The organism is Endozoicomonas sp. GU-1, from assembly GCF_027366395.1.
GTDB lineage: Bacteria > Pseudomonadota > Gammaproteobacteria > Pseudomonadales > Endozoicomonadaceae > Endozoicomonas.
Genome location: NZ_CP114771.1, coordinates 1,903,155 through 2,133,840, shown reverse-complemented (window position 1 = coordinate 2,133,840; position 230,686 = coordinate 1,903,155). Strand labels below are relative to the sequence as shown.

The 230,686-nt window shown below is 49.4% G+C and carries 188 protein-coding genes, 6 pseudogenes and 1 riboswitch (2 of these 195 only partly in view); of the genes and pseudogenes, 112 read left to right on the top strand and 82 right to left on the bottom strand.

Annotated elements, in window-relative coordinates; genetic code table 11:
- The 4 genes from O3276_RS08615 to O3276_RS08600 all read left to right on the top strand — a co-directional run.
- Positions 1–921, top strand: partial view of a hypothetical protein gene (locus tag O3276_RS08615; protein WP_269675269.1) — the end only. 2,592 nt of this gene lie to the left of the window's left edge; 921 of the gene's 3,513 nt are visible here — the last part of the coding sequence; the start codon falls outside the window, past its left edge; the stop codon is at positions 919–921.
- A 148-nt stretch (positions 922–1,069) separates the two neighbouring features.
- Complete coding sequence (locus tag O3276_RS08610) at positions 1,070–1,354, top strand: DUF4212 domain-containing protein (protein WP_269675268.1); 285 nt, start codon at positions 1,070–1,072, stop codon at positions 1,352–1,354.
- Position 1,355: 1 nt separating this feature from the next.
- On the top strand, positions 1,356–3,143 hold the full coding sequence (locus O3276_RS08605) for a sodium:solute symporter family protein (RefSeq protein ID WP_269675267.1): 1,788 nt from the start codon (positions 1,356–1,358) through the stop codon (positions 3,141–3,143).
- A 169-nt stretch (positions 3,144–3,312) separates the two neighbouring features.
- Positions 3,313–3,846: a hypothetical protein gene (locus O3276_RS08600; protein WP_269675266.1), complete on the top strand. Its 534-nt coding sequence runs from the start codon at positions 3,313–3,315 to the stop codon at positions 3,844–3,846.
- Between the two features lie 58 nt (positions 3,847–3,904).
- Here the strand turns inward: O3276_RS08600 and O3276_RS08595 are convergent, their stop codons facing one another.
- On the bottom strand, positions 3,905–4,744 hold the full coding sequence (locus O3276_RS08595) for a class I SAM-dependent methyltransferase (protein WP_269675265.1): 840 nt from the start codon (positions 4,742–4,744) through the stop codon (positions 3,905–3,907).
- Positions 4,745–4,980: 236 nt separating this feature from the next.
- Between O3276_RS08595 and O3276_RS08590 the strand changes: the two genes are divergently transcribed.
- Positions 4,981–6,276 carry an ankyrin repeat domain-containing protein gene (locus O3276_RS08590; RefSeq protein WP_269675264.1) on the top strand — a complete coding sequence of 432 codons (1,296 nt, stop codon included), beginning with the start codon at positions 4,981–4,983 and terminating at the stop codon, positions 6,274–6,276.
- Between the two features lie 330 nt (positions 6,277–6,606).
- Here the strand turns inward: O3276_RS08590 and O3276_RS08585 are convergent, their stop codons facing one another.
- From O3276_RS08585 to O3276_RS08565, 5 genes are all read right to left on the bottom strand, one after another.
- On the bottom strand, positions 6,607–7,185 hold the full coding sequence (locus tag O3276_RS08585; protein ID WP_269675263.1) for a disulfide bond formation protein B: 579 nt from the start codon (positions 7,183–7,185) through the stop codon (positions 6,607–6,609).
- Positions 7,186–7,251: 66 nt separating this feature from the next.
- Positions 7,252–7,896 (bottom strand): thioredoxin domain-containing protein, encoded by a 645-nt coding sequence (locus O3276_RS08580; RefSeq protein ID WP_269675262.1) that lies wholly within the window; start codon positions 7,894–7,896, stop codon positions 7,252–7,254.
- 88 nt (positions 7,897–7,984) lie between these two features.
- Entirely contained in the window at positions 7,985–8,881 is an 897-nt protein-coding gene (ylqF, locus tag O3276_RS08575) for a ribosome biogenesis GTPase YlqF (RefSeq protein WP_269675261.1), read from the bottom strand.
- Positions 8,882–9,154: 273 nt separating this feature from the next.
- Complete coding sequence (locus O3276_RS08570) at positions 9,155–9,865, bottom strand: protein-tyrosine phosphatase family protein (protein ID WP_269675260.1); 711 nt, start codon at positions 9,863–9,865, stop codon at positions 9,155–9,157.
- Positions 9,866–10,304: 439 nt separating this feature from the next.
- Complete coding sequence (locus tag O3276_RS08565; RefSeq protein ID WP_269675259.1) at positions 10,305–11,294, bottom strand: GNAT family acetyltransferase; 990 nt, start codon at positions 11,292–11,294, stop codon at positions 10,305–10,307.
- A 276-nt stretch (positions 11,295–11,570) separates the two neighbouring features.
- Between O3276_RS08565 and O3276_RS08560 the strand changes: the two genes are divergently transcribed.
- The 3 genes from O3276_RS08560 (at position 11,571) to O3276_RS08550 (ending at position 14,568) form a co-directional block, all read left to right on the top strand.
- Positions 11,571–12,410, top strand: a complete 840-nt coding sequence (locus O3276_RS08560) for a hypothetical protein (protein WP_269675258.1) — start codon at positions 11,571–11,573, stop codon at positions 12,408–12,410.
- Between the two features lie 53 nt (positions 12,411–12,463).
- Entirely contained in the window at positions 12,464–13,330 is an 867-nt protein-coding gene (locus O3276_RS08555; RefSeq protein ID WP_269675257.1) for a hypothetical protein, read from the top strand.
- 401 nt (positions 13,331–13,731) lie between these two features.
- A complete protein-coding gene (locus tag O3276_RS08550; protein WP_269675256.1) occupies positions 13,732–14,568 on the top strand; it encodes a hypothetical protein in 837 nt (278 codons plus the stop codon).
- An 80-nt stretch (positions 14,569–14,648) separates the two neighbouring features.
- Here the strand turns inward: O3276_RS08550 and O3276_RS08545 are convergent, their stop codons facing one another.
- Positions 14,649–15,290: a CDP-alcohol phosphatidyltransferase family protein gene (locus O3276_RS08545; protein WP_269675255.1), complete on the bottom strand. Its 642-nt coding sequence runs from the start codon at positions 15,288–15,290 to the stop codon at positions 14,649–14,651.
- A gap of 288 nt (positions 15,291–15,578) precedes the next feature.
- Between O3276_RS08545 and O3276_RS08540 the strand changes: the two genes are divergently transcribed.
- The 3 genes from O3276_RS08540 to erpA all read left to right on the top strand — a co-directional run bounded on the left by O3276_RS08540 (position 15,579) and on the right by erpA (position 17,236).
- Positions 15,579–16,349, top strand: a complete 771-nt coding sequence (locus O3276_RS08540; protein ID WP_269675254.1) for a DUF6776 family protein — start codon at positions 15,579–15,581, stop codon at positions 16,347–16,349.
- Positions 16,321–16,767: a bactofilin family protein gene (locus O3276_RS08535; RefSeq protein WP_269675253.1), complete on the top strand. Its 447-nt coding sequence runs from the start codon at positions 16,321–16,323 to the stop codon at positions 16,765–16,767. Before O3276_RS08540 ends, O3276_RS08535 begins: the two co-directional genes overlap by 29 nt.
- Before the next feature lie 115 nt (positions 16,768–16,882).
- On the top strand, positions 16,883–17,236 hold the full coding sequence (gene erpA, locus O3276_RS08530; RefSeq protein WP_101747158.1) for an iron-sulfur cluster insertion protein ErpA: 354 nt from the start codon (positions 16,883–16,885) through the stop codon (positions 17,234–17,236).
- A gap of 111 nt (positions 17,237–17,347) precedes the next feature.
- Here erpA and O3276_RS08525 read toward each other — a convergent pair whose 3' ends face one another.
- Positions 17,348–18,286 carry an L-lactate dehydrogenase gene (locus O3276_RS08525; RefSeq protein ID WP_269675252.1) on the bottom strand — a complete coding sequence of 313 codons (939 nt, stop codon included), beginning with the start codon at positions 18,284–18,286 and terminating at the stop codon, positions 17,348–17,350.
- A gap of 387 nt (positions 18,287–18,673) precedes the next feature.
- Here O3276_RS08525 and radA point away from each other — a divergent pair, with 387 nt between their 5' ends.
- From radA to glgB, 10 genes are all read left to right on the top strand, one after another.
- Positions 18,674–20,047, top strand: a complete 1,374-nt coding sequence (radA, locus tag O3276_RS08520; RefSeq protein WP_269675251.1) for a DNA repair protein RadA — start codon at positions 18,674–18,676, stop codon at positions 20,045–20,047.
- Between the two features lie 224 nt (positions 20,048–20,271).
- Complete coding sequence (locus O3276_RS08515; RefSeq protein ID WP_269675250.1) at positions 20,272–20,907, top strand: hypothetical protein; 636 nt, start codon at positions 20,272–20,274, stop codon at positions 20,905–20,907.
- Positions 20,877–21,851 carry an alpha-amylase family glycosyl hydrolase gene (locus tag O3276_RS08510; RefSeq protein WP_269675249.1) on the top strand — a complete coding sequence of 325 codons (975 nt, stop codon included), beginning with the start codon at positions 20,877–20,879 and terminating at the stop codon, positions 21,849–21,851. Before O3276_RS08515 ends, O3276_RS08510 begins: the two co-directional genes overlap by 31 nt.
- Positions 21,851–22,417, top strand: coding sequence for a GlgX family protein (locus O3276_RS08505; protein WP_269675248.1), 567 nt, complete (start codon positions 21,851–21,853; stop codon positions 22,415–22,417). The genes O3276_RS08510 and O3276_RS08505 overlap by 1 nt, the downstream gene beginning before the upstream one ends.
- 448 nt (positions 22,418–22,865) lie before the next feature.
- Positions 22,866–24,509 (top strand): phosphoglucomutase (alpha-D-glucose-1,6-bisphosphate-dependent), encoded by a 1,644-nt coding sequence (pgm, locus tag O3276_RS08500; RefSeq protein ID WP_269675247.1) that lies wholly within the window; start codon positions 22,866–22,868, stop codon positions 24,507–24,509.
- Positions 24,510–24,696: 187 nt separating this feature from the next.
- Positions 24,697–25,128, top strand: coding sequence for a sugar phosphate nucleotidyltransferase (locus O3276_RS08495; RefSeq protein WP_269675246.1), 432 nt, complete (start codon positions 24,697–24,699; stop codon positions 25,126–25,128).
- Positions 25,097–25,606, top strand: coding sequence for a sugar phosphate nucleotidyltransferase (locus O3276_RS08490; RefSeq protein WP_269675245.1), 510 nt, complete (start codon positions 25,097–25,099; stop codon positions 25,604–25,606). The genes O3276_RS08495 and O3276_RS08490 overlap by 32 nt, the downstream gene beginning before the upstream one ends.
- 34 nt (positions 25,607–25,640) lie before the next feature.
- Complete coding sequence (locus tag O3276_RS08485) at positions 25,641–25,922, top strand: GlgC family sugar phosphate nucleotidyltransferase (protein WP_442876575.1); 282 nt, start codon at positions 25,641–25,643, stop codon at positions 25,920–25,922.
- Complete coding sequence (locus O3276_RS08480; RefSeq protein WP_269675243.1) at positions 25,912–27,390, top strand: glycogen synthase; 1,479 nt, start codon at positions 25,912–25,914, stop codon at positions 27,388–27,390. Before O3276_RS08485 ends, O3276_RS08480 begins: the two co-directional genes overlap by 11 nt.
- A gap of 115 nt (positions 27,391–27,505) precedes the next feature.
- The gene (glgB, locus tag O3276_RS08475; RefSeq protein WP_269675242.1) at positions 27,506–29,734 is read left to right on the top strand and encodes a 1,4-alpha-glucan branching protein GlgB; all 2,229 of its coding nucleotides are present in this window, start codon (positions 27,506–27,508) and stop codon (positions 29,732–29,734) included.
- 223 nt (positions 29,735–29,957) lie between these two features.
- On the opposite strand, the gene O3276_RS08470 is transcribed toward glgB, so the two are convergent.
- Both O3276_RS08470 and O3276_RS08465 read right to left on the bottom strand, forming a co-directional pair.
- Positions 29,958–30,641 (bottom strand): DUF2726 domain-containing protein, encoded by a 684-nt coding sequence (locus O3276_RS08470; RefSeq protein WP_269675241.1) that lies wholly within the window; start codon positions 30,639–30,641, stop codon positions 29,958–29,960.
- 342 nt (positions 30,642–30,983) lie between these two features.
- The gene (locus O3276_RS08465; RefSeq protein ID WP_269675240.1) at positions 30,984–31,280 is read right to left on the bottom strand and encodes a cold shock domain-containing protein; all 297 of its coding nucleotides are present in this window, start codon (positions 31,278–31,280) and stop codon (positions 30,984–30,986) included.
- Positions 31,281–31,711: 431 nt separating this feature from the next.
- Between O3276_RS08465 and O3276_RS08460 the strand changes: the two genes are divergently transcribed.
- On the top strand, positions 31,712–32,470 hold the full coding sequence (locus tag O3276_RS08460; protein ID WP_269675239.1) for a cation diffusion facilitator family transporter: 759 nt from the start codon (positions 31,712–31,714) through the stop codon (positions 32,468–32,470).
- A gap of 238 nt (positions 32,471–32,708) precedes the next feature.
- Positions 32,709–32,990 (top strand): hypothetical protein, encoded by a 282-nt coding sequence (locus O3276_RS08455; protein WP_269675238.1) that lies wholly within the window; start codon positions 32,709–32,711, stop codon positions 32,988–32,990.
- A 237-nt stretch (positions 32,991–33,227) separates the two neighbouring features.
- Here the strand turns inward: O3276_RS08455 and O3276_RS08450 are convergent, their stop codons facing one another.
- The 5 genes and pseudogenes from O3276_RS08450 to O3276_RS08430 form a co-directional block, all read right to left on the bottom strand.
- Positions 33,228–33,671 (bottom strand): IS1595 family transposase, encoded by a 444-nt coding sequence (locus O3276_RS08450; RefSeq protein WP_442876574.1) that lies wholly within the window; start codon positions 33,669–33,671, stop codon positions 33,228–33,230.
- Between the two features lie 167 nt (positions 33,672–33,838).
- Positions 33,839–35,280, bottom strand: a protein-coding gene (locus O3276_RS08445; protein WP_442876562.1) for an ISNCY family transposase whose coding sequence is annotated in 2 segments (ribosomal slippage) — positions 33,839–34,845 and positions 34,845–35,280 — 1,443 coding nt in all. Because the reading frame shifts where the segments join, the coding sequence is not laid out codon by codon here.
- Between the two features lie 104 nt (positions 35,281–35,384).
- Positions 35,385–35,645 (bottom strand): annotated as a pseudogene (locus O3276_RS08440) (transposase); the annotation flags it as partial.
- A 5-nt stretch (positions 35,646–35,650) separates the two neighbouring features.
- On the bottom strand, positions 35,651–35,980 hold the full coding sequence (locus O3276_RS08435) for a hypothetical protein (protein ID WP_269675237.1): 330 nt from the start codon (positions 35,978–35,980) through the stop codon (positions 35,651–35,653).
- Entirely contained in the window at positions 35,961–36,311 is a 351-nt protein-coding gene (locus tag O3276_RS08430) for a hypothetical protein (protein WP_269675236.1), read from the bottom strand. Before O3276_RS08430 ends, O3276_RS08435 begins: the two co-directional genes overlap by 20 nt.
- Positions 36,312–36,463: 152 nt before the next feature.
- Between O3276_RS08430 and O3276_RS08425 the strand changes: the two genes are divergently transcribed.
- The 3 genes from O3276_RS08425 to O3276_RS08415 all read left to right on the top strand — a co-directional run bounded on the left by O3276_RS08425 (position 36,464) and on the right by O3276_RS08415 (position 40,131).
- Positions 36,464–37,297: a hypothetical protein gene (locus O3276_RS08425; protein WP_269675235.1), complete on the top strand. Its 834-nt coding sequence runs from the start codon at positions 36,464–36,466 to the stop codon at positions 37,295–37,297.
- 138 nt (positions 37,298–37,435) lie between these two features.
- A complete protein-coding gene (locus tag O3276_RS08420) occupies positions 37,436–38,377 on the top strand; it encodes a KTSC domain-containing protein (protein WP_269675234.1) in 942 nt (313 codons plus the stop codon).
- Positions 38,378–38,541: 164 nt separating this feature from the next.
- Complete coding sequence (locus O3276_RS08415; protein ID WP_269675233.1) at positions 38,542–40,131, top strand: ankyrin repeat domain-containing protein; 1,590 nt, start codon at positions 38,542–38,544, stop codon at positions 40,129–40,131.
- Here the strand turns inward: O3276_RS08415 and O3276_RS08410 are convergent.
- Positions 40,030–41,664: an IS1634 family transposase gene (locus O3276_RS08410; protein ID WP_269675232.1), complete on the bottom strand. Its 1,635-nt coding sequence runs from the start codon at positions 41,662–41,664 to the stop codon at positions 40,030–40,032. The two genes, O3276_RS08415 and O3276_RS08410, sit on opposite strands and share 102 nt — an antisense overlap.
- An 81-nt stretch (positions 41,665–41,745) precedes the next feature.
- On the opposite strand from O3276_RS08410, the gene O3276_RS08405 reads away from it, so the two are divergent.
- The 7 genes from O3276_RS08405 to O3276_RS08375 all read left to right on the top strand — a co-directional run bounded on the left by O3276_RS08405 (position 41,746) and on the right by O3276_RS08375 (position 46,634).
- A complete protein-coding gene (locus O3276_RS08405; protein ID WP_269675231.1) occupies positions 41,746–42,093 on the top strand; it encodes a hypothetical protein in 348 nt (115 codons plus the stop codon).
- Positions 42,094–42,218: 125 nt separating this feature from the next.
- Positions 42,219–42,584, top strand: a complete 366-nt coding sequence (locus tag O3276_RS08400) for a hypothetical protein (RefSeq protein ID WP_269675230.1) — start codon at positions 42,219–42,221, stop codon at positions 42,582–42,584.
- On the top strand, positions 42,581–42,865 hold the full coding sequence (locus O3276_RS08395) for an ankyrin repeat domain-containing protein (protein WP_332328250.1): 285 nt from the start codon (positions 42,581–42,583) through the stop codon (positions 42,863–42,865). Before O3276_RS08400 ends, O3276_RS08395 begins: the two co-directional genes overlap by 4 nt.
- Positions 42,866–43,000: 135 nt before the next feature.
- Positions 43,001–44,425 carry a transposase gene (locus tag O3276_RS08390; protein ID WP_269672517.1) on the top strand — a complete coding sequence of 475 codons (1,425 nt, stop codon included), beginning with the start codon at positions 43,001–43,003 and terminating at the stop codon, positions 44,423–44,425.
- A gap of 36 nt (positions 44,426–44,461) precedes the next feature.
- Entirely contained in the window at positions 44,462–45,088 is a 627-nt protein-coding gene (locus tag O3276_RS08385) for an ankyrin repeat domain-containing protein (protein WP_269675229.1), read from the top strand.
- A gap of 134 nt (positions 45,089–45,222) precedes the next feature.
- Positions 45,223–45,552 (top strand): hypothetical protein, encoded by a 330-nt coding sequence (locus O3276_RS08380; protein ID WP_269675228.1) that lies wholly within the window; start codon positions 45,223–45,225, stop codon positions 45,550–45,552.
- 29 nt (positions 45,553–45,581) lie between these two features.
- Positions 45,582–46,634, top strand: a complete 1,053-nt coding sequence (locus tag O3276_RS08375; protein ID WP_269675227.1) for a coiled-coil domain-containing protein — start codon at positions 45,582–45,584, stop codon at positions 46,632–46,634.
- A gap of 192 nt (positions 46,635–46,826) precedes the next feature.
- Here the strand turns inward: O3276_RS08375 and O3276_RS08370 are convergent, their stop codons facing one another.
- From O3276_RS08370 to O3276_RS08360, 3 genes are all read right to left on the bottom strand, one after another.
- Positions 46,827–47,351, bottom strand: a complete 525-nt coding sequence (locus O3276_RS08370) for a hypothetical protein (RefSeq protein ID WP_269675226.1) — start codon at positions 47,349–47,351, stop codon at positions 46,827–46,829.
- A 155-nt stretch (positions 47,352–47,506) separates the two neighbouring features.
- Positions 47,507–48,226: a hypothetical protein gene (locus O3276_RS08365; protein WP_269675225.1), complete on the bottom strand. Its 720-nt coding sequence runs from the start codon at positions 48,224–48,226 to the stop codon at positions 47,507–47,509.
- Positions 48,227–48,551: 325 nt separating this feature from the next.
- Entirely contained in the window at positions 48,552–49,490 is a 939-nt protein-coding gene (locus O3276_RS08360) for a hypothetical protein (protein ID WP_269675224.1), read from the bottom strand.
- Between O3276_RS08360 and O3276_RS08355 the strand changes: the two genes are divergently transcribed.
- On the top strand, positions 49,489–49,857 hold the full coding sequence (locus O3276_RS08355) for a hypothetical protein (protein ID WP_269675223.1): 369 nt from the start codon (positions 49,489–49,491) through the stop codon (positions 49,855–49,857). The two genes, O3276_RS08360 and O3276_RS08355, sit on opposite strands and share 2 nt — an antisense overlap.
- 158 nt (positions 49,858–50,015) lie before the next feature.
- On the opposite strand, the gene O3276_RS08350 is transcribed toward O3276_RS08355, so the two are convergent.
- The 3 genes from O3276_RS08350 to O3276_RS08340 all read right to left on the bottom strand — a co-directional run bounded on the left by O3276_RS08350 (position 50,016) and on the right by O3276_RS08340 (position 55,088).
- Positions 50,016–51,569, bottom strand: coding sequence for a SpoVR family protein (locus tag O3276_RS08350; protein ID WP_269675222.1), 1,554 nt, complete (start codon positions 51,567–51,569; stop codon positions 50,016–50,018).
- Positions 51,556–52,845 (bottom strand): YeaH/YhbH family protein, encoded by a 1,290-nt coding sequence (locus O3276_RS08345; RefSeq protein ID WP_269675221.1) that lies wholly within the window; start codon positions 52,843–52,845, stop codon positions 51,556–51,558. Before O3276_RS08345 ends, O3276_RS08350 begins: the two co-directional genes overlap by 14 nt.
- 320 nt (positions 52,846–53,165) lie before the next feature.
- Entirely contained in the window at positions 53,166–55,088 is a 1,923-nt protein-coding gene (locus O3276_RS08340) for a PrkA family serine protein kinase (RefSeq protein WP_269675220.1), read from the bottom strand.
- Between the two features lie 467 nt (positions 55,089–55,555).
- Here O3276_RS08340 and O3276_RS08335 point away from each other — a divergent pair, with 467 nt between their 5' ends.
- Positions 55,556–56,338: a sulfite exporter TauE/SafE family protein gene (locus O3276_RS08335; protein WP_269675219.1), complete on the top strand. Its 783-nt coding sequence runs from the start codon at positions 55,556–55,558 to the stop codon at positions 56,336–56,338.
- A 59-nt stretch (positions 56,339–56,397) separates the two neighbouring features.
- Here the strand turns inward: O3276_RS08335 and O3276_RS08330 are convergent, their stop codons facing one another.
- Positions 56,398–56,973, bottom strand: a complete 576-nt coding sequence (locus tag O3276_RS08330; protein WP_269675218.1) for a DUF84 family protein — start codon at positions 56,971–56,973, stop codon at positions 56,398–56,400.
- Between the two features lie 182 nt (positions 56,974–57,155).
- Positions 57,156–57,482: a hypothetical protein gene (locus O3276_RS08325; RefSeq protein WP_269675217.1), complete on the bottom strand. Its 327-nt coding sequence runs from the start codon at positions 57,480–57,482 to the stop codon at positions 57,156–57,158.
- Between O3276_RS08325 and O3276_RS08320 the strand changes: the two genes are divergently transcribed.
- The 3 genes from O3276_RS08320 (at position 57,471) to O3276_RS08310 (ending at position 61,652) form a co-directional block, all read left to right on the top strand.
- The gene (locus O3276_RS08320) at positions 57,471–59,792 is read left to right on the top strand and encodes an inositol phosphate phosphatase SopB (protein ID WP_269675216.1); all 2,322 of its coding nucleotides are present in this window, start codon (positions 57,471–57,473) and stop codon (positions 59,790–59,792) included. The genes O3276_RS08325 and O3276_RS08320 overlap by 12 nt on opposite strands.
- A gap of 118 nt (positions 59,793–59,910) precedes the next feature.
- Complete coding sequence (gene lgt, locus O3276_RS08315; protein WP_442876573.1) at positions 59,911–60,822, top strand: prolipoprotein diacylglyceryl transferase; 912 nt, start codon at positions 59,911–59,913, stop codon at positions 60,820–60,822.
- Positions 60,819–61,652 (top strand): thymidylate synthase, encoded by an 834-nt coding sequence (locus O3276_RS08310; protein WP_269675215.1) that lies wholly within the window; start codon positions 60,819–60,821, stop codon positions 61,650–61,652. The genes lgt and O3276_RS08310 overlap by 4 nt, the downstream gene beginning before the upstream one ends.
- Before the next feature lie 61 nt (positions 61,653–61,713).
- On the opposite strand, the gene O3276_RS08305 is transcribed toward O3276_RS08310, so the two are convergent.
- Entirely contained in the window at positions 61,714–62,832 is a 1,119-nt protein-coding gene (locus tag O3276_RS08305) for a protein-tyrosine phosphatase family protein (RefSeq protein ID WP_269675214.1), read from the bottom strand.
- Between the two features lie 405 nt (positions 62,833–63,237).
- Between O3276_RS08305 and O3276_RS08300 the strand changes: the two genes are divergently transcribed.
- On the top strand, positions 63,238–64,332 hold the full coding sequence (locus O3276_RS08300; RefSeq protein WP_269675213.1) for a hypothetical protein: 1,095 nt from the start codon (positions 63,238–63,240) through the stop codon (positions 64,330–64,332).
- 8 nt (positions 64,333–64,340) lie between these two features.
- Here the strand turns inward: O3276_RS08300 and O3276_RS08295 are convergent, their stop codons facing one another.
- The 4 genes from O3276_RS08295 to O3276_RS08280 all read right to left on the bottom strand — a co-directional run bounded on the left by O3276_RS08295 (position 64,341) and on the right by O3276_RS08280 (position 67,295).
- The gene (locus tag O3276_RS08295) at positions 64,341–65,396 is read right to left on the bottom strand and encodes a succinylglutamate desuccinylase/aspartoacylase family protein (protein WP_269675212.1); all 1,056 of its coding nucleotides are present in this window, start codon (positions 65,394–65,396) and stop codon (positions 64,341–64,343) included.
- A gap of 107 nt (positions 65,397–65,503) precedes the next feature.
- Complete coding sequence (gene rimK / locus O3276_RS08290) at positions 65,504–66,406, bottom strand: 30S ribosomal protein S6--L-glutamate ligase (RefSeq protein ID WP_101747669.1); 903 nt, start codon at positions 66,404–66,406, stop codon at positions 65,504–65,506.
- Positions 66,407–66,731: 325 nt separating this feature from the next.
- Positions 66,732–66,908, bottom strand: coding sequence for a hypothetical protein (locus tag O3276_RS08285; RefSeq protein WP_269675211.1), 177 nt, complete (start codon positions 66,906–66,908; stop codon positions 66,732–66,734).
- A gap of 138 nt (positions 66,909–67,046) precedes the next feature.
- Complete coding sequence (locus O3276_RS08280; protein ID WP_269675210.1) at positions 67,047–67,295, bottom strand: hypothetical protein; 249 nt, start codon at positions 67,293–67,295, stop codon at positions 67,047–67,049.
- Positions 67,296–67,365: 70 nt separating this feature from the next.
- On the opposite strand from O3276_RS08280, the gene yccS reads away from it, so the two are divergent.
- A complete protein-coding gene (gene yccS / locus O3276_RS08275; protein WP_269675209.1) occupies positions 67,366–69,516 on the top strand; it encodes a YccS family putative transporter in 2,151 nt (716 codons plus the stop codon).
- Positions 69,517–69,578: 62 nt separating this feature from the next.
- On the opposite strand, the gene O3276_RS08270 is transcribed toward yccS, so the two are convergent.
- The 3 genes from O3276_RS08270 to O3276_RS08260 form a co-directional block, all read right to left on the bottom strand.
- Positions 69,579–70,925, bottom strand: a complete 1,347-nt coding sequence (locus O3276_RS08270; RefSeq protein WP_269675208.1) for a hypothetical protein — start codon at positions 70,923–70,925, stop codon at positions 69,579–69,581.
- A gap of 642 nt (positions 70,926–71,567) precedes the next feature.
- Positions 71,568–72,230, bottom strand: a complete 663-nt coding sequence (locus O3276_RS08265; RefSeq protein ID WP_269675207.1) for a M20/M25/M40 family metallo-hydrolase — start codon at positions 72,228–72,230, stop codon at positions 71,568–71,570.
- Complete coding sequence (locus O3276_RS08260; RefSeq protein ID WP_269675206.1) at positions 72,184–72,714, bottom strand: M20/M25/M40 family metallo-hydrolase; 531 nt, start codon at positions 72,712–72,714, stop codon at positions 72,184–72,186. The genes O3276_RS08265 and O3276_RS08260 overlap by 47 nt, the downstream gene beginning before the upstream one ends.
- 204 nt (positions 72,715–72,918) lie before the next feature.
- Here O3276_RS08260 and O3276_RS08255 point away from each other — a divergent pair, with 204 nt between their 5' ends.
- The gene (locus O3276_RS08255; protein WP_269675205.1) at positions 72,919–73,683 is read left to right on the top strand and encodes an alpha/beta fold hydrolase; all 765 of its coding nucleotides are present in this window, start codon (positions 72,919–72,921) and stop codon (positions 73,681–73,683) included.
- Positions 73,684–73,771: 88 nt separating this feature from the next.
- Here the strand turns inward: O3276_RS08255 and maiA are convergent, their stop codons facing one another.
- The 6 genes from maiA to O3276_RS08225 form a co-directional block, all read right to left on the bottom strand.
- A complete protein-coding gene (maiA, locus tag O3276_RS08250) occupies positions 73,772–74,398 on the bottom strand; it encodes a maleylacetoacetate isomerase (RefSeq protein WP_269675204.1) in 627 nt (208 codons plus the stop codon).
- Positions 74,399–74,403: 5 nt separating this feature from the next.
- Complete coding sequence (gene fahA, locus O3276_RS08245) at positions 74,404–75,765, bottom strand: fumarylacetoacetase (protein ID WP_269675203.1); 1,362 nt, start codon at positions 75,763–75,765, stop codon at positions 74,404–74,406.
- A 52-nt stretch (positions 75,766–75,817) separates the two neighbouring features.
- The gene (gene hmgA / locus O3276_RS08240; protein WP_269675202.1) at positions 75,818–77,116 is read right to left on the bottom strand and encodes a homogentisate 1,2-dioxygenase; all 1,299 of its coding nucleotides are present in this window, start codon (positions 77,114–77,116) and stop codon (positions 75,818–75,820) included.
- Between the two features lie 155 nt (positions 77,117–77,271).
- Positions 77,272–77,496, bottom strand: a complete 225-nt coding sequence (locus O3276_RS08235; protein WP_269675201.1) for a hypothetical protein — start codon at positions 77,494–77,496, stop codon at positions 77,272–77,274.
- Positions 77,497–77,826: 330 nt separating this feature from the next.
- Positions 77,827–78,486: a metallophosphoesterase gene (locus tag O3276_RS08230; RefSeq protein WP_269675200.1), complete on the bottom strand. Its 660-nt coding sequence runs from the start codon at positions 78,484–78,486 to the stop codon at positions 77,827–77,829.
- Between the two features lie 24 nt (positions 78,487–78,510).
- Positions 78,511–78,975, bottom strand: coding sequence for a DUF1249 domain-containing protein (locus tag O3276_RS08225; RefSeq protein WP_269675199.1), 465 nt, complete (start codon positions 78,973–78,975; stop codon positions 78,511–78,513).
- A 207-nt stretch (positions 78,976–79,182) separates the two neighbouring features.
- Here O3276_RS08225 and O3276_RS08220 point away from each other — a divergent pair, with 207 nt between their 5' ends.
- Both O3276_RS08220 and O3276_RS08215 read left to right on the top strand, forming a co-directional pair.
- Complete coding sequence (locus O3276_RS08220; RefSeq protein ID WP_269675198.1) at positions 79,183–80,571, top strand: TolC family outer membrane protein; 1,389 nt, start codon at positions 79,183–79,185, stop codon at positions 80,569–80,571.
- Between the two features lie 115 nt (positions 80,572–80,686).
- On the top strand, positions 80,687–80,977 hold the full coding sequence (locus O3276_RS08215) for a hypothetical protein (RefSeq protein WP_269675197.1): 291 nt from the start codon (positions 80,687–80,689) through the stop codon (positions 80,975–80,977).
- Between the two features lie 6 nt (positions 80,978–80,983).
- Here the strand turns inward: O3276_RS08215 and waaA are convergent, their stop codons facing one another.
- Positions 80,984–82,273, bottom strand: a complete 1,290-nt coding sequence (gene waaA, locus O3276_RS08210; RefSeq protein WP_269675196.1) for a lipid IV(A) 3-deoxy-D-manno-octulosonic acid transferase — start codon at positions 82,271–82,273, stop codon at positions 80,984–80,986.
- Positions 82,274–82,386: 113 nt separating this feature from the next.
- Positions 82,387–82,635 (bottom strand): hypothetical protein, encoded by a 249-nt coding sequence (locus O3276_RS08205; protein WP_269675195.1) that lies wholly within the window; start codon positions 82,633–82,635, stop codon positions 82,387–82,389.
- A gap of 563 nt (positions 82,636–83,198) precedes the next feature.
- On the opposite strand from O3276_RS08205, the gene O3276_RS08200 reads away from it, so the two are divergent.
- The 5 genes from O3276_RS08200 to O3276_RS08180 all read left to right on the top strand — a co-directional run bounded on the left by O3276_RS08200 (position 83,199) and on the right by O3276_RS08180 (position 89,388).
- Positions 83,199–84,689: a cobyric acid synthase gene (locus O3276_RS08200; protein ID WP_269675194.1), complete on the top strand. Its 1,491-nt coding sequence runs from the start codon at positions 83,199–83,201 to the stop codon at positions 84,687–84,689.
- Between the two features lie 59 nt (positions 84,690–84,748).
- Entirely contained in the window at positions 84,749–85,351 is a 603-nt protein-coding gene (locus tag O3276_RS08195; protein WP_269675193.1) for a cob(I)yrinic acid a,c-diamide adenosyltransferase, read from the top strand.
- 109 nt (positions 85,352–85,460) lie between these two features.
- Positions 85,461–85,648, top strand: a riboswitch (cobalamin riboswitch).
- Positions 85,649–85,781: 133 nt separating this feature from the next.
- Positions 85,782–86,792: a cobalamin-binding protein gene (locus O3276_RS08190; RefSeq protein WP_269675192.1), complete on the top strand. Its 1,011-nt coding sequence runs from the start codon at positions 85,782–85,784 to the stop codon at positions 86,790–86,792.
- A gap of 57 nt (positions 86,793–86,849) precedes the next feature.
- A complete protein-coding gene (locus O3276_RS08185) occupies positions 86,850–88,709 on the top strand; it encodes a TonB-dependent receptor domain-containing protein (RefSeq protein WP_269675191.1) in 1,860 nt (619 codons plus the stop codon).
- Between the two features lie 91 nt (positions 88,710–88,800).
- Complete coding sequence (locus tag O3276_RS08180) at positions 88,801–89,388, top strand: cobalamin adenosyltransferase family protein (protein WP_269675190.1); 588 nt, start codon at positions 88,801–88,803, stop codon at positions 89,386–89,388.
- A 46-nt stretch (positions 89,389–89,434) separates the two neighbouring features.
- Here O3276_RS08180 and O3276_RS25480 read toward each other — a convergent pair whose 3' ends face one another.
- The 4 genes from O3276_RS25480 to O3276_RS08165 form a co-directional block, all read right to left on the bottom strand.
- Entirely contained in the window at positions 89,435–90,727 is a 1,293-nt protein-coding gene (locus tag O3276_RS25480) for an efflux RND transporter permease subunit (RefSeq protein ID WP_332328201.1), read from the bottom strand.
- Positions 90,724–92,523: an efflux RND transporter permease subunit gene (locus tag O3276_RS25475; RefSeq protein ID WP_332328200.1), complete on the bottom strand. Its 1,800-nt coding sequence runs from the start codon at positions 92,521–92,523 to the stop codon at positions 90,724–90,726. The genes O3276_RS25480 and O3276_RS25475 overlap by 4 nt, the downstream gene beginning before the upstream one ends.
- Before the next feature lie 3 nt (positions 92,524–92,526).
- Positions 92,527–93,630, bottom strand: a complete 1,104-nt coding sequence (locus tag O3276_RS08170; RefSeq protein WP_269675189.1) for an efflux RND transporter periplasmic adaptor subunit — start codon at positions 93,628–93,630, stop codon at positions 92,527–92,529.
- A 90-nt stretch (positions 93,631–93,720) separates the two neighbouring features.
- A complete protein-coding gene (locus tag O3276_RS08165; protein ID WP_269675188.1) occupies positions 93,721–94,437 on the bottom strand; it encodes a TetR/AcrR family transcriptional regulator in 717 nt (238 codons plus the stop codon).
- Positions 94,438–94,739: 302 nt separating this feature from the next.
- Between O3276_RS08165 and O3276_RS08160 the strand changes: the two genes are divergently transcribed.
- Positions 94,740–95,678 (top strand): CNNM domain-containing protein, encoded by a 939-nt coding sequence (locus O3276_RS08160; protein WP_269675187.1) that lies wholly within the window; start codon positions 94,740–94,742, stop codon positions 95,676–95,678.
- Between the two features lie 24 nt (positions 95,679–95,702).
- Here the strand turns inward: O3276_RS08160 and O3276_RS08155 are convergent, their stop codons facing one another.
- The 4 genes from O3276_RS08155 to O3276_RS08140 all read right to left on the bottom strand — a co-directional run bounded on the left by O3276_RS08155 (position 95,703) and on the right by O3276_RS08140 (position 100,778).
- Entirely contained in the window at positions 95,703–95,849 is a 147-nt protein-coding gene (locus O3276_RS08155) for a hypothetical protein (protein WP_269675186.1), read from the bottom strand.
- Between the two features lie 15 nt (positions 95,850–95,864).
- On the bottom strand, positions 95,865–97,391 hold the full coding sequence (locus tag O3276_RS08150; RefSeq protein ID WP_269675185.1) for an IucA/IucC family protein: 1,527 nt from the start codon (positions 97,389–97,391) through the stop codon (positions 95,865–95,867).
- A gap of 165 nt (positions 97,392–97,556) precedes the next feature.
- Positions 97,557–100,142: a hypothetical protein gene (locus O3276_RS08145; RefSeq protein ID WP_269675184.1), complete on the bottom strand. Its 2,586-nt coding sequence runs from the start codon at positions 100,140–100,142 to the stop codon at positions 97,557–97,559.
- A gap of 423 nt (positions 100,143–100,565) precedes the next feature.
- The gene (locus O3276_RS08140; RefSeq protein ID WP_269675183.1) at positions 100,566–100,778 is read right to left on the bottom strand and encodes a hypothetical protein; all 213 of its coding nucleotides are present in this window, start codon (positions 100,776–100,778) and stop codon (positions 100,566–100,568) included.
- Between the two features lies 1 nt (position 100,779).
- On the opposite strand from O3276_RS08140, the gene O3276_RS08135 reads away from it, so the two are divergent.
- The 23 genes from O3276_RS08135 to O3276_RS08035 all read left to right on the top strand — a co-directional run bounded on the left by O3276_RS08135 (position 100,780) and on the right by O3276_RS08035 (position 126,311).
- Positions 100,780–102,717, top strand: coding sequence for a GMC family oxidoreductase (locus O3276_RS08135; protein WP_269675182.1), 1,938 nt, complete (start codon positions 100,780–100,782; stop codon positions 102,715–102,717).
- A gap of 166 nt (positions 102,718–102,883) precedes the next feature.
- Complete coding sequence (locus O3276_RS08130; protein ID WP_269675181.1) at positions 102,884–104,122, top strand: NAD(P)/FAD-dependent oxidoreductase; 1,239 nt, start codon at positions 102,884–102,886, stop codon at positions 104,120–104,122.
- Entirely contained in the window at positions 104,119–104,940 is an 822-nt protein-coding gene (locus O3276_RS08125) for an aldo/keto reductase (RefSeq protein ID WP_269675180.1), read from the top strand. The genes O3276_RS08130 and O3276_RS08125 overlap by 4 nt, the downstream gene beginning before the upstream one ends.
- Positions 104,941–105,170: 230 nt before the next feature.
- A complete protein-coding gene (locus O3276_RS08120; protein ID WP_269675179.1) occupies positions 105,171–106,634 on the top strand; it encodes a sigma-54 dependent transcriptional regulator in 1,464 nt (487 codons plus the stop codon).
- Positions 106,635–107,223: 589 nt separating this feature from the next.
- Entirely contained in the window at positions 107,224–108,081 is an 858-nt protein-coding gene (locus O3276_RS08115) for a MinD/ParA family ATP-binding protein (protein WP_269675178.1), read from the top strand.
- Positions 108,082–108,083: 2 nt separating this feature from the next.
- On the top strand, positions 108,084–108,821 hold the full coding sequence (locus O3276_RS08110; RefSeq protein ID WP_269675177.1) for an RNA polymerase sigma factor FliA: 738 nt from the start codon (positions 108,084–108,086) through the stop codon (positions 108,819–108,821).
- Positions 108,822–109,063: 242 nt separating this feature from the next.
- Positions 109,064–109,525 (top strand): rhodanese-like domain-containing protein, encoded by a 462-nt coding sequence (locus O3276_RS08105; protein ID WP_269675176.1) that lies wholly within the window; start codon positions 109,064–109,066, stop codon positions 109,523–109,525.
- Between the two features lie 299 nt (positions 109,526–109,824).
- Positions 109,825–110,484: a cytochrome c biogenesis heme-transporting ATPase CcmA gene (gene ccmA, locus O3276_RS08100; RefSeq protein ID WP_269675951.1), complete on the top strand. Its 660-nt coding sequence runs from the start codon at positions 109,825–109,827 to the stop codon at positions 110,482–110,484.
- Positions 110,453–111,169, top strand: coding sequence for a heme exporter protein CcmB (ccmB, locus tag O3276_RS08095; protein ID WP_442876572.1), 717 nt, complete (start codon positions 110,453–110,455; stop codon positions 111,167–111,169). Before ccmA ends, ccmB begins: the two co-directional genes overlap by 32 nt.
- Positions 111,170–111,313: 144 nt before the next feature.
- A complete protein-coding gene (locus O3276_RS08090; RefSeq protein ID WP_269675175.1) occupies positions 111,314–112,048 on the top strand; it encodes a heme ABC transporter permease in 735 nt (244 codons plus the stop codon).
- The gene (gene ccmD, locus O3276_RS08085; RefSeq protein ID WP_269675174.1) at positions 112,048–112,377 is read left to right on the top strand and encodes a heme exporter protein CcmD; all 330 of its coding nucleotides are present in this window, start codon (positions 112,048–112,050) and stop codon (positions 112,375–112,377) included. Before O3276_RS08090 ends, ccmD begins: the two co-directional genes overlap by 1 nt.
- Positions 112,374–112,868 (top strand): cytochrome c maturation protein CcmE, encoded by a 495-nt coding sequence (gene ccmE / locus O3276_RS08080; protein WP_269675173.1) that lies wholly within the window; start codon positions 112,374–112,376, stop codon positions 112,866–112,868. Before ccmD ends, ccmE begins: the two co-directional genes overlap by 4 nt.
- Positions 112,858–114,870 carry a heme lyase CcmF/NrfE family subunit gene (locus tag O3276_RS08075; protein ID WP_269675172.1) on the top strand — a complete coding sequence of 671 codons (2,013 nt, stop codon included), beginning with the start codon at positions 112,858–112,860 and terminating at the stop codon, positions 114,868–114,870. The genes ccmE and O3276_RS08075 overlap by 11 nt, the downstream gene beginning before the upstream one ends.
- On the top strand, positions 114,867–115,445 hold the full coding sequence (locus tag O3276_RS08070; protein WP_269675171.1) for a DsbE family thiol:disulfide interchange protein: 579 nt from the start codon (positions 114,867–114,869) through the stop codon (positions 115,443–115,445). The genes O3276_RS08075 and O3276_RS08070 overlap by 4 nt, the downstream gene beginning before the upstream one ends.
- Entirely contained in the window at positions 115,442–115,984 is a 543-nt protein-coding gene (locus tag O3276_RS08065) for a cytochrome c-type biogenesis protein (protein WP_269675170.1), read from the top strand. Before O3276_RS08070 ends, O3276_RS08065 begins: the two co-directional genes overlap by 4 nt.
- On the top strand, positions 115,984–117,159 hold the full coding sequence (gene ccmI, locus O3276_RS08060; RefSeq protein ID WP_269675169.1) for a c-type cytochrome biogenesis protein CcmI: 1,176 nt from the start codon (positions 115,984–115,986) through the stop codon (positions 117,157–117,159). Before O3276_RS08065 ends, ccmI begins: the two co-directional genes overlap by 1 nt.
- Positions 117,160–117,460: 301 nt before the next feature.
- Complete coding sequence (locus O3276_RS25470) at positions 117,461–118,165, top strand: chromosome segregation SMC family protein (protein WP_332328198.1); 705 nt, start codon at positions 117,461–117,463, stop codon at positions 118,163–118,165.
- A complete protein-coding gene (locus tag O3276_RS25465; protein WP_332328197.1) occupies positions 118,162–118,371 on the top strand; it encodes a hypothetical protein in 210 nt (69 codons plus the stop codon). The genes O3276_RS25470 and O3276_RS25465 overlap by 4 nt, the downstream gene beginning before the upstream one ends.
- The gene (gene smc, locus O3276_RS08055; protein ID WP_332328196.1) at positions 118,352–120,970 is read left to right on the top strand and encodes a chromosome segregation protein SMC; all 2,619 of its coding nucleotides are present in this window, start codon (positions 118,352–118,354) and stop codon (positions 120,968–120,970) included. The genes O3276_RS25465 and smc overlap by 20 nt, the downstream gene beginning before the upstream one ends.
- A 249-nt stretch (positions 120,971–121,219) precedes the next feature.
- Positions 121,220–122,416, top strand: a complete 1,197-nt coding sequence (gene zipA / locus O3276_RS08050) for a cell division protein ZipA (protein WP_269675168.1) — start codon at positions 121,220–121,222, stop codon at positions 122,414–122,416.
- Positions 122,417–122,500: 84 nt separating this feature from the next.
- The gene (gene ligA, locus O3276_RS08045) at positions 122,501–124,555 is read left to right on the top strand and encodes an NAD-dependent DNA ligase LigA (RefSeq protein ID WP_269675167.1); all 2,055 of its coding nucleotides are present in this window, start codon (positions 122,501–122,503) and stop codon (positions 124,553–124,555) included.
- 142 nt (positions 124,556–124,697) lie between these two features.
- Entirely contained in the window at positions 124,698–125,279 is a 582-nt protein-coding gene (locus tag O3276_RS08040; protein ID WP_269675166.1) for a transglycosylase SLT domain-containing protein, read from the top strand.
- 420 nt (positions 125,280–125,699) lie between these two features.
- On the top strand, positions 125,700–126,311 hold the full coding sequence (locus tag O3276_RS08035; protein WP_269675165.1) for a hypothetical protein: 612 nt from the start codon (positions 125,700–125,702) through the stop codon (positions 126,309–126,311).
- 187 nt (positions 126,312–126,498) lie between these two features.
- On the opposite strand, the pseudogene O3276_RS08030 reads toward O3276_RS08035, so the two are convergent.
- Positions 126,499–126,699 (bottom strand): annotated as a pseudogene (locus O3276_RS08030) (YheU family protein); the annotation flags it as partial.
- Between the two features lie 89 nt (positions 126,700–126,788).
- On the opposite strand from O3276_RS08030, the gene O3276_RS25705 reads away from it, so the two are divergent.
- Together O3276_RS25705 and O3276_RS08025 are read left to right on the top strand one after the other, a co-directional pair.
- The gene (locus O3276_RS25705) at positions 126,789–127,013 is read left to right on the top strand and encodes a hypothetical protein (protein ID WP_442876594.1); all 225 of its coding nucleotides are present in this window, start codon (positions 126,789–126,791) and stop codon (positions 127,011–127,013) included.
- Positions 127,014–127,082: 69 nt separating this feature from the next.
- A complete protein-coding gene (locus O3276_RS08025; protein WP_269675164.1) occupies positions 127,083–127,715 on the top strand; it encodes a hypothetical protein in 633 nt (210 codons plus the stop codon).
- Positions 127,716–128,053: 338 nt separating this feature from the next.
- Here O3276_RS08025 and O3276_RS08020 read toward each other — a convergent pair whose 3' ends face one another.
- The 3 genes from O3276_RS08020 to O3276_RS08010 form a co-directional block, all read right to left on the bottom strand.
- Entirely contained in the window at positions 128,054–128,290 is a 237-nt protein-coding gene (locus tag O3276_RS08020) for a YheU family protein (RefSeq protein WP_269675163.1), read from the bottom strand.
- Positions 128,290–129,042: a tRNA (N6-threonylcarbamoyladenosine(37)-N6)-methyltransferase TrmO gene (tsaA, locus tag O3276_RS08015; RefSeq protein ID WP_269675162.1), complete on the bottom strand. Its 753-nt coding sequence runs from the start codon at positions 129,040–129,042 to the stop codon at positions 128,290–128,292. The genes O3276_RS08020 and tsaA overlap by 1 nt, the downstream gene beginning before the upstream one ends.
- Before the next feature lie 138 nt (positions 129,043–129,180).
- A complete protein-coding gene (locus O3276_RS08010; RefSeq protein ID WP_269675161.1) occupies positions 129,181–130,338 on the bottom strand; it encodes a MalY/PatB family protein in 1,158 nt (385 codons plus the stop codon).
- A gap of 334 nt (positions 130,339–130,672) precedes the next feature.
- Here O3276_RS08010 and O3276_RS08005 point away from each other — a divergent pair, with 334 nt between their 5' ends.
- Positions 130,673–132,073 carry a hypothetical protein gene (locus O3276_RS08005; RefSeq protein WP_269675160.1) on the top strand — a complete coding sequence of 467 codons (1,401 nt, stop codon included), beginning with the start codon at positions 130,673–130,675 and terminating at the stop codon, positions 132,071–132,073.
- Positions 132,074–132,142: 69 nt separating this feature from the next.
- Here O3276_RS08005 and mnmH read toward each other — a convergent pair whose 3' ends face one another.
- The 6 genes from mnmH to O3276_RS07975 all read right to left on the bottom strand — a co-directional run bounded on the left by mnmH (position 132,143) and on the right by O3276_RS07975 (position 145,434).
- Positions 132,143–133,264: a tRNA 2-selenouridine(34) synthase MnmH gene (gene mnmH, locus O3276_RS08000; RefSeq protein ID WP_269675159.1), complete on the bottom strand. Its 1,122-nt coding sequence runs from the start codon at positions 133,262–133,264 to the stop codon at positions 132,143–132,145.
- Positions 133,265–133,393: 129 nt separating this feature from the next.
- Entirely contained in the window at positions 133,394–134,275 is an 882-nt protein-coding gene (locus O3276_RS07995; RefSeq protein ID WP_269675158.1) for a type I secretion C-terminal target domain-containing protein, read from the bottom strand.
- Entirely contained in the window at positions 134,193–136,064 is a 1,872-nt protein-coding gene (locus tag O3276_RS07990) for a calcium-binding protein (RefSeq protein ID WP_269675157.1), read from the bottom strand. The genes O3276_RS07995 and O3276_RS07990 overlap by 83 nt, the downstream gene beginning before the upstream one ends.
- Complete coding sequence (locus tag O3276_RS07985; protein ID WP_269675156.1) at positions 135,973–140,847, bottom strand: hypothetical protein; 4,875 nt, start codon at positions 140,845–140,847, stop codon at positions 135,973–135,975. The genes O3276_RS07990 and O3276_RS07985 overlap by 92 nt, the downstream gene beginning before the upstream one ends.
- Positions 140,813–144,088, bottom strand: a complete 3,276-nt coding sequence (locus O3276_RS07980) for an Ig-like domain-containing protein (protein WP_269675155.1) — start codon at positions 144,086–144,088, stop codon at positions 140,813–140,815. Before O3276_RS07980 ends, O3276_RS07985 begins: the two co-directional genes overlap by 35 nt.
- A complete protein-coding gene (locus tag O3276_RS07975) occupies positions 144,085–145,434 on the bottom strand; it encodes a TolC family outer membrane protein (protein WP_269675154.1) in 1,350 nt (449 codons plus the stop codon). Before O3276_RS07975 ends, O3276_RS07980 begins: the two co-directional genes overlap by 4 nt.
- 234 nt (positions 145,435–145,668) lie before the next feature.
- Here O3276_RS07975 and O3276_RS07970 point away from each other — a divergent pair, with 234 nt between their 5' ends.
- From O3276_RS07970 to O3276_RS07905, 14 genes and pseudogenes are all read left to right on the top strand, one after another.
- Positions 145,669–147,765 carry a type I secretion system permease/ATPase gene (locus O3276_RS07970; protein ID WP_269675153.1) on the top strand — a complete coding sequence of 699 codons (2,097 nt, stop codon included), beginning with the start codon at positions 145,669–145,671 and terminating at the stop codon, positions 147,763–147,765.
- On the top strand, positions 147,762–149,099 hold the full coding sequence (locus O3276_RS07965) for an HlyD family type I secretion periplasmic adaptor subunit (protein ID WP_269675152.1): 1,338 nt from the start codon (positions 147,762–147,764) through the stop codon (positions 149,097–149,099). The genes O3276_RS07970 and O3276_RS07965 overlap by 4 nt, the downstream gene beginning before the upstream one ends.
- A gap of 133 nt (positions 149,100–149,232) precedes the next feature.
- Complete coding sequence (locus O3276_RS07960) at positions 149,233–150,108, top strand: hypothetical protein (protein WP_269675151.1); 876 nt, start codon at positions 149,233–149,235, stop codon at positions 150,106–150,108.
- A gap of 83 nt (positions 150,109–150,191) precedes the next feature.
- Complete coding sequence (locus O3276_RS07955; RefSeq protein WP_269675150.1) at positions 150,192–152,633, top strand: hypothetical protein; 2,442 nt, start codon at positions 150,192–150,194, stop codon at positions 152,631–152,633.
- A gap of 419 nt (positions 152,634–153,052) precedes the next feature.
- Positions 153,053–154,975 (top strand): threonine--tRNA ligase, encoded by a 1,923-nt coding sequence (gene thrS / locus O3276_RS07950; RefSeq protein WP_269675149.1) that lies wholly within the window; start codon positions 153,053–153,055, stop codon positions 154,973–154,975.
- 104 nt (positions 154,976–155,079) lie between these two features.
- A pseudogene (gene infC, locus O3276_RS07945) lies at positions 155,080–155,621 on the top strand (translation initiation factor IF-3).
- Between the two features lie 164 nt (positions 155,622–155,785).
- Entirely contained in the window at positions 155,786–155,977 is a 192-nt protein-coding gene (rpmI, locus tag O3276_RS07940) for a 50S ribosomal protein L35 (protein WP_066018013.1), read from the top strand.
- Between the two features lie 35 nt (positions 155,978–156,012).
- On the top strand, positions 156,013–156,369 hold the full coding sequence (gene rplT / locus O3276_RS07935) for a 50S ribosomal protein L20 (RefSeq protein ID WP_269675148.1): 357 nt from the start codon (positions 156,013–156,015) through the stop codon (positions 156,367–156,369).
- 237 nt (positions 156,370–156,606) lie between these two features.
- Positions 156,607–157,383, top strand: coding sequence for a ferredoxin--NADP reductase (locus O3276_RS07930; protein WP_269675147.1), 777 nt, complete (start codon positions 156,607–156,609; stop codon positions 157,381–157,383).
- A gap of 251 nt (positions 157,384–157,634) precedes the next feature.
- Entirely contained in the window at positions 157,635–160,106 is a 2,472-nt protein-coding gene (locus tag O3276_RS07925; protein WP_269675146.1) for a hypothetical protein, read from the top strand.
- 1,019 nt (positions 160,107–161,125) lie between these two features.
- Positions 161,126–162,421 (top strand): hypothetical protein, encoded by a 1,296-nt coding sequence (locus O3276_RS07920; protein WP_269675145.1) that lies wholly within the window; start codon positions 161,126–161,128, stop codon positions 162,419–162,421.
- A 536-nt stretch (positions 162,422–162,957) separates the two neighbouring features.
- The gene (locus O3276_RS07915; protein WP_269675144.1) at positions 162,958–164,313 is read left to right on the top strand and encodes a hypothetical protein; all 1,356 of its coding nucleotides are present in this window, start codon (positions 162,958–162,960) and stop codon (positions 164,311–164,313) included.
- Positions 164,314–164,441: 128 nt separating this feature from the next.
- Positions 164,442–164,612, top strand: a pseudogene (locus O3276_RS07910) (aldehyde dehydrogenase family protein); the annotation flags it as partial.
- 79 nt (positions 164,613–164,691) lie between these two features.
- Positions 164,692–168,027, top strand: coding sequence for a hypothetical protein (locus O3276_RS07905; RefSeq protein WP_269675143.1), 3,336 nt, complete (start codon positions 164,692–164,694; stop codon positions 168,025–168,027).
- A gap of 181 nt (positions 168,028–168,208) precedes the next feature.
- Here O3276_RS07905 and O3276_RS07900 read toward each other — a convergent pair whose 3' ends face one another.
- The 6 genes from O3276_RS07900 to sodB all read right to left on the bottom strand — a co-directional run bounded on the left by O3276_RS07900 (position 168,209) and on the right by sodB (position 175,651).
- Entirely contained in the window at positions 168,209–169,501 is a 1,293-nt protein-coding gene (locus O3276_RS07900; protein WP_269675142.1) for an ankyrin repeat domain-containing protein, read from the bottom strand.
- Positions 169,502–169,578: 77 nt separating this feature from the next.
- The gene (locus tag O3276_RS07895; RefSeq protein WP_269675141.1) at positions 169,579–170,763 is read right to left on the bottom strand and encodes an ankyrin repeat domain-containing protein; all 1,185 of its coding nucleotides are present in this window, start codon (positions 170,761–170,763) and stop codon (positions 169,579–169,581) included.
- A complete protein-coding gene (locus tag O3276_RS07890; protein WP_269675140.1) occupies positions 170,760–171,791 on the bottom strand; it encodes an ankyrin repeat domain-containing protein in 1,032 nt (343 codons plus the stop codon). Before O3276_RS07890 ends, O3276_RS07895 begins: the two co-directional genes overlap by 4 nt.
- Before the next feature lie 138 nt (positions 171,792–171,929).
- Positions 171,930–173,726, bottom strand: a complete 1,797-nt coding sequence (locus O3276_RS07885; protein ID WP_269675139.1) for an ankyrin repeat domain-containing protein — start codon at positions 173,724–173,726, stop codon at positions 171,930–171,932.
- A 289-nt stretch (positions 173,727–174,015) separates the two neighbouring features.
- Complete coding sequence (locus O3276_RS07880) at positions 174,016–174,390, bottom strand: hypothetical protein (protein WP_269675138.1); 375 nt, start codon at positions 174,388–174,390, stop codon at positions 174,016–174,018.
- A 679-nt stretch (positions 174,391–175,069) separates the two neighbouring features.
- Positions 175,070–175,651: a superoxide dismutase [Fe] gene (gene sodB / locus O3276_RS07875; protein ID WP_269675137.1), complete on the bottom strand. Its 582-nt coding sequence runs from the start codon at positions 175,649–175,651 to the stop codon at positions 175,070–175,072.
- A gap of 298 nt (positions 175,652–175,949) precedes the next feature.
- On the opposite strand from sodB, the gene O3276_RS07870 reads away from it, so the two are divergent.
- The 7 genes from O3276_RS07870 (at position 175,950) to sbcB (ending at position 191,256) form a co-directional block, all read left to right on the top strand.
- The gene (locus tag O3276_RS07870; protein ID WP_269675136.1) at positions 175,950–176,756 is read left to right on the top strand and encodes a hypothetical protein; all 807 of its coding nucleotides are present in this window, start codon (positions 175,950–175,952) and stop codon (positions 176,754–176,756) included.
- Positions 176,757–177,142: 386 nt separating this feature from the next.
- The gene (locus O3276_RS07865) at positions 177,143–184,378 is read left to right on the top strand and encodes a hypothetical protein (RefSeq protein ID WP_269675135.1); all 7,236 of its coding nucleotides are present in this window, start codon (positions 177,143–177,145) and stop codon (positions 184,376–184,378) included.
- An 8-nt stretch (positions 184,379–184,386) separates the two neighbouring features.
- Positions 184,387–186,756: a hypothetical protein gene (locus tag O3276_RS07860; RefSeq protein ID WP_269675134.1), complete on the top strand. Its 2,370-nt coding sequence runs from the start codon at positions 184,387–184,389 to the stop codon at positions 186,754–186,756.
- Between the two features lie 36 nt (positions 186,757–186,792).
- Positions 186,793–187,164 carry a PilZ domain-containing protein gene (locus tag O3276_RS07855; RefSeq protein WP_101747812.1) on the top strand — a complete coding sequence of 124 codons (372 nt, stop codon included), beginning with the start codon at positions 186,793–186,795 and terminating at the stop codon, positions 187,162–187,164.
- 51 nt (positions 187,165–187,215) lie between these two features.
- On the top strand, positions 187,216–187,836 hold the full coding sequence (locus O3276_RS07850; RefSeq protein WP_269675133.1) for a YigZ family protein: 621 nt from the start codon (positions 187,216–187,218) through the stop codon (positions 187,834–187,836).
- Between the two features lie 189 nt (positions 187,837–188,025).
- Positions 188,026–189,768, top strand: coding sequence for a hypothetical protein (locus O3276_RS07845; protein WP_269675132.1), 1,743 nt, complete (start codon positions 188,026–188,028; stop codon positions 189,766–189,768).
- 24 nt (positions 189,769–189,792) lie between these two features.
- A complete protein-coding gene (gene sbcB / locus O3276_RS07840; protein WP_269675131.1) occupies positions 189,793–191,256 on the top strand; it encodes an exodeoxyribonuclease I in 1,464 nt (487 codons plus the stop codon).
- A gap of 99 nt (positions 191,257–191,355) precedes the next feature.
- Here sbcB and O3276_RS07835 read toward each other — a convergent pair whose 3' ends face one another.
- The 8 genes from O3276_RS07835 to thiS form a co-directional block, all read right to left on the bottom strand.
- On the bottom strand, positions 191,356–191,739 hold the full coding sequence (locus O3276_RS07835; protein ID WP_269675130.1) for a response regulator: 384 nt from the start codon (positions 191,737–191,739) through the stop codon (positions 191,356–191,358).
- Positions 191,740–192,342: 603 nt separating this feature from the next.
- Positions 192,343–192,996: a response regulator transcription factor gene (locus O3276_RS07830; protein ID WP_269675129.1), complete on the bottom strand. Its 654-nt coding sequence runs from the start codon at positions 192,994–192,996 to the stop codon at positions 192,343–192,345.
- Positions 192,997–193,569: 573 nt separating this feature from the next.
- The gene (gene aspA / locus O3276_RS07825; RefSeq protein WP_269675128.1) at positions 193,570–194,994 is read right to left on the bottom strand and encodes an aspartate ammonia-lyase; all 1,425 of its coding nucleotides are present in this window, start codon (positions 194,992–194,994) and stop codon (positions 193,570–193,572) included.
- Positions 194,995–195,286: 292 nt separating this feature from the next.
- Entirely contained in the window at positions 195,287–197,647 is a 2,361-nt protein-coding gene (locus O3276_RS07820) for a hypothetical protein (RefSeq protein ID WP_269675127.1), read from the bottom strand.
- Between the two features lie 85 nt (positions 197,648–197,732).
- A complete protein-coding gene (gene smrA, locus O3276_RS07815; RefSeq protein ID WP_269675126.1) occupies positions 197,733–198,347 on the bottom strand; it encodes a DNA endonuclease SmrA in 615 nt (204 codons plus the stop codon).
- Positions 198,348–198,374: 27 nt separating this feature from the next.
- Positions 198,375–199,499 (bottom strand): 2-iminoacetate synthase ThiH, encoded by a 1,125-nt coding sequence (thiH, locus tag O3276_RS07810; protein ID WP_269675125.1) that lies wholly within the window; start codon positions 199,497–199,499, stop codon positions 198,375–198,377.
- 11 nt (positions 199,500–199,510) lie between these two features.
- Positions 199,511–200,290 carry a thiazole synthase gene (locus O3276_RS07805; RefSeq protein WP_269675124.1) on the bottom strand — a complete coding sequence of 260 codons (780 nt, stop codon included), beginning with the start codon at positions 200,288–200,290 and terminating at the stop codon, positions 199,511–199,513.
- A gap of 37 nt (positions 200,291–200,327) precedes the next feature.
- The gene (gene thiS / locus O3276_RS07800; RefSeq protein WP_101747801.1) at positions 200,328–200,528 is read right to left on the bottom strand and encodes a sulfur carrier protein ThiS; all 201 of its coding nucleotides are present in this window, start codon (positions 200,526–200,528) and stop codon (positions 200,328–200,330) included.
- Between the two features lie 199 nt (positions 200,529–200,727).
- Here thiS and pheS point away from each other — a divergent pair, with 199 nt between their 5' ends.
- From pheS to O3276_RS07780, 4 genes and pseudogenes are all read left to right on the top strand, one after another.
- On the top strand, positions 200,728–201,756 hold the full coding sequence (gene pheS / locus O3276_RS07795; RefSeq protein WP_269675123.1) for a phenylalanine--tRNA ligase subunit alpha: 1,029 nt from the start codon (positions 200,728–200,730) through the stop codon (positions 201,754–201,756).
- Between the two features lie 69 nt (positions 201,757–201,825).
- Positions 201,826–204,227 (top strand): annotated as a pseudogene (gene pheT, locus O3276_RS07790) (phenylalanine--tRNA ligase subunit beta).
- 116 nt (positions 204,228–204,343) lie between these two features.
- Positions 204,344–204,655 carry an integration host factor subunit alpha gene (ihfA, locus tag O3276_RS07785; protein ID WP_066017088.1) on the top strand — a complete coding sequence of 104 codons (312 nt, stop codon included), beginning with the start codon at positions 204,344–204,346 and terminating at the stop codon, positions 204,653–204,655.
- Positions 204,636–204,980: a MerR family transcriptional regulator gene (locus O3276_RS07780; protein WP_269675122.1), complete on the top strand. Its 345-nt coding sequence runs from the start codon at positions 204,636–204,638 to the stop codon at positions 204,978–204,980. The genes ihfA and O3276_RS07780 overlap by 20 nt, the downstream gene beginning before the upstream one ends.
- 28 nt (positions 204,981–205,008) lie before the next feature.
- Here the strand turns inward: O3276_RS07780 and O3276_RS07775 are convergent, their stop codons facing one another.
- From O3276_RS07775 to O3276_RS07765, 3 genes are all read right to left on the bottom strand, one after another.
- Positions 205,009–206,118 (bottom strand): ankyrin repeat domain-containing protein, encoded by a 1,110-nt coding sequence (locus O3276_RS07775; RefSeq protein ID WP_269675121.1) that lies wholly within the window; start codon positions 206,116–206,118, stop codon positions 205,009–205,011.
- 172 nt (positions 206,119–206,290) lie between these two features.
- Entirely contained in the window at positions 206,291–207,079 is a 789-nt protein-coding gene (locus O3276_RS07770) for a hypothetical protein (RefSeq protein ID WP_269675120.1), read from the bottom strand.
- Positions 207,080–207,465: 386 nt separating this feature from the next.
- The gene (locus tag O3276_RS07765; RefSeq protein WP_269675119.1) at positions 207,466–211,560 is read right to left on the bottom strand and encodes a hypothetical protein; all 4,095 of its coding nucleotides are present in this window, start codon (positions 211,558–211,560) and stop codon (positions 207,466–207,468) included.
- A gap of 43 nt (positions 211,561–211,603) precedes the next feature.
- Here O3276_RS07765 and O3276_RS07760 point away from each other — a divergent pair.
- Positions 211,604–211,717 (top strand): annotated as a pseudogene (locus tag O3276_RS07760) (IS1595-like element ISEnu2 family transposase); the annotation flags it as partial.
- On the opposite strand, the gene O3276_RS07755 reads toward O3276_RS07760, so the two are convergent.
- Entirely contained in the window at positions 211,714–211,995 is a 282-nt protein-coding gene (locus tag O3276_RS07755) for a hypothetical protein (protein WP_269676067.1), read from the bottom strand. The pseudogene O3276_RS07760 and the gene O3276_RS07755 overlap by 4 nt on opposite strands.
- A gap of 7 nt (positions 211,996–212,002) precedes the next feature.
- The gene (locus O3276_RS07750) at positions 212,003–214,927 is read right to left on the bottom strand and encodes a hypothetical protein (RefSeq protein WP_269675118.1); all 2,925 of its coding nucleotides are present in this window, start codon (positions 214,925–214,927) and stop codon (positions 212,003–212,005) included.
- A gap of 406 nt (positions 214,928–215,333) precedes the next feature.
- Between O3276_RS07750 and O3276_RS07745 the strand changes: the two genes are divergently transcribed.
- Positions 215,334–216,407 carry an alpha/beta hydrolase gene (locus O3276_RS07745; protein ID WP_269675117.1) on the top strand — a complete coding sequence of 358 codons (1,074 nt, stop codon included), beginning with the start codon at positions 215,334–215,336 and terminating at the stop codon, positions 216,405–216,407.
- A gap of 48 nt (positions 216,408–216,455) precedes the next feature.
- Here O3276_RS07745 and O3276_RS07740 read toward each other — a convergent pair whose 3' ends face one another.
- Entirely contained in the window at positions 216,456–217,043 is a 588-nt protein-coding gene (locus O3276_RS07740; protein ID WP_269675116.1) for a YecA/YgfB family protein, read from the bottom strand.
- Between the two features lie 199 nt (positions 217,044–217,242).
- Between O3276_RS07740 and O3276_RS25460 the strand changes: the two genes are divergently transcribed.
- Both O3276_RS25460 and O3276_RS07735 read left to right on the top strand, forming a co-directional pair.
- Entirely contained in the window at positions 217,243–217,800 is a 558-nt protein-coding gene (locus O3276_RS25460; RefSeq protein WP_332328195.1) for a DEAD/DEAH box helicase, read from the top strand.
- Positions 217,721–219,070 (top strand): RecQ family ATP-dependent DNA helicase, encoded by a 1,350-nt coding sequence (locus O3276_RS07735; protein ID WP_332328249.1) that lies wholly within the window; start codon positions 217,721–217,723, stop codon positions 219,068–219,070. The genes O3276_RS25460 and O3276_RS07735 overlap by 80 nt, the downstream gene beginning before the upstream one ends.
- On the opposite strand, the gene O3276_RS07730 is transcribed toward O3276_RS07735, so the two are convergent.
- Together O3276_RS07730 and O3276_RS07725 are read right to left on the bottom strand one after the other, a co-directional pair.
- Positions 219,026–219,541: a SprT family zinc-dependent metalloprotease gene (locus O3276_RS07730; protein WP_269675115.1), complete on the bottom strand. Its 516-nt coding sequence runs from the start codon at positions 219,539–219,541 to the stop codon at positions 219,026–219,028. The genes O3276_RS07735 and O3276_RS07730 overlap by 45 nt on opposite strands.
- A gap of 114 nt (positions 219,542–219,655) precedes the next feature.
- Positions 219,656–220,267 carry a Yip1 family protein gene (locus O3276_RS07725; protein WP_269675114.1) on the bottom strand — a complete coding sequence of 204 codons (612 nt, stop codon included), beginning with the start codon at positions 220,265–220,267 and terminating at the stop codon, positions 219,656–219,658.
- Between the two features lie 268 nt (positions 220,268–220,535).
- Here O3276_RS07725 and O3276_RS07720 point away from each other — a divergent pair, with 268 nt between their 5' ends.
- The 8 genes from O3276_RS07720 to O3276_RS07685 all read left to right on the top strand — a co-directional run bounded on the left by O3276_RS07720 (position 220,536) and on the right by O3276_RS07685 (position 229,273).
- Positions 220,536–221,348: a glucosaminidase domain-containing protein gene (locus tag O3276_RS07720; protein WP_269675113.1), complete on the top strand. Its 813-nt coding sequence runs from the start codon at positions 220,536–220,538 to the stop codon at positions 221,346–221,348.
- A 22-nt stretch (positions 221,349–221,370) separates the two neighbouring features.
- Positions 221,371–222,234: a DUF547 domain-containing protein gene (locus tag O3276_RS07715; protein WP_269675112.1), complete on the top strand. Its 864-nt coding sequence runs from the start codon at positions 221,371–221,373 to the stop codon at positions 222,232–222,234.
- Between the two features lie 239 nt (positions 222,235–222,473).
- Positions 222,474–223,286 carry a DUF547 domain-containing protein gene (locus tag O3276_RS07710; RefSeq protein WP_269675111.1) on the top strand — a complete coding sequence of 271 codons (813 nt, stop codon included), beginning with the start codon at positions 222,474–222,476 and terminating at the stop codon, positions 223,284–223,286.
- Positions 223,287–223,458: 172 nt separating this feature from the next.
- Positions 223,459–224,499 carry a Gfo/Idh/MocA family protein gene (locus O3276_RS07705; RefSeq protein WP_269675110.1) on the top strand — a complete coding sequence of 347 codons (1,041 nt, stop codon included), beginning with the start codon at positions 223,459–223,461 and terminating at the stop codon, positions 224,497–224,499.
- Between the two features lie 288 nt (positions 224,500–224,787).
- Complete coding sequence (locus O3276_RS07700; protein ID WP_269675109.1) at positions 224,788–225,939, top strand: acyl-CoA dehydrogenase family protein; 1,152 nt, start codon at positions 224,788–224,790, stop codon at positions 225,937–225,939.
- A 43-nt stretch (positions 225,940–225,982) separates the two neighbouring features.
- Complete coding sequence (locus tag O3276_RS07695; protein WP_269675108.1) at positions 225,983–227,197, top strand: acyl-CoA dehydrogenase family protein; 1,215 nt, start codon at positions 225,983–225,985, stop codon at positions 227,195–227,197.
- A gap of 27 nt (positions 227,198–227,224) precedes the next feature.
- A complete protein-coding gene (locus tag O3276_RS07690; protein WP_269675107.1) occupies positions 227,225–228,355 on the top strand; it encodes an acyl-CoA dehydrogenase family protein in 1,131 nt (376 codons plus the stop codon).
- A gap of 129 nt (positions 228,356–228,484) precedes the next feature.
- Complete coding sequence (locus O3276_RS07685; RefSeq protein WP_269675106.1) at positions 228,485–229,273, top strand: thioesterase family protein; 789 nt, start codon at positions 228,485–228,487, stop codon at positions 229,271–229,273.
- 52 nt (positions 229,274–229,325) lie between these two features.
- Here O3276_RS07685 and O3276_RS07680 read toward each other — a convergent pair whose 3' ends face one another.
- Both O3276_RS07680 and O3276_RS07675 read right to left on the bottom strand, forming a co-directional pair.
- Positions 229,326–230,333 (bottom strand): NAD(P)H-dependent flavin oxidoreductase, encoded by a 1,008-nt coding sequence (locus tag O3276_RS07680; RefSeq protein ID WP_269675105.1) that lies wholly within the window; start codon positions 230,331–230,333, stop codon positions 229,326–229,328.
- Positions 230,334–230,463: 130 nt separating this feature from the next.
- Positions 230,464–230,686: the 3' portion of an AMP-binding protein gene (locus O3276_RS07675; RefSeq protein WP_269675104.1), read on the bottom strand. It continues 1,490 nt past the right edge of the window; the window shows 223 of its 1,713 coding nt (coding positions 1,491–1,713); its start codon lies off the right edge, out of view; the stop codon is at positions 230,464–230,466.

Here is a 230,686-nt window from a genome sequence, read left to right as displayed (position 1 = left end):
GTTTCCATGCCTGTTTTGGATACTGCTGCAACGGGTTTGGCAGAGCAGGCTAACGTAATCAGAAATGAAATTGACAAGGATAAATTCAAGGTTGCAATCGAGATGCTTTCTATGGTGCTGCAGGGTATATGGACAATGGATGTATCAAGCAAAACGAAAGCCAGCAACAGGTTAAAGGTTCTCAAAGAGGCCATAGAAAATATCTGTTGGATTTCCAACCGTCCAAATGAGCTTGATAGCTACCTGCAGCGCAATACTATTTTTGGTATCCCCAGCTTGCATGATACTCATAAAAGAGTCCTGGTTATCGCTTTTGCACTTGATTATCTTTTGCAAATATTATCCGCAGCTGGCGAGGAAGTTGTTAATGAACCGGTGTCTATTGTTACCAGGGCAAGGTTTTTTATTGCAAGGAATACCGGTAAAAACGGTGGTGGCGTTGTGGGAGAAAATAGATACGATGTATTAGCAGGTGAGTTTCCTGCCTTGTTTGCAACAGCAAGTGTTTCTGAACCCTCTGAAAATGAAAGTGTCATGGAAAAGGTGCTTAGAATCAGAAAGGAGCTTCAAACAATTGGATATTTAATGATTAGTGAAAGAATAAATACTGCTCTTTTCAAAGGGGAAGCACGTGGGAGAGTAAACTTGCTTGAGTTGTTGATTGAAAAAGTCTGCTCTTTTTTGGGTAGAGCAGTTGGGAGCTATGATTTTCAGTACCAACTGAGTTTAGAGAAAAGTATAGGCCCGGCTCAAAGGAAGTGGCTTAATCTTGCGGCACTCCATGAATATTTATCATCTATATTGCCGGGACACAGCCCTGATAAATCCTATGCTTCTGTTCTGCTAACGGCTGAGAGCTATCTTAAGGAGCAGGCTAAAAATAGTACTTTCAATAACCTGTCTCAATTTAAGAGACTGTAAGCCTAACAGGGTTGAGACAAAGTGTTAAACCGGTATTAGCCTAAAGTCTAAGATGCTCATCTCCCCACATTTGTTACTGTCAGAGACTCAGGCAGTCCTCAGTGACTGAAGAAAAGAAAAACAATAATACTTTCAGGAGCGTTTTTTCATGTCTGCTGATCCTTCCCGTGGTAATCATCAAAGTGCAGCTGCCGCCTATTGGCGGGAGAACATACGCATACTACTTTCCTTACTGGTGATCTGGTTCGCCGTTTCATTTGGTTGCGGCATACTGTTTGTGGACCAGCTGGATCAATTCAGCTTTTTCGGCTTTCCATTGGGCTTCTGGTTTGCCCAGCAGGGTTCCATCTATACCTTTCTGGTTCTGATTTTTGTCTATATCGGGTTGATGAACCGTCTGGACCGGAAATACAACGTTCAGGAGGAAGAGTGAGATGACGACTCAAACACTGATCTTCCTTTTTGTCGGGTTATCGTTTGCGCTCTATATCGGTATTGCTATCTGGTCCAGGGCTGGCTCAACCAAAGACTATTATGTGGCCGGTGGCGGCGTTCATCCCGTCGCCAACGGCATGGCAACCGCAGCGGACTGGATGTCGGCGGCCTCTTTTATTTCCATGGCCGGTATTATCTCCTTTATGGGGCGTGACGGGGCCATGTATCTGATGGGCTGGACCGGGGGCTATGTATTGCTGGCCATGTGCCTTGCGCCTTATCTGCGCAAATTTGGCCAGTTCACTGTGCCGGACTTTGTCGCTGAACGTTATTACAGCCAGACCGCCCGGGTGGTTGCTGTTATATGCGTTATCTTTATTTCCTTTACCTATGTTGCCGGACAGATGCGCGGCGTCGGTATTGTCTTCTCCCGTTACCTGGAGGTGGATATCAATATCGGGGTCATGATCGGGATGGGTATCGTCTTTGTCTACGCTGTGCTGGGGGGCATGAAAGGCATTACCTACACTCAGGTAGCGCAATACTGTGTGATGATTTTCGCCTATCTGGTGCCCGCGATCTTTATTTCCATGATGATTACCGGCAACCCGATTCCCCAGTTGGGCTTTGGCAGTGACGTTGCAGGCACCGGGCTCTCGGTGCTGGAGAAACTGAACGGCCTGTCTCAGGAACTAGGCTTTGCCCAGTATACCGATGGCTCCAAGTCCACCATTGACGTGTTCTTTATCACCATGGCGCTGATGGTCGGTACTGCCGGTTTGCCCCACGTTATCGTGCGTTTCTTCACCACCCCAACGGTGCGTGACGCCCGTAAATCGGCCGGTTATGCGCTGCTGTTTATTGCTGTGCTCTATACCACAGCGCCAGCGGTGGCCAGCTTTGCCCGTATCAATCTGCTGCAAACGGTTTCTGAAGCTGAATATGAGCAGCTGCCTGAGTGGTTTGCCAACTGGGAAAACTCTGGTTTGATGGCCTGGGTCGACAAAAACGACGATGGCAAAATTCAGTATCACCCGGGTGCTCCGATCGAAGGTAAGCCGTCGTTTATTGACGCACGGGGTGACAGTGGTGAGCGACTGGTCAGCAATAACCAGACTGGCAACGCCAATGAACTGTATGTTGATCGCGACATTATGGTGCTGGCCAACCCTGAAATCGCCAACCTCCCCGGTTGGGTCATTGCACTGGTAGCGGCCGGAGGTCTGGCGGCGGCCCTTTCTACCGCAGCTGGCTTGCTGCTGGTTATTTCCACCTCCATTTCCCATGACCTGCTGAAGCGGAATCTGATGCCCGGCATTACCGATAAGCAAGAATTGCTGGCGGCCCGTATTGCTGCCGCTGCCGCTATTGGTGTGGCCGGTCTGGCAGGCATCTACCCGCCAGGATTTGTGGCCTCGGTGGTGGCTTTTGCCTTTGGCCTGGCGGCGTCTTCATTCTTCCCCGCGATTCTTCTGGGTATTTTCTACAAGCGGATGAACCGTGAAGGGGCGATTGCCGGTATGGTCACAGGCCTGCTGTTTACGGCTTCTTATATTATCTACTTCAAATTTCTGGGGGGCACTGCGGAACAGTGGTGGTTCGGCGTGTCACCAGAAGGCATTGGTACCCTGGGTATGTTGATCAACTTTGCGGTCTCCCTGGTGGTTTGCCATGCTACGGAGGCACCACCCAAAGCGGTGCAGGATATGGTGGATGATATTCGTATTCCCCGCCGTGGCGGGAAAGCATCAGAGCCCGTAGAGGAGGGTGAGACCGTTCGGGTATGAAGCCACTGAACCGATAAACAATCCAGAGCCGCTTTCCGTTGGAACGCGGCTTTTTTTCGATTCTTTGATCCTGGTCGCACCTGATATTCATTTTCCCAAATACAGAACTTAAGTGCTTTACAGGTGTCTAAACTGCCAGTCGTTATATTCTGCCTAAGGAGTAACCAGCGTGGTTTCAAGAACTATTTGTCTATCTCTGCTTTTGCTGTCGGCACTGGCCAATGCCGTGGATGATCACCATAAGTTGTTGTTAAGTATGAAGCACTATCTTGACGATGAGGTGGTTACAGAGGTTAATTTCTACGGCACCGGGATTGATCCTAATGTGATGTCGAATGAGGAAGGCCAGTTCAAACTGACGGTTGACGGGGTTGAAATAGATGCCGTGAATGACTCGACTTACTGGCGCTTGAATAAACTGAGGCGTTCATTCAGCTATGATACCTTTTCCCAGGGTATTCAGCAGCTTGAGCCAGGCTGGGCGATGTGCAAACTGGGTGGTCCTGCCAGTGGCATCATTTTGGAAACCCGTTATCTGACCTATCAGGACCATAACATTATTCATGATGAGATGAGGCCGGTTTATGACCGGCCATTAAATTGCCTCTATCAGCCCAGGTATCAGCCGGTAAATGACCATGCCCGGGAGGCTGCCCGAGGCGTACTGGAAACCTTGAGAACCATTGCTGAATTTAGCAATTAACCCATCAATGGAACTTTTAACAGAGGCGATGTCATCGCCCCTGTTACATACACGGTGGTTATTTAAGACCAATGATTACCGCCATTTCATCACCATCAGCCCAGGGTCTGCCGCGCAAATCACTGTAAGGGGCCTGAATTTCCAAGCCGTGTTGTTCAAGCTCCCTGCGCAGCATGTCAAGGGTAAAGTGCTGCAGCCAGTTATAGACCGTCCACTCCCGTTCTGCTTCACAGATAACATACTTGTCCAGGGTGACCAGTTCAGGTCTGTACAAGAAGGAAGACTGGATACACCAGTAGTCCTGTGCACTCCAGAAACCGTTCATGGCGTTTCTGGCAAGTACCACGTCCTCGGTTTGTTTCTCAAACCGTGTAGAGGTATAGACATCCAGGGCAATCACCCCATTTGGCTTAAGCATTGACTTAAACTTATCCAGCAACCCGGAACGTTGCGACGGGTTCAGGGCACAGAAGTCACACATCACTAATGTGATCAAATCAAACTGTCGTGAATCGTGGTAGTCCAGGTAATTGCCCAGGTGGTATTCGATGTCCAGGTTCGACCGGTCTGCCTGCTGGCTTGCGTACTCAAGAGAGTTTTGAGAGAAATCAAGACCCACCACAGTGCCTGTTCCCTGTTTTTTCAGGCGCTGGGTATACAGCCCCGGGCCGCAGCCAAAGTCTATGACCGTTGAAGATTGATTAAGGCCAAAGCTTGAAATAAGCCAGCTGACCGATTCATCAATAAAATCAAGCGATCTGGAGGCAGCGTTGATATCCGGGTTTAGATGGTAGGCCATCATTTGTCTGGCAATATGAGGATCTGCCCACAACACTTCTGCTGTGTAAGATGACCACACAACAGGCTGAGCTGTTGCGTTATTGAGTTGTTTGAACATGTTGCTAATCCCGACACTAATGAATCCATTACTTTGAATTTGTCATATTTTATCTATTTGCCTTTGTCGTTAAAGATTTAAATTGGGTGAATAAAGTGGTGAGGTATGCAGATACTGGTCAGATGGGCTATTACTGAATTAAGTTTTTTTTCGCTACTGTAAAAACTATCAAACGACCTCCGATTTACAGCTGCCATAGTTTACTGAATCTTGTCTAACTCAGGAGTGTGTTGTTTATGATGAATGGTGTTGCTACATCTGAAACCACCTGTTTACTCTGTGCCAAACAAACCGACTCTGCCAGCAGTAATGACACAGTTGGCACATCTGCCCGACGCTCAATAGTCAAAACAGCTTGCCACCATACTTTCCATCTGGAATGTATACGTCGGCACCTGGACGGGCAGTCGGGATTTCCTGAATTTCGAACCTGTGCTGTCTGTCCACAGGGTGCTTTACCGCTGGTGCAGGTGGCCTGGGACAGGTTAGCGCCAACCACCCGTTATTGTGAGTCACCGGCACTGGTTGCCTGTTGCAACGGAGATTGGCAGGCCATACAGGCCATAGTGGAGCAAGAACCGGACATGGCCCGGCAACACTATTATTCTGCTCACACGTGCTGCAACATCGGGCTATTGCACATCGCCGCCGGGCAAGGTGATGACCGTATACTCAATCTGCTGATCCGTAACCGGGCCGATATCAATGGAGTTGAGGGGTATCATGGTGCCACGCCTCTGCATTTGGCTGCCGACGGTGGCCACACCAGGTGTATGGATCTTCTGCTGGCAGCAGGGGCAAATCCAACGGTAACCGACCAGCACGGCGATACTCCCCTGCATAAAGGGGTCGATGCCGGGCGCATTGAGTCTTTGCCGCCATTAATTAATGGTGGAGCCAATATCAATGCCGTCAACAATCGCGGTTATGCACCCTTGCACAAAGCCGTGTTAATGAAACAGATGGCGTGCCTGCTGTACCTGCTCTCCCGTGGAGCCGATGTTGATAACGGCGACGCCATGGGCTACACGGCCGCATGTAATGCAGCCTGTTCTGGCTATCCGGATTTTCTGGAACAATTGATCCACTTTAAGGCAGATATCAACAAAGCCGGGATATTTGGTCATACGCCGCTCCACCTTGCGACCGAAGAAGGACATATCAAATGCATGCATATCCTTATCAACCATGGGGCAAAGATTGATGCAGCCAATGACCACGGTGATACGTCCCTGCACATGGCTGTGTGGAATAACAACATTGAAGCAGCACGACTGCTGAGCGAAAAAGGAGCCAGTATCAATATCACCGATCATGACGGTTGGGCACCAGTTCACATTGCCGCCTCAGAAGGCAATATTGAGATTCTGAAACACTTGCTGGAGCGCGGAGCAAACATCAGGCTGTTAACGAAAAATGGTTTGAGCCCGCTGGGTCTTTCTACCAATGAAGGGCACACCAACTGCGTGCAGTTTATGCACGCGGTATTTTCGATGACAAAAGACCCCGGGCGGTTAGGCGGTGTCCGTTAACGTGCCATGATTGCTTTGGCTAGGAGGCTGACCGAGAATAGCGCCCGTAGCGAGGATGGCAGAAAATTGAGGATAAAAATTCGGTTTTGTGAGGTGAATAGCGGGGCTATTTGCCGAACAAAAGCGGATTTTTATCCTCAATTTTCTGCCACCGCACGACTGCATGGATGCAGGAGCTAGAGCAACGCAGGAGCAGTTGCCGCGTAGGGCAGTCTATTCTCGGTCAGCCTCCTAGCGATGTATCACAGAAATTTACAGCCAGGTAAAAGATCGTGAATTCTACCTGGCAGGGTGGCAATGGGTTGATTGATGAAATTGATGCACAGCCATTCACGGCTTTTTGAAGAGCGCAGCGTATAGGGAGCTGATAATGCAGGTCACAGCAGCCAACAGATAAATTGAGAAAATCACGACCATCCATTCTGCCATGTTCAGGGTAAGCAGGGTCCAGTCATCGGCACCGCAGAGTCCGGTGGGCATAAACAGGGAGGGCCACCATTCATAGAGAGGCAGGTCGAAAGGGAAGGTCGGGCGGAAGCTGCAGCTGGAAGAAAACGGATTAAACTCGGCGTAGTCTGCCATTTGGGCAATGGCTTCCTTCAGTCCATACAGTGCACCAGCAATCCAGAGCGTGTAACCTGTGATCCTGAAAAACAGCTGGGTGGGGGAAATGATGATAACCAATGGTGCCAACATCAACACCAGAACGGCGAGCCGCTGATAGACGCAGCGCTCACAGGGATCCATATGCAGAATATACTGAAAGCCCAGAGCGCAAAGCTCCAGAAAGAGCGCAGTGGCAAACATAATAAGCCAGGTGACTCGTAAACGCTGCCAGCCTTGGATTGTTTGCAGTGGGCTGTCTTTCAAACGTTGAAAGAGGCTATTGGGGTTTTGTTCAGCAGCCAATGGTGATCCCTCTCGAAGTTACTTATGGCTTTCCGGTTGGGTCAGCGAAAAGCCATCAGCGCAGTGTTATTGTGTCTCTTCCGCTGGAAGTTTGGTCAGGTAGGTGATCAGCGCGTTCAGCTCGTCATGGGACTTCAAGCTGCCCATATTGATCAGGTAACGGTTATTCACCATAAAGCCGGGAACGGCATGAACGTGTTCGCCATACTGGTTCCAGTCCAGTACTGTTCTCATCACTAACAGGTTATTCTGGTTCGCCTCGAAGTCAGACTGTTTCAGTCCTGCCTTTTCCAGGGTCTGGAAGAATTCCGCATCGTTTCGCCAGTCGCCCTTACGCTCTACATGAAGGCGGCTGAAAAGAGCCTGTTTGACGGCGTTGTGGCGCGGTGTACCCTGGGTCATGGCCAAGGCCAGGGTGGCCTGTTTGGCATAGGCACCCATAAAGTTCATATGCGCCTGTTTGAACTCAATGCCCTGCTGGCTCAGCCAGCTCTTCAGGGTAATCAGTGGTCCTTTCTCCCACTGATAGCAGCCTCCACAGTAAATAGAAAACAGCTCAGTCACGGTTGGCCTGGTAGAAGGAGCAAGCCCTTTAACGACTTTGTAATGGGGACCTTCCTGAAACTGGCTGGTATTTTCAACGCTGTCCGTCGCTTTGGCAAAAGCCATCATCGGAAATGCAAACATAAGTACCAATAACAACTTTCTCATCGGTATTATTTTCCTGTAGTCCTGTTGAATGGTGTGAATATCGAGAGGTTATCATTGTCCAAACCTCAGTGTCTGATAAATATGCTGGTTATTTTTCAGCCTTGTCTGCTTCCCTTGCCAATTTTGCTGCTTCCATGGCCTGCAGCTGGGCTGTAATCATTTCCGGTGTTTCCAGGGTAATACGACCGAGCTGGCCATCCCGGAACTCATTGATCAGAATTTCGGCAACCTTATGGGTATCGGCAATACCGCCCCTGCGCATACAGCCACGCCGTTGACCGATCCTGTCAAACAGCTCAATGCCGGTTTGCGGAATATCCTTAAGCTGGTAACGCTGCAACAGCGCATCCGGATAATGCTGCATCATAAACTCGGCCAGGTACATGGCAACGTCTTCAAACTCAATAACCGTGTTTTTGATGGCTCCGCTGATGGCCAGACGGTAGCCGCAATCTTCCGGCTCAAGCTTGGGCCAGAGAAAGCCGGGGGTGTCCAGCAAGACAATATTATTGGGCAGTTTGATTCTCTGCTGCTGCTTGGTGACCGCCGGCTCATTGCCGGTTTTGGCAACTGTGCGACTGGCCAGAATATTGATGGTGGTGGATTTGCCCACATTGGGGATGCCGAGGATGATGGCCTTCAGCTGGCTGACCTCCAGATTTCGCTCAGGAACCATGGCGGGTGCCATAGCCAGAATGCTGCGAATTTTGTCCGGCTGCTTCAGATTGACGGCAATGGCCTTCATGCCGGAAGTGCGGTTGATATGGTCTACCCATTGTTGGGTGACCACCGGATCAGCCAGATCACTCTTGTTGAGAATCTTGATGCAGGGGGTGTCTTTACGCAGGGAGGCAACCATCGGGTTCTCACTGCTGAAGGGAAGCCGCGCGTCCAGCACCTCGATAATAAGATCCATCTTTGGTATCACTTCACGGATCTCTTTTTTGGCCTTGTGCATATGGCCGGGATACCAGTTTATTGCCATTGTTGGATCTATCTTGCCTGAATGAAAACGGATTATTTTACTATGTATCGGGCACGCCACAAACCACCAATTTGCAAAGATTAAAAGGTAGCGGCTGACCTGTTATGGTGGCTGTGCGCCAAATAATGGCAAGAGCGCTTGCAGGACAAAAGGGAGGTCAAATAGAACGTTGTGTCAGCCGTACCTGGAACTGTTTTGATCATCAGCCGAGTTAGTAAATGGCACCAACACTCTGAATGCCTTTACTATCCCGCAAATAATAGGCAATCCATTTCAGTGCTCTTTTTGCAGAGACCTGAGCGGTCTTCCTGCAACTTCCTCTGCTTCCGCAATCACCTCAAGGTAGCTTTTGCCCAGAAACTGCATCTGATAAGTGCCAATGACCATGCCTGTCCGGTCACTGCCAGCCTGACAGTGCACAAAAATGGCGGCAGGCCTACTGTACTCCTGATTAAGTAATTTGTTGAGCTTGTCTACCAGTTTGTATACATCACCAATAAAGGGAAGTTTGAGCATGATGTGGAGAACTGACGTCGGGTAATAGTCAGGATTGGAAGCAGCACCATAAACCGGATGGTGGATCAGCTGCATCAGATCCGGGTTGATTTGGGCAAACATCTGTTCCTGTTTCAGTAAATGACGTTCACCGAGTTTGCTGATCAACGAAAAATCATAAATATAGATGTCTTCGGGAAGGGGGGTATGGAGCTGTTCCATACTTCTCTGGTTCATGGTGTCAATAAGCTTTTGATAGGCAAACTGGCCTTTGATAACGGGCATGTTGCCCCGGAACAGGTAGTTTCCGGACACAGGATTATAGTCAATCAGCCGGAGTTTCCGGGGGGAGAATGCCACTTCTTTTGGCTTGGGCCGGGAGTCTGCCGACGATAAATCGTTGGCTACAGGGCGTTGTGAGGCGGTGTTGCCCACCGTGGCAAACGAGAGCAGAACCAGTATTGAGATAAGCCGTCTGATAATAGTCATGATGCACTACATATTATGTGGAATCATAATATCAGACTGTTTTCTGCTCTGAGAGTTGCAAAGAGTTTTTGGAATCTATTCTCGGTCAGCCTCCTGGTACATGGTTTCAATGTATTTGATGGGTTCCCTCTATCAATGATGCCCAAACTCCGTTCGTCCTCAGCGGAGTCGAAGGGCGTAAATAAGTAGTTAACCAAATGAAATCATATATTTCTGACTAAGTTGTCAGTCACTCCCGGCAACTGCTCCTGCGTTGCTCTATCTCCTGCATCCATGCAGTCGTGCGGCGTTGCAACTCCGGTCACATAGCTACGGCTATGCTCCCTACGTTGCGCCTTGCATAGCAACTGCCCATTTAGCCAGAAATATACGATTCCATTTGGCCAACTACTTACCATACTCTGAATAAAGACCGTGCCAATCACCCTTCGACATCGCTTCAGGATGAGCGGGGTGCAGGTGTATTAGCGCTTTCCTGCACCAGACGTTTTCCCATGCTGATGACCTGGTCTGTCTGGTAACCCAGGGATTGATAGAAGGCCAAAACCTGTTGGTTGGCGCTGCGTACCTGCAGGTTGATCTTTGGGCATCCCAGCTTTGCCAGACGAGTTTCCAGCTTTTCCATCAGGGTTCTGCCCAGTCCGTATTGTTGCCATTGGGGAGCGACGGCCAGATAGTTCACCCAGCCTCTATGACCCTCGTAACCCCCCATAACCGATGCAACGATTTCCTTTTCGATCAGCCCTACCAGGAAAAGGCCGTCATTGATGGCCACTTTTCGATCGATATCACGTTGTGGATTATTCTGTGGAGTGGTCAGGCCACACTGTTGCCATAGCCTGATAACCGCTTCTGTATCTTCAGGTTTGAAGACGCGAACAGTCATTCCGGGATGGGCTTTATGTCGTCGCGTGAGCTCTGGTTTCGGGGTTGCTACGGGTAATCGGATTCTGGACATCCGGTAGCTGTTGACCAGTTGTCCATCGCGAAAGGCATCACATTTGCTTTCACCTTCTATCGCAAAGCCGAAGCCCTGGTAGAGGCTGATAGCCCGGGAGTTGTCGGTATAAACGTCTAATTCGATCCGCACCAGGTTCAACCAGTTGTCGGCGAGTTCTACCATGGCCGACATGAGCTGTTTACCGATGCCTTGTCCCTGGGCATCCGGATGCACGGTAATAGCAAAACTTGCGCAGTGTTTGCGTCGTGGGTTGTCCTGTATTTGTAACCCGAGAAGGCCAAGGATTTGTCCTGAGGACTCGGCTACCAGCTGTATATGGTTCTTGTCGTCCATATTGAACAGATTGTGCCAATACGCCTGGGGGCGGTAAGGGATCTGGCTGGTCTGGCGGGTTACTCCCGGGTCGCGGAAAAACTCTCCAATAGCGTGCAAGTCAGGAGTTTCGGCGTGCCGGATAATGGTATCCATGTTTTATTCTCTGTAATTCAATAGCATTGACTTTAGGCTATATAACCAGACAGTTTCAAGATGCAGGTTTTACATGTGAAAGTTGTTATTCTTGCTGCTTAACCCGGATATTTCATAAACTGTCCCGAATCTCACGCAGTATTTGTTGTTCCGGATATATTTATTGCCTTTCAAAGTGGATCAATTGGTTGACTGGAGTGATAAGTGAGATTTTAAAATTTAGACTATCATGAGATTTCTAAATATGATTTATAAAAAAAGGAAGGAATTTTTAAGATGTATTCGACTACAGCATCCAGTACTCATTCAACTGTGGCTTCATCTGGTTCTATCGAAGATCCATCCTTGCCTGATGAAAACGTATCATTCGAAAAAGCAAGCAAGTTTGGGAGAATAATTGTTAAAGCACCAGATGCTGTGCCACAATTAACCTTGGCAAAAGCTATTCAGGAAATTAAAAATTTACCTACTTCTGATTTTTTCAATAGTGGTAATAGAATACGACAGGTTGAACTTGTTGCTTCAGAATACTCCAAGGTTTCTCAGCATCCAACACAGGTAACTTTTGATGCAGCTGGTAAACTTTCAGATACAGAAGCATTTGAAAGAAAATTTGCGCCCCATACAGATTCAATAAAGGCAATGTGTAAAGAGGCCTTGCAAACAATGGGACAAAAACTTAACTGGAAGGATTTCTCTATTGGGGTTCGTTGTAATGTGCTCAGGTATCAATTTACCCCTGAACAAACACAGGTATGCAATATGGAATGGCATAAAGATGGATGTAATTTATCCATGACAACACTTTTATCGCCATATTATCAACACGGTAATGGTTTTACTGGTGGAGAATTGAGTTTTGCACAAAATTCATTATTTTCTCCAGGAGTTCCTGTAGCGGGTACCATAAAAACACTTGAGTACAAAAAGCCGGGAGATGGCTTCATCTTTGATGGTTTGAAATCATTGCATAAAGTTGAAAACATGCATCTATTGCATGAAATTAAGGATGGAGAAGAAATCGTAGAAAGACTGCTGCTTCTTTGTTTTGCCTGGCCATCTATAGGTGATGTAATCACTCTTTCAGAAGCACTTGGTAAAGAAAATTTAGTCTGAGCACCTAGTCCAAAATTCAGATATGAGTTATAAAACAGGTAGGCATTTTTAATATGTATTTAACCGCATCATTAAGTGCTGAGTCTACAGTGGCTTTCACTGATTCTTTTGAAGGTTCATCCTTATCGGGTAAGAAGGAATCAATAAAGGCGGGGAAAAATTCTGGAAGAGTGATTGTTAAGGTAACAAATACTGTTTTAAAAACAACCTTGGCAAAAGCGTTTCAGGAAATTGATAGATTGACTACAATCGATTTTGACAACAACGGTAATAAATTGCAGGATATCAGAATCATTGACCCAGAAAAACATAATAAATATCTATTTCCATCAACAATAACATTTGACGCATCTGGCAAACTTTCAGATACAGAGGTCTTTGATAAAAATTTTAAGCCGAATACAGATTCAATAAACAAAATGTGTAAAGAGGCTTTGCAAACAATGGGGCGCAAACTCCACTGGAGGAATTGTACTGTGGAGGCTTGGTGCTCTTTGATCAGGTACCCATTCACCAGTGAGCAAACATTGATATGTAATATGCCATGGCATAGAGATAAATGTACTTTATCCATGACAACACTGTTATCACCATATAACCAACACGATAATGGTTTTTGTGGTGGAGCATTGAGTTTTGCAAAAGATTCAAATGTTTCTGGTACTCTTCCTAGAAGTTCTTCTGGTATTCCTGAAAAATCTACCATAAAAACATTTGAATACAAAGAGCAAGGAGACGGCTTCATCTTTGATAATATTAACTCACTTCATAAAGTTAAAAAAATGTATGTATTGAATGAAAAGAAGCTTAAAGAACAATCCGTACAAAGATTGTTGCTTGTTTGCTTTACTAATCCATCTGAAAATGATGTAAGACATCTCTCAGTAGCGCTGGGTGAAGAAAATTTAGCTTTAGTTTAACGCCAAAACCAAGGGGTGTTGCAAGTTCAGCCTTCTGGATTTTTGTAAGGCCGGTATGTGCAAGTGTAGAATACAGTTTAAATTAAACGGCTGGCTGCCGCCCGAATCATAGTTGTGTCAGGTACCAACCAGTTGAACTTAATTGCTTGCAAATTAATTTTAGGGCGTGCTGGGAGTTTTTAAAATTTAGACTATATTACAATTGCCTGATTTTATAGTGGGACGATTAGCCAGCTTATTTAATCTCCTGACCTGAAAGATTACAGCCATTTGGATAATTTCTCTTTGTTCAATGGTGTCAGTTATCTTAATCCTTTACAGTGAAAATTGTTAAACACACTGTCAGATCATTCCACCTTAAAATCTATATATGATATTTTAAGATGGTAAGGAATCTTTATATGTATGCAGCTGCACCATTACAAAAAAATTTAACTACAGCTAAGATGGCTAATCCTGATTATTTTGAAGAGATATTAATGTCTCAAAAGGTAACAGAATCTGAAAGAAAGAATTATGCTGGAAAAATAATTGTTAAAGTGCCTGATGCTGTTTCAAAATTAGCCATGGAAAAAGCACATCAGGAAATTGATAATTTGCCTACCTGGAAGTTCCTTAACAATGGAAATCAAATGCAGCGAGTCAACATTAGAGCTGAAAATGTGAGCCGTGTATTTTCAACAGTAACATTTGATGAAAATGGTAAACTTTCAGGTACAGAGGACTTTGACCAAGATTTTGCGCCAAATACAGAGTCAATAAATGAAATGTGTAAAGAGGCCTTACAATCCATGGGGCGCAAACTCAATTGGAAGAATTTTACTGTGAAGGTTCATTGCGGAGTGCTCAGGTATATATTTACCCCGGCACAACAACAGATATGTAATATGCCCTGGCATAAAGATGCCTCTTCTTTAAGCATGACAACTCTTTTATCCCCCTATATTCAAAAAAACAATGGTTTTTCTGGTGGAGCATTAAGTTTTGCAGAAGAATCAGATGCTAAGTGCGTTCCTGTAGAAGAAACCATAAAAACATTTAAATACGAAAAACCTGGCGATAGCATCATCTTTAATGGACTCCATAAAGTTGAAGATATGCACGTATTAGATGTATTAGATGTAGATGAGCTTACCAAACGTCCGGTAGAAAGAAGGTTGCTTACCTGCTTTGCTGAGCTCACTGAAGATTATGTAAGAAACCTTATAGCAACGCTTGGTGAAGAAAATTTAGCTTGAGTATCCAAGGCCAAATCAGGGGTTGCTGCAAATGCAGTTCCCTGAATTTGTTAAAAACACTCTAAAAAATGGCTCAATCCCTAGGTGACTGGCTTTTGGTGCTTTTCTTTCTCTGCCTGCTCAATACTTTGGTAACCAGACCAGACCCTGAGAGCCGCAGTTAAAATGCATATAACGGCAAAACCCAGGGCAAGTTGTGGAAAATAACCGGGCAGCAGACAAAAAAGCACAAACAGCGCAATGGTTTCTGTACCCTCGGCCAGACCTCCCAGGTAATACAGGGATTTGTGTTTGAAGCGCGGGTCTGACAGCTGATGTTTCTCAGCCATGATGGCATAGGCAAGAAAGCTGGCTCCGGTGCCCATAAAGGAGAAAATCAGGACGCACGCTGCCACCGCATTGTGTGCCGGTGACGCCAGGGCAAAGCCCATGACAATGGCCGAATAAAAAATAAAATCCAGGGTAATATCCAGAAACCCGCCAGCATCTGATGGGTTGCCCAGCCTGGCCAGTGCTCCATCAAGACCATCCAGTATCCTGTTACTCAAAATCATCACTAAAGCCAGTGAGTAGAACTCAAAGGCCAGCAATGGGACTGCCAGCATGCCCATCAGAAAACCGGCAACGGTGACCTGGTCCGGTGTGATGCCACGATGCTTTAACTGCAACGCAGCCAATCGCAACGGTGGCTGGATAAGTGAGGTTGTCCATTTATCGATCATGTAATTTTAAGAAGGCTGTGTTGATGAGCGGTAAAAGCGCATCATACCGCTGGCTTTTTTCTGTGCCAAACCCCTTCTTCAGATGTTTGGCCAGGACTGAATTTTGGGTGTGGCGAAAGTTTGCCGGTTTGTTTGTTATGTTTTTTCGGCTTGTGTATAGTCCCGCTGTTAAGTTCTTTAGAATAAAGGCGCATCCTTTTACTAGGTGCTGTTGAAGGAAGGTTGCAGGCTCATTGGCTCTTAACTACTTAATGGGCCCGAGTCATGGTCAGGAAAAGGTGGATAGCTTTGCATCCCGACAGTAGCAAACTCAGGGTTATACGCCATGACCCGAAACGAGATCAGTTAATTCGAATTTTTCTATTGGTATTTATTGCTTTGCTGGGTGGTTTTGCCTATTGGTATGGTGGAAATCATGCAGGCCAGAATCTGGATCAGCTTCGGCAACAGCATACCACTCTGGAGAACAGGGCCAGAGTATTGCAGGAAGAGAACAGAGAGCTCCGGCAGCGAGTGGGTATTCTGGAAAGTGCCAGTAAAATGGATCGTGAAGCGGTCAATAATGTTCGCCTGTTAGTAAAGAAGCTTGAGGAAGAGAAAGAGCTGCTGCATAAAGAACTGACTTTTTTCAAAAGCATCCTGGCTCCGGAAGACATGTCTACCGGTGTGCGGGTGGCGGGCTTCAGTTTACTTCGGGGGAATGAATCCGGTCAGTACCGTCTTCGGCTGGTGATTTCCCAGGTGGCGAGAAGCAACCCGTTTCTGAAAGGAACACTCTCGGTATCCCTGATTGGCGAGAAAGATGGCAAAGCACAGACCATACCGCTGCAGAAGCTGATCGCGTCGGATCAGGCTATCGCAGGTTTGGGGTTTCGCTATTTTCAGGCTCTGCCCAGTGACAGAGAGTACTTTGACTTCACTGTACCGGAAGGTTTTCAGCCGGCAGAGGTCAAGGTTATGGTGCGCATCACCAGCGGAGTCAAACAGAGTTTTGAACAAATTTATCAATGGGATAAGGAGCTGTTAGCGGATGTTCGGCAAGAGCAAAACAGCGGGTAACGTCGCGAAACATGGCAGTACGACACTCATATCGTCAGAAACAATTATTACCGGCGATATTCACTTTTCCGGTTCCGTACATATCGAAGGGCGTGTTAAAGGTAATGTGTCAGCAGATCAGGGCATGTTGACCATTGCCCATAATGGCAGTGTGGAAGGTGATGTTCGTGTCCAGCGTGTGGTGGTCGATGGCCATGTTCGTGGCAATGTTTTTGCCGAAGAACATCTGGAGCTTGCTTCCAGGGCCGTGATTACCGGTAATGTGTTTTACAACGTGATAGAGATGACCAAAGGGTCTCAGGTTAATGGCAGTCTTGAGCATCACTCGAACGGTGTGCCTGGTGGACCTCAGCCTCTGCTGGAGCGTGCTGACCAGGAGATGCCTGCAGCGGAAGTGATTGAAGCGGTGGATAGTTGACTGTAACAGTTGGTTACTTCGATAATAGTCGCTAATGAGTAAATGACGGGCCGCTGCCTTAACGGGTTATCAGTAGGTGATGGCCATGAGCCAGGGCGGCGGCACGGGAGGGTCAATGAGCGTAGTAGAAACAGTGATACCGGAGCCAATCAGTGTTACGGAAGCTGCTGCCCGCAGGGTAAGTGAATTGCTGGCAGATGAGACCGAAGAAAATCAAAGGCTCCGGGTATATGTCACCGGTGGCGGCTGTTCCGGTTTTCAGTACGGCTTCACGTTTGACAGTAATCTTGCTGATGATGACACCCTGATTACCAGAGATGGCGCAGCCATTGTGGTAGATTTCCTCAGTTACCAGTACCTGGTGGGCGCGGAGATTGACTATGAAGAGGGGCTGGAAGGCTCTCGCTTTCTGGTTAAAAACCCGAATGCCAAGTCGACCTGTGGCTGTGGGTCTTCGTTCTCGATATGAACGAATATCCGCGTCAGGCTTTTGGGAAGCCAAAGGTCACGCCGGGCACAGAGGAAACCTTCTGATGTGCCCAGCGTGATCTTTGCGTTTTACCAATCGTCAAAAAGGGGCTTATACCAGCTGATCCATAGAGGCTTTAAGGGTGTTTACCGAGTGTCGAATGCCCGCCAGTTCTTCCTCATCCAGTTTAGGGGCAATAATGCTCTCCACGCCGTCACTGCCAATAACGGTTGGCAGGCTCAGGCAGATATCGCTAATGCCGTATTCTCCATTCAGCCGGACCGTGACCGGAAGAACACTGCGCTGATTATTGAGTACCATGCGAATGATAAAGGCAATAACCAGACCAATCGCCCAGTTGGTGTAGCCTTTGTTGGCAATGATCTCGTAAGCGGCTTTTCTGACCCTGGTGACAATACCTGCCAGGGCTTCGGGATCGTATTCACGACCATTAATCGTATTGCCTTTGATGCCAAGCCCGGCAATGGTAGCGGAACTCCAGACCGGTACTTCAGAGTCCCCATGTTCCCCGAGAATATAAGCGTGAATGGATTGGGGTGAGACATCATAGTAGTTGGCCAGCAGGGTTCGAAAGCGGGAGGTATCCAGCAGGGTGCCGGTGCCAATCACCAGGTTATTGGGACGATGACTCAGGCTCTGCATGGCATGGGTAAGAATATCCACCGGGTTGCTGGCAATCAGTAACAAGGCTTGGGGTGCATGCTGGTCAAGCTCTCTGGCGATGGTTTCAAACACTTTGATGTTTCGCTGCAACAGATGCAGGCGACTCTCATCGGGGCTGGATTGACTGACACCGGCGCAGATAACGATGATGCCTGCCCCCTCCAGGCTGGCAAAGTCACCGGCGCTGACCTCGCAGCGCCCCACCAGTGGCTGGCCATGCATCAGGTCCAGTGCTTCGCCATGGGCTCTGTTCTGGTTCTTATCCACAAGAACAATTTGATTGGCCAGCTTTTGTTGGAACAGGGAGTAGGCGGCCGCCATACCAACAAAGCCAGTGCCGATAATGCCAATTTTATTCGTATTCATGGTGAGTGCCTGCGTCTTTGAAGTATGCCCTGGCAACAATAAGCTGAAATATGTGCATACCTCAAGAAAGTGAGGAGTGAAGGTAGTGGCTTATACATCATAAACCCTGCATGATTCTGCTGTATGATTCACCTTTAGTGCAAAGTTCTGTCTGCGTTAATTTAGTCTGACTTTGTTGTATTTGGTAGTAACTGAAAAAAGAAGGAAGCCACAAAGATACAAAGACACAAAGGTTTATCCGAGCTTGTCTGAGCTGCGATAAACCAACAAAAAAGGCTTCCTTTGTGCCTTCGTGTCTTTGTGGTTCTATACGGAATGTTTGTTACGGATCACACTGAGCAGTTAGACTGACTCTATTTACGCAAAGACTTTACGCAAAGACTGTTCATGGCAAAAGCAAAATCCCGAAAAGCATACGTGTGTACCGAATGTGGCAGCGAAGCCGCCAAATGGCAGGGGCAGTGTCCGGACTGTAAAGCCTGGAACACCTATAAAGAAGTCAATCTCGGACCGGCCGCCTCTCCCTCCATTGCTGCCAGTAACAAGGCCGGTTTTGCCGGTGCTCTCTCTGAGCTGAAAACCCTCAGCGAAGTGGATGTGGCAGAAGCGCCTCGCTTCTCCAGTGGCATGACGGAGTTTGACCGGGTGCTCGGTGGCGGTTTTGTCAAAGGCAGTGCGGTGCTAATTGGTGGTCACCCGGGGGCCGGTAAAAGTACCATTCTGCTGCAGGTGCTTTGTCACGTTGCCCAGTCCATGAATGCCCTTTATGTTTCTGGCGAAGAGTCACTGCAGCAGATTGCCGCCCGGGCCCAGCGATTAGGACTGCCCACCAATAACCTGAAAATGCTGGCGGAAACCTCCGCAGAAAATATTGTCGCGGTGGCCGAGCAGGAAAAGCCCGGCATTATCGTTATCGACTCCATTCAGGTGATGTATATGAACGGAGTGGACTCCGTGCCCGGTGGTGTTGGCCAGGTCAAAGAGTCTGCCGCTTTCCTGACCCGATATGCCAAACAGAGTGGTACGGTAATGCTGATTGTCGGCCACGTCACCAAAGACAACTCTCTGGCCGGTCCCATGACCCTGTCCCATATCATTGATACCCAGATCATGCTGGGCAATACCGATGATTCCCGCTTCCGTATGATGCGGGCCACCAAAAACCGGTTTGGTCAGGTGAATGAGCTGGGTATTTTTGCCATGACCGAAACTGGCATGAAGGAAGTGAAAAACCCATCGGCCATTTTTCTGTCCCGCACCCAGGAGGCAACTTCGGGCAGCATTATTTCTGTATTGTGGGAAGGTACCCGACCTCTGCTGGTTGAGATACAGGGGCTGGTGGTGGAATCCCAACTGGGAAACCCTCGTCGTGTAACTGTCGGCGTGGAGCAGAACCGTCTGGCCATGCTGCTGGCCATTCTTACCCGGCACGGTGGTATTTTCACCAGTGACCAGGATGTGTTTCTTAACGTAGTGGGGGGCGTAAAGATCACGGAAACCAGCGCTGACCTGGCCAGCCTGCTGACCGTGGTTTCCAGCCTGCGGGATACACCTCTGCCACAGGACCTGGTGGCCTTTGGTGAGGTGGGGCTGGCCGGGGAAATCCGTCCGGTGGCCAATGGTCAGGAGCGTCTGGTTGAGGCTGCCAAGCATGGCTTTAGCCGGGCCATTGTTCCTGCCGCCAATCAGCCCAGAAAACCGATTCCCGGTTTGACAGTGATTGCCGTGAAAAAATTATCGGAAGCACTGGAAGCAATTTAGGAGTTGTCTGGAAATAACTTCCCTATTTTCATTGCCTGACTCCGTTCGGACTGAGCTTGTCGAAGTTCGGTGGCACGACCCTTCGACAAGCTCAGGGTGAACGGACATCGGGAACTTATTAAAAGACAATTTCTTAGCTGTCGGGGTATTTTCAACAGCAGTAGTCATTGTTAGTGAATCAAATTAAAATTCAGCCCATTCCAATACGTTGATGTCTCGGATACATGAATCAGCCAAAAATAACTTTAGAATCACTTGGCCCGGGAAGTAGCCACCATCTGGGGGCTAATTTTCTGAATCAACAGCTGCACCCGGAGTTTCCTGACTCAGCGGTGGGGGTGAACTTTGCGGTGTATGCACCGGAAGCGTCAGCCATGATGCTGTGTCTGTTTGACAACACCGGGGTGGAGCAGCGCATTCCCATGTATGGCCCTGAAAAGGGTATCTGGCATGTATTGGTTAAAGGGGTGCAGGAAGGTCAGGTCTATGGCTATCGCGCCGATGGCCGCTGGGCACCTGATGAGGGGTTGCGCTTCAATATTCATCAACTGCTGCTGGATCCTTATGCCCGTGAAGTTAAAGGGGTTATTAACTGGCAGCCTGCCGTCTACGATTACTCCGGCAAGGAAAGAAGTCAGTGGTCGTTCAATGATCAGGACAACGGCCATTTGCTGCCCAAATCGGTGGTCCGGACCGATCAGTTTGACTGGCAGTCTGTGACCAGGCTGAACTCCCCCATGAAGACAGTATTATTTACGAGAGCCATGTCAGGGGCTTTACCCGTCAGCACCCCAATATTCCGGAAGCCCTGCGGGGGACGTATCTGGGGATGTGTCATCCTGTCGTTATTGATTATCTGAAGGGGCTGGGTATCAATACGGTTGAGCTGTTGCCGGTGACCAGTTTTCTCAGTGAGCCAAGATTACGGAAGCTGGGGCTGAAAAACTACTGGGGCTACAATCCGCTCTGTTTTATGGCACCTGAGCCGTCCTATGCTATGGATGATCCGGTGGATGAACTAAAGACAATGGTTCGTGAATTGCACCGTGCCGGTATCCGGGTAGTGATGGATGTTGTTTACAACCATACCTGTGAAGCGGGATCGGATGGTCCATGCCTGAGCCTGCGAGGGTTGGCTGAAAAAGATTACTATTTGCTGGATCACCATGGTGGTCATCTGGTGTCTACCAACTACAGTGGTTGTGGTAATGCGCTGAATTTTGACAGCCCACAAACCATCAAACTGGTGATGGATAGCCTCAGGTATTGGGCTGAGCACTATCAGATCGATGGTTTCCGTTTTGATCTGGCACCGACCATGGCCAGACGACATCGGAAGTTTGATGCTCACAGCGCATTCTTTCAGGCCGTATTTCAGGACCCGATTCTTTCGACCCGGCAGATGATTGCAGAACCCTGGGATCTGGGGCCTGAAGGTTATCGCCTGCGAGGTTTCCCAAGGGACTGGCATGAGTGGAATGACCGTTATCGCGGTGGTATACGATCATTCTGGCGTGGTGACAAAGACCAGGTGGTGGATATCGCCTGGCGTCTGACCGGCTCCAGAGATATTTTCGGGCCAGGCAGACCGACTGGAAGTGTTAACTATATCTGCAGTCATGATGGTTTTACCCTGCGTGACCTGGTGTCGTTTGAGCACCGGCACAACCTCGCTAATGGTGAAGGTAACCGGGACGGTGACCAGCATAATCTCTCCTGGAATTATGGCGTTGAAGGGGCGTCCGGTGATCCTGCTATTCAACAGCTGCGGCTGCGTGTACGAAAAACCTGCTGGCGACGCTGATGTTTTCCCGCAGTATCCCCATGCTGATGGCGGGTGATGAGTTTGGTAACAGTCAGCATGGCAATAATAATGTTTACTGTCAGGATAATCCCATTGGCTGGGTTGACTGGTCGTGGTTGGCTGGAAACGGCAATAGTGATGAAAATCCTGATGGTGCCGAGCTGCAACAATTCACCTCAATGCTGATTCATTTACGCAAGTCAGAGCCATTGCTGGGCATTCGTTATCAGACAGATGACAGGCAGTGGCACAGCGCTGAACTCGAATGGTTTAATACTGAAGGCGTACCTCTGACCGCAGCAATGCTGCCTGATGAGCGGGGGCATGCACTGGAGATGCGCTATCGCTGCCCTGTGGATAGTCAGCCCAGTCTGGTGCTATTGGTCAATAATGAGGCTGAAACCCGGCGCTTTAACTTGCCTGATACTGGCAATGCCGTTCGCTGGCAAAGAGTTTTATCCACGGATCTGGATAATGAAGAAGCTTTCCGGGAAGAGGTGATTTTGCATCAGGGGTGGTACGAGGTGCCGGGGCGCAGTGTTGTGGTGGTGAAAGAATTGGTCTGAAAACCTTTTATTATTTCATAGTAATGGGGTTGGAGTAAGTTAGTGATTAACGGCAATGCATCCCTGTAGAATAATCGGTATCGTGAGCATAATCACTTACTCACAGACTGATGCTCTACTTTATTTTTGTGTTGGCGGGCGGTTTTCTCTGTTAGCTTCTGAAAGCAAATCAGGCAGTTGCCTTGTATTTTCATGGTTAGCAAATATTGGTTGTATTTGCTGTCGGCCAGCGAGGAGCCTGTCGGACTTAAGACTGTCCTACTGCGGTTGCGATAAATTGGTCTAAAAATTCCTGCTTCTTCGTCAAATAGCCCCGCTATTATCCTCAGAAGCAGAAATTTTTATCCTCAATTTCTCGCAATTCTCGCTACGGGTTCGCCTAGACGGACGCTTAAGTCCGACAGGCTCCCAGGGCATTTTCTGCCATTTTTACTATTGAGGAACCGCCATGCATCCCCTCGCAGGCCAACCCGCAACCGATGATCTTCTGGTTAATATTCCCCGGCTGGTCAGTGACTATTACACGATACGGCCCGATCAGGCAGAAAGCAGCCAGCGAGTTGCTTTTGGCACATCGGGTCATCGTGGCACGTCTGCCAATGGTTCGTTCAATGAAGCCCATATTCTGGCGATCAGTCAGGCAATCTGTGAATATCGTCGTGCGCAGGGGATAGAAGGCCCGGTTTTTGTTGGCATGGATACCCATGCGCTGTCTGAGCCGGCGTTAATCAGTGCTGTGGAAGTGTTTGTTGCCAATGGCCTGGATGTCATGATCGATCAGGAGCGTGGCTATACGCCAACGCCGGTTATTTCCCATGCCATCGTTTCCTATAATCGCTGTCACAGCAAGCTGGCGGACGGAGTGGTCATCACCCCTTCCCACAATCCACCGGAAGATGGCGGTTTTAAATATAACCCGCCCCATGGTGGCCCGGCAGGTAGTGATATTACTGGCTGGGTGGAAAAACGGGCCAATGAGCTGATCGCCGAAAACCTGTCTGGTGTTAAAAGAATCTCTTTTGAACAGGCGCTCAGATCTGGCAAGGTTCACAAGTATGACTTCGTTACGCCGTATGTGAATGACCTGGAAAATGTGCTGGATATGGCGGCCATTGCCAACGCTAAACTGAGCATTGGTGTTGATCCCCTCGGTGGTTCCGGTTTGCACTATTGGGCACCTGTTGCGGATCGTTATGGTCTAGACCTGACGCTGGTCAGTAAAAAAATTGATCCGACTTTTTCGTTTATGCACCTTGATAAGGATGGCCGTATCCGTATGGATTGTTCATCCTCTTCCGCCATGGCCGGGCTGATCAACCTCAAAGATGACTTTGCCATTGCTTTCGGGAATGACCCTGACTTTGATCGCCACGGTATTGTGACCCGTGGTCATGGGTTGCTGAATCCAAATCACTATCTGTCCGTTGCCATCCAGTATCTTTATACCCACCGTCCGCAATGGTCGCCAGAGGCGACGATCGGCAAGACGCTGGTTTCCAGTGCCATGATTGATCGTGTCGCCAATGGTCTGGGCCGTACTGTGACTGAAGTTCCTGTCGGGTTTAAGTGGTTTGTTGACGGTCTCTCAGCAGGCTCTACGGCATTTGGCGGCGAAGAGAGTGCCGGAGCCTGCTTCCTGCGCCGGGATGGTAATACCTGGTGTACCGATAAGGATGGTTTCACCATGGCGCTGCTGGCGGCAGAAATTACCGCCGTTACCGGGCGTGACCCGGGTGAGCACTATGAGGAGCTGACCCGAAAATACGGTGCTCCGGTTTATCAACGGCTCGATGCGGTTGCCAATGATGCCCAGAAGAAAGTGCTTGCTGCATTGAGTCCGGAGCAGGTGAAAGCGGAAAAACTGGCAGGTGATCCCATCATTGCCCGTTTAACCCACGCGCCGGGCAATGGTGCCGCAATTGGTGGTCTGAAAGTTGTTACCGAGCGGGGCTGGTTTGCCGCCAGACCTTCCGGAACTGAAGCCGTTTATAAGATTTATGCTGAGAGCTTTGAAGGGCAAGAGCACCTTTCCCATCTGCAAAGTGAAGCTCAGGAGATTGTCGCCGAAGTCTTTAAGGCAAATGGAGTGTGACTTGGTACTCGCTACAGGTGTTCAGCTGAATCAGCGAAACACCTGAATACTTTGCCTGAAGCTGGCAATAGGGGTGTCGGCTGCAGGCAGGTGGGGGATTCTTCCGGGGTGTATTCATTAGCCGGAATGGGTCAGGGATTGACCTGATTACTTTCAGATCATAATGCAGAAAACAGGAAAATCGACCATGGCGTCAGTCCTTTCCATGATCCTGGCCGGGGGGGTAGGATCGAGGCTTGCTCCACTCACGAGTGTCAGAGCAAAGCCAGCAGTTCCTTTTGGTGGGCAATATCGAATCATCGACTTTGTGCTGAGTAATTTTGTGAATTCCGATCTTCACAAGATTTATCTGATTACTCAGTTCAAATCGCACTCGCTGAGCAAACACCTGCAACGTTGCTGGCGTATTGCCGGTCTGGCGGACAAGTTTATTGATACGCTGCCAGCCCAGATGAATACCGGCAGTGACTGGTATCAGGGCACAGCGGATGCGGTGTATCAAAATCTGAATCACATCGAGTCCCACAACCCTGATCTGGTGTGTGTGTTTGGGGGGGGACCATATCTACACCATGGATGTGCGGGATATGGTTCAGTATCACCAGCAACACAGCGCTGACTTGACTGTTGCAGCGATTCCCGTACCGGTGGATCAGGCCCATCACTTCGGCATTATCGAGGTTGACGAGGATGGTCGTATGATCGGTTTTGCCGAAAAGCCTGTCGATGGTGTCAAGACCATTCCCGGAAATCCGGGCTTTGTGCTGGCTTCAATGGGTAATTACGTGTTCACCACTGATTGTCTGGTGCAAGAGCTGCTGGATGACCACGCCAATGAAGGGTCTGACCACGACTTTGGCAAAAACATTATTCCATCCCTTTACCCACGGGCAAAAGTCATGGTGTATGACTTCTCCCAAAATAGGGTTCCCGGGGGTAAAAACAACGGCTACTGGCGCGATGTAGGTACCATTGATTCATTCTGGGAAGCGAATATGGATCTGCTGACCAGTGAACCGCCCATCGACCTGCATAATCAGGACTGGCCGATTCGTACCTATATTCCCCCCCTATCCACCGGCCCTGATCGCTTTTGATCGTGAAGAGCGTAAAGGTCAGATCAACAACTCCATGGTGGGTGTGGGTTGCGTATTCTATGACATTTATATGCATCGCAGTGTGGTGGGTTACAACGTCAAAATTGGCGACAATACTCAGATATCTGAATCGGTTATTCTTCCCAATGTCACCATCGGTGAAGATGTCGTATTGAACCGGGTTATTGTGGATAAGCGGGTAGAAATTGCACCGGGAACCCGCATTGGTGTAGATCGTGAAGAGGATCTTAAACGCTTCAAGGTCACTGATTCAGGACTGGTGGTTATTCCCAGAGGAGCAAAAGTTGGGTTCTGATTTAAACATTCTTTTTGCGGTATCAGAGCTGGCAGGTATTGTCAAAACCGGAGGGCTGGCCGATGTGGCCGGCGCTCTCGGACCGTGGATGCGCAAGCTCGGAAATGATGTCCGGGTGATTATGCCCGCCTACCGTCAGGCTCTGGAAGCGTTGGCAACAGATGTTGTCGGAACTGGAGAGGTTTGTCTCGACACCCGGGGCAAAATGGGTTTTGCCATAAGACAGGGAACGTTTGACGGTGTCCCTGTTTACCTGATTGAGCATAACCATTACTTTGACCGCAGTGGTCTCTACACCCATGGGGGTGAAGGTTTTGGTGATAACACTGAGCGGTTTGCTTTTTTTTGCAAAGCAGCACTTCAGGCCTGTCAGCTGTTAAGCTTTAAGCCGGACATTATTCATGGCCATGACTGGCAGTCAGCACTGTTGCCTTTCTACCTCAAAACCCATGAGTCTGATAATGCTTTCTTTGCTGACACACGGACGGTCCTGACCATTCACAATGGTGCCTATCAACAACATACTGACCGTGCCTTATTGGGTGTGTTGGGGATCGATCAGCACTGGTATACTCCGGATTTCTTTGAAGACCATGGGCATATTAATCTGCTCAAGGGCGGTATTGCCTTGGCTGATAAAATCACTACGGTGAGTCCAAGGTATGCTGAAGAGCTGCAGACAGATCTTGGGTCGCATGGCCTTGCCCATATCATCGGGCGAAGAAAACAGGATTTCTCCGGTATTCTTAATGGCTGTGATTATCAGGCGTGGAACCCTGAAACGGACGCTTTGCTGCCAGCCAATTACTCTCTGCACGATCTGTCTGGCAAAGCGGTCTGTAAGCAGGCTTTGCAGGAGCGACTGCAGTTACCGGTGAGCGCCGATAAACCTCTGTACGGGCTGGTCAGTCGCCTTGCCGGGCAGAAAGGTTTTGCTTATCTGATACCAGCCCTGTGGCAGTTTTTGCAGGATGATGTTCAGGTAGTACTCCAGGGCTCCGGTGACTGGATGATTGCCGCTGAACTGAGCCGACTGGTCAGTGCTTTTCCGGACAAGTGTCGCTTTGTTGAGGCTTATGACAACCGTCTGGCGCATCTGATAGAAGCCGGTGCTGATTTCTTCCTGATGCCTTCATTGTTTGAGCCCTGTGGCCTTAACCAGATGTACAGCATGAAGTACGGTACCCTGCCCATTGTTCGGGCGGTTGGTGGGCTGGTGGACACCGTTAAAGGCTATGATTCGGCTGGCGGGGACGCAACCGGGTTTATGTTTGATTCGGCTGACAGTGATGCCCTGTTGCACTGTCTCAATCAGACCCATGTCGTTTATCAGGATGGGCAACTGATGAGCCGATTGGTGGTTAATGCCATGAATGAGTCATTTACCTGGGAGCAGTCAGCCCTGGATTACCTTGAGGTTTATCGGGCGGCAGTTGGCTGCGATAAGCCCCGGAGTGGCTTATCTTGAAGGAAAGGCGGAAGACTGAGGTGCTCAGTCTTCCAGATACAAGTTTTCCCTGTCTTCCCGGGAGTCCTTCTGATTTTGTCGACAGGCAATTTTTGCACTGAAATAAAGCAACACTATGAATATCGCTGTATCTTCCAAAACATCATCAATGCCAAAGGCTGCCATAAAGCCTGTGGTGTCGGATCTGGCTAACAGTCAGTGTGCAACGCCTTTTGATCAGCTGGGGTTGCATCCTCATCCGGAAGGAAAAGGTCTGGTCATTCGCGTATGGCGTCCGGATGCAACCATGGTCGAGGTGTTTGATCACCACACCGGCAAGCTGCTTGGCGAAATGAGCCGCAATGAGGCTGGTGTCTTTGAGCTGCATCTGCCCAGAAGAAAAAAGCCGTTTCTTTATCAGTTGGCGATCCATTGGGCGAATGGCCACCGCTTTGTGGTTTATGACCCGTACTGTTTTGGGGAATACATTCTTGCCCAGTCAGATATTGAGTCGGAAGGCCTTTATCGACACCTCGGGGCACAGGTGGTCTCCCATAAGATCAACAGTAAACTGAATATACAGGGTGTGTTGTTTAAGGTTTACGCGCCTTATGCCCGGTCAGTGAGTATTGTGGGAAGCTTTAATGGCTGGGATGAGCGGCTCCATCCAATGGCCAGTGCGGATGATGGTATCTGGCGGCTGTTTGTGCCCGGCGTTCAGGCTGGCGATCAGTATAAATACGCTATCCGTGATTATCACGGCAATTCACTGCCACAGAAAACCGATCCGTTCGCCCGCCATATTGAGCAGTGGCCCGGACTGGCTTCTGTCGTGCAGGGCGTCGATAGCTATGTCTGGCAAGACCAGCTGTGGATGAGTCAAAGAAAAGGCAAGGCTGATAAAGAGCAGCCCTTTTCTATCTATGAGGTTCATGCGGGCTCATGGAAAAGAAAAGAGAACGGTGACTTCCTGAACTTTCGTGAACTGGCCGATGAGCTGATTCCCTATGTGATGGATATGGGCTTTACGCATGTTGAGTTGCTGCCTGTGTCGGAGCATCCACTGTTTGATTCCTGGGGTTATCAGCCGGTTGGTCTTTATGCGCCCAGTAGCCGTTATGGTTCGCCGGATGATTTCCGCTATTTTGTCGATCAGTGTCACCAGAAAGGTCTCGGTGTTATTCTGGATTGGGTGCCTGCGCACTTTCCCAATGATGAGCATGGCCTGGCCAGGTTTGATGGCTCTTCACTTTATGAGCATCCGGATCCTCGTCGTGGTTGGCACCCTGACTGGCAAACCTGTATTTATGATTTTGGCAAGCCCTGGGTTCAGGACTTTCTGATCAGTAATGCCCTTTACTGGCTGGATGAATTCCATATTGATGGCCTTCGTGTCGACGCGGTTGCCTCCATGCTCTATCTTGACTACTCACGAGGTCATGGCGAGTGGGAAGCCAATATTCATGGTGGTAATGAGAATCTTGAGGCCGTCGCTTTCCTGAAGAAGTTCAATGAGAAGGTGCACGCTGCTTTCCCGGATGTGATGACCATTGCGGAGGAGTCAACCAGCTGGCCTGGTGTGTCCACAGCGGTGGCAGACGGCGGGCTTGGGTTTGACTTTAAATGGAACATGGGATGGATGAACGACACGCTTGAGTATATGAAACTCGATCCTGTCTATCGCCAGCACCATCATGGGCAGATGACGTTCAGTACGGTTTATGCATGGAGTGAAAATTTTGTTCTGCCCCTGTCCCACGATGAAGTCGTTCATGGTAAGGGCACTATTCTGACCCGTATGCCCGGTGACGATTGGCAGCGTTTTGCCAACCTGCGGGCCTATCTGGCATTTATGTATGCGCACCCCGGTAAAAAGTTGCTCTTTATGGGCGCTGAGCTGGGTACCCATAACGAGTGGAATCAGAATGCTGAGTTGGACTGGGGCTTGCTGGACAATCCAGAGGGTTTCAGTGTGGGGGTTCAGAAGCTGGTTAAAACCCTTAACCAGCTGCATGGCTCAGAGCCTGCGATGTTTGAACAGGATCTCAGGGCAGAAGGTTTTGCCTGGACCACCGGGGATGACAGTAGCCAGAGTGTGCTGGTGTTCCGTCGTTATGATAATGAAGGGAACTCAGTACAGGTTATCTGTAACCTGACGCCGGTTGTTCGTGATGGTTATCGCGTGGGTGTTCCTGAGGCTGGTCGCTATTGTGAAATTTTGAACACCGATCATACCTGCTTTGGCGGTAGTGGTGTTTCAGCGGGTGAGCTGCTTGAAGCTGAGGAAATCCCGATGCATCATTTGCCCTACAGTCTTGCCCTGACATTGCCGCCTTTGGCCACCGTGATTCTTAAGCGCTCCTGATCTGGATTCTGAAAACTGGCCAGGAGCCTGTCGGACTTAAGCGTCCGTCTAGGCGACCCCGTAGCGAGAATTGCGAGAAATTGAGGATAAAAATTTCTGCTTCTGAGGAGAATAGCGGGGCTATTTGACGAAGAAGCAGGAATTTTTAGACCAATTTATCGCAACCACAGTAGGACAGTCTTAAGTCCGACAGGCTCCTAGGTCTAGTAGCCAGTTCTACTGATTACGAATGAACCATTCTGGCACCTTTGCAGCTTGGATAGGTGCTGCATACCCAGCACTCCAGGCCTGCCTGAGGGCTTTTTTTAAGCGTTCGCAGTCGCATGGGGCTGTGGCATTTGGGGCATTGTGGATCAACGATGGTCTCGACTTCGGCAATAGCTTCCCTTGGGGTCGGGAGCTCGTAATCAGGAGTGCCTTCCTCGGTAAATCCGCAGGTGGCGAGAACGGTACGTCGCAATTCGGTAACATCCCGCCAGGGCTTCATATCATATTCCAGCAATGGCAGTTCTGCCGCTTCACAGAGCTGGCGTAATAGCTTGAACTCTTTTGAGTTGGACTTTGTGTTGTAGGGGATCAGGTTGATCACACAACAGATTTCCATCTTTTTGCGGTGATAGAGCACAAAGTCAAATCGACGGTTTTTTTTGATATTCAGTGCCATGGCGGTCCGGCTGAACCTGCCCGCTGCAAGAACGTCACCAACGGGCAAAGATGGCAAAACCATTAAGTGACTGCGAACGGCAATATCCAGCTGACCGAAAAAAGCACGCTTATCCTGGTCGAAAAGAAGGGTGTTGGGTTTGGCTTTGAAAGGGCTGAAAGTCAGCCATAGAAACCAGGCAATCGCTGCAATAAGTACTATCAAAGAGCCTGAAACAACGAGGGAAAAACTGTCCAGCAGCACTGCACTACCTTGTCTTGGATTTATGGGTCAATGATTGATAAAAACGTGGCTCTTTCAAAAGCGTCAACAATGGCCTCCCCGTGAAAACGTATTGGAGAACGAGAAGACCTGTATGACTAATCATCGGCGATGCAGAAAATGCACTTGTAGTTTTTAACCAGCATGGCTAGCCGGAAAAGAGCAGTCCTGATCATCCAGACATTCTTTTTATAAAAGAGTGACTGGAAATAATAGCAAAAAATATTCTTTTGTCATAATAGGTGTTTCTCCACAATGTGTAGCACTGTGGAGAGTGACAAAAGACTATCTGGCAAAAGAGTATTCGGGTGGCTTAGTGCCAGTTTAAACCGGGAATGACTCTTCCTGAGTAGCACTCTGAGTGCTTTCAGTGCCATTGCCGTTATCAGGTACGACTTTCGTGGCGATGAGACCTTTGGGGCCATGGCCAATCTCAAAGCTGACAACCTGGCCTGCTTTCAGTGTTTTAAAGCCGTCCATATCAATGACAGAGTAATGGATGAGAACATCCTGATTCTCTGTCGCTTCCTGCGCCTGGATAAATCCATACCCTTTGGGGTTATTAAACCACTTGACTGTACCTACCAGCATAGCTTCCATTTCCTTCTTGGTCGCTTCCATACAGCTTGAATCCTTAAATATTACATTGAAGGAACTGCTGGGAAACTGCAACCCTTGTTGTTTTATTTTTTGGCATTTTTTTATGCTTATTCATAAAAAGTGTCGTCCTTGCCACTTTGTTCCCTTTACCTATGTTGAAATCCATCTCGATAAATGGAACTGAGCCACAGATTTCCGGAAAAGGGAACTCACAATATAACATCATAAATTGTGCTTTTAATAGCCCTGTTCAGGCTTTATCTGCTGATGTATCGGGCTTTTTCAGTTTTTTATTGGTGGTGTGTTGTGCATGGAGCAACGTCTGTGCTCGCACACGCTGGTCAATAAGGTGCGACAGGTGACTTTTTATAGAGAGGAGGCTGTGGTTATTTTCAGCTGTATCAGCACAAAAGACTACAATTAAAACCTCTGAATTTGGTGAGTAAACCTCCATGGACCAGCATGATGATTATGATTCCGTTGGTGATGGAAAGCTGATTCTGGCCCTGCTTATCAAGCTTTTCCTGAGTGGTGTTCAGGTCATTGGGGGAAGCGTTGCCGGAAGCCTTTCCCTGATCGCAGACTCGCTGCATAACCTGGGTGATGCCGGTGCAATTCTGGTTGCTGTCATTGCCAGGCGAATAGGTTGCAGGTCAGCAGATCAACGCATGACCTACGGATACAAAAGGGCCGATATTCTCGGGGCTTTAATAAACAGTGTATTTTTACTGGTGGTGGGGGGGTATCTGATCTGTGAGGCCGCAGGTAAGTTTTTTTACCCCAGGGAAGTTGATGGCTGGATTGTGCTGTTGGTTGCCGGTGTTGCCCTTCTGGTTAACATCACCACATCGCTGCTGACTTTCAAGGCTGGAGCCAGAAGCGATATCAATATCAATGCGGTATTTATTCACAGTGCTTCCGATGCGGTTGCTTCTCTGGTAGTCATCGTAGCGGGTGTGCTGATCATCAACTACCAGCTCTATATTTTTGATGTGATAGCCACCATCGGGATATCAGTCTACGTGATCTTTAATGGCGCTATTCTGTTGAGACGCTGCATGATTATTCTTATGCAGGGGGTTCCGGGCGGCATCGATATTGAACAGATCAGGGCGGCCCTGGAAAGCATTGAGGGGGTAAAAAGAGTAGGGTGCATGCACGTCTGGCAGCTGGATGATAAAAGATCTTCTTTGAAGGCCGTATCCTTTTGAATGGCGCGGAGCCTGAAACGATTAAACGAAAAATCCGGGTGGCATTACGGCACCAGTTCTGTATTAATCATACGACTCTGGAAACAAAAATCAGCCGTCGTATATAACATCAAAACCACGGCCTTTGGTGAGAAATTGTCACGAAATAATTAAATCGTCTAATCCAGGGCTTGAACTTTTTCATGTGGCAGCACTCTGAACTCCGATATTGAATCTTGGAGTCGAGGGGTAACCTGCTATGAATATGCCATCAATTTCTACTCAAAGCACAGCTGTTTCCCAACCTCAATTGTATGGCGGTTATCAGGGCGAAACTGCCAGCGCAGCCCCGGTAAAGTTTGATCGCTGGACCATCAGTTTAAGTGCGATTGACAGTTTCCTGCGGGGCAAGGGGCGTGAGGAGGTTGAGAATATCGCAGAGCGTATGTGCAGAAGGGCAGAGCATCAGCAAGGTACGAAATCCTTCAATTTGAGTAACCTGAAAAAAGATTTTCTGATTACCACTGATCGTACGTTATGACATAGAGAAAGTTTATTTAAGAATATACACATAACTTTTCATTCTTTATGTCTATAATCCAGCAAAGAAATAATAGAACCTTTCCAGTATTCCCGGTGCAGCAGACATCATGAGTGCTTGTTCTCCAAATTATCAATTAAACTCGGCTTCTGACCGCTCCGAACAGGCAAAGGGCTACATCATCATCCGAAATGGTGAAGCTCACACTGCAACTGTCTTTCAGTTATCCGTTAATGGCTAGCCCGGTTGCCACTGGACGTCTGGTAGCTTGAGCAGTCGATCCGGCATCGGTGCTGTATTGACCGCCGCCTGTCCAAGCCTTGCGATCATTGAAGGCATATCAAAACGCCGGTTAAACCGATAATTGAACTCTGATAGATAACGGCCAAGATGCTTGGGATCGAGCTTATGATAAGTACCGGTAATCGCTGTTTTCACGTTTCCCAGCATGGTATTCACCCAGGTAAACAACTCATTCTCCATGGAAGCATGGCCACCACCGGTAACGATGGCTGTGTGATGGCATCCTGCATCTTCGATACCCCGGAAACAGGACAAACCATCGCTGACGGCCCGGACACCCTTTTTCAGAGCGTGTTCTGCCCACTCCCGAATGGTTTTTCGCTGGAAGTTATCAACGGCATTGAACTTCATATAGATAGTGCCTGTCAGAAAACCCATGAATAATCCGACTCAACAGGCACTTACAAAATTTTTTTGAAAACAAAACAGGTCGCTCATACCAGTCGCCTCCTTTTTTGATCAAAACTTAATCATTTTCCCGTTTTTCGGGTGTCCGTAATCTTCACCCAACGATGATCGTTTGTTTTCTGGCACGCTTCTCCCGTTCAGGCTGCTTTTTTGACAGCCTGACTGGATTGCTTTTGCAGTATAGAGCCCAAGCGGTGCAGATTGGTTCCTAAAACCGCCAGGCCAACATACCGACGATAACCGTCAATCCCTGAGTCCGGACATCGGTCCAGCCCGTGCTGCTCAAGTGCATTAATGTCGGACTCTACCGCGGAATGCTTCTTCATTGCCCTGACAAAATCAGGGTGTCGTTCACGCTTCCGGTCTTGTTCAGACCATCGCCCCTTTTTGGGTAAGACGGCTCGGTCAAGAAATGTTTCCAGCTTTTCAAGGTTCTCTTTTGACCAGAATCCCCGGTCATAACTGACCTGCGATACTTCAGGAAACCGCTGTTTTGCGCCTTTAGCAATGGCTACAGTCACCTGGTCATCAGTCTGTTTTTCCATGACCAAATGGTGAAGCGTGAAACCAAACTGATCTTGAATCACGCACACCCTGAGGCCGAGTTCTACAGGAACGCCAGCTTTTCCTTTACTGATCCATTCCGTATGGCGTTCGAATAACGAAAAAACCTTCTCACTGTGCGGAATGGTTTCGTGGTTCAGTACACGACGGATAATCAGTTGGCACTGGTAGTCTGCATCTTTTATCCAGTGCTCCAGCTCTTTCAGTCGCAAGTCTCCGGGTATCCGTGTCTTCAAGAGATTCAAGGTTATTTCAGCCTTGCGGATAAGCTTCTGGCTGTAGGCTACATACTCAGCATGGACGATTTCGATATCATGCTGTCGTGCTTCACGAAGCGACTCATTAGACGACGTTGAACGTTTCAGGTTACGGGCTTTGTGAAAACGCTTTTTGTGCTGATCCTGCAAGTAGTTGCTCTGTCGCCACAGGCTTTCCTGCTGCTCTGACGACAGGCAGGCTGCCCACTCGATCATCTTGCGAACGGCATCCCGGAGCAGGTTAATATCCGTTGGAAAGTGGGCATTGGTTTTTACGACAAACGAGTCAGCGCGGGCGCATATCCGCTCTTCTTTTTTTTTACCAGCTGGTGACCGGCATTGACCACAATCTGGTTGATCTCGTCCAGTATTTCCGGGGTGAACAGGGCGATATTATCCTGCAAAGTCTGGATGTGATAAGAGTGGGTACAGTATGGTCCGTGTCCGAGCATTTGCCGCAACGTACCGTGTTCATTGGCCAGCTCCTGAAGGCGGTCGTAGTCGCAGTTGATGGTCAGACGCAGGGTGCCAAAAATCAGTATTTTCCAGAGATCCATACCTGGGCGGCCATTGTCACGGCTGGCGGGTATCATTCGCTCAAGGGCTTGAAAAACCTGCTCTCTCAGCTCTGGGGTGACCCAGATATGCTGAAAAGCCCGCAAGAGGCGGGGTATGTCGTCCCTGGATTTGGGGTTGAAGGTGATGGCAGAGATATCGACCTCGCCTAACTGCATTTGTGGCTTGATGGTTTGGCGCATGAGTGAGAAAACAGCCTGTCAGTGGAAATCTTCAATGATTAAGTTAGGTCACAGACTGCTGTTTTCAAGGGCTGATGGGTTTTCGGACAAGCACTAGATACCCAGAACCAGGTAGTCAGAGGCAGTTTCGTCGAGTCAAAGATGGTGTTGCTGGTAAGCGAAGTTTGGCAACGACAGCAATTGCACTGGAATTCGGCTTTCCGATGAAGCTTGCAGAAACTTCGGGAGCCACATTTCGGGCATTGGAAGCCATCTGGCCAGCGCCAGGCAAACAGGGCGTTCTCACACTGATCTTCACTGCCGTAATTAGCCAGAAATTGCATAATGCCAATGCCTTTTTGGAACTGAATGGTATTTTTACACATCAGTTTTACCTCCAAAACAAATGACTATCGACGTTTATTATAGCAGCTAACTCATGACGTACGATCAGTGGTAATTGAAAGCATTTATGGCCGATCTGATACGCCACCTCATCAACACCAATGGCCTTGATATTATCAAGTGAAAGATGCTTCTTGCCCCACTCAACCACATACTCAAGAGCATGGAAGACCTTCTCCCACGAAGTATTGAATGTACGGGCGACCTCCTTCCAGGAGAGCTTTCTAGCCCAGTTTGCCAGAAACTGCATGTAAACTTTGGTGAGTTCCTTCTTGCCTTCAGCCCATGGAACCTGTTCAACCTTTACGCGACACATCTTGCATAACCCTACGCATTTTGTAGAGCAGGAAAACCCTGATTCCCCAGAGAGGGACAAACTCGAAACGACGTTCAGCAAGACGGTCATAGCCCGGAGCTGTTTGCTGACATCCTGAGCAAATAGCATGGCCGTTCTTGCTTGGGACCACGATTACATTGGATACTTCAGAGCCTTGATAGAGACCGAGTTTTACATCCTGATAAATAAATGACTTGAGTTTATGAACTTTATTGAGGATAGTTTTTATCAGCATCAGCGGCGTTTCTTCTTGTTTTTGTCTGCAAATAAAAACATACCTGAAATCAGCCGCTGGTGCTTTTTTCTTCAAATTTGTTGATTTCTACCCACAGTTATCCCTGAAGAGCCAAAATCAAAGGTACATACGCAATGGATATGCGACGTTTAATAATTTTACTGTTAACTTTCGGTACATTCGAGATATCAGCTGCTTTTGCTGAAGGCCCTCTTGAACCTGTTGGCATGCAGGGCCAATGCCTACAAGCAGGAATCGTACAGAAACTTGATAAATCCGAGAAGTTACAGCAATGGCTTAAACAATGGCCACCAAAAAAGCGGGGCTATCTGGTGGTTCTGTCTGACTGTGACCAGCATCCCCAACAAGACTGGATTAACAATGATGAGCAGGTGTTTGGCACACAGGGCACTCTGGCAGTGATGAAATTCAGAAACCGTTTTATTCCAATTGTTAACAATGGTCGATCACGGTTCAAATCTTATCCGGTGAAACTGGAGCAGGGACGTCTGGTTTTTCAAGATCAAAAAAAACAGGTCAGTTGTCTTATACCAAAAAATAACTTCCGATTTGAGCATGCTCCCCTGGAACAGTGCCAGAATGACCCTGAACTGAAGAAGCTCAGCCGCTGGCTCTATGCCCTGCCCCCCGAACCTGGTGAAGAAGGATTGAGCGGTCTTGTGGGTATTGATCTTGACCAGGATGGTATACGTGATGATGTGCAGAGATTTATTGGAGTTATTGCGCAGGATGAACCTGCTGAGGTGAAGGAGGCTATCAATAAAGTGGCAATCATCGGTCAGCAAGAACTTGCCAATGCTTACGATGAAACAACCGTATTAGCACTTTTCCCGCAAGCGATAGCTTCTTTTCGCTGCTATCTTCATCGCACCAAAGATGACCGGAGGAAATATCGAAAGCTCCGTAAAGAGATAGAAGCCAAACTCTATAACACCTATGACAGACTAAAGGCGAAGAACCAGATTAACAGCTATTTCGGGGGGATGACCATTTCAAGACCTGATGATTATGAGGCGCAGTGCAATTTTCAAAACGAATAACACTATTAAATTCTGACCATTCAAGGATGAAACATGAATCGATTAATACTGATTTTCTGTCTTTGTCTGTCTGTACTTTCTCAGGCTGATGACTGTCCAAGCTCTACACCAGTGCTATCGGTATATTATGGCAACGGTATGTTTAATGATTATCGTGACGCTGAGGAATCTGGTGAGCTCTTACAAATCCTTACCTATAATCAGCTCAATGGTTATGAGATCAATTACAACCTTTCCATCAATAATAATGAAAATCCGTTTGATCAACTTCTGGAAGTGGCACGTCAGAAACTCTTACAAGACTATGGTGTAATTCTACTTTGGCTGGCCGGAATTGAAATAGCTCCTGACTGGTTTCAGGATGCATTGTCAGAAGTAGCCATACAATACCAAGCATTCAGCTATGTTATCGACAGGGATCTGCAGCAACATGTTAAACAGTATAAGGAAGACATTGAAGCATGCCAGAAAGTGCTTCTGGTCGCTCATTCCCAAGGAAATTTCTATGGTAATGAAGCTTGGCGCTGGGTTTATCGTAGCATCATTGGCAAATTGCCACTGAACCAATTGAAAGTGATGGGCATGGTTTCAGTCGCCACACCCGCCAGCCATATCGGTGAACCTCTGGCCTACGACGGTGATCAACAACAAATAACCCGCTATATGACTCTCAATAATGACCTTGTGATCAACACCATCCGCAGCGCAATTCTTGGCCCCATGCCCGGAAATTTTAACAACAACAGCGACAGTGATGACTGGAAAAACCACAGTTTTATCGACGCCTATGCCACTGGCACCCCCAGCGAACAGATCCTGATCAACCATATTCAGTCAGTGGCTTATAACCTTGAAAGCCTGCCACTAGAAAGAGAACCGCTTAACTCTTCCGCCCTGGCTGCTGTAGCTTATGATCGTACAGCCAATATTCTGGAAGTGGAGTTTGCCAGCGACGGCAGTGTTTACCGATACTATGAGGTGCCCGAGTCAATATACAGTAATCTGGTCAATGCGGAATCAGTAGGACGTTACTACAATCAGGCGATTAGAGGTCAATATCCATCACGGAATCTGTTCTAAAAGAGCTTTTCCGGATACTGTACTTTGTTTTTCACCAAGTATCGTTCCTTTGCTTTAAGCCGTTTGTGCCTCTCCTGAATTTAGAAACCTGAACAGGTGCTGGCTGAATCCTGACAGGTCTGCTGTCTGGCCTAAGTCAAGCTGCGTGAGTTCAGGCGTCAACTATGTTGACAAACACCGAACCTTACAGGGCCTTGGCCAGGGGCCAAACCTTACCATCTGGCGACTGCAGCTCTGTAAGGTCATCAACCACTGCTGGCGGAAGTGGTTCCAATGAAAGGTTGGATTCGGGTGCTGGCCAATCGATCGCTGCAAGAAATGCACGATCGGCCATGGAGGAAGAGACTGCCGACCTGGTATTATCTCAACGTGGCAACACCGAAAATGTAGACCGGTCAAACCCTCTGAATGAACCCTCCATACAGGCCGCCTGTCGCAAAGACCAGATTGCCTGGTTACAGGAATTACTGACAGAAAACTTGGATAGATTGCCTGAGGGAATAAGGCCCGTTCGTTTCTTCATGGCCGTTATCAATATGGCCGACTGGTCGGGGAGAATCCCACTCCACCTGGCTGCCTGCCGAGGTCAATTCAAGGTGGTGGAGCAGTTGCTGAAAGCTGTGGATAGTCTGCCAGAAACCGAAAGGGCCGCAGCTGTTCATGGGCTACTGAATGCTACTGACGATGGCGGGCAGACCCCGCTCCAGATTGCCAGCCAACAAAAACACCGCAAAGTTGCGGATTTGCTACAGGATGCTCTGCAGAAACTGCCACAAACAGCAAGGCTTGAACCCATCATTCCAAATGCCTTTGATCAACCGGACTCAAGCGAGCTCCCGGCGGCTCAACCAGTTACGACGAATGAGGCTGCTGAGGTTTCTGTACAACCGCCATTACTCGTTGATACGGCGGAACCCGCAGCAACTTATGCTGCACCCTCGCTCTCTTGTGAAGAAGACGTGAAGAAACTTCACCAGGCCGTAAAAAACGACAACATTAAGAGCTTGAGACGTTTGTTACAGACCACTCCCGTCAGCCTGGTCAATGAGAAGGAGAATGGGTTGACGCCCCTGTGCCGAGCTGCGTCAAAAGGCTACTCCGGGTGCGTCAAGGCATTACTGGAAGTTGACGGCATTCTGGTCAATAAAGAGAGTGACTTGGGCTGGACGCCCCTTTGGGCGGCTGCCTGTAACGGCCACCCCGAGTGCGTTGAGGGGTTACTGGGAGCTAAACACATTCTGGTCAATGAGAATATTAATTATGGTTTGACGCCCCTTTGCGTGGCTGCCCATTACGGCAACACGAAGTGCCTGTCGCTGTTTCTTGCTATCAATGAAGTAAAAATCACGCTCCTGAGCGAAGTATGGAACGGCCAAATCAAGGTCCTGGTGGAGTTACTGGACGCCCTGAATAACCTGAAAGAAACGGCAAAGTCTGAGGCCCTCATGCTGGTTCTGAATGTGGCAGACCAGGACGGTAAAACACTGCTCTGCCGGGCTGCACAATTCAGGCACAAGAAAGTGGTAGCCTTGCTCCTGAATGCCTTGAATGGTCTAGCGAAGGAGAAAAAGTCTGAAGCTACCATGACGGTGCTGAGTGCGGCAGACAGGTTCGGCAGAACACCGCTTTATATCTGCCTTTCACCACCCCTATCAGGAATACACCGACTCGTAAAAATTGCCCAAAATCTGCATGATCGTCCATTGTCTTTCCTTCAAACCGACCACATGTTCCTCCTGATTATTGACCGTTAAGACATTTATTCCCTGGAAACAGAAAAACACCCATCTCGCCGTTGGATTCTGGCAGGGCTTCTTTTTCTGGTTTGGAAATACTCGGCTCTGTTTTTTCAGCTCGTGCCTTATTTTGTGCTGGATAGCAGCATAGACCATCAGGCACAGTGTCATCACCATTAACAGAGCTTCAATGCGCTCAGCTTTCTTCAGATAGAGTGAAGAGACCAGAAAGTCCGGGCTTTTCAGGAATCGAAAGCCGCCCTCAACCTGTTGTTGTGACTTGTAGGTAGACAACAGCTCCGTGGCATTCATGCAATTCTGATCCAATTCATTGGTGCCCAGGATAAAGCAACCCAGTGAGGCCTGTGCATTCTCCCTTTTCTGACAGGGAACAAAGCATTCAGCCTGCACAAAGTACTCGAAGTGATCGGGCTTGCTATCCGGCGATGGCCGTCCCCTGCCCGAATAACAGGGTTTACCGGTAACCTCAGGCTCCGTTGCACTCTGGCAGAGTTTCGATTGTTTCTGCCATAAGGCAAAAGCCTTCAATGCATCGTCCCGACACAAAAAGGCCTTTTTTCCCAGCTTTTCCAGATCACGGGCTTCTTTCAGTGACTGCTTCTGCATCTTTCGGGTCAGTGTTTTCTGTTCAACCAGCCTGCGCTTTTTGTTGAGAAACAAGAACCATCGTTGTTTAACATCTCCATAGCAGGAAGGCACTTCAGCAGAGTAATAATCTTCATAGCCTTCAACCGGCTCCAATGACATGGCTGGCGCTTTGCCGACCAGCTCCTTTGCACCCTTGATATTCAGGGGCACACGGGAGATAAACAGCTGCTTTTGCTCGTCAAGCAACTGAAGGGTTTCAGCAACGTACATGGCGGCATCAGCGACCAGATAGCGGCTATTCAAAGTCTCCTTGAAACACGACAGATGATTTTTGATAATTTCCTGAAAACAAGTTTTGTCGTTTACATTGCCGCTCGCAGGTGCCATAAACACTGGAATACCTGCCTCATTTTCGGTCATTAACTGCAAGACCACCTGATTCAGGTCAGGTCGGTGGTCACGGCTGTAACCGCGGCAGATATGGATACAATTCAAGTCATCAGGATTTTCATGACTGTTATAGATTCCATCCACATGAAAGCTGGTGCCATCCAGATTTAATGCCTTGCAGGGCAGCTTCAGATGATTGACAACCTTAACGGCAAGGTTCAGGTACAAGTCACTGACGCCAGCGTCGTACAGGCTATCAAGGGCCCGACCAAGTACCTTGTCGTTCAAGTGTTCGGGTTGTATGCCTTCCCCGATGAGGCGATCAATCGGCTTGTCCTCAAAAAAATCAGGGAACATATACAGAGTTTGCCCTGTAAACCCCAACCCATTGATGATCATTGCGACCACCGCTTGTCCTATAGTGACATTACGCGCATCGGAGTCATTAGTTATACGCGCATCGATGTATTCGGCTATCTTTAGCTCCCGACACATAGCGGCAACCAAGCCAAGGTGGTTCAGGTTCTTAAACTGGTATTGAACTGGCAACATGTCGACGTTCCTGAATATCTGATCAATCCTTTGACAACAGATTTCAGGAAAATATCAATCGGGGTGGTGAAAGGCAGTTATATGGCTGCTGCTTTTGGCCACGATAAGGTCGTTACTGAGTTGCTGGCCGCTTTGCATAGACTGGCAAAAACAGAAAGGCCCGGGGCAATGACTGCCCTGGTAAACGCTGCCGATCTGTTTGGGAAAACACCTGTCTCGCAAGCTCACTCAAGGGGGCATTTTCAGATCGAAAAGCAGTTGACCAAAGCTTCCCCAAATGCAGGCTACATAGAGGAAGAAGCAAGAGATGAATGCACTGTCGGCATGCCTTTCAACGAAGCCCTTATACATCTGACTGCATTGCCAGAAGCAGCTAGGAGCCTGTCCGAGAATAGACTGCCCTACTGCGGTGGCAGCAAATTGGTCTAAAAATTCCGCTTTGTTCGGCAAATAGCCCCGCTATTCACCTCACAAAACGAAATTTTTATCCTCAATTTTCTGCCATCCTCGCTTCGGGCGCTATTCTCGGACAGGCTCCTAGGCTGAATGCTGTTATGGCAGTGCTTTATCATGCCAGAGAAGACTTACTATTTGAGCTGGATGTGGCTGATCTGGAAAGGTACGACACGCTGGTGGTTGAGATACTGGCGATCATGAGAAGGCTGCCAGAAGCACCAGAAGATGTATCAAGGAATGATGCAATCCTCAACGTAATGCACTGCCTCTGTGAGGGCGGTGAAACCGGGTTTTCCTATACTCGTTTGGCCAGCGAAGGGCAGGAACGGGTGGCAGAACTTCTGAATGCTTTTCCCATTTTGAGTGTCGCCCGGAACGGGCAAACAGCCATTGTCGTCCGGATGCGGAAAATTTTGGAGACCTGGCCTGAATCTAAAGATGTCAGGCAGTCACTACAGTACTGACTATCTCCAACAAAAAAAGGGAAACAGCGCTCCACGTGGCTGCCCAGAACGATCAACGGGAGGTTGTGGCGCAATTGCTGAATACCCTGGTCAGAATGGCGGAACCTGAAAGGACTGTTGCAATCCAGAAGGTGATGCATGCCGTAGACGCACATGGAGCAACACCGTTGTATTGGACTGCTTTCAATGGGGATCATATGGCTGTGGCGCAATTACTGAATGTTGTGGGCAGTCTGCCAGCAACAGACAAGCTTAAACTCGACTCTAAAGTTTTAGTCTGACTATTGGGTCAAATTTGAGCAGGTCTCACTGCCGCTACTCGGACTTTAGCTGCGCAGAGTCTTCATCGTGGCAACAGGAGGCCTGCTGTACCAAGCTTGGTTGCAAAGTAATGTATTGGCAACATTCATGTGACCATGGTTATACGTATTCTTCCCTGCGCTACTCAATTTATTGATCATCTCGATCAAGCCTTACGCCGTGCTCCGCAAGCTCAGCGACTGACTACCAAGCAACGCTATTTTCTGGCATTTGTCATTTCGGCAATGATTCTGACGCAGAAGCTCTGTTGGGCAACCATGGAACGTCGAAGCCTTGGCCAATACACATCAGCCGCCTTATGGTGGATGTTTTACCGATCCGAAATTGTCTGGCATCTACTGCTACGCATCAGTGTTCTCGTCATTATTGGCCGCTATGGTTTATCAGAGGGAAATCTTCTTATTGACGACACCGGGCGCTCACGATGCAAACGAACCAAAAAGATAGGCAAGACCCACAAGATTAGGGAGAAGAAGACCAGTGGTTATGTCAACGGTCAGGAGCTGGTCTTTCTGGTTTTACAAACCCCGCTGGTGACCATTCCCATTGACTTCCGGTTCTATATGCCTGACCCGAAGATGACCGAATGGCGGAAGAAAAGAGACTTGTTGAAAAAACAGGGAGTTCCTCCAAAGGATCGACCTCCCAAGCCAAAGCCCAACAGTGAGTACCCAACAAAACAGCTACTGGCGCTGGATTTGATTCAGGCCTTCCAACGCCACTTTCCTGATATAAACGTCACCGGCATCCTGGCGGACGCTCTCTATGGTGATGCCCATTTTATGGATGGAGCTTCCTCAGTCTTCTCGGGAACACAGGTTGTTAGCCAGCTCCGTTGGAACCAGACGGTGATCTACAAAAACAAAGAAGTTAATCTGAAGACCTATTTTGACAGTTATCTCGGGCCTGGCGTTAAAAAAACTCTGGTCATACGAGGAGGAAAGGAGCAAAAGGTGACGGTATTGTCTGCCCGTCTCAAGGTCAAAGCCCATGGGCAGAAGCGATTTATTATTGCTTTGAAATACGAGGGAGAGGACGACTATCGCTATCTGGCCGCCACGGATGTTTCCTGGCGTCATGATGATATTGCCCGGCTTCACACGCTGAGGTGGTTGATCGAGGTGTTCTTTGAGGACTGGAAACTTCATGAAGGCTGGTGCAACAGAGCCTTGCAGCAAGGCATTGAAGGGTCTGAGCGTGGCGTGATCCTGAGCGTGCTGTGTGACCATATGTTGCTCCTTCATCCTGAACAATCTGCCCGCTTGGAACACAAGCAGCCTGCGCTTACCGTTGGCTGTCTGGTCGAGAAGCTCAGAATCGATGCGTTGCTGGATATCATCCGGACAGTTGTGGATTCAGAAAATCCTCAGGAGCAGTTCAAGAAGCTGACGGAGTCTCTGGAAGACTACCGGCCAGTGAGAATATCCAGCAAGCATATGGCGGGCAGGGAGCTGGGGAGAATGATGCCAACTGCTTCACTCAAGTATCGTTTACCGGAATATCAAACACTTGTGCATTAGAAACTTGAGAGTCGAGTTAAAGCTTTCACTACTTCGGTGAATGCCGCTGACCAAATAGGGGTTACTGCGCTTCATTGGGCAGTTTTCAGAGGCCAGTGCAGCGTTGTGAAGCAATTCCTGAATTTCCTTAATACTGCGAATAACTTCCCGGAAGCAGAAAAAATTCCTGCCTTCGCAACAATGGTATGTGCGGTCGACACACTCAATAGAACGCCACTGTCCGCAGCTGTCGATAATGGCCAAGGGGAAATCGTGGATCAGCTGATTCAAGCCTTCCCGCTCTTGGGTGCTGTTCTGGGCGGGCATAACCAAAGCGTGAAGCAGTTAATGCAAGTGTTAACAGCGCTACCGAGGGAGGAAAGGGGGGCTGCCATTATGGCGGTGCTGAAGCAGGTCCGGCCAGAAGACGGAGCAACACCGTTGTATATTGCAGCCAGTCAGGGAAATATCGAGATAATGAAACCGTTGTTGAGTGCTGTAACTATTCTCCTGGCCGATGGAAAGCGCAAAGAAGCCAGGGAAGTGCTGTACTCTGCCTGCACGGTTAAAGAAGAAGATGGAACCCTGATGGCGATAACCCCACTCAGAATCGCAGCCATAAACCGGCATGATAAGGCTGTGAATTTACTATTGGAGAAAATACGGAAGTTATTTATTACATAATAAATGTCGTTTAAAGAGCGGCTGTCACCATCGCCTGGAAATAAGTAAATCGTCTAATCAAATGTTTGAACTTTATCTTGTGGCAAAACTCTGAACTCTATTGTTGAACCTTAGAGTCGAGGGGATAACTGGCTATGAATATGCCATCGATTTCTGCCCAAAGCACAACTGTGGCCCAACCTCAATGTCATGGCGATCAAGAGAGAGAAAGCGCCAGCGCAGCCCCGGTAAAATTTGATCGCTGGATGATCAGTTTAAGCGAGATTGACAGTTTCCTGCGGGGCAAGGACCATGAGGCGGTTGAGAGTATCGCAGAGCATATGTGCACAAGGGCGGAGCATCAGCAAGGTACGAAATCCTTCAATTTGAGTAACCCGGAAAAAGATTCTGGTGCCTGCGCTCTACCGGTGGATGACAGCCAGGGGGCAGCCAGGAGCAAAAGGTCAAGAACGTTACTGGCTTGATCCTCAGGCTCCAGTCAGGAGTGCACCAGTTGCTTGATGAAGTCAACGGCCATTTTGCCGAAGAGCCGACCACCGGGACTAAAGAGGCTTTCCATGCAGGTGATGGCAATATTGTGGCAGAAGACGATGGCTCGGTGGGCTTCAGTGGGCTTCCTGTCGGCCAACCCGATCCGGCTTATCAGTCTGCTACACTGCCTTCATTGTCTTTTGCGACGGCTGATCCAGTGGCAACGCCGGTAGCTCCAACGACCTCTTATGATGCCCTTTCGCATGAGGCTGAAACAAAGTTAGCGTATTTGAGTGCTCACATGGAACGATTGATGGGGGGGCAGTGGGGGGATGGTCAGATAACAGAGTGTAGAAATCAGATGCAGTGGATCAAGGGAGAGTTGAACAGTATAGAAACGTTGGGGCTTAAACATTTTTCTGGAAAACTCAGAGAGGTCAGGAAGCAATTTGAGGAGCTTCAGGTAAAGGATTTTCATCACCGATTGGATAAGCTGGAAGAGGTCATCAACATAGGGAACAGCAAGGATATACACACGATTGAACGCGAAAATATGGAAAAACGAGTATTGGAAGCAATGGGGGCTCGGTTTGAGCAAGTTAAATTAGAGCTGGCAGAGCTTCGTTCTCAATTCAATGAATTGAAAAAAAAACTACAACCCTGCAAGGGTCATATCAGTGATAGTCAACAAACAGCTACAGACAGTGAAGTTAAGAATACGATAGATCCTCTTGAAAAAGAGTTTGGTGATTACTGGAAAGAATATTTTCGCAAGTCTAAATATCTGGAGGAACAGTTTCAGCAGTGCTCCCACTTAGACCTCCTTAGAGAGCAACGCTTGGGCAAAATGATGGATCTTAGGGATTTCTGTCTTCAGTCATCAGAAGCAGCAAAAGTACTGATCATAAAATTCGTTGGTATACCAGCCTATGAAAAGGAGCATCTGATGCTTAACAGGCATATTGGACATATGCTTACGCAGATCGAAGTTCTGAACAAACAGATCTATCAACATGAGCAGAATAGCACCGGGAAAAACGATCTGGTTGTATGCAATCCTGAATTCAGCTTTTGATGAGGTTCCGGTGTGAGCATCAGCTTGTGGTACAAAAATTGCTAAAGGGTTAACTGTGTGGGTAGAGTAAAATCCGGGCTGAAAATCCAGTTCGGTTCCATGCGTCCGATGTCTTATTTTATCGTAGTAAAAAAACCATCTCTGTAGGCGTCATTTGTCAAGAAAAAGCTTCAGTCGAAAGGGTATGCGGCGCTACCTTTGTGTACTGACTTCCAACTTTTTATCGAACTGTTGCAGCTCGGAGATTTTTTGATCAATTGTTTCGCTTTTGTTATGGCTGGCGGATCCGGAGAGAGTAGAGAATGTGTTGTTTATCATCTGGAGATCTCCCATTATCAAGTATGCTCTGCCTCTCATCGATAATGCATTGAATTCTGACAAGTTCTGGTCGATGGGGGTGGAAAGCAGGTTATTAGCTGCTTGCATCACCTCCTCCAGATTGTTCAAGAGCTGATCAGTATCACTTGCAAGCCAAGGAGCCACCAACGGAGAGGCAGCATTCTTCTTGCCAGGTTGCGTGTCCTGATTTCCAACAGGCAAAGCGACGGCTCTTTCCTGAAGGGAAGGGCCTGTGCTTTCTGACGGGCATTTAGAGCATTCATTACCAGTAGAACTGGGTTTAACCTCCTTGTCACCAGCCTGGCCGACTTGTTCGTCCCTTGCTTGTGGAACATATTCTGCTGGAGCGGTAGTACTGGTTTGCGGTAGGTTAATCATTCCTGCTTTCCTCTTTGACTGAGTTAAGACTTGGGATGCTGTCGAGGTGAAGCTTTATGCACTCCTGTTCTCTCAGATTCCATGGGGGCTGGCGGCAGTCAGAACAGCGTCAGGTTATATCTTTAACAGCGGACTGACCGATGTGATCGAAGATTTCATGGCCAATCAAAGATAACGTTCGTATTTTCGAGGTCATCCAATTCATACGCTGCTTTCAGCCTGGAAACGTATTGGTTCAGCTCGGAGATTTTTTGTTCGATTGTTTCTCTGTCGCTGGGGAAATTTGGGTGAAGATGATGGAGATGTCCCAGTGAAGTGAGTGCTATGCCAGTCATTAGGTGTGCATCACGCTTTGACCAGTTTTGGTCAGGGGGATAGGAAAGTACTTCAGTAGCGCTTTCCAGGACCTCATCCCGCAGGGTGGTAGTTGCAAGTGTATTATAGTAATGATTAATCATTTTTGCAGAACTGCTAGCCTCGGAATTATTTTCGCCTGATATTGAAAGTGAACTAGTGTCGGGTATTTGTATCTCATTTCTGGTTTTAAATGTACTGTCGTGCACTGAGTGCAAACAACCTGACTCAATCAGCTCGAGTAAGCTGAAATAAGTATCAGCTAAAAAGGCGAATTCCATGATAGGAGAGTCAGCAATCGCCTTGAGCCGTGTGAAACGATCCCCAAAAAACATGGCAACGGTTCTTTTCTGAAGAGAATAACCTGCGATTTCTGGCGGGCATTCCGAATGTTCATTGTCAATATCACTGGGTTTAACCTCCCTGAGACCCGCAAAAGTCCGGGCGAGTGGCTCAGACTCTTTTGACGGCGGAACATCGGCGGCTGGAAGTAGAGTACTGGTTGGAGATATGTCATTCATTTCTGTTTCCTGTGAAGGCTGGAAAACTTATGCACTTCTGTCGTCAAACCGGTCTGGCAGTAGTCAGAAAAGCATGAGGTTATATATTCAAAAAGCGAACTGAACAATGTGATCGAGAATTCCATGGCCGGTATACTCAAGATTCTTTGCAAGCTTTGAAACATATAAATTTGAGATTTAGTTACTTTCTGAATTTGGACTAATAAAACAGGAAATAGTTCAAATGACCCGTCTGAATGCTCAAGAAATCGAAGTGGAATGGATTAAACATCTTATTGCTGCTTACAGGCCTCTTCTATCATTGGTTGAAGATCTTCTACGGTGGTCATTTTCTTCCCATTGGGTACGAAGATAATTGCCTCGTCAAGAGCGCCGATATATCGTCCCTGGTACTCTGGAATTTTGCAGGCATTAAAATACATTTGCAGGTGTCGGTGAAAAATTTCACTCCCTGTAGCATTGTTGGTGTGCGTTGGCCTTTCGCCGATAAATAGTACAGGCTTGGTTGTGCCCCATGCTCTGAGTATTTGATAATCATCGACATGTTCTTGTGAGAAATATTCTTCAAGCGTTGGCAATATGTTGGTAGGGGTGGCCAGCTGATTACCAGAAAATCGGATCTATGCTGATATTTCATCACTGTATCGAGTGAGTTTTCATTCCGGACAACTATCGGTGGTGAAGCCGCAGCCGGGTGTTGATAATTACTGTGATTGTCACTTACCACCATCCTGAAACCATACGTTTTCAGAAAGTAAGAGAGATACCCCTTACCCCCCATCACTTCGATACCTCTCTTGCAGTTCAATGATCGCAATTTCTCTGCCACAGGATTCAACCAGACAGACGACGGGGTAAAGTACAATCCAAATTCATCTTCCAATCGGCTGCTACCTCTGGCCTCTGCCAACAATGTATCTCTGAACAAGGCATATAACTTAGGGCTCTCTGCGTGATGCATCGCATTAAATTTTTTGAGTCCCTCTTCATGGCCCCTGGTATGATATTCATCGGGTAAGTCAAACCGTTTGAGCTGGTTAAAATAGTGTTCGTTGTTGTCTTGATAACGCCCAAGCGTCAGAATAAATTTAATGTCATCATCACTAAACTCACTGATGATCTCTAACAGTGTTTTCTGATCGAGTACTGGAAGCAGATTCCTGAAGCACCTGTTTTTAAAACTGGTGCAATCAGACTTTGTTATATCGTCTACTTTCGTTATTTTAAAATCAGACGTCTGTTTCGGCATCGCTGCAGCAGCCATGGCACCACTTTCCTGTATGGCTACTGTACTCTTTGCAGCGACTGGCTTTGGAAACGAGTTATCATCTCCCTGGCTGGGTGATGGCTTACGTGAACCAGCTATCGCCCTTGACGGCATATTTGCTAATAAATTATCCATCTTTACACGTCTGTCTGGAAGATTTACACGTCTGTCTGAAAGATTTGTAAAACAGGTAGAGATATCTCTCAAATTCATTAACTCTGACTTTCATTCACCGGTTTGGTTCCATTGGTTGGTGAAATTTTTTGGAGGTGCTTCCAGTCATTTAATGCATTTGAATGCTTACATTGAGCGATTGAAGGGAGATCAGCAGGCGGATGATCAGATACAGAGTGTCGAAATTTGATGCGGTGGATCAACGCAGAACTGGCCAGCATAAAGCCATTGGAATTGAGGATTCCGTTTTGTTCGGTGAATAAACCCACTATTCACCGAACAAAACGGAAGTTTTATCCTTAATTTTCTACCATCCTTGATACAGTGTTGCCCCGGCGGGCGTTATTCTCAAACAGCTTCTGAGGATTGCTTCTCTTTAGGCAGTGTATGTTCATATTGAACAATATTTTTTTCGTCCACACACTCCAGTTTTACATCAAAGCCCCACAGGCGGTGAAGGTGTTTAATGATTTCACTGGTGCTGTTCTTATCAAGGGGCCTTCCTTTGTGCATGTAATGACGAAGGGTCAGTGAACGGTCACCACGGACATCCACGTTGTAGACCTGGATATTGGGCTCCCGGTTCCCCAGGTTGTATTGTGCGGCCAGGTTTTCCCTCAGCTGACGATAGCCCGTGTCATCATGGATGGCATCCACCTCAAGGTAAGGGTTAATTTCATTGTCATCGATGCTGAACAGCCGCATATCGCGCATGACCTTAGGCGACAGGTACTGAAGAATGAAGCCTTCATCCTTGAAGTTCTGCATGGCGAAGTGCACCGCATCCAGCCAGTCAGTGTCGGCCAGGTCCGGGAACCACTGCCGGTCTTCATCCGTCGGATTCTCACAGATCCGGCGTATATCCCGGAAGATATTGAAGCCCAGGGTGTAGGGGTTAATGCCGCTGTATCTTGGGTCATCAAAATCTGGCTGGAATACGACACTGGAGTGAGAGTGCAGAAACTCCATGATAAAGCCTTCGGTAATCAGGCCTTCGTCGTACATCTCATGCATCAGGTGATAGTGCCAGAACGTTGCCCAACCCTCGTTCATGACCTGGGTCTGTCTTTGCGGGTAGAAGTATTGGGCAATCTTGCGCACAATGCGGATAATTTCCCGCTGCCAGGTTTCCAATAGCGGCGCATTCTTTTCAATGAAGTACAGCAGGTTCTCTTCCGGATCCTTGGGGAAGCGGACGGTTTTTTTCTGCTGTTCAGTCTCGCGGACCGGGATGGTTCGCCAGAGATCATTCAGGTTGCGCTGAATATACTCCTCCCGCTCCTGTGAGCGTGCCTTTTCCTGCTCCGCAGACATGGGTGTTGCCCGAACGTAGCGATTAACGCCCTGATTCATCAGGGCGTGGCAGGCATCCAGAATATCCTCGACAGCGCTGATGCCGTACTTTTCTTCACATTTGGCCAGGTAGCTTTTGGCAAACAGCAGGTAATCAATAATGGCACTGGCATCGGTCCACTGCTGGAACAGATAGTTACCCTTGAAGAAAGAGTTATGACCATAGCAGGCATGGGCAATCACCAGCGCCTGCATCGGCATGGTGTTTTCTTCCATGAGATACGCTATGCAGGGGTTGGAGTTGATCACTATCTCATAGGCCAGCCCCATTCTTCCCTGCTGGTAGTTCTGCTGGTTGCTGAGGAATGTCTTGCCATAACTCCAGTGGTTATACATCAATGGCATACCAACAGAGGAATAGGCGTCGAGCATCTGTTCAGAGCTGATCACCTCTATCTGGTTGGGATAGGTATCCAGCCGGAACTTGTCGGCCAGCCGGGCAAACTCCCGGTCATAGGTTTCAAGTAACTCGAATGTCCAGTCGGAACCGGTGGAAAGCGGTTCTTTTCTTTTTTTCGGTGTTCTTACCGGTGCTTCAACTGCCAACATGACTTCCCTCCTTTTTCTCAAATAAGCGGCGGAAGGTTGGGTAAATGTCCGCATAGCTGCGGATCTGTTGCATGGCAAAATGTCCCGGGTGTGCCTGCTCTATTGTCTTGTACTCATACCAGAGGTTCTGGTGATGGCGATCGGTGATCTCTACATAGGAGTAGTACTGACAAACCGGCAGCAACTTTTCCAGAATAATATCGTGACATTTACTGGAGTCGGCTTCCCAGTTATCGCCATCAGAGGCCTGGGCGATATAGATATTCCATTCGTTGGGAGAGTAACGGTCAGTAATGATTTCATCAGCCAGGCGCAAGGCTGTGGATACCACCGTTCCCCCGGTTTCCCTGGCGTAGAAAAAATCATGCTCATCACACTCACGGGCTTCGCTGTGGTGCCGGATAAAGACGACTTCTACCGCTTCATAGTTTCTCTCCAGGAACAGGTAGAGCAGCAGAAAGAAGCGCTTGGCCATGTCCTTTATTTCCCGGGTCATGGAGCCGGAAACATCCATCAGGCAGAACATCACGGCCTTGCTGGAAGGCTGGGGTACTTTGGCCATGTTATTGAAACGCAGGTCAAAATCATCAATAAATGGCAGGCGCTTCAATTTCTTGTTAAGTACATTGATCTCTTCACGGAGTCGGCGGGCCTGAAGTTGGTCAACTTCATCCGGGCTGACTTCCATTTCCCGCAGCTCTCGTTTCAGTGTTCTGATTACTTTCCGGTCTTTGCCGGAGAGTGCTATTCGTCGTGCATGGGCAGCACGCAGTGATCGGACTACGTTCAGGCGGTCAGGGGAACCGGCCGTGGTAAAACCTGCCCGCTTTAATTTATAGTCTGTGCTGTCTTTCAGCTCTTTCCTGACCAGGTTTGGCAGTTCCAGATCATCAAACAGATACTCCAGAAATTCATCACGATTGATCTGGAAGGCAAAGTCATCAGCGCCTTCACCACTGTCACTGGCCTTGCCATCTCCTGAGCCCTGGCCACCCCCGCCCGGTGGTCGCTGAATACGATCGCCCTGGTTAAACTCTTTATTACCCGGATGCACATGGCCATGATGCCCACCCTGACCATGATGGAAAAAGGGTTCGCTCAGGTCTTTTTTTGGGATGGTAATATTGCTGCCGCTGTCAACGTCGGTGATTGAGCGTTGATCAACAGCACCCTGTACAGCCTCTTTGACCAGGCTGCGGTAACGCCTCAGGAAACGCTGTCGGTTGACAGTGCTTTTCTTTTTCCCGTTGAGGCGCCGGTCGATTATGATGCTCATAAAGACGCTCCCCCGATAGTTGGTAATGTTCGCTGAATAGAAGTTGCCCTGGCTAATACAGGGCATAAGTAGCTAACCATATGAAATCATACATTTCTGACTCCTTGTTCAGGTACTCCCGGCAACCGCTCCTGCGTTGCTCTAGCTCCTGCATCCATGCAGTCGTGCTTCGTTACAACTCCGGTCACATAGCTACGGCTATGCTCCCTCCGTTGTGCCTCGCATAGCACCTGCCCAAGTAGCCAGAAATATATGATTCCATATGGCCAGCTACTTAAGAGTTATGCCCGCCTGCCGGTGATGGCAGACGGTGGTCGTTTTTATTGAGACTTGCGAACCCGGATATACCATTCGGATAACAGGCGAACCTGTTTCTCGGTATAGCCATGGGCAACCATTCGTGAAACAAAATCGGCATGCTTGCGCTGATCTTCCTGGGATCCCTTGGCATTAAATGAGATCACCGGCAGCAGGTCTTCCGTATTGGAGAACATCTTCTTCTCAATCACGGTGCGCATCTTCTCATAGCTCAGCCAGCTGGGGTTCCTGCCATCATTATTGGCCCGGGCCCTGAGCACAAAGTTCACCACTTCATTCCGGAAGTCCTTGGGATTGGCAATACCCGCAGGTTTCTCGATTTTCTCCAGCTCTTCGCTGAGTGCCGCACGGTCAAGAATATGGCCAGTATCCGGATCACGGTACTCCTGATCCTGAATCCAGAAATCAGCGTAGGTGATGTAGCGATCAAAGATATTCTGACCGTACTCAGAGTAAGACTCCAGGTAGGCGGTCTGAATTTCCTTGCCCAGGAACTCGATATACTTGGGCGTCAGGTACTCTTTGATAAACGACAGATAGCGATCGTGTATCTCTTCCGGGAACTGGTGCTGCTCAATCTGCTGTTCCAGAACATAAAGAAGGTGTACCGGGTTAGCAGCGACCTCTGAAGGATCAAAGTTGAAAACCTTGGACAGAATCTTGAAAGCAAACCGGGTGGAAAGACCGTTCATACCTTCATCAACCCCGGCCATGTCCTTGTATTCCTGCAAAGGCTTGGCATTAGGATCGGTATCTTTCAGGTTCTCACCGTCGTACACCTTCATTTTCGAGTAGATTGATGAGTTCTCCGGATCTTTGATACGGGACAGTGTGGTGAACTGTGCCAGCATCTTCAGCGTATCCGGTGCACATGGGGCATCCTTGAGGGAACTGTGTTCAAGCAGCTTCTCATAGATATGGATCTCTTCACTGACTCTTACGCAGTAGGGCACCTTGACGATATTAACCCGGTCAATAAAGGCTTCATTGGTTTTGTTGTTCCGGAAAGACTGCCACTCAGACTCGTTGGAGTGCGCCAGCAGAATACCTTCATAAGGGATGGCACCAAGGCCTTCGGTGCTGTTGTAGTTACCTTCCTGGGTTGCGGTCAGCAATGGGTGCAACACCTTGATCGGTGCCTTGAACATCTCAACGAATTCCATGATACCCTGGTTGGCACGGCACAGCGCGCCGGAGAAGCTGTAGGCATCGGGATCGTCCTGGGAGTACTCTTCCAGCTGACGAATATCGACTTTACCCACCAGGCTGGAAATATCCTGATTGTTTTCATCCCCTGGCTCGGTTTTGGCGATACCAACCTGATTCAAACGACTTGGGTAGAGTTTAACCACCCTGAATTTGGAGATGTCACCACCATACTCATTCAGCCGTTTAACGGCCCAGGGTGACATGATGTACTTAAGATACCGGCTTGGTATCCCGTACTCTTCCTTGAGAATGTCGGCATCTTCATCCGGATTGAATAAGCCCAGGGGAGATTCAAAAACCGGCGAGCCTTTGATGGCATAGAACGGTACTTTCTCCATCAGGTGTTTTAATTTTTCCGCAAGGGATGATTTACCGCCCCCCACTGGCCCCAGTAAGTAGAGAATCTGTTTCTTCTCTTCCAGGCCCTGTGCGGCATGCTTGAAATAAGAGACGATCTGTTCAATGGCTTCTTCCATGCCATAGAACTCTTTGAACGCCGGGTACTGCTTAATCAGTTTATTGGAAAAGATCCTGCTTGAACGTGGATCCCGGGAAGTGTCAATCACCTCAGGCTCACCAATCGCTTTCAGCATACGTTCAGCGGCGTTGGCATAAGCCTGGGGATCTTTTTTGCAGAGTTCCAGGTACTCTGTGAGACTCATCTCTTCCTGCTGGACGGACTCATATCTCTGCTGGTATTGAGCAAATATGGACATCTGTTTTCCCCCTCGCCTGATCGTTGTGAGTCTTGTAAGGCGTACTGCTTAATTATGATTTTCAGAAGTCTTGCTATCCTTTTGAACGACACATTATCAATAATGAAAAAAGTGTACGTACATCTACGTTATAGAACTAATGGATAAGAATGTCTATACCTTTTACGTTTTGATTTTTCAGGAATTATTTGTGCATGAAAAGAGTGGGGTGGGCATAAAATAGCCAACTGTTTAATAGGCATCCAGCCAGTCTAGATTAGTTTTTCGATTATTTGAATATACTCTGTCGTATAAGTATTGGTCATAAGAGTTGGTTGATTTTCATAAAAATCTAAAAAAAATATTTTATTGAATTTGCTTATCATTATTGAAATATCCGGGTTAGCAGGCGGTCCCTGAAAATAGACTCACCTGATAATAGATTATCGTCGTATAATTGTTAATCTGTTTTTTTGTAAGGGATAACAATGCTATTTCTACTCTACCTTGTCCTGGGGGCTTGTGCCGGAGTGATGGCCGGTTTATTTGGTATTGGTGGCGGGCTGATTATTGTTCCTGTACTGACCTTCAGCTTCACCGTCCAGGGTATGTCCCCTGAGGTTTTGACCCATTTGGCGGTAGGCACATCCCTGGCTACCATGGTGGTGACATCGATAAGTTCTATTAAAGCGCACCAGGATGCCGGAGCTGTTCGATGGCGGATATTTGCCACGTTAAGTGTCGGTATTCTTGCCGGTGCTTTTCTCGGGGTGTATACCGCCGTGAATCTGAGTGGGCATCTGCTGCAGAAGCTTCTTGGTGTATTTGCGATCCTGGTGTCAGCAAAAATGTGGTTCGGGTTTAAGGTTTATGAAGGTGTCAGAGTGCCGGGGAAATCAATGCTGGTGAGTGCCGGTGTTGTCATTGGGGCTGTCTCCAGTATGTTTGGTATTGGTGGTGGGACTCTGTCTGTGCCGTTTTTGCGCAGAATCAGCCTGACAATGCAGCAGGCAGTGGGTACTTCGGCGGCCTGCGGCTTCCCTATTGCCGTGATGGGAGCCTTATCCAACATGGCTCTGGGTGAGAAGAGTTCAGGCCTGCCTGCTCTGGCTACCGGGTATGTTTATTGGCCTGCTTTCCTGGGAATTGTCTTGACCAGTGTTCTATTTGCGCGAATTGGTGCCCGTATTGCTCATGGGCTTGCAGCAGATAAGTTGCAGAAGCTGTTTGCCCTGTTTCTGTTTATTGTTGGAATACAGTTTTTGGCTTAACACCGGCTGATCCGTTCACTATCCAGTTGTAATGCTGAATCTGGCGTAGCATTTCACACTTAATTTATCCGTTTTTCCTGCTCTAAGATATTTACCATCTTAACCAGTGTTTCTTCCAGATATTGCTGACGGGGTTTAAAAGGTGGCAAGCTTGAGTGGGGGTCATCATGCTGAACCGTACTGTCTATTTCGGCCATAACCTGGCCTACCGTTGTATGTTCAAATCCCCTTTGTCTGGCGATAGTCACACACTCAGCAGGCAATAGTACCGGTGGTGTTTCCTTGATGTACTGCATGCCCCCGGATGTCTCGATAATAACGACGGCTTTATCTAACCATACTTTTTGACCGTTGACCTGCTCATGGAAAATACCATTTTCAATGGCCACCACCAAAAAATCAGCGTCATGATCAGCTGCCTGGTACTTTGCTTTCGCGTCTTTTATTCTGTTGCCAGCTCCCGTAAGGGTTTCGTTTTCAACGGGCTGGCTATTTATTCCGGAACGTGCTTTGGTTGCAATCAGATTAACCTTGTAGCGATCAAAAGCTTTCTCTACGGCACTAATTTTCATTTTTGACTCAGAGCCCACAACAATATCAATTGCAGGTTTGCTGCCAGCGGCGGAAAGATTCATAGCAATGGCTCAGCTTTTTTTAGAAGATGTCGTGCAATTATAGTGAGCTTTTTGGATTGTGCTTCTGCTAATTTTCAATTTGTGAGTGAGCGAAAACTCCAAACACGTGAAAACTTAATTGCTGTTTTTTGAAATCAGCGAATCAGGCCCGCAAAGCTGATAGGAAACAGGTTTAGCGGGTGTTAAAAATGGCGATATATCAGACATTCAGTATTGAGATTGAATTTTTGAACTTTGCGGTTTTTAGCTAAAAAGGATTTACCCATGGCTCCTCCCATTGAACCCAACAAGCCTGGCTCCAATAGCTTTACCCACGATTTTCCTACACCAGAAAGTAAACCAGTCAAAAAAAAATTCCATAAAGATGTAGCACCTGTCAGGCTGCAAGAGCCCGGCATACAGGCAGATGATGGGCAGCAGGGGGCAAAAGCGATTACCAGCTTTGAAACAATAAAGCCAGTTAATGCAACTCCACTTGTGGATGAAAAAACAGCCCTGTGCCAGAGCATGAATTGGAAGAGCTGCTCTCAACGGATGGAGAGCTTGCGAAAATTCATCGGGAAAATTCTGAAAATTACTATATCAGTGAGTCTGATAGAGCGCTGAAATCGTTAATGGAGTCCATAAATAATGGTGATCTGACCAATGATCTCTCCGACAAAAAAGCTTTTAATAGCTATAAAAATTTAGTCACACAACTGAATTTGCCAAAAGATCTGACAATCACCCTGACAATGCCATCAGGTGACATATTCTGTTTAATTCCTGTCAACAGCCGACTAAAGATTATAGATAACCTGCAACCACTGATTAGCACAGCGATCCAGCTTACTGAAGACATAAAATATTCAAGAATCAGCCAGCAGAGAGCACTACCCCCACCCTCCAGAAAAAAAGAAATTCTGGAAAATATCAATCAGCTACTCCCCAGGGTCAATAACCCTGAACCGTTTATATCGAGATTTAATGAAATAAAAAAACCACCAATATGCATCACGACCGATAGCTGCAAAGCATCTCCTGTTGATGTGCAAAGCCGACCCTCACCGGAGGCAGAACTTGCCATCACAACCATAAATACCCCGGAACAAATAGAAAAGCTGGCTGATCAGTTAACGGCACACCGGAAAAAAGTGCAATCGTTCATCCACTGGACGCAACGCTCATTGTTGGAAAATGGTCCGGATATGAGGAGGATAGCACCACACTGGTCCGACATTGAGGGCGGCCCACTGCAGCAGGCAAGGCAGCTGATTGGCAGTGGCAGCGAACATCTCAGCGCAAGACTGATAGCAATAACTGGCGCTATTGAAGATGATTTAGCGGGCTTGAAAAGATATATACGGGATGCCGCCAAATACGATTTCAGAGGTGGCGAGCAATATCTTAAACAGGTGGATATCTATGCCGAAGTGGTCAGGCGGTTATCCAACACTCAGTCTGCAAAGAAAAAGGCTGACGGAGAAATCGCTGCAATTATCGATAGTAAAAGGGCAATCGCACAGACCAATACCGGCAAGACGGCTCAGTGCGTTCCTGACGCCATTCAGGCACTCACCGGACTGCACAAGCAGCTAAAGAAACGATTCAATGCCAATCTATTTGAACAGGAACTTATGAAGGTTCTGGCAGAGGATAGCGAGTCGTTCAGCAGTCGACTTCATATTTATCAGCGTGATCGATGGCACCAGGTCAAACTTGAATACACTCCGGCAGCGTCCATGCGTCTCCATGATGGCCGTGCTGACACTGCTGATGCTGAACGTGGAAACAGAGACCCTTTTGCAAATGGCTATCATGACAAATTGGCTCTTTCAATGGAGCGGAACTCGCCTCATGCAATAAATATGCTGGCCTACACCATGCAAGTTGATGGTCAGGAGACGGCCAGGCATATCCGGGTCGGCTGCCCTTATGCCTACAAGGAAAAAGGAGAGAATGTTGATCGCATAACCGACCAGCGCCTCGATGAAATCTTTACTGCTCTTCTGCTTCATAACCATAAACCGGCGTTACAAAATGCCATGAAAAACCCCGATCACCAACCGATTGAGCTGGATTGCCTGTACCTGAATTTGCTGAGTCCGGATCAGATCCGTGATAGCCGTATTGCCAGAGCCGCAGGCCTGGAAAATGAGAAAGAATGGACTGAAAAGCTGCACGAAAAGTTAATGGAAATGTCCAATAAAGAGCGCACGCTAACCATTCATTACGCTGATGGCAGGTCCGCTGACGTGAAAATCAGACCACGGCCCGTTATGCTGGTTGCACCCTGTAATAAACTGGCCTTGGCAGACCGGCAAAAATCATTGTCTGGCAAAATCCTGATGGCTAATGCCAATACCTGGAAAACGGTGATGGAGGTCAATGGCGCTGCACTGCAACAATTAGTCGGTGCAAACCATCAGTACGGCGGCTTACTGGGAGAAAAGCTGCCAGCACTATCCGGCAGCAAACAGCACAGGGCAAAGGGGTTGGCTGATGAGTTATGGGCACTGTACAACACACCTGGCGGCCTGCAGCAGGTTGCCGAGCAATCAGGCCCCTTTTATTTCTCCGGAAAATTAAGAGAGCTATCCGCCATTATGGGAATGGACCTTTTCACTGGTTGCAAAAGCAATAAAGATCGAACCGGGCTCTCTGAGGCAGTTCAACAGTCGATGTCAACCTGCGGTACTCCCGGTCTTACGGAACAGTTTATGGTCTACGGTGGCCATATAATGATTCAGATGAAAAATACCGGCCTGCCCGGCTATAAACTGGATGGCACCCAGGCCAAACAGCTGGACGACAGTATATTTTCAAAGCTAACCCGTTAAGACAGGTTTATGGCCGAAGACATCAACGACTTTCCTTTTATTTCAACTGTTTCCGACTGGCTCAGAAGCCAGTTACCTTGGTACACTTGAACGGTATTTTACTGATCGGAAATGATTTGTGATTGCGTATCCTGAGATAGATCCCGTGGCGTTCAGCCTTGGCCCCCTGAGTGTGCACTGGTATGGCCTGATGTACCTTGCAGGCTTCGCCCTGGCACTCTGGCTGGGTGGTATTCGTGCCCGGAGATCCGGCGGCCTGTGGCGTCCGGAACAGGTCAGTGACCTGGTTTTCTATGGGGCTGTCGGGGTTATCCTGGGCGGAAGATTCGGGTATGTCATCTTCTATCACTTTGACTACTTTGTCAGAGACCCGCTCTGGCTGTTCAAAGTGTGGGATGGCGGCATGTCCTTTCACGGCGGCCTGCTTGGGGTGCTGGTGGCCATGTGGCTCTATGGCCGTTCTCAGGGTAAAGGCTTTTTTCAGGTGACGGACTTTATTGCCCCACTGGTACCTTTGGGGCTGGGCCTTGGTCGAATAGGAAACTTTATTGGTGGCGAGCTTTGGGGCAGGGCCTCCGATGTGCCCTGGGCCATGGTGTTTCCCACCGATCCCGGGCAAATGGCAAGACACCCTTCCCAGATTTATCAGTTCTTCCTGGAAGGGCTCGTGCTGTTTGGCATACTGTGGTGGTTTTCAGCAAAGCCCAGGCCACGAATGGCCATTTCCGGACTGTTCCTGCTGATCTATGGGCTGGCAAGGTTTGCCGTTGAGTTTGTCCGGGAGCCGGATGCCCAGCTTGGTTTTATCGCCTTCGACTGGCTGACCATGGGGCAACTGTTGTCTTTGCCGATGGTCGTTATGGGTACAGTGTTTATGGTTTGGGGGTATCGTCACCATTCACTGGTGAATGGCATGAATAGTGATGACGCCGCCTGGCTGGCAAAGACCAGGGCGAATAACAGCCCGGAGCCTAAGAAACGAAACTGCCCAGAGCTAAAGCAACGAAATAGTGGATCGAAAAAACGATGAAAGAATATCTGGACCTCCTGCGCCATGTAAAAGACCATGGCACCTTCAAAGCGGATCGGACCGGCACGGGTACCTACAGTGTGTTTGGCTATCAGATGCGGTTTGATCTTTCCCGGGGCTTGCCACTGGTGACCACCAAAAAATGTCACCTGAATTCAATCATTCATGAATTATTGTGGTTCCTCAAAGGGGATACCAATATCGGCTACCTGCAGGAAAACGGTGTCCGGATCTGGAATGAGTGGGCAACCGACGAGGGTGATCTCGGCCCGGTTTATGGCCAACAGTGGCGCAGCTGGGAAGGGGCCAATGGTGAAGTGGTCGACCAGATTCAATGGCTATTGAATGAGATCAAAACCAACCCGGATTCAAGACGGATGGTGATCAGCGCCTGGAATCCATCGGTACTTCCGGATGTCGCCTACTCGCCAAAAGACAATGCCGCTATGGGGCGTCAGGCGTTACCACCGTGCCACTGCCTCTTTCAGTTTTATGTTTTGGATGGCAAGTTGTCCTGCCAGTTGTATCAACGCAGCGCCGACATCTTTCTGGGAGTGCCTTTTAACATTGCTTCCTATGCGCTGTTGACGATGATGATTGCCCAGGTCTGTGACCTGGAACCCGGTGATTTTGTTCACACCTTTGGTGATGCTCACCTGTACGCGAATCATCTTGAACAGGCAGAAGAGCAGTTAAGCCGCACACCTTACCAGCGTCCCCGGATGAAGCTAAACCCGGCCATTCGTGATCTGTTTGAGTTTACCATTGATGACTTTGAGCTGGTGAATTATCAGGCCCATCCCCATATCAAAGCGGCTGTGTCCGTTTAACCGCGTCTTGGTGGTTTATCCGTGGGGCAACCTGCGGGTTAACTCGTCAGGCGTGAACCTTTCAGCGGCCAGGATTGCATACCCCTGCCTCAAACATAGCCCGCAGTATGGCGTTTCGGTTCTCTTGCAATGTGACCAGGTTCTGGTACTGGAGGGAGTTTTGCACAAACTTCAATGATCTGCGCTGTCTGGCGGCAAGAATCTTACTGTCTATATCCAGTGGACCCCCTTGTGGATTTTGCCAATAGTGGCGAATGATATCGCTGGCGACAATAAATGTACCGGTCCGGCCTACCCCCGCGTTACAGTTAACCACCATCGGATTATTTGCCCGTTCCAGCACTGCCGGGTGTTTTCTCAAGGTTTCGGCAATCATCGTGATGGCTGCCAGCCTCACCGGATTGTTGGCTGTTCCATCAACCCACCCCATTTCATTGATGCGAAAGTGCGGTTTGCCATTAATTTCCAGTTGGTCAATCCTCAGCTTCATATCTGGCAGATCCATTGAACCGACCAGGCTTGCTGATACGGAAGGCAATGTCTCCGTTCCTGTTGTGGTGGTGATTTCCAGTGCCGGAATGGTTTTCGGCTGATCAATGTCGGTTGGTCCAATGCGGGTGTTATCACGGCTCTTGAGTTCATTCTCAGTGACCAGGGCAACGGAGATGGCCGTATCGTTCACTGCCAGCAGCTGCAGGAAACGGTCATGGGTTCTGTTGACGGCCCCCTGTGCCGCAATGAAACGACCGTAATGCATGTCGATGTAGTTGGCATGGTATGCCTGGCCAGGCATGGCGCAGTATGCCTCGTGACAGCTTATATTGCTGTGCTTGGAGAGGGCATAATTTTTAAAGTTAGCGGCACTGGCCCTGCCACAGGCCCCACCATTGAGATTTTGCTCAAAGGGAACATCTCGGGATCTTTTGCGCAGCTCCAGGAAACGTTTGGAGACATCTGCGGAGCAGAACCGGGAGAAACTGGGAAACGTATGCGTAACCGATCCAAGGGCCTTCAGGATGCCCTGCAGAGTTTCGGCAATGGCAGGCAGTTCTGTGCTGTTCCCGGTGATGACTGTCCGGATGAGCTGGGTAGCGCACTGGCGGTCATTACTGGCTGCCTGCGAACCGGGCAGAAGTGATTCAGCCTGAGCCGGTGTGCCTGCTGTTGGCGAAAGTTGCACAATGCTACGTTGAGTTAATGACGATGAGGGAAGGATTTGACAAAGTGCAGTTGCCAGGCAAATAAGCCCGGCAGTGGCAAAAACCGCGGAAGGTATAAAAGCATCGGACGCGATCGCAGCAGCGATAAAACCCGCGCCGACAAGCGCAATTGTACAGGTACGGACTTTTCGCCAGGGCACTCGGGCGATTATTCCTGTGTTATTCCCGGGCTGCGCAACTGGATTATGGCGATAAACTCCGGTTGTTTCTGTAATTGTAGAGGTTGTTGGTATCATTCTAAGGTACTGAAAGTCAGGTACTCCGGAAGTCAACGGTGAAACTTTTTCATTATCGTATGGTCAGTAAACTATATGACTCTTTCTAAAGGTGAGTAGCCGGAGAAAGATAGTTGAGGAGGTTTTTTAATGGGACCAATTTCTTCACATTTCTCAATGTTTCATGAATTCTGGGGCGGTGACGATGACAAAAATGTTTTTCGGGATCACCAATCTTCTGATTTATTCTGGCGTCATGGTTCCGGGCATAAGACCTTTACCAGTGATGGTGCCAGTAACCGTCTCTTAGAACAGGCAACCGTTGACCATGTTGGCTGTTGCCTGGTCTCTTTTGATTCAGGAAAACGAAAAATTGCTGCGCTGAACTCTGGCACCCGACTGCTTTTCAAACATCAACTACCCCATGAATCATTCCTGAAGCCAGAGAAAATCAGGGAACTTTCCGACCGGGATATTATCGTGCTCCACGGTTTCTCTGAACTCCGGGATGCGCAAGCCTTTGAGCACCATCTTAGAGTGCGCTCTTATTACAACGAAGATGGCATTTGCATACTGGATAAATTTCCAAAATGGCCTTCGGCAGACCAGATGGCAAGTTATGGTTATGTATTTACTGGGGTTCAGGCTCATGGTGGCAAATGGTGTGTTGATATGGATTCAATCTGGCAAAGTAAATTGTTTATCAACTTTGCGATAGAAATGATGAATAAAGATCATTCTAACCTGACGATGGAGGACATATACGCAGCGTCCTGTCGCAACATGAAGGTAGATAAAGGGCAATACCTTGAGGAGCTTGATGTCGCCCGCAGGCAACCTGTGCTTAATCTGAACTACAGTAGCTTGCAGAAACATGACTGGCTAACGCCGGTTCCGGCCTGGCGTTCAGTGGTACAAACAGAAGATTCCTTCCAGCCTGAACTCCAACTGGTCATGCCTGCCAATTTTGATATTCTGCCCAGGTGCAGTCCGGCAGGTTTCGGTATTGCCGCCCGAACCTGGCCGACAGGTCCGGCCGTTGGTTATGGTTCATCCACTGCTAATCCTTATTGTCAGTTGCCAGCAACATCGCCTTTGCCACCAGTGAGGCAGCCAATAAAACCGCCAGCATATCCCTTTATTCAGGCAAGGGCTCTGCACGTGGCCAGAACTGGTGCTGATTCCTATTCTGCCACTCTGAGATATGCCGGGGCTGTGTTGAAGCACCTGGTTTTGAGGCGGTAAATTACGGTTTAATCGTGATTTTCAGGTACCGGCAGCTGGGCAACACCCAGGTCAAGCACTTCTTCAACCACTTCCTGGTCATACTCGGTATCTGCCAGGGTACTGCTGACTTTGGCAAGATGAACCAGTGCATCGCCCTCATTAGCCAGTGGCAGCTGGCTAAGACCAATAACAACGCCATCAAACGGTGCGGTGATGCTTTCACTGTCACTGGCGTCAAACGGATTCACAATGGTCATCATGGTGTCCCCTTCCTTGACCAGGTGACCCTGTTTGATATGAAGTAACACCAATCCATCCCTTGAGCTTCTCAGCCACTGGCTCTGGTTGCACTCCCATGGCTGAATAGCCGGTGTTTTGGCGGGTTTCCCGGGCAGCATATTCAGATGACGCATAACACGCATAACGCCTTTGAAACCCAGCTTGATGGAAGCCTGTTCCAGTCGTAATGCTTCACCGGCTTCATAAACCAGTGCCGGAATGTTGTACTCATTGGCTGCATGGCGGAAAGAGCCATCTCTCAGGGATGAGTGGAGGATTACCGGCGCACCAAAGGCTCTGGCCAGACCAAGACATTGCTCGTTGGTCAGGTCGGTTCTCAGCTGTGGCAGGTTGGTTCTGTGAATGGCTCCGGTGTGGAGGTCCAGAGCATAGTCAACGTGTGGAAAAATGCCCGTAGTAATCAGGTTGGCGAGCCTTCCGCCCAGAGACCCTTTGCTGGATCCCGGGAAGCAGCGGTTCAGGTCTCGGCGATCAGGCAGGTAACGAATTTGCTGGATGAATCCAAGCTGATTAACCACGGGAATGACAATCAGGGTGCCATGGATTTTCGCCAGATTTTTATAGCCGAGGATTTGCCGGCAGATTTCCACGCCATTGAGTTCATCGCCATGAATGGCCGCCGTCACTAACAGGCATGGGCCTTTTTTGCGACCGTGAATAACCTCAATCCGAAGATCAATGGGCGTATCGGTGTAGAGTCTCACGACCGGGATATTAAGGTGCTGTCGTGTACCTGGCAAAATGGTATGGCCAAATAGCTCTAGGGGTTGTGCTCTTTCCATGGAAGACTCCAGCCCCGGTCATCAGGCCTGAAAGGCAGAGACCGGGATTGAAAAGCATCACTCAGGTGTTTTTTTAATCAGAGTGATGGTGGGTTGGTGAAGTGGATTTATCCGGTAATTCGTGTATTGCTCGTGCGGCGATAGTTATTTTCAAGATATTCGATAATGCAGTTGGCTACATCGTTGGCCGTTGCCCGCTCAATACCTTCCAGCCCCGGAGAGGAGTTGACCTCCATCACCAGGGGGCCACGGTTGGAGCGAAGAATATCGACACCTGCCAGTCTCAGCCCCATGGCTTTTGCCGCCTTTACTGCGGTGGCCCGCTCGTCTTTGGTCAGCTTCACCAGGCTGGCACTGCCGCCCCGGTGAATGTTGGAGCGGAACTCGCCTTCAGGTGCCTGACGTTTCATCGCGGCGATGACTTTGTCGCCAATGACAAAACAGCGAATATCTGCACCGCCGGCCTCTTTGATGTATTCCTGAACCATAATATTGGCTTTCAGGCCCATAAATGCTTCCAGGACACTTTCTGCCGCTTTCCGGGTCTCGGCCAGGACCACGCCAATACCCTGGGTGCCCTCCAGTAATTTGATCACCAGGGGGGCACCGCCAACCATATCGATCAGGTCGGGGATATCGCCCGGGCCACTGGCAAAGCCGGTAACCGGCAAGCCCACGCCTTTACGCGACAGCAGTTGCATTGACCGTAACTTGTCACGGGAGCGGGCAATGGCCAGGGACTCATTCAGTGAGTAACAATTCATCATTTCAAACTGGCGAATAACCGCAGTCCCGTAAAAGGTGTTGGAGGCACCAATACGTGGAATCACCGCATCATAATGAGGCAGCTCCACCCCTTTCATATGAATACTGGGGTGTTTGTCATTGATATTCATGTAGCAACTCAAAATATCAATAACATCAATCGTATGACCTCTGGCTTCTGCAGCCTCAATGATGCGGCGGGATGAGTATAACCGCTCGTTACGGGAAAGTAGCGCAATTCGCATTGGGTAATTCCTGATAAAAGGTCATTCTGCGCTCAGGCTGAAAACCTGGTTCATGACTGATTCAAATTAAAAGGCTGAGAAAAAGTATGGCTTACCAGAGCGCTTTTTACTGAATATACGCAGACCAGCAGATACGTAAAACGGTGTTATAAAAGTAGTACTCGTCTTTTGCTATGAACATGCTTTGTCACCATGCCATGGTCGCTTATTCCATCGTCACAAAAGAGGTCCGGGTAATCGCTTGAACAGCAATATAAATCAAAGCGGGCTGATCAACTGCAGCCCTTGGGTAGAGGAGGGATCCTGATCAGTAGCGGGGGGCAGTTTACCAGTGGTCAAAGACCAGGTGCTCATCTCCGAGTAACTCCCGCAACCGTTTGCGTTCAAGGTGAAGCTCCGCTTTCGACCGTTTTTTCTCATAGTCGGCCTGGCGGGTGCGATAACGCTTTTTAGCTTTGGCCGCTTTTTCAAACTCTTCTTCGAAGTCTGGATACTCTTCCATCTCTGCCTGCTCTGAATGCCGGTCAAGACAAATAGCAAACAGCCGTTCCTCATCTGCTAACCATCGTTCACAAAGGCTGGTCTACAAGAGAGAGGAACTGGCGTTGCTGCGCTAATTTCTGGTAAAACCGGGGTTCAGTCAATAAAAAAAAACAGGGCCAGAGTAAAACAGGATGAATTCCTGTTTTTTGTGATTTAGTTGTTTTTTAGTCTGAAAATAAGGCATTTTTTCTATAATTTTGCTTTTATGTTGGCATATTTTTAGTGTTTTATGTTTCTTTAGTGAGGGAGGGAGTGATTTTTCCCGGTTTTTTGCTGGATGTTGCTGAGTGAAGCGCCATAAAACCTTACTAAAAAGTGGCTGCTCTGGGATCAGGACCATCGCCACTTAGTCTCAACGCGTTTTTCGGGTATCCTCACAAACTTTAGATCAATCATCCGGCAACCAGCTCACCACCATGTTCTTCCCTGATATCTTCCACTTATTCCGCAATTACTGGGCAAACGACCGGATTAATTACAGTGTCAAAGTCCTTTTTGCCCTGACTGGCGTTACCTTGCCTGCCTGGTATCGGGGATCACCTGATGACATCACGCCCATGGTACTGGGGGTGATTGCCGCTGCCCTGGCTGAAGTGGATGACAACCTCTGGGGAAGGATTAAAGCGCTGATCATGATGCTGGCCTGTTTTCTGCTGGCATCACTGTCCATTGAGCTGCTGTTTGATTATCCATTGCTGTTTGCGCTGGGGCTGTGCAGTTCGACGTTTGGGTTTACCATGCTCGGTGCCATGGGGCCAAGGTACAGCAGTATGGCCTTTGCCTCGCTGTTGCTGGCGGTTTACACCATGCTGGGTGCGGCGGCAAGCCAGAGCCTGTGGGAGCAGCCGCAGCTGCTGCTCAGTGGCGCGCTCTGGTATGGTGTGCTGTCTCTGGTCTGGCAAATTCTCTGGCCTAATCGACCAGTGCAGCAATCCCTGGCCAATATATTCAAAGAGCTGGCGGGTTATTTTGACAGTAAAAGTCAGCTGTTTGATCCCGTCGCCAATATGAACCCTCAGCCCCTGCGTCTGGAGCTGGCCAGAAAAAATGTCAGTGTTGTTAATGCCCTGAACCAGGCCAAGGCTTCTTTGCTGCAGAGAGTCCGCCGACAGGACAGCGTGAGAGAGCAGTCTTTCCTGCACATCTACTTTCTTGCTCAGGATATCCATGAACGGGTGAGCTCTTCCCATTATCGTTATCAGGATCTGGCAGAGTACTTTTCCCGCAGCGATATTCTTTTTCGCTTTCAGAAAATGTTGCGAGTTCAGGCTAAGGCATGCCGGGCCATCGCCCGGTCTCTGGCTATGGGGCAAGAGTATTTGCATGATAACGAGAATGCAGCGGTGCTTGATGAGCTGCAGCAGTCACTGAAATATCTGCAACAACAGGAAAACCCTCAGTGGCGATCTCTGCTGGTTCAGCTGGAATATCTGCTGAAAAACCTGACGACAGTGGAATTACAAATATCATCTGTAGGACACCCGGACTCAGAAATATCCGCCGACGAGCGCATATTGGCTGATTCCAACCCGAGGGGAATCAAGGCTCATCTGCTGTGTATCTGGCATGAGTGTCGCCTGGACAGCCCTCTGTTCCGACATGGCCTTCGTCTGGCAGCGTCGCTGACAGTGGGTTACGGGCTGATTCAGGGGTTGCACCTGCAACCCGGTTACTGGGTTCTGCTGACTATCCTGTTTGTCTGTCAGCCCAGCTACAGCGCTACGCGGCAGAAACTTGCCCAGAGGGTCGTTGGTACGCTTGCCGGGCTCCTGACCGGCCTACCACTTTTGTACCTTTTTCCGGGGCAGGAAGGTCAGCTGGTTCTGATGGTGATCAGCGGAATTCTGTTTTTTGCATTTCGTACCGTACGCTATGATCTGGCAACAGCGTTTATTACCTTGCTGGTGTTGTTTTGTTTTAATCAGCAGGGATTGGGCTTTGCTGTGATTATGCCTCGCTTGGGGGATACCCTGCTGGGCTGCCTGCTGGCCGTCACTGCGGTTGTGTTTATTCTGCCTGACTGGGAATCCCGGCGGCTGAATCGAATTATGGCATTGACCATCGCCAGGCATAGAGAGTATCTGGCTCAGGTTATGGCGCAGTACCAGACGGGTAAACGGGATACATTGGCCTATCGTCTTGCGCGTCGTCATGCGCACAATATGGATGCCCGGCTCAATGCCGCCATTATGAATATGCTGACTGAACCGGCCCGCTATCAGCGGGCAAAGGATGAGAGCTTTCGCTTCCTGACTCTTTCCCATGCCATGCTGAGTTATATCTCCACTCTGGGGGCACACCGGATGCTGTTGGCTGGAGACTCTTTTCACGAAGGGCTGCTGGCACAATATCAGTTCATGGATAACCATCTGCGATTGTTGGAGAAACAGTTGATGGGGATCTCTGTGCAAAGTCGTGGACGTTTTGCTAAAGCGGAATTAACCGATGAGCAGCCTGAAACCCGTTTATTGCTGCAACAGTTACAGCTAATGTTTCAAATCATGCCGGAAATGCATCTTCTGGCTGTTGAGATTTACAATAAATTAAATAAGCCTGACAGCCAGTAACTCAGCTAACAAGACGGATGTTTTAATCACCATATTGTCGATGAATAACGGGGGTGAAGGATTTAATATACGGTGAGAAGTCTGGTGCCATGGTCGTAATGGCATAAGCCTTCTTCTACCAACTGAGAGATACCTTGATGGGCTGCATTGGGTGGAATATTTTCCAGGCTGAAAAGTTTCAGTTTGTTGGTCCAGTATGCTTGCAGCTCAATCGGATTAAGTATGAGCTGATTTCTCGATGGATCATACCATGCACTGAATTTACGGCATGTATTAACATCTTGCTTAATCAACTCAAGCATCGGGTTTTTCTGAGCCGCCAAAAGATTGGTTTTTCCCGTACTCAGGGGGTGATGACTGGCTCCTGCTTCAGATGCAGATAACGGTTTGTTGTGACTGGCCAGATCCGATGGGTCAGATGCCTGGATGGATGATGATTGGCAGAGTGGTTCCTGAGTCGTTACTTTTAACGCATTCAGGACCATAGGATGTTGTAAATTCAAAGAAAAAATATTCCGGCTTTCATCGTAGGTCCAGTAGTTCTGTATGGCAAAAAAACGGGCAACAAAATCAAAGTCAGTTCGTTCACGATACCCGGATGGATTGGTTGATAGCCATTTGGTGGTCAATTTTTCCATGTCGATTATAAGCTCGCCCGCTGCTCTATCATGCCATGTTGCAAAGCTTTGCTGTCCATCAGCATTTAAAACAATAAAAGACAGGCAGCCCTCGCAGCTTCTTGTTGTTGGTGCTTTGCAAGCTGGCTTTATCGGATCAGCCGGTTTGGCGGACTGAGCACTCAATGGTGTTTTCCCGGCGTTTGTTCGAGCCTCAGGTTGTGTGCTCCTGACCTGGGCCTCACCAGGCGTTGAGCCCCCTGCATTTGCCAGTGTTGATATCGGGTTTGGAGGTGGAGTTGTATAAGGAGTAGCTTGCGTTGAGGTGGATAATGCAATGGATTGGTGATTCTCTACTGACGAAATGGTATCAGCTGAGTAGTGTTTGTACTTAAGTTGGAAAATAATTTCATGTGAATCGGTAAGCACTACACACTCAATATCATTTTTTCCGATCTCTGTTATTAAGGCATCTTGTAATGTTTCGCCATCAACTACGTTAAATTGCTGCTGAAGTGTACTCCATTCTTTCTTCACTTGCTCAGTATTTATTACTTTAAATGTTCCCCGGTCTTTATTAATCCATTGAACAGACAGGCCAATGTCCGCCTGTCTTGCCAAAAAAGTACAGGCATACAACTGTGGTGACCTTGCTGTTTCATGTGGAGTCTGTGTGGTTATGTTCAGCCCTGTGTCCGAAGAGTGTGAAGATAAGCATCGTTCTGGCCCTTTACGTCGCTCAGGTATATTGTAGGGCGCATGCTGATGACGCGATGCTTTGGTAGTTGCCATTTTGGTAACCAGGTCGGTCTTATACGACGAGAGTTTATACTGCTGACCAGACAGGGGGGCTATATCTTCTGAGTGGCATAAAGCACTACGCAATTCACTGGGATTCACAACGCCTTTAAGACGTTGGTCTTGCTTCCATTGAGTTTCTGTCAGGTACCAGTCATTTATTTTCAGAATACCTTGTTCTTTATTAAGCCAGGTGACAGGGGGCTCATTTGCTCTGCTCTCTAAAAAAGCATGCAGACAGGATGGTTTATTGCGGGGTAAATGGCTTTCTGTCTGGCTTCTATACGACATCTGTCTTTGTAAAACCGGGGTATATGTGTTGGATGGCGCAGCCTGATACACCGGGTGGTATAACGGTAATTGAGGGTGATCTACCAGCCACTGGTTATATACCATCTGTCCACGAGTGGCATTAAGTTTTTGAGTTAATTGTGGCTGCTGACCCAGAGAGAGAAAATAGTCATGGGCAGTGGGGTATCTGTTTTGAATACCGGTCTTTTTAGGGTCCATTACAATAAACATAATTTAATGAGATTGACCCTCTAGCAGACCGAAAATATAGCTGTTAGTTCCTTTTGTTTTTACTTTTGCGGGCTCACCGGTGATTGATGAGCCCTGATTTGTTAGCTTCTGATGTTATCGACCAATGGTTTCCGTCAGGTTGATCAGCACATTGCGCAGCAGTGTCAGGCGGGGCTCAATGGAGTCCAGCACCAGAAACTCGTTGCGGCTGTGCATGGCACCGCCAATCGGGCCCAGACCATCAATTGTGGGCACGCCCAGTGAGCCGGTCAGGTTGGCATCGGAACCGCCACCCACTGCCTGCCAGGTAATGTTCAGTCCCATATCCTGACCGGTTTTTTCAATCAGGGCCATCAGCTTTTCACTGCCTTCATTCGGGGTAAAGGCGGGCTTGTGGGCTTCACGGGTCAGTTTGATGTCAATCCCCGGCAGTGACGGGTTTTCCTGCATGTGCTGGATCTTACTTTCCAGACGAGCGTAATCATCGTTATCCCAGAAGCGGATGTCCAGGACCGTGGACGCGTAGTCTGGTACCACGTTACCGGCAGAACCGCCCTTAACAACACCGAAGTTCAGGGTGGTGCCAGTGGCAAAGTTGGTTTCCTGGTTCAGGGTGGTGATCCAGTGCGCCAGCTCAGTAATGGCAGAAATACCTTTCTCGGGCTCATTACCTGCGTGCGCCGCTTTGCCCTTGAACTCTATCTGGTAAGAGGCCATGCCTTTGCGGGCTTTAACCAGTGAACCATTCCGCACGGGCAGCTTCAGCCACCAGTACATAACGGCTCTTGCTGGCAATGCCCTTGAGCCAGTCGCCGGAGTAGATGGAGCCGATTTCTTCATCCGGATTCATACAGACGCAGATGCTCAGACGATCAGCGACGTCTTCTGGCAGCTGGCTGATGGCCTTGAACATATTGAGCTGGCCGGATTTCATATCAGCCACACCCGGACCGTAGGCTTTTTCGCCATCATGGGTCAGGGACCATTCGGCCACCGTGCCTTCCGGGAAAACGGTATCCAGGTGTCCGATCAGCATGATGTCGTACTCTTCGGCGTCCGGCTTATTGGTCGCCAGCAGGCCGGGGCCTACTTTTTCATCAAAGGTATGACGGGTAACCTGCCAGCCGATGCCCTGGTATTTTTCGGTCATGATATCAGCGACCTTGCTGACACCCTCGGGGGTCCAGGTACCACAATCGACGTTAATCAGTGGCTTCAGTTCTTCCAGATATTGATCCAGGTTGAAGTGTTGATCACTCATGATGGCTTTATAATTCCTGCGTGGAGGTTAGGTTGCTTACCGGGACAGCGGTGATGATCATCATAAATAAGCCGCTGGCCTTTCTGGCAAAGCTGAATTTATGATCTTTGTACCAAATGCAGAGGCTATTGTACTGACGTTTAGGTAGAATTCCTGATCAGTATTTACCGTTTGTCAGCGGGCTATAAGAGAAGCAGTGAAAACATGAAATTGTATGCAAGGCAGCAGGGGCAGGGGGCTGATGTGATCAGTTTGCATGGTCTGTTTGGCTCTCAAGAAAACCTGGGGATGATCAACCGTAGTCTTGCTGAATCATTTCGGGTTCATGGGCTGGATCTGCGTAATCATGGGCGCTCACCCCATGATGAGGCTATGAATTATCCGGTCATGGCGGAAGATGTTCTGACCTATATGGATGATAACCAGCTTGAGAAAGTGCATTTGGTTGGCCATTCCATGGGTGGTAAGGTGGCGATGACCATTGCCCTGATGGCACCGGAGCGCGTCACCAGGCTGGCTGTGATCGATATTGCGCCGGTCACTTATCAGGAAAGGCGGCACGACAGTATTCTTGAAGGGTTGTCGTCCATGCCTTTGCATAGGCTGAAAAGCCGTACCGAAGCGGACCGTTTTCTGGAAGCTTATGAACCAGAACAAGGTGTGCGTCAGTTTCTGTTGAAAAACCTCTACCGTGATGGGCAGGGGCGCTATCGCTGGCGGGTAAATCTGCCTGTGATTATGGCGCATTATATGGAAATTCTTGCCGGACAGCAGTCTGATACGGGGTTTGCCAATAACACCCTGTTTATCAAGGGCGGCGAGTCTGACTATATTTTGCCGGAGCACCGTGAGCAGGTGCTGGCACTCTTTCCATCAGCATCCATGCGGGTGATACCGGGAGCGGGTCACTGGGTTCATGCCCAGAAACCAGATTTGGTGACGCGGACACTGTTGCGCTTTTTCGGATGACTATTTTTACAGACGCTGCCCGCCTCCCGCTACCCGAAAAGCGGAACCACCTGAGCTTTTGCGGGCAGCGGGCGGCGACAATAATCCCTCACACAGCGTCCGGCTGGTTTTCCGGTGCCGCATCAATAAAGGCAGGCTGCGTATTGCAGTGCTGGTAGATTTTATGGATTTTTGGGAAGTCTGACATATTCATCTTAAAGCGCAGGGCATTAAACACTTGTGGTACAAGGCAGATGTCGGCTATGGAGGGCTGTGCCGAGCAACAGAAGGGCTGGTCATCCAGCTGTGCTTCTAGTGCGGTAAAACCTGTGTGAATCCAGTGCTTGTACCACTGTGTTTTGGCATCGTCACTTACCGCCAGTTTCTGCTGCAGGTATTTCAGTATTCTGAGGTTATTGATCGGGTGGATGTCGCAGCTGATCTGGTAAGCCAGGCTACGAAGCCGGGCTTTTTGCCAGGGATCTCCGGGGATAATGGAGCGTTCCGGGAATGACTCTTCCAACCACTCAATAATGGCCAGTGACTGGGTGAGCATTCCTTTATCGGTGGTGAGTGTGGGTACCAGTCCCTGGGGGTTGATATGTTGATACGCCTCCGAGTTCTGTTCCCCTTGCAGCAGATTGATGGCCGATTGTTGATAATCAAGCGCTTTCAGGTTCAGGGCAATTCTTACCCGATAGGCAGCCGAGGAGCGGAAGTAGCTGTAGAGTTTCATGGTGTTTATTCTCCAGTACCCGTCCCGGCAGGCAGAACCGTTTGAGCCGGTAAAATCGTTGCCTGCACTTCGCCGAAGCCGATACGGGCATGTCCGGCTTTTTCACACCAGCCGTTGAAAATAACGGTATCGCCATCTTCGAGGAATGTTCTGGTTTCACCGTTGGGCAGAGGCAGAGGTTGTTTACCACCATGGGACAGCTCCAGCAGGGAGCCCGCTTCTTCCGGGTTGGGGCCTGACTGAGTGCCACTGCCAAACAGATCACCGGGCCGGAGGTTGCAGCCATTTACGGTATGGTGTGCCACCATCTGGTTGATGGTCCAGTAGGAATGACGGAAGCTGGATTGGGACAGTATCGCAGGTGAATCTCCTGCCTGTTTCATCTGTTGACTCAGCAAATGCGCAGAGAGCTGAATATCAATGGAGCCCTGCTGGCGGTTTTTCCGGGAGTCAAGGTAAGGCAGTGGCTGGGGATCACTGGCGGGGCGTTCAAAGCTGGTCAGGTAAGGCACCAGCGCTTCCAGGGTGACAATCCAGGGGGACACGGTGGAAGCAAAACTCTTGGATAAAAATGGCCCCAGTGGCTGGTATTCCCAGGCCTGAATATCCCGGGCGGACCAGTCATTAAACAGACAGAGACCAAATACGTGTTGATCAGCCTGATCCAGCGTGATCGGTTCTCCCGGGGCATTGCCGGGGCCAATGAAGATCCCCATTTCCAGTTCATAATCCAGCCGTTTACAGGGACCAAATGAGGGAGTGTCAGCATCCGGCGCTTTGGTCTGGCCGCAGGGGCGATGAAAATTCTGGCCTGATACATCAATAGAGGATGCACGGCCATGGTAGCCAATGGGCACCCATTTATAGTTGGGCAGCAAAGGGTTATCGGGTCTGAACAGTGAACCTACGCTGGTGGCATGGTGGATGGAGGTATAAAAGTCGGTGTAATCACCAATCTGACAGGGCAGGCGATATTCCACATCGTCCATGGCAACCAGGCAGGCCGACAGTTCCGCTTCTTCCGGGGCTCCGGAGCGCAGGGCTTTGGACAACGCCGACCTCAGGGATGACCAGTGCGCAAGACCAAGCCCCATAAATCGGTTGAGGGTTTCATCACCGCACGTTGCCAGGGCCTCACTGGACAGTCCTGAAGCACCTTTCTGTGAAAATGCTGAGGTTTGGGAAACGGCGGCAAGATCCAGAACCTGGTTGCCAATGGCGACACCTGCCCGAAAAGATTCACCATTGCCTTTGCGTCGGAAGATGGCAAAGGGCAGGTTTTGAATGGGGAAATCACTGTTTTTGTTATTGGCTGATGTAACCCAGCTGGTCAGGTTGACATCGTGTGTTTCATTGAGTGTGAGCATGATGGGTTTTCAGTCTCCGGCGTATGTGAGAAAAACGGCAAGTTTTTTATTCTTATCGGTTAAAGTGCTTCTTGAGCCCTTTCCAGCAATCAATATAGTCGGTTTGGCGGGCATTACTTTCCAGCGCAAACCGGGTTGGCGCATAGATAAAGCGGGACTCAAACATAAAGGCCATGGTGTCTTTGTAGCGCACGGGCTTCAGCTCTGCGGCACTGGCTTTGTCAAACACTTCAGCCTCGGGCCCGTGTGGGCTCATGCAGTTATGGAGGCTGGCTCCACCGGGCACAAATCCTTGTTCCTTGGCGTCATAAGTGCCGTGAATCAGCCCCATAAATTCACTCATGACATTGCGGTGATACCAGGGCGGACGGAAGGTGTTTTCAGCCACCATCCAGCGGGGCGGGAAGATAACAAAGTCCACATTGGCGACCCCGGGGGTGTTACTCTGAGAGGTTAATACGGTGAAGATGGAGGGGTCAGGGTGGTCGAAGCTGACGGTGTTGATCACATTGAAGCGGGACAGGTCGTATTTATAGGGGGCAGAAGTACCCACCCAGGCGACCACATCCAGGGGAGAGTGATCCAGACGGCAGCTGAACAGGTTTCCGGCAAACTTGGCCACCAGTTCAAACTCACCGTCGATATCTTCAAAGCAGGCCACCGGATAATGGAAGTCCCGATCATTGGCATAACCATTGGCCCCTACCGGTCCACGTTCGGGAAGAGTCAGTGGCGCACCGTAGTTTTCGCAGAGGTAGCCTCTGGCTGTGCCATCCGGTAGTTGAATCTGAAACTTGATGCCCCGGGGGATAACCAGAATTTCACCGGGAGGCACATGCAGGATGCCCAGCTCGGTGCGTGCCAGAATGGCTCCCTGTTGAGGGACGATCAGCAGCTCACCATCGGCGTTATAAAAGAAGCGGTCGGTCATATCCCGGTTGGCCAGATACATGTGCACAGCAGAGCCGGTCTGAGTGTGGAGGTCGCCATTGGCCGCCATGGTGACCAGGCCATCAACAAAATCGGTTTCTTCTGTCGGGAAGTCAAGAGCGTCCCAGCGCATCGGGTCCGGGGGCGCTGGCACCTCAGTAACCGGGCCAGAGCGAAGCAGGTTTGATACTATTGGCTGGAACTTGCCCTGGGCTGCTGACGGGCGAATCCGGTACATCCAGGTCCTTCTGTTTTGATGTCTTGGTGCGGTGAATGCGGTTGTGGAGAACTGCTCTGCGTAGAGCCCCATGGGCGCACGTTGTGGATTGAATTGCCCGATGGGGAGGGCTCCTTTCAGGGCTTCAGTTTCATGTTCGTTACCAAAGCCATGGAGGTATTGGAGTTCGGAAGGTGTTGTCATTTGTCATTGCCCCATATTTATGGCAACTGGTTCAGAAAAGCGTTACTACTGATGCTATTGTAGTTATGCCTTATTTATGAACCATTTCTATCGGCGATGCCATAAATAAAAAATGCCACATTCAATAAGTGGCATTTTTGGGCTGGTGATATGATTCAGAGGCGGGGTTTGTAGCTGGGCTGGTTGACGTCATCAAAATCATCAAACTCTTGAAAACTTTCTGAAATATTGTTTTTTAGTTTGCTTTTCTCAAAGTAGTCTTCAATGCCCTTTCTTATGGTTGATGATTTAAGCCCCTTGTGCCTTGCTTTGCGTGCTTTAGCCTTTTTGTATTCGTGATTGCTGTTCCACAAAGCATCATCCCACTCATCCTGATGCATGGACTTTATCCTGGTCATAACTACATCCTTATGTTTACTGCTCCTAACAATAAATTTAGAAAAGGATGCGGACCTATTTAATAAAAAATGGTTATATGATTCTAATCGATTAATTCTGAAATATCCGAGCTAGGAGCCTGTCCGAGAATAGCGCCCGTAGCGAGGATGGCAGAAAATTGGCAATCGATTTTGATGGCCTGTCAGTAACCGTTTGATCTTAGATCAACTTTCATTGGTTTATCACCCACTCTGACAACGCTGCTTTCTATCTGACCGTCTGGCAACAGATCAACCACACGAAAGCCCGGCTGCCTGGTATCCGCCTGAAAATCATCCGATTCTGGCGCAAACTGAACACAGGTCGAAAGGGGTTGCCATAACGGGAAGATCGCAGAATTGATAGGTTCTGGCCTGGTGCACGTGGCCGTGAATAATGCCCCGGACCGTGTTGTGACCAGTGATGACCCTGGCCAGCTCCTCCGGGTTTTGCAGCATGATCTGATCCATCCATCGGCTATTGATGGGAGCCGGGTGATGATGAAGAGCCATAAGCGTATGTTTGTCCGGCTCCTGCTGCAAACAGGTAGCCAGCTGTTCCAGCTCAGTTTCCCTGAGATAGCCGTGTGTTTTGCCTTCGACCTGAGTGTTCAGCAGGACTATTTGCCAGTTACCCAGAATAATCTGCTTTTGCAGCGCCGATGGGTTTATCGCCGCCATAAGATGGGGCTGATCATGATTGCCAGGCAACCAGTAGCTGGGCGCATTGATTTTTAACAGTTTTTCTTTCAGGTGATGATAGGAGGCGGCACTGTCATCCTGGCTCAGGTCTCCGGTGACCAGAAGGCAATCAGGTTCCCGGTAGTCTTTCTGTATTTTTGCCAGCACCTCATCCAGGGTCGCCGAGGTATTCACTCCCATCAGTGTCGAGCCGGAATCAGCAAAGAGGTGAGGGTCGGTAATCTGCAGGACTCGAATTCTGGTGGTATTCATTGGCTGTTTGTATCAGTGTCTTCGTTATCCTGTCTTTTCTGTATAAGTTCGACAGGCAGGTAAAGCGTAATCAAGCCATTGAGACAGAAACTGATTATGCTGCTCTTTTTCATCAGGCTGATGCATTTTACTATTGGGATAATCGTACCGTGGCTGTATTATCTGGCTGGTTTTTCGGGAGACAATTTCGGCCATCTGAACGTCGTGATAAAGGCGCACTTCGGCTTTTGGCATATTGAATAACTGTCCCCAGTCAGCTTCCATCTGCAACATTAACAAAGTGGTAAATGGCGACCGTTCCAAAACGTCAATGACCAGCCATTCCACACCACTTGCCAAACTGTTTCTGTGCTTAACCGGCAGGCGAAAGTGCTCCTGATCTGATAATTCAGGCAGCAGACGCATAAGACGCAGGTAGTTACTTTCACAAACCTGTTGCAGACGGATGAGGTTGACACGGTAGTTGGGTTTCAGCGAATGTCTTTTCATAGCACCTATTATAGCGTCCTCCTGCCTTCACCCTGAAGAAGCAATATCCATAGAGGAATTCGTCATACTACTGCATTTTTTGTGCAAATTAGTGTAGATTTCCTTGATCTGAGTTTGTTACAGCGATTTTATCCCCAACCAGGAACCAGTCAGGCTACCGTTAACCGGTGAAGAGTGACTGGCGAACTTTCCAAGGATCACAAGATTATGTCACGAAATAGTCGTAGAGGGTTTCTGCTTGCCGCCCTGGCGGGTGCCGTACTAAACGTGCAGGCTGCACCAACTCAGTACAATCTGCTTGATGTATACAATATGGCGCTGAAGAATGATGCCCAGCTGGCGGCGGCCGAGGCATCCATGAAAGCGGTTCAGGAGACGGTTAACCAGGGCCGTTCTGCATTGCTGCCCACCCTGGGGCTGTCGGCTAAAACGCAATATAACAAGACATCTCCTGAGTTGACGAATGGTTCAGATACTGATGAAAACTTTAACTCCCATGGGTGGGGCGCGACATTAACTCAACCACTGTTCAATATGAACAGCTGGTTCAATTATGAGCAGGCCAAGTCTGTCGGGGATCAGGCCACTGCCGTATTTGCCAATGCCCGGCAACAATTGATCCTGCGTGTGGCAGAGTCCTATTTCAATGTACTCCGGTCCGAAGACAGCCTGATGACCGCGCAAGCCCAGGAAAGAGCATTAAAGCAGCAACTGGATCAGGCTCGTGAACGATACAATGTGGGTCTGATTGCAGAAACAGACGTGCTGGTGGCCCGTGCAGCTTATGACAATGCCCGCGTAGCCCGCATTCAGGCTGAGAACCTGGTCTCTGTCAGCTACGAAGGGCTGCGAACCATTGTCAACCAGGACGTCACCGATATTGCCCAGCTGGAAAAGGCAATGCCAGTGGTTGCGCCAATGCCAAACAATCCTGAAGAGTGGGTGAGCATGGCACTGGCCAATAACCTGGGATTGAAAGCGGCCCGGGAAGGGCTGACGGCTTCTGAGTCCAAAGTAAAGGCCAGTAAGTCTGGTCATGCTCCAACAGTTAATGCGTTTGCCAGCTATAACTACAGCTCCAACAATTCCAGTCAGGCCTCAGGACAAGGTACTCTCTCTGGCGATCGTACTGACACCGTTGTTGGCGTTCAGTTCGATCTACCGATCTACGCTGGTGGCGCTATCAGCTCTGCTTCCCGTCAGGCAGGCTATCAACTGGAAGAAGCCCAGAAAAATTACGATCAGCAGCTCAGGGGCACCAATGCCAATACCCGTAACCTGCTGAGAACCGCTACCTCCGATGTGGACCGGGTTCATGCCAGCTGTCAGGTGATTATCTCGTCAGAAAGTGCCTTGAAAGCGACTCAGAGTGGTTATGAAGTGGGTACCCGCAACATCACTGATGTTCTGGACGCTCAGCAGCAACTTTACTCTTCCATCAGTAACTATCTGAACACCCGTTATGACTTTATCGTCAATACACTGAAGCTCAAACAGGCTGTGGGAACTCTCAGCCCGACAGATCTCGAAGAGCTGAACCAGTGGATGACGGATGCCAGTGACGAGCTGTCTGTTCCGGATCAGTGCGGTGGTTAATTACTGATCATCATGGCCTTTCCGTAAAAATGGCTCGTAGTGGAGCCATTTTTATTTGGAGACAAATAGCCGCAGATACGGAATCCACTCTTCTATAATGAGTAGATACCCGGCTATGGACGATAATGTCATGGATGAGCATATCAGGAACTGCGAAACCCGTATGAAATCTTATGTGGATGAAGGGTGTTCTCTGGCAGAGGCCTTTCTTAAGACCTTTGCCTATGAAGACCTGGAAGAACAGCAAAGGGTTATGAATCGGATTCTTGGCAAATTGTCCATCCAGGGGCTGCAATTCGGTAACGATTACTATTTTGTAGACGGCAGTCGTTTGAATATTGATCCTGCGGTGGATTCAATGCTGGCCACCAAGTCTTCCAACACCAACTTACGTCCCGGACTGTAACAATGTCTATTTGCCGGATGGCATAAGCTGATCAACCAGCATCAATGTCTTTTGCAGTGCCCCCCGGTTGTTACGGACAAACTCTCCGGCATGAAGGCTCATGCTTTTATACTCCTCTTTATCCTGCACCAGGCTGATGGCGCTCCGGGCGAGCGCTTCGCTATCGTTAATAATGTTCAAACCTCCCGCCTGAATCAGAGATTCGCTGATCTCTTCAAAATTAAACACATGAGGCCCGGACAACACCGGCAGGTTTAATGCCGCCGGTTCCAGCAGATTATGTCCGCCCGTTGGTACCAGACTGCCACCCACAAAGGCTATATCAGAGGCGGAGAACAGCTTCATCATTTCGCCCATGGTGTCGCCGAGAATCACCCTGGTCTTATCAGAAGGCTGGGTTCCCTGGCTATGGCGGACCACAGGGAGCTGGTTGTCCAGGATCAGCTGGTGGACACGGTCAAACCGCTCAGGGTGCCTGGGCACCAGCAGTAACCGTACTTCCGGTGACGCAGCCAGAATGATTTTAAACGCATCCAGTACCTGCTGGTCCTCACCTTCATGGGTGCTGGCGGCCACCAGAATACGAATGTCGCTGCCCATGCCCTGCTGCCACTTCTGCCGAAGTGCCTGACCTGAGGTTATGATTTTTGGGGCAACATCCAGATCAAACTTGATACTGCCGGTCACGTTGAGCTGTTGTTCGGGCAGGCCAAGCTCCAGGAATCGCCGACCCGTCTCCTGGTTCTGGGCGGCAATCATATTGATCTGTTTGAGCATGGGGCGGGTGAGAAAGCCGAAGCGTCCATACCCTCTTGCCGAGCGTTCGGAGAGTCGGGCATTGGTCACCAGTATGGGAATCGAGCGTTTGTGGCAGGCGGCAATGGTGTTGGGCCATAGCTCGGTATCAATGACGATGGCCATGACTGGCTTTACCGTGTCCAGAAATCGCCTGACAGCACAGGGAAGATCATAGCTGGCATAGACATGGTCCACGCTGTCGCCATGAATTTTGCCAACCTGGGCCGAGCCAGTGGGGGTCATGGTGGTAATTAATACTCGATGCGTTGGGTGATTCTTCTGTAGTTGCTTTACCAGCGGACCGCTGGCAATGGTTTCTCCCATGGATACCGAGTGTACCCAAATAATGGGTTTATCTGAGGCGGGAAGGCTGAAGAAGCCAAATCGTTCCCTCTTCCTCTGCCAGTACTCTGGTGCCTTTTTGGAACGAAAGTAAAGGCGAACCATGGCCAGGGGGGATATCAGATATAACAGCAGAGAATAAAAAATACGACTCATGAGATACCACAGGTTGAAAGTTTTTGGAGCTGAATGTTAACAAAATTCCTGCCTGTCTTCCTGAGGGTTGAGAGAAGAAACGGACGGGAAACCGGGTAAAGACAGCATTTAAGTTATGACACACGCTTGGAGGATATATGCTCTTTTAATTCAAATATCCATGCTTCTCTTAACATGTGAGTATTTTGAAGATCCGATGACTTTTTACCTTTAAGATCACTGAGATCAATTCTGGAGGTATCAATTCCTTCGACAGGTTTACCTTTGGAAAGATAATACAGCTGTTTGTTATCCAGAATGTACGCTTTCATTGCCAGGGAATAGGCTTTCTGATCAGAATCATAAGATGGAATAGTTATCATGGTTTTTTTCACCGGAGACCATATCTGAGTCAAGTTGGAGTCAGTGTCAATTGTTGCGGTTGTTTCGTTGCCAGAATTATTTCCCTGCGGGCTATCGGGACTCATCCGGGTTTGGACGGGACTGTTTCGGGTCACCGCCCTGTTAAACACCGACGAAAAACAACCGCTTTGTCGTCTGGGATCTGCTTCAGGCCTGTCTGTATTAGGCAGTAACATGGATAGAGTGCGGGACACTCTCCCCCGGAAGCTGCCAGATCTTGATGTGGCCGACCTGCGCAGCTGAACCTGATCTTTTTCAGTTCTGGCTGGTTCAGAATCTATGGCGGAACCTGTACATTGTTGTGGAGCTAATAATTTGGCCGTTGCACTGGTCTCCATAAAATCGCTAACCCGGGGTTTTGTCATGTACGCTCGGTTAGACTCTTTATTCTATTAAAAGTTCTTCCATTGAATATTTTTTACCTTTGAGTTTTTCTGCTCTTGAATCAGTCGGCCAGAAAATATGATTTCATCTGGTTAACTACTTATAATCCATGCCTTTCTGACAGGCTGGAATTCCCGCTATGGGCAGCAAACCAACACACACTTTGATGGTACAGGGTACAACCAGTGACGCTGGGAAAAGTGCCCTGGTCGCAGGACTTTGCCGGGCATTCCGGCGTCATGGTATTTCGGTAGCGCCTTTCAAGCCCCAGAATATGGCACTGAACAGCGCCGTCACCGGGGATGGTGGTGAGATTGGCCGGGCCCAGGCGCTTCAAGCGGCTGCGGCAGGGCTTGAACCTCATACGGACATGAACCCGGTATTGCTGAAACCAAACAGTGATATCGGTGCCCAGGTGATCGTCAATGGCAAAGCCGTGGGGGAAATGAATGCGGCTGAGTATCATGCCTATAAACCGGAAGTCATGGCCGCCATTTTGCGTTCCTGGCAGCGTTTGCACAGCCAATATCAAACTGTGCTGGTGGAGGGAGCCGGTAGCCCGGTAGAGATTAATCTGCGCGAAGGCGATGTCGCCAATATGGGCTTTGCGGAACAAGCGGACTGTCCGGTGATTATCATTGCGGATATCGATAAGGGCGGGGTTTTCGCCCATCTGTACGGTACCCTGGCGCTGCTCTCGGAGTCCGAACAGGCGCGGGTAAAAGGGTTTGTGATCAACCGTTTTCGGGGTGACGTAAAACTGCTTGAGTCCGGACTCCGTTGGCTGGAAGAGAAGACCGGCAAACCAGTACTGGGCGTTTTACCTTACCTTCATGGGTTACATCTGGAAGCAGAAGATGCGGTGATTGCCCAGCAACATCTTACAGACCGGAAAACCCTGTTGGAGGTAGCTGTGCCAATTCTGACCCGCACCAGCAATCACACCGATTTCGACCCTCTGCGCCTGCACCCGGAAGTGGACATTCACTTTGTTGGAAAAGGGCAGCCCATTCCGGCGTGTGATCTGGTGATTATTCCGGGGACCAAAAATACCCGAACCGATCTTGCGTTTCTCAAACACAATGGCTGGGATCAGGATATCCTCAGGCACCTGCGCTACGGTGGCAAATTGATGGGAATCTGTGGCGGTTACCAGATGCTCGGTAAGGCGGTGCATGATCCGGAGGGCATTGAAGGTGCCGCCGGCAGCTCACAAGCGTTGGGTCTTCTGGATCTGGAAACCACCATGGTTCGGCAAAAGACACTCACCCGGGTCAGTGGCACTATGCAGTTGCCGGGCCAGGAACCTGTGCCCGTCACCGGCTATGAAATTCATGCCGGGGTGACCACCGGCGCGGCCCTGGAAAAACCGTTAATCCAGCTGGATCAGCAGGTGGATGGGGTGATGTCAGACGATGGTCAGATATTTGCCACCTATCTCCATGGCGTGTTTGAACAGCCTGATGCCTGCACGGCCATTTTGACCTGGGCCGGTTTGCAGGAAGCTGCAAGGATTGATTATCGCCTGTTAAGGGAAGAGGGCATTAACCGAATGGCGGATGCTATCGAAGAGCATCTTGATATGAGTAAAATCTTTGCACTGTGTGAGGTTGAACCACAAAGTCACTGAGTGCAGAAAAACGCTGACAACGCTTTGTGGTGCAAAAATTGACTGGAAGAACCTGAGATATGACTGAAAAAAAAGGCTACCGGCTAACCCGTATCTACACTCGAACTGGTGACCAGGGCATGACCCGCATTGGCGATGGCCAGCAGCTGCCAAAGTCACACCCCCGTCTCCACGCCATTGGTTCCGTGGATGAAGCCAACAGCTGGCTTGGCCTGTTGATCCACTCCCTGAAGCAGGGCAATGAAGTCACTGAAAACCAGTTGCAACAGATTCAGGATATCCAGCACCGGATGTTTGATGTGGGAGGTGAGCTGGCCATGCCGGGCTATCAGCTGATTCAGGAAGCCCATACCAAAGCGATTGAGGCTCTGATTGATGAACTCAATGAACCATTGCCGCCGCTGACAAACTTCACCCTGCCCGGTGGTGGTCTGTCTGCCTGCCATTGCCACATGGCCCGAACCGTATCCCGCCGGGCGGAGCGGCATATTATCGAGTTAAACGAAGCGCTTCAGGAAAGTGGTGACAAAATCAACGAACCATTACTGAAATTTGTGAATCGTTTGTCCGATCTTATGTACGTCCTTGGCCGTCATTGTGCCCGCCAGGATGAGGGAGAGGTCCTCTGGCAGGCATCCGAGAAAAGCAAAACAGGCTCCTGATAGCAAGAATAACGGCAAAATATCGACAAACCCCTAGTGATTTAAATCAAAGGTTTGGTTAGTATTGCGCAACTTTGTAAGGGTTTCGTCAGTGATTGGTATGAATCACGACGCTTTTGACCGCACATGTCGGCTGTTGCTGAACCGGTCATAAGAGGGAACGGGGTGAAAAACCCCGACTGTACCCGCAACTGTAATGGAAGAGTTCTCCGCGATTTATGCCACTGGTTCAACCGGGAAGGCCGCAGGGAACGATGACGCCAGAGTCAGGAGACCTGCCTTTGCAAAGCCCAAGAAGTCTGCACATGCAGGCGCAAACCGGGCGGGTAACCTGGCGGCTGGGAACACATCTCCTTATACACTGGGCTTTTTTGATAAGCCCGGTGACCGCTTGTGCCGCCCTGAGTATTGATTGTGACTCAGGGAGATCATGAAAACACCTTTAGCACCCTACAAGACACTGAAGAACAGGCTGCCTCGGTTAATGCTGGCGATGGTCTTGGCCAATGCCGTTGCGTTGGCTTGCAGTATTGCCCGGGCCAGTGAGTCTGACAGTCAGTATTGTGTGACCGATATGAACGACCGTGCTGTCTGTCTGGATACCCGTTCGCCCAGAATCATCAGTCTGTCTCCGGGTTCTACTGAATTGTTATTTGCTGCCGGTGCCGGTGATCGTGTTATTGCGGTTGATCAGCACAGCGACTTCCCTGAAGCGGTCAAACAGCTGCCCAATGTGGGTGGCTACCCTAATGTGAGTGTTGAAGCCATTGTGGCCATGAAGCCCGATCTGGTGGTGGTCTGGACTGCCGGTAATTCCCAAAAGTTGATTGAGCAGCTGGAGTCCCTGGGCATCAGCACCTTTCATATCGATGTGGTGGATTTTACCGGCATTAAGCAGGCCCTCCGCAGTCTCGGGCAGGTGGCCGGAACCGTAAAAACAGCCGAACAGGTTGTTGGTGACTTTACCGCGCGTTTGCACACACTGCAGAGTCAGTATGCCCGGCGTGAACTGGTATCGGTGTTCTTTGAAATCTGGCGATCCCCACTGATGACGGTGGGTAATGGCCTGGTGATTGATGATGTTATTTCGTTGTGCGGTGGCCGGAATATCTATGGTGATGTCTCCGAACGTATTCCCAAAATCGGTATCGAATCCCTGATTACCCGTGATCCACAGGTCATTATTGGTTCCGATCCGCAAGGCGATACCCCGCAAACCCGCAAAGCGTTGCTGGGCTACTGGAGTCAGTGGCAAAACCTGCAGGCGGTACAGCGCCAACAACTGTTTTCGGTGCCCAGTGACCTGATTGCCAGACCAACGCCCAGAATTCTGGACGGGGCAGAGATGATCTGCCGCCAGTTACAAGCGGTGCGCTCAAAGGCAAGCCACGCAGAGCGTATGGCTGCCCAGATACCACTTCATCAAGAAAACCCGCTCTGAAAAGGCGGGGTTCTGCCCATTTTTAAGACAATTCGCTTACTTAAGGATGTAAACAAAATGTCGTTTAATCATCGTTCTGTTTTTGCACGCACCGGACTTTCGGTTGCTGTGGCAATGTCTGTGATGAGTTCTGCTGCGGCAGCAGAAGAGGTTTATAAGCTTGGAGAGGTTGTTGTTACAGCGGCAAGGACTGCTCAAACTGTTGATGAGAGTTTGGCTCCAGTGACGGTGATTAATCGGGAGCAGATTGAGCGTGCTCAGGCAACAACTGTTGTTGAGTTGCTCAATCAGTCGGCTCCTGGGGTTCAGATTTCCTCTAGTGGTGGCCCGGGAAGCGTATCTGGCGTGTATGTGCGGGGTACAAAAACTGCCCAGACATTGATTCTAATGAATGGACAGAAGATCAATACGGCAAGCTCTGGTTCAGCACCTCTGGAATACATTGACCCTGACCAGATTGAACGGATTGAGATTGTTCGTGGCCCTCGTTCCACACTGTACGGCGCAGATGCTGTAGGTGGTGTTATCAATATCATTACAAGAAAAGGTTCTGGCGATCCGAAACTGACAATTAAAGCCGGTGGTGGAAGTCATGGTACTGGTGAATATGGCCTGAATTTTGGTGGGGAAACGGATGGAACCCGTTATAACTTGGGGGCTCGCCTTTATGAAACTCAAGGGTATGACCGGACCATCACAACATTTGGTCATGATGGTGACGATGATGCCTATCGTAACAAGTCATTCTCTGGAAATGTGTCCAGAGCATTTGATAGTGGCATTGAAGCAGGTGTTAACTTTGCACACTCTGAGGGTAAGTCTGAGTATGACGTTAATTACGCTGACAGTCCTCAAGGGTATCCGATAAATTACTTTGAAGTATCCAATCTTAATACCTATCTGTCGTTTGCATTAAGTGATATCTGGGATAGCAGACTGGAATCGGGTTTTCAGAGGGATCATCGTAATGATGAAGGTCCAAGCTCGAGCCATTCTACGAACAAGCGATACTCATTTAGCTGGATCAATGATTTAGGATGGGCGGATAATCAGCTATTAACAACCGGGGTTGACTACTCGAATGATACCTATGCAGGTTCGAGTAACTACGTTGTTAATGAACGTTACAATACCGGTATTTTTGCCCAGAACCTGACCTCTTTTGTAAACAGTGATCTACAACTGGGTGGACGTTATGATGATAATGAGGCCTTTGGTAGCGAGTTTACCGGGAATGTATCCTGGGGGGTGAATCTGCCTAAACAAATGAGGGGCTTGGTTTCTTATGGCACGGCTTTCAGAGCTCCAACCTTTGCTGATATGTACCCTGAGTCAGCACCCAATCCTGACCTGAAGCCGGAGACAGCAAAAAATACCGAGATAGAGTTGAGAGGCGTATTTGGTGAGCAAAGTCGCTGGTCTGTGAATATATACCAGAATGATATGAAAGATATGCTCAACTATGCTCTTCGAGATGGTAAGTTCCAAACGTTTAACGTTGACAAAGCCCGTATCCGAGGCATTGAGTTTGAGGTTGGTACTCATTATCTCGGCTGGGAAATCAATACTAATTTGACTTATGTTGACCCTGAAAACCGTTCCGGTGCAAACAGTGGTAAAAAACTCCACTATAGAGCTCAGCAAATGGCTGCTCTGAATATGGATAAAGACTTTGGTCGCTGGTCGCTTGGAGGAACCTTCCGAGCCCAGGGCAAATCCTGGGTGAATACAACCAATACTGAACAGCTGCCTGGTTTTGGAACTGTTGATCTCCGAGCTTCGGTTGAGCTAATGCCTCAGCTGGAAACACAGTTTAAGGTGGTCAACCTGCTGGATAAGAACTATCAGCCGGTTGACGGATATCGGGGTGAGCCAAGAGGCGTATTTGCAACTCTTGTCTGGTCACCTGAGTTGTAATTATCAGCACTTACATTGTGCCACTTGATGGTAAGTGCTAATCGAACAGGCCGGTTTCTATAACGAAACCGGCCTTTTTGTTACTGAGACTATGAAAAAGAACAGGTTTTGCCATGACCCTAAAATACTCCGGCGATATCCGCGAACTCTGCTACCCATTTATCTACGAAGACTCCCCCTGTGTGATTATGAAATTATCACCGACGAACTGTGTGCAACGCTCGGTGGTGTTATCAGCGAGCTGGAAGGCGATCAGCGGTTTGTCGATATCTATGATTTCCTGGATCAACTGCAACCCAGAATTTTCCACATGAATGGTTCAGTCCGTGGCAGGCAGGCGATTTTTGAACAGCAGATACAGTGGCTGGCAGGTTACTTTGATCACTACCAGCAAGAGATAGAAGGCCAGCTGCACGGTTTTGTCCTTCCCAGGGGCGGTCGTCCCGTGCAATTACTGCACAGCTGTCGTTCACTCTCCAAAAAGGCGGTCAGGGCGCTGGTCAAGGTAGACGCCCATGGCATTGAGGTGCCGGATGAGTTACATCGGTTTGGCAATATGCTCTGTAATCTGTTCTTCCGTTTAACGGTGGTGATCAATCGCCGACTCGGCATTGTAGAACCTGAATACCAGAGTTTGAGCTATAACCTGAAGCCGCCATCCAGAAAAGAACAACAATAAAAAGTGGCATTGGTCGGCTTCCGTCAGAAGCCGACATCGCTATGGATCAGTAGGCAATATTCCGGTAATTGAACCCTTTAAAGCTGACCTTGTACAGCAGGGAGTAGATCACCGGCAGTACGATCAGTGTCAGTACCGTAGCAAAGCCCAGGCCGAAGATAATGGTCACGGCCATGGATTTGAAAAAGGCATCAAACAACAGTGGAATCATCCCCAGCATGGTGGTCAGGGCGGCCATACAGACGGGCCGCAGGCGGCTGACCGAGGCGTGGAATATGGCCTCATGTTCTTCCCGGCCTTCCTCCAGCTCCAGTTTGATCTGTTCCACCAGAACGATACCGTTCTTGATGATCATGCCCGACAGACTCAGCAGGCCCAGCAGCGCCATAAAACTGAACGGTGCATTCAGCGCCAGCAGCCCTGCCACAACACCAATCAGTGCCAGGGGAACCGTACACCAGATAGCTATAGGCTGTCGTATGGTGTTAAACAGGAATACGGTAATCAGAAACATCCCCAGATAGCCCAGCGGTATTGAGGCAAACACCGCACTCTGTGCATTAGAAGACAGTTCATGAGCGCCACCCCATTCCAGCTGGTAACCATCGGGCAGTGGAATGGCTTCGATGTTTGCACGCACCTTGCGCAACACGCTGTCGGCGGTTTCATCACCCAGCAACTCCGGATCAGCCATTACGGACATCATGCGTTTACGGTCCCGGCGGATGATCAGCGGGTTTTCCCATTCGGTATCAAAACTGGAAATGGCCTGGGTGATGGGCACATAACTGTTATAGTCAGCACTCCAAACCTGCAGATCGGTAATGCTATCGGCATTCAGACGTTCGGATTCCGGAGAGCGGACAATCAACGGCATTAACTGGCTGCCTTCACGATAGACGCCAACCTGACGGCCGCTGAAATTCACCAGCAGAGCGTCGTCCAACGCCTGTTTGGAGATACCGCTGCGGCGGGCACTGGCTTCATCCAGGTGAGGGCGAATCAGGCTGACCTGATTGCGCCATCCATGTCGTATATGTGTGGCCATCGGTTCGTTACGCAGTACATTGATGGCCTGTACTGCCAGAGAACGTAATACTTCCGGGTCTTCGCCATAGAAACGGGCTTCAATTTCTGCGGCGGGTGAAGGGCCATTCTGTAAGTATTTGATCCGATATTCCACATCACCGAAGTCTTCGGTCAGGCGGATTTCCAATGTCGGGATCAGCGGTGTGATGGCTTCCAGGTTATCCGTCTCGATAATCAGCTGGCCGAAACTGCTGTATTGCTTTTCCGGCATATAAGGAAGAATAAAACGCTGTGCGCCCTGGCCAATCACCGTTGTGACATTTTTACGCCGGGGAGGGTCAGCAGTAGTTGCTCAAACTCTGCCACCCTTGTTTCGGTAGCACGGACATCACTGCCCTCCGGCATCCAGAAATCCACAAAGAACATCGGCGTGTTGGATGGCGGGAAAAAGACATTTTTCACCGAACCAAACCCCATCATCGCCAGCACCAGTGCCAGAACCGTCAAGCTGATGGTGATGGGGCGGTGGACCAGAGAGAACCCGAGCAACTGTTTATACAGGGTGAACAGCGCTCCCTGGTAAGGATCTATGGATTCACCCGCCGCCTGTCGGGCAGCCAGCTCGTCCTTCTTGAACAGAATGTTGCAGAAGAAAGGGGTCAGGGTGATGGCTGTGATCCAGCTCAGGAACAGGGAGATCAACAGCACCTGGAACAACGACAGACAGAATTCACCGGTGGCATCATCAGAAAGGCCAATAGGTGCGAATGCCATAATGGCAATGACGGTGGCACCCAGCAAGGGCCACTGGTTCTGGCTGACAACCTGTTTGGCGGCCTGCAACCGGGTGAGTCCCCGTTGAATACCGACCTGAATCCCTTCTGTGACGACAATGGCGTTATCCACCAGCATCCCCAGGGCAATGATCAGGGCACCCAGGGAAATCAGCTGGAGTTCAATGCCGATCACCTTCATAACAATGAACGTACCGAGAATGGTCAACAGCAGAACAGCGCCCATCAACAGGCCTGCACGTACGCCCATGGCCAGCAGCAGTACGACAATAACAATGGCAATGGATTCCAGCAGGTTGATCAGGAAACCATTGACGGATTCCGAAACCGTTGCCGGTTGGTCGTATACTTTGGTGAGCTCAATGCCAACCGGTTGCACAGACTCAAGCTCATCAATGCGCTGACGAATAGCGTCGCCGATATCCACCACGTTAACACCGGAAGCGAAGGAAATGCCCAGTGACAGAGCCTGGCGGCCATTGGAGGAATAGAGTGTGTCCGGTGTTTCATCGAAGTCTCGACGAACGGTGGCGATATCGCCGAGTCGAACCAGCTGTGTGCTCCCCGGTGGGCTGATGATCAGCTGTTCCAGTTCATGAATGTCATTGAACTCACCGGTGGGATGAATGCGTATGGAGCGACCTTCAACCAGCATATTACCGGCATTGGAAACCACATTCTGATTCTGGATCAGGGCGAATATCCAGGCTGGATCGATACCCAGGTTAGCCAGTTTGGCCTGGGACATCTCAACCACCACCTGTTCCTGACGGGCACCGGCGATGGAGACTTTCTTGACCCCTTCAACCAGCACCAGTTCACGTTTCAGGTAATCGGCGTAGTTTTCCAGGTCCCTGGAGGTATAGCCTTCCCCGGTAATGTTGAACAGCATGCCATAGACATCGCTATAGTCGTCCACCACAACCGAGGCGTAGACGCCGGGCGGCAGACTACTCTGGGTGTCATTGACCTTACGGCGCATTTCATCCCAGATCTGTGGCAGTTGATCTTTGTCGTATTGTTCTTTCATCTCCACCATAATCTGAGAACGGCCATTGCTGCTGATGGAGTCGATGTGTTTGACATACTCCATCTGCTGAATGGCTTCTTCCAATGGCAGTGTCACTTCTTCTTCCACCTGTTCCGGGGAAGCTCCAGGATAGTGGGTAATGACCATGGCCTGTTTGATGGTGAACTCAGGGAACTCCAGCTGGCCCAGTCCAAAAAACGACATTGCACCACCCACCAGCAGGATAACCACAAACATCCAGCTGATCACCCGGTGGGATATGGAATATTCGGCAATATTCATGGCTTATAGTCCCCGTTCCTTGTGCAGCGGTTTGACGGTCATGCCATCGTATAGCTGACTGAGACCTGCGGTAACGATCTGGTCACCGGTATTGAGACCTGACAGAACCTGAATTCCCGCTTCGGTAATACGTCCTGTGGTCACTTCGACAGGGGCAACCTGACTGGTAGCCTGATCAAAAAGCCAGACCACTGTCTTATTGTCAGTGTCAGTTTTGGACACGGCTGAAATGGGAACCAGAACGTATCCTGGTTGCCCCCGGGTATCAATGACCCGGGCCAGGTCAATAATGACCGTGGCGGTCATACCGGGAAGAATGTTCATATTGGTGGGTGCCATCCGGGTGAAAATGACTTCATAACTCTGGGTGCCCGGAGTTACCCGTGTCGCATGTTCTTTATAGTTGACCGGAAACTCCTTACCAGGAGCCCCCGGGAAGGTAGCGATGGGCTGATAGCCATTGTTGACCGCATTGGCGTTGACATGGGAAACGATACTTTCAGGTACCTGGATGCTGATATCGAGCCGATCACTGCTTTGCAGAATAAGGACCGGCTGCTGGGCCTGAACCTGCTGGTGCGCTTCGGCCAGAGTCTGGGCAACCCGGCCACTGAAAGGTGCTGTCAGTGTCGTATACGCCAGTTTGTCCCGGCTTAATTTCAGCGCCGCTTCCGCAGATTTCAGTCTGGCACTGGCCGTATCGTAGCTTGATTGTGAAATCACTCTCTTTTCTAACAGGGAGCTGGCGCGTTCAAACTCGGCCTTGGCAAGTTCATAATTCGCCTGACGATCCTGAAGCTCATTGCGGATATCCCGGTCATCCAGATAAGCCAGCACCTGTCCTTCAGTCACATCATCGCCCTGTTTGACCTCGACCTTGTCGATCTGTCCGGGTATACGGAAGGATATTTCGGCTTCTTCGGTCGCCGTTACCTTGCCTGGAAAATAACGTAACTGCTGCTGCTGGGGATCTTTTACCTTAAAGAGCTTTACCGGCCGGATGACTTCTTTATGACCGGTTTGCTCCTGATCGCAACCGGTCAGCAGGGTGAACGTCATTAACACCATCACGGCGATGGATGATCGGGATGAAGGGGTGAGATGCATTCTGAGGTAGCTCCAAAACAGTTGGGTAGAAGTATCTGGTAGACATGCTTGATGTGTACCGCGTTCCTGGCATCGGTAAATTCTGGCTGGTTAACTACTTATACAGTTAGCAACAACCTGCTCAGCCTGAAGCTTGCAGTTGTCAATCATAGGTGGTGAAAACGGTGCTCTCCATCCCCAGCCCTGCAGGTATTTGGCCAGGTTGGAAGTGAGCAGGCTGAAGCCATTGTCCTTCTGCACGGAGGGTTGTTTCAGGCCAAACCCGGACATGCTGATCTGGAACAGACCTTCGCCGAGACTCCAGATGCCCATCAAAATATCAGCCAGTGCGGCCTCACGATTCTGGTCAGTGATTGCCGGGTTGTCCGCCATTAACTCAATAATCAGTGCTTTAACCATCTGGCTCATCTTATGGTAGATGTTGTCCAGTGCCTGTGCCCGTGCTGTTGATGCCCGTTGCCAGATATCCGGGGTCATTGCCAGTTGTCGCAGAAAGTAGTGATGGGGCTGTCTGGCATAAGACAACCAGATGGCAATATTAAGCGTCAGCAGACGTTCCATCGCGGGTAACGGGCTGTTGAGCACTTTATGGAATGCCGTCGCCATCGTGCTGGAGATAGTGATAGCGCAACCCAGCAACAGATCTTCCTTGCTGGAGAAGTGCGAATATACGGTTCCCATTGAAAATTGGGCTTGTTTGGCAACTTCAGACATTTTCAGGTCCATAAAGCCCTTTTCCTTAAGAATGGTCAGGGTGGTCTGAATAATAGTTATCTCTCTCTGTGTCCGTTTGTCGGTTGTTGGCATGGCAAATACACCGTGGTGGAGAGCAGGAGTTAAAAAGCAGGGTTATTTGAATACAAGTCGAATTATATTCGAATTTTGTTTTGAATAAAATAAGTACACCGTTATCCACACTCCTGGCAAATCAGGCGCTTTTTGCCCGGTGCTTCAGTTGCACTGAGTAAGCATAGAGCTGACGTTCATAAAGAAGAAACATGGTCGAAAACAATACATTACAGACTTTTTACAGGCGGGCGGGCTTGCCCGGCTATTGGTCCCCCACTTAAACTGCCTGCTGTCTAATTGCTGTTTTTCCGGAGGTATGGATGCTCCTGGTCGTTCTTTTTGCATGCCTGATTGTTGCTGTTACTGCTTTTCTATCCCTTCTTGAATCATCGTTGGTGGCGGTGGATGAGTTAAGGCTGGTCACGATCCTGTACAAAAGGCCCGACAATAAACAGGCGATCCAGCAAGTCTTTCAGAAAAAGCGGGAGCACCTGTCGGCGATCGTTTTGTTAAGCACGCTGATCAGTATTTCTGGCAGTACTTTCCTTGGGGCGCTGGCTGCCAGGGAATTTAACGATCTCTGGATGGTTATTTTTACGGCACTGCTCGCTTATTTTATGCTGGTATTTGCCAAGGTTCTGCCCAAGCTGCTGGCAGTGCAGATTGCTGATAGGGTCGTCGCCCGGTATTCACCCTTTATCCATCTTATGTATTCAGTGACCAGACCTGTCTTGTTGTTAGCCTTGGTCTGGACCCGTCTTTTACCCAAGCCCGTTGAAGAAGACAGAAGCAGTGATGAACTGCGGAGTATTATCAAGCATTATAATAAGTGTGGAGTGATAGGTAAACGTCAGCGAAAACAGGCCAATGCTGTACTGACTTCCCATCAGCGTCAGCTGACTGAGCTGGTTGAGCGCTCAATACCCGCTGTTTGTCTGTTATCCGAGGCAACCGTCGCTTCTGTTGAAACGACGATTCGCTCATATCCCTGTAAGCGTTATGTGGTTCTGACCGATGGCAAGCCGACGGGCATTGTTCTCTATCGGCATATCGCCCGTTGTCTGGTTAATGAAGAGGCGGATATCTCAGTGGGGGAGCTTATGAGAAAAACCATTAATCTGGCACCGGAAACCTCATTGCATGAGGCAATGACAGCGCTTCAGGAGGCCAGGGCATCCATTATCCTGCTTTTGGGGGAGACGGTAGAACAGACCCGGATTGTCACCGCGAAAAAGTTGTACCAGGCTTTACTGCGCTGACTTCACATCAGGCGACAGATATTGTTAACTGGTCTGGTATTTATCACCGTTGAGCATGGTCAGCAGGCAGGTTGGGGTCAGCCCTTTTTGGGTGGATTGCCAGAGCGCAAAACAGGCATCTTTACCGCCACTCCAGGAGGTGCAGAAATTGCTTTTAGAGGTTACAGGCATAGTATCAGGAGCCTCTTACGGTCTTACCACTCTGATATTCTTTCTTCGGGAGTATGCATCCTGGTGCTGGAAATAGTGAGGAAGTGTCATTTTCACCAGTTCAGAAAACCATTCAAACTCTACGCAGGGTGTGTTACAGGAATCGACGTTGCCTATTTTATCCATAAAAAATGAGTAGTCATAGTCAGGGCAGCTTCTTTTGATGTTCAGGAAAATACCGTGGCGGGTCATCACTTCAAGCAATTCCCGGGCAAATATTTTTTCAAAATACCCATAGCGGTAAAAAGTCTTTGGGGTATGGCGCGTTCGATGGTTATCTGTGCGCCCGTCGGCTCCTGGCAGTGTCCAGTTATCCTGGTAGCCATAGACAGTCATTTTTGCACGCCAACAACAAAATTCCGGGTCCCTGGTGGTGGGTTCTGATTTAAAAAAGACTTTCGTAAGGTTAAACAGTACTTTTTTGGCGATTCCCTCCATTATGACGGCGGCATCAGGAATAAAGTTTGGTTCCCAGTACTGGGCATGACCACGGACATGCTCCGGGAGCTGGTGTAGCTGTACGTCACTCAGGCGGCAGTTCACCCCGCCCATGTCACGGTAGATAAAATCAATAACGGGTAAATCGTTGCGGTCCATGGTCAGCTTCAACAATACGTTCTGGCCATGGAACTCAAGATAAAAGCGCTGCCTGTAAATGTGATCTACCATTTCTTCCGCAATGGGACTGAGTAATGCGTCGGTAATAAACTGGGTAGGTGTTGTTTGACTTTGTTCAATCAGGGCATTGAGCAAAGGCCAGTTGTTTATGCCAAACAGTGCATACAGTGGAATAATATAGTGGCCTTGAGTCGTGAATAATTCCGGAACAGGTCTATGGATCATACCGGCACCGGATAGCTGTACGGCTTCTTCTTTCGGGTCAATCAGGTGAGCATCAGGAACGAAAGACAAATTTTCTTCCAGACACGTAAACATCTCTGTTTGTTTATTTTTTAATACCGACGAATTCGCTACGCTGGCTGCACACTCTTTTTGATAAAGCAACCTGCGAACACCCCCTATTTCCTCATTCAGGCTCACTTTGACCATGGCAAATTCTGTTGTGCTGCCAGCGGGCAAGGCAATCAACAAGGTTCTGAATGAGCTCAATGTTAAAGCGGGAACATCAACCTGTGCATGCTGATATTTTGAGATCAGGGGGGCAAACAGTGTTGCGGATTTTGGATGTACCAGATACAGGATTTGGTCCTGACCTTCGACCGTGCGCGTGATTGAACAATGGCCTATGCGGAGCTGAAACAGTTTTCCTTCAGAGCAGGGAATCCAGTAGCCTTTCATCATAAACGGCTGGAAAGTGCCAGGATGATATTGATCATCGCTGGCTTCATACCCATGATGAAACCCGGCAACGATCTGATGATTTTCATTAACAACGTACCGGCTCTCTTCTGCCATCGCCAACCGGGTTTTTTCGGCGTATATATACGCCAGGAAGGTGTCTGGAAGTGCTTTGAAATTATCCCAGAGTGGACTTCTATCCATTTTTTCCCTGCAGGATTGGATTTCAGTCTGAAAAAACTGATCAACAAGAGATAAGCAGTTTCGTTCGGATAACTGATTATTGCCGGGGAGTGAACGATTTTCCGCTTCTGTCAGCGCAGTGCAAACATGAGGGATACCTGGCGCGGCCGCTATCATCTTTTTACCCTATGATGTTTCCACTCTGTATCCAGCCTGAGCCATCCTGCTTTCTGGCTGAAAACCAAATCGACGGTCAGCTTCCAATTGACTGCTCTCCTGCGTGCCGACAGTTGCAGGCGGGCGGCGTGGCTGCATGATTTTATCACTGCCTTGTGAAGCTTCCCGGTGGATATATAAGCCGTCGTTCTCATTCGGACCTTTAGCGTCGATGAATTGCTCTTTAACCAGATAGCCAACAAGGTGCCTGGGCAGATCCTGCTGAAAGAGTGCGTATTGCCAGCGATTGAGTGCATTACCCCTTACCCGGTATTGTCGATCAATCTGATCTCGGTATGTCTCATTATCAGCACCTGATGATTGATCAGCCCCAAAACCGAGCAGGTGCATCAGTTGATAAATGTCATCATCACTTCTTTCGTGATTAAGACGCCAGAACTCATCGGATACAAAACGATAAACATGTTGATAAAGCGAAACGGGGGTATAGTGGGAGTGCAAAAGATGGCTAATGGTTTGCTGACTTTCAGGCGTGAGGTTCTCATAGGCATCAGCTTGAGCCCGGCCGGAGACGATGGACAGCCCTGTAAAGTGATTAACCTGCTCCTGACAGCGAGCCGCCATGGAGGATTCACTACTGTATCCAATGGCGCTGGCAAGAGATGCTGTAACGCTGTCTTGCAAAAATTGCTGAATACAATCCTTTATGTGGCTGTTACTGCCAGAAATCAACGGAAGTAACAGCGATTGTATTCGGCCTGAGAAACCTTCGTTGCAGCCTTCTAAATCATTGCCAACTATAGCGACAAGGTTATTTAGCGCATGGCTGATTGAGTTGTCTGTCAGGTTGTAAACTTCTGCATAAAATAGCTGGCTGACAAACATTTCAAAATACCCAACAGATTCGTCAACCATCCCGCGACCGCTGTAGCCATGATCCCTCATGGTTGAATAGCGATTAAGCCGCTGGATAAAGTTTCTTTCCAGTGCGGCTAGCGCTCCATCAACCCCCGGGTTGCTGGCTTTGTATTGCTGATACGCATGGCAATCCCGGAGTGTCTGGCACAGAGCCTTGATATTCCTGTGCAGCTGCCTCCCCGTGTACATGACATCCCTCTCGCTATCACCATAGACCGCGTAGAGTTGCTCCTCGTCAATAACTGGTTGATCCGCCGGTTTCCTGAAATAGCATACTGAATGGTTCCGTAAAAGGTCATGGCAAAGTTTCAGCGATTTCTCCTCAATCCCTGAAATGTGTTGGATGTTCGTTAAATCGTTTTGAATGAAAAATAATGCGCGATGGCAGTTGGTACCCTTTATTTGTTGGTAAATCTCATAGAGTAAAGCGGATTTATAACTTTTTATGGAGTCCAGTTCGCTTATGCCCAGTTCCTTCAAAACGTCAATGGCAGTGCGCAGGCTTCTGGTGCTTGTCACCTCTTTCAGCAATTGTTGAAGCTTTAATAATTTATTAAGGTGCGGACAAATGAGACGTAACTGTGCAACATTCAGATTGGTGCTGTAGGTTCCGCGCAGAAACTGCTTGGGTTCTCCGTTAGCACCATACATCGCAAGTTCTGCGTAAATTGATTCAAACTTGTCCTTCAGGAAGTCCCTGTCATCATGATTCTCAAGATTGATGGAAAGGGTATTGAACAGTAGACAGGGTTGTGTCTGTGGTAAAGGGCTAATCAAACGTTGACACGCTGTCGTCATACGTATTGGATTTCTGAGAATTTCGGCCGTTGATTTTTTTCCGATGCTGACAAAATGATCAGCGCTATCCTCTGAAATCCTGTCATCCACCCCCAGCAGATCACCCACTATACATAAAAAGTCGTCATACCATTTGTTTAATTCTTCCAGATGCTCTCTGAGTTTGATCATTTGATCTTTAGTTAATGAAAATCCGGTTTCTCCATCATAATTTGCTTCCATATCATGCAGTAGGTTCTGGCTGAATAGCAGGTCGAAAAAGCTATAGCCAAGGGCATGATTGCCATCGGGGATTTTGATCAGGAAACGCCCCTCGGTTTCATAGGGAGTCTGTTGGTAGCCAATGTCTACCGTATACATCTCGCTGAACTCCGGTTGTACTTCAGCGAGTTCAATTAGATGAGAGAACCTGGCCCTGACGCTGTCCCCCAGGTGCTTATCACTTTTGCACTCCCGATAGGTGTCTGCCAGAGTGCTTGCAGCTAACTGATCGACTTCGTGTTGTTCCCAATGAAGCCAGTGACTGATCAGCTTTCGTTTCTCAATGGCAGCTTTTTTCTGCGCCAGTTGATCAGCATGGTTGGCAATGGCTGTTTCAATACTATTGGCATCCCCGCCATGTTCATGGAAAAAATTCCGAAGGTATTCCAGATGCCCGGCAATTTGCTGTCGCAATGGTGGAAGCTGCCTGAATGCTGATGCATCTTCAAGAAGGAAAATGACTTTGGCCTGGATCTTTAAATCAAAACATTGAGTGAGATGTTCAATGCTTTGATCTGACCAGGTTCCTGACAGGTTTGATGTGCTGATAATTTGCTGAATAATATGACCATAGTCAATATCAAGGGTTGTCTCACAGGGAGGCTGTGTTATATCCATGGCTACTGCCAATGGTTGATCAGTTTGGGAGGATGGTACGGATGGTTGCTCCCCTGCTGCGGATGTAATTTGAGGAATTGTAGTGGTAAGGGGCCGTGGAAGAATAGGGGGCATGGATACAACCTGATAAACGCAGTAACTGAATATATTGACCCGGGAGTTGATAGAAAGTTCACGCGAATGTCGATTTTTTCTGCAAGGAGAAACACTTGTCTCGATGAGAATCTTTTCATATCGGGACGAAGATTTATCTGCGATTATTTTGTATCATCCTTAACTTGCTCTTCAAACATACCCGGTCATTGGATTGAGTTGTTCTTATTGGAATGAAGAGCAAAGCCAGAGTATTGAGCTCAGCCTTCTTCGGTCAAAAAGTAGCTCAGGCTCTTACAATTGAAAAAATATAAATAATAAAAGGGCTGTTTAGATGAAGCTGACAAGATTGAGTATATTTTTGCTAGCCATTATAACTTCAGGCTGGTCCGGCGCTGCTGAAGCAATTTCTTTTTCCAAATGGTACTGCATGTTTTTTTCTTGTGGATCAGAACCGGTACCAGAGCCAGAACCATTACCAGAACAAGCGCCAGAGCCAGAGTATGACTTTGTTGTTGTAGGGGCGGGTTCAGGTGGAGGCACTGTGGCATCACGACTTGCGCACCTGGGGCATTCAGTATTACTCATCGATGCGGGGGACGATCCGGCTGACAATAATCCAACCTATCCTATTCCTGCTGCGCATCCTTTTGCCAGTGAAAAGCCAGGCAAAAGTTGGTCCTATTATGTAGAGCACTACAGTGACCCTGCGAAGGCTGCACGCAACACTAATGCGATGTGTCGTATCAATGATAATCCTGATAGGCGCGTCAGCTGTATTGTCCAGGACAATGGCAACTGTGATTGTCCCGACGGAACTTCTCGAGAAGGCATTTTCTATCCTCGAGGCACCGGGATAGGTGGCTCCTCAGCTAACAACGCCATGATAAATGTGCTGCCAAAAAATTCAGACTGGGATTCGTTAGCTGAATTGACGGGTGATTACTCCTGGTCGGCCAGCTACATAAACAGTACCTATCTGCCTATTCTTAATGATTGGGCCTCTATTGAAAAATATGAAGCGGACTGGCTGGTTAACGATATACATGGTCAATATGTTCAAGAGATGGTTGAGTCTGCAGTATCAGTTGTGAACCCTCCCAATTTTGACAGTAATAAATCCATTGTTGAAAACCTGAATGACAATAACCTTTTAGATGCATCGCTGGCTAACGAGGAAGAGGGCATGTGGGTGTTGCCGGTGGCTCATAAAGATGGCTTCAGGGCGAGTGTTCGTGAGCGAATCCTGGCAAGCGCCTGTTTGGCGGATCCCTTAAACCCGGACGGGTTGTCGGATAGTCAGCGCGAAAACAGGTGTAAAAATGATGGCCTCTGGGACTATGGCAATGATAGTCCGTTGCTGGTGATTCAGTACAACTCTCTGGTGACAGAGGTGCTGTTTGATAGTCAGGACAGTAAACAGGCGACGGGGGTTGAGTATGTAGTGGCTGAAGGCGCGTACACCGCAGACCAGACTCATCAGGATGCTTCAGGCCAGACTCGTAATCAAGCCTATGCGGTCAAAGAGGTGATTCTGGCAGCCGGTGCGTACAATACACCGCAACTGCTGATGTTGTCCGGTATTGGTGATCCTGAAGTATTTAATCGTGCTGATATCAATATTCCCCTGCGTCATGCATTACCGGGTGTAGGAAGAAATCTTCAGGATCGGTATGAAGTAGGCATGGTATATGAGGCACCCACCAAGCTGGGGTGGTTTGAGCGTTGTGTGTCATTTTTTAATAATATTCTTGGTGAAGGCTGTATAGCGTATTTGAAGGGTGCAGCGACGCTGAATGCACAGAGTGAGAAATCGGTGTTGTCAACCAATCTGAGCTTTGCGTCAATACTGACAAAGTCTTCACCAGATAAGCCTGAGGAAGACCTGCATATCTTTGGCCTGGTGAATCAGTTTACTGGTTATTTTGATGGCTACAGTGCGGTGGGACTTCAACCACAACGATTCACCTGGGTGGTATTGAAAGGTCATAATGAAAATCGTGGTGGAATTTTGACGCTGAAAACGGATAGCCCTTTTGACCGGCCTTCAATTAATTACCATTACTTCGAAGATGGTAATGAGAACACACTGAAGCTGGGTGGAAATCCGAATTCTGGTGAGACTGATCTGGAAGGTGTTCTCAAGGGCGTAAAGTTGGTGCGTGATATTGTTCAGAATGCAGAAAACACTTATGGAACGCAATACCAGGAGGTTTGGCCGGGAAGATCGTTGCAATCAGATGAGGAACTGAAGCAGGCAATCAGAGATGGTGCCTGGGCTCATCATGCGTTCAGTACTGCGGCCATCGGTAGAGCTGATGATACTTTTTCGGTGCTGGATAGTGACTTTCGTGTACGGGGCATTGAAAACTTACGGGTTGTGGATGCATCAGTGTTTCCAAGACATGTGGGGACTTTCCCGATACTTGCTATTTACCTGATGGCTGAAAAAGCTGCTCATGATATTGATCGGGTAAACTAGGAGGCTATTTCAAAGTTATATTTGTCAGGTCCATTAGACACCCTCCCTGTCCTTTAACACAGGCAGGGTGTCAACCTCATTCGATCAAAGACTGCCATGCAGGGATGAGTCCTGCAGTGTTATAATGCCGCCCATTTCAGGTCATACCAAATAGTTGAACTCTCTTATGTCTCAAACTGTAGAAGCCGATGTGGTGGTGATTGGCGGTGGTATCGCCGGTCTCTGGTTATTTCGCACCTTGAATACCTTGGGCTATCGAACCCTGTTGCTGGAGCAGAATGCTCTGGGCGGTGGTCAGACCATAAAATCCCAGGGCATTGTTCATGGCGGTACAAAATACACGTTAACAGGTCAGTTAACCAATGCTTCCCAGGCCATTGCCGGTATGCCGGAGCGCTGGCGTAATGCCCTGGTTGGCAAGGGTGGGGAGGTGGATCCGGATCTCCGTTCGGCCCGCATATTGTCTGAATACCACTATCTCTGGTCGCCAGGTGATATTGGCTCACGACTGACCTCTTTTTTTGCCAGCAAAGCGCTTCGTGGACGGGTTGATGCACTGACCAGTGAGCAGTTTCCGGCCATTTTCAAACACGATGGTTTCCGCGGAAAGGTATATCAGCTCAATGAAATTGTTCTGGATATTGCCACTGTTACCCGGGCGCTGGTCAGTGGTCTGGAAGATAAAACGCTGAAAGTGGACTGGAGCGAGCAGGGTAATGCCCGGTTGTTAACCAATGCCAATGGTGAGATTGATGCTGTTGCCTTGGCGGATAGCAATGGCCAGACCACCCTGTTGCAAGCCAAACGGTTTGTGCTGGCCGCGGGTGAAGGTGCGGAGGCGCTATTGAATACCTGGGGTGTCAGTCAACCAAAAATGCAGGTACGTCCCTTGCAGATGGTCATGGTTCGTCATTCCTATCCTGAACCTGTTTACGCCCATTGTCTTGGCACAACACCACTGCCGAGAATGACCATTACCAGCCATCCGGATATCGATGGTAAGTGGGTCTGGTATCTCGGTGGAGGCATTGCGGAAGATGGTGTCAAACAGTCTGCTGAGGAATTGATTGTCACGGCGAAAAAAGAGCTGAAAGCGCTGTTGCCCTGGGTAGACCTGAGTCAGGCTGAGTGGGACACCCTGCGGGTCAATCGTGCTGAGCCAAAACAGAGCCGCCTGCTTCGTCCGGATGCGGCTTTCTGTCAGCCGGTGGCCAACGGTATTGTCACCTGGCCGACGAAATTGGCACTGGCTCCTAATCTCTCTGATGAAGTGGTTCGTTTGCTGCAGGAGGATAATATTCGTCCAGCGACTGATAACAGTTTCGTTATGCCGGAAGGGTTTTCCCGGCCGGAGATCTGTCCAAACTTCTGGCAGGGGCATTTTGTGCAAGGGAAGACATTATGAGTCAGTGTCTTGTTAACAAGCAGATAGCCGGTACTGATCTTGAAGTGTCGCCACTGGGTTTCGGCACCGTCAAGTTTGGCCGGGATCAGGGCGTAAAGTACCCGGAACATTTTACGATTCCTGATGACCGTGAAATGCTGGATCTGCTTACCCTGGCCCATACCCTGGGCATGAACCTGCTGGATACGGCTCCGGCCTATGGCACCAGCGAGGAACGCCTTGGTCAGTTGTTTGCCAAACATAAAGGGCTGCGTGAACAGTGGGTCATCTGCAGTAAGGTTGGTGAAGAGTTTGTCACTGTTGAAAATGGTCGGGGAGAGTCTTATTTTGATTTTTCGGAGCAGCATATCCGCTTCAGTGTCGAGCGAAGCCTGCAGCGTCTGAATACCGATGTGATTGAATTGCTGCTGGTGCATTCCAATGGTGATGATGTCAATATCATTGAGCAGACAGGTTGCCTGGAAGTGCTGGCTGATCTAAAGAAAGAGGGGAAAATCCTCGCTTCGGGTATGTCCACCAAAACGGTTGCCGGTGGCATCCTGGCGCTGGAACATTCCGACGTTGCCATGGTGACCTATAACCTGAACGAACAGGGCGAAAAGCCGGTTTTGGACTATGCACTGGCACATAGCAAAGGCATCTTTATCAAGAAGGCCCTGGCCAGTGGTCATGCCTGCCTGTCAGGACAGGACCCCGTTCTGGAAAGTATGAAACTGGTGTTTTCACACCCGGCGGTTTCTTCAGCTATTGTTGGCACCATCAATCCTGCTCATATGCGACAGAATGTGGAGGCGTATCTGAAAGCCAGTGGGATTTAAGCTGGTTTGGGGGGGCTAACTATCTAGCTTCTAACTATCTATAGGAGAGGCTCCCATGCATATAGGATATGGTTTAAATAATTTTCTTTTATGTTTTTTTGAAATAAAAACAAACAAAAATTTGACGAACTCACTTTTTGGTTATTTACTGAAATAATAAGCTGTAATTTAATTTCGAAAATTTGTATCTACGCTGTAAAAATTAATCGGATGACAAGGATCGTCGTCTTATGGAAACAGCTGAGCAGGTACTCATCATTGAAGACGCGGAGCAGCGTCGGCATGACTTCAGCACTATTTTGCAGTTTATGGGCTATCACACAGTGGCTATCGGTGCAGCCTACTGGGAAGATGCCGTTAGTGCTTATCCCCCGGAAACCTTCAGTGCCTTATTTCTAGGTGATTTTTTACAGGCAGAAAGCTCCCTGCAGGGAATGCTTTCCCGAGTCCAGGGCTGGTGTGGTGGCGTTCCGGTTATCCGGATTGCGGAGTCACTGCCAGACAATCTGTCGTTAGCACTGGCCAGGCAAATCATTGCACGGGTTGACTGGCCATGCAGCAAGCCGCAACTTTTATCCAGTTTGCATTATGGTCAGGTCTACCGCGAGCAGTGGCGTCAGGCACACCAGACTGGCTACAATCAGCAGGTACAATTGTTCCGTGGACTGGTTGGCAAGAGTGAGCGTATCCGGAAAGTTCGGGCCGCCATGGCCCAGGTGGCGGATCGGGACGTCAATGTTTTGATCACCGGTGAGTCCGGCACGGGCAAAGAAGTGGTTGCCCGCAATCTTCATGAGCACTCCTATCGCAGAAGTGCGCCATTTGTTCCGGTCAATTGCGGTGCTATCCCCACAGATCTGTTAGAAAGTGAGCTCTTTGGTCATGAAAAGGGGGCTTTCACCGGTGCTGTGACCAGTCGCAAGGGACGGTTCGAGCTGGCCCAGGGTGGCACACTGTTTCTTGACGAGATAGGCGATATGCCTCTGCACATGCAGGTCAAGTTGCTCAGGGTTCTGCAGGAGAGAACCTTCGAACGGGTTGGTGGAACAGAGCCCATTGAGGTGGATGTTCGAATTATTGCTGCAACCCATAAGAATCTTGAAAGTATGATCACTGAGGGAAGCTTCAGAGAAGATCTTTATTACCGTTTGAATGTATTTCCCATTGAGATGCCCTCGCTGAAAGAGCGGCCTGAAGATATTCCGCTGATGATTAATGAGCTGACCCATAATATGGAGAAGCAGGCCAGGGGATCAATTCGACTCAGTTCCGCGGCAATATTATCGCTTTGTCGGCATGACTGGCCGGGAAATGTTCGGGAAATGGCCAATCTTCTGGAGCGTCTGGCGATTATGTATCCCTATGGGGTTATCGGGGTTCAGGATCTGCCAGAAAGTTTCTGTCATCTCGATTTGATCAGCCAGGAAGATGATGGTGTGGCTGATTTATTTCCGGACAGTATCCAGCCTGCCGGTGCTGCTACTTCGGAAGACCTTGCAGTACTGCCGGTAGGAGGGTTGAACCTGAAGGAATATTTGACCCGACTGGAAAAGAGTTTGATTCAGCAGGCGCTGAGTGACTGTAATAGTGTTGTTGCCAGGGCAGCAGACAAGTTGCAGATTCGGCGAACGACCCTGGTGGAAAAGATGCGCAAGTATGGTCTGCAGAGATATGAGGATTCTGTGAAAACCTGATATTCAGTGATGCAAAAAAAATGGCTACATATTTTGTAGCCATTTTTTTTGCTAACAGATTTATTCTCCGATTTACTGAGTTGGTGCTTTCCGGTTTTTGTTCCTGTACTGTTCTGTTGTACTTCGACTCCCTTCTGCTTCTTGTTGCTCCACTGTTCGATAATTACTGCTGATTGGTTTGCAGGTAATCCTTTATTTGCATATTTAATGAATGCGCTAATCAACATTATGTCACGGTCTGATTTTTTTCTTCCCTGTTTTGTCGGTCAAATGCTGCCATTTTTGCGTCACTATAAAGTGACACTGTCAAATAACTATCTTTTTAGAAAGTTCAAAAAAGTGTTCAAGATATTTTCAAAGCAACCGAAAATTAATCTATGTCAAAAAAATAGCGAAATGAAATCGGTGTTGTTTTAGAAAGTTGTTAAAAAACAGGCGGTTGTGTTTTTTTATTTTTCTTTATGTATTTTTTTGGGGTTTGGTGGCTGTTTTTATTTTTCAAATCAAAGTTGGCATGTTCATTGATATGTATATTTTGTCGTTTTTCTATATGCATTTTCTGAGCAATTGAAAAATTAAAGTGAGAACGATGGCGCAAGCAAAGAAAAGAGTGATTGCGGTTTCAGGATGTAAAGGAGGTGTTGGTAAAACCGTAGTTGCAGTAAACCTTGCCCTGGCGATGGCAAAGCTGGGTCAGCGTGTCGTTTTGATGGATGGTAATCTTTCTGTACCAGATGTTGAGTTCACCCTCGGGATGAATGAAGAAGGTTTAAAAGAACAATTGTCGTCTGATTTTATTTTTTCATCGCCTGCTGAAGGTGAGTTCGTTACTGAGAGCTCGGGCCATCAGCAGAAAGGACTGTTGGATGGTCCATCGGGTGTAAGGGTATTTACACCGGCTGCTCAGGGAGACTGGAAAGACAGTATTCAAATTATTCAGGCAGTAGAGTTGATTCAGGACATGGATGATCTTGCGTCAGATCTGGATACTTTGATTATTGATACGGCTCCGGGCCTGGCCCCGGATAATGTAACTCTCATTCAGGCGGCAACAGAGGTGGTTGTTGTCGTCAGTCAGGAAGACGTGTCTGTTATTGATGCTGTTCGACAGATAAGGCTTCTGTACCGGGTTTTCAATGTTCACCAGTTTTATATTGTTGTTAATCTGGTGAGCAGCAGAAGAGGCGGTGCTAAACAGTTTGAGAAATTACAGGAGTATCTGAAAGACGACAAACAGATAGTTTTAAGCTACCTGGGTGCAATTCCACATGATAAGGCTGTAAGTGAAGCGGTATTACAGCAGTCGGCACTGTTGACTGTCAGTAACGATTGTCGGGCTGCAAGAGCGTTTCACAGAATTGGACATCAGCTAGCAAAATTACCGGTGCCTGAGCCAAAAGGTCGTATAGAATTCTTTTTGCCTGGTAGGATCAAGGAGAGGATCTAATCATGACAGAGACAGCACAGGATGTGCAAACCAAGTCGGCAGAAAAAACGACACTGAACATGGAAGAGATGGTGGTAAAACATCGCTCATTGGTAAAAAGAATTGCCAATCATCTCGCCGCCAGAATGCCCGCCAGTGTTCAGATTGATGATCTGGTCCAGTCAGGAATGATTGGGTTGCTTGAAGCAGCTTCAAAATATGATGCATCCAAAGGTGCCAGTTTTGAAACGTTTGCCGGTATTCGAATTCGTGGCGCAATGCTGGATGAAATTCGAAAAGGGGACTGGGGACCAAGATCAGTATATCGCAACAGTCGTCGTATTACTGAAGCGGTTCAGGTTGTTGAAGCAAAATTGGGAAGAGATGCCCGGGATTCTGAAGTCGCCAAAGAACTTGATGTGAAAATTGATGAGTATTACACCATTCTGAGTGATTTAAGAGGGTGTCGTCTTTTTAGTTATGAAGAGTTATTTGACAGTGAAGAATCAAGAATGCAGGCTCGCTCAGGTGACAGGGGCCCCTCAGCAGATATTCAGGAAGAAAAATTTAAAACAGCACTGATTGAAGCTATTGATAAACTGCCTGAAAGAGAAAAGCTGGTATTGATGCTTTATTACGATGAAGAGATGAATCTGAAAGAGATCGGTAAAGTGTTAGGGGTCAGTGAATCAAGAGTCAGCCAAATTCATTCTCAGGCTGCACTGCGTTTAAGGTCACGGTTGCAAAACTGGCTGAGTTAACGTCTCAGCCACACCGTTTTTACAGGGCAGTGACAAAATATGGTCAAGCGTCGGGAATCGGGGCGTTTTCTTTTTTGATTTTGACAGCGTTCAGTTGAGTTGATCTATTTTCAGAAATATATGCTGGTTATATGCTGCATAGCTTTGAACATTTTATTTTTAGTTTCTTATTGTTCCAAGTGCGTGGGTCTTAGCTCCATATACTTCTTTTATTAAGTTGTTTAATAACGGACCTGCATAATATGAAATGGATTTCTATCTCGGCCGCCATTCTGTTGTCGGCACTCTCCTTTATTCTTCCGGCTCAGGAAGAAGCACCAGAAGAAATTAATGGTGTGATTACCATCAATACCCACCAGGCAAAACGCCTTCATGATATTGGTGCGCTGTTTATCGATGTGCGTCCCTATCAACAGTGGCAATATGGACACGTAGACGGATCTCACAGCCTTGATCTAAGGGGGGGGGTTTCGTCAGCTGCTGGTGCCGGGGGTTCTGGAAAAGAGACTCCCATCGTGATCTACGGAAACAGCACATACCATATGAGAGGGGCTATTGGCAGTTATCTGGCCGCATTATGGGGTTATGAACGGGTGTTTTTTCTCAGGGACGGTTATTACTCCTGGTTAGCCCTGGATTATCCGGTGACATTGAAGTCTGATGTCGTGGGTGAGTCCTACACCACAGGGGTTATGGCGCAGTAACAACGCCTTGCTTCTTTCAAATACTTTCCTTCTGTATCCGTTTTCAAATGCCTTCTATCTTCACTTTCTCTAATGGGAGTGAAGATCGGTATGCCTGAGCCCTTCCAAGGCTTCTTCAATACTGTTAATGAACACTATTTACCTCCGCAGTCAGTAAAATTTCCTGATATAATCGCCAACCAACGCTATATAGGGACATCTTGGAAAGCAGGGCTTTTCATTGCTCATGGCTGTGCTGCTTTGCGAATCAGGGTCTCGGCGATACACGCTTTTGGATTCAGGAGTTCGCTTTGCTTAATGTGGTTCAGTTGAGCTGTGAGCGGGACGACAGGCTGCTGTTCAGTAACCTGTCCTTTCAGCTTGGTAGTGGAGAAATACTCCAGATTGAGGGGCGCAACGGTGCTGGTAAAACATCGCTGCTTCGCATCATTGCTGGCTTTTCATCCAGTTTGAGTGGCGATATTTTCTGGAACGACCAGCCTTTATCGGCAGTGTATGCTGACTTTCGTCTTGACTGTTTTTTTCTTGGCCATAAACCAGGGCTGAAACTGGATCTGACACCTCTTGAAAACCTTGTCTGGCGAGCCAGGCTGGCCAATACCATCATCAATCGGGAAGTATTGCTCGCTGCCCTTGATCGGGTCCAGCTTGCCGGTTATGAAGATATTCCCTGTAGCCATCTATCCGCCGGGCAGTTAAGGCGGGTGGCGTTTGCCGGGTTGATTGCCAGCCCGGCACGGCTCTGGATTCTCGATGAACCATTCACGGCGATTGATATTGACGGTGTCTCCTGGCTGGAGAGACTTTTTGATGAGCACACCCATCAGGGAGGTATGGTGCTGGTTACCAGCCATCAACCCTTGAATGATCGTCAGGGAAAGCTGCGTAAGTTGAATGTGGAGCACTTTGGCGAAGAAAGGAGTGCTGATGGTGAGAGGGGGCAAGATGTTCAGGGTTGACCAGCCATCCATGCGCGGTTTCTCAGCCTGCCTGGCCCTGATTCGCCGGGACCTGACGCTCACGTTCCGGTCACCCGGTCAGGCCATTAATCCCATGGCGTTCTTTCTGATGGTGGCTACTTTGTTTCCCCTTGGTATTGCGCCGGATCGGGAGGTGTTGTCAGAACTGGCAGCAGGCATTATCTGGATTGGTGCTCTATTGGCTGTTTTGCTGTCGCTGGACTCATTGTTTAAAAGCGATCAGGACGACGGGGCGTTGGACCAATTACTGATGTCGCCACACCCGCTGCCCTTACTGGTATTGGCCAAGGTGTTCAGTCACTGGTTAACCAGCGGTTTTTGTTTAACACTAATGGCACCATTGCTGGCCATTATGTTACATCTGCCATCAGAAGCTTTTTCTCCTCTTATGATGACGCTGTTATTGGGTACACCAGTACTCAGTCTGGCAGGAGCCATCGGTGCTGCCTTAACGGTAAAAGTCCAACGTGGCGGCGTGTTGTTGACCCTGCTTTCGTTACCGCTTTACATACCGGTGCTGATTTTTGCCACAGGGGCCGTTAGTGCTGCAATGCAAAACATGCCGTATACAGGTCATATTCTCTGGTTGTCTGTGTTCCTGATACTTGGGATCTGTCTGGCACCACTGGCGATTGCCGGGGCATTAAGGGTAATTAATGAGTAATGAATATGGTTCTACGGTAAAGAGACGTGTCTTTATTCAGGCAATTTCTTGAAAAGTGAAGAGATTTCCAGCACTCTCTGCCTGCAGAGAATCCCTGCAAAATCAGGCCGCATTGGTGGCGGCCTCAGTAAGTAGAACAAGAGTATGAACTGGACGTTTTTTCATAAGTTGGGTTCTCCCAAGTGGTTTTATGATATCAGCGGTAAGTGGTTGCCCTGGCTTCAGGTGTCCTCCCTGGTGCTGATATTGGTGGCGCTGGTCTGGGGGCTGGCGTTTACCCCTCCGGATTACCTGCAGGGCAACAGTTACCGCATCATCTTTATCCATGTGCCTGCTTCGTTCCTTGCCCAGTCGATCTATATGATGATGGCAACCGCCGCTGCTGTGACCCTGATCTGGCGAATCAAACTGGCAGATATGGCGCTGAAAGTCATGGCACCTGTCGGGGCTTCCTTCTGCATACTCTCTCTGGTTACCGGAGCCATCTGGGGACAACCGACCTGGGGCACCTGGTGGGTATGGGATGCCCGCCTGACCTCCATGCTGATTCTGCTCTTTCTCTATATCGGTATTATCGCCCTGCGCGGTGCTATCCACACCACAGAGGCCGCCGCAAAAGCCTGCGCCATTCTCAGCCTGGTGGGGGTGGTCAACATCCCGATCATCAAGTTTTCGGTGGATTGGTGGAATACCCTTCATCAGGGTGCCACATTGAAACTGACTGAAAAACCTTCCATGGCCCCGGAAATGCTGTGGCCCCTGTTATTGGCCATTCTCGGATTTTATCTGTTTTTTACGATGGTCACGGTGCTTCGTCTACGTATAGAAATTATCAGTCGTGAAAGAAAGACCCGTTGGGTTAAAGAGCTGGTGAGCTGATGTCTATGTATTTTGACAGTTGGAGCGGTTTTCTGGTCATGGAGGGGCACGGCCTCTACGTCTGGAGTGCCTATGCGATGGCTTTGGCCGTGATTGCTTACAATCTGATTGCACCGTTTATGGCCAGGCGGCGGATACTCGCACAGTTAGCTGCACAAGTGAGAAGGCAAGAGCGATTGGTGCAAAGAAAAGTGATCGTGAATGAGGTCACTACCGGCAGAGGTGATAACAATGAGAATCGCTCTGCCAACCCTGAAAACACACAACTAAAACATCGCCCCGGGCGACAGGAAGAAGGCTCTGAGTCTGTAGAGAGGAGTGCTCAATGAATGCAGTTCGCAAACAGAGATTAATACTCGTATTACTGCTGCTGGCAGGCGTTGGGGTGGCAGTGGCTCTGATGTTGTTTGCATTGCGCGAGAACATTAATCACTACTTTTCACCTGCTCAGATGGCTGCCGGTGAAGCTCCGGTAGGTCAGCGGATGCGCGGTGGTGGCCTGGTTGTTCCGGGTTCTGTTGAGCGTGATACCGAAAGCCTGAAGGTCAGTTTTCGCATCACGGATGGAGCCGGAGAGATAACGGTGCACTATGAAGGTATTTTGCCCGACCTGTTTGTTGAAGGCTCTGGAGTTGTTGCCCTGGGAACGCTTGGCGATGACGGTGTTTTTGCCGCGACGGAAGTCCTGGCCAAGCATGATGAAAACTATATGCCGCCGGAAGTGCAGAAAGCCATTGATGAGGCACATCCCGGTTACACCAGGCCGACGGTACAAACCACTGCTCAAAGTGAGCTGAGGAGTCTGCAAGATGGTAGCTGAAGCTGGCCTGCTGGCTCTGATTATTGCCTTGTGCCTGAGTCTGTTACTCAGCATTTTTCCGCTGGTGGGCAGTTACACCAATAATCTCCGGTTGATGAATCAGGCCCGCTCCCTGTCCTGGGGACTGTTTGCCTTTGTTGGCTTTTCGTTCTTGTGTCTGGTCTGGGCATTTGTTACCGACGACTTTTCGGTGGATTACGTCGCCAGGCATTCAAACAGCCTGTTGCCCGTACAGTATAAAGTCAGTGCCACCTGGGGCGGACACGAAGGGTCGCTGCTGATGTGGGTGCTGATTCTGGTTGGCTGGATGGCGCTGGTGGCTGTCAAGAGTGACCGCCTGCCCCCTGAGTTGTCCGCCCGGGTGCTCTCGGTTATGGGGATGATTACCGTTGGCTTTTTGCTGTTTACTCTGCTGACGTCCAACCCGTTTAACCGGATTCTGCCTTTCCCACCGGAGGATGGGGCCGATCTTAACCCTCTTTTGCAGGACTTTGGCCTTATCGTTCACCCCCCTATGCTGTACATGGGTTACGTGGGGTTTGCCGTTGCTTTTGCCTTTGCCATTGCCGCTCTGCTGGGTGGCCAGCTGGATACCGCCTGGGCCCGATGGGCAAGGCCATGGACGACAGTGGCATGGGTGTTCCTGACCCTTGGGATTTCCCTGGGAAGCTGGTGGGCCTATTACGAGCTTGGCTGGGGTGGCTGGTGGTTCTGGGATCCGGTGGAAAATGCTTCTCTGATGCCCTGGCTGGTGGGAACAGCGCTGATGCACTCCCTGGCAGTGACAGAAAAACGCGGTCTGTTTAAGAGTTGGACGTTACTGCTGGCCATTTTCACCTTCTCATTAAGTTTGCTGGGCACGTTCCTGGTTCGCTCCGGTGTGCTCACCTCGGTCCACGCCTTTGCCAATGATCCGGAACGAGGGGTCTTTATCCTCTTTTATCTGATGATTGTTGTCGGTGCATCACTGACGCTGTTTGCCCTCAGGGCACCTGAGGTACGCAGTCGTATCAGCTTTTCCATGGCATCCCGGGAAACGCTGCTGCTGGTCAATAATATTTTGCTGACCGCCAGTGCCGCCACCGTGCTGCTTGGAACATTATTCCCGCTGCTGCTGGAATCCCTCGATATGGGCATGATTTCGGTAGGGCCTCCTTACTTCAATTTTGTCTTTGTGCCAATGGCCATGTTGCTGGCGTTTGCCCTGGGGTTTGGGGTTCTGCTCAACTGGAAGAACGGTTCCGTGAAATGGCTGGTCAGCCAGACCCAATGGATTTTTCTGGTATCCATTCTGGGTGGTTTAGGGTTCAGCCTGTTCTATGGTAACGCTTTGGCAAAGGGCTTCCTGGTCAGTGAAGTGCTGGCTATGGCCCTGGTGCTGTGGATCGTGCTGACCATGGGCCGGGATATTCTGAATAAAACCCGAAACACCCGGGCAAAAGCCGGGCTGGTTGATGCGTTAAAACGGTTGAAACCAGCGTATTACGGAATGCATCTGGCGCATCTGGGGCTGGCAGTCACCATTGTTGGTGTGGCCATCACCAGTGGCTACAGCAGCCAGCGTGATTTGCGCATGGCTCCCGGTGACCGGGTAACGCTTGGTGAGTATCAGTTCCGTTTTGATGGTGTCAGTTTACAGCCCGGCCCTAATTACACCTCCAACTATGGGTCTGTCACTGTCTACAAAAATGGTCGTCAAATAGCGGTGTTGCATCCTGAGAAGCGAGTCTATACCGCACAGCAAATGCCTATGAGCGAGGCTTCTATTGACCCCGGATTAACCCGCGATATTTACGTTGCCCTGGGTGAACCATTGGGTGATGACGGCAGCTGGGCGTTGCGACTTCATATCAAGCCTTTTGTCCGCTGGATCTGGCTGGGTTCCCTGTTTATGGGACTGGGTGGTGTGCTGGCGATCTCAGACCGGCGCTACAGAATGAAAGTTCGTCAGAAAGTGAATGCATTGAGACCACTGGGTAATGAGGGAGTAGCCAGCGCATGAAGCGACGATTGCAACTGTTTTTACCACTGGCGATCTTTCTCGGGCTTTGCCTGATGTTTTATGTGGCGCTGTTCCGGGAGAACCCGGGCGAGCTGCCCTCTGCCCTGCTGGATCAGACTTTGCCAACATTCGAGCTGCCAACGGTGAAAAATCCAGACAAAAAAGTGACCAGAGAGAGCCTGCTGGGTGAAGTCGCCCTGATCAATGTCTGGGCTACCTGGTGTCCTGCCTGTCGTGTCGAGCACCCCTATCTGGTGGATCTAGCCAATAAAGGCGTACCCATTTACGGTGTGAACTACAAGGATGATCAGCCTGAAGCCAGAAAGTGGTTGAAGACGCTGCACGACCCTTATCGTTTCAGTATCAATGATAAGAGTGGTTCACTGGGCATTGATCTGGGTGTTTACGGGGCACCGGAAACCTATTTGATCGATCATCAGGGCGTCATCCGTTATAAGCATGTCGGCATTGTTGATGCCAATGTCTGGAAGAATGACCTTGAGCCCAGATTCCGGCACTTGCAAAAACAAGTGCGCCAGGCACAGGCAAATAACCGTGAAGGGGAGGCCAAATGATACAGCGCATAACCTCCCGATTGATCGTTCTGCTATTGACCGTACTGTTTATGGGAACAGCCTATGGTGTGATCGACTCCTATGAGTTTTCGACACCGGAACAGGAACAGCGTTTTTTCGAGCTGACCAATGAGCTGCGTTGTCCAAAGTGTCAAAACCAGTCCATAGGCGATTCTAATGCGCCCATTGCCCAGGATCTTCGGCGGGAAGTGCACCGGCTGTTAAATGAAGGCGCAGATAACCAGACAGTTATCGATTTTATGCTGGCCCGCTACGGAGACTTCGTGCTTTACAAACCCCGTCTTGCCGGTATCAATCTGGTGCTCTGGCTTGGGCCTTTGCTTCTGCTGTTGGTGGGTTTGACAGTACTTATTGTGGTGGTTCACAAGCATAAGGCAACGGCTTCGGAATCGGCACCAGCGGCTCCCGATGAACATAACGCAGACAAAGAGTTACTGGACAAAAAGCTGAACAGATTCCTGACAGACTATTTGACCACACACTCATCAGAAGATAATAAAACGGACGGTAAAGAGTAATGATGGAGTTCTGGTTGGTAGCCGCATTGCTGATTGCCATTGCCGTACTGGTTTCGGTCTGGCCATTGATAAAGCCAGTCGTTTCAGCACCCGGTGAGGATGAGTCTGAAGAGTCTGCAAACGTTGCCAGTTTCCGTGACCAGATGGCAGATCTGGACTGGCAGCTGCAACAGGGGCTGGTGTCAGCAGGAGAAGCGGAAAGGTTGAAACTGGAGTTACGGCAGAAACTGGCGGATGAGTTGGGTGATGGGCAGCCAGCAAGCCCGTACTCTCTGTTGAAGAAACCGGGGTTTGCACTGCTAATTGCTCTGATAATACCTGTGTCCACCGTACTCCTCTATTTTAAGCTGGGTGCCACCACTGAGATTGCTGTGGTCAACGCCATGAACAATGGCAACCTCAATGGTGAGCAGGTGGAAACGGTACTTAAAGAGTGGGTGGCCAAGCGGCCGGAGAATAATCAGGCGCTGTTCATGCTGGGCAGCCATTACCTGAGAACAGGCAAGCTGGAGGAAGCAGTTAACACCTACCGGCACCTTGCCAGTATCAGTAATGGCCATCCCCAGGTCACTGCGGAACTGGCGCAGGTGCTGTTTTTAAGCAGTAATAATGTGGTAACGCCTGAAATTCGCGAACTCTATCTGCAGACACTGCTGAAAGATAGCCAGAATACCACCGCATTGGGATTGAAGGGGATTGATGCCTTTACCAGAGGCAACTATCAGGACGCCATTGCCGCCTGGCAGCTGGCGTTGACCCATGAAGTGGATCCTGCAGCCCGGCAGTCATTGAGTGCGGGTATTAATCAGGCGCGTGCAATGCTCGGTGATACCGTGGTTGCCCTTCGGGTCATGATCGATCTGGCCCCTGAGCTGGGTGAGTTGCCAGATGATGCGCGGGTGGTGGTCTTTGCCCGGCCAGCCGGTGATGCCAAACAGCCTCCGCTGGTGGCTGTGCCACTGAGTGTTGGAGATCTTCCCAGGGAAGTCTTGCTTGATGATAACAGCGCCATGATGATGGGCGGACAGCTGCTGTCATCCATCGAGAGTCTTGATATCACCGCACGGATCAGCCTCACTGGCAATGTAATGTCCCCTGATTATCAAGTGCAGGCAAAAGGAGTGAAAACCACGGCAACTGAGCCTGTCAGGCTGACATTTACGCCGGCGGGTTAAGCATTTGAACTAAAGAAGCACAAAACAGTCTGAAACTATCAGAAATGCCGGAAGTCGCCTTTTTCATTTCGGAAAGGGCGACTTTTCTATTGACTGTGTTAATGTGTAAGATCTGGATTGAAAGAAGTATCAACTCTTTCAAACAAACGATTCGCTATGACAAGGAACCGGAGCCCAAAGCAACATGCTATGAATGGTGGTTTTGCCGGAGCATAAAGCCCCATAGCGTGAACTATTGGTCAGTATTCAGGCTCATACGTATACCGAGCCGGGCCCCGACAGTGAAGAGCTAAAGGAAACGATGCGTTTAAAATCCATCAAACTGGCCGGATTCAAATCGTTTGTGGACCCCACAACGGTTCACTTTCCCTCCAATATGTGTGGGGTGGTAGGCCCCAACGGTTGTGGCAAGTCGAATATTATTGATGCGGTTCGCTGGGTCATGGGGGAATCGTCCGCCAAGCATTTGCGTGGCGAGTCCATGACTGACGTTATCTTTAAAGGGTCCAACAGTCGTAAGCCTGCCAATCAGGCGTCTGTGGAGCTGATCTTTGATAATAACGAAGGGCGGGTCACCGGAGAGTTTGCTGCGTACCGGGAAATCTCGGTCAAGCGAACGGTTAACTCCGATGCCAAGAACACCTATTTTCTCAATGGCAGCAAGTGCCGCCGTAAAGATATTATGGACATCTTCCTGGGCACCGGTCTTGGACCCAGGAGTTACGCCATTATCAGTCAGGGCATTATCTCCAATCTGATTGAATCCAAACCGGAAGAGCTTCGGGTATTTATCGAAGAAGCGGCCGGTATCTCCCGCTACAAGGAGCGCCGTCGTGAGACGGAAAACCGCATCCGCCGAACCAATGAAAACCTTGAACGACTAACTGACCTGCGGGAAGAGCTGGGGCGTCAGCTTGGCCACCTGCAACGGCAGGCTCAGGCGGCGGAAAAGTACAAAGAGTACAAAGCCGAGGAACGGCTAAAAAGGCCCAGCTGCAAGCCTTGAAATGGCAGACCATCAATACCGGAGCCCAGTCCCAGGAACAGGCCATCCGTGAGTTCGAGGTTCAGCTGGAAGCGGCAATCAGTCAACAGCGTTCAGCGGATGCCGCCATGGAAGATGATCGCGTTCAGCAGATGGAGCTGAGTGACCGTTTTCATGAAGCGCAATCCAGCTATTACGGCACGGGCAATGAAGTCACCCCGAATTGAACAGACCCTGCAGCACCGGGAAGAACGTTCCAAAGAGTTGAGTCGCGACCTTGAACAGGTGGAGCACAGCTGGGAAGAGGCCCGTGAACAGCTGGCGGATGATCAGCAACAACTGGAGTCTTTCCAGGAAGAACTGATCGAGCTGGAGCCGGAGCTGGCCATGCTGCAGGATCAGGAGGCGGACTCTGGTGATGTCCTGACCCGGGCAGAAGAGGCCATGCAGCGCTGGCAGCAGGAGTGGGATCATTTCAATCAGCGATCCCATGAACCAAAACGGACCGCTGAAGTTGAGCAGTCCCGCATCCATCATGCCGAGCAGGTGATGGGGCGTTTACAGGAGCGAGAAGGTCGCCTGAAAGAAGAGTCCGCCGCGCTTGGGGGAACTGAAGACCAGGAGGAGATGACGCTCCTGTCGGAAAAACTGACCGAACTGGAGTTGACCGCAGAAACCGTTGAACTGCGCATCGAAGAGTGTGTTGATGCAGTTGAGCAACAGCGTGATCAGGTACAGAACCTGACGGCGGAGCTGGAAAGCAACCGGGATGAACTCAGCATGGTGCGAGGGCGTCATGCTTCTCTGGAGGCTTTGTACCAGGCATCACTGCATCAGGATACGGGCACCATTGAGTGGCTTGAGCAGCACCAGCTCAATAACCACACCCGTCTGATGGATAAGCTTCAGGTCGATGCTGGCTGGGAACGTTCGGTTGAAACCGTTTTGGGCGCTAGCCTGCAGGCCGTGTGCCTGGATAGCCTTGATCCTGTCGCTGACGCGCTGGGTGCGTTAGAGCAGGGATCGCTGGTACTGCTGGAGGCTGGTGCAGGCCAGCAATCTACCCCTTCGTTAAGTGAGTTGCCCCTGCTGGAAGATAAAGTGATCAGCGGTCAGGAAGCTCTGTCCTTATTGGCTGGAATCTATGCCGCAGATTCACTGGAAACGGCGCTTTCCCTGCGCGCAAAACTCCAGGCTGGCGAATCGATCATTACACCGGATGGCATTTGGCTCTCTTCCGGCTGGCTGCGGGTCAACCGGGGTGTCGATAATAACGCCGGTGTGCTGGAACGTCAGAAAGAGATGGACGCGCTGGGTGACAAGCTGACAACTCTGGAAGAAAGCAGCCTGCTATTGAAAGAGCAGCTGGAAGGCGCAAGGGCAAAACTCGAACAGCATGAGACTCAGCGGGAGCAGCTGCAAAAGCAGCTGTCCGAGCTCAACCGGAACCAGGGTGAGGTGCGGGCAGATCTTGGTGCCCGAAAGGTCCGGTTAGAACAGTTTTCCGAGCGCCGTCGACGCCTTGAGCAGGAACTGCAGGAAGTCAGGGAGCAGTATGGGCTGGAGCAGGAGGTGATTGGCGAGTCCCGCATGCGTCTGCAGGAAGCTCTGGACCACATGGAAGAAGACATTGGTCGTCGGGAAGCGATGCAGGAGCAACGTGAAAAGCTTCAGGCCCGTCTCGAAGAAGTACGTCATCAGGCCCGTTTTGATCAGGAGCGAGCCCATCAACTTGCCCTTCGCCAGCAATCCATCAATACCCAGATAGCCTCTCTGAAAGCAGCCATTGAGCGTTTGAGCCAGCAGTCTACCAAGCTCCGGGAGCGGCGGGAGTTTCTCCGGGAGTCCATGTCTGAATCCAACTCACCAGAGGGGGATCTGCGGGAACAGCTGGAGGAGATGCTGGCCAGACGCCTTGAGCAGGAAGAGACGATGCAGCAGGCCCGGATGGCGCTTGAAGAAGTGGAGCAGCGGATTCGTGCTGGCGAGAAGGTTCGCCACAGTGCTGAGCAGCAGGCGCAGAAAATTCGCGAACAGTTGGAAAAGCTGAGGATGGACTGGCAGGGCATGCAGGTTCGTCGCACGACGCTGGCTGAACAGCTGAAAGAGGATCAGTTTGATCTGGCAACGGTACTTGAGAACCTTCCGGATGACGCATCTGAACAGCAATGGGAGCAGGAGCTGGAACGGATCGCCGCACGCATTGAACGTTTGGGCGCGATTAACCTGGCGGCTATTGAGGAGTACGAAACCCAGTCAGAGCGCAAACAGTATCTGGATGCCCAGAACGATGACCTGGAGTCAGCACTGAATACGCTGGAGAATGCCATTCGCAAGATCGACAAGGAGACCCGTCAACGGTTCAAAATGACGTTCGATAAGGTCAATGCCGGTCTTCAGGAGTTGTTCCCCCGGGTATTCGGCGGTGGTCAGGCCTATCTGGCCTTAACCGGAGAAGACCTGCTGGATACCGGAGTGGCTATAATGGCTCAGCCCCCCGGCAAGAAAAACAGTACGATCCATCTGCTTTCCGGTGGTGAAAAGGCGCTGACGGCGATTGCCCTGGTATTTGCCATCTTCCAGTTGAATCCGTCGCCTTTCTGTATGCTGGATGAGGTGGACGCCCCTCTGGACGATGCCAACGTTGGGCGGTATGCCAAAATGGTTTCTGAAATGAGTGATAAAGTGCAGTTTGTGTACATCACTCACAACAAAATTGCCATGCAGGCGGCCAGTCAGCTGGTGGGTGTCACCATGCATGAGCCGGGTGTATCCAGACCGGTATCGGTGGATATTGAGCAGGCGGCGGCGATGGCTGAGTTGTAACTATCCGGTATGCTTAAGAGTTGGATAAATAAGCTATGACATTGACAATACGCAGTTTATAAAGCACGTAAAGTAAACGTTCATGGCTTAATTTGTTATTTTTTTATTGTAATATTGCAACGTTGGTCGATTGCAGCAGTAATTAATGCAGATGTGATAAATGACGGTGGTCTATTGTCGTCAAGTGTTATCACAGGGAAGCAGACTGCAATTCGGGCGTTGTTTCAAGGTCTACAGGGCAGCAAGGACATGAGTTTGCGAGATTGGCTGATACTCATAGGAATACTGGTAATCGTCGGCGTACTGGCCGACGGTTATCGCAGGATGCGATTGGCCAGAAAAAGGTCATCGGAAATCAGCTTTGGTCTGGAGGAAGTCAAAGGCTATGACGATGATTTTTCCAGTGAACTGCCCAATGGCGGTGCCCGGCCCAGTGCGCATAAAGAAAGCACTCTGAAAGAGAGCTTTCTGAAAGAAGGGTTTGCCAAAAAAGAGCCTGCCAGACCCCGTGTTGAGCCCGGGTTTTCCGGGGGCGACTATTTCGATGGTTACCCGGAAGAGGGTATTGAAGAACCGCCCGTGTACCCTGAATCCTTGAGACAGCGCCATCGTCACCCTGAAGAAGCGGAACGGTATACAGAGCAAAGCGACGCCGGGGAAAAAGCGAGAGTTCAAAGAGCGCTTGATCTGGATGAGCCTGTTCCGGTGCTGATGAATCTGGACGAGTCACAGCAACCCTCAAGAAGTAAACGCCCGTCGTCTGCTGAGGATCATTTACACGGAGGTCTCTCACGGACAGCAGGCGCTGACCGTTCTGTTCGCTCCCGTGAAACGTCCCGATTGGATGCTGAGCCGGAAGAGTTTGTTGGTCAGCCAAGAGCGGCAACCAGTCAGGGCAAGGCACCGATTCAGGAACGTGACGTTTCGGCCAGAGAGAGCTCCAACCCACAGAAAGAACTCAACCTGGGGGGGCGTGAGAAGGCAGAGAAGCTACAAGAGCGCCCGCCCGCCAGTGAAGTGATTGTGATCAATGTGCTGGCCAAAGGCGGCGGTGTTTTTGCCGGTGACCAGCTGATGCAGTCCATGCTGGCATCCGGCATGCGCTTTGGTGATATGTCGATCTTCCATCGATATACCAATGCCGATGATACCGGAAAAATTCTGTTCAGCATGGCCAACGGCGTAAAGCCGGGTACCTTTACCATTGATAATCTGGAAGCCACCGAGACACCGGCCCTGAGTCTGTTTATGAGTCTGCCTGGGCCGGAAAAACCCATGCAGGCCTTTGCCCTGATGGAAGAGACGGCCCGTCGTCTTGCCCTTGATCTGGGCGGTGAGCTGAAAGATGAGCAGTTCAGCGTGATGACTCAGCAGACCCTTGAACACTGTCGTCAGCGTATTCGTGAATATGAGCGCAAGCAGCTGGCGAAACAGCCGGTGCATTGATATTCCTGCTGGCCCGGCCATTGCCATCTAATTTTTTCTTCAGCGGGTTCTCAGGCAGAGAACCCGCTGGCCTTTGATAATTCCATGAGCATGACTTCTTCAGATATCCCATCGGTTCCTTCCCTTGAGCTTGCAGAGCAAGAGATACTTCAGCTGCGTCAGCAAATCAGCGAGCACAACCATCGTTACTATGTCCTGGATGAGCCGGAAATTCCCGACAGTGAATACGATAAGCTGTTTATCCGCCTGAAATCCCTTGAAGCTGCATACCCACAGCTGATAACTGAAGATTCTCCCACCCGGCGGGTCGGTGGCACGCCTCTGAAAGCGTTTGGTCAGGTTCGCCATGAACTGGCCATGCTCTCCCTGGATAACGCTTTTGATGCGGAAGATCAGGCGGACTTTAATCGTCGGGTTAAAGAGCGGCTGGGCACCACTGAAGACATTGAATACGCCTGCGAACCCAAGCTGGATGGTATCGCTGTCAGCCTGTTATACGAAGATGGTCTTCTGGTCAGGGCAGCTACCCGTGGCGATGGCACTACCGGGGAAGATATTACCCAGAACATTCGTACGATTGAATCAATCCCACTCAAGTTGATGGGCGATGGCTGGCCTCGACGCCTTGAAGTTCGGGGCGAAGTGTATATGCCAAAGGCTGGCTTTGAACAGTTGAACCGGCGGGCCAGTGCCAAAGGTGAGAAGACCTTTGTTAACCCGAGAAATGCAGCGGCTGGCAGTTTGCGCCAGCTGGATTCGCGGATAACGGCTAAACGACCATTGACGATCTATTGCTACAGTGTTGGCGTTGTCGATGGCGGGGTTCTGCCAGAGACCCACAGTGAGATACTTGCCTGTCTGAAACAATGGGGCCTACGAGTTAGCCCCGAACTGCAGGTGGTCAAAGGTGTCCAGGCCTGTGAAGACTACTATCAAGCCATGGCTGAGAAACGTCAGGGGCTGCCTTACGAGATTGACGGTATTGTTTATAAAGTGAATGCCATTGCCCGGCAGCAGGCTCTGGGGTTTGTGGCCCGGGCACCGCGCTGGGCCATCGCCCGTAAGTTCCCGGCACAGGAAGCGATCACGACTCTTAAGGATGTGGAGTTTCAGGTTGGCAGAACCGGTGCTATCACTCCGGTTGCCCGTTTGCAGCCGGTGTTTGTGGGCGGGGTGACGGTCAGTAATGCGACCTTGCACAATATGGATGAAATTGCCCGGCTGGATATCAAAATAGGCGACAGTGTCGTTATCCTCCGGGCGGGTGATGTTATTCCCAAGGTGAACCGGGTTATCCACTCCATGCGTCCTGATGATGTTCGGGATATCACCTTTCCCGATCGCTGCCCGGTATGCGACTCTGAGCTGGAACGTGAAGAAGCCATCCTGCGCTGTTCTGGCGGACTGTTCTGTTCAGCCCAGCGCAAAGAGGCTATCAAGCACTTTGCTTCTCGCAAGGCGATGGATATTGATGGTCTTGGGGATAAACTGGTTGAGCAGCTGGTTGATCGTCAATTGATTGCAACGGTGGCAGACCTGTTCAGTCTCAATGCCCCGGAGGTTTCCGGCCTTGAACGTATGGGGAAAAAGTCGGCCGAGAACTTGATTAATGCGCTTGATCAGTCCAGAAAAACCACGCTTCCCCGTTTTATCTACTCACTGGGCATTCGCGAAGTGGGTGAGGCAACCGCACAGGGGCTGGCAGGTCACTACCGTGATTTGCATAAATTGATGGCCGCTTCGGTGGAAGACTTACAAACCGTGGATGATGTTGGCCCTGTGGTTGCTGGTCATATTGAGAAGTTTTTCCGTCAGGAACACAACCGCGAAGTGATTGATGCACTCCTGGCGAAAGGTGTTGCATGGGAAACGGAATCGCCAGTTGTAGAAGGGGGCGATCAACCCCTTGCAGGTGAAACCTGGGTGTTAACCGGGACATTAAACACAATGACCCGCGACGAAGGTAAGGCCATCCTGCAAAAACTGGGTGCCAAGGTGACTGGCTCAGTTTCAGCAAAAACATCAGCCTTGCTGGCCGGTGACAAGGCCGGTTCAAAACTGGCCAAGGCAGAGAAGCTGGGAGTGCGTGTCGTCACTGAGGATGACTTTATGCAGATGAGGCAGGCCTGGGGTGAGTAGTGCCTGAGGCAAATTGATTCGAGCTGAACCACAGAGGTTGTAAACACTCCTGGAAAACTGAGCTGATGAAGCAAGCTAAAGGTTCTCTTTTCTCAGTGCTCCTGGTGGTCTCTGTGGTTGAGCATTGGAGGATGGCGGCTGAATGTCAAACCTGAGTCGAAAGCTGTTTATTTTGATCCTGTCTGCCGTGCTGGCAGGTTGTGCCAGTAAGGCACCACCCGAGAAACCCCACAACCTTTGCAGTGTCTTCAAGGAAAAACGCGGCTGGTATAAAGATGCAAAAAAAGCCAATCGGCGCTGGGGCACCCCTATCCAGATCATGATGGCCATTATGTATCAGGAATCATCTTACCGGCACGATGCCCAGCCGCCACGGCCATGGTTCCTTTTCATTCCATTACCCCGTAACTCTTCCGCTTATGGCTACCCGCAGGCACAGGATGGCACCTGGGAGCAATATGTCAGCGAAGCCGGAGGTTTCTTCCCCAGTCGCGAAGACTTTGGTGACGCGATTGACTTTATCGGCTGGTATACCCACAAGTCACGCAAGCTGAATGGTACTTCACTCTGGTCCGCTGATCAGCAGTACCTGAATTACCATGAAGGCTGGTACGGTTACCGCAAGGGAACCCATACGAAAAAGAAATGGTTGTTAAGTACCGCCAGCACAGTAAAGCGCAGGGCCAGTAACTATGGTGAGCAGCTGCGCCGCTGTAGCCTGTAGTGGATATAGTGGGCATCATTTCGATGAGTTTGATGGGTTCCTTCTATCAATGACGCCCGAATTCCGTTCGTCCTGAGCGGAGTTGAAGGGCGTAAACACCATACCCTGAATAAAGACTGTGCCAAACACCCTTCGACTCCGCTCAGGGTGAACGGGGATTATACACCTCAAACTCATTGAAATGGTGTGCCAGGCTTTGGCATCCTGAACCGTCCTATCTCCCACAACCAGGTGGTCGTGCGTGAGATTCGGGGCAGTTTATGAAATATCCGGGCTGACGTTAACTGATCATTGGTCAGGGGTATTGAATCGTTGGATTGTCCGTTCACCGTGGGTTGATTTATTGAATTATATTTTTGGAACCTTTCAAGCTTTATTTTGTCTGTTCAAGAGAACAGGTATTCAATAAAGGCAATACTTATGATTCCTTCTTCTTCCTTACCAACCCCTTCGACACCGGATCTACCGGAAATTTCCCAGGAGACCAATGCTGTTACCCCTGAAAATGTTGGCACAGCTAAAACCGTTGGCCTTGATAACCCAGAGAACCATGGTGCTGCAGCTAAACCGTTAGCAGCATATTCCATTGAGTCTTCTGATGATGAGTCTGAAGGTGGTGGTAATGGCATTCTAAAGCTGGAAACTGGTGATTATGAACGGGTTACCATCAACAGGAATATTCAAGCTGTAGACATGGATGGTAGTTTATGCCTTGTTCATGTTCCTGATGATGGAAGGGGTTATGTAGCCTGGCATATGGAACCTCCCGATGTGACCTTTTTACTGAACCCCACTCGGCGAGCCATGGCTGCGATGTTTTTTCCAGAAGAAATCCTTGCTGCTGAAAATCATGCTGGCTATTGGCAGAAAGAAGTGCAGAGAACGCCCGGAACCACCTATTTATGTGGTCCTGTTGCTGATGGGTTGGCACAGAATTTTTTTAATGTTGATCCTGCTAATGTCCTCAGAACTGAAGAAGGCCCTGTCTCAGTTACATTTGACATTGGCACTCGAAGTTTTCATACAAATTAGCACGGCCGACATAGCCAGCCGTGAGGTTTTGCAGACAGATAAACGTCGTTGACAGCGGGTAGAACACACTCTGTATCAGGTAAACGGCAACGTTTTTTCATATTGCCTGCCCGGGTGACTTTGTCCGGGGGTTCCTGTCCAGAAGAGTGGTTCTATTTTCCTGGACAGCCTTTTGGAAAAAGGATGATCAGACGTCCTGCTCGCTCAGCATTTGCCTGGCAACGTCTTTTTGCAGAATATTCGGTGTCTGGCTTTCCTGATCAAATACGATCACCATGTCGCCGGATTTCAAGCGGGATAATACCTGCGCCACTCGCTTTGCAAGGGCGTCGTCATAGCCATTATCCGTCCCTTCACGGTTGACAAACTCTTCAATCAGACTTTTAAGTGTTTCCGGCTCATGACTTTATTGGCTGGTATACCCACAAGTCACGCAAGCTGAATAGCACTTCACTGTAGGCCGCTGATCACCAGTACCTGAATAACAATGATGGCTGGAACGGTTATCGCAAGGGCACCCATAAGAAAAAGAAATGGTTGCTGAGCACTTCCAGCACAGTAAAGCCAGAGCCAGTGACTATGGCGAGCAGTTGTACCGCTGTAACCTGTAATGGGTATAGAGAGCTGACGTTAACTGATCATTGGTCAGGGGCAATGAATCGTCGGATTACACGCTCACCGGGGGCGGAAATATTGCACTGAAGCTTCGGAACCTTTCCAGCTTTAACTTGTCTGATCAAAAGAACAGATTTTCAAACAATGGTAATGCTTATGATTTCCGCTGCTTACTTGCCACCCCCTTCGACATCGGAACGTTCCCAAGAGGCCAATAATGTTGTTACCCCTAAAAATAATGACACCGCTAAAACTGTTGGTCTTGATAATCCAGAGACTTCAGGAGCTTCAGCCAAACCCTTAGGATCCTATTCCATTCAGCCTTCTGGTACAGAGTCTAAAGGCCATGATAATAGCATGGAAAAATTGGGAGTGGGGGATTTTAAATGGATTCCTGTGAGCAGGAATGTTCAAGTTGAAGAGCTGGATTGTTTATTCCTTGTTCATGCTCCTGATAAAGGTGAGCATTATGCAGCATGGTATATGAAGCCTAGGGATTTTACCTTTTTAGTTGCCCCCAGTCCGCATGAAATGTATATGACTCTATCGTTTTTTCCAGAACGAATTCGTGATGCTGAAACAAATGCTAAAAATTGGAAGAAAGAAGTGCAGAAATATCCTGGAACGACCTATTTATTTGGTCCTGGTGCTGATAAGTCGGCACAGGAACTTTTTAATGCTGATCCAGTTAATGCCGCCAAAACTGAAAAAGGCCCTGTCTCAGTTACATTTGACTTTGCTACTCGAAGTTTTCAAACAAATTATCACGACCGGCATAGCCAGTCATGAGATTTTGCAGACAGATAAACATTGCTGACAATTGATAGATCACCCTGTAGCAAGTAAACGACAACGTTTCACGCTTTACCTATTGCCTGCCCAAGCGGACAGGCTCCTAGGAGGCTGTCCGAGAATAGACTGCCCTACTGCGGTGGCAGCAAATTGGTCTAAAAAGTCGGAAATTTTTAGTAAATAGAACCACTATTCACTAAAAATTTCCGACTTTTTATCCTCAATTTTCTGCCATCCTCGCTACGGGCGCTATTCTCGGACAGCCTCCTAGTGTGGGCGACCCTGCCCAGAATAATGGTTCTGTTTTTCCGGGCAGCTTTCTGGAAACAGGATGATCACACGTCCTGCTCACTCAGGATTTGCCTGGCAACGTCCTTGTGCAGAATATTCGGTGTCTGGCTTTCCTGGTCAAATACGATCACCATGTCGCCGGATTTCAAGCGGGATAATACCTGCGCCACTCGCTTTGCAAGGGCGTCGTCATAGCCATTATCCGTCCCTTCACGGCTGACAAACTCTTCGATCAGACTTTTAAGCGTCTCGGGCTCAATCATGTCATAGGGAATAATCATTACCTATTACCTGCCACTGTTTTCACGTCAAGCTTCAGAGGTTCCAGCTCTGTAACCAGGAAATGCTGGTTGGTGTACTCCCAGACCACATTCAGGTCCCATAGTGCGGTGCCATGGCGTCGTCCGGAGGATTCCCTCAGGTAGGCGGGTCTCGGGTCCTGGCCAAGTACCTGCTCGATCAGCAGAATCAGCTGCCTGCCGGTTCGTTGTTGATAACGCAGGCATTGGTTCATGGCCTGATCGGTGAACTTCACTTCCGCCATAGCCATTGGCAGGGGGGCAAAGCCACCCTTGGCATCAGGCAGTGCGTCGGCATAGGGCAGGTAAGGTTTGATATCGATAACGGGAGTACCATCAAGAAGGTCCACCGCCCCCAGCTTTAATGTCAGCTTGCCATTGCCGGACTCAATGCCGCGCAGTTCAACCACGGACATACCCATAGGGTTTGGCCGGTGTGTGGAGCGGGTAGCAAATACCCCCATGCGCTGTCGGCCTCCCAGTCTTGGTGGGCGAATGGTTGGACGCCAGCCCTCATCCATGGTTTTGTGGAAGATAAAATGTACCCAGATATGTGAAAACCCATCCAGACCACGTACCAGGTTTTCCTGGTTGTAAGGGGGAAAAAGCTCCAGTGTGGCTTCAGCGGCGGTGACAATGCCGGGCTGACGGGGGATTCCAAATTTCTGGCGGTAGCAGGAGTGGATAACACCTATCTGTGCAAACTGAAATGAGTGGTTGGTGATCTCTTTCACGGTGAGTCTGACAAGTTGTTGGGCTGGATATAATGACCGCAGGTGCTGTTATAAGCAATTAGGCTTTGTGACCACAGAGCCACAGAGTTCAAGAATAAAATATTTCTTTGTGTCTCTGTGCCTTTGTGGTGAAAGTTTTTAATCCATTGACTGCATTTGTGCAACGGCCCTGGCTATTCGTGCCACGCCTTCTTCCAGAACTGATCGGCTGCAACCAAAGTTCAGCCTCAGGTAATTTTCATCGCCAAATTGCTTTCCGGGGGACAGGCCAACACCGGCCTGGGCAAAGAACTGGTGAGGATCTTCCAGCCCCAGTCCGCTGACATCAATCCAGGCCAGATAGGTGGCCTGCAGTGGTTCCATGGCAAGGCCGGGAATGTTATTGATGGCTTCCAGCAGGTAGTCGTGGTTACCACGGAGGTAATCCAGCAATGACTGACGCCAGGGTTCACCATGACGATAGGCCGCTTTCGCAGCAGTGTAGCCAATCAGGGCGCTGTCCACTGACGGCACAATACCGGTGCGAACCCGGTTGAAATGATGGCGTAACTGATGATCGGGAATAATCGCGAAGGCACAGCCGAAGCCGGCCAGATTGAAGGTTTTCGACGGTGACATCAGGGTGACTGAATTGTCCCGGGCAAATTCGCTGATGGCCGCATAGGGAATATGTTCCGCACGGCGATCAAGAATCAGGTCGCAATGCACTTCATCGGAGCAGACCACAAGGCCATGTTTGTTACAGAGTTGCTCAAGCTTCTCCAGTTCTGTCCGGGTAAATACCCGACCGTTCGGGTTTTGCGGGTTGCACAGCATCAGTAGTTTGCAGCTGGGGGTGATTTTCTGCTCCAGGCTGTCGAGATCGAGCACCCATTGGCCGTTTTGTTTAGTCCATTCCACACCGATTAGCTCACGTCCCGCCAGTTTGGGTGCCATAAGAAAGGGATAATAGACAGGAACGGGGGAAATGACGCCTTCACTTTTGTTGGCATAGGCACGAACACAGACATTAAGGGCAGAAACCAGGCCCGGCATCCAGACAATCCATTCTGGCTCAATATCCCAGTGGTAGAGATGGCGACAGCGCTCAACGACAAGTTGTTCCAGTTCGCTGTCTGGCTCGGTGTAACCAAAAACCCCATGGTCGATGCGCTGGTGCAGTGCTTCGATGATTTCAGGTGCTGACTGGAAATCCATATCCGCTACCCACATGGGGAGAACGTCAGGGCTGAAGCGCTCCCATTTAAGGCTGGAGGTGTTGGTTCGATCCACCACTTTGTCGAAATCGATGTTCATTGCGCTATCCAGTGTTTGTTTTCCAGTGTTTATTTTCTGGGTATCTAATCAATATTCAGTTTTTTAATTGGCTTTTGGAATAAAATTTGGAACAAACGCCTAAAACTTTTGTCTACAGCTTAGTCATATAAAAAAATAACATAGTAGAGTCAGGATGATATCAAGCTTTATTTCCAGCCATATTCTGCCAGCGATGCCATTGTGTGAAAAACAAGCCACCAGTGGAATGGCTGAACCAAACAATTTTGCTCAGCAGCGTTCATCAGCATTATCGCAGGATCGGATTGCATTCTGGTCAGATCATTCTCGGATTGAGTCCCGGCGATGCGTCAATATGACTGAGTTTATCCATGCCTATATCCACCCACCTGGCCAGCATGCTGATGGGACTCCGATGTCGGATCAGGAGCGGTTGGAAGAGAGAGAGTTCGCCTCTCTGGTGGATTCGATGACCGGCAGGAGTGCTTGCCAACACGCCACAATCGCTGAAAGAAGCGTGAAGCCTTTCAGGCTGAACGGCCTTACCTCGATGTTAGTTGGGCTTGTGTATATTCTTTCCGGTACGGGCGCTGTGGTGTTCCCTGTTCACAGGAGGGGCAATAACTGCAGGTTGAGTGACGACGCCCTGGAAATAGCCTTCTGTCAGGAAGCCAGATTTGAAAGAGAGAAACCGGAAGATTTGATCTGTTCGCATGCTGACGATTGTCCTGTGAGGGGGTATCCTGACACATCATTTTCGGTTAAATCTACCCATTCAGTCTGTCAGGCCATTACCAATCGACATCCAATGTTCCATGAATTTGAACGGATCAATAAATCGTTTCTTGATCAGCTCTTACCAACTATCAACGAAGACCGTCAGGAGAAGATCATTCAAGCCTACCGGTCAATGAGCTTTGATCTTAACAACCGGGAGGGCTCAAACGTTGCCCTTATTCTATCCGGTGGCACCCGGGCGACCGCCCAGCTGACCAGAGAAAATCACGCCGCTTACGCCAGGCTTCGGGGTATCAATTACCGATTTGTATATCCATTTGAATTTCGCGAAGAACTGGGGGCAAAGCAGCTGTACTGGCTGAAAGTCTTCGCTCTTAAAAACGTCCTGGAGTGTGAAGAGGTGCCTGCCGGTCAATGGGTGGTGTGGCTTGATGATGATATTGTTATCAATGACTTTCCCGGTATTTCCGGAATGCTCGACAAGTATATCAAAGAGTTTGGGAACGCTGATCTGCTTGTTGCCGGAGACAACCGCTGGGCCTTGCTTAATACCGGGATACTATTGGTGAAAAAGACCGAGAAAGCACGGTCATTTTTGCATATGTGGTCGTTATTCAGTAATGACCGGGTGCATGGCTATCAACCGCAAAATCATACGTTGCACGAGCAGGGTGTATTGAAATACCTCGTTAAGCATGGTTTCTTATTTGCCCCAATCAACAAAGACCTTAACTTGATCAGGATAGTTCCAAACAGGGTCAGGACCAAGGGACTCAATCTCAATACCTACCAAAGGGATGCATTTGTCAAGCAACAGCCCTGGTACGATCAGAGCCTGCAAATTCAGGGCGTTGATGAAGAACGGGAACAGGGCTATGAGGATGGAGACAGTTTTATTCATCATGGCACGAAGCTATTTCGAACCCGGCTCATTTTGGAGTCATTACAACAGGCCATCGATAGTTATCAGCGTCTTAAAGAAGCATCTCGTAACAGTGCTTTTTTTGATGCTCCTTAACTGGATATGGCAATTTCAGGCAGGGCCCTGTATTTATTAGAGCCTTGCTACCGCCAATGATGGCCTTAATCAGTTTATCAATGATTTGTTGTAGTAATGCTCAATAGCCTCACGATCCCCTCGAAAGATCACTTTACCCTCCTTATGCTCCAGCTGATAGTCATACATGGGGTCGTAATAATTGCTGAGCAGATCACTGATCAGAGGGCTGTAGCCTGCTATTCCCCCGCCCGATCTATGTTGCGCGATGGCGTTTTCCAGAATATTGGTTAACTGCTGATAGCGTTCTCCACCCAGTCGGCGGCGAATACGGTAAAGGCTACCAGAGAGGCCTTCGACAAATTGCTCAAAACCCTGTGGTTCACCATAAGCGGCAATAAACTGGGCAAGATTGTTGGTCACATACTCCTTAAGACCAATCCTGACCCGCTCTTCCATGGTCTCTTCAAGCAAAATTAACGGGGATTGCTGCATTTTGTCCCGCATCGTCTGGGGCAGGCTGCAGCGGCCAATCAGCTTGCTTTCATCTTCCAGCAGTACCGGCATTCCGGGGTGCCTGTGACGGTGCTTCAGCAGCGCGATGGACAGGCGATTTTCAAAATCGATCTGGCCCGGCTGTCCACCGTATCGGCGGCCAAAGCTGGAGCCTCTGTGGTTGGCAAGGCCTTCCAGGTCAATGCTGTAAGGCAGTTGTTGAATCAGCCAGGTTTTGCCGGTACCGGTTTTGCCACTGAGGATAATGAATGGAATTTCATCAATGGAGCGTTCCAGTTCATCGATCAGAAAACGTCTCAGGGCTTTATAGCCACCTTTGATTAATGGGTAAGGGTAGCCAGATTCCTTCAGCCACTGCTGGGTAATATGGGAGCGTTGTCCTCCACGAAAGCAGAACAGGTACCCTGCTGGCTGTTGCCTGATCAGTGATTGCCAGGCTTCGAGTCGCTGAGCCCGGATATCATCAGTAGCCAGCCTGTAGCCCAGAGTAACAGCCGCCTCAGGTCCTTCTTCTTTATAACAGGTACCAATCAGTTCCCGTTGGTGGTTATCCAGAATGGGGATATTGATCGCCAAAGGGAAGCTGCCCTTGGCGAACTCCACCGGGGCACGAACATCCATCAACGGAATGTCCTGCAGAAAAATAGACAGGAAGTCTTCAGTGTTGGCTCTTTCTTGATTTGCGGATGTCGTCATTGAGGGCTGCTGTGGCTGATCAAAACTGCATAGTTTCGTATCCGTAGCAGTGATTTGGCAAGTGTGAACAGGTGCAGGAGTAACCGTAACTACCCCTACTGGAACGTCACCACAGCGCTTGAGCGAAAGCTAGATAGGAAACCCGGTGATCAGGTAACCTTGTTCCAGCTGGTATTTCAGCGCATCTTCCGAACTGCTGCCCTGTAACCAGTCGACATTTGCAAGCTCAATGGTATTGGTCCAGTGATGGGCGCTGGTACTGGCAAGGTTCAGGTTGGTGCTGCTGCCGTTGGTGTTCAGCGCCATGTAATCATAAGGCTGGGCGCTGGCTTCTGCAGGCAGGAAGCCTGAGATATCGATAACATCTTCTGCGCTGTGAAAATTGAATACCCGGTCATAAGCGGGTGCAGCTTCACTGCCTGCGTCTTCTTTCCGCCAGTAGAGCCTGTCTATTGCATGGCTGGTTGGGCTCAGCTCCAGAATATCGTTGCCAGACCCGCCTCTCAGTTTGCTGCCCTCATTGTTGGCATACAGGTGATCATCTCCGGCACCGGCATTTACAATGCCATCGCCCTTTAATTCAGGGGCTGGTGGTGCATACAGAGTATCTTTTCCCTGGTGACCAAACTGATGGGAGACAATCAGGTGACCCTGTTCAACCAGCGAGCTTAAACGTTCTGCAGTATCCATGGTGTTTCCCCCGGGCAACAGCGTTTCCAGCGGTATGGTATCCAGGGTAATCACCTCGGACATTGCAGTGATCCGCGCTTTCCCATCCATTTCATCAATGGTGACCTGGTTCGCCAGATCACTACCGGACCACACCTCGTCAAGGTTCAGCAGCTGGCTCAAATCAATAACGTCCACGCCGGGCTCGAAGTCCCGGATAGCGGTTGAACCTGTATCGCCAGCCTCAAAGAGGAACGTATCACGGCGACCATCGCCTGAGCCTGAGTACGCTCCCCCCCCAAACTGTATTGTTTCCTGACCCGGGAAGTATCTGGTTTTCACCGTTACCCCCGGCAATGAGATCATCTCCATTACCAGCGGAGATCTTCGGCGTTGTACCATCGGAAATGATAATATCGCTGTTTGGGGTGCCGCTGATGTCTTTACTTTTTTCAACCACCACAATGTTCAGGGCAATGACATCACTGCTCTGGTTATTCCCATCGCCAACATCGGAGATGGCCTCAACATTCAGGGTATAACTTCCGGTTTGATGATCTTTAAGGTACAGGTTTGGCAGTGCACTGCTGACCAGTGCAATACCTGCTGGGCTGGAGGAAGGCGTGCCGGTTGGTGTTCCGGCATGGTTAACCAGCGATGCACTGCCTGGCAGTCCCTGAACAAGGGTGTAGAGCTCCGTGCCGACCAGGTTGCTGACCGTCTCAGCCGGATTGATCACTGAAGCCCGGATCAAAACAGGCGCTGGTGTCTCTACGGTGGTAATGATGCTTTTGCGATCAATCTGCAGTGAGGGCTTATCAGACTCTGGCGCAATGGTAATGGTGCTATCCATCACAACTTCAGGGCCATAGGCTGTTGTCAGTCCATCGGTTTTATCCACAGACCGGACGGCCAACGACATCAGCAGTGTTCCATGACCATCGCCCGGATTAAATTCCAGCTCGGGTAATGTGGTATCCGCTGTTGCTATGGTTGCGGTGTAACCGCCTGAGTCATTGGCTGAGAATATGGTTGTCGTTTGGTCAGGAATAGTGAGGCTGGGTTTGATGGCCTCTGGCTCAGAAGGCATCAACGTGGGGGTGCTGCCCGGTAAAATCGTCAATGTGGCCTGAAGTTCTTCCGGATGGTCATGTTTGTCTGAATGGCTGTCTGTGGTTTTGGCATTCAGACGAAAGGCGATGGGAGTGTTTTCATCACCCGTCATTGCCCCGGGAATGTGATCCAGTGTGATGGGGTCACCCACAGGTTGTACCGTAATCTGAAATGCCTGCTCGTCACTGCAAACCGTACTCAGGCTCTGTTCGTGGCTGTGACTTTTCAGGGTCAGTTGCACGACACCGCTGAAGTCTTTCACCGGCCTCAGGAACAGTGGCTGTACATGGCCGTTGTTATCCATTAAGTGTGCTGGAATCTGCCACTTCCCGCTCCCGTTAAATGGCAGGGGCTTGCCAGAACTGTCCTTGACCACCTTGCCATCAGGCAGGCCAGAGAGCACAACAGAGATGACTTCAGAGCCATCACTATCGTTCAGGGCAGCAATCAGCCCTTTAATAGGGATATCTGAGTCTTCAAGGCCTTCCTGATTGGGTGCAGTAAGGGTGGCACAGTGATTGACTGGTTTGACTATCAGGTCAATCGCTTTGTTAAATACCTTGCTGTCGGTATTTCCGGTTCCCGGAGCGGTATCCAGTACTTCTACAGTCAGCGGCATGGTATAGGTTCCAGCCGGAAGTCCCGCTCCGGGAGTGAAGGTGAAGCGTGCTATCCGTTGCTCAAACTGCGCTTCTGTTTCGGATATTTGCCGAGCTACTGAGTTGTCCGGTTGCAGCCCATCACCACGGATAACGATATTGTCCGGTGGTTTAAAGACAACTTTTTCGATGGTTTCCGAACCATCAATATCGGAGGTTCTTAACTGCAGGTGCATGGGTTCGGGGTGATCCGCATCCTTCCACTCATCGGCCACCGCTGCCGGTTTTGTCCAGGCTCTCAAGTCATATACCGAATCTTCCGGTGGTTCATCCGGTGAGTTTTCCACCACCGGCAGTACCTTGAACGGGATCTTGAAGTCTGTTTTGCTGGTCTGGTCGGAATCGGTATTTCTCTTCAATATGTGATAGGTAATACTGTCCTCTCCGGAAAAGTCCCTGGGGGGGGCGAAATTGAAGGTTTCCGACGTCTTCCGGCCTGGTGATGTACTCGGTGACCTCACCATCGTTATTCCAGTACACCGTCGTGAAACCTTTAAGGCTCCACCCGTGAAGATCAGTCACCGTCATACGGAATGTGGTTTCTTCCTCTGAAGAGGTGTGGGTCTGGTCGAGGTTGATGCAACGGTCTGGAATAGTGAAGTAGTAATCCTCTTTACCCTCTACCGGTTCTCGGCAGACAAACAGGTTCTCTGGTGGTATCGGTTGATCCGGGCAACCGGTATTCTCTTGGACAATGACCTCCATCCGTGCATAGCGTGCTTCCTCATCCCCAGCGTCTTCAACAATGACTTTCGTATGGACAAAGTACCTGCCCTTCTCGGTAAAATGAAGCGAGACGCCATCAAGTTCGCCACTTTGAATCAGCCATTTATCGTTATCAAAGATCAGCTCCTGTCCTCCAGAGGTGTGCAGATGCCAGCCTCCTGTCACCTTGTTTCCGGCAGGGTCATAAACCTCGATTTCATATTGAGGTCGCTTGTCGTTTTTTATCTGCTCACTGCCATCTTTATCGGTGGCAACCAGTTGTAATGCCGCCAGTGACACATCATTGCCTGTAAAAGGCCCGGGGTTATCAATAATGACCCGGGTGTTTTCATCAGGATTGAACGGTGTGGCTGGAGGCTGTTCTCCATCAACTTCACCTCGCCAGTCAATATGCCCACTGACGGTTACCTCTTTTATCGCCGTTACATCATTCTGCTGATCCGTGATGTCTACAGTAAAACTGAAGTCGGTGCTCTGACGGGTGGGTGTCGGGTAATCATGATCAATCGTTCCATCTGAATGGATCGGTACTATGCGGATATCACCTGCAGCAAGCGCCCTTTTCAGTGCATCCAGACCGCCCGTGTGATCAACCAGGGACCCGCACTGGTTGGCCAGCAATGCGCCATTTACCATCAGTTGGAAACCATCGGGCAAATTGAATCCGGTAATATCGGTCATGGCTTCGCTGCCATCACTGTCGCCCAGGGTGAACCCGGTAAGGGCCAGTGGCGCTCCGCCCGAGAGAAATTTGCCGGCTATGTCCAGTTCAACTTCATTACCCCGGATGGGGGCGATGGCTTGATCCCGGGTATCCACCACCGGGGCAAAGATAGCTCGCAGCTGGTAGTCAAAAACAGCATGGGCTCCGTCCAGTTCTGTCACCAGAACCTTCATGGGCACCAGTGTCTCACCGGCATAGTCCGGGGGTGGTGTTAACCGATATTTGCCGGAGATAAGATCAGCTGCCGTTATTTGGAAAAACGGTTTGTCATTAACGAGATAAGCGATGGGCGGCTGCCGTCCGTGATTATCTTCCAGACGAAACCGGCTGTCTTTCAGGGTAACGACTGAGTTCAGGCTTTCGGAGCCATCCATATCTGTTGAGTGCAGATCAAACAACAGGGGCAGTCTTTGGTCTTCTTTGCCGTGGCCTGTCAACTCATTGGCTTTATCCGGATTCACGGTCCAGGTATCATTCGGCGTCACTTCCGGCGAATCTGGAACCCCTTTGATGCTTATTTGCATAAACCGGTCCGGTGATATGGCTTCTTCTTTGCCAGCCACCGGTGTGAGCCCATCCTGAGAAGACTCACGACTGATGGCGTTTATCTGCAAACGAACATCGTCAAAGTTTGCCGAACTTCGATCTTTTCCCGGTTGATAATAGAGACGGTCAATATCCGGACCAGTGGCTTCAAAGCTGTTCGTTGAGCCGGGCGCTATTTCTGCCCAGGCGCTTCCCTGCTGAATCCACAGGCGGCCTATAGCTTCACTGGGCTTAACCAATGGTGTGACTTTCAGGAACAGGCTTTCAGACCCGTCCGTGTCCACCAGGGCTGCCTTGATGTGGCTGCCAATGGCAATGTGCTGATCTTCATTTCCCGTTATCTTAACGGTGTCAGGGGCAGCACCCGCAGGCATAACCAGCAGTGTGGGAGGGTCTGCCACAGGTTGAACATTGACAATAATCGTTGCCGGTGATCGTGCAATAGCAACAGCAAAATAACCTTGTTCGGTAGCGATGGCATCCACCTTTATTTCCAGTCTGCCGCTCCAATGTTCATCAGACTGGACAACCAGCTGCCCAAACTGCTCTGGCGTAAGTGTGGCCCCGGCATTAATTTCCTGTCCATGACACAACAGTTTCATGCTGTCTGGTAATTGCATTATCTGGTATGAAAGGACTTCCGATCCATCCTTATCCTTAAGATCGGCTTTTATGCTGTTGCCAAGGGGAATGCTTTGATCCTCCTCACCGGTGACCACAGGTATCTGTTCGGGCCAGGTGGGGGGATCCGCTACACCTTTAACATGAATAACCACCGGAGTGCTGAGGCTTTGAACCGGCCCCGGGTTGTTGCTGATGGTGGCATTCAGGTTGAGCGTGACCTGGTGGTTGTGGAGGGTAAAGTCCGACGCATCGGCTGCGGGCAGATAGCCAAGATTGACAACGCTCAGGATGATGCTGCCGGAAACCATGCTCCGGCTCATGGCGGCAAGGGGGATATGTACGGTATCACCCGTGGCGCTGAGAAGTTTGCCATTCCAGATCAGCGTGCCTCCCTGAAGATCGCGGGTGCTGACCGATAGGCTGGTCAGGGTTTCCTGCCGGTCCGGGTCCCCAAGATCAATGGAAAAGGAGAGAGCAATAGGCGTTTGCGTGTCTTCAGGGCCTTCGGTATTGATGACGCTGGTGAACGTTGCAGCCCGGTCAGCAATAGTGATCTGGAAAGGTGCCGAACTGTTATCACCATCGCCATCCACAATGGTGTGGAACATCTTCAGGGTGAAGTTCTGTCCCGCACTGTGATTAATATGAGGATAGGAAGGGAACCACCATCTGCCATTGCTCTGAACGGTCAGTATGCCTGCATCCGTGGTAATGGTGGTTTTACCGGTTGGGCTGACTGGATAGACCATATTCTGGTAGGTGATGGCGGTGAGCCTGGCATTATCGGCATCGGCATTCAGGGAATCGTTTCTTAGCAGATTACCACTGAAAGTCTTGCCTTCTTCCCCAATGGGCTGGTTATTTTTCCGATAATAGTTGCCGTTGGCCACCGGTACGGTATCCACGACGGTGTAGAGAAAATTTGCGGGTGTGCTGTTGAGGCTATTGTCACTGTCGCTCATCAATACAGGTATGGTCAGGGTAATCGAGTTGCTCTGGCTGGCAAGCGACGGCGGGTGATCGAGGTTGTCCAGCTGTTCAAATTGAATAGTGGCCGCAGTCGGTTGTGGATCATTCACTGAAAAACGGAAAACCGGCAGGTTATCATTGGCCCGGCTGATGGTCAGCACTGACTGGTCAGGACCAGACACAGTAATACCGGTCAGTGGCTTACCATCGGAACTGAACCCGGCCACCTCCTGGGCAATGATGAATCGATCAAACACGGGGACGGGGCGGTCAGAACCCGGGATATAGTGGAGGGTACCGGTCACGGAAGTGTCGTTGCCTTTGTTAATGTCCGTGGTCGCCGGTGGCTGGGTGATCTTGCCGGGGGTTGGGTATTCACCGTCCAGCAGTGACAGGGTCAGGACGTCACTGGTTGTAGTGCCATCGGCATCTATGGCCTCCAGGGTATAGCTGACGGGCAGCATCGGGGTGTTCAGTCCGGTCGCCGTCAGGTGATCAAGGTAATGATACCAGGTGATGCCAATGGTGGCGGTTACTGAGGTGCCTGAGGGCACATAAATCACCTTTCCATCAGGCTGTATCGTGGTCAGACTGAAAATTTGATCCTTTTGTTTGCCATCCTGAATGGACCAGGCTTCCCAGGTTTCAGGGTAGCGGACTCCTGCCGAGGGTCCGAAGTACCGAATGGGCAGGCCATCTGCTGTCAACCGGTTGCCCAGGTCATCAAGGGCAAAGCCGCTGTTGTCGACGACAGGGGGCAGAAACCAGACTTTGATCACGGCATCGGTATCGGCACGGATGTCGACGTTGATCCGCTCGCTGGCCGGTGTCCTTTGATACAGGGGCTCGGTCATTTCCAGGTCATTTATCGCCAGCTTCAGTTCCAGATTGCTACTGACATCATTGATCTGAACCGGAATCTGTTTTTCCGTGGTATCACCGTCTGAATCCGTGATGGCCACCGCGATGGATAAGGGCCAGCTGCCCTTATCCTGATCCATGGGATGGTAGAGTTCTACTGTGTAGTGCAGTGAGGTCGACAGTGCGGGGAGTGGGTGATCATCCAGCGTCACGGTGAGTACCGGGGATTCCGGCTGGGCAGGCCAGTGCAGGGAAAGGGTTGGCCCCTGGGCTTTCCAGGTCAGTGGCTGTTGGTTGGCGAACAATCCATCCAGTCCGGGCTGGCTGGCTGAAAATCGCCAGCTGTCTGGCACGATCTGGTCGGACTTCGGGGTGGCTGTAATTGTCCCGGTGGCGGTGACCGGCAGGTTTACTTCATTGATGTTGACCCTCGAGGGATTGCTTAATACCGGGGATACACCGTCAATAACGGTCGCCTTAACCTTACTCTCTGTAACTGCCGGTGTGCCGTCAATATCGTCAAAGGTAAAGGGCAGGGAAAGGATAATTCGCTCGTCATTCACCATGACTGAATTATTGCCGACGGTACCGGCCAGGTGATCCAGTGGACGAGCCAGCTCACCATTAACCCTGACCATTAGATTTTTGTTATTTTTGTTAATAGCCGACAGTGTCAGAGTGAGGATGTCCATGTTTTGGCCATTCTCGATAACATTGCCCCCGAAGCTGGTTACCGGCTACTGTGAAGCTAACCGGGGTGCCCAGTGAGGTCAGGATACCGTTCAGGTTGTCAGGATCTGCAGTGAATTTCAGGCTTTGGGGGGCGATGGCATCAGAGCCATCGCCATGCAGGGTGGCAATAGGGCCAGCGTAATACTCGGGATAACGGGGAGACGTGGTCAGGTTGTTTTCGGTAAAGGTCAGGTTGATCTGCTCATTTCCCGTGGCGGCCGGGCCATCTTTAATTCTGACAGAAACAGCCGCATGAGCGGTATCGCCACTGCTGTCGGTGACAGTGTAGGTAAACTCCTGAGGCAGGGGTTGCTGGCCAGGATGATACAGAGAGTCCAGGGCCGTGTAGGTGTAATTGCCATCCGGTTTAACGGTGAGCGTGCCGTACAGGGTTTCAATGCTGGTGTCGGTTTGGAAATTGAACACCTGCCCGGTTTTTATTGTGGTGTTTTTATCCAGATAAAACCGGTCAAGGGAGACTTTAGTGACGGTGAGAGTCTCAAGACATTGCACATCATTGTCCAGCAGGTTACCGGTCACCGTTTCACCTTCTGTGACCTCAATATAATCATCCCTCAGGGTTACGCCACCATCAATCACCGACAGCGTTACGGTATGGCTGATGGTATTGAGGTCATGATCGCTGGCGGTGAGTACCACGGGCATTATCGCCGGCTCAGGTTCTGTGACATTCAGGTTGGCCAGCTGTTTTACCACCAGGTTGGCAGACAGATTGCCTGAGGTGTCGGTGCTGATATTGTTCAGTTGAATGCTGAGCACCGGTTTGCTGGTCAGGGTCGATAGCACCAGGCTCTGGTTTCCCGGACCGGGATGCAGGTTATCAAGATCGAGACTGTCTCCATCACTCGTGGGCAGCCGACTGGCCAGGGCGTTGTTCAGCTGCCTTGAAGTGGTATTAATATCAAACTGCAACTGATCCGGTGGCAGGGGGTCGGAACCTTTCAGGACGGTAATCTGGCCGCTGTCCGAAATGGGGCCGGGCTGGTCACACTCCTGGTCGATGGGCATGGTGCTGACGGTATCGGTGGAAAAACTCAGTGCTGTACCATCCTGTACCGTAAAACTGATGGTAGCACTGTCGCTGTCCCCATCCGTATCAGTAACGGTAAAGGTAAACGTCTCTGTCAGTGTACTGTCGGTGGTATGAATAAGGTCAGGTTTGGCAGTATAGTTCCAGGCACCATCGGGAGTGACATACAGGGTACCGTATTGACCGGGGAATGGGTAAAAATCCGCCATGTCACCGCTGAGATTATGGCCACTGGTTAACGGAGTGCCATTGATGGCCGTGAGCAGACCACCATCGCTTCCGGCTTGTACAGTGGTAAATAATTTGCCGTTATGCGCACTCCACATTGCTGTAGTGCCTTCCTGCACAAGAACTGGCGTATGATCCACCAGGGTTGGCACATCATCCGTGATGGTGACTCTTAACCCTGACTTGGAGTAATGGGTTCTTTGATAGGTTGGCGAGTAAAGGCTTTTCTGATAGGGCAGGATAAAGCTGAGTTCGTCATTGCCTCCCGGATGAAAAAAGGGACGGTCAACCTGTAAAGTGGCCAAGCCTGTGCCTGAGTCCGGCAGGTTAAACGTGAGGGCTGTCTGGGTTGATGTCCCATCATGGTAGACGGCAGTCAACGTTTTGTGGCTGGTGATCTGCCAGCTGACCGGAAAGCTGGAGCCGTTGTCAATAATGCTGATATTGTCGGGTAGATCGGTAAGGTAACCGGGCTCGATAGAGAGTACTGTGCCGCTGGCTGAAATGGGATCTATGTCCTTGGTAGCTCCCAAATCAACGCTTTCCTGAATGTTGATGTCCGAAGGGTTACCGAGGGGCATCAGATGATCGGTGGCGATGGTGCAGGTACAGTCTGCAACGGATGCCAGAACCTGGTAATTGCCTCCTTCGGTTATAGGTGCCATAAAAGGGGGATGGCTCCAGTGGTTATCCTCTACCGGGACCTTGCTTGGGACTTCGGTCGTTATCCTGTTTTGAAATAAGCCGGGGCCAAAAAAAACAGTAACCTGCTGTCCATTGTCAATACCTGTGGTCTCACCGGTTATGGACATATTAAAGAAATGGATGCCGTAAGTGTCGATATCGTTGATCCAGATACCTGCTTCGGTATCAATGGACAGTAGCAACTCAGCAGTGGCGGTATTACCGGCCATATCGGTAATTTGCGCTGTCACAGTATGGGAACCATCAGACAAGGGATGGGTAATTTGTGCAGACCAGGTTCCGTTGTTGGCAACCGGAATGCCACTCTTCAGTGGTTGGCCATCAGCAAACAGTGCTATCGTACCGTTGGCTTCACCGGTACCGGTCATCACCGGTGTGTTATCGCTGGTAGGATTGTCGTCCGTATCGGCTGCCTTGCCGTAACAGGAGTCACTCTGGGGAGCTAGCTCAAGGGTGATTTCGGTGACGGTATCCAGCAGAAACATCGTGCTGTCTCTGGCAATATTACCAGCCAGATCGCTGGTTTCTGCTGTTATGGTAATGGGGCCATTGAATAACCCGCTCCCGGTAAGATCCGGTGCTTCAATTTGCCAGCTGCTGCCATGGCTGTTCACCGTTGTTTTCAGCTGCAATTGATGGCCGACCTTATCCGTCAGGGTCAAGGTAACCGGGCACAGGGGCTCGACATTCACCACCCGGCCAGCGATGGTCAGCGCCCGGGACTCATGGTCGTTGACGATATTATCCGGGGTGATTGGTGTATTGATGGTAATCAGTGCCAGGCTATCCATAGTGGTCTGGTCACTGTCGCCCTCATGCAACGTTTCCGTGATCTCCGGTAGATGATCCGGCCTCGTGCCAATGCCTGCATCGGGTGTGATTGTCGGCGTATACAGGGGAATGATGGTGGGAGTCATCAGTCCTTCATCGGCGGTCTTTTCGTTTGCGTCCCTTATGTTATCGCCAGCCAACGTGATTGATGGCGTGTCTGACAACAGATAATCATTGGCGTTGATTAGCTCACTGACGGATAAAGCACCGGCTGCTATCGGATGAATCAGGATATCTGCGTTGCCTTCAAGCTCAATCAGCTCGCCAGCAGTCAGCCGTTCTCCTTCTGCCAGCAACTGACGACGTTGGCCTGACAACAGCTTCCAGGCATGGCCGACAACGCTAATGATCCTGCCATCATTACGCAGCAACACGAGTTTATTCATGGTGTGGCACCATTACCAGGAGCCCAGTCCGGCGGCAGCGTCAGTTTCAGCGACTCAAGCAGTCGGCCGGTAATATGAAGCAGCCGGTAGAAGGCATCGAGCTGTGCAGCCCATGCCCGGTTCCATGCCAGTTCTGCTTCAAGGCTTTCGTTCTCTGCGTTCAATACATCCAGTAACGACCGTTCTCCAAAAGCAAATTGTCTCCGGTAGGCAGATACCATATCCAGGCTGTAGGCGACGTGTTTCTGTAATTGCGGAATTTGTCTGTTCAGCTGAGTATGGGCTTCCCATGCGAGACGGGCTTCTTGCTGGGTATCCAGCAATGCCTGGTGGTATATATCTTTCGCTTCATTCCAGCGGCTGAGGGATGCCTTGATACGCCCGGAATCAGCACCACCATTAAACAGGTTGTAGCGGGCATGGAACATCAGGCTGTAATCATCATCACGCCCGATCACGCCATTCGTGTTGTAGTGCCATGACCGGGTTGCCTCAAAGGAGATTTCCGGGTAGAAGCGTCCCTTGCTGGCCATGTACTCACTCTCTGCAGCGTTATTGTCCTGCAGCGCTGATTTGAGTAATGGATAGTTTTTGCCAGCCAGCAGTACTGCCTGCTCCATAGTATCTGGCAGTCGGTCAAAATCAGGCACAGGTTCTTGAAGAGTGCTGGTTGGGACTCCCACCAGCCGGACAAACTGGCAACGGGCATCCTGCAAATTGTTGTCAGCAGCAATGGTATTGGACTGAGCCCTCGCCAGTCGGCCACTGACAAGACTGAGGTCGGCAGTGCTCTGCACACCGGACTCAGAACGTTTGAAAATGTTGTAATAGATATCCTGGTGAACCTTCAGGTTTTGCTCGGACATGGCCAATGCCCTTTCCATCATGATCACAGTCAGATAGGTCTGGGTGACTTTGAGTGCCATCTCGGAAGCGGTGGTTATCAGTCGGTACTGTGCAGAGCGTGTGCTGGCTTCAGATCTATTACTGTCGTGTATTGTGGAAAAACCGGCAAAAAGCACCTGGCGAAGCGCGATAGAAGACTCATACCGATGAAGTCGGTCATCACTGTCAGGCCCACCGGCACGGGTTGCCGGGTTGGAGGTCCATTCATAGCCAGAGCCTCCCTGTACATGCAATGTTGGCAGGAATCCTGATTTGGCAATGCTTTGCTCATGAACGCGGGTCTGCACTTTTTGCATGGCCAGGTGCAACTCCGGACTCGTCATCAGTGCAGTAGAGACGGCTTCTGCCAAACTTTGCCCACTTGCTGACGGGATGTTAGCAGCAACCATCAGCACAGGCAGCCAGAAGCGCAGATGATGAATACCGGCAGGACGCTTCATACTCATAACCGTGTTGAAAATGTTCCGGGGATGATCTTTCCCGTATCGGGGGCAGTGAGGTTCAGGCAAACAAGGTGAACTACCTGACAATTAACAACTGACAAGAGCCAAGGATAAAAACTCTGAGTAAGAATAGATGATTTTTTTTGTGTCTGACTGAGAATGGCGGGGGAGGCATTTCTACTCTAGGCTCTGTTTTGCTTAATACAGAACCTGTCTCTGGATGGAGTTGCAATGGCGCAAAGCCCTTTACTGACCAGCTTGATCTGGATTGCCAGGTTTCATGGAGTCAGGGTCATTGCCGAAAGTGTACTGACGGGGTTGCCCGTTCAACCAGATAAGTTTCCAGAAGAATATCTGGAGCGGGCTGCCGTGAATGCAGGGCTTACGTTGTTTACCAGGTCGCTGGTTTCCCATGGATCACTGGAAGAAAACTGTCCACCTTCGTGCCTTCCCTGTATTGTCTGGTTGGCACAGTCTCCCATCGTTGTGGTGCAGATTACCAAAGAGTATGTTGAGTTCCGTCAACCGAAACTTGGGATGACCGCTGAGCGTCTGCATCCCGACGACTTTCTCCAGAGTATTGACAGCCGCATTGTTTTTTTCAGTCGCGCCAGGTTTGAGGATGATCGTGATCCGGACTATCCACCGGACTGGCGAGATCACTGGTTCTGGGGGTCGTTACTGGAATGTCGTCGTATTTATCGGGAAGTGTTGTTAGCCTCTCTGCTGATCAATGTATTTGCCCTGGCGGTGCCTCTGTTTGTACGTCTGATCTATGACCGGGTGATTCCCGGTATGGCACTGACTACGCTGAATACACTGACCATCGGTGTGGTGGTTGTCATCTCTTTCGAATTGATCTGCCGACAGCTGCGCACCCGGTTTATTGATATAGCTGCGAAAAAATCCGACCTGCTGATGTCCAGTCAGCTGTTTGCCAAAATTATGGGAATCCGAATGTCGTTTATTCCTGCGGCCACAGGCTCATTTGCACGGCAAATTCAGGACTTTGAGGCTATTCGGGAGTTTATCACCTCCACTACGCTAACAGCCATAGTCGACTTACCATTTGCCATCCTGTTTCTGTTGGTTATCGGGCTTATGGGTGGTCAGCTGGTGTGGATTCCCCTGCTGGTTATTGTTGTTATGTCGTTTGTCAGTGCAGCAGTTCAACCCCGGCTCCGTCAGAGTATCGAAGAGAGCGAACGACTTTCGGCACGAAAGCATGGGGATCTTGTGGAAAGTATTACCGGCCTTGAAAGCTTGCGGCTTGCCGGTGCCCAGAGTCGTTTTCAGCAACGCTGGGAGCAGGCAACCGGGCATATGGCAACCTGGGGGCTTAAAACCCGGGCAATGACCGGTAATGTTACTGCGCTGGCTACCTGGCTGCAGCAATTGGCAACCGTTGCCATTGTTTATTTCGGCGTGATCTTCATCAGCTCTGGCGCAATGAATATGGGCGCATTGATAGCCGTTATGATGCTTTCTGGCAGGGCGATAGCGCCTTTTATGCAACTGGCCCTGTTGGGTACACGATATTACCAGGCTCGCAGTGCTTTTATGGTGATAAACCAGTTGATGGGGGCACCTGACGAGCAGAGTAAGCAAATGGCCTATCGTCGGGTTAAAAAATTTTATGGGAATCTCAAGTTAAAACAGTTGTCGTTTTCTTACCCTGACAGTGTTATTCCTGCGCTTTCTGATGTATCCGTGTCCATCAACAGTGGTGAGAAAGTGGCTGTAGTAGGGCGCTCTGGCTCGGGCAAATCAACGCTTGCCCGTATTCTGGCGGCACTCTACCAACCCGACCATGGACAGGTATTTCTGGACAGCATTGCCCTGGGGGATATTCATCCGGCAACCCTGAGAGCGAAAATAGGCTTTCTGGCCCAGGATCCCTGGCTATTTCATGGTTCAGTGATGGATAACATCACAATGGGGGCTTCCAGTTTCTCCGGGGAAGATCTGCTGACCACTGCGAGAGACTGCGGTGTGACACTCTTCACCGGCGACTCTTTGGCTGCCCTGGAATACCCCGTGGGCGAAGGTGGGCGACAACTCTCTGGTGGTCAACGGCGAGCCGTTGCATTAGCCCGTGCCATGCTATCCAAACCGGATATCCTGATTCTTGATGAGCCCTCTGCACATATGGATAGCCTGATGGATGCCCAGGTTCAGAAGACACTCAAGGGCTTAACGAACAATGTAACTCTGATTATCATCACCCATAGAAGCAGCCTGTTGTCCGTTGTTGATCGTGTCATTATGCTGGACGGCGGCAAACTGGTATCTGATCAGCCTGTTCAAATCAGAGAACCTCAGGCATGAAAGCACAATCATGGTCGGAATGGTTGCGGTTAACCGCCAGTAACCGGCAGCAGGCTCAGCTGATGGACATTACCGTCACTTCACGCTGGTTTATCTGGGTGATGGTTTTTTTTGTTGCTTCATTAATTGCCTGGAGTTGTCTGGCTATGATGGATGAGACCGTCACAGGCTATGGGCGAGTTATTCCTTCCAGTCGAGTTCAGGAGGTTCAGAGTCTGGATGGTGGCACCCTGAAATCTGTCCATGTCAGGGAAGGTGAGTTTGTCCATGCCGGGGATTTGCTCTTGCAGATTGATGAAACGCGCTATCAATCTTCCTTTCGGGTGAATGAGTCTGAGCTGGAAAGCCTGCAGGGCTCTGTGGCCAGGCTGGAATCAGAATTATCGGCACTGGCAGGGATGCTAAGTGGTTTATGGTCTGATGAACAACGTGACATCAACTTCCCGGAACACTTTCAAAAACATTTTCCTGAACAGGCACTGCAACAAAAAGCACTGATGAATGAACGAATGGCGGCACTGAACAGTCAGGTTACTATTCTCGACCAGCAAGTGATTCAGAAGCAGCATGAACTGAATGAACTAAAGGAAAAAGTAAAAACGCTGACCAGAAGCTTGCAGCTTGCCAATGAGGAGTTATTACTGAAGAAACCGCTCAGGGATGATGGCGTTATTACCCGCGTAGAGATTATTAACCTTGAGCGAAGGGCAAATGAACTTCAGGGGGATCTGACCAATGCCCGGTTGATGGTTGCTCGTCTTGAGTCTGCATTGGAGGAGGCCATCGGGCGTCGGAATGATCTGGTGATTCGTTACCGGGCAGACTTACAAAAAGAGCTGCAGGATACACGGGATCGTTCCGGCAAACTACTGGAGGGGCAGGCAGGCCTGGAAGATCGGGTTCGCAAGGCGGCGTTGTATGCACCAGTGGATGGGTTGGTCAAAACGGTAAAGGTACATACAGAAGGCAGTGTTATTCAACCAGGAAGCACTGTCGTTGAGATTGTACCGGCAGAAGACCCTCTTATTTTTGAAACCCGCATTCAACCGGCGGATATTGCCTTCCTGCAGTCAGGGCAAATGGCTCTGATTAAGTTAACGGCTTATGAGTTTGCCACCTTCGGAAGTTTGAAAGGCACTGTGGATACGATCAGTGCTGATACGCTGGATGATGAAAAAGGGCTGCCGTATTACCGGGTTCGAATAGTGCTGTCAGGTAATAATAGCTCCTTGCTGTTGATTCCCGGCATGACAGGGGTAACCGATATTGTGACGGGGAACACAAGTGTGCTTGAGTATTTTATAAGGCCTTTGCTGAGAAGTTTTGGAGTGTAGAACAGAGATCAGTTCAGTCACTAACAAGAACGTTAGTTTTACTGACTTTTTTATCTTCAGATACAAAAAGGAACTAAACCCGTTTTATGGTACTCAAAATGTAATCAGTTCATGATTCAGGAGATGTAATCGGATGGAACCCTCTAATAATCACCCCGTTGACAGCTACTCTGCTGGCCCACAAACCCTGCCGGAAGATACTCATGAGACATTGGGCGTCAATATCGTGGGTGGTGCCAGTAATTCGGGTGCAATGGATGATTCCGGAACTCTGCATGACAGACAGGTTAAGGCTTTACCGCCTGCTGATAAAATTCAGAGTGTTATTACTCCCCCTGATCATGACATTGGCAACTTACGCGCAGCGCTGATTAATCAGGCGATCGGTTTTTTATCCATTGTCAGTAAAGATATATCCGGTTTGCCGGTGGTAACGGGCGCATTTGTCAGGGCGTTTCGCCAGCCTATGGCTTCAGAAATTCAGCTTTCAGTAGCTCAGGTGCCAGCTCTCAGGGATGAAGACTTTCTCAGTAGTTGGCAGATGGATGTCGTGGTAAGCCCCGGGCAGTGCAAGGATTTAACCAGATTAATGGGGCGCTTTTTGCATAAAGAGAAAAAAGAAGACGCTCGTGTTTCTTCTTACTCTGGCGCAGGGATACTTCAGGAAGAGGGGTTTCATTATTTGTTCAATGGCGAAGAGTTCTTTTCAATCAGGTTATTAACGCTTGACGCCCCCGTAAACCTGAATGTTGAAGATTACAACTATCAACCCTCTGAGGGAAAGCCTGTAACACTCAGAATATCCACTGAAGCCTGGGGCGCATGGCTGAATCAACAGTTTGCTGGTTTGGTTAATAATCCCTGTGCGTACAATATTATTGAGACCGAATTCCAAACCCAGGCAATAACCGATGAGGAAGCCTGGTGCCTTTGTCCTGCAATTCAGCAATGGATCTACTCACAACAGCCGGTTTATCTGCATCCAGCGGTTTTTATGACTATTGCATAGCCAATATGGCCCAACCGGTTTATTCGCCAATAGCAACTGCTTGGCCACTCGAAAACTGTCCTGTTACTCCCCATGTTCCAGCAGTGTCTTTTGCGCAATCATTTGGTACAAACGTACCAGGTGATCTTGAGGCGGCGGCTATAACATCGGTAATGCAGCCCGGTGAACAGGGAGTAGTTGAAGATCAGACTGGTAATCTGACACCGTCTTCTACAGGTGAAACCGTAACACCTGTCGCACTTCGATCAGGTCCTGCACATTTGGTGTTGGACAATGGTAGCAGTCTAATAAAAGATACCGATACCATTCAGGACCTTGGCTTTTCCCTGATTGCAGACATACTGCCATCCCTTGAACCGGCGGGAGCCGGAATTGCACACCAGGGCTCGAAAGTGGGACAGTCTGAAGCAAATAACGAAAGCAGCGGTGACAGCAAAAGCAGGGGAAGAAGGCAACGACGCGGAGTTAATGCGCCTGAACGAACAAAAAATACCCGGAAAAAAGGCAGTGCAAAGGGGCTGCGTGCCAGAGGAAGTGATCGTTATGGATTTGCCGCAGCGATTCAGGCTTTAACCAAAGTCACTAACGTTGTCGCTGACGAACAGAGGGCACGGTTGGAGAAGTTGTCTGTACCTGATGAGGTGATTAGCGGGTTAAACAACCTTATCAGTACTGAGAAAAGTGCTGAATTAGTGCGCCGCCCTTTCAGGTGCAGTCCTTTCCTTGGCAGAGCCCAATGCTATTACGTCAAACAACCTGAAGAGGGCTTTAACTACAGCTATGCAGGGCTGGCTGGCATTATTGAAAAGATAGTTCATGAATTATGTGACTCCCTGAAACAGAGTGAGTGTTCTGTGGCGAGCCAGAATGAAGTCAGGGCGATTATTGCGGCATTAATGCTTAAATATCTGGTCTATATGCCCAGAGAAAAAAATCAAATGAGTGCGCTTCTGTGCAAATTAACAGACATGATTGAGCATGACAGCAGAATTATTGCGCACTATGAGGCGGGTAACGGTTCACCGATCCTGAAGTTGTTGCCGCAGACTTTTCTGGTGGTATTGACCTCAGTTGAATTGGAAAAAATAGCCCTTCCGGTAACCCTTCAGCAGCGCTTAGTCAGTACTCTTGCCACCATTATGTCTGCCTCTAATCATCATGGCTGCTACGATATTTCTGCATCAATGATTAGCTCGCTTCACCGGTTACCGCTTGATTTGCCCCTGGCAGGCTTGAATTGGCAGGAAGTTAATAACCTGGCAATACAGATACAGGAAACCTTTGGTTATTTGCAGCAATTGATGGATTTGCGGGTAAACCGTCTCACAGTTGCCCGGGCAGTGATGGATTTGAGGGATGGATTACATGCACTCCAGAAAAAAGGTGAAGATAGCCGGAGCCTATCGTGGTTCTCACCGGCACCCGGGAAGCAAGACCGCATCGCCATGGCTGTTCGTTCTGCTGAGAAAATATTGGGCGACGATGAGTTGGCCTTCAAGAAGGCATGTCGTGAGTTAGTCCTTGCTAAACGTAAGGCGCAGGAAGATATACGCAGAAAGCAACTTGAAGCGCGGATGAGAATGCAGCAAAAAGAGAGCCATCCGCTAGAAAAGCCTGGCCGGGACATTGAGCAACCAGAGGAACAAAATGAGGAGCAAAATGAGAAACAGCGTTATTGTCTGGTGACCGCGTCCATCACGGAGACGGCGGCCGATGCTATCACGTTGGAACTCAGTCCATGGGAACAGGCATTGGCCGTTGCCGTATCGCTGTATAAAGATGGCCAGCTTGCTGAGGCTGAAGCCAGCAGGGCGTCTGCACTGAAAGCCTGTAAAGATAAGATTGACCGGGCCTGTGTATGGGCGGACTGTGGCAATGCCTTGCTGGAACCGTATCACGAGTTGCTTGCCCGGGTGGTAACGGTCACAGCAAAAGTCACTCCGGTTAAATGTCTACTGGATCTTATTGCACAGCATATTCCCGATGACGTGGTGAAAAAATCTGGCGATGCAAAAAACTGGCTGTCAGCAAAAAAATATAAAATACCAACAGAAGCGTCACTTTTATCATTAGCCATGAGCTTGCCATCACAAGATGAGATGAATTCATTACTTAAGGCACTCAGGTCGATTGTGGAGATGTATGAAAAGGCGGTAGAGCTGATGAATGATTGCTCTGTCTTGCAGTTGCGGGATACGGGGGATTTTATCTTGCATATTATGGAGAGTGATCTGAATAGCCTTTTTGATCAGCAGGATGACTTGCTCTCCATCAGAAAGGTGGTTGCCAGGGTCATGACTGCCCGCTCTGAACTTATGAAGAAACTCGGCTTTTATGGTCCTCGCTCCGGGTCCAGTGCCAGCACAGAAGCAGCCATCACTTACCAGAAGAGCGTTTATACTCAGCTGCGTGAGCGCTTAAGCAGGGAAGCAGCACAATTTGATGTTAATGAAACGGATTTGACGAAATGGGGCAACTTAATGGAACGTATCGGTCAGTTGAGAATAAAGTCTTCTGAAGTGTAAATGCGTTTTGAAGATCTTTTATTGACATATTCGTGTATTCACTACGATGATATAACGCTAGGAGGCTGTCCGAGAATAGCGCCCGTAGCGAGGATGGCAGAAAATTGAGGATAAAAAGTCGGAAATTTTTAGTGAATAGTGGTTCTATTTACTAAAAATTTCCGACTTTTTAGACCAATTTGCTGCCACCGCAGTAGGGCAGTCTATTCTCGGACAGGCTCCTGGACCTGCAATTTTCTCCCCCGGTTTTATCAACCAACAGTTCCTGATGAACGTTGAGAAAATTCATGCAATCCCTGGTATGGATTGCCACTGGTTTTTGGCTCTCAGCCCTGCGTATGGGTTGGCACGAGCAATAGAACAAGCAGCCTCCGGTACCGGTTGCCACTGTATAGTGATTACAATGTAAGGACTCCTTCATGCCTGTTATTACGCTTCCCGATGGCAGCAAACGTGAGTTTGCTGATGCAGTATCCGTAATGGAAGTCGCCCAGGACATCGGTCCGGGGCTGGCCAAGGCGACCCTCGCCGGCCGCGTCAATGGTGAACTGGTGGATGCCAGCGCCAAAATTGCCGAAGATTCTGATTTATCCATCATTACCACCCGTGATCAAGAGGGTGTGGATGTTATTCGTCACTCTACCGCGCACCTGCTGGCGATGGCCGTGCAGGACCTGTTTCCTGGTGCCCAGGTGACCATTGGGCCAGTGATTGAAAACGGCTTCTACTACGACTTCTCCTACGAGCGCGCTTTCAATATGGACGATTTGTCCAAAATTGAAAAACGCATGGAAGAGCTGGCCAAACAGGATCTCGCTATCGAGCGTGTGGTGATGAGCCGTGAAGAAGCCATCAGCGCCTTTAAAGCCATGGGCGAAGAGTACAAGGTTGAGATTATCAACGACCTGCCCGCCAGCGAAGAGATCTCTGTCTACCGCCAGGGTGAGTGGATGGACCTCTGCCGTGGCCCACACGTGCCTTCCACCGGTAAGTTGAAAGCGTTCAAACTGATGCGGGTGGCGGGTGCCTACTGGCGCGGTGATGCCAATAATGAAATGCTGACCCGCGTCTACGGTACTGCCTGGGAAGACAAGAAAGCCCTGAAGGCCTACCTGCACCGTCTGGAAGAAGCGGAAAAACGCGATCACCGCAAACTGGCCAAGAAGCTCGACCTGTTCCACATGCAGGAAGAAGCGCCGGGAATGGTGTTCTGGCACCCTAACGGCTGGGTGATCTATCAGGAACTGGAACAGTACATGCGCAACAAACAGCGCCTGGCCGGTTATGAAGAGATCAAGACCCCTCAGCTGGTGGACCGCAGCCTGTGGGAGAAGTCCGGTCACTGGGATAAATACGCCGATGGCATGTTTACCACCAGCTCTGAAAACAAGGACATGGCTATTAAGCCCATGAACTGTCCCTGTCACGTGCAGGTCTTTAACCAGGGCCTGAAGAGCTACCGTGACCTGCCGTTGCGACTGGCAGAATTTGGTTCCTGCCACCGTAACGAACCTTCCGGTTCCCTGCACGGCCTGATGCGAGTGCGTGGCTTTGTCCAGGACGATGCCCATATTTTTGCCACGGAAGACCAGATTCAGTCAGAAGTCTGTGAGTTCATCGACTTCCTGCACAGTGTTTACGACGACTTCGGTTTTGCCCGTGAAAACCTGATTTACAAGCTGTCTACCCGCCCTGAAAAGCGCGTAGGTTCCGACGAAATCTGGGATAAAGCCGAAAAAGCCCTGGCAGAAGCCCTGGATGCCCAGCAGCTGCCATGGGATGAACTGCCCGGTGAAGGTGCTTTCTACGGACCGAAGATCGAATTTTCCCTGAAAGACTGTATTGGCCGGGTGTGGCAATGTGGCACTATTCAGGTGGATTTCTCCATGCCGGGTCGACTGGGTGCGGAATATGTGGACGAACACGGAGAGCGCAAAACGCCGGTTATGCTGCACCGCGCAACCCTGGGATCCTTCGAGCGCTTTATCGGTATTCTGATCGAGCATTATGAAGGTGCCATGCCGGTTTGGTTGGCTCCCATGCAGGCTGCTATCCTCAATATCACTGATCGTCAGGCCGATTACGCAAGAAAATTGGAAAAAAACCTCTCTGAACAGGGTATCAGGGCAAAAGCGGACTTGAGAAACGAGAAAATCGGCTTTAAAATCCGCGAGCATACCTTAATGAAGGTTCCTTATCTGCTGGTGATCGGTGATAAGGAAATGGAAGACAATACCGTGGCGGTACGTACCCGCACCGGTGAAGATCTGGGCGTAATGTCCATCGAAGCGTTCCGGGAACGCCTGCAGGCAGATGTCCTCAAGCGTGGTCGCACTGCTTGATTAGCTGTGCCGCCTTCCGATGCACTTCGAGAAAACTGTTCCGGGTTGCCTGATGGTCTGGCAGCCCAGGAGCTTACTATGTTGCTTACACAGGAGATACAACCATCAGACGCAACAGCTTCCGTGATCGTCGCCCAGTAAAGGCTCCGATTAATGAAAATATCCGTGCAAAAGAGGTCCGCCTCATTGGGGCCGACGGAGAACAGGTCGGTGTAGTTGATATACGTGATGCGTTAGGCATGGCCGAGGAAGCGGGGCTGGATCTGGTTGAGATCAATGCGACCAGTGAGCCGCCGGTCTGTAAGATCCTGGATTATGGTAAGCACCAGTACGAATCGAAAAAACAGAAGGCTGCGGCCAAGAAAAGCAGACTTTGATCCAGGTGAAAGAAATCAAGTTTCGCCCGGGTACCGAAGAAGGGGATTATCAGGTAAAACTGCGCAACCTGATACGTTTCCTTACCGAGGGCAACAAGGCGAAGGTCTCCCTTCGTTTTCGTGGTCGTGAGATGGCTCACCAGGAGCTGGGCATGGAACTGATGAAACGGGTTGAAAAAGACCTGGAAGAAATCGGAACCGTTGAACAGCATCCGAAAATGGAAGGCCGTCAACTGATCATGGTGATTGCCCCTAAAAAGAAGAAGTAATTAAAAAAACGGCGTTTGGGTTTGGTGTCCGTTGAGGGTATCGGGTCTGGCCGTTTTTTTTAGTGCTTCGTGCCGGTTGAGGGCTTCGGCTTTTGGCGGCAGTATTTTTAATTGTCCCGACGCTGGTTTCGCAGATCAGTGGTCGCGAATGCGGAGTGTTTTTCATGCCAAAGATGAAAACCAACAGTGGAGCCGCGAAGCGTTTCAAGAAAACCGCTTCCGGTTACAAGCGTAAAGGTGCCTTCAAGAGTCACATCCTGACCAAGATGACCACCAAGCGTAAGCGTCAGCTGCGTGGTACCTCACTGGTATCTCCGGCCGATCAGGGTCTCGTTAAGCGTATGCTGCGCGACTAATCGCTTTTTTGATCATTTTACAGGAGAGATAATTCATGGCACGTGTTAAGCGTGGCGTCATTGCGCGCCGTCGTCACAAGAAAGTTCTGAAGCAGGCTAAAGGTTATTACGGTGCACGTTCACGTGTATTCCGCGTAGCCAGGCAGGCAGTTACCAAAGCTGGTCAGTATGCTTACCGCGACCGTCGTCAGCGTAAGCGTCAGTTCCGCGCTCTGTGGATTGCCCGTATCAATGCCGGTGCTCGCATGAATGGCCTGTCTTACAGCCGTTTCATCGCAGGTATGAAGAAAGCGGCTATCGAAATCGACCGTAAGGTTCTGGCTGATCTGGCCGTTCACGACAAGGCGATTTTTGGCCAGCTGGTGGAAAAGGCGAAAGCTGCTCTGGCTTAAGTTTTTATACCGGTTTGTATGAGGGAGACCTGCTTTTGCGGGTCTCCTTTTTTTGTTTGTGATTCATTCAGACTCATTTCCTGTTGGCAGAGAATGAGGCCAGCATTTTTTCCCGAATTTTGCTAAAGTTACCCCTGGTTTTTAAGGTCGCTGATAAAAAGGACCTTGCTCCACCGTCGGATATGGATTCCGAAGCCATCTTTGGTAAGGACGCAAACAACGAAAAAGAAGCAAAGTATGTCAGCATTTAATCAAGAAACCGTGTTAACCGTGAAGCATTGGAATGATACTTTGTTCAGCTTCACCACCACCCGTGACACATCGCTCAAATTTCATAATGGTCATTTTGTCATGCTGGGCCTTGAAGTAGACGGGAAGCCGCTGATGCGGGCATACAGTATCGCCAGTGCCAACTATGAGGAGCACCTGGAGTTCCTCAGTATCAAGGTGCCTGATGGGCCTCTGACTTCCAGGCTTCAGCATTTACAGCCGGGGGATTCCGTGCTGGTCAGTCGCAAGCCGGTGGGTACCCTGGTGGTGGGTGATTTGAAGCCGGCCCAGAATCTGTTCCTGTTTGCCACCGGTACAGGTCTTGCGCCGTTTATGAGCATTATCAAAGACCCTGAAACCTATGAGCGGTTTGAAAAGGTCATACTTGTTCATGGTGTTCGTTACGTCAGTGAACTGGCTTATCATGACTACCTGCTGGATGAATTGCCTCACCATGAATATCTGGGAGAAGAGATTCGTCAGAAGCTGGTCTACTACCCTACCGTTACCCGTGAGCTGTTCAGAAATACCGGTCGACTGACAGATCTGATTACCAGTGGTCGGTTGTGCAATGACCTGGACCTGCCACCACTGAACCCACAAACCGATAAAGCCATGATCTGTGGCAGTCAGGCCATGCTCAATGATACCTGTGATATTCTCGATAACCTCGGCTTTACTGCATCGGCGCATACCGGAGATGTGGCTGATTATGTGATTGAGAGGGCTTTCGTTGAGAAATAATTATCTGATAGTCATTTTGTCCGGTTAAAAATCCGATTGAGTCTGAAAGTGCCTGTTCTTAATGGTTAAAATAGTGGTTATCCAGACGGCTATTTCAAAAACCAGAGGGTGGGCATTAATCACATTGCCGCATTTCCCATCCTCGCTACGGGCGCTATTCTCGGTCAGCCTCTTACAACAAGCTGTTATATCTATAGAGCTTAATTACAGAACTACACTAAGAGGGTCTAACTCGAACAAAGAACCGTCATATGGATCACCAAATTTCACCTGAATGCACTTACGCTGCCTCCGGTTCACATGAACCCCTGCTACCTGAACAACAGTCTGACGATCAAACGACCACTGCATTCTATTCGAAGCGGGCATTGAAGCGGAGTAATGAGGAATGTTGCGTAAGAAAAACAAGCAGCCTGCTCAATCTAAAAGAGATAAAAGATACTCTTCATGCAAGACTTTGCCAGCGCTCAACCAGTAACCAAATGGTATGTGGGGTACGAATACCGTCACCACGACCTCAGCAGAAAGATATATCCCCCCTGCCTGTAGATATATCTATTGAACCAGTAACGCTTAATGATCAGGCCGGAACAATAGGAAAATCCCGAATAACCAAAGACAAAAAATCACAGCCTGAAAAGGAACTGGAAATCGGCAGCCTGAAAATAATAGATAGCCTTGAGGCAATCATAAAAGGAGAAGGCATATGGGAAAAAATTACACATTCATTGATCAGATGCTGTGCTGACCTGGATCAAGGGGAAGAAGATAAAGAGTGGCTTGATTATATGAGTGTGAAAATTCGGGCGATTGATGAAAACCCCAAAAAATACTGGAACTATTGCCCAAGAGCATTGCGCTCCACTATCCAGGAGATAATCTACACAACGGTAAAGACATTTCATCGCTATAAAGGATCAATGCCATACGTAAATCCTGAGCATCTGAAAACTCTTAATAATGGGATACAGCAGATGTTAAAGAAATATTACCAAAAGTTTGGTGAAGAATTGTTCTGTCAGATTTTAGATCCTGACACATGCATGAAAAGAACCATGACTTATCCGTCGCAATACAGCGCCATACCTTGGTATCACTATGATATTATTCCCAAAACCCTGACCAGGCTACTCGCTCCAAGCTCAGCAACGCTAGCATACCTTCCTGTTTTATGGGCACTGAAAAACGAAGTAAAGACGATAGAAAAAATCCTTGGTTTTGACGCACAAGCCATACAGGAAATGGCCGCAAGAAAAGAACAACAACGGCTTCTTAAGTTGTTCACTCATCGTCCGCTGGGCGCACTCCTCTCGTCAGTCAACTCTATGGAAGGATTTACAAACTTTGGTAACACCTGCTTTGCCGCCGTTTCGACCTGGCAAATTCTGGTTTCACGCTATATCTATTTACTTGGAGCATCCTTACATCCACAGGCAATTGAGGGTGATACCGATACTGCGCTGGATCAAAATGAAAGGTATATATTCCCGGGTCCGGGAAAAAAAGCAATTCCACTGAAAAAACTCACGCCTGAAGTATGCCTGACATTGATCAAAAACGCGTCAGACATAAAAGCAAAAAAACTGCTTTTAACGGATGCGCTCAGAAAATGTCTGATCACTATGGAAAACCAGCATTTAAAAAAACAGTACTCGAAAATGCAAAAAACCTATGAGCTGTTGTTAACGTTATGCTCCGCTTGTGCTTCTGATAATATTTTCATGGGCTTTGAAAATTTCCATGAAAATTATGTAGGTTTTATAACTACCCGACTCCTGCAGCAGGCAGAAAACAGAAAAAACACAGAGAGTCTGTTCTCTCAAGAACTTGATCAGGATAATGAACTACCGGTTTTACCCCTGAACAAATTACCACCCCAGGATTCAGCCGAGTTTTTAGCACCACTATTAAAATTGGTTATCCCCGCAGAGCAATTGAAAAAGTGTGCATTCAGGGTTTTAACCGAACGGCGGATTATGAGGGACTCCGATATATTAATGATCACTGATGACCCACGGACAACTCCCGTGAACACCTCCGGAGTCTCTCAGATAGAAGATATAGTTCAACCTGACACGTTGATTTATTCCGTCTCGGTTTCTCCTGAGCAGGCTGAAAGAGATGATTTATCCATTCAAATGCTTCTGGATGATGCGCTTTCCCTGAAAGGTATACCTGACAATGAGCACCAGAAAATAACCATAAATTGTAATAATTTCAGACATGCAATCAATAACCTCCCGGATCCTCTTTCCAGGGCAAAAGAGACGGGCACAGGAGACCTCCTGTGGGATGTTCTTCAGGAGCGGCAGGTACTATTGGTGGAAGATGTTCCGGAGGTGATTACTGTTCAGCTAAAGATGCTCTCCGATCCATGTGACCGGGCAAAATTTGCGGAAAAATTAGCCCATGATGTCACTCAGGATTTTCAGTTAACCTGCAGAAAAGCCAGCCCTGACGCCTCTCTTCCGCCAGAAGACGTTATCCAAAGGTACAGGATTGTGGCCAAAGTGTTTTATGTTGAGGACAGAGATGTAAGAACACGTCACTACCGGTGTCTGATCAATGGCAGGGACCGATTACCAGAGAATGATGAACAACCGGTGATTGATCAAGTTGTTATGGATGATCAAAGGGTATTCATCGCACCGCAAAATCAGGAAGACTTATATCAGCTCGGTATTCTCTGTATGTTTACCGCTGAAAAAATCTGCTGTGGCTAAGTCGTTAACCAAATGAAATCGTATATTCTGACTAAGTGGGCAGCCACTCCCGGCAACTGCTCCTGCACTGTTCCAGCCCCTGCATCCATACAGTCGTTCGGCGTTACAACTCCTGTCACATAGCTAAGGCTATGCTCCCTTCATTTTGCCTTGCATAGCAACTGCCCACTTAGCCAGAAATATACGATTCCATTTGGCCAACTACTTTCTATTGAAGAACCGGGATAACAACAAAGTCCCTGTTGATACCCGCTAATCGGTCATGGACGTTTATACCAGCTGAACAACTGGTACTTACATTCATATAACGATGTCGCAGAACTGGATAAACATAAAGAGCGAAAGGTTTTTAAAACTGGGGGGACAAAGTCGTACAAGCTTTCTGACAGGTCAAAAAAAAACACATAATCTAATTTTCAACTATTCTTGAGCGTCATTAAGAACAATGATTAAGTATTTTAATCAGGCTGAGTTCCGGGTGATGAATGGACTGGATATAAATGGAACTTTATTGCTTACTTCACTGTTCTTAATGTAGACGACAGTATCAATCCGGAATAGCTTGTCAACAACATTAAAATCTAACTGCTTGTATTGAGGATGTAGATTATGTCAGTTTCATATCATTCGATATGTCAAACCGATAAACAATATTGTACAGTTTGTCTGAGCACTGTTATACCTTACAATTTGAGTGTTGAACCAAAAAACATTCACTCTTGGGAAGACAAAGATGTTTTTATCATAGCTAAATGCAAACACCTGATGCATATGGATTGTTTTCAGAATTGGCAAGAACACTGCAAGGATCTGTCAAAACGAGACCCGAGCCTTCCGTTAGTAACTTGTTGTCCTACCTGTAAAACGGAAGTTAGGAAGGAGCCGGAGAACAGGATGGTCCACAGTATTCTTTGTGTGGATCGCTGTGTTAAAGCCGAAACTCAGGACCCAAAACCTTCGTTTCTGGAAACATCTGTGCAAATCCCCCCCCCCAGAGTTTGGATGCCGTGAGGCCTTCTATGGACAAGGCGTTAAGTGCAAACAACTTTTCCGCAATGTGGCAACTGAAAAGCCGATACGGGATCACACTCAGTGCAGCTCAATTAAAAGAGCTTTTGTGGCAATCACTACCACCATCTTTCCATTTGTATGTAGCAGCCCCTGCCCATAATAAAATTCGAATCGCGCTGGATTTAATGACCCATGATGATGCCTCTAAATGGGTTGTCTGTGATTTTCTGAAGGAAGTACTGAAAAGAGACCAGTCGGAGACGGTGGTCGAGCTGCTGGTAGACTCAAAAATGCTTAGTGAAAACGCACTGAAAGAGACTTTTAATTACTTTATTTCAAAAGGCAGGTTTGATGATGCAAAAAAAATTAAAGAGCAATATGATGTCTCTATTAATAGTGCGAAATTGAAGGAAGAACTGGTTAAAGCTTATGAATCAGGAAAAAGTTCCTGGGATCTGAAACACATCTTGAGCCTGTACGACAAAGATAACATGCCTTGCATAGTGACCCTGCGTGACATTTTAAAAACCGTTGCGATGCAGCCGCAGGATTACTCCCCGGAACTTCTTGGTCAGAATCATAGCAATTTTTTTGACAATTATATGGGCTTTATCAACACGCTGCTGAGCCATGGTGTCAGGGAACAAATGGCTGTTGATGTCGTGATGACAAAAGCTGTCAGTACTCTTTCTCACAAAGGCTTAAAATGGGCTCACGAATTGAAGACCAGCTACCAGGCAAAGATGGATCCTGCGAAGCTCAGAGTGGCGATGGATAAGGCAGTAGATCTGGACAAACTTTTCCTGCTTGAACTGATAACCCCTTTGTTTGCCAATGGTAAAGACGCCGAGGCGGCGATTATCGGGTCTCTGGAAAGGCTGGCAAGCAAACCCGATCAGTATTTTGGTGATTATCGTGATGCAAAAAAAACCTTGAAAAAACAACTGGAAAAGTTCGATTGTTGGAGTCTGAAAGCTGTCAACACACTCATTAAAAGAGCTGTTGAGAACAATGATTTTTACTGGGCTGATGAGCTGAACAGAAAATATAATGCCTATCTGGACCCTGAGACACTTAAAAATCATATTCTGAAAGAGGCCGAATATGTAAAAAGAAGAGGATACACCCAACCTGATTATCTTGCCGATTTGATCGCCCCCTTACAATTAATCGAGCGTGATAATCCCGGTTTGCCCAATGCCATTCAAGCGGCTGTTGACCAAATATGTACAATGGAGAGTTTTCCCTTGCAGCAACGTGTCGTCAATGAGCTGATAAAATTCTCGGACAACCTCCCGGGTTAAATTTTGATATGTAATGGTTTAAAAATGGCAGGAATCATGAGCTGTTCCTGCCATACTTAAGTCCCATGTAATAGAAAACTAATATGTATTTTGAGGAAAATACCTTTTAGACTTGTGAATGCATTCTTGTCAACAGCATAGAAAACTGGCTTCAAAAACTGAGGATGTAGATTATGTCAGTTTCATATCTCTCGATATGTCATGCTAGAAAACACGAGTGTTCAGTTTGTCTGAACTCCATTACTGATTACCTGTATCCCGATGAAGTACCCAGCCACTCCTGGCGAAATAAATATGTATTTATATTATCGGGATGTAAGCACCTGATGCACGGGGAATGTGCTGACAACTGGGATAGTCATTGCCGGGATCTGTCTGATCGAGACCCGAGCCTGCCGTCCGTTCCCACTTGTCCTGCCTGTAAAGCGGTAATATCTGAGGGTGATCAGGCGAAAAACAGGCTGGATCGTAATTTTCCTCTGGATAGTAACAAAGCCGAAACCGAGGACCCAAAACCCTCGTTCCTGGAAACACCTGTGAATACTGCCCCCCTCACCCTGGATGCCGTGAGGGTGCTGATGGACGAGGCGGTAAGAAGAAATAACTTTCCCGCAATGTGGCAACTGAAAAGCCGATATGGAATCACACTCAGTGCCGCTCAATTTAAGGACGTTTTATGGCAGGCACTGCCACAAACTTTCCATGCGTTTGTAATACCCTCTGCTGAAAATAAAATTCGGATGGCGCTGGATTTAATGACCCATGATGATGCCTCTGAAAGGCTGGTTTCTGATTTTTTGCAGGAAGTATTGAAGAAAAAAGGCTGTCCTGGGGATGTGGTCAACCGACTGGCTGAATCAAAAATACTCAGTGAAAACGTGCAGAAAGAGGCGTTTGACTTTTTTGTTTCAATAGGCAGGTTCGATTATGCACAAGCCATGAAAGAGCAATATGGCATCTCTCTTGATAGTGTGCAATTAAAGGAACAACTGTTTAAAACTTATGAGGTCAAAAAACACTATCAGTTGCAACGTATCTTGAGTTTATACGATAAAGATAACCAGTCTTGCCAAGAGATCCTGCGTGAAGTTTTAAAAACGGTTGCGATGCAACCGCAGGATTACTCTCCGAAGCTTTTTGATCGGAGCTATGGCAATTTTTTTGACAATTATATGAGATTTATCAACACGCTGCTGAGTCACGGTGTCAGGGAGCAAACTGCCGTCGATGCCGCAATGACGAAAGCCGTCAGTACCCTTGGATCTCACGGTTTAGAGTGGGCGGGCCAGTTGAAGGCCAAATACCAGGCAGCGATAGATTCCGGGAAGCTCGAAGTGGCGATGGATAGAGCAGTAGATGAACGCCAGTTTTTTCTGCTTGAGCTGATCTTCCCCTTGTTTGCCAGTGATGACACTGACACGGCGAATGGCAGGCTTCTGGAAAAGCTGGCAAGCAAGCTTGATCCGCGTTTTTACTACATTTATCGTATGGCCAAAAATGCCTGTAAACAACGGCTGGCAAGCAGCGGTTGTACGAGCCAAAAGGCTATCGATACACTCATAAAAAAAGCGATTGAGAACAAAGATACTCCCTGGGCCAGTGAGCTGAACAGCAAATTCAACGCTTATTTGGACACAAGGATGTTTAACCATCATATTTTGGATCAGGTTGGTGATTTAAAAAGATGTAAACACACTGATCCTTGCTTTCTTGATGATTTGATCACCTCCTTACGCTTTGTCAAAACCGATAATCCCGATTTGCCCGGTACCATTGAAAGGATGGTTGAACGCATACGCAAGATGGAGAAATTTCCGTTGCAGCAAAATGTTGTCGATATGCTGAGGCGCTTTTTAGAAGACATTCAAACTTCATTGCTGGTAAACAATTAAAACACGGTATTTGCCACTGCTTCAGAGGCACGTTTGGTTTACTACTGAAGGGATCAAGAACTGATGGAAAATCAGGCAGGCTTTGCTCGGTTGATGACCCTTGAGCAGGCAAACCTCTGGTTGAATCGATGGCCGAGGCTCTGGAATGTGGCATGGTGGGTATTAATGAAGGCATTATTTCCACAGAGCTGGCACCTTTTGGTGGAGTTAAACAGTCTGGGTTTGGTCGGGAAGGTGGACAGGAAGGTCTGGAAGAGTACCTGGAAACCAAGTACCTCTGTTTTGGGGGGATTAATTAATATCCGGGTTAAGAAACGAAACTAAAACATAACTTTTTTGTCAATACTTTATTTAAACGATAAAGTACGGATCCGCCCTATGAATGGAATTGAATCTCCATTGCCCCCTTTCTATCCTCCTCCCGGGTTTAATCTGGAAAACGTCAAAAATGGTGGTTTTTTTTCCTGGGCATTCTGGAACACTCTCTATGCCATTGCTACCCCAGTCAAGACAACGTTTTATGTGGGCTCATTAGCATGGAATAAATTATCCAAAAAGCCTGTTTCCAGCCGTAACGTCAAGCCAGAGAGAGTAGATCTTCAGGTAAATCCGGGTCCGGCCAGGCAGGACCAAATCCAGACAAGGCAGGTTAGAGAAGTATCTGATGGGAAGCTGCGCTCTCAACAACCATTGCAAAAAAAGAAAATCGCGCAAGCTGGTCTTGATCACCAGCTTGAGCCCCCTTTGAAAAAACGTCGTATCCACACAGCTGATCCTGACCAGCAAAACCGCCTGACGATCATTCAAAATGCCGTGGCCAGGCTGGATACGCCTTTAAGGTCCAATTTTAAGAGAAAGATGGATCGGCTTCAGAAGGAGCTGTCACGCGTTGAAAATTCTGAATCCTCGCGGCCGGTCTTGCAAGAAGTTGTCAGAAGCCTGATTCATGATTGTATCTATCCTGGCAATCTATCGGTGTTGCAAGTACTGGCTGATGAGGGTGTGGGTGTGGTGAAAGAGCTCGGGTTCTATAAATTCGACCCAAGGGTTCCTCCATTGTTACTGAGGCAGGTGCTGGACAACAGTGACGATGAGGCTGTGATGGCGTTTCTGGACATAAATGCCGTAAGAATGATGTACATGGCTGATTCTACCAGTACGCAAACGGTGGAAAAATATTTAACTCACGCTGAGATCAAGGAGGCCGTTCACAGTTTTAACAACAGCCAAGAATTCTATAATAGCTATTTTCCATTAAGCAACAATCCCAATCTGCTATTTTCCCAGTGTGCTGCACACTATCTGATAACCGGACTTTTTGCGGTGTTGGGCAACACATTGAGCGACTCCCGGACTGAACAGGATATCAGTCAATCCATCATAACGGATCTCAACTCAGAACGTTTTATAGCAAATCTTTATCAGCTCGAGGTTAACGCTTCACGATATCAACCGCTGATCAAAGAAGAATTGCACCACATGGACGCCGCACAGCGAGAACGATTATTTTTGTGCACCTTTATTCTGGGTCAGAAGCAGATGTTCGGTCTGCTGAAGGAGACGTTGGCAGACTCCTGGCAGGCCATTCTCAATCAGAGATTTAATCAGGGAGCAAACATACTGCACGTTCTGGCTACAGCACTGCCTGACTATTGTGAAGGAGTACACTTTACCTTTCTCAACCGTTATGTGGTCGCCTATGATGACCTGTTCCAGTTGCTGCCCGCCAGAGATCTGGCGAATATGAAGGACGACAGTGGTGCTACTCCCTTGATGCGATTGTATCATCACCACCCGTATCAGGTATCTGACTTACCACTGATCTCACCGGACCAGAACCTTGTCAGAAGTCGGCGCAGTAGCCTGCTAAAGCTAACCTCCGGGGAGAGCCTTATTGACTGCATACAAAGCCTGATAGCATTTGGTCACCCAATGAGTGTCGCCTGGTTCAGTGAGTATCTGTACCTTTTTAAGCACCTCTACTACCAACGACCATCCTTGACATTCACTCCGACAGCCTTTCCCAGTGGTTCGCCTTTGCCCGAGAGATGCGAGAAGGCAAATTTCCACCACACTCTGGAATCAACGAACGATTTTTTTCAGCGTGTTATCAGCTTTTTGGCAAGTAACACCGATATTTTTTGGAATTTGCAAGCTGAGCTGGAATTAACAATGCTTGTACAGGACTCAGAGCTACCGATTGAATATCTTGCGCAAGTGATCAGAGTTATGATACCGGACATGCAGTACTGTCTCCTTGAGTATCTGACCAGAACACGGGCCGACAGGAAGTCAATGTTTATTAAACGGGGCAGTGCCGATACACCTGAGGAGTCTTACTATCCCTGGCATCTCATTGGTCTTGCACTCGGGGCTGACAGTATCCCAGCGCCCAGGGCGACTTGCAGCGCCGGCTTTTTGCGTGTAGTTGAAAATTTTGCTGCCAGGCATACGGAAAAAAACATTCCCAGGCTTCCTGAACCCTGGGAAAAACCGTTCTTTGCCAATAGCCACATAACGGTTTACGGGCGCAGCCTGGCTTTTCCCTGTGCAGCAACGCCAAACGGTTATCGGCGTTATAAGTTCCTGAAACAGTTGCCCGGTGGCAGAGAGCCCTGGGGAGATTTTATTCGAGAGCAACCACACCTTGAATTTTTTCGCCGGCATAAAGCGGAACTGGGACTGGAAAGTGCACTGCTTAAACCCATGGGAATCTTTCGCCTGACCGATGCCCTGAGTAAGTTGCAGCGGGCCGGTGTTCCTGAGTCAACCCTGGCAATGATTGCGTTTGAACCCGACAACTCCGCTTTTCTCCAGGTATTTGATGACGAAGAAAACAGCGCGCTCTATCACCATTATCCCTACGAGACAGAAGGTGTTGCTGGCCTCGGTGTTGAGGCATCACTCGCTGGGCTCGGACTGTTTGCCAGAGATGTCGGCCGCCTGTGGCGGCAAAACTTGCAGGCACCGGATGCATTATCCATGTTTCATGACACGGTTGAAGGCAGAGCCTGGTCACCGACCCCTTTTTTTAGCAAGCAGCGCTGTCCCGGCAACATGGGCGAGTGGCATCAGGATTATCCAAATATCGCACCAGCCCCCGTAGGAATGAGAGACTGGGCTGATATACGTTCCTTTAATGAACACACCATCGACCTTTTCGTTACCTGTCACGTTGATGTAACCAGTGCCGAGAGTCAGCAACTGCTCAGAATCTCTGAACTCGGGAAAACTTTTTACGGGCTGGCGATCAACTGGCTGAGAGTTCGCCACGACACTGGCCAGCTGGATTACACCAATTCAGAGCAGATGAATCAGTTGGCCGGGGAGTTGGTTGCAATTGCCGCAGACTTATTCGGCACCGCTTTTGGCATGCAACCGGAAGCAATGAAGGAGATAATTCACCAGAAACTACCGGCAGAAACACTGAGAAGGGCAGCACTTGAGTGTGGTTACTGGTGTGACCCTGACGTCCGCTATGTGCAGGATATCAGGAAAAAGCGCTTCCCCAGGTCAGTCTACCCCGATTGTACGCATAAAGACTTTATCAAGATGAACCTGATGCCGACTCCCAACAATCTTACCCGTAAGGGTATATGGCGTTCATCAGGCGCGAAATCGCCAAACCTCGGTGCGAACAGTGCGCCCCTCCCTCTGGTTCATCTGGATGCTTTGTTCTGGTTTGCCATACTGACAGGTTGGCGATATCGCTAGGAGGCTGACCGAGAATAGACTGCCCTACTGCGGTGGCAGCAAATTGGTCTAAAAAGTCGGAAATTTTTAGTAAATAGAACCACTATTCACTAAAAATTTCCGACTTTTTACCCTCAATTTTCTACCATCCTCGCTACGGGCGCTATTCTCGGTCAGCCTCCTGGTAATCTTTAACCATCGGTCAGGTTCTATTTTGCCCTAATAAACTAATCACTGTTTCATAGCCATAAACAGCTTTTTCTATATTGGCACCCCTGGAAATCAGTTTCTCGACAAACGAAAAGTAGGTTGAATCGGCTTTTGGTAGCATGGCAATATGGCATAAAGCGGTCATGCCCAGTGAGTCCTGAGCATTAACGTCGAGTTGAGGACAATTTAATAAAGATTCAATGACTGGTTTGTAGGGGTTGCAATCATCACCGGATTCATTCTCATCAAGATATTTACTGTAGCAATCAATGGCTATCTGAAGGGGTGTTTTATTTTCCAGACCAAGCGCATTAACATCTTGCTTTTTTATTAAAAAGTCGATAATCCATTGACTTCTTTGTTTAATGGCATAAATCAGTGGCGTTTCTCCACTAATACGCAGTTCATTGATATTGAAGTCTGCACGATTCGTCAATGCTTCCAGCAGTGCTTGTTCATTGTATTTGATAAGTGTCTTTAACAGGTTTTCTTGCAGGCTAATGCTTTGGAGTGTTTCTAACCTTAATTGTATCTGTTTGCGAAGCTGGCATCGCTCTGCAACTCTTGGGATTTCATGTGTGCTTTCATTTAGCCTGGAAATTAATGTAATTAACCGGTAAACGGACATACCAAAAACCTCATTTTTCAGAAGTGAGAGTTTCGGCGTATTATTTAAGCTCCACACATCAAATATCACCATGGCAAGTCGTGGTCCTTTGCTTAAGATACATGAGTAGAGTTCACAGTGTCTGATACTTTTATCGGGGTGAAAATATTTCGATAATATATTCAATATGTGGGTTGCATTGTAAACATCCAAATCATGATCCATTTTTAATAAACCGGTTAACAGAAATCTGAATGCTATTTTTTCATTATGAGTTATATCACGTCTATCGTTGTTCTTGGCAATAATGGATTCCATGAACTTCCCGATATCTGATAATGTTTTGAAGGGGCCTGTATCCCATAGGGCCATTTGTATATCTATTGAATAAATTTTGTTAATGTTTTTACAGAATTCCAGGGCATGGCTATTTAGTTTCTCAATAAAGTAATCGGTTTGAGCCAGAATTGGCAATACATGGATCAGTTCAATATTCCTCTGATTAATGGGAATGCTGTGATTATCTTCACTGAAGCGGTTAGGGCTTTGCTGGTAAATTTTCAGCATTTCATGTTTTAAATTAGGCGGCAGTGCGTTTCCGGTGCTTTCCTGAAAAACAACATTATGATCAGTGCTAAACAGGTAATTGGTAATATGATTGCTTTGCGGGATATTCATGACTGCTTCCTTACCGTGAAGCCTATAGAACTGAAAAAGGGCGCTAAATGTTCAATAACGGAGTTCCACCATTTCGCTCACTGTTGCGGGCAGGGCGATGGATTATCTACTGCCCCACTTTCAGCAAGGAGTTTTGCACAAGCGGTGTAGCCGTAATTGGTAGCCAGGGTGAGAGCCGTCGAGCCTGTGTTATTTTGCTCATTGATCTGTATACCTGGAGCAGCCAGTAACATCTTGACGATCTCTGTATTGCCACTGTTGGTAGCCTGATGCAGAGCAGTCCAGCCTTTGTTGGTCTTCGCATTGACCTCGATGCCGTCAGCATCCAGTAACAACCTGACAATCTCTGTGTCACCTCGATAGACAGCTAAGTGGAGAGCCGTCCAGCCATCGTTTTTCTGCTCATTGACCTTGATGCCGTCAGCTGCCAGTACCATTTTGATGATGTCTACACTGGCGAATCCAACAGCCAGGTGGAGAGCCGTCCAGCCTTTGTTATTCTTCTCATTGATCCCGCTGTCGTTAGCAGCCAGTAACACCTTGACGGTTTCTGCACTGGCGTATCTGATAGCCTGGTGCAGAGGCGTCCAGCCATCGTTAGTCTTCTCATTGACCTTGATGCCGTCAGCTTCCAGTAACCTCCTGACGACTTCTGTTTCATCGTCGTAGACCGCTAAATGGAGAGCCGTCCAGCCTTCGTCGTCTTTCTCATTGATCTTGATGCCGCCAGCAGCCAGTAACATCTTGACGTTCTCTGCATTGCCGTATGCGGCAGCTACGTGGAGAGCCGTCCAGTTTCCGTCATCCTTCTCATTGACATTGATGCCGTCAGCTTCCAGTAACGCCTTGATGGTTTCTGGACTGGCGAATTTGGCGGCAAAATGTAGAGCCGTCCAGCCAATGCAATTCTGCAGATTGACTTTGATGCCGTCAGCGGCCAGTAATGCCTTGACGGTTTTTGTGTGGCCACTCCAGGCAGCAAAGTGGAGAGCCGTTTCGCCGGAGGTATTCTCAACATTGACCTGGATCCCGGAAATGCCCAGTAATGCCTTGACGGTCTCTGTGTGGCCGCAGCAGGCAGCGATGCGAAGAGCCGTATGGTCATGGTAATCAGTGGCATTAACATCCACTCCCCTGGTTTCAATCAGCTTTTTAAGGCCTTTGGTATAGCCCCTGGCAGCGGCGCAATGCAGTGGTTTTATGTCTGCTTCATCGGTGGTATTGAGGTAACTGATGATGATCCTGCGAATGAAACTTGTCATAGGATTCTCTTTGTTACCAGTGCTCCATAAGGTATTAAGACCCGCTCCTTTCTCATCAGAATGCACTGTATCTCTACATTTTTCGTCAGGACAGCAATATACAAGGCTGCGTAAAGATCTTTCGCGCCCTTGCTAATCAATAGTTCAAGGCATTGCGTTTTCCCCCATCTGGAGGCTTCGCGCAATGCGCCGTCAAGGTCGTTTGCTCCCATGTTGATCAAGGTGGTAAGGCACTGGGTTTTTCCTTGCTCGGCGGCTTCGCTCAGGGCACCGTTAAGGTCGTTTGCTCCCATGTTGATCAGGGGCTCAAGGCACTGCGTTTGCCCCTGCCCGGCGGCTTCATTCAAGGCGTTATCAAGGGCGCGCTGGCTGGGTTGGGTGCTGTTCAGGTATTCAAGGAGTTCGGCATTGCCCTCCCGGACAGCGGTGTGCAGTACGTTATCGATATTCACGCCGGCCCCGGTCAGCAGCATTTGCAAGTCAATGGTCTGGCGCTGCCGGGTAGTGGTATTTTGCAGAGGTGTCTCACCATCGAGACCAACGGCATTGACATCAGCATGGCAGTCGACCAGGACCCGGACGCAATCTGTATGGCCGTAATTGATGGCGACAGCTATCGGGTGTTCAGGATGACCGGTGAGTGCCGAACGGTAAGTCCGGTTTGCCAAAGTCTCATCTTCGGCCAGCAGTATTTTCAGCGTTTCCAGATTCCCGGTACGACAGGCATTAAGCATCGGGGATTCACAATAGGGCGATTCGTCGCCAGGGACTTGGCTACCGTCCAGAGGAACCAATGGCAGCGCCGGTTGCATGCATTGACTGCATTGGCGTTCATCAAGCCTTTTTACTTTCTGCAGATCACTGTCCAGCCATTGGGTGATGCATTCCAGGTGGAAAACGTGAGACTCCGGGCAAGAGGCTTTGACCAGTAAATATCCGCCATATTGTCCTCTGATATGCCTGTCGTCGCCTATACAGTTCGAGCAATTAAAGGAAAAATCTGTGGTGTTGCCGCTGACGCTGTGCATGGCTGAAGCTTACTGTGTGATAAGGGTTGTGGTTAGGACAAACATCGGTAGAGAAAATTCCTTAAAACAGTATGTTGAACGAGACGTTTTTGATTAAGCTGTTTTAGCCGTTTAATGAATGATCCCGAATTTTATGGCTCATAGTAGATGACAGAACGGTGGATTAATGGCCCCATTTTCAACAAGAAGTTCCTTGGTGGCGGTGTGACCAAACCTTGTAGCCAGGCTCAGGGCCGTATCGCCATTTTTATCCATCTCATTGACCCGGATGCCGAAAGCGGGCAGTAACGCTTCGACGGACTCTGGGCAGCCGTATCTGGCAGCGAGGTGGAGAGCCGTCCCGCCATTGGTATTTGTTGCATTGACGTGGATACCCGGAGCCAGCTGTAACACTTTGACGGACTCTGGATGATTGTATCTGGCAGCGAGGTGGAGAGCCGTCCAGCCATCGTGATCTTTCTCATTAACCTCGATGCCGTCAGCGGCCAGTAACGCCATGACGGTCTCTGTGTGGCCATTCCAGGCTGCCATGTGGAGAGCCGTCCAGCCATTGTGATCTTTCCGATTAACCTTGATATCGCGAGCCGCCAGTAACGCCTTGACAGTCTCGGTGTGGCCTCGGCGGGCCGCTAAATGGAGAGCCGTCCAGCCATCTTTATTCCTGGCATTGGTATTGATGCCGTAAGCGGCCAGCAAGATGTTAACGATCTCTGTGTTGCCATTGCGGGCAGCCAGGTGAAGAGCCGTATAGCCGAGGCTATCAGTGCTATTGATATTCACTCCCCCGGTTTCAAGCAGCTTTTCCACGCATTTGCAATGCCCGTTGGCAACGGTGATATGCAACGGCGTTTGACCTTTTGCATCGGTGTCATTGATGTGTGTCGGGTCGCTCAGGAGATTGAAAAATTCCCAGGAACCTTGTCTGGCAGCAGTGTGCAGTACGGTAGCAATATTTGCTCCTTGTTGGGTCAGAACAACCTGGCCCGCGATGTTTTCCGTCAGAACAGCAATGTACAGTGCACCGTTAAGGTCGTTTGCTCCCTCTGTGATCAGAATATCAATGCACTGTGTATGCCCCCGCTCAGCGGCAGCGTAAAGGGCACCGTTAAGGTCGTTCGCTCCCGCAAAGATCAGGATGAAAAGGCACAGCGCCTGCCCCCGTTCGGCAGCATCGCGCAGGGCGGTATTAAGGGCGGGTTGGCTGGGTTTGGTGCTGATCAGGTATCGAAGGAGTGGAACATTGCCCTCCCGGACAGCGGTGCGAAGTACGTTATTGATATTCGCACCGGCCCTGATCAGCATGTCGACGACCTCGGAGCGGCCCTTCCGGATGGCGATACGCAGGGGCGTCTCACCATTGTGACCAGCGGCATTGACATCGGCACCGGCCCTGATCAACATGTCGACAACCTCGGAGCCGCTCTTTCGGATGGCGATACGCAGGGGCGTCTCAGCATCGTGACCAGCGGCATTGACATCGGCACCGCAGTCGATCAGAGCCCGGGCACAATGATAATGGCCGTAATTGATGGCGACAACTAACAGGTGTTCAGAATGACCGGTGAGCACCGAACGGTAAGTCCGGTTTGCCAGGGTCTCGTCTTCGCGCAGCAACATCTTCAGTGTTACCAGGTCTCCGGTACGGCAGACATTAAACATCACTGACTCACAATAAGCTGATTCGTTGTCAATGACGTTGCTCCTGTCCAAAAGAAGCAATGGCAGTGCCGGTTGCATGCATTGACTGCATTGGCGTTGATCAAGTCTTTTTATCTTCTGCTGATTACTTTCAAGCCATTCGGTGATGCACTTCAGGTGGAAAACGTGGGATGCCGGGCAAGAGGTTTTGACCAGTGAATTCCCACCAGTTTGGCCTCCGATATGGCCGTCGTAGAAACAAATAGGACAATTAAATGCGAAACCTGCCGCGTTCATTGCTTTGCCTGCTTTGTGACTCAATTGTGGGTAGGACAAAAATCAGCAGAGAAAATTCCATAAAACAAAACCTGGAATAAGACGATTGTTGTTCAAATCCCTAAGTCAGGCACAAGCCTGACCGTTTTGCACCGGGCAAAGAAGGTTGTTCACCAGAATTCAATGGATGGCAACCACAAACATCTGGCAGCTATTAAAAGCCATTATCCATGAAGGCTTCCGAGAATAGACTGCCCTATGCGGTAATTGCTCCTATCCCAAAGTGAGTGGAATTGCGCCCCGGTTTTGTTCAATGCTTCGGTTGGTCAGTAACAGGAATACTGTTGGATTTTTTGCTGACAGGCTCTTCTGATCCAGAGAGTATAATTTTAAGATCTTTACAATGTTTATCGTTATAATCATTTTGGCAGAGCGTATTAATGGCTGCGCCAAGAAGACATCCAGCACCGCTAAAAGCGACTACAGAATGCCCCAGGAAACAACCCGCAGCACAGCCCAGTAAACATCCCGTGTCGCTGTAATCAGTATTTCTTATCGACCAGGGTTTACTGCATTCTGTTTGTGTAAAATTTGTCGTCTGCATATTACTTATCCCAATACTCTTGCGAACCGTAAAAATAGATGAAATATTCACTAAATCCGTTTTGCAGGTCTTCAGATTCATTGAGGTTAGTACAGAGTTTGCTCTGCGCCAGCTTGCTAAGTAGTTGGCCAAATGGAATCGTATATTTCTGGCTAAGTGGGCAGTTGCTATGCAAGGCGCAACGTAGGGAGCATAGCCGTAGCTATGTGACCGGAGTTGCAACGCCGCAGAGTGACTGAGAACTTAGTCAGAAATATATGATTTCATTTGGTTAACTACTTATCTATTTTTATCCAAACCTGCAAAGCCAAGGTCGCTCTGCTCTTAATGCGTAGGCTATGGATGGAAATACAGGCTCCTGGCAGCATTCTCAGGTTGGCCAGATTCCCGTTACGGCAGCATTGAAAATCAGGGTTTCACAATTAAGGTGATTCGTCGTCAAGGGCCAGGAGGAAGATTGCCGGGAACAGAGTGTTTCTGGTTACCGTGTAATGAAGGCGCTTCAGTGATGAAAAGTCCGGGGATATAGTCTGAGCCAGTGCCACGACCTTGCTTTTCCCGAGTGGAATATTTTCTTTCCGATCTGGAATTAAGGGAAGTTGCTATTATCTCTTTTTAGTATTTTAGATACCGCCTGATAAGCGTTCTTAATCAGGCGGTATAGACTCCTGCCTTGGAAATATTTCCTAACTCAACAGGTTTATTTGCCAATTGGTCAGGTTTGTTTCCCAACTTAATTGGCTATCGGACAGTTGACTGATCAAGCCCCAAAGTTAGCCGCAACAAATTCCCAGTTCACCAGGGCCCAGAAGCCTTTCAGGTAGTCTGGGCGCACGTTACGGTAGTCGATGTAGTAAGCGTGCTCCCACAGGTCGCAGGTCAGCAGAGGCTTCTGGTCGCCAGTGATTGGTGTGCCGGCGTTGCTGGTGTTGACGATTTCCAGGGAACCGTCGGTGTTTTTTACCAGCCAGGTCCAGGAGGAACCAAAGTTGTTAACGGCCATGTCAGAGAATTTGGCAACAAACTCATCATAAGAGCCAAAAGCATTGTCGATAGCTGCTGCCAGTTCACCGGAAGGCTTGTCGCCGCCATTGGGGCTCAGGCAGTTCCAGTAGAAGGTGTGGTTCCATACCTGGGCAGCGTTGTTGAAGATGCCACCTTCAGACGTTTTGATGATCTCTTCCAGGCTCTTGTTTTCCAGCTCGGTGCCTTCAACCAGACCGTTCAGTTTGACAACGTAAGTGTTGTGATGTTTGCCGTAATGGTAATCCAGAGTTTCCTTGGAGATATGTGGTTCAAGGGCATTGCGCTCGTAGGGCAGCTCAGGCAGTTGAAAAGCCATTTGTGTTCTCCCGCTGTGGTTGGAATAGTATTGGTTTCGTTCAGAGACCTGATTTTTCGCAAAGCGATAGTAGCATCGTGGCTACTACGAATCCATGTGGAATGTATCTTGAGGTTTGCCGCAGAAATTTCAAGTCCAACGCACTCCTTTACGTTGAATAAAAAGGTTGGGGGCAGGATTTCTTTCTTCTACAATAGTCCCTCATTTTTTCAGAACAGCCAGGAGCCGGGAACACCGTTTCGTCCGAGTCTAAAAAAATACACAAATTGATCGGTGTTTTTGATGGAAAGCAGTGAGTATGCAAGAGGATAACAAGATTTATCAGTCAAACCAGGACTTATCCATAACCGCTGACCAGCGTCCTTCCAGGCACCGTTCCACTGGCTCCGGGCCAAAAAGTTTCAGTAAATCCGCAGCCAACGGTAAAAGCAGCGGTTCGGGCTATCTGGTCTCGGGTGTTCTGTTTGTGCTTCTGGCCGGTGTTACTGCTGGCGGTTACTGGCAGGTGACTGAGCTGCACAAGGCCCTGAAGGAGACCCGGCAGGAGCTGCAGGCAACCCGGGATCAACTGGGCCTGGTGACCGGGCAGGTTTCTCAAACCGGTGAGTCCATTAACCAGAGTGACTCCATCTTCCGCTCAGAGCTTAAAGAAGTGAACTCTGAAATTCGTAAGCTTTGGGATGTTGCTAACAAAAGAAACCGTCAGTGGATTAATGAGAATAAAGATAAAATTGACCAGGGGGCGAAGAAAGTAGACCTTGCGGTCAAACAGTTTGATGCGGCTAAAAAGTCCTCTGAGCAGGCGGTCTCAAAGCTGAATGAGCTGGACCAGGTCATTAAGGCAGTGACCACTGAACAGCTGGTAGCCAATTCGGATATGGTTAGCCGTGTTGAAGCACTGAAAGCTGAAATTGATGGTTTAAAGAGTGCTTTATCTGCACAGCAGAGTGTCGAGCAGCAAATAAAAGCCTCTGCGCAAACCCAGGATGAACTCAGTAAAAAGCTGGGTGCTTTCCAGAGCCAGGTCTCTCTGCGGCTGCAACAGCTGGAAAACACCCTGCGGGATCTTGGGAATCCGAAAGAGAAGGGGCTGACAGTTCAGTAGCGGTTAGCTACTTTTAATGCTCTGGAAAGGAAACGGGCGGTGAGCATGAACTATTTTGGTTTATTCGTCAGGCTGCCGACCACCACAGGACTGCATGGAGGCAGGTACCTGGGCAGTCTATTTTCAGACTAGTCAAAAAAATGTACTGAATGAATTTTTAAAAGGTGGTTGTTTGAGAATTTAAAAAAAACTGTTCAATCTGTTCGGTTTTATTGATAACTGTTCTGAGTTTTCATTTAAAGACTAAATAAGCCCTTCTATTCTGCTAGCCTGAAATTAAATAAGTGTAATCATGGATTAATCAGACTCCGGCAACCGGATCTGATGATGTTTTTTCAACTGATTGCCTGCTGATAGTTAAGGACAACAAACAGTCAGGACAGGTTATGAGTAATGTCAATGGGCCAAGAGGAACCAGCTTTTCAACACCGCCAGAACTCCTCCGGGGTGATCATCAGGAAACTGCTAAGAAAAAAGATGATATAAGCCCTAAACCCCCTAAACCCGCTAGATATATCGAGCCTGCCTGGAGACCTCAAGATCATCCAAGCACACCATTTCGTGCCAGAAGTATTCGCACGGTTCCTGTTCTTGATATAAAAATCAGGGGATTGTTAAAGTCTGATCATTTTCGGGATGTGGAAACAGCACTGAACAGTGGTGGTGATATAAAGGCTGAAGGTCGAAATCTACAGTCAGACCGGGATGAAGTTAAGAACATATTAATAGATATTCAAACCAAATCAGCAAAAAAAGAAGTAGATCTGGATGCTGATTTCTCAGTAAAGCTGAAAAACCACCTGAACGATCTTAAAAGAGTTGATCTAAGCAGCCCAAAAGAGCTTGCACAAATCATTGTTTCATCAATGGATGATATCCGGGATTGGCATTTTAACGCAGGCTACGACAAAACGTTAATCACAGGTAAACAACTGATTGATTCGGAAGGAAAGCTTAGAGATATACTCAGCAATTACAGTGTTGGAGAGCCGGGTGTAACAAAGCAAGAAATTATAGCTCCAGCCAGGGGTGAGGTATCAGGTGATGAGTCGCACCCTGTGACTCCAGCTTCAGCGAATGGCCAGACAACATCAGCCGTGCGCAGCGGCACCGTGGCCAGGCCCGATGGTAAGAAAACACCGGCCGTAATCAGTGACGATGCCTTGATCGCGACAAATGGGCATGAAGTGCCGACGGTGACCAATAAGGCCAAAGAAGAAGGTGGGAAATCAGGTTATAGGTCTGACGTAACTTCTTCTGTATCTCCAATTGATCAAAGAACTGAAACCAGTCCAACGTCCTCAGCGCGGCAAGCGTCCACTTCAGGCACTCAAACCTCACCGGTTTCAGATTCATCCGGGCCGATGCCTGAAGGTACTGGAAAAAGTCCGGCTGTGAATGCAACCGGGAAATCAGGTGATGGTCCTGACGTTGCTCCTCTCTTATCTCCCGTTGACCAGGGAACTGCAACCAGTCCAATCTCCGAAGCGCGGCGTACGTCCACTACAGGCACTCAGACTTTACCGGTTCCTGATCGCTCACCCGGTTCAATGCCTAAAGGGACTGGAACCAGTCCGGTTGGGGATGAAGCTGTAAAATCAGGCGATGGTTCTGACGTTACCTCTCTTTTACCCCCAATTGACCAGGAAATTAAAACCAGTCCTGCGTCCGAAGCACCGGGGGGTTTCATTACAGGCAGTCAGACCACATCGGTTCCTGATTCGCTCAAGCCAATGCCTGAAGGGACTGAAAACAGTCCGGTTGTGGATGAAGCTAAAGGACCAGGTGATGATACTGACGGTACTTCTCCAGCATCTTTAGTTGATCAAGGAACTGAAACCAGTCCAGAAACACTCGTGGCATCCAGTACAGGCAGTCAGACCTCATCGGTTACTGATTCACCCAGGTCGATGCCTGAAGAGACTGTAAAAAGTCTGGTTGGGGATAAAGCTGGAAAATCAGACGATGGTTCTGACGTTGCCTCTCTTTTATCTCCAGTTGACCAGGGAATTAAAACCAGTCCAGCGTCCGAAGCACCGGGGGCCTTCATTCCAGGCAGTGAGACCACATCGGTTCCTGATTCGCTCAAGCCAATGCCTGAAGGGACTGAAACAAGTCTGGTTGGGGATGATGCCAGGAAATCAGGTGATGGTTCTGACGTTGCCTCTTTTTTATCTCCAGTTGACCAGGGGACTGGAACCAATCCAATATCCTTAGCGCGGCGTGCGTCCACTTCAGGCACTCAGACCTTCCCGGTTCCTGATGGTTTACCAGGGGCAATACGTGAAGGGACTGAAAACAGTCCGGTTGTGGATGAAGCTAAAGGACAAGGTGATGATACTGATGCTGCTTCTCCAGCATCTTTACTTAATCAAGGAACTGAAACCAGTCCAGAAACACTCGGGGCGTCCAGTACAGGCAGTCAGACCTCATCGGTTACTGATTCACCCAGGTCGATGCCTGAAGAGACTGGAAAAAGTCTGGTTGGGGATAAAGCTGGAAAATCAGACGAGGGTTCTGACGTTGCCTCTCTTTTATCTCCAGTTGACCAGGGAATTAAAACCAGTCCAGCGTCCGAAGCACCGGGGGCGTTCATTACAGGCAGTCAGACCTCATCGGTTCCTGATTCGCTCAAGCCAATGCCTGAAGGGACTGGAACAAGTCCGGTTGAGGATGAAGCCAAGAAATCAGGTGAGAGTTCTGACGTTGCTTCTCTTTCATCTTCAGTGGACCAGACGACTAAAACCAGTCCAACATCCTTAGCGCGGCGTGCGTCCACTACAGGCACTCAGACCTTCCCGGTTCCTGATGGCTCGTCCGGGCCGATGCCTGAAGGGACTGGAAACCGTACAGTTGAGGATGAAGCTAAAGGACCAGATGATGGTTCTGACACTACTCCTCCAGCATCTTCAGTTGATCAAGGAACTGAAACCAGTCCAGAAACACTCGGGGCGTCCAGTACAGGCAGTCAGACCTCATCGGTTTCTGAGTCAATCAGGCCCATGCCTGAAGAGATTGAAGCCGGACAGGGTGAAGCTGGCGAGTCAGGTGATGGTTTGCGCTCTGTTACGCCTCTTTCCTCTCTAGTTGACACAGGAACTGTGACGGGTCCAACGACCGAGGCAAAAGGAGAAGACGACGAAAACAGTCCTACCCAACAGTTTGCTGATGCCTCAACCAATGCGATACCCGATACCACCAGTCGTGGAAGCGGCACAACACCCGCAGCGAAAGTAGAAGACGACGAAGACAGTACACCTCAACAGCTTGCTGATGCCCCTATCAATGGGATACCCGAGACCAACAGTCGTGAAACCAGTCCGGAGCTTGCAGCTTCAGAGATGACCGCTACCGGTAGTCAGACCTCACCGACTACTGATGACTCAATCAGTAAGATGCCTGAAGAGGTGGGCGTCAGGCAAAGTCCGGTTGGGGGTGAAGCTGAGGAATCAGTGGGTGGGTCGCGCCCTGTTACCCCTCCTTCCTCGCCAGTGGACACAGAAACCGGAACCGGCCCAATACCCGTAGCGAATGGGGAAGACGGCAAAAACAGTCCACCGAGTCAGTTTGTTGATGCCTCAACCAATGCGAAACCCGAAACCACCAGTCGCGGAACCAGTCCGATTTCCAGGGGAATTGATGTCTCAACCAGACAGACTCCTGAGGGTGCTGAAGACAACAAAGATACAGTCAAGAATGAAGCTGAGAAATCAGGTGTTACTGCTCCTCCATCTGCAGTTGACAAAGGGGTTGAAACGAGTCCGAAGCTTGCAGCTTCAGAGGTGACCGCTATCGGTAGTCAGACCTCACCGGCTACTGATGACTCAATCAGTAAGATGCCTGAAGAGATGGGCGTCAGACAAAGTCCGGTCGGGGGTGAAGCTGAGGAATCAGTGGGTGGGTCGCGCCCTGTTACCCCTCCTCCCTCATCAGTGGACAAAGAAACTGGAACCGACCCAATACCCGTAGCGGAAGGGGAAGACGACGAAAACAGTCCACCCCTACAGTTTGCTGATGCCTCAACCAATGCGAAAACCGAGACCGCCAGTCGTGAAACCAGTCCGATGTCTGAGACTATTGACGACAAAAGTAGTCTAATGGCAGCGGCCTCAGGAGTGAACGGTGACAACACACCAGCACCCGTATCATCAGAGCATACTGACAGAAATGATCAAGCAGTTACTGTAGATCCAACCAGTAACACTTCTGAGGTGGCTGAAGAAAGCAACAGTCGTGCACCAGCAGAACGTCCAGAGGCGACTTCGCCAACTGCACCGGATCTGGAGCCCGGGGAATTGGAGCAGTATTTAAACACTGTTCCCGTTAACCAGGAAGCGGTTCAACTTTCCGGGGTTCATCAGAACACGGTTGCCCTGCAACAAGCGGTAAACAGTATGGCCGCTAAAGTGGAGCAGTTTAATAACTGGAAGGATGCAGAGATAGCAAAGAAAGAGATTACCTGGCTGGAGGGAGAGGATAGAAAGCTTGAGCCAAGTCATACCCGTTTGCGAAATGCGATTGCCGGGCAAATTCAAACCTTGGGGAAAGATATAGATCAGACCGTTAAGGATTTTAATCATAAATATGGCAATCGCCCTAAAGAGTGTAAAGCACTTGAAGATAGAGCGAGCAGTATCAAAAAAAGTCTGCAGCAGCAAAAAGACAGTATTGATCAATCAAACCGGGCAATAACGGGACCAGCAGTCCAAAAGTGGCTTGCAGATCTGGATAAGACCAGCACTAACTATCCCAATACTAATGACTATATGGAGAAGGTGTTACCAGACCTGGCCAGTGTATTTGCATCTAATAATGGAGAAGCGTGCAGCTACCTGGCGGGTCAAACCATTGATCGGGTATCCAGGGAGTTAGTCAGAAGATGTAACGCAGAGGTCGCTAAAGTTCCCGGTGGTGAAGAGCGTCATTTGCAGCTGCAGAAGCTTTATATGCAGTATGCCCAGAGGTTACAGCAGCTCGACCCACAGAGAATTCCCGCCCGTGTTCATCAGGGAAAATTGAGTATCAGAGGTGAGCAATTTGCCTCAGAAGCTATCCGGCAACAGGAGGCAGAACTGGGTAAGGTATTTGGTGACCCGCAAACCGACGCTGAGGTTTCAGATACAAGTACGTCAGCCGGTGAAAAACAGGCCGCCAGGCTGATCGAGGATGCCCGCATCAGGCCGAGGTTGCTGGCGCTGTTGAACAGCCTGAAGCCAGTGCAGGAAGGCATTACCAATACCGCTGTGGAAAAGGCAGAGGACCTGGATGCCGCATTGACAAAAGGGTTGCTGGATATTCGCGATCAATTCAACCTGCATCCTATGCCGGGTAAGTTCGCTGTTCTGCAAGCCTGCCAGAGTGATCTGAAAAAGCCCAATTCCAAACTGGCTGCTGAGTCAGTTAATCAGCACAACGGTAAATTAACTGCAAAAGATGGTCAGCCCAGATATAAAAAACTGGAAGAACGTTGTGATGGTTTACTGAAAAAGCTGGACAATGCCCGGGATTTTCCGGAAACAACCGGCCAGAAACTGGCGTTTATGGAGGCATTTCACCAGAAAAGCATCTTCGATTATGAAGCCTTAAAAGATGGTGCAGCGACCACGGAAGGATCTTTTACGGTCACCAGGCTTGGCAGAGGTAAAGGCCCTCTGAGTGAGTTTTTTGCTGGCGTACCCAATGCCAACTATCGAAAAGCGGATGAAGGGGCAGAAAGTATAGCGATCGATGGCGGCAAACCGGAAGGCATTATCTTTGAAAAAAACCGGGCTGGCGACTGGCATGGCATGCTGGGCACCAAACATTATACATTACACCCCCGCTTTCTCTACGAGTACCCGAAAAGCAATATTCCCTTTGCCGACAACTGGTTGCCAGTGAGAGCAGATGATGGCAAGCCAGCCATTCTGGTTTTGCAGACTACGGCACAGGAGCCCCGGTATTTCCTGTATGAGCCGGATGGCAAAGGAGAGTTAAAGCCCAAATCTATAGATGCTACCAGTGACGATGAATTGGTCGATGCCGAGTTTTTGCTGCGGGCAGCAAAAGGCCCTGGTCAGGCCTTCTTCAATAACAAGCCAGATGAGGTTGACAAGGCCAAAGCCAGTGCGCTCAGAGGTGGCGTACAGTCGGTCCGCGACAAGTGGAATAAAACAAAGAATGCGCAGAAAAAGCTGGCTTCGTTATATCACCAAACCCGCATTGACGTGAAAAAACGATCCAGTGATGGAGCTCTACAGAAATTGATTGGTACCCAGGATCAAAGCGAGCTTCTGGCGGGTCGGAAGGTAAGGAAGAGTCAATACACTGATCTTCAGAATGAAAAAGAAAATAAAAAGAAGGTAGGGACTCATCTGGAAAATGCCAGCTTGAAATCAGCGGATCAGCGCTATCAAAACCTCTCGCCAGATACCAGTTTTGATCAGGTTGGCAAAGGCTATTATGAGCAGTGCCGGAAGAAATTTGGCAATAATGAGCTGATTGAACTTGGTGAGAAAAACCTCAAGGTGTTCAAAGCGGGTGCTTTTCATAACATGTCGGTATTTGCCGGTTGTGAAATTAAACCGGATGCACCGGAATGGTCAAAGGGCTCAATCCAGCAGGTTGCATCGAATTTTGACAAGGTGGTCAAAGTGAATCGGGACCGGCAGCTGCGGTTGAGCGAGGGCGTGGACTATCTGACCAGAAAGCTGGGTACTGCTATTAGAGATAAAAATAACGATAAAGAGCTGGATTTTTACCGGGATGATGAACTGGTCGATTTTGCGATTAATCAGTTTAAGAACGGGCATCTGCCTGAGTCGGTCGGGGTAAATCGTGGCACATTCTGTGATGACCTGGTACAACTGATGCTGGTGAAGAATGAGCGCGATTTCTGTCGCAGCATGGGGCGGCGTATGGACGCTCTGAAAGACAAACTGGCGGTGGTCAGGAGTGAGCGCTTTGGCAGTCAGCAGATGCCCGATGATGAGTTTAAAGGTGCCTGTCAGGCATTGAATCTGGATATGGCGCTACTGGCTGGTGCGCAGAAAGAAGCCAGTGAACGAATCGAGTCTCACTACCGTCGTGGTCTGGATGAACAAAGCCGGGCCATGATTGCATTTGAGCAAGGCGGGCTGGTCCTGCGTGGCGATCAGCCAAAGATGGCTGAAAAAGCATTTAAATTTGTGCAGAAAATGGAGAAAGGCAGGGCGTCAAAAGGTAATACATTGGTGTTCCAGCTGGGTACCGGTTACGGTAAAAGTAAAACAATTATTCCTCTGGTTGCTGATCAGGCCTGCAGGAAAGATCATCCTGTTCGGATCATTGCGCCAGCCAATAACCAGGCTGAACTGGACCACTCCCTGACAGGTTATTTTGCTGATTCCGGCGTAACCTACCGCAGACTGGATCTGTTTAAAGATTTTGTGCCCAACTCCGGAACTCCCGAGAAATGGTGGTCACCGGCGGTGTTGGAGGATATTAAAGCGCAGGTGAGTGCGAAAGCGCCGCTGGGTATCTCCACAAAGGATGTCCTGCTATTAATGACGCTCAGGGACCGACTGAAAACCATTGATGCGGCAGACTACCAGGCTCACTGTAAAGAAACCCCGGCTACGTTGCAAAAGAGATTCGCTTATTAGACGACATTTTGGATGCATTGCAATACGACGGGCTGAAGGTTGTTGATGAGTATGACCGGTTATCCACACCAAGCAGTAGTGATGAGTTTAAGGAGCAGGCTGCAGATACGAGCCGCGCGCAAAGTGTGCTCGGGACTGAACCGATAAATGAACGCGAAGTGGCCGAATTGCTGGCAGCCTTTTTGAGCGGCAGTAAGAATAAAATCTGTCTGTCAGCCACCATGGGAACCGGTTTTACCATGGCTGGGTTGACGAAATCGGCCACCGTTCAAGAGGCAGCGAAAAAATGTGAATCGAACGCCATGACAACCCAGGCCAGACTCTTCAACTGGCTATCGAAAACCACGCCTGTCTTGTCCGGTGATACATCCGACCCGGAGAATAGAATTAACGTCCTCAAGCAGGTGATGGATCGTTCCGGTAAGGATAAACAGATCATTCTGTTTGATGGTAACCATAATGGTGAAGACCGGTTCATGCACGTTAAGAAGGATTATGACTATCTGAAAGAAGCACGAGGTGGCAAGGTTCGGGGGCTTTTGTACTACAACGATCAGAAACAGCTCTGTTTGTACCATCCGAAACAGGAACAATACCAGCAATCAGACGCCGTGGTTTCACCGGAATTGGAGGCGTTGATTCGAAAGAACCCTGAGGATTACGACGTTCGCCTTGATAAGACGCAGGGTACCGGAACGGATTGTCCTCAAGGTGCGAACAGTGTCGGTATCCACCTTGGTATGCTTGAAGATGACAACAGGCGCGGCAATGTAATGACTCAGGAGTTTGGTCGATTCTCGCGCGCGTCGAGCCCTTTAAATATAAAAGGGGGGCAGGAATTCTTTATGGTGCTTAATACGAAATTCTTGCCACCCAATGGCAGCGTGAGCCACGAGTACCGTGAGAAGCAGAAAGAACTGACCAATGCCTGTGAGCGAGCCGATGAGCGCGCTCAGGAAGCGATGGCGAAACTGCTCGGCGAGTTAGACAATAAGGTGAGTCCTGAGCAGTTACGAGTGATCCATGCCAAACTGCATGTTTCGCCTCCGGATGAGGACGGCCAATATGACACTAACCTTGAACGTGATCTGGGAACCTTTCTCAAATCCTGGGAGTGTAATGTCTTTCCCCATTCAGTGAAAACCGCTCTGGCGGATTTCAAAAGAGCCCAGTGGTATGGGGAGAATCAGTCTCAGGAAACCATAGCTACCATGATGGCACTTCGTGAAGATTCATCGTTTGTAAAAGCCTGTGAGACAAGTTTTGAGCGAGGGAGTAAGCGCGCAGATGTTGATGAGATTTTATCCAATGCTCATACCTGGCGCGGTGAAAGGGCCAAAAAGGTGCTTGATAAGGTTGAGCTTGGCCAGGTCATCACTCCGGTGGGAAGTGCGGGTGAATATAACCATCAAGTGTATGTTAAGGAATTTGAAGGTCAGTTGAGACGCGAAGTTCATAAAGAGTTACAGAAAATAGAAAGGGAGAGCTTTGATCGCTTTAATAAAGACGAATCCCTTGAGGCCGTTGCCAAAAGCGAGCACATGGATGATGAAATTAAAGAATGTATTGCTAAATTACAGGCAAGGGGAATCAGGCCAGATTCTCAGACAGTAATACATAACATTCCACAGGAACTCAAAGAACATTGCGGCCAATTGTGGGCAAAGGCTGATCATTTATATTCAGAAATTGATAGTCTTTGCAATAAAGGTAATCCCATTAAAAATAAGCGGAATAAAGATAACGGACTTGTGGTCACTTCAGGATGGGATAGAGTCGCCGCAGCCAAACAAGAGCTGGATGATAAGCTCCGGGCAGTGCAAGAACGTGGAGATTTAGTCACACTCACAGAGTTTTGCCGGGAGCAGGGCAGTGCCGTAGAGGTATTTTATCATGAACTGGCCAAAGCATTATCTGCCGTTAGATTTGCCTCGGATAAGAATAATAATAATAATTTTGGAAAGTTGTGTGGAATCCTCGGAGAAGGGATGCCGGGGCTTATGGATCAATTCAGAAGCGTAGGCGCTAGAAAAGCGAATCTCTATCCAGCGAAACAAGGTTCACAGCCTACCGCAATCATGTTGACTCAAAAGTCCGGATTACCAACCAAAAAATGGAACTGGCATGTCACTGTTGAAAAATTAGATGATCAATTAAAGAACCAGCTTGTTGCTCTTGACGATATGAGAAAAGAAGATAATGCCAAACAAATGGCCAGGGCAGAGTTAAGCACAAAAGGTGGTGCTCAATTGACGAATTGTCTGGGACGGATTCAGGGCGAGCTGTTGGCTGCTAATAAAAGATATAGAAAAACACTGGTTAAAGATGCTGCGCGTACCCAGGATGCAATCGATAGAAGAAAAACAATCAAGTTGTAATGATGATTTCATATTTAAACAAACAAGGCGTGATATATGTCGTTAACACCCAGTGGCAAGGAACGCCGCTCGATTAAGCGTCATCAGTTGCAGGATTATCTGAAAATTTATAACCGCAACACCATGCGAGTTATGGGGAGTATCGGGAACATCAGTTGTAATGGCTTAATGCTGATCAGCTCTGTCCCTGTGTTGATTGGCGCTGTTTATAATATGCGTATTATTCTTCCCGATGATGAGATGGGGGAGCGGTATCTGGATTTTGATTCACGGTGCCACTGGTGCAAGCCTGATGTTGGGCCGGAATATTTTGACTCTGGCTACAGTATTGTCAATGCGGGTCATGATATTATCGATCTGGTTGAAACATTGAAAAGTTATTTTACCTTTGACGAAGTCACAGACTGACGTTTACAGGTAGAATCTTACGTTACCGATCGATTGCTGTCTCAGGTCGTCATGTCTGCTGATTACGTTGTCCCTGCCCAAGTTATAACGGTTGAAACCGAAGTCAAAAAAAGCCGATTTATTACCTGCATTTCTCCGGCCCACTCTCGCCAGGAAGCCCAGGCTTTTGTCGAAGAAAAGCGTATCGAATACCCGGATGCCACGCATCACTGTTCAGCCTTCGTTGCAGGAGCACCGGATGGCGGTGCCGTGGTTGGGTTTGACGACGATGGCGAGCCTTCTGGTACTGCAGGCCGCCCGATGTTGAATGTACTTCAACATAAGCGTATTGGAGATGTAGTGGCTGTGGTGGTGCGTTACTTTGGTGGCGTGAAACTGGGGGCTGGTGGGCTGGTCAGGGCTTACAGTGCGTCTGTTCAGCAGGCCTGTGAACAACTGCCGCTTGAGCAGCGGGTTGCACTAAGGGCGGGTGTACTTCTCTGTGACTATGCCCATGAGCAGATGGTTCGTCACCACCTTGGCCAGTTTCACGCGAGTCTTGAACAGTGTGACTATGGTCAGTCAGTCAAGATGATGATCTCAATGCCAGAAACGGGAAAAGAGCATCTTGCCCGACATTTGTACGATGTCAGCCGGGGCCAGATTATTATTCAGTGGCAGGATGATGTCTGAATCTTTCTGTTTCATTGTCTTCTCTCCTCTTCCCTTCTCAAACTTGATATCGGCCACGTTATTGTTGAGCGAGAGTGTTTTTGTATTGGTAAACACCAGTACACTTTACCTGATCTTGCTACACTGAGTATCTGCTGTAATATTCCGCCTTACGGTTACCCAACCTTTCTTAAACGTGTATCGAATTTTATGTCTGAACTTAAACGAGCAATCAGCAACGACACGGTCGACAGCCTGAAAAGCAAGTATCTGACCTATTTTGGCGTTAAATCGAAAAAAAACCTCAAAACCGAGTTGGTTAACTCAATCGCAGACGGTCTGACAGACCAGACGATCCTGAAAACATACCTGGGGAAACTGTCAGAACTTGAGATGGCCTTATTGCAGGAGTCGCTGTTTAATTATGGTGGATTGATTGATCGGGGCCGCTTCAAACTGAAATACGGTGACTTCCCGAATAAACCACAAAGCAGCAGCTGGTACTACCGACAGGAACCATCAGACGCTGTCATGGTCTTTTTCTTCACTGTGGGTTCTGACTGGTACAACATGCGAAAAATGCCGGAGCCGGTCATGGCTTCCCTAAAGCAGCTGGTTGCCAAACCTGAACCGGACACGCTGACAACCGTCGTCTTGCCAGAGCCTCTGCCCAACCATCATATTCTGTTTGAACGGGAACGGCTGGCCCTGAGTGAGCTGCATTCAATACAGTTGTTATTGCAGGATAAGCAAATCAAGGTCAGTGAGAAAACAGGGGTTGCCTCAGGGGCGACGCTGAAAAAAGTGTCTTCCGCCGTACATGAATACTATGGCGACGCCCCATGTGATGATGCAAAAGGTTGCGAGTCGATGCTGGCTTACGGCTGGCTGAGACTACTGGGCAACAGCAAATTTACCAAACAGTCAGGCACCACACTGATTCCGGCCAAAAAGACAGATCGCTACCCGGCTGACACCATTAGGGAAATGTGGGCTCAATGGTTGAATAATAAGAAAGAAGACGAATTTCGTCGTATTGATCGCATCAAGGGACAAACCGGCAAAGGGAAGCGCTATTTCACCGATGTCCTGAAAAGAAGAGAGGTCATTACTGCTTACCTGAAGGGCTGTGAAGTCAATGCCTGGATTGCCTTTGCCGACTTTGCCAATTTTATGTTCATCACCGGTGCTGACCTGGAAGTGACAACAGCACTGCACCATCTCTATATCTACAATCCGGATGATGGATGTCTCGATGGCAGGAGTTGGGACTATCTTGAAGTCCGTTATTTGCGCTGCTTCCTGCTGGAGTATGCGGCAACCCTGGGGCTGGTGGATGTGGTAATGGCTCCCCCTGATGACGATGAGAGCTTTGATGATCCATACGGCGATATGGAGTGCCTCAGCCGCTACGACGGTCTGCGATATTTCCGCCTGACGCCTTTGGGTCAGTACGTACTGGGTCTGACTGACCATTATAAGGCAGACCATAAGGAGTCAACTGAAACACCGCTGACCATTCAACGACAAGGGCGCATTGCTTTTGACCGTGAGCCGACGCCCTGGGAACAGCGCTTCCTGTCACTGTACGCTGATCATCATAAGGATCATATCTGGAAGCTGTCCCGTAAAAGGATGATGGAAACGCTGCAAATTGGCGGTAGTGTCGATGAATTAAAGGCCTTCCTTCAGGCTCGGGATGATCAGCCCTTTTTACCGGAAGATTGTGAGAGTATCCTCAAGCAGGCGGCGGCCAATGTCGGGGGCGTGGAGATAAAAGAAGAAGCGCTGATCGTGAACTGCAAAACTCAGGACATAGTCGAGTTTATTATCAACGATAAAGTGCTGTCCAAGTGGTGTCAGCGGTTGGGTAAGCAGCAGATCGTGATTCCCAAAAGCAAAGAGAAGAAGTTTAAAGAGAGCCTGAACTCTGTTGGGATCGGCTGTGTCTGATGAATAATGATGAAAGGGGCTAACATGCAGTCATTTTATTTCCATGACTACGAAACTTTCGGTATCGATCCTGCCCTTGACTGGCCCGCCCAGTTTGCGGGTATCCGGACGGACGCAGAGTTGAATGAGGTGGGAGAGCCGCTGAATATTTTCTGTAAGTTGCCGGAAGACCATCTGCCGAACCCTATGGCCTGTCTGGTAACCGGCTTGACACCACAAAAGGTGAACGAGCAGGGGACAGTGGAGCCGGAATTTATTCGTCGTATTCATACGGAGTTTATGGTGCCAGGCACTTGTGCTCTGGGCTATAACACTATTCGCTTTGATGATGAGGTAACCCGGAACATTCTCTACCGGAATTTTTATGACCCCTATGCGCGGGAGTGGCAGAATGGCAACAGTCGCTGGGATTTGATCGATCTGGTCCGATTGACTGCGGCTTTGCGGCCAGAAGGCATTGAATGGCCGTTGCGTGAGGATGGTTGCAAAAGCTTCAGGCTGGAGGAGATAACTGCGGCGAATGGTTTGGATCACGGTGCAGCTCATGATGCCTTATCGGATGTCCGTGCTACTATTGCGCTGGCAAGGTTGATTCGCCAACGGCAGCCCAGGGTGTTCCAGTTTTATCTGTCCCATCGTGGTAAACGTGAAGTGGCTGGGTTATTAAATCTGGTCAGCCAGCAGATGGTGGTACATGTCTCCGGTATGTTTGGAGCACGGCGCAATAACCTGGCTGTAGTGCTGCCGTTGATTGATCATCCGGTAAACCGTAATGGTATTGTCGTTTATGATCTGTCGGTGGATCCGGCACCTTTGTTGAATTTGTCGGTGGATGAAATACGACGAAGGCTGTTTACACCCGTTGATCAATTAGGCGATGGGGAAGCTCGAATTCCGTTAAAGACCATTCATATTAATAAATGCCCGGCGGTTGCTCCCCTGAATGTTCTCAGGGCCGAAGACCAGGATCGTCTTGAATTGGACCTTGCCAGGTGTGAAGCGCACCGGAGCCAGTTGCTGGCGGACAACGGGCTGGCCGCAAAACTCAGGGCGGTGTTTTCAGAGTCCCCAGCGACAAAGCACACGGATCCTGATCAGATGATTTATTCGGGTGGCTTCTTCTCACCGGCAGACAAAAACGAAATGAGCCGGATTGTTTCATCCAACCCTGCGCAGTTACCTGAACTTGGTCTTTCGTTTTCCGATAAACGACTGGAGGAGATGCTGTTTCGTTATCGTGGCCGACACTATTTTGAAACCATGGATAAAGAAGACCGGGGGCTTTGGCAGCAATATTGTCGGGACCGATTGTCTGGGCAGCTACATCCGGACAATAAACAACTATTAACGCTTGATCATTTCTGGAACGAATTGAGAGAGGCTCAGGCGGTGGCAGGGGAAGATTTGGAAAAACAGCATATACTGGCACAATTGTCTGATTATGTGCAGGGGCGTGAGAACACTCTGGCCAATCAGGACTTTTATTAATCCGCTATCAAGTGTGTAACCGTTTTAAGTCTGTTGACTGAAAGCGTGCCCATCCCAATAAAGCAGCCTGCAAGCACATAGGGTTTTATGTGCTTAAGCTTATTGGAATGACTGTTTGACGACCAGGTTCAGCTGTTCTGCCAGTCGGCCGTAGATGGTGGGTTTTTCAATATAATCGACAGCGCCCGCTTTAATGGCTGCAACAGCGCTGGATACATCATTATGATGGCCAAGGATGATAACCGGAACCTGGTGGTCGCTACTGGCCAGGTCCTGCATCAGGTTCAGGGCCTGCCCATCAGGCTGGTCATTCGCTGCGATGATACAGGATGGCTGATCAGCCTTAAGTGCATTTAACAGTTCAAAATGTGAACTGAAGCAGATAAGCTCCATGGATTTTTCATGGCACAGGCTGCGAATAGTCTCGGCAGTGCCGGAATCCTGTTCCAATAAGTAGACTGAGCAGTGGGTTGCGAGGTTCATAAAGGCAGCCTGGCGGTAATAAGTAACCTGTCGTTTGCAATGCGTGTTGCAATGAAACAGCTGTAAGCAAAAAAGCTGCTGCTTATCGATAACGTGCGGTCAGCCTCCTGGGCAGGCTGTTCCGCCATTAACAGCAGCTCAAGAAGCAACCTTTAAAATATGAAATACCCTCTGATTCAAATTTAACCGAACTTGTTTAGAAAGTATTTCACCGTCTCTTCTTGCCATTGTCTAATGGTACGACTTCAGTTTAGGTTTAGCTGGCTTAATCCTGAATGGAGGGATGTACTTGACGTGATTCGGCGAGTACCTAAGTGTATGACTGTTCGTTCGTTCAATTATTATATTATTCGTTTAGATCATTTTTTTTAGAATTAAACGGAAATTATAATGGGTCGTTATTTGGTCAATCCCGTAATGGCTTCGGGGTAATTCCATTTTAGAAGTAAACGACTTGCTTTTCATTCCATTAGCCATGGTATCGAAACTTTATACAGGTGTTTCAAGCTGGCTGTTTAACCAATCCGGGAAAGTGGATGTAGCTTAAGCAGAATTGGCTCCGCAACCTCATAGAGTGAGGTATACGGAGCAGGCCGGTGCAGCTCAGATTTTGAAGTTAAATTCGCCGTCCAGATGTTCTTTTACCTGCATGACCTGACGTACCAGGTGAGCAAGGGATTTGGTGCCCATCTTTTCCATAACGCGGGAGCGATGGATTTCCACCGTGCGCTGACTCAGGTTGATATCCGCAGCGATGACCTTGTTGGCTTTACCCTCAACCACATGGTGCAGTACTTCACGCTCACGATCAGTCAGGGTTGACAGCCTGCGGAGAATTTCCTTGTGTTCCAGCAGTTCTCTTCTCTGCTGCGTATCCAGTTTCAGGGCATCGTTGATCAGGTCCAGCAGTTCCTGGTCGCGGAAAGGTTTCTGGATAAAGTTCATTGCGCCATCTTTGATGGCCTGAACCGCCATAGGCACATCACCATGGCCCGTGATGAAGATGATGGGCAGAATGCAGTGCATCTCGTTGAGCTTGCTCTGCAGCTCAAGTCCGCTCATGCCGGGCATGCGGATGTCCAGCACAATACAGCCAGGCCGGTTTTCATCGTAAACTACAAGGAACTCAGCAGGTGAGGAGAAGGCTTCGACAGTCTGACCTACTGACCTCATCAACATTTTCAGCGAGTCGCGCACAGCCTCGTCATCATCGATGATAAATACGGTTGGTTCTTGCTTCATGTCCTGTTGCTGCATAATGACTCCACTGTGAGAAATTTGCCGTATAATTCGGTGTTTTTGCCGTCAGGCTGGAAAGAAGTGATGCGGGAAAGCCATAATTAACGCTCTTTGAACATCAACTGCGTTAACCGGAAGGTTGGCCGGAAGTCACACAGGTTGAAAAAGATTGCTTAAAGGTCGTGGAATTCGCTCTGTGTTTTAGCGTCTCTCGGCAAAGAGTTTAGCAGAGTGTGATGCTGTTGCTTTATCCGGGCAAATAAAAAACAACGCCGACTTACACTGGAACTCATTTTGAAGATCAGTCGTTATTTTCGCAGTTTATGCAGAGTAATACTTCCCGCAGGCATCAATTTCTTCTGGTTTCGTACCAGTATTTCCGTTGACTGCGTAAATTTACAGGTTATGTAACGCAAACAAACATCAATCTGAGTAAGGCGCATTATATTAGATGATATTTTCTGTATTGTTATCAGGGATAATACTGCTTGAGCTGTGGCCTTGTGCGTAGATGGGGTGTTTGTGGATGTATTGAAAAGGCAAAAGGCCTGTACTTCTACAGGCCTTCCATCTGAAGTCAGTGTTAAATCATCAGTGAGCTGACCGGCTCAGATTCAGCGGCGCAATCATGTTTTCCGGTTTCAGGATCTCTTTTAGCTGATCTTCGGTCAGCAGGCCTTCTTCCAGCACCAGGTCAACTACACGACGGCCGCTCTTCAGGGCAGTCTTGGCGATGCGGCTGGAGTTTTCGTAGCCCAGGTATGGGTTCAGTGCGGTAACCAGACCAACACTGTTGTCTACGTAGCTCTGGCACACGTCACGGTTGGCGGTAATGCCTTTGATGCACTTCTCAGTCAGCATATTCATGCCGGCAGACAGCTGCTGGATAGACTCAAGAATCTTGTAAACCAATACTGGCTCAGCGTAGTTCAGCTGCAGCTGTGCGGCCTCAGAAGCCAGGGTTACGACCATGTCGTTACCAATAACGTGGAAAGCGATCTGGTTCATGGCTTCCGGGATAACCGGGTTCACTTTGCCAGGCATGATCGACGAACCAGGCTGCATTTCTGGCAGGTTGATCTCGTTAAAGCCACACAGCGGGCCACTGGAGAGCAGACGCAGGTCATTGCTGATTTTGGACAGCTTAACCGCCAGACGTTTCAGGGCGCTCGAGAAAATAACGAATGCGCCCATATCGGACGTGGCTTCCACCAGGTCGCCAGCCAGAATCATTTCCTGGCCAGAGATTTCACTCAGGTATTTGATGGCCAGTGGCGCATAACGGCTGTCAGCCGTGATGCCGGTACCGATCGCCGTACCACCCAGGTTCACTTCACGCAGCAGCGCGGCCATTTCACCGATACGCTGAATGTCTTCACCGATGGTGGTGCTGAAGGCACGGAATTCCTGACCCAGGGTCATAGGAACTGCGTCCTGCAACTGGGTACGACCCATCTTCAGAATGTCGTTGAACTCGTTGGCTTTCACGTCCAGGGCATTTTTCAGGGTCTTGATGGCAACCAGCAGTGACTTGTGCTTGAGTACCATGGCCAGCCGCATCGCTGTTGGGTATACGTCGTTGGTAGACTGTGCCATATTGACGTGGGTGTTCGGGTGCAGGTACTGGTATTCACCACGACGATGTCCCATCAGCTCCAGGGCACGGTTACAGATGACTTCGTTGGCGTTCATGTTGGTGGAAGTGCCCGCACCGCCCTGAATCATGTCAACAACAAACTGATCGTGCAGACGGCCTTCGATGATCTCATCACAGGCATCTGCAATGGCTTCTGCTTTCTGCTGGTCCAGCATGCCCAGATCACGGTTCGCCAGTGCACAGGCTTTCTTGACCATGGCCAGGGCCCGTGGCAGGTTGGCATAGTGGTTCAGCTGAACACCGCTGATCTGGAAGTTTTCAATGGCACGCTGGGTCTGGATGCCATAGTAAACATTTTCCGGAACCGGAGCTTCACCGAGCAGATCGTGTTCAATTCGGTATTGGGTAAGGTCTGTCATTTTCTTGGCCTGGGATAGCGCCATACTTGCGCACTGGAGGAAAATCATTAGCCTGCATCGGATAAGCCTGTTTTGCTTGGTAAAAGCAGGCTGGCTGGGTTTAGTCTGTGCCTCTCCATAATTATCAGCAATAAGTGGTACTACCTAACTGAATAAAAGTTATCAAAAAAATAGAAGTTGAATGACCTGTATCAATTTTGATCAGTTTTTTGTATCTATGCTTGTGACTGGCAATGAGGGCGGGTATGCCACACTCAGAGCCTCCAACGCCGAGTGTTGTTTAACGTTAAGATTATCGGTAAAGAGTCACCCGACGATAGTATTGCGCTCTATTTTCCTTAAGGCCTTTGCATTCAGGTTTATAACAGGGGTCAAATGTCGTTTTGGCCTGGAAGCACAGGGAAGCCATGTTTGCCATTTCGCTTCTTCCCGTTTCCTCCTGAATAAATTGGAAGATATGACCAAGACCACTTCCTGCGCGACAACGGATATTGTGTCTCATAGACTGTTGCAATTCTTTATCGCCACCAAAGTTATTGATGTTATCAAGCCAGTCAGTTAGCGATGCAATACTGTCGTTAACCCGCTGTTCACCGTCTACTATCTCAGTTTGTTTAACCGTGTGTTGCAGGCATAGGATCATCATCTGTCTGGCTAAATTCAGGGCATCCAGCCGCTCCTGTTGAGTTGATCTCAGACCACCGCTATGCGGATCTTCAGTACAATGAAGAAGCGTCCATGTTGCTTCTTCGAGCAGGCGTTCAAACTGTAACATGAACATGAATTTCTGGTTTTTCAGAATGTCATAACATCTGACTTCCTCTTCGAGATTGTTGAAAATTCTACAGGTATGAATATGGCGAAGCAGCTTATTGATGACAGGATTCCGGTTTTCAGGCTTCATGGCTGCAAAAGGGTTGAGTTTTTTTCCCTTCCAGCCAATAACTGAAAATTCTTTAATTGCATCGCTGTCAGCAGAATTGGCATCGTGGTGATATTGATATTTCTTGATGAGAGCTTTTGCCAGTGACATCACTGAAGATAGATCGGTTAATGGCACTTGATTCGTCTCTACGGCAGGTGTTGCTAAAGGTTTGGCTTTGATTAACTCAATCCTGTCGTTTTTATCAGGAGGGGCATCCTGCAATGCATTATTACTTGAGGGTGTTATTTGGCTTTCTTCTTTCAGGAATATAAGTTGATTAACCTTTGCCTTGCATTGCAACCATAAAGGCCGTTCTGCTCCATGGAGTCTGGATTCTGATTTCTCTAATAAGGATTTGATGGTTGCCAGTTTTTCAAAATCAGGTGAATGGCAGTGTTCAAGATAGAACCGGGCCAGTTCAAAATGCATCCTGTCATCGTTACTTGCAGCATCAATTAATAACCGTTCAGATTTTTCAGGGTCAAACTGATGATTAAGGGCAATCATAGCCTTCAGCCAAATAACCATGGAGTTTTGACTGTCTAACGCGACAATTTCTGCTATGTTGCCGTCGAGGTAAGCCATCAGAGCATCGGAAACATCTGATGCAGTGATTTTTTTTATCTGTTGCCTTACTTGCTCTTCATCTCCAAAATCAACCAGGCCATAAAAGTTTACAAGGATTTTTATCAATAAAAATATGTTTTCCGGGGTTGGAGTTATTTCAATAAGATCAGTAAGAATCTCTATGCTTTTACTGGAAGGAATATTAACTCCGGCAGGATTTAGTGATTTCAGATGAATGACCAGCGATTGCTCTCTCAAGCCAATAAATGCCGGGGTTCGGGCAATGTCAGAGTTCTCAAAGCTATCACAAAGTGATGCGATAACCGTCGTTAGTTTGGCTCTTGTTTCTCCCGAAACGGATTGATTAATGGACAGCGTGTAAAGTTTACCCAATGTTTTTGCCAGAAGAACATAAGGCACAAGATCGGGATCGGCTAATTGTCTGTCGATTATTATCTGAAACAATTGCAGGGTTGCTTCAGCAATTACAGGCAGTTTGCTGTAAGATGGCTGCTCAATAGTGTCTGTTTTCAGCATGCAGCGCATGGTTGCCTGAAACCAGTGATGAAAGTTTTCCTTGTCTGTTTTGGTCAGGAACTCCTTGCTTTTTCTTTGTAATGTATCTGATAAATCAAACGCTATTGATTTAAGCACTTTTAATTGAGTAACAGGTGTTTGTTCTTTTATTTGTTGAAGTTGCTGGTTTATGCCGGGTTTTTCTGGATGCTGTTCACTTTTATTTATAATTGTTTGAATGGTATCTGTAATGTCTTTATAAGATACTGTGGTCCCAATAATTTTATTCAGTTCATCTTCTCGTCCCTCTTGAACCAGTCTTTGTATTTGCTTCAATCCTTGCCTCCCGGCAATATGCAGCCGTTGATATTCTCTGGGAAGGTGAGCAACTTCCGTTTGCCACTCATTTTTAAGTACCCGGTCTGGAATATGTTGCATAGAGGAAGCTCCCCGGTCATATAGGGCTTTTGCAACTTTTTGTCTTTCTGAGGGGTTGCGGGCAGAAGTGCTCCCGGAAGTTTTTTTGGGTCGATGAATCTCACGATGCTTATGCCGTGAACGAGGTCCTGGTTGAGTGGTGGGAGTCTCAATTTGTGAGCCGATTGAAGAACCTTGAGTTGCTGAAGCCGACTGATTGGTATCCATCTCTGTCACCTTTCCGAGCTATGCTGAATTCAGATTAGACTCGGATTTGGTCTTGTAGTTCTAACATTTGCCGACTTCAGGTAGTTTATTTTGTCCGTTTTGCGTGGCGCTCGCGGTTTTCCTGCTTTTCCCGCTCACTTTTTCTGATCATCACATACAGTGCTCCGGAGCCGCCATGGACTTTCAGTGCGCTGTGCAAGGCCAGCACCGCTTCCATCTGGGGTAGCCAGTTGTACAGGTAACTTTTCAGCAGGGCAGGCGGGGTGCTTTTCTCGCCACGCCCATGGGCTATCAAGACGGTACGCAGCTCGTGCTCCCGGCAATCATTGATAAACTGGAAAACCTGCTCCCGTGCTTCCCGGGCGGTTTTGTGGTGCAGGTCAAGGCGTGCCTCAATATCATATTTGCCCAGGCGGAGTTTTTTGAATACGCCTTCCTGTACGCCATCCCGCTTCCAGACCAGAAAGTCATGGGGTTTGACCATCTTCGGGTTGAGCAGGGAGAGAAAATTCGGGTCGGTAAAGGTGTCTTCCGCAGCGGCCTTGCGAATCTCCTGGCCCGGTGTGACCCGCTGAACTCTCCGGGTATCTGCGGTTGCTTTCTGTTTTAACGGGTTTACGCCTTTCATCTCTTTCAGGAAAGCAGAGATTTCATCGTTTTCTGATGAATTGTCAGATGAGTTATTTGTTGAGTTGCTCATAGCCGGATAACTGACCAAGTGAAACTGTTAATGCCTGAAACAGTGGCCCCAGTCTTTCCAGACCGGTTCGAGCCCTTTGGCCCGAATGGCATCCGCCACTGCTTCTGGACGTCGGTTGTCGTCAATGGTGAACTGTTCCAGATCTTCATTGCCCAGGATATTGTCATCCGCATAGCCACCCGGGTGGGTGCTGGAATAGGCACTCATGGTGGTGATGCCCAGGGGCAGGACATTATCCCGGAACGTTGCCGATTCACGGGTGGATAAGGAGAGCTCGGCTTCCGGTTTGAACAGGCGGTAAGCACAGATCAGTTGAACCAGCTGCCGGTCAGAGATCACCGAGACCGGTTGAAAATCACCTTCACAGGGGCGCAATCGGGGGAAGGAAATGGCGTAGCGGGTGCGCCAGTAGGTCTTTTCCAGGTAATCCAGGTGAGCCGCCACCATGGCTGAGTCGGTCCGCCAGTCTTCCAGGCCAATCAAGGCACCAACGCCGATTTTATCAATACCTGCCCGTCCCAGTCGGTCAGCGGTTTCCAGGCGGTAGTTGAAATTCATTTTGCTGCCCCGGAGATGGTATTGCTCATAGGCAGACCGGTGATAGGTTTCCTGGTAAACCAACACCGCATCAAGGCCAGCTGCCATCAGGGATTGGTAATCTTCCTGATCCAGAGGCTGGACCTCAATACTGATATGGGCAAAGTGTGGCCGCAGCCGCTCAATCACCGATTTGATATAGCTGACACCCACTGTCCCCGGGGCTTCGCCAGTCACCAGCAGGATATGATCGAAACCCATCTTCTTGATCGCGGCCACTTCCCGGTCCAGCTCGTCCATCTTCAGGGTTTTCCGGCGAATTTTGTTACCGAGACTGAAACCGCAGTAAGTGCAGATATTGGTGCACTTGTTGGAGAGATAGAGGGGAATAAAAAGCTGCAACGTATTGCCGAACCGTTGTCGGGTCAGCTGCCTGCTTTTTTGCGCCATGGCTTCGAGATAGGGCTCTGCTGCGGGGGATATCAGTGCCAGAAACTGCTGATGGTTCAGTCTGGTGCTGTGCAGGGCGTTCTCTACATCCGCAGCGGTCTGGCTGTGGATGGTCATTTTCAGTTCATCCCACTGAAGCTGATTAAAGTGGTCAAGAAAGGTCATCAGGTCCTCTCCTAAAGGTCATCCAGAAAAGCCGTTAACGGGCTGCTGGCCTGGGCCTGTAATGAGCGCCCACCAAGACCGGCCTGGTATGCCCTGCGCCCGGCGATAACGGCCTCTTTAAAGGCAATGGCCATTTGTACCGGATCACGGGCCACGGCGATGGCGGAATTGACCAGCACGGCATCAGCCCCCATCTCCATGGCCAGGGCCGCATCGGAAGGGCTGCCTATGCCCGCATCAATCACCACCGGTACCGAGCTTTGTTCAATAATGATCTGGATAAACTCTTTGGTCTTCAGACCCAGGTTACTGCCGATGGGCGAGCCCAGGGGCATAACGGCGGCAACACCCACTTCCTCCAGGCGTTTGCAGAGAACCGGATCGGCATGGATATAAGGCATGACGGCAAAACCCATGGCACTTAAGGTTTCGCAGGCTTTCAGGGTTTCAATGGGGTCTGGCAGAAGGTATTTGGGGTCTGGATGAATTTCGACTTTGACGAAATGGGTGCCGAGGGCTTCTCTGGCCAGCTGGGCTGCGTAAATGGCTTCATCCGCAGTACGGGCACCTGAGGTGTTTGGCAGCAGGTTCAGGTTGTGCTCAGGCTGTCGGTCGAGAAGAGGCCCGAGGATATTGTCCTGCTGCTCATTCAGGTCAACCCGCTTCAACGCCATAGTGACCAGTTCACTGCCGGAGGCAATGATGGCATCGGTCATCAATTGGCTGTTACTGAACTTTCCGGTTCCGGTAAACAGTCGTGAAGAAAAGGTTTTATCCGCAATTTCCAGCATGCCAGCCTTACGTTATTTAATGAGCTTCGGTTTATGTCTAGCCACCCGCCGTTGCTTTTATCAGGGTAATGTTATCCCCGTCACTCAGCAGATAAGATGCCCACCGGGAGCGGCTGATGATTTTACTATTGACCGCAAGGGCTACGCCTTTTTCCAGGTGGTTCAGTTGCTGCAACAGGGCCTCAACGCTGATAGGGGGCTCCACTGCCATCGGCTGATGGTTTACCGTGATCTGCATGGTCAATTGGGTGCCAGTCCTTTTTAGTTGGCAAGATTCTAAAGAATCCGGGGGGTGTTTGACAAATGATCTGCACAGCCGGGTTGAGGCACAAAGACAAATACTCTTCATTATTGGCGGTGACAACTCTACCCAAGGCAGGGTTCAGCCGTTAGAATTGACCGTTTATTTTCTGTAGCTCATCTGTTTTGGAAACCCCATGGAGAATCTGGATAACACGCTTGATACGCTGGTGGCCAGCGCACTCAGTGCCGTTGAAGCCGTTGCTGACGCCTCAGGTCTGGACGAGATCCGCGTTCAGTTCCTCGGTAAGAAAGGCGAGCTGACCTCTTTGCTTAAGGCCCTTGGCCAGCTCTCCCCTGAGGAGCGACCAAAAGCGGGTGGGCTGATTAACAAGGGCAAGCAGCAGGTTCAGGACGCGATCAACCAGAAGAAAGCGTTGCTGGATCAGCAGGCCCTGGATACCCGACTGGCCAGTGAGGCCATTGATGTATCCCTGGCTGGGCGTGGTCAGGTGTTGGGTACTGTTCACCCGATTACCCGTACCATGGAACGGATTACCGACTATTTCGGTCGCATCGGCTTTACCGTGGAGCAAGGGCCGGAAATCGAAGATGATTACCACAACTTCGAAGCCCTGAATATTCCCGGTCACCATCCGGCCCGTGCCATGCACGATACGTTCTATTTTGACGACACTACCGTACTGAGAACCCACACCTCACCGGTTCAGGTTCGTACCATGGAGCGCTTCGTCAAAAATAACGAGAACCCGCCCATTGCCATTGTCTGCCCGGGTAAGGTGTATCGCTGTGATTCTGACCAGACCCACAGCCCGATGTTCCACCAGGTGGAAGGTCTGTACGTTGCCGAGAAAGTCAGCTTTGCGGACCTGAAAAGTGTTCTGATTGACTTCCTGAGAGTCTTTTTTGAGCGGGATGACCTGCAGGTTCGTTTCCGTCCATCCTACTTCCCGTTCACCGAGCCTTCTGCCGAGGTGGATATTGAGTGGGGCCGTAACGACGATGGCTCGATCAAATGGCTGGAAGTGCTGGGCTGCGGCATGGTGCACCTGGACGTGTTCCGCTACTCCGGGATCGATCCTGAAAAGTACACCGGTTTTGCCTTTGGTATGGGGGTTGAGCGTTTTGCCATGCTGCGTTATGGCGTCAATGACCTGCGCCAGTTCTTTGAGAACGACTTGCGCTTCCTGGATCAGTTCCGTTAAGAGCGGCTGGGACAGCGTCATTTTCAAACGTTTAAGAACAGACGGTTTTAGCAGGATTGAGTAAATAGCATGAAATTCAGTGAAAAGTGGTTGCGGCAGTGGGTCAATATTGAGGTCGATACCCAGGCGCTGGTGGACAAAATCACCATGGCCGGTCTGGAGGTTGACGAGGTTGCAGCGGTTGCCGGTGAGTTTACCGGTGTCGTTATTGGTGAAATTGTTGCCTGTGAGCAGCACCCGGATGCCGATAAGCTGCGGGTGACTCAGGTCAGTACCGGCAGTGAGTCTTTCCAGGTGGTGTGTGGTGCCCCTAATGCCCGGGTGGGTATCAAGGTTCCCTTTGCCACTGTGGGTGCCGTATTGCCTGGCAACTTCAAAATCAAAAAAGCCAAATTGCGCGGTGTTGAATCCTTCGGCATGCTCTGTGCCGAAGAAGAGCTTGGCATGGCAGAGTCTTCCGATGGTTTGCTGGAGCTGCCTGCGGATGCCCCGGTTGGCCAGAATATTCGTGAATACCTGTCTCTGGACGACAAGATCATCGATGTGGATCTGACGCCTAATCGTGGTGACTGTTTGAGCATCGCCGGTCTGGCCCGTGAAGTCAGCGCAAACTTTCTGGCGGATGTAACGGAAGAGCAGATAGCGGAAGTGGCACCCGCCATTGATGATACCTTCCCGGTTCATATCGATGCTCCCCAGGGCTGCCCGCGCTATGTTGGCCGGGTTATTCGTAACGTGGACGTTTCCCGCTCTGCGCCATTGTGGCTGACCGAGCATCTGCGTCGCTCCGGTGTTCGTTCCATTGACCCGGTGGTGGATGTCACCAACTACGTCATGCTGGAGCTGGGTCAGCCTATGCACGGCTTTGACCTGGATACGCTCTCTGGCAGCATTCATGTGCGCATGGCAGAGGCTGGCGAGAAGCTGACCCTGCTGGATGGTCAGGAAGTCACACTGAACGACAACACACTGGTCATTGCTGATGAGCAGAAGGCTCTGGCGATTGCCGGGGTGATGGGGGAGAAGGTTCCGGCGTCAGTGACCAGACCCGTCATGTTTTCCTGGAAAGCGCATTCTTTGATCCGATTACCATTGCCGGTAAGGCCCGTTCCTACGGCTTGCACACGGACTCTTCCCACCGCTTTGAACGGGGTGTGGATTTCCAGCTGCAGAACAAGGCGGTTGAACGTGCCACGGCCCTGATCGTCGAGATTTGTGGCGGTGAACCGGGTCCGGTAACGGAAGTGGCCAGCGAAGCCCACCTGCCTGTTTTGCGTGAAGTAACACTGCGTTCTGAAAAAGTGACGTCACTGCTGGGTATGGCCATTGACAATCGCCATATTGAAGCTCTGCTGTCGCGCCTGGGTCTGGGCCTGTCGCTTGTTGAAGAGACCGATGGCCAGGCGTGCTGGACGGTGTCTGTCCCCAGCTGGCGCTTTGATATTGCCATCGAAGAAGATCTGGTGGAAGAGCTTGGCCGAATTTACGGCTACAACAATCTGCCTGAGAGCACGCCGACGGCGCTGTTAAAGATGAAACAGGTGGACGAGTCCCGGGTTCAGGAATCAGACATTCGTCGTGTACTGACGGCCCGTGGTTATCAGGAGGCAGTGTGCTTCAGCTTTATCGCTCCGGAACTGCACCGGCTGTTTGATCCTCAGCGTGAGCCTGTTGCCCTGTCCAACCCGATTGCCAGCGATCTGTCCGTGATGCGCACAACGTTGCTGCCAGGACTGGTTAAAACCGCGGGCTACAACCTGAATCGTCAGCAAAGCCGGGTTCGTCTGTTTGAAACAGGTCTGACCTTTATCAGGGAAAAGGGTAAAGACGGCGATGAACTTAAACAGGAGCCAATGCTGGCTGCCCTGATGACTGGCAGCCGTCATCCACAAAGCTGGCAGGGCAAGGCTGAAGCCGTTGACTTCTTTGACCTGAAAGGCGATTTCGAAGCGGTCTTTGCCCTGGGTCAGGCCGGTAATGAGTTTGTGTTCCGCAAGGGCGAGCATGCAGCCATGCATCCTGGCCAGTGTGCCGAAATTGTTCGTGATGGCAAAGTGATTGGTCATATGGGGGCCTTGCACCCATCGCTGGCAAAGACGATGGATATGCCCGCTGCGGTCTACCTGATTGAACTCAGCCTGAAAGCGGTGACGGAAGGCAAAGTTACCCGTTTTGCAGCCCTGTCGAAGTATCCTGAAGTTCGCCGTGACCTGGCGCTGGTGGTTAACGCCGCCACTGCTGCTGGCGACATTGAACGGGTAATGGCCAGTGCAGCCGGTGAATTGTTGCGCCGGGTCAATACTTTTGATGTTTATGCCGGTCAGGGTATTGAAGCAGGGTGCAAGAGCCTGGCCATGGGCTTGACCTTACAGCATCCTTCCCGCACTCTAAAGGATGACGAGGTTAATGAGCTGGTTGACCGTGTTGTTGCCCGCTTGAAACAGGACTTCGATGCCAGCCTGCGTCAGTAAACGCCAGTCAATGGCCTCAGAGTGAATAATAAGATCATGGTAATAGCCTGTTATCTTTCTTTCAGAAAACCCGATACAGCTATTACCATGGGAAAAACAAAAAAGGGGATTGGTTCATGGGAGCCCTGACGAAAGCCGATATGGCCGAGCGACTGAATGAAGAGCTTGGTCTTAACAAACGCGAAGCCAAAGAGATGGTCGAGCTGTTTTTTGAGGAAATTCGCCAGTCTCTCGAAAAAAACCAATCGGTGAAACTGTCCGGCTTTGGTAACTTTGATTTGCGCGATAAAAGTCAAAGACCAGGCCGGAACCCGAAAACGGGAGAGGAAATCCCGATCACCCCACGACGTGTGGTGACCTTCAAACCCGGTCAGAAACTCAAGGCGAGAGTGGAAACCTATGCAGGACATGGAACTCAGGACGAGTGATCTGCCAGCTATCCCTGGCAAACGCTACTTTACCATTGGCGAAGTCAGTGAGCTCTGTTTGGTTAAGTCTCATGTGCTGCGCTATTGGGAGCAGGAATTTCCCCAACTGTCACCGGTTCGTCGAGGTAATCGGCGCTATTACCGCCATGAAGACGTACAGCTGGTTCGACAGATCCGCAGTCTTTTATACGATCAGCGCTTTACCATCGATGGAGCCCGCACTCAGCTGAAGCGTCATGCGGTTAAGCAACAAACGTTTGATTATCGTACTGAAATAGCGCAGGCAATATCGGAATTAGAAGCAGTTGTTGATATTTTGTCCTGAGCTAAATGATTCGGAACAGGCAATCACTTCATCCGAAGAAGTAGCTAAGTGGTTTTTTTTTCCACAGCGGAATCCAGGATATTGGATCAATTAGAAAGGTGATGTCTTGCAAGTAATATTCTTCCCAGAGACTATCACAGCCATGATAACGTTTTTGCTCTAAGAGCCTGGTATTGTCTTTCAATTTCTGGATGTTATCCAAGCCAAGTTTCAGCGCAATAAGTTCTTCGGGTGTGTTGCCATTTCTATCTTTATCAGCACGTGTTGTTGTCGGTAAACTCAAACTCTCCGGGAAATCCCGGTAACGGTAGCCGTGTTTTCTTGCCAAATCCCTGTTTATATTGTCGGTTGTTTCCATTTGCTCCCGTTGCAGATATCTGAAAACTTCATGATCATCCTGCTCCACAGCACAATGAAGCAAAGTTTTCTGGTCTTCTGATTTGTGAAATAAATGCGCTCGATAATTTTCACTCCCCATGAAATGACTGCAAAGCTCACGTACTACTTCAAGACTGCTGTGACTTGCCGCCAGACTAAACAGGCTATTGCGTTTGTCGTTCGTGGTATTTTCCAGTTTACCCAATTTTCTGAGTGCTTCCATAAGGGTGAGTGCCCCTTCATTCCAGCCGGTCAAAAGGGCAAAGTGCAAAGCCGTGTCGTGGTTCATGGCAATTGGCAGGATATTTCTAATCTCGCCAGGGTCCTCCAGTCGTGCAGCATTAGCAGCGATAGCCGCAGTGACAGAGATAGTAGTAGTGATAGTAATGGAATCGGGAGTAGAAGACGTAGTGGTAGTAGAACAAGACGCCGTGTGTTGATCAATGCGACTCCGGCAGTCATCATTCTTGAGAGCGAGCTGTAAGAGTTTCATATCACCTGCGAGACAGGCAATGTGCAATGGGGTTAAATCACAAGGGAGATCCCAGTCGTTTAATCCACCTTCAGCACTTTTTAATAGTCCAGCAACCGCCTGAGCTGTTTCGACCAACATTTTAATGTCTGCCAACTCCGTAAAGGCCTTGGCAACCTCACCGCAGGAAGGCCCGTTTGTTGGTGTGGCCTTCACTCCTTCGGGTTGCGTCTCCTTGGCTGCTGAAGACTGAAAAGACGGATTAGTTTGGGAAGTATTGACATCCATAACAAAGTGACCTCGAACGTGTATCTGCCTAATTTGAATACACGACCGGCACAAAGTTCCTGACTACAACGAAAAATTTCCCATCACTTATGTTCTGTGATAAACCGGAAAGCCATGGCAATCCATTCTGCCTGGTCATAAATTACTTCGGAACAGGCAGTGACTGGTCATTTTATACGAGGTTGCATGATCTAAACGGTGAAGTCCAGGATACAGGCTGCATTAAACCAGTAATGTCTCGCAAGTAGTAACCTAGCCAGGGGTTATTACTGTCACTAAAACGTACTTCCTCTACAAGTTTGGGATTGTCATGAAATTGCTGGATATAACGCAGACCAGCTTTCATTGCGGCAAGTTTCTCGGGTGTATTACCATTTCTATCTTTATCAGCACGCGTTGTTCTCGGGAGCATCCGGAGCTGGTTGTCCTGATCATCCGCCGAATCTGCGATCATTTCTCTGGTTGCGGATATTTGCTGATCTTGCAGATAGTTGAAAACTTCCGGACCATTCTGGTCTACTGCACAATGAAGCAGGGTTCTCTGGTGTTCTGATTTGTGAAACAGATACTCTCGATAATTTTCACTCGTCTTGAAAGAATCGCAAAGCCCACGAACGACTGCAAGACTGCTGTGACTGGCCGCCAGACTGAGCAGGCTTTCGCCTCTGTCGTTAATGGTGTTTTTCAGTTTAGCCTGAACATCAAGCTCTTCCATAAGCGCTAATGCGCCTTCATTCCAGCCGGTCAGCAGGGCAAAATGCAAAGCCGTGTCGTGGTTCGTGGCAATTGGCCGTTGATCACCAGCTTCGTTATTGCCCACTGGTGATGCAGTTGCTGCATTGGCAGTAGCTTCATTATTTTCAGTAGTTCCATTTGCACTAGCATCAACATCAGCAGATGTTTGCTGATCAATGTGCTCCCGGCAAAAATCATCCAGAATAGCGATGTTTAACAGTTCCATATCACCAGCAAGACAGGCAATGTGCAACGGGGTTAAATTACAGGGGAACTCCCAGTCGTTTAATTTACCGTCAGGATCTTTTAATTGCCTGGCAACCGCCTTGGCTTTTTCGACCAGCGTCTCTGTGTCTGTCAACTTCGGGAAGACGTTAGCCATCTCACTGCAGGATGGTTTTTTTGCTGGTATGGCTTCCACTCCTTCGTGTTGCGTCTCCTGAACTGGTGAAGCTGGAACTCGCCGTATAATTTGAGAATCAGTGGCGTTCATAACAAAGTGACCTCGGACATGAGCCTGCGTTGTTTGAACACCTGATCGATACAAAGTTCCTGACCAAAACCGAAGAAATACTTTTCATTACCCATTCACCTGCAACGTGTGAATGCATATCACAGCCCTTGCAGGAACTCTTCCATCCAGTCATCGGTGTTGACCAGTTCTGACTTGGTCGCCAATGAATCCAATGTCGCCAATGAATCAAAATCCCATGCCACTATTTCATCAAGCCCAAGTGGGTCTCTTCTCCTGTTCTCGCTGGCTTCATGCCATTCTTTCCGTGTTTCTGAATCCACTGCGTAGCTCATTTTGCAGATAGCAGTGCTTAATTCAACAGAAGTCATTCGGCTTCGGTGGGGTTCCAGCAGTTCAAGTTCTGCATTTCCCAATTCGCGAAAACGATCCAGAGCTTCCATTGCCGCGTCAAAGTCAGATAGCGGCCCTTGAATGCGACTGTTGGAAACCTGGTTCCCTTGAGTTGATGTGCTTGCCCTTGCTGGAAGTCCTTGCTGAGGGATTGATGTTACTACTGGCGTTTTTGCTGCCTCAATCTGTTCCAACTTTGCAACCACCGCTTTCTTAACGAGGTCTGGAACAATGCCGTCTTTATCATCTTTGATAACCGGGCTGAGTGCCGTGCATAAACGGACGTTTAGCTGGCCGCTGCTGGCATAGTGTTCAAGAGATGACCAGACCGCAGGCTTTAATGGTTTATGGCAATTGATTAGTCTAATAATCAGAGAGGGTGCCACCAGGTGTGGTATTTTTTTCGGCTTGGCTTTCTTGGGCTCTTTGGTTCTCGCTTTCATTTGGGCTAATTTTGCCTCAAGCCTGATCGCATAGGGATCGCGCTTGTCCTGAGGCTTTTTATACCATTGTTCTGTGAACTCGGTTGCCTTGAAAAAGGCGGTTAACTGTTGCAATGTCCAATTCTTGATAACAAAGCTGGTATCTCTGAGGGTAAACTCTGGATTTTGGAGTACAACCGGATCGCCATCGGCTGGCAAAACGGTTAGTCTTTGATTCTTGAATTGATATTCTGTTTGTTCAAGCTCAATTAACATGGCCGTGATAAAGCGCCACAGGCGTTCCTGGCCCGACATGGTGGGATCACCACCGACCATCACCCCTCTTTTATCATCTGTTGACACTCGGTTTGAAAAGCAGAGATCCGGTATTTTCTCTTGTTCAGGTAGAGCGTGGTTTGTGAGCAGCATTCCTGCCAGCAACCGTTGCTGAATCGTGACATCTGGAGCGGTTTCAGGGGTGGCCTGATAGTCAAGACAGGCATCCATGAATTGCTGCATTTTGTGTGGTCCAAGCACCCGATGTAACCCGCGCCACTGTGAGACGGTGGGCAAGGTTTTGAATAGCTCATCCATCTTATCCGCGTATTTTGAGCGGTTATCTTCTGATTGTCGCCAGAGAATCTCCAGCATCGTGCGTTTAGATTGCGTGAAGTCAAATCGCTGGCCAAGCTGTTGGCAGAGTGGTTTTAATGCATACCACTGTTCCTGAGTTGGGGCTGGCTTCAGGTTTCTGCACAGTTCAAGGTATTCCTGCCTCTCAGATTCAGGGAGTTGCGTTAGTGCAAATTTTGTTAAAGCCAGTGGTGCAGGAATGGATAATGCTTTAGTGAGTACTCCTTTGCAGCGTGGATTTTCACGATATTTTTCCATCCAGAACGGGATACCAGTTCCTCCATGGATAGCCAATATCGGCAGCAATGATTGCAGCGCAGCACGAACAGCCACTCTGTCATTTCGAGGACTCTTGTGGGCAGCCAGATATTGTTGGAATTCGGCAATTTTCATGCGCCATTTTGCGGGCCCAGAGAAGAACAGAGCCAGTGCTTTCATTTGACTCGATTCTAAAAGATCTTCATCACTATTGTCGTCTCCATGTTCAGTGGTACAACCATGCTGATTAAGACATTGCCGAAGTGTTTTCTCATTTTCAGTCAGTTTTTTTCCTGAGGGCAAACCAAAACTTGCAAATATTCGGCAAGAAAGTTTCAGAATATTCTTATTTTCATCCGAGGGTAGCCATTGAACGAACGCTTCCACCTTCGCTCTGTCGGGCAATCCTTTGCCATTACACATGGAGGAAAAGGCCCGCAGCAGTTCCAGGCTGAATTCGCCGTTTACCTTCCAGCACTCCCACGCCATGAACGCTTCCACCTTCGCTTTGTCGGGCACGCCCTTGCCATTACACATGGAGGAAAAGGCCCGCAGCAGTTCCAGGCTGAATTCGCCGTTTACCTTCCAGAACTCCCACGCCACGAACGCTTCCACCTTCGCTTTGTCGGGCAAGCCTTTGCCATGACACATGGAGGAAAAGGCCCGCAGCAGTTTCAGGCTGAATTCGCCGTTCACCTTCCAGCACTCCCACGCTTTGAGCGCTTCCACCTTCGCTTTGTCGGGCAAGCCTTTGCCATGACACATGGAGGAAAAGGCCCGCAGCAGTTCCAGGCTGAATTCGCCGTTCACCTTCCAGCACTCCCACGCTTTGAGCGCTTCCACCTTCGCTTTGTCGGGCAAGCCTTTGCCATGACACATGGAGGAAAAGGCCCGCAGCAGTTCCAGGCTGAATTCGCCGTTCACCTTCCAGCACTCCCACGCCACGAACGCTTCCACCTTCGCTTTGTCGGGCAAGCCCCTACTGCTCATCATGGAGGAAAAGGCCCGCAGCAGTTCCAGTCTGAATTCGCCGTTCACCTTCCAGCACTCCCACGCTTTGAGCGCTTCCACCTTCGCTTTGTCGGGCAAGCCTTTGCCATGACACATGGAGGAAAAGGCCCGCAGCAGTTCCAGGCTGAATTCGCCGTTCACCTTCCAGCACTCCCACGCCATGAACGCTTCCACCTTCGCTTTGTCGGGCAAGCCTTTGCCATGACACATGGAGGAAAAGGCCCGCAGCAGTTCCAGGCTGAATTCGCCGTTCACCTTCCAGCACTCCCACGCTTTGAGCGCTTCCACCTTCGCTTTGTCGGGCAAGCCCCTACTGCTCATCATGGAGGAAAAGGCCCGCAGCAGTTCCAGGCTGAATTCGCCGTTCACCTTCCAGCACTCCCACGCTTTGAGCGCTTCCACCTTCGCTTTGTCGGGCAAGCCCCTACTGCTCATCATGGAGGAAAAGGCCCGCAGCAGTTCCAGGCTGAATTCGCCGTTCACCTTCCAGCACTCCCACGCTTTGAGCGCTTCCACCTTCTCTTTGTCGGGCAAGCCTTTGCCATGACACATGGAGGAAAAGGCCCGCAGCAGTTCCAGGCTGAATTCGCCGTTCACCTTCCAGCACTCCCACGCCAGGAACGCTTCCACCTTCGCTCTGTCGGGCAAGCCTTTGCCATGACACATGGAGGCAATCTGTTTCAAGCATGGGTTAGCAGCAACCGCCTGAATGTTTTCCTCGCTTTCTTCTGCAAACTTTTTTATCTGAGTCTTCGAGTTGAGCATGCTGGTAAGGCAGCTGGTATTGCTAATCTGCTGGGGATTTACAGCTAAAAAGAACGTGTTGGCCCTGGCAAAATAGCCTTTGAAAGACTGAGAATCTTTAACAATGCTGAAGTTTTTTAACCTGGAAAAGAGGGTGTGTGCGGGCGGCTTTCCCCTGTCTCGCGCTAACTGGATTTTCCTGTCTTTGAGGTTTTTCAGAAGAGTCCCGGCATTCGTTAATATTGCTTGAATTTCTTGATTATTTAAATGTGTTCGCAGTTCATTTTGCTGGCTTACAGAAAATTCTGAAATTGATGTTTCGCTGTTAATTTCTGTAGTGAGCGGTACATCCTTCATTGGTTCAGGCATGACCGGTTCGGTCTCCATTGGCTCCGGATTAGCAGGTAGCGAAGTTGCAGAACACACAATACTCCTGCTGTTGTCAGTAACACGCCTGCGCTTTATGGGTGGGATGGACCCGGATTCAGATTGCAGTTGATGCGGTGGAAATGTTCCAGTGCCCGTTGTTGTCTGTTCCACCTGGTAACCTGACATGGATCGCTTTCTTCCTTGTTTTCGGCTGTTTGCTGGCTGGTGCCTTCCGGCTTTAGTGACTGTTAACGGGGATACCGTGTCTGCGGTTACTGAGGAGGAAGGTGACTGCATGGTTTCTTCGGGGATTACCTGTTTCCAGTTGGAGAATCGTCTGGGGATGACAACAATAGAACTGACCTGGTCAGCCCGGTAAAGTTCCAGGCAGCCGGTATCAAACAAGGCTGACCTGTTTTGTCAGGCAGTCTGGCTGTGAGATGTGTTTGCACATGAGAAGCTTGCGAGAACCTTGGGGTTCACCTTTAAAGAACGGGTGTCATCCTCTGGAATACGGGTTATAGAAGGTGTTTTTCACCGGCAACGTGTGAATGCATATCACAGCCCTTGTAGGAACTCTTCCATCCAGTCATTGTTGTTGACCAGTTCTGACTCTGTCGCCAATGAATCCAAATCCCATTCCACTATTTCATCAAGCCCAAGTGGGTCTCTTCTCCTTTTCTCGCTGGCTTCATGCCATTCTTTCCGTGTTTCTGAATCCACTGCGTAGCTTTTGCAGATAGCAGTGCTTAATTCAACATAAGTCATTCGGCTTCGATGGGGTTCCAGCAGTTCAAGTTCTGCATTTCCCAATTCGCGAAAACGATCCAGAGCTTCCATTGCCGCGTCAAAAGTTAGATAGCGGCCCTTGAATGCGACTGTTGGCAACCTGGTTCCTTTGAGTTGGTATGCTTGCCCTTGCTGGAAGTCCTTGCTGAGGGATTGATGTTACTACTGGCGTTTTTGCCGCCTCCTGTTCCAACTTTGCAACCACCGCTTTCTTAACGAGGTCTGGAACAATGCCGTCTTTATCATCTTTGATAACCGGGCCGAGTGCCGTGCATAAACGGGCATTTAGCTGGCCGCTGCTGGCATAGTGTTCAAGAGATGACCAGACCGCAGGCTTTAATGGTTTATGGCAATTGATTAGACGAATAATCATAGAGGGTGTCACCAGGTGTGGTATTTTTTTCGGCTTGGCTTTCTTGGGCTCTTTGGTTCTCGCTTTCATTTGGGCTAATTTTGCCTCAAGCCTGATCGCATAGAGATCGCGCTTGTCCTGAGGCTTTTTATACCATTGTTCTGTGAACTCGGTTGCCTTGAAAAAGGCGGTTAACTGTTGCAATGTCCAGTTCTTGATAACAAAGCCGGTATCTCTCGGGGTAAACTCTGGATTTTGGAGTACAACCGGATCGCCATCGTCTGGCAAAACGGTTAGTCTTTGATTCTTGAATTGATATTCTGTTTGTTCAAGCTCAATTAACATGGCCGTGATAAAGCGCCACAGGCGTTCCTGGCCCGACATGGCGGGATCACCACCGACCATCACCCCTCTTTTATCATCTGTTGCCACTCGATTTGAAAAGCAGAGATCCGGTATTTTCTCTGGTTCAGGTAGAGAGTGGTTTGTGAGCAGCATTCCTGCCAGCAACCGTTGCTGAATCGTTACATCAGGAGCGGTTTCAGGGGTAGCCTGATAGTCAAGACAGGCATCCATGAATTGCTGCATTTTGTGTGGTCCAAGCACCCGATGTAACCCGCGCCACTGTGAGATGGTGGGCAAGGTTTTGAATAGCTCATCCATCTTATCCGCGTATTTTGAGCGGTTATCTTCTGATTGTTGCCAGAGAATCTCCAGCATCGTGCGTTTGGATTGCGTGAAGTCAAATCGCTGGCCAAGCTGTTGGTAAAGTGGTTTTAATGCATACCACTGTTCCTGAGTTGGGGCTGGCTTCAGGTTTCTGCACAGTTCAAGGTATTCCTGCCTCTCAGATTCAGGGAGTTGCGTTAGTGCAAATTTTGTTAAAGCCAGTGGTGCAGGAATGGATAATGCTTTAGTGAGTACTCCTTTGCAGCGTGGATTTTCACGATATTTTTCCATCCAGAACGGGATACCAGTTCCTCCATGGATAGCCAATATCGGCAGCAATGATTGCAGCGCAGCACGAACAGCCACTCTGTCATGTCGAGGACTCTTGTGGGCAGCCAGATATTGTTGGAATTCGGCAATTTTCATGCGCCATTTTGCGGGTCCAGAGAAGAACAGAGCCAGTGCTTTTATTTGACTCGATTCTAAAAGATCTTCATCACTATTGTCGTCGCCATGTTCAGTGGTACAACCATGCTGATTAAGGCATTGGCGAAGTGTTTTCTCATTTTCAGTCAGTTTTTCTGCTGAGGGCAAACCAAAACTGGCAAATATTCGGAAAGAAAGTTTCAGAATATTCTTATTTTCATCCGAGGGTAGCCATTGAACGAACGCTTCCACCTTCGCTTTGTCGGGCAAGCCTTTGCCATGACACATGGAGGAAAAGGCCCGCAGCAGTTCCAGGCTGAATTTGCCGTTCACCTTCCAGCACTCCCACGCCACGAACGCTGTCACCTTCGCTTTGTCGGGCAAGCCTTTGCCATGACACATGGAGGAAAAGGCCCGCAGCAGTTCCAGGCTGAATTCGCCGTTCACCTTCCAGCACTCCCACGCTTTGAGCGCTTCCACCTTCGCTTTGTCGGGCAAGCCTTTGCCATGACACATGGAGGAAAAGGCCCGCAGCAGTTCCAGGCTGAATTCGCCGTTCACCTTCCAGCACTCCCACGCTTTGAGCGCTTCCACCTTCGCTTTGTCGGGCAAGCCCCTACTGCTCATCATGGAGGAAAAGGCCCGCAGCAGTTCCAGGCTGAATTCGTCGTTCACCTTCCAGCACTCCCACGCCACGAACGCTTCCACCTTCGCTTTGTCGGGCAAGCCCTTTCTGCTCATCATGGAGGAAAAGGCCCGCAGCAGTTCCAGGCTGAATTCGCCGTTCACCTTCCAGCACTGCCACGCCACGAACGCTTCCACCTTCGCTTTGTCGGGCAAGCCTTTGCCATTACACATAGAGGCAATCTGTTTCAAGCATGGGTTAGCAGCAACCGCCTGAATGTTTTCCTCGCTTTCTTCTGCAAACTTTTTTATCTGAGTCTTCGACTTGAGCATGCTGGTAAGGCAGCTGGTATTGGTAATCTGCTGGGGATTGACAGCTAAAAAGAACGTGTTGGCCCTGGCAAAATAGCCTTTGAAAGTCTGAGAATCTTTAACAATGCTGAAGTTTTTTAACCTGGAAAAGAGGGAATGTGCAGGCGGCTTTCCCCTGTCTCGCGCTAACTGGATGTTCCTGTCTTTGAGGTTTTTCAGAAGAGTCCCGGCATTCGTTAATATTGCTTGAATTTCTTGATTATTTAAATGTGTTCGCAGTTCATTTTGCTGGCTTACAGAAAATTCTGAAATTGATGTTCCACTGTTAATTTCTGTAGGTAGCGAAGTTGCAGAACAGACAATACGCCTGCTGTTGTCAGTAACACGCCTGCGCTTTATGGATGGGATGGGCCCGGATTCAGATTGCAGTTGATGCGGTGGAAATGTTCCAGTGCCCGTTGTTGTCTGTTTCACCTGGTAACCTGACATGGATCGCTTTCTTTTTTGTTTTCGGCTGTTTGCCGGCCAGTGCCTTCCGGCTTCAGTGGCTGTTAACGGGGATGCCGTGTCTGCGGTTACTGAGGAGGAAGGTGACTGCATGGTTTCTTCGGGGATTACCTGTTTCCAGTTGAAGAATCGTCTGGGGATGACAACAATAGAACGTAAACGCGAATTTAACCAGCGTAATAGCCAACCCTGCCGGATCGGCTTATTCTTGAGGTGCCTTCACTGCCCAGGATAGAAGCTGCTCCAGTTTCTCAAACGTTTCGGATGTCATCAGTCTTAAGCCTTGGCTAGCAAGGGATGGAACTAATTACTGATTGTATGGTCGAAGTATACGAAGGCAGGCGAGTACCTACTTACAATATATCAGGCACCGGATGAATACCGTCGCACAATCCATCAGTACAACAATGAGCCCCTCATCTCCCTCAAGCTGGCAGATGCCAGAGAACAACCCATCACGAATGCACACTTTGGCAACCGCCCTGTGGCATCACATTTAGTGAGTACCTCCCTCTTAAGTGGACACCTGACACCTGCTGAACCGACCTCCCCATCATTGTCCAGCTATGGGATATCCCAATGCACATCAGTTGCCAGGTGGATGATTGAAAACCGGCTTGGCCTATCCAAACTGGTGGGCTGCCGCCTTGTTTCAGCACAATACGGCTACCTGTTTTCCGCTAAAGCCCACTTCCCCGCAAAGAGTCAGGCGATTATAGATTCTGCCTGTAACGCCACCCATCAGGACGGTTTCAGGACAGAAAAAATCACCCTCTCCCATGACGCCACAACCCTTTGCGGAGTCATTTGCTACCCCGCAGAGCAACAGTCCACACCGTTGTCAGACCTGATCATTTTTAACAATATGAATGGTACTACCATCTCAAACTTCTTTGACAAAGACAGGCTTGCCAGCACCTCCCATGGACTGCCAGATGGCAAACCCACAGAAACACCGGGCAATATTCAGCGGATTCTGGGCTGCCCGGTTCTTCTTTACGATTACACGGGCACCGGAATCAACAAAAGGGCAGGACTTTTACGCTATGCTCCTGCGGCCACCGGCGAAACCGTAATCAAGGATGCCATGGCCGTCTTGCACACGGCGCTGAACCAACCCGGTATTGACAACATCACACTGATGGGAAGTTCATTGGGTGGCGGCGTTGCCACAGTTGCTCTGGAACGCTATCTCAGTAATCTGGGTGAAGATGAGGCAATACGGACCAAAAAACGCCTGACACTGGTTAACCATGACTCCTACAGCACCACTTCAAGAGTCGTCATTCCACAATTACCCGAATTTGCCGATACCCTGGGTTGGTTGTTGGGTGCTCACATTGATGCAGCTACCCCCATGAAACAGTTGGTGGAAGACCACAAGGTGAACACAATCATTCTCTCACGGGAGAACGATCACACGATTCGCAAGGGATCCCGGATGTACGAAATGTTTGCCAATGCTGCGGCAAAAGAAAGCCATTTATCGTGGTACCATAGCAAACTTCCCGGACACTCAGGCCTTTCTGAAGACCAGGCTGCTTTTCTTAAAAGTAAAATGTGTGATAGTTGAAGAAGCCAGGGGCAACCAGAAGCATCGTTGGTTGCCAGATAAACTAAACTACGAACGTCGTTTTCCCGATGGGTGGGGCTTTTTCTCTTCCGGTGCGTTGAAGATCAGGTAAAGCTCCATCAGCACTTCGGGAATCTGGCTGCACATATCTTCTGTGAGCTTACTGTCCCTGCGAATATCCTGAAACTCCTGTTCATCATCAAACAGGCCTGAGGCCAGCATGATCGGCAGCAGGAGTTCACAGACCTCCTGTTCATTGGTCCCGAACCAGACGTCTTCATCGAGGAAGTGGGCCACCATAAAACCGATGCACCAGTTGGCCAGGGCTTCATCGTCGTGGTCTTCCAGCTCGTCGGATTCGCAAGAGAGGGAAAAACCCTCATCTTCGTCGTTAAATCCCCGGTCGATGGTCGTTTGCATTCTGGCAATAAGTTCATTCAACTCATTGGCACTGGCTGCTGGAAGCTCAACTTCACCATCAAAAATACTCTCGTTCCGTACCTGTTCGGTCAGGTCTATGGGGCAGATGGTCAGGGCTGTCAGGAAGCCGTGAAGACCATGGTAGTCAAGAGTTCCTTCATTTTGTTGCGTAAAAGGCTGTAGTAGCGCCTCCACAGAAGCACGGGTATTGGACATAGAGGGTATCCTGAAAATGTGAAAAGGGATTTTACTCTGGCTTGGCAAGCTATTAAAGCTGCCAATGGGTTGCCGGTGAAGTGTAGGCCAATTGCCGTGAAAAGCAGTGTTATGAAAATTCCGCTAAAGTCCGGGGCTCATGGTGAAATTGATAATAGGACTCCTTATACTGTGATTTTACCTGAAACTTTGCCTGTAGATGTCTGATCCTGCTCTGGATATTTTAAAAAATACCTTTGGTTACCAGTCCTTTCGAGGATTCCAGCAAGAGGTAATTAATGAAATCGTTGCTGGCCGTGATGCCCTGGTATTGATGCCGACAGGGGGAGGGAAGTCGCTCTGTTACCAGATCCCCGCATTATTAAGAGGTGGTACGGCAGTTGTCGTTTCTCCTTTGATTGCCTTGATGGATGACCAGATTAACAGTCTTCGGGAGCTGGGTATTCGTGCCGACTGTCTGCACTCCGCCATGCTGCCGGAAGACCGGCTGCAAGTTGAACGGGAACTGCTGATCGGTGATCTGGATTTATTGTATGTAGCACCGGAAAGACTGCTGACTGAGTCGATGCAGCGGCTGCTGGATCAGATTCAGGTGGCTTTGTTTGCTATTGATGAGGCTCACTGTGTCTCTCAGTGGGGGGCACGATTTCCGGCCAGAATACCTGCAACTCTCCTGTTTGCAAACACGCTTTCCCGGGGTTCCCAGAATTGCCCTGACAGCGACGGCCGATCAGAGAACCCGCCAGGAAATCCGTGAACGACTGGGGCTTGGAGCAGCCCGGGTATTTATCGACAGCTTTAACCGACCCAATATTTTCTACCGGATCAGCCAGAAGAAGCAGGGTAAGCAACAGCTACTGAACTTTCTTAATAAAGAGCATCCCGAAGATTCCGGAATTGTTTATTGCCTTTCCCGTAAGAAAGTGGAGCAGACTGCCGAGTGGTTGGTGTTGTCAGGGCGAAAGGCGCTGCCCTACCATGCAGGACTTTCACCGGAAGAACGTCGGGCCAACCAGCACCGGTTTATCGTCGAAGAAGGGATCATTATTGTCGCGACCATTGCCTTTGGTATGGGGATTGATAAACCGGATGTGCGGTTTGTTGCCCACCTCGACCTGCCAAGAAGTATTGAAGCCTATTATCAGGAGACCGGACGCGCGGGGCGGGATGGTCTGCCCGCTACCGCCTGGATGGTTTATGGCTTACAGGATGTGGTGCTGCTCAAACAGCTGCAGGCCCGCTCCAGTGCCAGCGTGCATATTCAACAGATAGAGCAGCAAAAGCTGGATGCCATGCTGGCGCTTTGTGAGGTGACCGGATGTCGACGACAGGTGTTGTTGAATTACTTTGATGAGCCTCTGGATAAACCCTGTGGCTATTGTGACTTGTGCCTTGAGCCACCGGAAATATGGGATGGGACCGAAGTTACCCGCAAGGCGTTGTCCTGTATTTACCGCAGCGGGCAGAGCTTCGGGGTGGCTCATCTTGTGGATATTCTGCTGGGGAAAAGCACCGATAAAACCCGCCGTTTTGGTCATGATCGTCTGAGCACCTTTGCTATTGGCACCGAGCTGGATCAGAGCAGCTGGCGGTCGGTCTATCGTCAGTTGGTGGCCAGAGGGTACGTGAATGTGGATCACGACAGTCATGGTGCCCTTAAACTGAATGAGCGTTGCCGTTCACTGTTAAAAGGTGATGAGCGTATTCAGTTACGCCGTGATCGTTATGAGCCTTCCCGGAAGTATGAGCAGGAATACCGGGAAGTTGGTCGTGTGGTGGTGGAAGCCCATGATCAGCAATTGTGGGAGGCTTTGCGCCAATGGCGCCGTTGCCATGCTGAGGAACAGAATGTCCCCGCTTATGTCATCCTGAACGACAAGACCCTGATGGAGCTGATAAAGGTTCGTCCTCAATCCCATCTTGAATTGTCGAGAATCACCGGAATAGGGCAATTCAAGCTGGAGAAATACGGCGATGACTTATTAGCAGTTTTGGGGAGCAGCCAGGGCGTTACCGAGGAATGTTAATGGCTCTTTACAGGCGGTGCACAGATAGACCGTTCCCCGTTGCGAGCGGTTGTGTCGTATGGTGCTCAGGTGAATCGTCTTGCCCTGACAGAGGCATCGATACAGCCACTGCTTCCGGCTGCTTCTTCCGGTGTCGTACCGGTGACAACGATCAGCGGGAAGTCTGAATACCCTGATCATGATCCCCTGCCACTCTCGGCCATGGGCCCGGATGTTTCGGCCAAACAGTTCATAGGCCAGCAGGTGGGCCACCTCGTGGGCGACGGTCTGTTGGATAAAGTGCTCACGGTTTTCCTGAAGCAGCACTTTATTAAAGCGCAGTTGATGTTTTGCAATCCACGCCTGACCCGCTGTCTCCCCGGTGAGATCCAGTCGAATATAAGGTTTCTTAAACGGTTGTTGAAAAAAGCTTTCCGCTTCCTGATAAAGCTCAATAATCCGCTGTTCAATTTGGTGAAGGTCGTTCGGCAATGGTTTGTCTGCTCCCTGAGATCGCCCGCAAATCATAGTGGATTGCTCAGGATTGTGAAATCCGTAAGGTACAAAAAAAGCCGCGTAAAACGGCCTTAATCGTTAAGATTGGGACTAATAACTCTGCACATACTCAGGCCCAATGCCCATCCCCCAGAAAATCACGGTAGTGATCATGATGGCAACCAGAACCACCAGGCCAATACAGAGAACCGAGCTGGCATAGATAAAGCCCTGTTCCTGAGGAATCTTCATAAAAATATGGAGACCGCTGTACAGCAGGTAGGCCGTGGCAGACACCGCCACAGTGCCGGCAATAATAGCCAGCCACAGTGATGGATAGAGACCGCAGATACCAATGAGAAACAGAGGATAGGCGGTATAGCAGGTAAAGGCTGTACAGTCTGCCAATGACGGGTCGCTGTTGAAGTTACCGCTCATCCAGTGGATAAACCAACTCATAACCGCAACGCCACAGACCATCGCCAGCCAGGCAAGAATGGACATCCACAGGGCACTCTCCGGTGTGAGTCTTACCACATTGGTGCTGCCGGGAAGGCTCCAGCCAGCCATCGTAGTACCAATGTAAGTGCAGATGGCGGGCAGGGCAGCCAGCCAGATGATTTGGCCAAGGTAGAGCTGGATCAGTCCGAGCGGGTTCTTGCGAATGCTGACCCATTCGTTGTCGGGCTCAGTAAGCAAGCCCCAGAAATGGCTTAGGATCATAACAGTGCCTCCGTGTGTTCGGCAGGATATCAGGCCGCTTCTTCCACTGAAGTGGTGGATACTGATACTGACCGGCGCTTAACCTTTGTTATTATTATTGGCTCTCTGCAGAGGTTTTCCATCGCAGAACCGCGTTAAGCCGCTCCTCAAGTGTTGTCATGTTTCGCCCGGTTTGTAAAGAAGCTGAACGTTTTTTAGTGGATTTTCTGCCTTTTTTGGCCATAAGCCTTTATCCTTTGGCTGATCAAGATGTTTTACTGAGGTACTCATGCTCAATAAGATTGATAAAATAATGTTGGGTGTTTTTCTGGCGTTAATTGTGCTGTCTTTGGGGATTCACTGGCAGGGAAAGTTTGTGTCACGGCCTGAAATGCCGGAACCAGTGGCGGTTGAAAAGACAGAAGCGTTGCCGATTGTGACCATACCGGATTTCAGTAGCATGGTTGATGTCAAGGCCAAGAAAAGTGCTTTCTTTGGCTTCTTATTGCCAATGGTGCAAGAAGAAAATGATACTATTTTACAAAATCGTCAGCGGATTATGGTGTTATCTTCCCAGTCAGAGCTGACGGAGAATGATCGGTTATGGCTGGCTGATATGGGTAGAAAGTACCGTATACGTGATCTGTCAGCTTTTGATAAACAGTTTTTTGCCGGGTTGCTGACGTGTGTCGATATGATCCCTGCTTCTCTTGCCCTGGCCCAGTCGGCTAATGAATCAGCGTGGGGTACTTCACGATTTGCCCGACAGGGTAACAACTTCTTTGGTCAGTGGTGTTTCAGACCGGGATGCGGAATTGTACCCGGGGCTCGCCCGGAAGGAGAGACCTACGAAGTTCAGAAGTTTAAGGATGTTGCAGCTTCGGTCCGGGCTTATATGCACAACCTGAACACCAATCATCAATACAGGGCTTTGAGGCAGCTGCGGGAGCAGAAAAGAGTCAGTCAGGAGCCAGTCACAGGCGTTGACCTGGCCCATGGTTTGCGGGCATATTCCATCCGGGGTGAAGAATATATTGAAGAACTGCTTTCCATGATCAACAGCAATCAACTGCTGCGGTATGATTTAAATAACCAAGGCTAAATAATTAAAAGAAGGAATTCCCGTGACCATATCATTCAGCAATTCTGCCTCGCTCCGTTTTTGCTTTGCCAATCTATGGCGAACAGTAAAAACATTGTCCCTTGCTGCCTTGCTACTCATCCTTCCGGGGCTGGTGATGGCAGCACCTGCCAGCACCTACTGGGCATTTTGGGACAAAAGCAATCCAGAGTCTTCTGCGGTGATCAATCACCATCTCTGGCAGGAGATACTGGATACCTATCTGGCACTTCGCCCGGGTGGCAATCGTTTTCGATATGGGCTGGTCAGTCAGGAAGATCGGGACAAGCTTGATAAATACCTGACGGATATGGCCACCCTGGACCCAAGGACATACTCTTTGGCGGAGCAAAAAGCCTACTGGATCAACGTTTATAACGCGTTAACGGTTGATCTGGTGCTGGAACACTATCCGGTTAAATCCATTACCAAGATTGGCCCGTGGTACCAGTTTGGCCCATGGGATATGGATATCACCCAGGTAGCGGGGCAAAACCTGACGTTGAATGATATTGAACACCGGATTCTCAGACCACTATGGGACGATAGCCGTATTCATTATGCGGTGAACTGTGCCAGCATCGGTTGCCCGGATTTGTCCCCGACGGTGTTTACCGCAGACAATACTGAGCCAATGCTGGATGAACTTGCCAGGCGCTTTATCCGGCAGGAAAAAGGCATGAGCTGGGTGGAAGGCAAGCTGACACTGTCGCGCATCTATGAATGGTATGAACAGGATTTTGTGGATCAGGCGGGGGTTGTTTTGCACCTGCGCCAGTTTGCTTCTCAGGCAAATGCCCAGCGGCTGAAAAAATATACCGGTACGATTCAGTACCAGTATGACTGGCGATTGAATGAGCTGAAGTAGCCCGTTTCTTTGCCGATCTTATACCAATTCCACCTTCTAAATATGAACTGCGCAGCCATTTTGAACAGCTGGATCTTCGTTGGAATTCCTCGCAATAGCCCTGCTATTACTCGTCATTCCGCCTTGCCCAGCTGTCCAAAATGACTTGCTCGATCTCATATTTAGAAGGCGGAATTGGTATTAATCAGGCGCTTCACCAAAGGATGGCTCTGAAATAACGCTAAAAAAAGGTGCCATGTATGGCCAGATACGTCGTTTCAGCTTTGCTCTTATTGTGCAGTATTGCGGTCCAGGCGGTTCCATCCCCGGATCGCTGGTCATACTGGGATAAGGCTGACCAGAGTAGTGAGCAGGTGGTTGATCACTCACAATGGCAGAACTTTCTGGATCGCTACGTAATACTCTCTGAATCAACCGGAATGTATATGGTGGAGTATGGGCGTGTTACCAAAACTGAAAAAGGCAGCCTGGATGCTTATCTGAACAGCCTTGCCGGGCTGGACCCCAGAAAGCTGAATCGTACCGAGCAGCTGGCTTATTGGATCAACCTGTATAACGCATTAACCGTTGACCTGATCCTTGATTACTACCCGGTCAAGTCCATTACCAAGTTGGGCAAGGGATGGTTCCGTATGGGGCCCTGGCGGGATGAACTTATCATGGTTGCTGGTCAGACTATCTCTCTGCACGATATTGAGCATCGAATTCTCCGCCCCATCTGGAACAATCCCCGGATTCACTATGCACTGAACTGTGCCAGTATTGGCTGCCCTGATTTATTGCCTGATGCGTTCCGGGGAAAAAGGATTGATCAACAGTTGGCGGCAGCCGCCCGACGCTTTATTAATCAGAAAAAAGGCGCAACCCTGGTCAATGGTCGCCTGGTGCTGTCCAGTATTTTTGACTGGTATGAAGATGACTTTATTGATAAAGATGGGGTATTGAACGAGATAAAGTCATTTGCCAGCGGTGATTTAAAGCATCAATTGGAAAACTACAGAGGACGGATCAGTTACCGTTACAACTGGAAGCTTAATGAATACAGGCCGTAATAAAATAGTGTTGTCGTTTTTGCCATTTCATCTTTCCTGCCTTGCTAGTGATATTATTGCTTTGCGTCAGACATCTTGCGTTTATTCCATCCCCTTACCCTGATTGTATTGGTTCATTCCCGGGGTTCTGTTAATTTTGCCGGGCATTACCCGTTATCAAGAGCAAATGTTAATGAATCAGGAAGTACTGTCTGTTGCCTCAGCAGACAAAGCAACACCTCTGAAAGTTGCACTGATTGGCTATGGCTGGTGGGGCGCTGAAGCCTACACTCCGGCTATTCAACAAGATGGCCGAGCAGAAATTGTTGCCGTTTGTGCCCGCAGTGAAGCCACCCTGGACAAAGCCCGTAGTAGCCTTGGCGATTCTCTCCGGCTGTATACCTGTCTGACAACCATGCTGGCCGAAGAAACACTGGATGCGGTTTTTCTGGCCGTGCCTGACAAACTCCATGAACAGTACCTGCTTCAGGTGATTCAATCCGGGGTGCCGACTTTTTACGAGCCACCGATCTCTCACGAGGCGGCACGTATCCCCATCATGGTGGACAAGCTTCTGAGTGCGCCGCAGCTGCTCCATGGTGATACCGAGCTGGTTTATGCGCCGGTGTTTGCCAAAGCATTTGAGTGTGCCCAAAGTGGTCTGCTGGGTGACATACGCCATATCAACCTGCGCCTGAATTCCAGCTGGGGGCCGCTGACAGATAACGGCCTGTCACTGATGAACAATATTGCCCCCTGGTACATTGATGTTATCTGTCGTGTTGTCAACCAGCTGCCACTGCGGGTCATGGTGTTTGAGGATCAGGAATATATTCAGGCTCGCACCCAGAGTCAGAGTCAGGCAGTGCTGGATTTTGGCAGGGTGAGTGCTACTTTCCGGGCCAATATCGCCTCTGCCGCAGTATCCGATGAAACTGTGCTGGAGGTCTATGGCACCGAAGGTGAGCTGACCGCCAGTTATTTCACCGGCGAGTTCCGGCTGCGCGTTAAGGGTGACCAGGACTGGCGCAGTGAACAGATCGATCCAACATTGCCAATTGCTGGCTGGCCCGGCATGCATGAGTCGGTTAAAGACTTCTTTGATGCCTTGCTCAGCGGCGGCCAGACCCAAAATAACCCGGTGCGGATGGCGCAGCTCTGTGCCATTGGTGCCGCTGCCGAGCAGTCACGGAATCATCGCAACTGGGTCGATATCGATTACCCACAATGCTGATTCCTCCCCCCGGATAAACTGTCTCGATGCAGGTCGACTCCCATGGGAGTCGGCTCGTGACCGGCAAGAAATACCTGCAAATAAACGACTGATGTTTGTTTTGTGTTATCACCCCGCCTCTATTAAGCACTCCCCCCATATTTAATTTTTTCTATTGATTAATCGACAGGTTTTGTTTATTTTGGCATTTGATTTCGCAAAGCGAAACTAGTGGATTGCAAAATGATTAAATAATAAGAACAGATGTTGTCTGGCCACAGGAATCGTTCCGGACAATGGGGTAAACCAATGATTAGAGATCAGGAAACTCTTGACCAGTTGCTGGATAGCATTGCCCGCTTTGTCCGGGGTCGACTGGTGCCTGCTGAGGCTCAGGTTGCAGAACAGGATGAAATTCCCGAAGTGATTATCAGGGAGATGAAAGAGCTGGGTTTATTCGGGTTAACCATACCGGAGGAGTTCGGTGGACTGGGTTTAACCATGGAGGAAGAAGCCCAGGTGGCCATGGCATTGGGTCGCACCTCACCGGCTTTTCGCTCACTGATTGGTACCAACAATGGCATTGGTTCCGCAGCCATCGTCTTTGATGGTACTGATGATCAAAAAAAGAGATACCTGCCAAAATATGCCACCGGGGAGTTGATTGGCTCTTTTTGCCTGACCGAACCGGATGTGGGTTCAGATGCGTCTGCGATCAAAACCACCGCCAGGCTCGAAGGTGATCATTATGTACTCAATGGTACCAAACGATTTATCACCAATGCGCCCCGGGCAGGCACTTTCACGGTTATGGCCCGTACCAATCCTGCCATTAAAGGTGCCCGGGGCATATCAGCCTTTATTGTTGAAGCCGGTAGCGCAGGCATTTCCCTGGGTGTTAAAGATAAAAAGATGGGACAGGCCGGTTCCCATACGTCCGATGTCATTTTTGATGATGTCCGCGTTCCCGTAGAGAACCTTATTGGCGGCAAGGAAGGCGAAGGGTTTATTGCTTCCATGAAAGTACTTGACCGTGGTCGTTTGCACATTGCAGCCCTGAGCATTGGTATTGCCGAACGCCTGATAGACGACGCCCTGCAGTATGCCATGGACCGCCAGCAATTCGGCAAACCCATCGCCGAACACCAGATGATTCAAGCCATGCTGGCAGACTGCAAGACCGAAACCTATGCGGCCAGATGCATGGTGATGGATGCTGCCCGACAGCGTGATGAAGGCAAGTTAATCAGTACAGAAGCTTCCTGCTGCAAATTGTTTGCTACCGAAATGGTGGGCCGGGTCGCTGACCGGGCAGTACAGATTCATGGTGGCTCGGGGTATATCTCCGAGTACGCTGTTGAACGTTTCTACCGGGATGTGCGTTTGTTCCGTCTGTACGAAGGCACCTCGGAAATCCAACGCATGATTATTGCTCGAAATATGGTTAAAGCTGCGAGCTGAGATCTGCGAACCTTAAATAATAATAAGTAACCGGGACGTTGTTATGAATATTGATTTTTCTCCAGAAGAGCTCGCCTTTCAAAAAGAGGTTCAGGCGTTTCTCGCTGATAAATTGCCTGCGGATATCAGTGAAAAAACGCTGAAAGGTACACATCTGACCAAAGAAGACTATGTGTCCTGGCAAAAAATCCTGCACGCTCAGGGATGGGCAGGCGTCAACTGGCCCGTTGAGCACGGTGGCACTGGCTGGTCTCCAACCCAAAAGCATATCTGGGCGGAAGAGTGTGCCAAGGCGGGCGCGCCTGAGGTCATGCCTTTTGGCTTAAATATGGTGGCACCAATTATCTACACCTTTGGAACTGAAGAGCAAAAGCAACGGTTCCTGCCGGATATTCTGGCGACCAATGTCTGGTGGTGTCAGGGGTATTCCGAGCCTAATGCCGGTTCTGACCTTGCCTCTATGAAAACCACTGCCGTACGTGACGGTGATGACTACGTTGTTAATGGCACCAAAACCTGGACCACCCTTGGCCATTATGCCGACTGGATATTCTGCCTGGTGCGCACCGGCAGCCCTGGGATAAAGGATCAGGAAGCCATCAGCTTTCTATTGATTGATATGGATCACCCGGGCATCACCGTGTCCCCCATTATCACGCTGGATGGTCACAGGGAAGTGAACGAAGTGCACTTTGATAACGTCAGAGTGCCGGTGGCCAACCGTGTTGGTGAAGAGGGCAAGGGTTCGACCTATGCCAAGGTGCTGCTGACCCATGAGCGCACCGGCATCGCCAGGGTGGCTATTTCCAGCCAGCGTATGGAATCCCTGAAGAAGCTTGCCGCATCAACCCCGGATAGCAGCAGTACCCAGACTGGCGGAACTTTGCTGACCAACCCGGCCTTTTCCCAAAAACTGGCCGAAGTGGAAATCGAATTGCTGGCCCTTGAATACACCAATCTGCGTACCCTGGCCGCTGTCAGTACAGGGTCTGCACCCGGTCCGGAATCGTCGATTCTCAAAATCAAAGGCTCCGAAGTGACCCAGATGATCGATGAACTCTATGTAGAGGTCGCCGGTTATTACAGCATGCCTTTTGTCAAAGAGCAGTTTGTCGATGGGTTTGATGGTGTCGCGGTTGGGCCAGGTACTGCCGCCAATAGTGCTCCCAAATATTTTAATAATCGCAAAGCGTCGATTTATGGGGGCAGCAACGAAATACAGAAAAATATTATTTGCAAAGCGGTACTGGGACTTTGAGCAACGCAGGCATTTGAGGATTGACGTATGAATTTTTCTTATAGCGATGAACAGAAGATGCTGCAGGACAGCGTTGCTAAATTTGTTCAACAGGATTACGACTTTGACCACCGCCGTCAACTGGTGGATAGCGCAACGGGGTTCAGTAACGATCACTGGCAACTGTTTGCCGAGCTGGGTTGGCTGATGGTTCCTTTTACTGAGGCCGATGGTGGCCTTGGTGGTTCCGCCGTTGATCTGATGATCGTCATGGAAGCGTTTGGTAAAGGCATGGTGGTGGAACCCTTTCTGGCCAGTGCCATCCTGGGCGGTGGATTAATAGCGGCGACCGGCAACGAGGCCCAGAAGGAGGAGCTGCTGGGTGTGCTGATGGAAGGTCGGCTGCAGTTGGCTTTTGCCTTTGCTGAACCGCAAAGCCGTTACAATCTTGCGGATGTTGCCATGACCGGCGCCTCTGGAGATGACAGCTATACCCTCAATGGCCAGAAGTCCGTGGTATTGAATGCCCCGGCTGCTGACTATTTGATTGTGGCGGTACGTACCACCGGAGCGCAGCTGGATGTTGATGGTATCAGCCTGTTACTGGTTGATAGCCAGACGGCAGGGATTGATATTCGTGATTATACAACAGTGGATGGTCACCGGGCGGCTGAAGTCAGCTTTACTGATGTCAAGGTACCGGCCAGTAACCTGCTGGGCGCTGAAGGTAAAGCACTCCCTGTTATCGAACAGATGATTGACCGCGCGTCACTGGCCTTGTGTGCCGAAGCGGTGGGGGCAATGGAAGTTGCTTATAAGAAAACAGTCGAATATACCCGGACCAGAAAACAGTTCGGTGTTCCCATTGCCCGTTTCCAGGCCCTGCAACACCGTATGGCCGATATGTTTATCGAGTATGAGCAGGCACGCTCCATTCTGATTATGGCCGCCATGCAGCTGGATGCCAATCAGGGTATTGCGCCAAAAGCCGTTTCTGCCGCGAAAAGCCGGGTGGGCAAAGCTGCCCGCTTAATTGGTCAGGAAGCCGTGCAATTACACGGCGGCATTGGTGTAACCGACGAGCTGGATGTTGGTCATCTGTTCAAACGACTGACCACTATCCAGTATTTGTTTGGCAGCACTGACTTCCATACCCAGCGTTTTGCCGCGGCAGAATAAATAACGGGCAATGCTCCACTTACCGGGGGGCGACGGATGTCAGGTTAAAGCTCCCTGGTTGAATCTTTTCTATTTCTCTATTGGTGAGTCATGTCGTATCAATTTGATTTGGCTACAGGTGTTGAATCTGTGGGGACAAATCGCTGGCAGGCACAGATATCGAAGGACTGGTTCTTTCGCGTTGCGCCCAACGGTGGCTATATGATGTCCATTGTGGCACGGGCCATGGGCAAGGCTTTTTCCCGGGGCGAGTACAATCATTGTGATCCCATTTCCGCCACGGCGACTTTTATCAATCCGGCGGATGCAGGCGGTGCTGAGATTGAAGTAATTACTCACCGACAAGGGAGGCGCTTTTCTCAGGGGATAGCGACTTTAACGCAAAACGGTAAGCCCTGTGTGCAACTCATGGCCACTTACGGGAATATCGGATCCATGGACGGTGCAACCTGCAACGAATTCAGCGCCCCCGCCATGCCCCCGCCAGAGGACTGTGAACTGTTGCCTGCTGATATCATCTCTTTTCGTGAACAAGTGGAAACACGGCTGGTGCCTGATGATTTCCAGTTTTTTCATGGCGGGGGTAAAGGGCGAATGGAACATTACGGCTGGCTTCGCTTTGCGGATCATCGACCCGCTGATCTGTTGGCGCTGTTGACCTTTGCTGATGCCTTGCCACGGGCCGTGGGCATGCGAACGGGCGTTATGGGCTGGTTACCGACCCTGGATTTGACTGTCCAGTGTCTGGCAAAGCCTGCGCCCGGCTATATTGTCACAAAGTTCAGCAGTCGTATGTTAGCGAATGGCGTTCTGGAAGAGCAGGGGGAGATGTGGGACAGTACCGGCAAACTGGTGGCCGTCTGCCGACAGTCTGCAACCATTCGCGTGCCTGAAGACAAGCTTGCCTTACTGAGGTAGATAATCATGTTATACATCGCCTTTCCCCCGTGTGCGCCAGTCCGGTGCTTCGTTATTGTGATGACAAGCCTGGCAGGTGCTCTATACGCTCACAGGCAGCGATATATTCAGCGTTAAGGGATTCCACAATATCACCCAGTGGCTCACTCTTGTTGACGAAGGCGAGGGACTGGCCTGCAGCAAGTACCCCTCTGCGGGTATCCCCTGAAACATAAGCATCGCGGCCAATTTTACCGCTGATATAAGGCATCAAATCCTGAATAGTGACATCCTTAACTTCTGATTCAGTGGCCTGTACGATATCTGTCGTTTCATTTTTCAAAGCTCTGACCGTGTTACGAATGCTGGACATAATTAATGTGGTATCTGACTCTGACGCTTCAATCAGTCGCTGTTTATAACCGTCGTGCGCCCATATCTCTTCAGCCACCAGGAAGCGGGTGCCTATAACCACCCCGGCAGCGCCCATGGCCAAGGCCGCTGCAATCTGTGCTCCATGACCAATGCCGCCGCCAATCAGAAAGGGAATATCCAGTTTTTCCAATGCCATTGCCGAGTTAACAAAACTGCCAATCATCTCCATCCCGGGGTGGCCGCCACACTCTGCTCCGACGATGGACACCGCATCCACACCGATAGCCTGCGCTTTCAGTGCATAGCGCAATGATGGCACTTTATGTAGCACCTTAACCCCCGCTTCATGGAGCAATGGGATAAATGCTTCAGGGTTTCTTCCTGAGGTTTCAACAATCTTAACCCCTTCCTCAATAATTACTTTGAATACCGATTCCGTTTTTTCTCCGGGAACCAACTTGGGCAGCATGGAGACGTTAACGCCAAAAGGATTTCCGTCTGCCTGTTCACGGCATGTTCGAATCTGGCGGCGTAACTCGTCGTCATCAGGAAAGGAGGCCGCCGTGATAAATCCCAATACGCCGGCACGGGCGGCAGCTGCCACATAGTTTGCATCAGACAGCCACATTAGCCCGCCGGCAACGATAGGATGTCTGGTGCCAAACAGTTCTGGAAGAGTTGGTTTTGCATGGCCGGAACGGTGCATTAGTGACATCTCCTTGTTAATGCATAAAGGTGGTTTGATTTTTGGTGTATTTGTCAGGGATTTATCCCCACCTTTTGGTGGGGCGGTTTATTTGGGTGATATTATTTTTTGCGTTATAGGCCTGGCGGATTTAACGGGTACCTTGTGCTTTGATCTCTTCTGAACGAAGTTCCTTGCGCAGTACTTTGCCAACGGGCGTCATTGGCAGTTCATCCCGGAACTCGACCTGTTTCGGAATTTTGTAGCCTGTGAGGTTGAGCCGACAATATTCCTGCACTTCTTTAGCTGACAGGGTCTTATCCTCAGGAATCACAAAGAGTTTAATGGCTTCGCCGGTTTTTTCGTCAGGGATA

Bases quoted from the DNA above. Each gene is read 5' to 3' on its own strand.
- O3276_RS08330 (WP_269675218.1), bottom strand. From the start codon at position 56,973: ATGAATCTTTCCGCCGCTGGCAGCAAACCTGCAATTGATATTGTTGTG.
- rplT (WP_269675148.1), top strand. From the start codon at position 156,013: ATGGCACGTGTTAAGCGTGGCGTCATTGCGCGCCGTCGTCACAAGAAA.
- zipA (WP_269675168.1), top strand. From the start codon at position 121,220: ATGAGTTTGCGAGATTGGCTGATACTCATAGGAATACTGGTAATCGTC.
- O3276_RS07680 (WP_269675105.1), bottom strand. From the start codon at position 230,333: ATGCACCGTTCCGGCCATGCAAAACCAACTCTTCCAGAACTGTTTGGC.
- O3276_RS08265 (WP_269675207.1), bottom strand. From the start codon at position 72,230: ATGTACTGGTGGCTGAAGCTGCCCGTGCGGAATGGTTCACTGGTTAAA.
- O3276_RS07750 (WP_269675118.1), bottom strand. From the start codon at position 214,927: ATGCAGTCACCTTCCTCCTCAGTAACCGCAGACACGGCATCCCCGTTA.
- ylqF (WP_269675261.1), bottom strand. From the start codon at position 8,881: ATGGCAATAAACTGGTATCCCGGCCATATGCACAAGGCCAAAAAAGAG.
- O3276_RS07690 (WP_269675107.1), top strand. From the start codon at position 227,225: ATGAATTTTTCTTATAGCGATGAACAGAAGATGCTGCAGGACAGCGTT.
- O3276_RS08505 (WP_269675248.1), top strand. From the start codon at position 21,851: ATGTTTTCCCGCAGTATCCCCATGCTGATGGCGGGTGATGAGTTTGGT.
- yccS (WP_269675209.1), top strand. From the start codon at position 67,366: ATGTTCTTCCCTGATATCTTCCACTTATTCCGCAATTACTGGGCAAAC.
- O3276_RS07980 (WP_269675155.1), bottom strand. From the start codon at position 144,088: ATGAATAAACTCGTGTTGCTGCGTAATGATGGCAGGATCATTAGCGTT.
- O3276_RS08020 (WP_269675163.1), bottom strand. From the start codon at position 128,290: ATGATTATTCCCTATGACATGATTGAGCCCGAGACGCTTAAAAGTCTG.
- O3276_RS07830 (WP_269675129.1), bottom strand. From the start codon at position 192,996: ATGCAGCAACAGGACATGAAGCAAGAACCAACCGTATTTATCATCGAT.
- O3276_RS08070 (WP_269675171.1), top strand. From the start codon at position 114,867: ATGAAGCGACGATTGCAACTGTTTTTACCACTGGCGATCTTTCTCGGG.
- O3276_RS07770 (WP_269675120.1), bottom strand. From the start codon at position 207,079: ATGGAACTGTTAAACATCGCTATTCTGGATGATTTTTGCCGGGAGCAC.
- O3276_RS08570 (WP_269675260.1), bottom strand. From the start codon at position 9,865: ATGACTATTATCAGACGGCTTATCTCAATACTGGTTCTGCTCTCGTTT.
- O3276_RS08115 (WP_269675178.1), top strand. From the start codon at position 107,224: ATGGCGCAAGCAAAGAAAAGAGTGATTGCGGTTTCAGGATGTAAAGGA.
- sodB (WP_269675137.1), bottom strand. From the start codon at position 175,651: ATGGCTTTTCAACTGCCTGAGCTGCCCTACGAGCGCAATGCCCTTGAA.
- O3276_RS08310 (WP_269675215.1), top strand. From the start codon at position 60,819: ATGAAAGAATATCTGGACCTCCTGCGCCATGTAAAAGACCATGGCACC.
- fahA (WP_269675203.1), bottom strand. From the start codon at position 75,765: ATGCTCACACTCAATGAAACACACGATGTCAACCTGACCAGCTGGGTT.
- maiA (WP_269675204.1), bottom strand. From the start codon at position 74,398: ATGAAACTCTACAGCTACTTCCGCTCCTCGGCTGCCTATCGGGTAAGA.
- O3276_RS07960 (WP_269675151.1), top strand. From the start codon at position 149,233: ATGGAACCCTCTAATAATCACCCCGTTGACAGCTACTCTGCTGGCCCA.
- O3276_RS08355 (WP_269675223.1), top strand. From the start codon at position 49,489: ATGGCACCACTTTCCTGTATGGCTACTGTACTCTTTGCAGCGACTGGC.
- ccmI (WP_269675169.1), top strand. From the start codon at position 115,984: ATGATGGAGTTCTGGTTGGTAGCCGCATTGCTGATTGCCATTGCCGTA.
- O3276_RS08270 (WP_269675208.1), bottom strand. From the start codon at position 70,925: ATGGCAACTACCAAAGCATCGCGTCATCAGCATGCGCCCTACAATATA.
- O3276_RS07985 (WP_269675156.1), bottom strand. From the start codon at position 140,847: ATGGACATCCTCACTCTGACACTGTCGGCTATTAACAAAAATAACAAA.
- mnmH (WP_269675159.1), bottom strand. From the start codon at position 133,264: ATGACGACATCCGCAAATCAAGAAAGAGCCAACACTGAAGACTTCCTG.
- O3276_RS08365 (WP_269675225.1), bottom strand. From the start codon at position 48,226: ATGAATGACATATCTCCAACCAGTACTCTACTTCCAGCCGCCGATGTT.
- O3276_RS08490 (WP_269675245.1), top strand. From the start codon at position 25,097: ATGGTTCAGTATCACCAGCAACACAGCGCTGACTTGACTGTTGCAGCG.
- O3276_RS08255 (WP_269675205.1), top strand. From the start codon at position 72,919: ATGAAATTGTATGCAAGGCAGCAGGGGCAGGGGGCTGATGTGATCAGT.
- O3276_RS08360 (WP_269675224.1), bottom strand. From the start codon at position 49,490: ATGGCTGCTGCAGCGATGCCGAAACAGACGTCTGATTTTAAAATAACG.
- O3276_RS08335 (WP_269675219.1), top strand. From the start codon at position 55,556: ATGCTATTTCTACTCTACCTTGTCCTGGGGGCTTGTGCCGGAGTGATG.
- rimK (WP_101747669.1), bottom strand. From the start codon at position 66,406: ATGCGAATTGCGCTACTTTCCCGTAACGAGCGGTTATACTCATCCCGC.
- O3276_RS08610 (WP_269675268.1), top strand. From the start codon at position 1,070: ATGTCTGCTGATCCTTCCCGTGGTAATCATCAAAGTGCAGCTGCCGCC.
- smrA (WP_269675126.1), bottom strand. From the start codon at position 198,347: ATGAGCAACTCAACAAATAACTCATCTGACAATTCATCAGAAAACGAT.
- O3276_RS08150 (WP_269675185.1), bottom strand. From the start codon at position 97,391: ATGGATAGAAGTCCACTCTGGGATAATTTCAAAGCACTTCCAGACACC.
- O3276_RS08400 (WP_269675230.1), top strand. From the start codon at position 42,219: ATGGCAGTGCTTTATCATGCCAGAGAAGACTTACTATTTGAGCTGGAT.
- O3276_RS08125 (WP_269675180.1), top strand. From the start codon at position 104,119: ATGAGTCAGTGTCTTGTTAACAAGCAGATAGCCGGTACTGATCTTGAA.
- thiH (WP_269675125.1), bottom strand. From the start codon at position 199,499: ATGACCTTTCTTGACCACTTTAATCAGCTTCAGTGGGATGAACTGAAA.
- ccmE (WP_269675173.1), top strand. From the start codon at position 112,374: ATGAATGCAGTTCGCAAACAGAGATTAATACTCGTATTACTGCTGCTG.
- O3276_RS07890 (WP_269675140.1), bottom strand. From the start codon at position 171,791: ATGCACAGCGTCAGCGGCAACACCACAGATTTTTCCTTTAATTGCTCG.
- O3276_RS08370 (WP_269675226.1), bottom strand. From the start codon at position 47,351: ATGATTAACCTACCGCAAACCAGTACTACCGCTCCAGCAGAATATGTT.
- O3276_RS08090 (WP_269675175.1), top strand. From the start codon at position 111,314: ATGAACTGGACGTTTTTTCATAAGTTGGGTTCTCCCAAGTGGTTTTAT.
- O3276_RS08215 (WP_269675197.1), top strand. From the start codon at position 80,687: ATGGACGATAATGTCATGGATGAGCATATCAGGAACTGCGAAACCCGT.
- O3276_RS08510 (WP_269675249.1), top strand. From the start codon at position 20,877: ATGTGTCATCCTGTCGTTATTGATTATCTGAAGGGGCTGGGTATCAAT.
- O3276_RS07775 (WP_269675121.1), bottom strand. From the start codon at position 206,118: ATGGATGTCAATACTTCCCAAACTAATCCGTCTTTTCAGTCTTCAGCA.
- O3276_RS08605 (WP_269675267.1), top strand. From the start codon at position 1,356: ATGACGACTCAAACACTGATCTTCCTTTTTGTCGGGTTATCGTTTGCG.
- O3276_RS08025 (WP_269675164.1), top strand. From the start codon at position 127,083: ATGATTTCCGCTGCTTACTTGCCACCCCCTTCGACATCGGAACGTTCC.
- O3276_RS07725 (WP_269675114.1), bottom strand. From the start codon at position 220,267: ATGATCCTAAGCCATTTCTGGGGCTTGCTTACTGAGCCCGACAACGAA.
- O3276_RS08340 (WP_269675220.1), bottom strand. From the start codon at position 55,088: ATGTCCATATTTGCTCAATACCAGCAGAGATATGAGTCCGTCCAGCAG.
- O3276_RS07920 (WP_269675145.1), top strand. From the start codon at position 161,126: ATGGACAAGGCGTTAAGTGCAAACAACTTTTCCGCAATGTGGCAACTG.
- aspA (WP_269675128.1), bottom strand. From the start codon at position 194,994: ATGACAGACCTTACCCAATACCGAATTGAACACGATCTGCTCGGTGAA.
- O3276_RS07850 (WP_269675133.1), top strand. From the start codon at position 187,216: ATGTCTGCTGATTACGTTGTCCCTGCCCAAGTTATAACGGTTGAAACC.
- O3276_RS07965 (WP_269675152.1), top strand. From the start codon at position 147,762: ATGAAAGCACAATCATGGTCGGAATGGTTGCGGTTAACCGCCAGTAAC.
- O3276_RS08005 (WP_269675160.1), top strand. From the start codon at position 130,673: ATGACTGAGTTTATCCATGCCTATATCCACCCACCTGGCCAGCATGCT.
- O3276_RS08535 (WP_269675253.1), top strand. From the start codon at position 16,321: ATGTTCGGCAAGAGCAAAACAGCGGGTAACGTCGCGAAACATGGCAGT.
- O3276_RS07895 (WP_269675141.1), bottom strand. From the start codon at position 170,763: ATGACAAGTTTCATTCGCAGGATCATCATCAGTTACCTCAATACCACC.
- O3276_RS08035 (WP_269675165.1), top strand. From the start codon at position 125,700: ATGATTCCTTCTTCTTCCTTACCAACCCCTTCGACACCGGATCTACCG.
- O3276_RS08545 (WP_269675255.1), bottom strand. From the start codon at position 15,290: ATGATCGATAAATGGACAACCTCACTTATCCAGCCACCGTTGCGATTG.
- ccmD (WP_269675174.1), top strand. From the start codon at position 112,048: ATGTCTATGTATTTTGACAGTTGGAGCGGTTTTCTGGTCATGGAGGGG.
- O3276_RS08185 (WP_269675191.1), top strand. From the start codon at position 86,850: ATGTCGTTTAATCATCGTTCTGTTTTTGCACGCACCGGACTTTCGGTT.
- O3276_RS08425 (WP_269675235.1), top strand. From the start codon at position 36,464: ATGCAGGGCCAATGCCTACAAGCAGGAATCGTACAGAAACTTGATAAA.
- O3276_RS08190 (WP_269675192.1), top strand. From the start codon at position 85,782: ATGAAAACACCTTTAGCACCCTACAAGACACTGAAGAACAGGCTGCCT.
- ligA (WP_269675167.1), top strand. From the start codon at position 122,501: ATGAGCATGACTTCTTCAGATATCCCATCGGTTCCTTCCCTTGAGCTT.
- O3276_RS08205 (WP_269675195.1), bottom strand. From the start codon at position 82,635: ATGATAACTATTCCATCTTATGATTCTGATCAGAAAGCCTATTCCCTG.
- O3276_RS08555 (WP_269675257.1), top strand. From the start codon at position 12,464: ATGTATTTAACCGCATCATTAAGTGCTGAGTCTACAGTGGCTTTCACT.
- O3276_RS07855 (WP_101747812.1), top strand. From the start codon at position 186,793: ATGTCGTTAACACCCAGTGGCAAGGAACGCCGCTCGATTAAGCGTCAT.
- O3276_RS07885 (WP_269675139.1), bottom strand. From the start codon at position 173,726: ATGAACGCGGCAGGTTTCGCATTTAATTGTCCTATTTGTTTCTACGAC.
- O3276_RS08300 (WP_269675213.1), top strand. From the start codon at position 63,238: ATGGGACCAATTTCTTCACATTTCTCAATGTTTCATGAATTCTGGGGC.
- O3276_RS07870 (WP_269675136.1), top strand. From the start codon at position 175,950: ATGCAAGAGGATAACAAGATTTATCAGTCAAACCAGGACTTATCCATA.
- O3276_RS08195 (WP_269675193.1), top strand. From the start codon at position 84,749: ATGACTGAAAAAAAAGGCTACCGGCTAACCCGTATCTACACTCGAACT.
- O3276_RS08235 (WP_269675201.1), bottom strand. From the start codon at position 77,496: ATGCATCAGGATGAGTGGGATGATGCTTTGTGGAACAGCAATCACGAA.
- O3276_RS08145 (WP_269675184.1), bottom strand. From the start codon at position 100,142: ATGGATATAACACAGCCTCCCTGTGAGACAACCCTTGATATTGACTAT.
- O3276_RS08525 (WP_269675252.1), bottom strand. From the start codon at position 18,286: ATGAATACGAATAAAATTGGCATTATCGGCACTGGCTTTGTTGGTATG.
- O3276_RS07720 (WP_269675113.1), top strand. From the start codon at position 220,536: ATGCTCAATAAGATTGATAAAATAATGTTGGGTGTTTTTCTGGCGTTA.
- O3276_RS07820 (WP_269675127.1), bottom strand. From the start codon at position 197,647: ATGGATACCAATCAGTCGGCTTCAGCAACTCAAGGTTCTTCAATCGGC.
- ccmB (WP_442876572.1), top strand. From the start codon at position 110,453: ATGGTGAGAGGGGGCAAGATGTTCAGGGTTGACCAGCCATCCATGCGC.
- smc (WP_332328196.1), top strand. From the start codon at position 118,352: ATGAAGTCACCCCGAATTGAACAGACCCTGCAGCACCGGGAAGAACGT.
- O3276_RS07700 (WP_269675109.1), top strand. From the start codon at position 224,788: ATGATTAGAGATCAGGAAACTCTTGACCAGTTGCTGGATAGCATTGCC.
- O3276_RS08120 (WP_269675179.1), top strand. From the start codon at position 105,171: ATGGAAACAGCTGAGCAGGTACTCATCATTGAAGACGCGGAGCAGCGT.
- O3276_RS08455 (WP_269675238.1), top strand. From the start codon at position 32,709: ATGAATATGCCATCAATTTCTACTCAAAGCACAGCTGTTTCCCAACCT.
- O3276_RS08485 (WP_442876575.1), top strand. From the start codon at position 25,641: ATGGTGGGTGTGGGTTGCGTATTCTATGACATTTATATGCATCGCAGT.
- O3276_RS08405 (WP_269675231.1), top strand. From the start codon at position 41,746: ATGGCTGCTGCTTTTGGCCACGATAAGGTCGTTACTGAGTTGCTGGCC.
- O3276_RS08345 (WP_269675221.1), bottom strand. From the start codon at position 52,845: ATGAGCATCATAATCGACCGGCGCCTCAACGGGAAAAAGAAAAGCACT.
- O3276_RS08010 (WP_269675161.1), bottom strand. From the start codon at position 130,338: ATGAACATCGATTTCGACAAAGTGGTGGATCGAACCAACACCTCCAGC.
- O3276_RS08550 (WP_269675256.1), top strand. From the start codon at position 13,732: ATGTATGCAGCTGCACCATTACAAAAAAATTTAACTACAGCTAAGATG.
- O3276_RS08595 (WP_269675265.1), bottom strand. From the start codon at position 4,744: ATGTTCAAACAACTCAATAACGCAACAGCTCAGCCTGTTGTGTGGTCA.
- O3276_RS08565 (WP_269675259.1), bottom strand. From the start codon at position 11,294: ATGGATACCATTATCCGGCACGCCGAAACTCCTGACTTGCACGCTATT.
- O3276_RS08200 (WP_269675194.1), top strand. From the start codon at position 83,199: ATGGGCAGCAAACCAACACACACTTTGATGGTACAGGGTACAACCAGT.
- O3276_RS08155 (WP_269675186.1), bottom strand. From the start codon at position 95,849: ATGCCTGTAACCTCTAAAAGCAATTTCTGCACCTCCTGGAGTGGCGGT.
- O3276_RS08590 (WP_269675264.1), top strand. From the start codon at position 4,981: ATGATGAATGGTGTTGCTACATCTGAAACCACCTGTTTACTCTGTGCC.
- ihfA (WP_066017088.1), top strand. From the start codon at position 204,344: ATGGGAGCCCTGACGAAAGCCGATATGGCCGAGCGACTGAATGAAGAG.
- thiS (WP_101747801.1), bottom strand. From the start codon at position 200,528: ATGCAGATCACGGTAAACCATCAGCCGATGGCAGTGGAGCCCCCTATC.
- O3276_RS08410 (WP_269675232.1), bottom strand. From the start codon at position 41,664: ATGTTGCCAGTTCAATACCAGTTTAAGAACCTGAACCACCTTGGCTTG.
- O3276_RS25470 (WP_332328198.1), top strand. From the start codon at position 117,461: ATGCGTTTAAAATCCATCAAACTGGCCGGATTCAAATCGTTTGTGGAC.
- O3276_RS08450 (WP_442876574.1), bottom strand. From the start codon at position 33,671: ATGGGTTTTCTGACAGGCACTATCTATATGAAGTTCAATGCCGTTGAT.
- O3276_RS08465 (WP_269675240.1), bottom strand. From the start codon at position 31,280: ATGGAAGCGACCAAGAAGGAAATGGAAGCTATGCTGGTAGGTACAGTC.
- rpmI (WP_066018013.1), top strand. From the start codon at position 155,786: ATGCCAAAGATGAAAACCAACAGTGGAGCCGCGAAGCGTTTCAAGAAA.
- waaA (WP_269675196.1), bottom strand. From the start codon at position 82,273: ATGAGTCGTATTTTTTATTCTCTGCTGTTATATCTGATATCCCCCCTG.
- O3276_RS08170 (WP_269675189.1), bottom strand. From the start codon at position 93,630: ATGCATCTCACCCCTTCATCCCGATCATCCATCGCCGTGATGGTGTTA.
- O3276_RS08230 (WP_269675200.1), bottom strand. From the start codon at position 78,486: ATGAATACCACCAGAATTCGAGTCCTGCAGATTACCGACCCTCACCTC.
- pheS (WP_269675123.1), top strand. From the start codon at position 200,728: ATGGAGAATCTGGATAACACGCTTGATACGCTGGTGGCCAGCGCACTC.
- O3276_RS08260 (WP_269675206.1), bottom strand. From the start codon at position 72,714: ATGAGTGATCAACACTTCAACCTGGATCAATATCTGGAAGAACTGAAG.
- O3276_RS07740 (WP_269675116.1), bottom strand. From the start codon at position 217,043: ATGTCCAATACCCGTGCTTCTGTGGAGGCGCTACTACAGCCTTTTACG.
- O3276_RS07755 (WP_269676067.1), bottom strand. From the start codon at position 211,995: ATGGAAGCTCTGGATCGTTTTCGCGAATTGGGAAATGCAGAACTTGAA.
- O3276_RS08065 (WP_269675170.1), top strand. From the start codon at position 115,442: ATGATACAGCGCATAACCTCCCGATTGATCGTTCTGCTATTGACCGTA.
- radA (WP_269675251.1), top strand. From the start codon at position 18,674: ATGGCAAAAGCAAAATCCCGAAAAGCATACGTGTGTACCGAATGTGGC.
- O3276_RS07710 (WP_269675111.1), top strand. From the start codon at position 222,474: ATGGCCAGATACGTCGTTTCAGCTTTGCTCTTATTGTGCAGTATTGCG.
- O3276_RS08325 (WP_269675217.1), bottom strand. From the start codon at position 57,482: ATGCTCTGGCACAGGGCTGTTTTTTCATCCACAAGTGGAGTTGCATTA.
- O3276_RS08435 (WP_269675237.1), bottom strand. From the start codon at position 35,980: ATGTGTCGCGTAAAGGTTGAACAGGTTCCATGGGCTGAAGGCAAGAAG.
- O3276_RS08075 (WP_269675172.1), top strand. From the start codon at position 112,858: ATGGTAGCTGAAGCTGGCCTGCTGGCTCTGATTATTGCCTTGTGCCTG.
- O3276_RS08580 (WP_269675262.1), bottom strand. From the start codon at position 7,896: ATGAGAAAGTTGTTATTGGTACTTATGTTTGCATTTCCGATGATGGCT.
- O3276_RS07970 (WP_269675153.1), top strand. From the start codon at position 145,669: ATGGCGCAAAGCCCTTTACTGACCAGCTTGATCTGGATTGCCAGGTTT.
- hmgA (WP_269675202.1), bottom strand. From the start codon at position 77,116: ATGACAACACCTTCCGAACTCCAATACCTCCATGGCTTTGGTAACGAA.
- O3276_RS07805 (WP_269675124.1), bottom strand. From the start codon at position 200,290: ATGCTGGAAATTGCGGATAAAACCTTTTCTTCACGACTGTTTACCGGA.
- O3276_RS08165 (WP_269675188.1), bottom strand. From the start codon at position 94,437: ATGCCAACAACCGACAAACGGACACAGAGAGAGATAACTATTATTCAG.
- glgB (WP_269675242.1), top strand. From the start codon at position 27,506: ATGAATATCGCTGTATCTTCCAAAACATCATCAATGCCAAAGGCTGCC.
- O3276_RS08110 (WP_269675177.1), top strand. From the start codon at position 108,084: ATGACAGAGACAGCACAGGATGTGCAAACCAAGTCGGCAGAAAAAACG.
- O3276_RS07780 (WP_269675122.1), top strand. From the start codon at position 204,636: ATGGAACTCAGGACGAGTGATCTGCCAGCTATCCCTGGCAAACGCTAC.
- O3276_RS08105 (WP_269675176.1), top strand. From the start codon at position 109,064: ATGAAATGGATTTCTATCTCGGCCGCCATTCTGTTGTCGGCACTCTCC.
- erpA (WP_101747158.1), top strand. From the start codon at position 16,883: ATGAGCGTAGTAGAAACAGTGATACCGGAGCCAATCAGTGTTACGGAA.
- O3276_RS07905 (WP_269675143.1), top strand. From the start codon at position 164,692: ATGAATGGAATTGAATCTCCATTGCCCCCTTTCTATCCTCCTCCCGGG.
- O3276_RS07835 (WP_269675130.1), bottom strand. From the start codon at position 191,739: ATGAACCTCGCAACCCACTGCTCAGTCTACTTATTGGAACAGGATTCC.
- O3276_RS08180 (WP_269675190.1), top strand. From the start codon at position 88,801: ATGAAAAAGAACAGGTTTTGCCATGACCCTAAAATACTCCGGCGATAT.
- O3276_RS07695 (WP_269675108.1), top strand. From the start codon at position 225,983: ATGAATATTGATTTTTCTCCAGAAGAGCTCGCCTTTCAAAAAGAGGTT.
- O3276_RS07925 (WP_269675146.1), top strand. From the start codon at position 157,635: ATGGATCACCAAATTTCACCTGAATGCACTTACGCTGCCTCCGGTTCA.
- O3276_RS08495 (WP_269675246.1), top strand. From the start codon at position 24,697: ATGGCGTCAGTCCTTTCCATGATCCTGGCCGGGGGGGTAGGATCGAGG.
- O3276_RS07975 (WP_269675154.1), bottom strand. From the start codon at position 145,434: ATGAAGCGTCCTGCCGGTATTCATCATCTGCGCTTCTGGCTGCCTGTG.
- O3276_RS07705 (WP_269675110.1), top strand. From the start codon at position 223,459: ATGAATCAGGAAGTACTGTCTGTTGCCTCAGCAGACAAAGCAACACCT.
- O3276_RS07880 (WP_269675138.1), bottom strand. From the start codon at position 174,390: ATGAATCTGAAGACCTGCAAAACGGATTTAGTGAATATTTCATCTATT.
- O3276_RS08160 (WP_269675187.1), top strand. From the start codon at position 94,740: ATGCTCCTGGTCGTTCTTTTTGCATGCCTGATTGTTGCTGTTACTGCT.
- O3276_RS08285 (WP_269675211.1), bottom strand. From the start codon at position 66,908: ATGGAAGAGTATCCAGACTTCGAAGAAGAGTTTGAAAAAGCGGCCAAA.
- O3276_RS08420 (WP_269675234.1), top strand. From the start codon at position 37,436: ATGTTTAATGATTATCGTGACGCTGAGGAATCTGGTGAGCTCTTACAA.
- O3276_RS25460 (WP_332328195.1), top strand. From the start codon at position 217,243: ATGTCTGATCCTGCTCTGGATATTTTAAAAAATACCTTTGGTTACCAG.
- O3276_RS08040 (WP_269675166.1), top strand. From the start codon at position 124,698: ATGTCAAACCTGAGTCGAAAGCTGTTTATTTTGATCCTGTCTGCCGTG.
- O3276_RS08130 (WP_269675181.1), top strand. From the start codon at position 102,884: ATGTCTCAAACTGTAGAAGCCGATGTGGTGGTGATTGGCGGTGGTATC.
- O3276_RS08390 (WP_269672517.1), top strand. From the start codon at position 43,001: ATGGTTATACGTATTCTTCCCTGCGCTACTCAATTTATTGATCATCTC.
- O3276_RS07930 (WP_269675147.1), top strand. From the start codon at position 156,607: ATGTCAGCATTTAATCAAGAAACCGTGTTAACCGTGAAGCATTGGAAT.
- O3276_RS07900 (WP_269675142.1), bottom strand. From the start codon at position 169,501: ATGAATATCCCGCAAAGCAATCATATTACCAATTACCTGTTTAGCACT.
- O3276_RS07865 (WP_269675135.1), top strand. From the start codon at position 177,143: ATGAGTAATGTCAATGGGCCAAGAGGAACCAGCTTTTCAACACCGCCA.
- O3276_RS08560 (WP_269675258.1), top strand. From the start codon at position 11,571: ATGTATTCGACTACAGCATCCAGTACTCATTCAACTGTGGCTTCATCT.
- O3276_RS08515 (WP_269675250.1), top strand. From the start codon at position 20,272: ATGAATCAGCCAAAAATAACTTTAGAATCACTTGGCCCGGGAAGTAGC.
- O3276_RS08220 (WP_269675198.1), top strand. From the start codon at position 79,183: ATGTCACGAAATAGTCGTAGAGGGTTTCTGCTTGCCGCCCTGGCGGGT.
- sbcB (WP_269675131.1), top strand. From the start codon at position 189,793: ATGCAGTCATTTTATTTCCATGACTACGAAACTTTCGGTATCGATCCT.
- O3276_RS08460 (WP_269675239.1), top strand. From the start codon at position 31,712: ATGGACCAGCATGATGATTATGATTCCGTTGGTGATGGAAAGCTGATT.
- O3276_RS08225 (WP_269675199.1), bottom strand. From the start codon at position 78,975: ATGAAAAGACATTCGCTGAAACCCAACTACCGTGTCAACCTCATCCGT.
- O3276_RS08380 (WP_269675228.1), top strand. From the start codon at position 45,223: ATGAATATGCCATCGATTTCTGCCCAAAGCACAACTGTGGCCCAACCT.
- O3276_RS25475 (WP_332328200.1), bottom strand. From the start codon at position 92,523: ATGAATATTGCCGAATATTCCATATCCCACCGGGTGATCAGCTGGATG.
- O3276_RS08350 (WP_269675222.1), bottom strand. From the start codon at position 51,569: ATGTTGGCAGTTGAAGCACCGGTAAGAACACCGAAAAAAAGAAAAGAA.
- pgm (WP_269675247.1), top strand. From the start codon at position 22,866: ATGCATCCCCTCGCAGGCCAACCCGCAACCGATGATCTTCTGGTTAAT.
- O3276_RS08295 (WP_269675212.1), bottom strand. From the start codon at position 65,396: ATGGAAAGAGCACAACCCCTAGAGCTATTTGGCCATACCATTTTGCCA.
- thrS (WP_269675149.1), top strand. From the start codon at position 153,053: ATGCCTGTTATTACGCTTCCCGATGGCAGCAAACGTGAGTTTGCTGAT.
- O3276_RS07845 (WP_269675132.1), top strand. From the start codon at position 188,026: ATGTCTGAACTTAAACGAGCAATCAGCAACGACACGGTCGACAGCCTG.
- O3276_RS08415 (WP_269675233.1), top strand. From the start codon at position 38,542: ATGTTGACAAACACCGAACCTTACAGGGCCTTGGCCAGGGGCCAAACC.